At 71.2% G+C, this 228,006-nt stretch carries 211 protein-coding genes, 2 tRNA genes, 1 pseudogene and 2 riboswitches (2 of these 216 cut by a window edge); of the genes and pseudogenes, 90 read left to right on the forward strand and 124 right to left on the reverse strand.

Annotation, left to right across the window (positions count from 1 at the left end; translation table 11 throughout):
* The 4 genes in view from secD to FHU36_RS10675 are tightly spaced (at most 42 nt apart) and all read right to left on the reverse strand, a layout consistent with a single transcriptional unit that may run on beyond the window.
* Positions 1–1,203 carry the 5' portion of a protein translocase subunit SecD gene (gene secD / locus FHU36_RS10660; protein WP_185083558.1) on the reverse strand. Its footprint begins 1,041 nt before the window's first position, so 1,203 of the gene's 2,244 nt are visible here — the first part of the coding sequence; its start codon is at positions 1,201–1,203; the stop codon falls past the left edge of the window.
* A gap of 32 nt (positions 1,204–1,235) precedes the next feature.
* A complete protein-coding gene (locus FHU36_RS10665) occupies positions 1,236–1,565 on the reverse strand; it encodes a hypothetical protein (RefSeq protein WP_185083559.1) in 330 nt (109 codons plus the stop codon).
* A 42-nt stretch (positions 1,566–1,607) separates the two neighbouring features.
* Positions 1,608–2,789: an FAD-dependent oxidoreductase gene (locus FHU36_RS10670; protein ID WP_185083560.1), complete on the reverse strand. Its 1,182-nt coding sequence runs from the start codon at positions 2,787–2,789 to the stop codon at positions 1,608–1,610.
* A complete protein-coding gene (locus FHU36_RS10675; protein ID WP_312891531.1) occupies positions 2,786–3,373 on the reverse strand; it encodes a TetR/AcrR family transcriptional regulator in 588 nt (195 codons plus the stop codon). Before FHU36_RS10675 ends, FHU36_RS10670 begins: the two co-directional genes overlap by 4 nt.
* 164 nt (positions 3,374–3,537) lie before the next feature.
* On the opposite strand from FHU36_RS10675, the gene FHU36_RS10680 reads away from it, so the two are divergent.
* The 4 genes from FHU36_RS10680 (at position 3,538) to FHU36_RS10695 (ending at position 8,786) form a co-directional block, all read left to right on the forward strand.
* Positions 3,538–4,701: a class I SAM-dependent methyltransferase gene (locus tag FHU36_RS10680; protein WP_185083562.1), complete on the forward strand. Its 1,164-nt coding sequence runs from the start codon at positions 3,538–3,540 to the stop codon at positions 4,699–4,701.
* A 131-nt stretch (positions 4,702–4,832) separates the two neighbouring features.
* Complete coding sequence (locus tag FHU36_RS10685; RefSeq protein ID WP_185083563.1) at positions 4,833–6,251, forward strand: pyridoxal phosphate-dependent decarboxylase family protein; 1,419 nt, start codon at positions 4,833–4,835, stop codon at positions 6,249–6,251.
* Positions 6,252–6,379: 128 nt separating this feature from the next.
* Complete coding sequence (locus FHU36_RS10690) at positions 6,380–7,387, forward strand: LacI family DNA-binding transcriptional regulator (protein ID WP_185083564.1); 1,008 nt, start codon at positions 6,380–6,382, stop codon at positions 7,385–7,387.
* 31 nt (positions 7,388–7,418) lie between these two features.
* Positions 7,419–8,786 (forward strand): sulfatase family protein, encoded by a 1,368-nt coding sequence (locus tag FHU36_RS10695; protein WP_185083565.1) that lies wholly within the window; start codon positions 7,419–7,421, stop codon positions 8,784–8,786.
* A gap of 4 nt (positions 8,787–8,790) precedes the next feature.
* Here the strand turns inward: FHU36_RS10695 and FHU36_RS10700 are convergent, their stop codons facing one another.
* The 4 genes from FHU36_RS10700 to FHU36_RS10715 all read right to left on the reverse strand — a co-directional run bounded on the left by FHU36_RS10700 (position 8,791) and on the right by FHU36_RS10715 (position 13,038).
* Positions 8,791–9,606 (reverse strand): DUF1206 domain-containing protein, encoded by an 816-nt coding sequence (locus tag FHU36_RS10700; protein WP_312891532.1) that lies wholly within the window; start codon positions 9,604–9,606, stop codon positions 8,791–8,793.
* 71 nt (positions 9,607–9,677) lie between these two features.
* The gene (locus FHU36_RS10705; RefSeq protein WP_185083566.1) at positions 9,678–10,886 is read right to left on the reverse strand and encodes a hypothetical protein; all 1,209 of its coding nucleotides are present in this window, start codon (positions 10,884–10,886) and stop codon (positions 9,678–9,680) included.
* Entirely contained in the window at positions 10,883–11,398 is a 516-nt protein-coding gene (locus tag FHU36_RS10710) for a SigE family RNA polymerase sigma factor (protein WP_312891533.1), read from the reverse strand. Before FHU36_RS10710 ends, FHU36_RS10705 begins: the two co-directional genes overlap by 4 nt.
* Positions 11,399–11,526: 128 nt before the next feature.
* Complete coding sequence (locus FHU36_RS10715) at positions 11,527–13,038, reverse strand: M28 family metallopeptidase (protein WP_185083568.1); 1,512 nt, start codon at positions 13,036–13,038, stop codon at positions 11,527–11,529.
* 232 nt (positions 13,039–13,270) lie between these two features.
* Between FHU36_RS10715 and FHU36_RS10720 the strand changes: the two genes are divergently transcribed.
* Together FHU36_RS10720 and FHU36_RS10725 are read left to right on the forward strand one after the other, a co-directional pair.
* Positions 13,271–13,453, forward strand: a complete 183-nt coding sequence (locus FHU36_RS10720) for a hypothetical protein (RefSeq protein ID WP_185083569.1) — start codon at positions 13,271–13,273, stop codon at positions 13,451–13,453.
* A 114-nt stretch (positions 13,454–13,567) separates the two neighbouring features.
* Positions 13,568–15,313 carry an HAD-IIB family hydrolase gene (locus tag FHU36_RS10725; RefSeq protein ID WP_185083570.1) on the forward strand — a complete coding sequence of 582 codons (1,746 nt, stop codon included), beginning with the start codon at positions 13,568–13,570 and terminating at the stop codon, positions 15,311–15,313.
* Between the two features lie 112 nt (positions 15,314–15,425).
* On the opposite strand, the gene FHU36_RS10730 is transcribed toward FHU36_RS10725, so the two are convergent.
* Together FHU36_RS10730 and FHU36_RS10735 are read right to left on the reverse strand one after the other, a co-directional pair.
* Complete coding sequence (locus FHU36_RS10730; protein WP_185083571.1) at positions 15,426–17,309, reverse strand: hypothetical protein; 1,884 nt, start codon at positions 17,307–17,309, stop codon at positions 15,426–15,428.
* Positions 17,306–18,250 (reverse strand): leucine-rich repeat domain-containing protein, encoded by a 945-nt coding sequence (locus FHU36_RS10735; RefSeq protein WP_185083572.1) that lies wholly within the window; start codon positions 18,248–18,250, stop codon positions 17,306–17,308. Before FHU36_RS10735 ends, FHU36_RS10730 begins: the two co-directional genes overlap by 4 nt.
* Before the next feature lie 217 nt (positions 18,251–18,467).
* On the opposite strand from FHU36_RS10735, the gene FHU36_RS10740 reads away from it, so the two are divergent.
* Positions 18,468–19,703: a DUF6745 domain-containing protein gene (locus tag FHU36_RS10740; protein ID WP_185083573.1), complete on the forward strand. Its 1,236-nt coding sequence runs from the start codon at positions 18,468–18,470 to the stop codon at positions 19,701–19,703.
* A 31-nt stretch (positions 19,704–19,734) separates the two neighbouring features.
* A complete protein-coding gene (locus FHU36_RS10745; protein ID WP_185083574.1) occupies positions 19,735–20,136 on the forward strand; it encodes a DUF8820 family protein in 402 nt (133 codons plus the stop codon).
* A 57-nt stretch (positions 20,137–20,193) separates the two neighbouring features.
* Here the strand turns inward: FHU36_RS10745 and FHU36_RS10750 are convergent, their stop codons facing one another.
* Positions 20,194–21,573, reverse strand: a complete 1,380-nt coding sequence (locus FHU36_RS10750) for an MFS transporter (protein WP_246502018.1) — start codon at positions 21,571–21,573, stop codon at positions 20,194–20,196.
* A 386-nt stretch (positions 21,574–21,959) separates the two neighbouring features.
* On the opposite strand from FHU36_RS10750, the gene FHU36_RS10755 reads away from it, so the two are divergent.
* Together FHU36_RS10755 and FHU36_RS10760 are read left to right on the forward strand one after the other, a co-directional pair.
* Positions 21,960–22,808: a sulfotransferase family protein gene (locus FHU36_RS10755; protein WP_185083576.1), complete on the forward strand. Its 849-nt coding sequence runs from the start codon at positions 21,960–21,962 to the stop codon at positions 22,806–22,808.
* Complete coding sequence (locus tag FHU36_RS10760) at positions 22,805–23,977, forward strand: glycosyltransferase family 4 protein (protein WP_185083577.1); 1,173 nt, start codon at positions 22,805–22,807, stop codon at positions 23,975–23,977. Before FHU36_RS10755 ends, FHU36_RS10760 begins: the two co-directional genes overlap by 4 nt.
* A 31-nt stretch (positions 23,978–24,008) precedes the next feature.
* Here the strand turns inward: FHU36_RS10760 and FHU36_RS10765 are convergent, their stop codons facing one another.
* Positions 24,009–25,514 (reverse strand): hypothetical protein, encoded by a 1,506-nt coding sequence (locus FHU36_RS10765; RefSeq protein WP_185083578.1) that lies wholly within the window; start codon positions 25,512–25,514, stop codon positions 24,009–24,011.
* Positions 25,511–26,104: an RNA polymerase sigma factor gene (locus FHU36_RS10770; protein ID WP_185083579.1), complete on the reverse strand. Its 594-nt coding sequence runs from the start codon at positions 26,102–26,104 to the stop codon at positions 25,511–25,513. The genes FHU36_RS10765 and FHU36_RS10770 overlap by 4 nt, the downstream gene beginning before the upstream one ends.
* A 181-nt stretch (positions 26,105–26,285) precedes the next feature.
* Here FHU36_RS10770 and FHU36_RS10775 point away from each other — a divergent pair, with 181 nt between their 5' ends.
* The 3 genes from FHU36_RS10775 to FHU36_RS10785 all read left to right on the forward strand — a co-directional run bounded on the left by FHU36_RS10775 (position 26,286) and on the right by FHU36_RS10785 (position 28,583).
* Positions 26,286–27,599 carry a PP2C family protein-serine/threonine phosphatase gene (locus FHU36_RS10775; RefSeq protein ID WP_185083580.1) on the forward strand — a complete coding sequence of 438 codons (1,314 nt, stop codon included), beginning with the start codon at positions 26,286–26,288 and terminating at the stop codon, positions 27,597–27,599.
* Positions 27,596–27,961 (forward strand): STAS domain-containing protein, encoded by a 366-nt coding sequence (locus FHU36_RS10780; protein WP_185083581.1) that lies wholly within the window; start codon positions 27,596–27,598, stop codon positions 27,959–27,961. Before FHU36_RS10775 ends, FHU36_RS10780 begins: the two co-directional genes overlap by 4 nt.
* 202 nt (positions 27,962–28,163) lie before the next feature.
* On the forward strand, positions 28,164–28,583 hold the full coding sequence (locus tag FHU36_RS10785) for an STAS domain-containing protein (RefSeq protein ID WP_185083582.1): 420 nt from the start codon (positions 28,164–28,166) through the stop codon (positions 28,581–28,583).
* 49 nt (positions 28,584–28,632) lie between these two features.
* Here the strand turns inward: FHU36_RS10785 and FHU36_RS10790 are convergent, their stop codons facing one another.
* Together FHU36_RS10790 and FHU36_RS10795 are read right to left on the reverse strand one after the other, a co-directional pair.
* Positions 28,633–29,682: an NAD-dependent epimerase/dehydratase family protein gene (locus tag FHU36_RS10790; protein ID WP_185083583.1), complete on the reverse strand. Its 1,050-nt coding sequence runs from the start codon at positions 29,680–29,682 to the stop codon at positions 28,633–28,635.
* A gap of 54 nt (positions 29,683–29,736) precedes the next feature.
* Complete coding sequence (locus FHU36_RS10795) at positions 29,737–30,300, reverse strand: DUF4142 domain-containing protein (RefSeq protein ID WP_185083584.1); 564 nt, start codon at positions 30,298–30,300, stop codon at positions 29,737–29,739.
* A 160-nt stretch (positions 30,301–30,460) separates the two neighbouring features.
* Here FHU36_RS10795 and FHU36_RS10800 point away from each other — a divergent pair, with 160 nt between their 5' ends.
* The 4 genes from FHU36_RS10800 (at position 30,461) to FHU36_RS10815 (ending at position 36,677) form a co-directional block, all read left to right on the forward strand.
* On the forward strand, positions 30,461–31,510 hold the full coding sequence (locus FHU36_RS10800) for a polyprenyl synthetase family protein (RefSeq protein ID WP_185083585.1): 1,050 nt from the start codon (positions 30,461–30,463) through the stop codon (positions 31,508–31,510).
* A 73-nt stretch (positions 31,511–31,583) separates the two neighbouring features.
* Positions 31,584–32,987, forward strand: a complete 1,404-nt coding sequence (locus tag FHU36_RS10805; RefSeq protein ID WP_185083586.1) for a family 2B encapsulin nanocompartment shell protein — start codon at positions 31,584–31,586, stop codon at positions 32,985–32,987.
* Positions 32,988–33,021: 34 nt separating this feature from the next.
* Positions 33,022–34,506 (forward strand): family 2B encapsulin nanocompartment shell protein, encoded by a 1,485-nt coding sequence (locus FHU36_RS10810; protein WP_185083587.1) that lies wholly within the window; start codon positions 33,022–33,024, stop codon positions 34,504–34,506.
* Positions 34,503–36,677, forward strand: a complete 2,175-nt coding sequence (locus tag FHU36_RS10815) for a terpene synthase family protein (protein ID WP_185083588.1) — start codon at positions 34,503–34,505, stop codon at positions 36,675–36,677. The genes FHU36_RS10810 and FHU36_RS10815 overlap by 4 nt, the downstream gene beginning before the upstream one ends.
* Here the strand turns inward: FHU36_RS10815 and FHU36_RS10820 are convergent.
* Positions 36,575–37,015: an STAS domain-containing protein gene (locus FHU36_RS10820; RefSeq protein ID WP_185083589.1), complete on the reverse strand. Its 441-nt coding sequence runs from the start codon at positions 37,013–37,015 to the stop codon at positions 36,575–36,577. The genes FHU36_RS10815 and FHU36_RS10820 overlap by 103 nt on opposite strands.
* 851 nt (positions 37,016–37,866) lie before the next feature.
* On the reverse strand, positions 37,867–38,409 hold the full coding sequence (locus FHU36_RS10825; protein WP_185083590.1) for a hypothetical protein: 543 nt from the start codon (positions 38,407–38,409) through the stop codon (positions 37,867–37,869).
* A gap of 1,000 nt (positions 38,410–39,409) precedes the next feature.
* On the opposite strand from FHU36_RS10825, the gene FHU36_RS44310 reads away from it, so the two are divergent.
* Positions 39,410–40,030, forward strand: a complete 621-nt coding sequence (locus FHU36_RS44310) for a C40 family peptidase (protein ID WP_185083591.1) — start codon at positions 39,410–39,412, stop codon at positions 40,028–40,030.
* 186 nt (positions 40,031–40,216) lie between these two features.
* Here FHU36_RS44310 and FHU36_RS10835 read toward each other — a convergent pair whose 3' ends face one another.
* From FHU36_RS10835 to FHU36_RS10845, 3 genes are all read right to left on the reverse strand, one after another.
* A complete protein-coding gene (locus FHU36_RS10835; protein WP_185083592.1) occupies positions 40,217–40,456 on the reverse strand; it encodes a hypothetical protein in 240 nt (79 codons plus the stop codon).
* 361 nt (positions 40,457–40,817) lie between these two features.
* Positions 40,818–41,276 carry a MarR family winged helix-turn-helix transcriptional regulator gene (locus FHU36_RS10840; protein WP_185083593.1) on the reverse strand — a complete coding sequence of 153 codons (459 nt, stop codon included), beginning with the start codon at positions 41,274–41,276 and terminating at the stop codon, positions 40,818–40,820.
* A complete protein-coding gene (locus FHU36_RS10845) occupies positions 41,273–41,899 on the reverse strand; it encodes a type 1 glutamine amidotransferase family protein (RefSeq protein ID WP_185083594.1) in 627 nt (208 codons plus the stop codon). Before FHU36_RS10845 ends, FHU36_RS10840 begins: the two co-directional genes overlap by 4 nt.
* 60 nt (positions 41,900–41,959) lie before the next feature.
* Here FHU36_RS10845 and mads6 point away from each other — a divergent pair, with 60 nt between their 5' ends.
* Positions 41,960–43,303: a methylation-associated defense system protein kinase MAD6 gene (gene mads6, locus FHU36_RS10850; protein ID WP_185083595.1), complete on the forward strand. Its 1,344-nt coding sequence runs from the start codon at positions 41,960–41,962 to the stop codon at positions 43,301–43,303.
* A gap of 44 nt (positions 43,304–43,347) precedes the next feature.
* Here the strand turns inward: mads6 and FHU36_RS10855 are convergent, their stop codons facing one another.
* Positions 43,348–46,038 (reverse strand): AfsR/SARP family transcriptional regulator, encoded by a 2,691-nt coding sequence (locus FHU36_RS10855; RefSeq protein ID WP_185083596.1) that lies wholly within the window; start codon positions 46,036–46,038, stop codon positions 43,348–43,350.
* A 113-nt stretch (positions 46,039–46,151) separates the two neighbouring features.
* Here FHU36_RS10855 and FHU36_RS10860 point away from each other — a divergent pair, with 113 nt between their 5' ends.
* The 4 genes from FHU36_RS10860 (at position 46,152) to FHU36_RS10875 (ending at position 50,103) form a co-directional block, all read left to right on the forward strand.
* Complete coding sequence (locus tag FHU36_RS10860; RefSeq protein ID WP_185083597.1) at positions 46,152–47,138, forward strand: M23 family metallopeptidase; 987 nt, start codon at positions 46,152–46,154, stop codon at positions 47,136–47,138.
* Positions 47,135–48,565 (forward strand): N-acetylmuramoyl-L-alanine amidase, encoded by a 1,431-nt coding sequence (locus FHU36_RS10865; RefSeq protein ID WP_185083598.1) that lies wholly within the window; start codon positions 47,135–47,137, stop codon positions 48,563–48,565. Before FHU36_RS10860 ends, FHU36_RS10865 begins: the two co-directional genes overlap by 4 nt.
* A gap of 123 nt (positions 48,566–48,688) precedes the next feature.
* Positions 48,689–49,732: a DUF2293 domain-containing protein gene (locus FHU36_RS10870; protein WP_312891534.1), complete on the forward strand. Its 1,044-nt coding sequence runs from the start codon at positions 48,689–48,691 to the stop codon at positions 49,730–49,732.
* Complete coding sequence (locus FHU36_RS10875; RefSeq protein WP_185083599.1) at positions 49,729–50,103, forward strand: MmcQ/YjbR family DNA-binding protein; 375 nt, start codon at positions 49,729–49,731, stop codon at positions 50,101–50,103. The genes FHU36_RS10870 and FHU36_RS10875 overlap by 4 nt, the downstream gene beginning before the upstream one ends.
* Here FHU36_RS10875 and FHU36_RS10880 read toward each other — a convergent pair.
* The 3 genes from FHU36_RS10880 to FHU36_RS10890 all read right to left on the reverse strand — a co-directional run bounded on the left by FHU36_RS10880 (position 50,100) and on the right by FHU36_RS10890 (position 53,475).
* On the reverse strand, positions 50,100–51,305 hold the full coding sequence (locus FHU36_RS10880) for a serine hydrolase domain-containing protein (protein ID WP_185083600.1): 1,206 nt from the start codon (positions 51,303–51,305) through the stop codon (positions 50,100–50,102). The genes FHU36_RS10875 and FHU36_RS10880 overlap by 4 nt on opposite strands.
* 124 nt (positions 51,306–51,429) lie before the next feature.
* On the reverse strand, positions 51,430–52,626 hold the full coding sequence (gene kynU / locus FHU36_RS10885; RefSeq protein WP_185083601.1) for a kynureninase: 1,197 nt from the start codon (positions 52,624–52,626) through the stop codon (positions 51,430–51,432).
* Between the two features lie 51 nt (positions 52,627–52,677).
* Positions 52,678–53,475: a 2-keto-4-pentenoate hydratase gene (locus tag FHU36_RS10890; RefSeq protein ID WP_185083602.1), complete on the reverse strand. Its 798-nt coding sequence runs from the start codon at positions 53,473–53,475 to the stop codon at positions 52,678–52,680.
* 105 nt (positions 53,476–53,580) lie between these two features.
* Between FHU36_RS10890 and FHU36_RS10895 the strand changes: the two genes are divergently transcribed.
* The 4 genes from FHU36_RS10895 to FHU36_RS10910 all read left to right on the forward strand — a co-directional run bounded on the left by FHU36_RS10895 (position 53,581) and on the right by FHU36_RS10910 (position 56,262).
* Positions 53,581–54,285 (forward strand): dienelactone hydrolase family protein, encoded by a 705-nt coding sequence (locus FHU36_RS10895; RefSeq protein WP_185083603.1) that lies wholly within the window; start codon positions 53,581–53,583, stop codon positions 54,283–54,285.
* A 153-nt stretch (positions 54,286–54,438) separates the two neighbouring features.
* Entirely contained in the window at positions 54,439–54,981 is a 543-nt protein-coding gene (locus FHU36_RS10900) for a VanZ family protein (RefSeq protein WP_185083604.1), read from the forward strand.
* A gap of 151 nt (positions 54,982–55,132) precedes the next feature.
* Entirely contained in the window at positions 55,133–55,882 is a 750-nt protein-coding gene (locus tag FHU36_RS10905) for a GntR family transcriptional regulator (protein ID WP_185083605.1), read from the forward strand.
* Between the two features lie 119 nt (positions 55,883–56,001).
* A complete protein-coding gene (locus tag FHU36_RS10910; protein ID WP_185083606.1) occupies positions 56,002–56,262 on the forward strand; it encodes a FliH/SctL family protein in 261 nt (86 codons plus the stop codon).
* Positions 56,263–56,504: 242 nt separating this feature from the next.
* Here the strand turns inward: FHU36_RS10910 and FHU36_RS10915 are convergent, their stop codons facing one another.
* On the reverse strand, positions 56,505–57,635 hold the full coding sequence (locus FHU36_RS10915) for a coiled-coil domain-containing protein (RefSeq protein ID WP_185083607.1): 1,131 nt from the start codon (positions 57,633–57,635) through the stop codon (positions 56,505–56,507).
* A 146-nt stretch (positions 57,636–57,781) separates the two neighbouring features.
* Here FHU36_RS10915 and FHU36_RS10920 point away from each other — a divergent pair, with 146 nt between their 5' ends.
* The 3 genes from FHU36_RS10920 (at position 57,782) to FHU36_RS10930 (ending at position 60,693) form a co-directional block, all read left to right on the forward strand.
* A complete protein-coding gene (locus tag FHU36_RS10920; RefSeq protein ID WP_312891535.1) occupies positions 57,782–58,306 on the forward strand; it encodes a gamma carbonic anhydrase family protein in 525 nt (174 codons plus the stop codon).
* A 108-nt stretch (positions 58,307–58,414) separates the two neighbouring features.
* Entirely contained in the window at positions 58,415–60,316 is a 1,902-nt protein-coding gene (locus FHU36_RS10925) for a hypothetical protein (protein WP_185083608.1), read from the forward strand.
* A 215-nt stretch (positions 60,317–60,531) separates the two neighbouring features.
* Positions 60,532–60,693: a hypothetical protein gene (locus FHU36_RS10930; protein ID WP_181019825.1), complete on the forward strand. Its 162-nt coding sequence runs from the start codon at positions 60,532–60,534 to the stop codon at positions 60,691–60,693.
* Positions 60,694–60,796: 103 nt separating this feature from the next.
* On the opposite strand, the gene FHU36_RS10935 is transcribed toward FHU36_RS10930, so the two are convergent.
* The 7 genes from FHU36_RS10935 to FHU36_RS10965 form a co-directional block, all read right to left on the reverse strand.
* Positions 60,797–61,078 (reverse strand): metal-sensitive transcriptional regulator, encoded by a 282-nt coding sequence (locus tag FHU36_RS10935; RefSeq protein ID WP_185083609.1) that lies wholly within the window; start codon positions 61,076–61,078, stop codon positions 60,797–60,799.
* A 31-nt stretch (positions 61,079–61,109) separates the two neighbouring features.
* Positions 61,110–62,177 (reverse strand): glycosyltransferase, encoded by a 1,068-nt coding sequence (locus FHU36_RS10940; RefSeq protein ID WP_185083610.1) that lies wholly within the window; start codon positions 62,175–62,177, stop codon positions 61,110–61,112.
* A complete protein-coding gene (locus FHU36_RS10945; protein ID WP_312891536.1) occupies positions 62,174–62,929 on the reverse strand; it encodes a hypothetical protein in 756 nt (251 codons plus the stop codon). The genes FHU36_RS10940 and FHU36_RS10945 overlap by 4 nt, the downstream gene beginning before the upstream one ends.
* A gap of 190 nt (positions 62,930–63,119) precedes the next feature.
* The gene (locus FHU36_RS10950) at positions 63,120–65,222 is read right to left on the reverse strand and encodes a (Fe-S)-binding protein (RefSeq protein WP_185083612.1); all 2,103 of its coding nucleotides are present in this window, start codon (positions 65,220–65,222) and stop codon (positions 63,120–63,122) included.
* A gap of 146 nt (positions 65,223–65,368) precedes the next feature.
* Positions 65,369–65,950, reverse strand: a complete 582-nt coding sequence (locus FHU36_RS10955; protein WP_185083613.1) for a TetR/AcrR family transcriptional regulator — start codon at positions 65,948–65,950, stop codon at positions 65,369–65,371.
* Positions 65,947–66,735: a class I SAM-dependent methyltransferase gene (locus tag FHU36_RS10960; RefSeq protein WP_246502019.1), complete on the reverse strand. Its 789-nt coding sequence runs from the start codon at positions 66,733–66,735 to the stop codon at positions 65,947–65,949. Before FHU36_RS10960 ends, FHU36_RS10955 begins: the two co-directional genes overlap by 4 nt.
* Positions 66,732–67,541 carry a sugar phosphate isomerase/epimerase family protein gene (locus FHU36_RS10965; RefSeq protein WP_185083614.1) on the reverse strand — a complete coding sequence of 270 codons (810 nt, stop codon included), beginning with the start codon at positions 67,539–67,541 and terminating at the stop codon, positions 66,732–66,734. The genes FHU36_RS10960 and FHU36_RS10965 overlap by 4 nt, the downstream gene beginning before the upstream one ends.
* Before the next feature lie 55 nt (positions 67,542–67,596).
* Here FHU36_RS10965 and FHU36_RS10970 point away from each other — a divergent pair, with 55 nt between their 5' ends.
* The 5 genes from FHU36_RS10970 (at position 67,597) to disA (ending at position 71,683) form a co-directional block, all read left to right on the forward strand.
* Complete coding sequence (locus tag FHU36_RS10970) at positions 67,597–68,295, forward strand: class I SAM-dependent methyltransferase (protein WP_185083615.1); 699 nt, start codon at positions 67,597–67,599, stop codon at positions 68,293–68,295.
* 42 nt (positions 68,296–68,337) lie between these two features.
* Positions 68,338–68,712, forward strand: coding sequence for a MerR family transcriptional regulator (locus FHU36_RS10975; protein WP_185083616.1), 375 nt, complete (start codon positions 68,338–68,340; stop codon positions 68,710–68,712).
* Entirely contained in the window at positions 68,709–69,014 is a 306-nt protein-coding gene (trxA, locus tag FHU36_RS10980) for a thioredoxin (protein ID WP_185083617.1), read from the forward strand. Before FHU36_RS10975 ends, trxA begins: the two co-directional genes overlap by 4 nt.
* Before the next feature lie 145 nt (positions 69,015–69,159).
* Positions 69,160–70,566, forward strand: a complete 1,407-nt coding sequence (radA, locus tag FHU36_RS10985) for a DNA repair protein RadA (RefSeq protein ID WP_185083618.1) — start codon at positions 69,160–69,162, stop codon at positions 70,564–70,566.
* Between the two features lie 40 nt (positions 70,567–70,606).
* Positions 70,607–71,683, forward strand: a complete 1,077-nt coding sequence (disA, locus tag FHU36_RS10990) for a DNA integrity scanning diadenylate cyclase DisA (RefSeq protein ID WP_312891537.1) — start codon at positions 70,607–70,609, stop codon at positions 71,681–71,683.
* 22 nt (positions 71,684–71,705) lie between these two features.
* On the opposite strand, the gene FHU36_RS10995 is transcribed toward disA, so the two are convergent.
* Positions 71,706–72,392, reverse strand: a complete 687-nt coding sequence (locus FHU36_RS10995) for a hypothetical protein (RefSeq protein WP_185083619.1) — start codon at positions 72,390–72,392, stop codon at positions 71,706–71,708.
* 79 nt (positions 72,393–72,471) lie between these two features.
* On the opposite strand from FHU36_RS10995, the gene FHU36_RS11000 reads away from it, so the two are divergent.
* The 3 genes from FHU36_RS11000 to FHU36_RS11010 all read left to right on the forward strand — a co-directional run bounded on the left by FHU36_RS11000 (position 72,472) and on the right by FHU36_RS11010 (position 80,245).
* On the forward strand, positions 72,472–73,347 hold the full coding sequence (locus FHU36_RS11000) for an iron-sulfur binding domain-containing protein (RefSeq protein WP_185083620.1): 876 nt from the start codon (positions 72,472–72,474) through the stop codon (positions 73,345–73,347).
* 269 nt (positions 73,348–73,616) lie between these two features.
* Complete coding sequence (locus FHU36_RS11005) at positions 73,617–77,831, forward strand: HAMP domain-containing protein (RefSeq protein WP_446685846.1); 4,215 nt, start codon at positions 73,617–73,619, stop codon at positions 77,829–77,831.
* Positions 77,832–77,887: 56 nt separating this feature from the next.
* Entirely contained in the window at positions 77,888–80,245 is a 2,358-nt protein-coding gene (locus FHU36_RS11010) for a SpoIIE family protein phosphatase (protein WP_312891538.1), read from the forward strand.
* Positions 80,246–80,269: 24 nt separating this feature from the next.
* Here the strand turns inward: FHU36_RS11010 and FHU36_RS11015 are convergent, their stop codons facing one another.
* Positions 80,270–80,650: a cupin domain-containing protein gene (locus FHU36_RS11015; RefSeq protein WP_185083621.1), complete on the reverse strand. Its 381-nt coding sequence runs from the start codon at positions 80,648–80,650 to the stop codon at positions 80,270–80,272.
* A 60-nt stretch (positions 80,651–80,710) separates the two neighbouring features.
* Here FHU36_RS11015 and FHU36_RS11020 point away from each other — a divergent pair, with 60 nt between their 5' ends.
* Complete coding sequence (locus FHU36_RS11020) at positions 80,711–81,178, forward strand: MarR family winged helix-turn-helix transcriptional regulator (protein WP_185083622.1); 468 nt, start codon at positions 80,711–80,713, stop codon at positions 81,176–81,178.
* A gap of 5 nt (positions 81,179–81,183) precedes the next feature.
* Here the strand turns inward: FHU36_RS11020 and FHU36_RS11025 are convergent, their stop codons facing one another.
* Positions 81,184–82,122 (reverse strand): TIM barrel protein, encoded by a 939-nt coding sequence (locus tag FHU36_RS11025; protein WP_185083623.1) that lies wholly within the window; start codon positions 82,120–82,122, stop codon positions 81,184–81,186.
* Between the two features lie 292 nt (positions 82,123–82,414).
* Complete coding sequence (locus FHU36_RS11030; protein WP_185084744.1) at positions 82,415–83,047, reverse strand: TetR/AcrR family transcriptional regulator; 633 nt, start codon at positions 83,045–83,047, stop codon at positions 82,415–82,417.
* A gap of 102 nt (positions 83,048–83,149) precedes the next feature.
* Here FHU36_RS11030 and FHU36_RS45535 point away from each other — a divergent pair, with 102 nt between their 5' ends.
* The 3 genes from FHU36_RS45535 (at position 83,150) to FHU36_RS11040 (ending at position 84,679) form a co-directional block, all read left to right on the forward strand.
* On the forward strand, positions 83,150–83,278 hold the full coding sequence (locus tag FHU36_RS45535) for a hypothetical protein (RefSeq protein ID WP_281394166.1): 129 nt from the start codon (positions 83,150–83,152) through the stop codon (positions 83,276–83,278).
* 370 nt (positions 83,279–83,648) lie between these two features.
* Complete coding sequence (locus tag FHU36_RS11035) at positions 83,649–84,173, forward strand: RNA polymerase sigma factor (RefSeq protein ID WP_185083624.1); 525 nt, start codon at positions 83,649–83,651, stop codon at positions 84,171–84,173.
* Entirely contained in the window at positions 84,170–84,679 is a 510-nt protein-coding gene (locus FHU36_RS11040) for a hypothetical protein (RefSeq protein ID WP_185083625.1), read from the forward strand. The genes FHU36_RS11035 and FHU36_RS11040 overlap by 4 nt, the downstream gene beginning before the upstream one ends.
* Positions 84,680–84,865: 186 nt before the next feature.
* Here the strand turns inward: FHU36_RS11040 and FHU36_RS11045 are convergent, their stop codons facing one another.
* The 5 genes from FHU36_RS11045 to FHU36_RS11065 form a co-directional block, all read right to left on the reverse strand.
* On the reverse strand, positions 84,866–87,370 hold the full coding sequence (locus FHU36_RS11045; protein ID WP_185083626.1) for an ATP-dependent Clp protease ATP-binding subunit: 2,505 nt from the start codon (positions 87,368–87,370) through the stop codon (positions 84,866–84,868).
* Between the two features lie 1,237 nt (positions 87,371–88,607).
* Positions 88,608–88,940 carry a histone-like nucleoid-structuring protein Lsr2 gene (locus FHU36_RS11050; protein WP_185083627.1) on the reverse strand — a complete coding sequence of 111 codons (333 nt, stop codon included), beginning with the start codon at positions 88,938–88,940 and terminating at the stop codon, positions 88,608–88,610.
* Between the two features lie 513 nt (positions 88,941–89,453).
* A complete protein-coding gene (locus FHU36_RS11055; RefSeq protein ID WP_185083628.1) occupies positions 89,454–89,936 on the reverse strand; it encodes an RDD family protein in 483 nt (160 codons plus the stop codon).
* Positions 89,937–90,047: 111 nt separating this feature from the next.
* Positions 90,048–91,487: an RDD family protein gene (locus tag FHU36_RS46295; RefSeq protein ID WP_185083629.1), complete on the reverse strand. Its 1,440-nt coding sequence runs from the start codon at positions 91,485–91,487 to the stop codon at positions 90,048–90,050.
* Positions 91,488–91,572: 85 nt separating this feature from the next.
* Positions 91,573–92,142 carry an amino-acid N-acetyltransferase gene (locus FHU36_RS11065; RefSeq protein WP_185083630.1) on the reverse strand — a complete coding sequence of 190 codons (570 nt, stop codon included), beginning with the start codon at positions 92,140–92,142 and terminating at the stop codon, positions 91,573–91,575.
* Positions 92,143–92,406: 264 nt separating this feature from the next.
* Positions 92,407–92,563, forward strand: a riboswitch (cyclic di-AMP (ydaO/yuaA leader).
* A 5-nt stretch (positions 92,564–92,568) separates the two neighbouring features.
* Here FHU36_RS11065 and FHU36_RS11070 point away from each other — a divergent pair.
* Positions 92,569–93,618: a C40 family peptidase gene (locus FHU36_RS11070; RefSeq protein WP_185083631.1), complete on the forward strand. Its 1,050-nt coding sequence runs from the start codon at positions 92,569–92,571 to the stop codon at positions 93,616–93,618.
* A 47-nt stretch (positions 93,619–93,665) separates the two neighbouring features.
* On the opposite strand, the gene lysX is transcribed toward FHU36_RS11070, so the two are convergent.
* Positions 93,666–95,147 (reverse strand): bifunctional lysylphosphatidylglycerol synthetase/lysine--tRNA ligase LysX, encoded by a 1,482-nt coding sequence (gene lysX, locus FHU36_RS11075; RefSeq protein WP_312891539.1) that lies wholly within the window; start codon positions 95,145–95,147, stop codon positions 93,666–93,668.
* Positions 95,148–95,317: 170 nt separating this feature from the next.
* Between lysX and FHU36_RS11080 the strand changes: the two genes are divergently transcribed.
* The gene (locus FHU36_RS11080) at positions 95,318–95,824 is read left to right on the forward strand and encodes a hypothetical protein (RefSeq protein ID WP_185083632.1); all 507 of its coding nucleotides are present in this window, start codon (positions 95,318–95,320) and stop codon (positions 95,822–95,824) included.
* A gap of 118 nt (positions 95,825–95,942) precedes the next feature.
* Here the strand turns inward: FHU36_RS11080 and FHU36_RS11085 are convergent, their stop codons facing one another.
* The 4 genes from FHU36_RS11085 to FHU36_RS11100 all read right to left on the reverse strand — a co-directional run bounded on the left by FHU36_RS11085 (position 95,943) and on the right by FHU36_RS11100 (position 101,044).
* On the reverse strand, positions 95,943–96,725 hold the full coding sequence (locus FHU36_RS11085; protein WP_185083633.1) for a type III pantothenate kinase: 783 nt from the start codon (positions 96,723–96,725) through the stop codon (positions 95,943–95,945).
* Positions 96,726–96,729: 4 nt separating this feature from the next.
* Positions 96,730–99,258 carry an L-aspartate oxidase gene (locus FHU36_RS11090; protein WP_185083634.1) on the reverse strand — a complete coding sequence of 843 codons (2,529 nt, stop codon included), beginning with the start codon at positions 99,256–99,258 and terminating at the stop codon, positions 96,730–96,732.
* 77 nt (positions 99,259–99,335) lie between these two features.
* The gene (gene panC, locus FHU36_RS11095; RefSeq protein ID WP_185083635.1) at positions 99,336–100,163 is read right to left on the reverse strand and encodes a pantoate--beta-alanine ligase; all 828 of its coding nucleotides are present in this window, start codon (positions 100,161–100,163) and stop codon (positions 99,336–99,338) included.
* On the reverse strand, positions 100,154–101,044 hold the full coding sequence (locus tag FHU36_RS11100; protein WP_185083636.1) for a Rossmann-like and DUF2520 domain-containing protein: 891 nt from the start codon (positions 101,042–101,044) through the stop codon (positions 100,154–100,156). Before FHU36_RS11100 ends, panC begins: the two co-directional genes overlap by 10 nt.
* A 435-nt stretch (positions 101,045–101,479) precedes the next feature.
* Between FHU36_RS11100 and FHU36_RS11105 the strand changes: the two genes are divergently transcribed.
* Complete coding sequence (locus FHU36_RS11105) at positions 101,480–102,442, forward strand: SAM-dependent methyltransferase (protein ID WP_185083637.1); 963 nt, start codon at positions 101,480–101,482, stop codon at positions 102,440–102,442.
* Between the two features lie 6 nt (positions 102,443–102,448).
* Here the strand turns inward: FHU36_RS11105 and FHU36_RS11110 are convergent, their stop codons facing one another.
* Together FHU36_RS11110 and FHU36_RS11115 are read right to left on the reverse strand one after the other, a co-directional pair.
* Positions 102,449–103,639, reverse strand: a complete 1,191-nt coding sequence (locus tag FHU36_RS11110) for a cytochrome P450 (RefSeq protein ID WP_185083638.1) — start codon at positions 103,637–103,639, stop codon at positions 102,449–102,451.
* Positions 103,640–103,648: 9 nt separating this feature from the next.
* On the reverse strand, positions 103,649–104,380 hold the full coding sequence (locus FHU36_RS11115) for a TerC family protein (RefSeq protein WP_185083639.1): 732 nt from the start codon (positions 104,378–104,380) through the stop codon (positions 103,649–103,651).
* 110 nt (positions 104,381–104,490) lie between these two features.
* Positions 104,491–104,606: riboswitch (SAM riboswitch) on the forward strand.
* Between the two features lie 46 nt (positions 104,607–104,652).
* On the opposite strand from FHU36_RS11115, the gene FHU36_RS11120 reads away from it, so the two are divergent.
* A complete protein-coding gene (locus FHU36_RS11120; protein ID WP_185083640.1) occupies positions 104,653–105,966 on the forward strand; it encodes an aminotransferase class V-fold PLP-dependent enzyme in 1,314 nt (437 codons plus the stop codon).
* 7 nt (positions 105,967–105,973) lie between these two features.
* On the opposite strand, the gene FHU36_RS11125 is transcribed toward FHU36_RS11120, so the two are convergent.
* On the reverse strand, positions 105,974–106,564 hold the full coding sequence (locus FHU36_RS11125; RefSeq protein ID WP_185083641.1) for a DoxX family protein: 591 nt from the start codon (positions 106,562–106,564) through the stop codon (positions 105,974–105,976).
* A 147-nt stretch (positions 106,565–106,711) separates the two neighbouring features.
* On the opposite strand from FHU36_RS11125, the gene FHU36_RS11130 reads away from it, so the two are divergent.
* The 4 genes and pseudogenes from FHU36_RS11130 to FHU36_RS45540 form a co-directional block, all read left to right on the forward strand.
* Complete coding sequence (locus FHU36_RS11130; protein WP_185083642.1) at positions 106,712–107,857, forward strand: NADH-quinone oxidoreductase subunit D; 1,146 nt, start codon at positions 106,712–106,714, stop codon at positions 107,855–107,857.
* On the forward strand, positions 107,854–108,978 hold the full coding sequence (locus tag FHU36_RS11135) for an acyltransferase family protein (protein WP_221495832.1): 1,125 nt from the start codon (positions 107,854–107,856) through the stop codon (positions 108,976–108,978). The genes FHU36_RS11130 and FHU36_RS11135 overlap by 4 nt, the downstream gene beginning before the upstream one ends.
* Positions 108,979–108,999: 21 nt before the next feature.
* The gene (locus tag FHU36_RS11140) at positions 109,000–109,197 is read left to right on the forward strand and encodes a hypothetical protein (RefSeq protein ID WP_185083643.1); all 198 of its coding nucleotides are present in this window, start codon (positions 109,000–109,002) and stop codon (positions 109,195–109,197) included.
* A 20-nt stretch (positions 109,198–109,217) separates the two neighbouring features.
* Positions 109,218–109,352, forward strand: a pseudogene (locus FHU36_RS45540) (type II toxin-antitoxin system PemK/MazF family toxin); the annotation flags it as partial.
* 142 nt (positions 109,353–109,494) lie between these two features.
* Here the strand turns inward: FHU36_RS45540 and FHU36_RS11150 are convergent.
* The 11 genes from FHU36_RS11150 to dacB all read right to left on the reverse strand — a co-directional run bounded on the left by FHU36_RS11150 (position 109,495) and on the right by dacB (position 120,370).
* Positions 109,495–109,929, reverse strand: coding sequence for a DUF3180 domain-containing protein (locus tag FHU36_RS11150; protein WP_312891635.1), 435 nt, complete (start codon positions 109,927–109,929; stop codon positions 109,495–109,497).
* Positions 109,930–109,946: 17 nt separating this feature from the next.
* The gene (gene folK / locus FHU36_RS11155; RefSeq protein ID WP_185083645.1) at positions 109,947–110,450 is read right to left on the reverse strand and encodes a 2-amino-4-hydroxy-6-hydroxymethyldihydropteridine diphosphokinase; all 504 of its coding nucleotides are present in this window, start codon (positions 110,448–110,450) and stop codon (positions 109,947–109,949) included.
* The gene (folB, locus tag FHU36_RS11160) at positions 110,447–110,812 is read right to left on the reverse strand and encodes a dihydroneopterin aldolase (protein WP_185083646.1); all 366 of its coding nucleotides are present in this window, start codon (positions 110,810–110,812) and stop codon (positions 110,447–110,449) included. Before folB ends, folK begins: the two co-directional genes overlap by 4 nt.
* Positions 110,802–111,251 (reverse strand): nuclear transport factor 2 family protein, encoded by a 450-nt coding sequence (locus tag FHU36_RS11165; RefSeq protein ID WP_185083647.1) that lies wholly within the window; start codon positions 111,249–111,251, stop codon positions 110,802–110,804. Before FHU36_RS11165 ends, folB begins: the two co-directional genes overlap by 11 nt.
* The gene (folP, locus tag FHU36_RS11170; RefSeq protein WP_246502021.1) at positions 111,248–112,099 is read right to left on the reverse strand and encodes a dihydropteroate synthase; all 852 of its coding nucleotides are present in this window, start codon (positions 112,097–112,099) and stop codon (positions 111,248–111,250) included. Before folP ends, FHU36_RS11165 begins: the two co-directional genes overlap by 4 nt.
* Before the next feature lie 883 nt (positions 112,100–112,982).
* The gene (gene folE / locus FHU36_RS11175) at positions 112,983–113,564 is read right to left on the reverse strand and encodes a GTP cyclohydrolase I FolE (RefSeq protein ID WP_185083648.1); all 582 of its coding nucleotides are present in this window, start codon (positions 113,562–113,564) and stop codon (positions 112,983–112,985) included.
* A 19-nt stretch (positions 113,565–113,583) separates the two neighbouring features.
* Positions 113,584–115,581, reverse strand: a complete 1,998-nt coding sequence (gene ftsH / locus FHU36_RS11180) for an ATP-dependent zinc metalloprotease FtsH (protein WP_185083649.1) — start codon at positions 115,579–115,581, stop codon at positions 113,584–113,586.
* Positions 115,582–115,818: 237 nt separating this feature from the next.
* Positions 115,819–116,370 carry a hypoxanthine phosphoribosyltransferase gene (hpt, locus tag FHU36_RS11185; RefSeq protein ID WP_185083650.1) on the reverse strand — a complete coding sequence of 184 codons (552 nt, stop codon included), beginning with the start codon at positions 116,368–116,370 and terminating at the stop codon, positions 115,819–115,821.
* A 10-nt stretch (positions 116,371–116,380) separates the two neighbouring features.
* Positions 116,381–117,382: a tRNA lysidine(34) synthetase TilS gene (gene tilS, locus FHU36_RS11190; RefSeq protein ID WP_185083651.1), complete on the reverse strand. Its 1,002-nt coding sequence runs from the start codon at positions 117,380–117,382 to the stop codon at positions 116,381–116,383.
* Positions 117,383–117,459: 77 nt separating this feature from the next.
* Positions 117,460–118,695, reverse strand: coding sequence for an Rv3626c family coenzyme F420 biosynthesis-associated protein (locus FHU36_RS11195; protein ID WP_185083652.1), 1,236 nt, complete (start codon positions 118,693–118,695; stop codon positions 117,460–117,462).
* 253 nt (positions 118,696–118,948) lie between these two features.
* Positions 118,949–120,370, reverse strand: a complete 1,422-nt coding sequence (gene dacB, locus FHU36_RS11200) for a D-alanyl-D-alanine carboxypeptidase/D-alanyl-D-alanine endopeptidase (RefSeq protein ID WP_312891540.1) — start codon at positions 120,368–120,370, stop codon at positions 118,949–118,951.
* 85 nt (positions 120,371–120,455) lie between these two features.
* On the opposite strand from dacB, the gene FHU36_RS11205 reads away from it, so the two are divergent.
* Positions 120,456–120,956 (forward strand): inorganic diphosphatase, encoded by a 501-nt coding sequence (locus tag FHU36_RS11205; protein ID WP_101790597.1) that lies wholly within the window; start codon positions 120,456–120,458, stop codon positions 120,954–120,956.
* A gap of 4 nt (positions 120,957–120,960) precedes the next feature.
* On the opposite strand, the gene FHU36_RS11210 is transcribed toward FHU36_RS11205, so the two are convergent.
* The 14 genes from FHU36_RS11210 to FHU36_RS11275 form a co-directional block, all read right to left on the reverse strand.
* Positions 120,961–122,226, reverse strand: coding sequence for a C40 family peptidase (locus tag FHU36_RS11210; RefSeq protein ID WP_185083653.1), 1,266 nt, complete (start codon positions 122,224–122,226; stop codon positions 120,961–120,963).
* Between the two features lie 83 nt (positions 122,227–122,309).
* Entirely contained in the window at positions 122,310–122,963 is a 654-nt protein-coding gene (locus FHU36_RS11215; RefSeq protein WP_185083654.1) for a hypothetical protein, read from the reverse strand.
* 6 nt (positions 122,964–122,969) lie between these two features.
* Positions 122,970–124,439, reverse strand: coding sequence for a sigma-70 family RNA polymerase sigma factor (locus tag FHU36_RS11220; RefSeq protein ID WP_185083655.1), 1,470 nt, complete (start codon positions 124,437–124,439; stop codon positions 122,970–122,972).
* Positions 124,440–124,608: 169 nt separating this feature from the next.
* Positions 124,609–125,409, reverse strand: coding sequence for a hypothetical protein (locus FHU36_RS11225; RefSeq protein ID WP_185083656.1), 801 nt, complete (start codon positions 125,407–125,409; stop codon positions 124,609–124,611).
* A 64-nt stretch (positions 125,410–125,473) separates the two neighbouring features.
* Positions 125,474–127,084 carry an ABC-F family ATP-binding cassette domain-containing protein gene (locus tag FHU36_RS11230; RefSeq protein WP_185083657.1) on the reverse strand — a complete coding sequence of 537 codons (1,611 nt, stop codon included), beginning with the start codon at positions 127,082–127,084 and terminating at the stop codon, positions 125,474–125,476.
* Positions 127,085–127,165: 81 nt separating this feature from the next.
* Positions 127,166–127,606, reverse strand: a complete 441-nt coding sequence (locus FHU36_RS11235) for a type II toxin-antitoxin system VapC family toxin (protein ID WP_185083658.1) — start codon at positions 127,604–127,606, stop codon at positions 127,166–127,168.
* Entirely contained in the window at positions 127,599–127,811 is a 213-nt protein-coding gene (locus FHU36_RS11240) for a hypothetical protein (protein ID WP_185083659.1), read from the reverse strand. Before FHU36_RS11240 ends, FHU36_RS11235 begins: the two co-directional genes overlap by 8 nt.
* Before the next feature lie 188 nt (positions 127,812–127,999).
* A complete protein-coding gene (locus FHU36_RS11245) occupies positions 128,000–128,953 on the reverse strand; it encodes a phage baseplate protein (protein WP_185083660.1) in 954 nt (317 codons plus the stop codon).
* 78 nt (positions 128,954–129,031) lie between these two features.
* Entirely contained in the window at positions 129,032–129,694 is a 663-nt protein-coding gene (locus FHU36_RS11250; RefSeq protein ID WP_185083661.1) for a YoaK family protein, read from the reverse strand.
* 215 nt (positions 129,695–129,909) lie between these two features.
* The gene (locus FHU36_RS11255; RefSeq protein ID WP_185083662.1) at positions 129,910–130,713 is read right to left on the reverse strand and encodes a hypothetical protein; all 804 of its coding nucleotides are present in this window, start codon (positions 130,711–130,713) and stop codon (positions 129,910–129,912) included.
* A gap of 103 nt (positions 130,714–130,816) precedes the next feature.
* Positions 130,817–132,172 (reverse strand): ABC transporter substrate-binding protein, encoded by a 1,356-nt coding sequence (locus FHU36_RS11260; RefSeq protein WP_185083663.1) that lies wholly within the window; start codon positions 132,170–132,172, stop codon positions 130,817–130,819.
* Between the two features lie 82 nt (positions 132,173–132,254).
* Positions 132,255–133,175 carry a carbohydrate ABC transporter permease gene (locus FHU36_RS11265; protein ID WP_185083664.1) on the reverse strand — a complete coding sequence of 307 codons (921 nt, stop codon included), beginning with the start codon at positions 133,173–133,175 and terminating at the stop codon, positions 132,255–132,257.
* Entirely contained in the window at positions 133,172–134,125 is a 954-nt protein-coding gene (locus FHU36_RS11270; RefSeq protein WP_185083665.1) for a carbohydrate ABC transporter permease, read from the reverse strand. The genes FHU36_RS11265 and FHU36_RS11270 overlap by 4 nt, the downstream gene beginning before the upstream one ends.
* A 55-nt stretch (positions 134,126–134,180) precedes the next feature.
* Positions 134,181–135,326 (reverse strand): ROK family transcriptional regulator, encoded by a 1,146-nt coding sequence (locus tag FHU36_RS11275; protein ID WP_185083666.1) that lies wholly within the window; start codon positions 135,324–135,326, stop codon positions 134,181–134,183.
* Positions 135,327–135,519: 193 nt separating this feature from the next.
* Here FHU36_RS11275 and FHU36_RS11280 point away from each other — a divergent pair, with 193 nt between their 5' ends.
* From FHU36_RS11280 to FHU36_RS11295, 4 genes are all read left to right on the forward strand, one after another.
* On the forward strand, positions 135,520–137,733 hold the full coding sequence (locus tag FHU36_RS11280) for an alpha-galactosidase (RefSeq protein WP_185083667.1): 2,214 nt from the start codon (positions 135,520–135,522) through the stop codon (positions 137,731–137,733).
* Between the two features lie 76 nt (positions 137,734–137,809).
* A complete protein-coding gene (locus FHU36_RS11285) occupies positions 137,810–139,000 on the forward strand; it encodes a DUF5005 domain-containing protein (protein ID WP_185083668.1) in 1,191 nt (396 codons plus the stop codon).
* Positions 138,997–140,013, forward strand: coding sequence for a DUF4432 family protein (locus FHU36_RS11290; protein WP_185083669.1), 1,017 nt, complete (start codon positions 138,997–138,999; stop codon positions 140,011–140,013). The genes FHU36_RS11285 and FHU36_RS11290 overlap by 4 nt, the downstream gene beginning before the upstream one ends.
* Positions 140,010–140,780, forward strand: a complete 771-nt coding sequence (locus tag FHU36_RS11295; protein WP_185083670.1) for an SDR family NAD(P)-dependent oxidoreductase — start codon at positions 140,010–140,012, stop codon at positions 140,778–140,780. The genes FHU36_RS11290 and FHU36_RS11295 overlap by 4 nt, the downstream gene beginning before the upstream one ends.
* A 4-nt stretch (positions 140,781–140,784) precedes the next feature.
* On the opposite strand, the gene FHU36_RS11300 is transcribed toward FHU36_RS11295, so the two are convergent.
* The 12 genes from FHU36_RS11300 to FHU36_RS11355 form a co-directional block, all read right to left on the reverse strand.
* On the reverse strand, positions 140,785–142,011 hold the full coding sequence (locus tag FHU36_RS11300; RefSeq protein ID WP_185083671.1) for an enolase C-terminal domain-like protein: 1,227 nt from the start codon (positions 142,009–142,011) through the stop codon (positions 140,785–140,787).
* Complete coding sequence (locus tag FHU36_RS11305) at positions 142,008–145,013, reverse strand: glycoside hydrolase family 38 N-terminal domain-containing protein (protein ID WP_185083672.1); 3,006 nt, start codon at positions 145,011–145,013, stop codon at positions 142,008–142,010. The genes FHU36_RS11300 and FHU36_RS11305 overlap by 4 nt, the downstream gene beginning before the upstream one ends.
* A 1-nt stretch (position 145,014) precedes the next feature.
* Positions 145,015–145,824 carry a carbohydrate ABC transporter permease gene (locus FHU36_RS11310; protein WP_185083673.1) on the reverse strand — a complete coding sequence of 270 codons (810 nt, stop codon included), beginning with the start codon at positions 145,822–145,824 and terminating at the stop codon, positions 145,015–145,017.
* On the reverse strand, positions 145,821–146,663 hold the full coding sequence (locus FHU36_RS11315; protein ID WP_312891542.1) for a carbohydrate ABC transporter permease: 843 nt from the start codon (positions 146,661–146,663) through the stop codon (positions 145,821–145,823). Before FHU36_RS11315 ends, FHU36_RS11310 begins: the two co-directional genes overlap by 4 nt.
* Positions 146,660–147,910 carry an ABC transporter substrate-binding protein gene (locus tag FHU36_RS11320; protein WP_185083674.1) on the reverse strand — a complete coding sequence of 417 codons (1,251 nt, stop codon included), beginning with the start codon at positions 147,908–147,910 and terminating at the stop codon, positions 146,660–146,662. Before FHU36_RS11320 ends, FHU36_RS11315 begins: the two co-directional genes overlap by 4 nt.
* A 17-nt stretch (positions 147,911–147,927) precedes the next feature.
* On the reverse strand, positions 147,928–148,629 hold the full coding sequence (locus FHU36_RS11325; RefSeq protein WP_185083675.1) for a FadR/GntR family transcriptional regulator: 702 nt from the start codon (positions 148,627–148,629) through the stop codon (positions 147,928–147,930).
* A gap of 91 nt (positions 148,630–148,720) precedes the next feature.
* Positions 148,721–149,317: a DUF305 domain-containing protein gene (locus tag FHU36_RS11330; protein WP_221495834.1), complete on the reverse strand. Its 597-nt coding sequence runs from the start codon at positions 149,315–149,317 to the stop codon at positions 148,721–148,723.
* 4 nt (positions 149,318–149,321) lie between these two features.
* Complete coding sequence (locus tag FHU36_RS11335) at positions 149,322–150,164, reverse strand: lytic polysaccharide monooxygenase auxiliary activity family 9 protein (RefSeq protein WP_221495835.1); 843 nt, start codon at positions 150,162–150,164, stop codon at positions 149,322–149,324.
* 160 nt (positions 150,165–150,324) lie between these two features.
* Positions 150,325–150,702 (reverse strand): RidA family protein, encoded by a 378-nt coding sequence (locus tag FHU36_RS11340; protein WP_185083676.1) that lies wholly within the window; start codon positions 150,700–150,702, stop codon positions 150,325–150,327.
* Between the two features lie 35 nt (positions 150,703–150,737).
* Positions 150,738–151,181, reverse strand: a complete 444-nt coding sequence (locus tag FHU36_RS11345) for a S26 family signal peptidase (protein ID WP_185083677.1) — start codon at positions 151,179–151,181, stop codon at positions 150,738–150,740.
* Positions 151,182–151,206: 25 nt separating this feature from the next.
* On the reverse strand, positions 151,207–151,764 hold the full coding sequence (locus tag FHU36_RS11350) for a TlpA family protein disulfide reductase (protein ID WP_185083678.1): 558 nt from the start codon (positions 151,762–151,764) through the stop codon (positions 151,207–151,209).
* The gene (locus FHU36_RS11355; protein WP_185083679.1) at positions 151,764–152,339 is read right to left on the reverse strand and encodes a MauE/DoxX family redox-associated membrane protein; all 576 of its coding nucleotides are present in this window, start codon (positions 152,337–152,339) and stop codon (positions 151,764–151,766) included. Before FHU36_RS11355 ends, FHU36_RS11350 begins: the two co-directional genes overlap by 1 nt.
* A gap of 558 nt (positions 152,340–152,897) precedes the next feature.
* On the opposite strand from FHU36_RS11355, the gene FHU36_RS11360 reads away from it, so the two are divergent.
* The gene (locus FHU36_RS11360) at positions 152,898–153,761 is read left to right on the forward strand and encodes a sulfotransferase family protein (protein ID WP_185083680.1); all 864 of its coding nucleotides are present in this window, start codon (positions 152,898–152,900) and stop codon (positions 153,759–153,761) included.
* The gene (locus tag FHU36_RS11365) at positions 153,758–154,936 is read left to right on the forward strand and encodes a glycosyltransferase family 4 protein (RefSeq protein WP_185083681.1); all 1,179 of its coding nucleotides are present in this window, start codon (positions 153,758–153,760) and stop codon (positions 154,934–154,936) included. The genes FHU36_RS11360 and FHU36_RS11365 overlap by 4 nt, the downstream gene beginning before the upstream one ends.
* A 134-nt stretch (positions 154,937–155,070) precedes the next feature.
* Here FHU36_RS11365 and FHU36_RS11370 read toward each other — a convergent pair whose 3' ends face one another.
* Positions 155,071–156,048 carry a sporulation protein gene (locus FHU36_RS11370; protein WP_185083682.1) on the reverse strand — a complete coding sequence of 326 codons (978 nt, stop codon included), beginning with the start codon at positions 156,046–156,048 and terminating at the stop codon, positions 155,071–155,073.
* A 363-nt stretch (positions 156,049–156,411) separates the two neighbouring features.
* Between FHU36_RS11370 and FHU36_RS11375 the strand changes: the two genes are divergently transcribed.
* On the forward strand, positions 156,412–157,527 hold the full coding sequence (locus FHU36_RS11375; RefSeq protein WP_185083683.1) for a glycoside hydrolase family 26 protein: 1,116 nt from the start codon (positions 156,412–156,414) through the stop codon (positions 157,525–157,527).
* Here FHU36_RS11375 and FHU36_RS11380 read toward each other — a convergent pair.
* On the reverse strand, positions 157,509–158,087 hold the full coding sequence (locus FHU36_RS11380) for an HD domain-containing protein (protein WP_185084752.1): 579 nt from the start codon (positions 158,085–158,087) through the stop codon (positions 157,509–157,511). The genes FHU36_RS11375 and FHU36_RS11380 overlap by 19 nt on opposite strands.
* A 287-nt stretch (positions 158,088–158,374) precedes the next feature.
* On the opposite strand from FHU36_RS11380, the gene FHU36_RS11385 reads away from it, so the two are divergent.
* The 7 genes from FHU36_RS11385 to FHU36_RS11415 all read left to right on the forward strand — a co-directional run bounded on the left by FHU36_RS11385 (position 158,375) and on the right by FHU36_RS11415 (position 166,067).
* On the forward strand, positions 158,375–160,063 hold the full coding sequence (locus FHU36_RS11385) for a sensor histidine kinase (protein WP_185083684.1): 1,689 nt from the start codon (positions 158,375–158,377) through the stop codon (positions 160,061–160,063).
* A complete protein-coding gene (locus tag FHU36_RS11390; protein WP_185083685.1) occupies positions 160,054–160,701 on the forward strand; it encodes a response regulator in 648 nt (215 codons plus the stop codon). The genes FHU36_RS11385 and FHU36_RS11390 overlap by 10 nt, the downstream gene beginning before the upstream one ends.
* A 118-nt stretch (positions 160,702–160,819) precedes the next feature.
* A complete protein-coding gene (locus FHU36_RS11395) occupies positions 160,820–161,887 on the forward strand; it encodes a hypothetical protein (RefSeq protein WP_185083686.1) in 1,068 nt (355 codons plus the stop codon).
* Positions 161,884–163,245, forward strand: coding sequence for a DUF8832 domain-containing protein (locus FHU36_RS11400; protein ID WP_185083687.1), 1,362 nt, complete (start codon positions 161,884–161,886; stop codon positions 163,243–163,245). The genes FHU36_RS11395 and FHU36_RS11400 overlap by 4 nt, the downstream gene beginning before the upstream one ends.
* Entirely contained in the window at positions 163,242–163,613 is a 372-nt protein-coding gene (locus FHU36_RS11405) for a FixH family protein (RefSeq protein ID WP_185083688.1), read from the forward strand. The genes FHU36_RS11400 and FHU36_RS11405 overlap by 4 nt, the downstream gene beginning before the upstream one ends.
* A 352-nt stretch (positions 163,614–163,965) precedes the next feature.
* Entirely contained in the window at positions 163,966–165,375 is a 1,410-nt protein-coding gene (locus FHU36_RS11410; protein ID WP_185083689.1) for an AAA family ATPase, read from the forward strand.
* Positions 165,372–166,067 (forward strand): hypothetical protein, encoded by a 696-nt coding sequence (locus FHU36_RS11415; protein ID WP_185083690.1) that lies wholly within the window; start codon positions 165,372–165,374, stop codon positions 166,065–166,067. Before FHU36_RS11410 ends, FHU36_RS11415 begins: the two co-directional genes overlap by 4 nt.
* 234 nt (positions 166,068–166,301) lie before the next feature.
* Here FHU36_RS11415 and FHU36_RS11420 read toward each other — a convergent pair whose 3' ends face one another.
* From FHU36_RS11420 to FHU36_RS11430, 3 genes are all read right to left on the reverse strand, one after another.
* On the reverse strand, positions 166,302–167,459 hold the full coding sequence (locus FHU36_RS11420) for a serine hydrolase domain-containing protein (RefSeq protein WP_185083691.1): 1,158 nt from the start codon (positions 167,457–167,459) through the stop codon (positions 166,302–166,304).
* 82 nt (positions 167,460–167,541) lie between these two features.
* Entirely contained in the window at positions 167,542–168,264 is a 723-nt protein-coding gene (locus FHU36_RS44320) for a hypothetical protein (protein WP_246502022.1), read from the reverse strand.
* A 299-nt stretch (positions 168,265–168,563) separates the two neighbouring features.
* The gene (locus tag FHU36_RS11430) at positions 168,564–169,922 is read right to left on the reverse strand and encodes an IS256 family transposase (RefSeq protein WP_185083692.1); all 1,359 of its coding nucleotides are present in this window, start codon (positions 169,920–169,922) and stop codon (positions 168,564–168,566) included.
* A 235-nt stretch (positions 169,923–170,157) separates the two neighbouring features.
* Here FHU36_RS11430 and FHU36_RS11435 point away from each other — a divergent pair, with 235 nt between their 5' ends.
* From FHU36_RS11435 to FHU36_RS11470, 8 genes are all read left to right on the forward strand, one after another.
* A complete protein-coding gene (locus tag FHU36_RS11435) occupies positions 170,158–171,570 on the forward strand; it encodes a dihydrolipoyl dehydrogenase family protein (protein WP_185083693.1) in 1,413 nt (470 codons plus the stop codon).
* 461 nt (positions 171,571–172,031) lie between these two features.
* Entirely contained in the window at positions 172,032–172,421 is a 390-nt protein-coding gene (locus FHU36_RS11440) for a hypothetical protein (protein ID WP_185083694.1), read from the forward strand.
* A gap of 95 nt (positions 172,422–172,516) precedes the next feature.
* Complete coding sequence (locus tag FHU36_RS11445; RefSeq protein WP_185083695.1) at positions 172,517–172,906, forward strand: hypothetical protein; 390 nt, start codon at positions 172,517–172,519, stop codon at positions 172,904–172,906.
* A 251-nt stretch (positions 172,907–173,157) separates the two neighbouring features.
* Positions 173,158–173,691 (forward strand): hypothetical protein, encoded by a 534-nt coding sequence (locus FHU36_RS11450; RefSeq protein ID WP_185083696.1) that lies wholly within the window; start codon positions 173,158–173,160, stop codon positions 173,689–173,691.
* A 28-nt stretch (positions 173,692–173,719) separates the two neighbouring features.
* Positions 173,720–174,739, forward strand: a complete 1,020-nt coding sequence (locus FHU36_RS11455) for a hypothetical protein (protein WP_185083697.1) — start codon at positions 173,720–173,722, stop codon at positions 174,737–174,739.
* A gap of 22 nt (positions 174,740–174,761) precedes the next feature.
* Positions 174,762–176,102, forward strand: coding sequence for a Dyp-type peroxidase (locus tag FHU36_RS11460; RefSeq protein WP_185083698.1), 1,341 nt, complete (start codon positions 174,762–174,764; stop codon positions 176,100–176,102).
* Positions 176,103–176,142: 40 nt separating this feature from the next.
* Positions 176,143–177,036 (forward strand): bile acid:sodium symporter family protein, encoded by an 894-nt coding sequence (locus FHU36_RS11465; protein ID WP_185083699.1) that lies wholly within the window; start codon positions 176,143–176,145, stop codon positions 177,034–177,036.
* Between the two features lie 297 nt (positions 177,037–177,333).
* Positions 177,334–177,882, forward strand: a complete 549-nt coding sequence (locus FHU36_RS11470) for a Pycsar system effector family protein (protein ID WP_185083700.1) — start codon at positions 177,334–177,336, stop codon at positions 177,880–177,882.
* Between the two features lie 171 nt (positions 177,883–178,053).
* Here FHU36_RS11470 and FHU36_RS11475 read toward each other — a convergent pair whose 3' ends face one another.
* Both FHU36_RS11475 and FHU36_RS11480 read right to left on the reverse strand, forming a co-directional pair.
* Positions 178,054–178,449, reverse strand: coding sequence for a DUF488 domain-containing protein (locus FHU36_RS11475; protein WP_185083701.1), 396 nt, complete (start codon positions 178,447–178,449; stop codon positions 178,054–178,056).
* Positions 178,427–178,822 (reverse strand): RidA family protein, encoded by a 396-nt coding sequence (locus FHU36_RS11480; protein WP_155339139.1) that lies wholly within the window; start codon positions 178,820–178,822, stop codon positions 178,427–178,429. Before FHU36_RS11480 ends, FHU36_RS11475 begins: the two co-directional genes overlap by 23 nt.
* 138 nt (positions 178,823–178,960) lie before the next feature.
* Here FHU36_RS11480 and FHU36_RS11485 point away from each other — a divergent pair, with 138 nt between their 5' ends.
* Positions 178,961–179,935 carry a helix-turn-helix transcriptional regulator gene (locus FHU36_RS11485; protein ID WP_185083702.1) on the forward strand — a complete coding sequence of 325 codons (975 nt, stop codon included), beginning with the start codon at positions 178,961–178,963 and terminating at the stop codon, positions 179,933–179,935.
* Positions 179,936–180,263: 328 nt separating this feature from the next.
* Here the strand turns inward: FHU36_RS11485 and kilB are convergent, their stop codons facing one another.
* From kilB to FHU36_RS11515, 6 genes are all read right to left on the reverse strand, one after another.
* The gene (gene kilB / locus FHU36_RS47065; RefSeq protein ID WP_185083703.1) at positions 180,264–180,761 is read right to left on the reverse strand and encodes a plasmid transfer protein KilB; all 498 of its coding nucleotides are present in this window, start codon (positions 180,759–180,761) and stop codon (positions 180,264–180,266) included.
* Positions 180,762–181,382: 621 nt separating this feature from the next.
* Positions 181,383–181,456, reverse strand: a tRNA-Thr gene (locus FHU36_RS11495).
* Positions 181,457–181,597: 141 nt separating this feature from the next.
* Positions 181,598–181,954, reverse strand: coding sequence for a hypothetical protein (locus FHU36_RS11500; RefSeq protein ID WP_185083704.1), 357 nt, complete (start codon positions 181,952–181,954; stop codon positions 181,598–181,600).
* 160 nt (positions 181,955–182,114) lie between these two features.
* Positions 182,115–182,423 (reverse strand): sigma factor, encoded by a 309-nt coding sequence (locus FHU36_RS11505; RefSeq protein WP_312891544.1) that lies wholly within the window; start codon positions 182,421–182,423, stop codon positions 182,115–182,117.
* A gap of 110 nt (positions 182,424–182,533) precedes the next feature.
* A complete protein-coding gene (locus tag FHU36_RS11510; protein ID WP_221495838.1) occupies positions 182,534–183,376 on the reverse strand; it encodes a PSP1 domain-containing protein in 843 nt (280 codons plus the stop codon).
* A 111-nt stretch (positions 183,377–183,487) separates the two neighbouring features.
* Positions 183,488–184,660 (reverse strand): DNA polymerase III subunit delta', encoded by a 1,173-nt coding sequence (locus FHU36_RS11515; protein WP_185083707.1) that lies wholly within the window; start codon positions 184,658–184,660, stop codon positions 183,488–183,490.
* Positions 184,661–184,898: 238 nt separating this feature from the next.
* Here FHU36_RS11515 and FHU36_RS11520 point away from each other — a divergent pair, with 238 nt between their 5' ends.
* Entirely contained in the window at positions 184,899–185,960 is a 1,062-nt protein-coding gene (locus FHU36_RS11520; protein ID WP_185083708.1) for a serine hydrolase domain-containing protein, read from the forward strand.
* A 40-nt stretch (positions 185,961–186,000) separates the two neighbouring features.
* Here the strand turns inward: FHU36_RS11520 and tmk are convergent, their stop codons facing one another.
* The 4 genes from tmk to topA form a co-directional block, all read right to left on the reverse strand.
* Positions 186,001–188,049, reverse strand: coding sequence for a dTMP kinase (gene tmk, locus FHU36_RS11525; RefSeq protein ID WP_185083709.1), 2,049 nt, complete (start codon positions 188,047–188,049; stop codon positions 186,001–186,003).
* Between the two features lie 180 nt (positions 188,050–188,229).
* Entirely contained in the window at positions 188,230–188,811 is a 582-nt protein-coding gene (locus FHU36_RS11530; protein WP_221495841.1) for a helix-turn-helix transcriptional regulator, read from the reverse strand.
* A gap of 79 nt (positions 188,812–188,890) precedes the next feature.
* Entirely contained in the window at positions 188,891–190,213 is a 1,323-nt protein-coding gene (locus tag FHU36_RS11535; protein ID WP_185083710.1) for a metallophosphoesterase, read from the reverse strand.
* Between the two features lie 100 nt (positions 190,214–190,313).
* Positions 190,314–193,004 (reverse strand): type I DNA topoisomerase, encoded by a 2,691-nt coding sequence (topA, locus tag FHU36_RS11540; RefSeq protein WP_185083711.1) that lies wholly within the window; start codon positions 193,002–193,004, stop codon positions 190,314–190,316.
* A 192-nt stretch (positions 193,005–193,196) separates the two neighbouring features.
* Between topA and FHU36_RS11545 the strand changes: the two genes are divergently transcribed.
* On the forward strand, positions 193,197–193,382 hold the full coding sequence (locus FHU36_RS11545) for a DUF5703 family protein (RefSeq protein ID WP_185083712.1): 186 nt from the start codon (positions 193,197–193,199) through the stop codon (positions 193,380–193,382).
* A gap of 227 nt (positions 193,383–193,609) precedes the next feature.
* On the opposite strand, the gene FHU36_RS44325 is transcribed toward FHU36_RS11545, so the two are convergent.
* The gene (locus tag FHU36_RS44325) at positions 193,610–195,505 is read right to left on the reverse strand and encodes a chaplin family protein (protein WP_185083713.1); all 1,896 of its coding nucleotides are present in this window, start codon (positions 195,503–195,505) and stop codon (positions 193,610–193,612) included.
* Positions 195,506–195,702: 197 nt separating this feature from the next.
* Positions 195,703–196,338, reverse strand: coding sequence for a hypothetical protein (locus tag FHU36_RS11555; RefSeq protein ID WP_246502351.1), 636 nt, complete (start codon positions 196,336–196,338; stop codon positions 195,703–195,705).
* A 350-nt stretch (positions 196,339–196,688) separates the two neighbouring features.
* On the opposite strand from FHU36_RS11555, the gene FHU36_RS11560 reads away from it, so the two are divergent.
* Positions 196,689–196,774: transfer RNA gene (locus FHU36_RS11560), tRNA-Leu, on the forward strand.
* 384 nt (positions 196,775–197,158) lie between these two features.
* Positions 197,159–197,845, forward strand: a complete 687-nt coding sequence (locus FHU36_RS11565) for a hypothetical protein (protein WP_185083714.1) — start codon at positions 197,159–197,161, stop codon at positions 197,843–197,845.
* A gap of 297 nt (positions 197,846–198,142) precedes the next feature.
* Here FHU36_RS11565 and FHU36_RS11570 read toward each other — a convergent pair whose 3' ends face one another.
* From FHU36_RS11570 to FHU36_RS11580, 3 genes are all read right to left on the reverse strand, one after another.
* Entirely contained in the window at positions 198,143–198,850 is a 708-nt protein-coding gene (locus tag FHU36_RS11570) for a carboxymuconolactone decarboxylase family protein (RefSeq protein WP_312891636.1), read from the reverse strand.
* Positions 198,851–199,367: 517 nt separating this feature from the next.
* Positions 199,368–199,586 (reverse strand): CBS domain-containing protein, encoded by a 219-nt coding sequence (locus FHU36_RS11575; RefSeq protein ID WP_185083715.1) that lies wholly within the window; start codon positions 199,584–199,586, stop codon positions 199,368–199,370.
* The gene (locus tag FHU36_RS11580; RefSeq protein WP_185083716.1) at positions 199,576–199,797 is read right to left on the reverse strand and encodes a CBS domain-containing protein; all 222 of its coding nucleotides are present in this window, start codon (positions 199,795–199,797) and stop codon (positions 199,576–199,578) included. Before FHU36_RS11580 ends, FHU36_RS11575 begins: the two co-directional genes overlap by 11 nt.
* 233 nt (positions 199,798–200,030) lie before the next feature.
* Here FHU36_RS11580 and FHU36_RS45545 point away from each other — a divergent pair, with 233 nt between their 5' ends.
* The 3 genes from FHU36_RS45545 to FHU36_RS11595 all read left to right on the forward strand — a co-directional run bounded on the left by FHU36_RS45545 (position 200,031) and on the right by FHU36_RS11595 (position 202,104).
* Positions 200,031–200,285 carry a transposase gene (locus FHU36_RS45545; protein WP_221495842.1) on the forward strand — a complete coding sequence of 85 codons (255 nt, stop codon included), beginning with the start codon at positions 200,031–200,033 and terminating at the stop codon, positions 200,283–200,285.
* 29 nt (positions 200,286–200,314) lie between these two features.
* The gene (locus FHU36_RS11590; RefSeq protein WP_185083717.1) at positions 200,315–200,587 is read left to right on the forward strand and encodes a hypothetical protein; all 273 of its coding nucleotides are present in this window, start codon (positions 200,315–200,317) and stop codon (positions 200,585–200,587) included.
* A gap of 392 nt (positions 200,588–200,979) precedes the next feature.
* Positions 200,980–202,104 (forward strand): baeRF2 domain-containing protein, encoded by a 1,125-nt coding sequence (locus FHU36_RS11595; RefSeq protein WP_185083718.1) that lies wholly within the window; start codon positions 200,980–200,982, stop codon positions 202,102–202,104.
* Positions 202,105–202,191: 87 nt separating this feature from the next.
* On the opposite strand, the gene FHU36_RS11600 is transcribed toward FHU36_RS11595, so the two are convergent.
* Entirely contained in the window at positions 202,192–203,055 is an 864-nt protein-coding gene (locus FHU36_RS11600) for a universal stress protein (RefSeq protein WP_185083719.1), read from the reverse strand.
* A gap of 5 nt (positions 203,056–203,060) precedes the next feature.
* Positions 203,061–203,504: a DUF2267 domain-containing protein gene (locus FHU36_RS11605; RefSeq protein WP_185083720.1), complete on the reverse strand. Its 444-nt coding sequence runs from the start codon at positions 203,502–203,504 to the stop codon at positions 203,061–203,063.
* A 429-nt stretch (positions 203,505–203,933) separates the two neighbouring features.
* Between FHU36_RS11605 and FHU36_RS11610 the strand changes: the two genes are divergently transcribed.
* Entirely contained in the window at positions 203,934–204,368 is a 435-nt protein-coding gene (locus FHU36_RS11610) for a CBS domain-containing protein (protein ID WP_185083721.1), read from the forward strand.
* Positions 204,369–204,448: 80 nt separating this feature from the next.
* On the opposite strand, the gene FHU36_RS11615 is transcribed toward FHU36_RS11610, so the two are convergent.
* The 4 genes from FHU36_RS11615 to FHU36_RS11630 all read right to left on the reverse strand — a co-directional run bounded on the left by FHU36_RS11615 (position 204,449) and on the right by FHU36_RS11630 (position 208,990).
* Positions 204,449–205,291, reverse strand: a complete 843-nt coding sequence (locus FHU36_RS11615) for a sigma 54 modulation/S30EA ribosomal C-terminal domain-containing protein (protein WP_185083722.1) — start codon at positions 205,289–205,291, stop codon at positions 204,449–204,451.
* A 119-nt stretch (positions 205,292–205,410) separates the two neighbouring features.
* Complete coding sequence (locus tag FHU36_RS11620; protein ID WP_185083723.1) at positions 205,411–206,418, reverse strand: LLM class F420-dependent oxidoreductase; 1,008 nt, start codon at positions 206,416–206,418, stop codon at positions 205,411–205,413.
* Complete coding sequence (locus tag FHU36_RS11625; protein ID WP_185083724.1) at positions 206,415–207,554, reverse strand: acetyl-CoA C-acyltransferase; 1,140 nt, start codon at positions 207,552–207,554, stop codon at positions 206,415–206,417. The genes FHU36_RS11620 and FHU36_RS11625 overlap by 4 nt, the downstream gene beginning before the upstream one ends.
* Entirely contained in the window at positions 207,551–208,990 is a 1,440-nt protein-coding gene (locus tag FHU36_RS11630; RefSeq protein ID WP_185083725.1) for a carotenoid oxygenase family protein, read from the reverse strand. Before FHU36_RS11630 ends, FHU36_RS11625 begins: the two co-directional genes overlap by 4 nt.
* Positions 208,991–209,093: 103 nt before the next feature.
* Here FHU36_RS11630 and FHU36_RS11635 point away from each other — a divergent pair, with 103 nt between their 5' ends.
* Positions 209,094–210,680, forward strand: a complete 1,587-nt coding sequence (locus FHU36_RS11635) for a class I adenylate-forming enzyme family protein (protein WP_185083726.1) — start codon at positions 209,094–209,096, stop codon at positions 210,678–210,680.
* Complete coding sequence (locus FHU36_RS11640; RefSeq protein ID WP_185083727.1) at positions 210,677–211,849, forward strand: acetyl-CoA acetyltransferase; 1,173 nt, start codon at positions 210,677–210,679, stop codon at positions 211,847–211,849. The genes FHU36_RS11635 and FHU36_RS11640 overlap by 4 nt, the downstream gene beginning before the upstream one ends.
* Before the next feature lie 23 nt (positions 211,850–211,872).
* On the opposite strand, the gene FHU36_RS11645 is transcribed toward FHU36_RS11640, so the two are convergent.
* A complete protein-coding gene (locus FHU36_RS11645) occupies positions 211,873–213,387 on the reverse strand; it encodes a class I adenylate-forming enzyme family protein (protein WP_185083728.1) in 1,515 nt (504 codons plus the stop codon).
* Positions 213,388–213,458: 71 nt separating this feature from the next.
* Here FHU36_RS11645 and FHU36_RS11650 point away from each other — a divergent pair, with 71 nt between their 5' ends.
* Genes FHU36_RS11650 through paaN form a run of 3 tightly spaced genes read left to right on the forward strand, consistent with a single transcriptional unit; the run spans position 213,459 to position 216,748 of the window.
* The gene (locus tag FHU36_RS11650) at positions 213,459–214,622 is read left to right on the forward strand and encodes a thiolase family protein (protein ID WP_185083729.1); all 1,164 of its coding nucleotides are present in this window, start codon (positions 213,459–213,461) and stop codon (positions 214,620–214,622) included.
* Positions 214,623–214,628: 6 nt separating this feature from the next.
* On the forward strand, positions 214,629–215,090 hold the full coding sequence (locus FHU36_RS11655) for a PaaI family thioesterase (protein WP_185083730.1): 462 nt from the start codon (positions 214,629–214,631) through the stop codon (positions 215,088–215,090).
* On the forward strand, positions 215,087–216,748 hold the full coding sequence (paaN, locus tag FHU36_RS11660) for a phenylacetic acid degradation protein PaaN (RefSeq protein ID WP_185083731.1): 1,662 nt from the start codon (positions 215,087–215,089) through the stop codon (positions 216,746–216,748). The genes FHU36_RS11655 and paaN overlap by 4 nt, the downstream gene beginning before the upstream one ends.
* Here paaN and FHU36_RS11665 read toward each other — a convergent pair.
* From FHU36_RS11665 to FHU36_RS11680, 4 genes are all read right to left on the reverse strand, one after another.
* Positions 216,708–217,664, reverse strand: coding sequence for a winged helix-turn-helix transcriptional regulator (locus FHU36_RS11665; RefSeq protein ID WP_185083732.1), 957 nt, complete (start codon positions 217,662–217,664; stop codon positions 216,708–216,710). The genes paaN and FHU36_RS11665 overlap by 41 nt on opposite strands.
* 138 nt (positions 217,665–217,802) lie before the next feature.
* A complete protein-coding gene (locus FHU36_RS11670) occupies positions 217,803–219,218 on the reverse strand; it encodes a DUF2254 domain-containing protein (RefSeq protein ID WP_221495843.1) in 1,416 nt (471 codons plus the stop codon).
* A gap of 122 nt (positions 219,219–219,340) precedes the next feature.
* Positions 219,341–219,475 (reverse strand): hypothetical protein, encoded by a 135-nt coding sequence (locus tag FHU36_RS45550; RefSeq protein ID WP_281394169.1) that lies wholly within the window; start codon positions 219,473–219,475, stop codon positions 219,341–219,343.
* Positions 219,476–219,760: 285 nt separating this feature from the next.
* Positions 219,761–220,555, reverse strand: a complete 795-nt coding sequence (locus FHU36_RS11680; RefSeq protein ID WP_185083733.1) for a DUF2382 domain-containing protein — start codon at positions 220,553–220,555, stop codon at positions 219,761–219,763.
* A gap of 412 nt (positions 220,556–220,967) precedes the next feature.
* Between FHU36_RS11680 and FHU36_RS11685 the strand changes: the two genes are divergently transcribed.
* Both FHU36_RS11685 and FHU36_RS11690 read left to right on the forward strand, forming a co-directional pair.
* On the forward strand, positions 220,968–221,219 hold the full coding sequence (locus FHU36_RS11685; protein ID WP_221495844.1) for an SHOCT domain-containing protein: 252 nt from the start codon (positions 220,968–220,970) through the stop codon (positions 221,217–221,219).
* 193 nt (positions 221,220–221,412) lie between these two features.
* Complete coding sequence (locus FHU36_RS11690) at positions 221,413–222,114, forward strand: DUF305 domain-containing protein (protein ID WP_185083734.1); 702 nt, start codon at positions 221,413–221,415, stop codon at positions 222,112–222,114.
* Between the two features lie 101 nt (positions 222,115–222,215).
* On the opposite strand, the gene FHU36_RS11695 is transcribed toward FHU36_RS11690, so the two are convergent.
* The 5 genes from FHU36_RS11695 to FHU36_RS11715 form a co-directional block, all read right to left on the reverse strand.
* Entirely contained in the window at positions 222,216–223,238 is a 1,023-nt protein-coding gene (locus FHU36_RS11695) for a hypothetical protein (RefSeq protein ID WP_185083735.1), read from the reverse strand.
* Positions 223,239–223,456: 218 nt separating this feature from the next.
* On the reverse strand, positions 223,457–224,776 hold the full coding sequence (locus FHU36_RS11700; RefSeq protein WP_185083736.1) for an MFS transporter: 1,320 nt from the start codon (positions 224,774–224,776) through the stop codon (positions 223,457–223,459).
* Positions 224,773–225,915 carry a PLP-dependent cysteine synthase family protein gene (locus FHU36_RS11705; RefSeq protein WP_185083737.1) on the reverse strand — a complete coding sequence of 381 codons (1,143 nt, stop codon included), beginning with the start codon at positions 225,913–225,915 and terminating at the stop codon, positions 224,773–224,775. Before FHU36_RS11705 ends, FHU36_RS11700 begins: the two co-directional genes overlap by 4 nt.
* Before the next feature lie 104 nt (positions 225,916–226,019).
* On the reverse strand, positions 226,020–226,466 hold the full coding sequence (locus FHU36_RS11710) for a hypothetical protein (protein ID WP_185083738.1): 447 nt from the start codon (positions 226,464–226,466) through the stop codon (positions 226,020–226,022).
* A gap of 268 nt (positions 226,467–226,734) precedes the next feature.
* On the reverse strand, positions 226,735–227,277 hold the full coding sequence (locus FHU36_RS11715) for a DUF4396 domain-containing protein (RefSeq protein WP_185083739.1): 543 nt from the start codon (positions 227,275–227,277) through the stop codon (positions 226,735–226,737).
* Between the two features lie 94 nt (positions 227,278–227,371).
* Here FHU36_RS11715 and FHU36_RS11720 point away from each other — a divergent pair, with 94 nt between their 5' ends.
* Positions 227,372–228,006: the 5' end (the start) of a heavy metal translocating P-type ATPase gene (locus FHU36_RS11720; RefSeq protein ID WP_185083740.1), read on the forward strand. The gene runs 1,780 nt beyond the window's last position; only the first 635 of its 2,415 coding nucleotides appear in the window; its start codon is at positions 227,372–227,374; the stop codon falls past the right edge of the window.

Consider the following 228,006-nt stretch of genomic DNA (forward strand, 5'->3'; position numbering starts at 1 on the left):
GCCGATGGCCAGGGTCACGCCGAAGCCGCGTACCGGCCCAGAGGCCAGCCAGAACAGCAGCCCGGCGGCCAGCAGCGTGGTGATGTTGGAGTCGGCGATGGCGCTCCAGGCGTTCCTGAACCCCCGGTCCAGCGCCGCCCGCAGGCCGAGCCGCGGCGAGCGGGCGTACTCCTCCCTGGCACGCTCGAACACGAGCACGTTGGCGTCCACCGCCATGCCGATGGCCAGCACGAACCCGGCCAGTCCGGGCAGGGTTAGCGTCGCCCCGATGGCGATCAGGGCGGCGTAGGAGATGAGCCCGTACAGGGCGAGGGCGAGGGCGGCGAGCAGCCCCACCAGCCGGTAGATGGCGATGATGAACACCGCGGTCAGGAGCACGCCGGCGACACCCGCCTTGGCGCTGGCCTCGATGGCCTCCTCACCGAGCGTGGGCCCGACGGTCCGCTGCTCGATCAGCTCCATCGGGACCGGCAACGCGCCGCCCTTGATGAGCACGGAGAGGTCCTGCGCCTCCTGGGGCGTGAAGGAGCCGGTGATCTGAGTTGATCCGCCTGGTATGCCGGCCTTGCAGGGCACGGACGGGTCCACCTGCGGCGAGGAGATGATCTCGTTGTCGAGCACGATGGCCAGCCGCCGCTTGGGCTCGCCGACCGGCTCGCAGGCGGCGGCGCCGGTGAGCCGTTGCCAGGCTCCGGGGTCGCGGAAGTCGACCGTGACGAACCAGCCGGGCCCCTGCTGGGGGTCGGTCCGGGCGGCGGCGTCGGTCACGCCGTCACCGGTGATGGCGGCCGGGCCGAGCGAGAGCCGCTGCCCCGACTCGTCGGCCACGGCCTTCTTGTCGTCGGCCGCGGCCACGCCGAGCACGGGATGGAAGGTGAGCTGGGCGGTCCGGCCGATGACCTCGGCGGCCTTGCGCGGGTCGAGCACGCCGGGCAGCTCGACGATGATCCGCCGCTCGCCGGACCTGACGAGGGTGGGATCGACGACGCCGAGCGCGTCGGCGCGGCGCCGGAGCACGTCGAGTGCCCGGTCGGTGGCGTCGGCGTCGGCCTTGACGGTGGGCGAGTCGCGTGTCTCGAACACGAGCTGGGTGCCGCCGCGCAGGTCGAGGCCGAGGCGCGGGGACATGGTGAACGCGAGGAAGAATGCGGTGGCGACGACGACACACGTCACCACCGCGCGCCACACGGGCGCACGGGACATGGAAGCCTCCACAGGCTGTCGATGGATGGACGTCAGCGCGTCGTGGAGGGCGGCCCCCTGGCCGGGGCCGCGGCGCGGGCCGGCTGGGGAGGCGCGAGGTGGCCGCCGGAGGCGGCGATCACGGGCCGCGGGCGCCCGGCGGGCCCCGCGGTGGTCGGGATGACGGCGACGCCGCCGGCCGAGGCGTACGGGCCGGCGGGCAGGTGGACACGGGGTGCGCGCTCGTCACGCGGGTGGCCCACCGTCTGGTCTGCGTGCGTGGGCGCGGCCTGCGCGGCGACGCCGCGGTGGGTGGCGTGGCCGGCCGCGGGGACGAACAGGTGCAGCAGGAGGAGCAGCGCGGCGGTGAGCCTGGTTCGCACGTCCCCTCCCTTCGACGGGCCGAAACGCAGCCGAGGCCCAACCTACCCTCGTCCGGCTCCCGAGGCCGAGCGGACGAGGTCGTGTCCCTCGTTGATGAGGGAGCCGACGAGGAGCCGCCCGCCTCCGGGAAGGCCCGCCAGGCGCAGCAGGGCGTCGCGGGCGGCGATGCGCCACCGCTCGGCCGGGGCCATCCAGCGGACGAACCGGCGGCCGAACCGCTGCACCTCCAGGACGACCGGCCGCATCCGCCCCTGGTAGCGGGACAGCGCGTCGCCGATGTCACCGGGGGCGCCCAGCTCGTCGGCGAGGACCCAGGCGCCGGCCATGGCCAGCGAGGCGCCGTGCCCGGCGAACAGGGAGACGGCCTGGCAGGCGTCGCCCAGCAGCACCACCCGTCCCCTGCTCCACTCGTCCACGTGCACCTGGGTCACCTGGTCGTAGTAGAGCCGCGGCGGGTCCGGGCAGTGGCGCAGCACCTCCGGCAGGATCCACCCCATGTCGCCGTAGTGGCGCAGCAGCGCGGCGCGGGGGTCGGCGGGCGGTTCGGGGTCGGGCTCGCGGCGCAGGAACAGCAGGGCGAGCCGGCCGCCGCGCAGCGCGTACGTGCCCGCCATCAGGCCGGGCACGGTGCGCATCTCGTAGCGGTCCCCCGCCCGCCGGCTGAGCTCCGGGTCGGTCAGGGTGTAGGCGGCGACGTGGTGGCCGAGGTAGCGCACGAAGGGCCGCTCCTCGTCGAAGACGAGCCCGCGCACCCGGGAGTGCGCTCCGTCGGCGCCCACGAGCAGGTCCACCCGCCGCTCGGTGCCGTCGGTCAGCCGTACGGTGACGCCGTGGCGGTCCTGGGCGACGGCCTCGACGCTGGTGCCGTAGCGGACGGGGGCGCGCACGCCGTCGTGGACGGCGCGGGCCAGGTCGCCGCGCGGCAGGCTGACCACCTGCTCGGCGAACTCCGGCGGCATGGTGAGCCGGCTGGCCGGCCGCCCGTCGCGGCGGACGTAGGCCAGCTCCGTGACCGGGTAGCGGGCCTGTTCCAGGCGGTCGTGCAGGCCCATCCGCCGGGCCACCTCGTAACCGGGTCCGTAGAAGTCGATCATGTAGCCGCCGTCGCGGAAGGCGGGTGCCCGCTCGACCAGCTCCACCTCCCAGCCCGAGCGCTCCAGATGCCAGGCCAGCGTGAGCCCGGCGATGCCGGCGCCGCAGACGAGCACTCTCATCGCGGTCATCTCGATCCTCCTTCGGGCCGGACGCCGAGCATGGCGCGCAGCGGCCCGGCGAGCGTGGTGGGATCCAGGGCCGGGTCCAGCGCGCGGTGCAGGACCAGGCCGTCCATCAGGGCGGCGATCACCACGGCGGCCTGCTCGGCCTGCGCGCCGTGGCCGTGGGCGCGCAGCCACCCGGCCACCCGCGACCGGAAGCCGATGATCAGCACGCCCAGCTCGTCGCGCAGCCCGGGCTCGCGCCCGGCGGCGAGGAACAGCTCGGCCATCAGCAGCGAGGCCGGGTCGGTGCCGCTGTAGCGGGACAGCTCCCGCAGCAGCCAGTCGATCCCGTCGGGCACGCTCGGCCGGCGCGCCAGCTCGGCCCCGGCCTGCTCCAGCAGCTCACGGGCGAACCCGACGCCGGCGGCCACCAGCAGGTCGGACACCGACGCGAAGTGGTAGTGCACCACCCCTGCGTTGACGCCGGCCCGCTGGGCCACCATCCGCGTCGAGACGCCGCTCCACCCCACCTCGCCGATCAGGGACACGGCGGCCCGGAGCAGGCGCTCCCGCGTCGCCCTGCCCCGCTCGGCGGACACCTCTGCCACGAGAGCCTCCTGTTTGGTCGATCGCCTTGGTCGTTCGTCCAAATAGTAGGCGGCAGGCGGCCGTACCGTCCAGAGGGAGATGTGGCGTCTTGACCGAAGCGATGGAATAGTCGCATTACAGACAGGGGAGATCCCAGGCATTCCGCTCTTTTGAGGTGTTGGCCATGGTCCCTGCACGACGACTGCTCCGAGGTCTGCTCTACGGCTCCCGATACGACCGCGTGCCCTGGGGCCAGCGGGTCTACGTACGCCCCGGCGAGCGGCTGCTCCGCGAGGCGCAGTGGCGGTGGCGGATCCGGCGGGCGCCCGTGCTGTCCCTGGAGGAGTACGGCTCCGAGCTGCCGCTGGGCGAGATCGAGGAGTTCCTGAGCTGCATGATGTGCGGCGAGTCGCGCCAGCAGCCGCTGTTCGAGCCGACCGGCGCCGGCAAGGGCGGCAAGGGCCGGGAGTGGCGCTACCACGTCGTCCGCTGCCCGTCCTGCGGCTTCCTCTACCGCAACCCCAACGTGCGGCCGGAGCGGCTCGGCGACCTCTACTCGAGCGGCTACAGCGGCTTCCTGACCGGCACGTACGCGGCCAACCGGCAACGTCGCTACAACCTGACGATGCAGGCGTTCTCCCCCGTCCTCGACGACGGCGAGGGCAGGCGGCTGCTCGACTTCGGCTGCGGTGTCGGGCTGTTCCTGGAACTGGCTGAGCAGCGGGGCTTCGACGGCTACGGGGTGGACCTGTCGCCCGACTCCGTGACGCAGGCCAACGCGCGGCTGAAGCGGGCACGGGCCTACTTCGGGGCGCCGCGGGACGTGCCGGAGATCGCCGCGGGCGGCTTCGACGTGATCACCCTGTGGTCGGTGCTGGCCCACCTGCCCCGGCCGCTGGAGGACTTCGCGGGCTTCCGCGAGCTGCTGGCCCCGGGCGGGGTGCTGCTCATCCTGACGGTCAACGCCCGATCTCTGCTGCTCAAGGCGTACGGGCCGGAGTGGAGCGGGTTCACCAAGAACCACCTGATGTTCTACGACTCCGAGACACTGAAGACGCTGCTGCGCCGAACCGGCTTCGAGGGGGTGGCCTACGCCCCGCACTACGGCGACACGGTCGAGGCCGGCACCACCCGGCTGCCCGAGCCGCTGCGCCGGAGGCTGCGGCAGACCGTCGAGGCGAGCGACGGCGGCAACATGATGCGCGCGCTGGCCTTCGCCGACGAGGAGGCCGTCGCCCGCTGGAGCGACCGCCTGACCATCCACCGCCTGCGCGACCGCGCGGCCGTTCCGGACGAGGGCGCGGACCTGGACCTCACCGGCTCCTCCGGCACCGGCGCCCGCACCTGACCGGCAGGGACCTGACCGGCAGGGACCTGACCGCTTGGGACCTCGTCGACCGCCACCCGACGACCGTCACCTGATTGACCGCCGCCTTCCGGCCGAACTACATTCGGCCCACCCGAAGGCGAGGAGCGCGTGTGAACCTGCCCGAGACCGGCAGACCCGTCGACGACCTGCTGGCCGAGATCGTCCGGCTCAAGCGGCACGACCTGCCCGTCAGGGGCGGCCAGGTGACCGCCTACGTCTACGACACCGGCCGGCCGGCCGCGCACGAGGCGGCGGCCCGCGCCTACGCCGAGATGCTCGAGGTCAACGCCCTCGACCCCACCGCCTTCCCGAGCGTGGTCGAGATGGAGCGGCAGGTCGTGGGCGCGGTCGCCGGGCTGCTGGGCGGCGGCCACGGCGTCTTCACCAGCGGCGGCACTGAGTCGATCATGCTGGCGGTGAAGGCCGCCCGCGACACGGCCCGCCGCGACCGGCCGAACCTCGTCGTCCCCGTCACCGCCCATCCCGCCTTCCACAAGGCGGCCCACTACCTGGGCCTCACCGTCCGGCCCGTGCCGGTGGACCTGGGCACGTACAAGGTCCGGCCGGACACCGTCCGCGACGCGATCGACGGCGACACCGTGCTGGTCGTCGCCTCCGCCCCCTCCTACCCGCAGGGCGTCCTGGACCCGGTCGAGGAGGTGGCCGCCGTGGCCGCCGACGCGGGCGTGCCGTGCCACGTGGACGCGTGCGTGGGCGGTTGGCTGCTGCCCTGGTTGCGTGAGGCGGGCGCGACGGTCCCGCCGTTCGACCTGTCGGTGCCGGGCGTCACCTCCCTCTCCTGCGACCTGCACAAGTACGGCTACGCCCCGAAGGGCGCCTCGGTCGTGCTGTTCGCCGATCCGGCCATGCGCCGCAGGGCGTACTTCGCCTCGGCCGCCTGGCCGGGCTACACGGTGGTCAACGCCACCGTGCAGAGCTCCCGGTCGGCCGGGCCGCTGGGCGGCGCCTGGGCCACGCTGCACGCCCTCGGCCGGCGGGGTTACGTGGACCTGGCCCGCGCCACGCTGGAGGCGTCGGCCGCGCTGCGCGAGGGCATCGCCCGCGTGCCCGGCCTGCGGGTGCTGGGCGAGCCGGAGTCGGCCCTGGTCGCCCTCGCCGGCGATGATCTGGACGTGTTCGTCCTCGCCGACGAGGCCCGCGCGCGCGGCTGGTTCCTGCAGCCGCAGCTCTCGTACGCGGGCATCCCGGCCAACCTGCACATCACCGTCACCGGCGTGACCCTGGCCGGGGTGGAGGCGATGCTGAAGGTGATCGCCGAGTCGGCGCAGGCGGCCCGGCGGCGCGGCCCCGTCGTGCTCCCCGAGGGGCTGGTGGAGCTGGTGGCGGGGCTGGACCTCGACGCGCTGACCGACGCCGAGTTCGCCGAGCTGGCCGCCTCGGTCGGGGTGGACCTGCGGCCGGGCTCGGGGCAGCCGGAGATGGCGGTGGTCAACACCGTCCTCGACGCCCTCCCGGCCGCCGCGCGGGAGGCGGTGCTGGTGCGCTTCCTGTCCGTCCTGTACGGCTGAGCCCGGACCCGGCATCCTCCGGGCGATGGTGACCGCCACGGAGCGGCGGCACTTCTGATGTCAAACGATTAACACATCACTCCTGCACGTTCTTGGCCTTCGAGGCCCGGCTGTGTTATACGTTTAACATGAGGCCGACAGCGAAGCAGGTGGCCGAGGCCGCGGGCGTCTCGGTCGCGACCGTCTCCTACGTCTTCGGCGGCCGTGACGGCAGGGTCGCCCCCGAGACGAGGCAGCGGGTGCTGGAGGCGGCCGGCCGGCTCGGCTACGCCCCCGACCAGGCGGCCAGGAGCCTGCGCCGGGGCCGCACGCAGCGGGTCTGCCTGGTGCAGGGCTCGTTCGGCGGCGTCCCCACCGAGGAGCGGCTGGCCAGGGACCTGCACGAGATGGCCGACGCCCAGGGCTACTCCGTGGTCACGCTCACCGTCTACTCACGGGCCCGCGCGGTCGCCGCCGCCGACGTGCTGCGCGGCGGCATCGCCGACGGCGCCCTGATCAACGTGAGCGGCGAGCACCTCACCCCCGACCTGCTGGCCTCGGTCGTCTCGACCGGGCTGCCGGTCGTGGCCATCCGCGAGGGAGAGGTCCCGCCGGGGTGCGACGTGGTGCGCGTCCCGGAGGCCGACGCCTGCGCCGAGGCGGTCGAGCACCTCATCGCGCAGGGCCGCCGCCGCATCGCGTTCCTGGCGCACCGCCACGAGCTCTACACCGGCCGCCCCTCCGGCAGGCTGCTCGGCTACACCCGGGCCCTCGACAGGCACGGCGTCGATCCGGCACGACGCCTCATCGTCTCGGGAGCGGACGACCGGGTCGCCGCCTACCAGGCGGTCACGGAGCTGCTGCGCTCCCCCGACCGGCCCGACGCCGTCTTCGCCGCCTCCGACCGGGCCGCGATCAGCACGATCTGGGCGGTCCGGGACGCCGGCCTGCGGGTCCCGGAGGACGTGGCCGTGATCGGCGTCGGCAACATCGACGAAGGGCTCATCGCCAACCCGCCGCTCAGCACCGTCGGCCCGCTCCGGCACGACTGCACCGACGTCGTGCGGCTGCTGTTCGACCGCCTCCGGGCCGAGGAGCCGCCACCCGCCCGCGAGCTGGTCCGCACCTGGTCGTTCCTGCGGCGTGGCTCCGCCTGAACCGCCTCCGTGCCCCGATGGGAGTTCCCTCTTGCGCCCGAACGTGATCGTGTTCTTCACCGACCAGCAGCGGTGGGACACCGTCGGCCCCTTCACCCCCACCCTCGACCGGATGGCCCGACGGGGCACCCAGGCCGAGGTGGCGATCACCCCGCAGCCCGTGTGCGCGCCCGCCCGCGCCGCCCTGCAGACGGGCCGCTACCCGACCACCACAGGGGTCCACCGCAACGGCATCCCCCTGCCCGCCGCCGAGCGGACGCTCGCCCACCGCTTCGGCGAGGCCGGCTACGCCACCGGCTACATCGGCAAGTGGCACCTGGGCGGCCAGGAGCCGGTGCCCGCCGACCGGCGCGGCGGCTACCGCTCCTGGCTGGCGGCCAACGGCCTGGAACACACCTCCGACGCCTACCGCACGATCGTGTACGACGAGGCGGACGACCCCGTGCTGCTGCCCGGCTACCGTTCGGACGCGCTGGTGGACGCGGCCGTCCGCTTCGTCGCCGACCACCACCGCGAGCCGTTCTACCTCTTCGTGTCGTTCCTGGAGCCGCACCACCAGAACCAGGTGGACAGCTATCCGGCCCCCGACGGCTACGAGGAGCGCTACGCGGGCCGCTGGATGCCGCCGGACCTCGCGACGCTCGGCGGCACGGCGCACCGGCACGCGGGCGGCTACCTGGGCCAGGTCAAGCGGCTGGACGAGGGGCTCGGCCGGCTGCTCGACGCGCTGCGCAGCATGGACCTGCTGGACGACACGATCGTGGCGTACACCTCCGACCACGGCAACCACTTCAAGACCCGCAACGGCGAGTACAAGCGGTCCTGCCACGACGCCTCGCTGCGGGTGCCGCTGGCCCTGCGCGGGCCCGGCTTCGACGGCGGCGGGACCATCGCGCGTCCGGTCAGCACGATCGACCTGCCGCCCACCCTGCTGGAGGCCGCCGGACTGCCGGTGCCGGCGGAGATGCAGGGCCGCTCGTTCCTGCCGCTGGTGCGCGACGCCCGCGCCGACTGGCCCGAGGAGGTGTTCTTCCAGGTGAGCGAGTCCGAGGTGGGCCGGGGCATCCGCACCTCCCGGTGGAAGTACTACGCCGTCGCCGAGGACGCCCACCCGTGGCACGACGCCGCCGCCCCGCGCTACCGCGAGCAGGCCCTGTACGACCTCGCCGGCGACCCGCACGAGCTGTCCAACCTGGTCGGCCTGCGCTCCCACCGGGAGCAGGCGGCGCTGCTGCGCGAGCGGCTGGCACGCCGGATCGTCGAAGCCGGGGAGGCGGAGCCGGTCATCGAGCCCGCGCCCGAACACGACCCGGGCGGGCAGTTGATGACCGACCCCGCCGTGCGGCTGCGCGGCCCCGCCCCGGCGAGGTTCGGCCACCAGCCGCCGAAGACGACGTGAACGCTCAGGTCCGGCGCCAGCGCGCCTCGCCGAAGCAGTAGCCCGCGAACAGCAGCACCCCCAGGGCCACCGCCACGAGCAGCCACGGCCCGACGGGGGTCGCGGCGAACGCCCGGAGCGTCGCGTCGATGCCGCCGGCCTTGTCGGGGTCGGCGGTGAGCGCCGCCTGCACGACGAAGACCCCGGCCAGCCCGGCGATGGCGCCCCTGGCCAGGTAGCCCGCCGTGCCCAGCTTCTCCATCGTCCGCTCGGCCCCGGGCGACATCCGGCCCGTGTCCAGGTCCTCGCGGAACTTCTTGGTCAGCCCGGACCGCGCCCAGTACACGCCCAGCCCGATGACGCCGAGGCCGATCAGGCCCACGATGAGCGGCCCGCCCGGCAGGTCGAGCAGCTTGGCGGTCACGTCCTGCGACTTCTTGTCCTCGGAGGCCGCTCCTCCGGCGAGCAGCACGCTCAGCAGGGTGAAGACGATCAGCACGTACACGCCGGTCCGGAGCACCGCCTCGACGCGGTCCAAGGTCTTGAGCCCGCCGAACAGCGCCTCCGACGCCTGCCAGAGCGACAGCGCCACGAAGCCCGCCACCATCACCCACAGGATCACCGACCCGAACGGCAGCTCCGCCACCGTGGCGATCGCGCCGCCCTTGTCGGCCTGCTCGTCCGCCCCGCCTAAGGCGATCTGCACCGCCAGCACACCGATCAGCGCGTACAGCACGCCGCGGCAGGCCAGCCCGACGCGGGTGAGCCGGTCCATCATGGGGTGCCGGACCGCCCGCCGCGCCGCGGCCGTGGCCTGCCGGCCCGCGTTCGTTGTCGTCACCGCTCCTCCTCAGGGATCGCCCGAAGACTCCCGAGTGCCCTGGAAGGCGGCCGTTAGGCATGAGGAGTGCGTCACCTGGGGGTGAGGACCCAGCTCCAGGCGCCCTCCTTCCGGCTGTCGCTCTTGCCGGTCAACGGGGTCATCCTGGTGCCGTCGACGCTGACCAGCACGAGCCCCGCGTCGAACTCGTTGGGACAGTCCCCCCGGCAGCCCAGCGCGACGACGGTGTCGTCATCCGCCCACGCCAGGAGCTGGAGCACCTGCTGGCGGCCGACCACGTCGCCGGTCCGGACGTCGGTGATGCGGGTGGGCAGGCCGGGCTCCCCGAGGAGGCGGGTGCCGTCGGGCGAGAGACGTGACCAGCCGTTACGGCCGAGGTACCGGTCGTCGGCGGGCGCGTCCTGCGGCCGCCCGTCCAGAGTGCGGTAGGCGCGGCTCGGCCTGGTCACGCTCGGTTCCCAGATGAGCGAGCCGTCCGCGCTCCAGCCCAGGTCCTGCCGGCTGTTGCCGTTGCTCGGGCCGTCGACGAAGCCCGGTTCGGAGCCGCTCCGCATCGGGGGCAGCGCGTGGTGCTCGGCCTCTCCCGTCGCGGCGTCCACGATGTAGTAGCCGGTCCTGGTGCTGGCGAAGTGCTCCTGGGAGTTCTTTCCCAGCCGCCGCCACCGGTCGGGATACTCGGAGTAGGTCGTGGCCAGGAGTTCGGTGCCGTCAGGCGACCAGACGACCGAGCCGACGGCGTGCTCCAGCCCGATGGACGACAGGATCCGCTGCGTGTTGAGATCCACGATGACCAGCCGCTTGCCGAGGCCGTCGCCGTCGATCGCCGCGGCGACCTGGAGCCCCGGCGCGACGTCCAGCCACGCCCAGGAGGTCCGCTCGTAGCCGCCGGTGCGGGGATCGTACAGCCACCAGACGCGCCGAAGGCGTTCTACGGAGTTGGGGAGCTTCTCGAAGCTGTACGTCCAGTAGGCCGACACGGCCACGTTCCCGGCGGCGACGAGCTTGCGCGGCGGCCGGTTCGCGGTGTCGGCCCGCACGTCCGTGGGGGCGGGCGACGGCCTGGCGGGCAGGGTGACCTCGGTCGCCGGCCGTACGGTGTGCTCGGCGTCGCCCGTGCCGGTGACGTACCCGGCCACCGCGAGGAGCACTCCCGTGACGAGGGCGACCGCCGTCACGGCCGGCCACCGGACGCGCCTGCGTAGCGCCCGGTCGGCCAGGTCGTGCGGCACCACGGCCTCGTCCGCCCACTCGTGCAGGGTGTCGCGCAGCATGCGGGTCATCGTGCGACCTCCAGTTCCTCGGCCAGCTCGGGGGCGACCTCCCGCAGGCGGGTGAGGGAACGGTGCGCGGTGCTGCGTACCGTGCCGACCGAGCAGCCGAGCTGCCGCGCCACCTCGCGCTCGGGCAGGTCCTCGAAGTAGCGCAGCACGAGCACCGCGCGCTGACGTGGCGTGAGCCTGGCCAGCGCTCCCCGCAGCACCATGCGCAGCTCGCTCTGGTTGGTGCGGTCCTGTCCCGGCCCGTCGGGCGGGGTCGCCTGGACGACCTCGCCGCGCCGGCCGGTCACGCGCCACCAGCTCACCTGCTGGCGGTACATGATCTGCTTCGCGTACGCCTCGGGCGCCTCGACGCGCCGCCACCTGGCCGCCAGCTTCGCCAGCGCCGTCTGCACCAGGTCCTCGGCCGCGTGGTGGTCACCGCCGGTGAGCAGGAAGCCGAGCCGCATCAGGGCGGCAGAGCGCGCAGAGACGAACTCGCGGAAGCCTCGCTCGTCCGCGGGGTCCACGATCACCTCCATGAGGATGGGAATGTCACCCCTCAGACGCTCCGCGCCCCGCCGCGCTATGCCTGTCACCGGGACCGGAAAAGACGAACGCGGGAGGCGGCCGGTCTCCGGCCGTCCTCCCGCGTCCGGGTGGGTCAGCTCGCGGCCTGTACGGCCACGCGGGCCGCAGCGGCGGCCTCCCGCCTCGGGATGGTCCTGAGGTTGAAGGCGTACCGTGCGGTGGAGTCGGCGATCGCGTCGGAGTTGACGTCGAGCGCCGTCGCGTCGATGTTGCCGATGGTGTCGCACGCCTGGTGATAGCAGGGGTCGTAGGCGGTGCCCGCCGTGCCGCCGAACAGGGCGGCCTCCTCGGCCGTCTTGATGCCCTCGGCGCCGGTGAAGATGCCGCCGGCCGGGATGCCCACGGCGATGAACGGGCCGTAGTCGGAGCGACCGTCGAAGTCGGTGCCGACGTGGCCGAGCTCACGGGCGTCGTAGAAGGCCTCGAACCGCTTCTCGATCTCCGCCGAGCCGGGCGGGCCCGCCGGGGAGCCGGTGTTGTCGGAGTTGTCGCCGTCGTACAGCTTGATGGCGTAGTTGGGTGAGGCGACCATGTCGAAGTTCAGGTAGAGCCTGATGCGGTCGCGCTGCGCCTGCGACAGCTTCTCGACGTACTGGTCCGAGCCGAGCAGGCCGAGCTCCTCGGCCGCCCAGAACGCGAAGCGCACCTTGTTGCGCACCGGGAACCGCTTCATCTGCAGGGCGGTCTCCAGGATGGCCGCGCTGCCGGAGCCGTTGTCGTTGATGCCGGGGCCCTCGGGGACGCTGTCGAGGTGCGCGCCGACCATCACGACGTTCCCCGGGTCGCCGAGGCGGGTCTCGGCGATCACGTTGTGGTCGGTGCCGAGCTGCAGCGTGGCGTCCACCTTGAGCCGGACCGTCGCACCGGCGGTGGCGGCCAGCTCGTTGCCGACCGCGAAGTCGGCGAAGACCATCGGCACGCCGGCCCGCCACTCGCCGATGTCGAGCGGGAAGGCGTCGGTGCGGCCCTCCTGGCCCTCGTTGAAGACGATGATGCCCGACGCGCCGGCGGCGCCGGCGTTGCGGATCTTCTGGGCGAACGCGCACGTGCCGCGCTGGATCAGCGCGATGCGACCCTCGACGAAGCCTTCGAAGTCGGACATCTCGCAGCCGCTCGTCGAACTCGGCGTCGGAGCGGGCGGCAGGGTCAGGTCCACGCCCTGGACCTGGGCCGTCACGTCACCGGCCGGCGAGGGCTGGAAGGTGTGGAAGTCCTCGTTCGGTGTGTACGTCTTCTGGCCGGGAGCGGTCAGGGCCAGGGTGGGCGGGTTGTTCTCGGTCCAGCCCTGGACGAAGTTGATCGGCTCCAGGGTGACCCGGTAGCCGGCCCTGCGCAGCTTGCCCGCCACGTAGTCGCGAGAGGCCGCGTAACCGGGCGTGCCCGCGGCGCGGTTGCCCCCGTTGGCCGTGGCGATGGACTGCAGGGCGTCGAGGTGCTTCTTGACATTGGCCCCCGTGACCTGCTTCACCAGGTGCCTGGCGAAAACCTCCTCGGCCGTCTTCGCCTCGGCCGGGCCGGTCATGGCCAGCGGCAGGGCGATTGCCGTAATCAGGGCGGCGGCGCCCTTGAAAACGGATACGCGCATAGGACTCCTCCAACAACAGAAACGGCCGCAAGATCCCCCGAGGCAGCCTTATTGGAAGGTATCCCCGTGCACGGGAAACGGCTAGGGCCCGATTACGGATACGAACGTTCATGAGTCGGCCGCGTTGATATGCGAGGGGGCACGCATCGCCGGGCCCGAGGACGGTCTTCGACATGGCTGCGCCTCCCCCGGGCAGGGTGTCCCCTGACGAGCCGACCACGGAGGAGGATTCATGTCGGAGCCCGACGACCGCCCCCTCGCCGACCGGCGGGACGACCCCGAGGATTACACGGAGGCCGACTTCGCCGAGGAGTTCTCCCCCTCGCCCACCGACCCGGCCAACCAGCCGGAGGGTGACCCACATGAGCGGGTCTACGGGGAGGACGAGGGTTACGAGCGGCCCACCGACGCCTGACCGCCGGCCGTTCGGCGGAGCCGCGTCCGCACCGCTGGAACGCGGCAGAGGTTGAGGTCCGGCGAGTGACCGGGCGCGCCTTTCGACCGCGTGCTCCCGGGTAGGGGCGGGCTCATGAGATATCACGTGCTCGCCTGCGACTTCGACGACACCCTCGCCACGCGGGGCGCGGTGGCCGACGAGACGGTCAGGGCACTGGAGCGGGTCTCCCGCTCCGGCCGGCGGCTGCTGCTGGTCACGGGCCGCGAACTGGACGACCTGCTCGCCGTGTTCCCGCATGCCGACCTGTTCGACCTGGTGGTCGCCGAGAACGGCGCGCTGCTCTACGATCCCGGCGAGCGGACCAGGGACACGTTGGCCCCGCCGCCGCCGGAGGAGTTCGTGGAGCGGCTGAAGGGGCAGGGCGTGACGCCGCTGGGCGTCGGGGCGGTGATCGTCGCCACCCGCGAGCCGTACGACGAGCAGGTGAACGACGCGATCCGCGACTTCGGCCTGGAACTCCAGGTGATCAGGAACAAGGGCGCGGTCATGGTGCTGCCGCCCGGCGTGAACAAGGCCAGCGGCCTGGCCACCGCCCTCCGGCGGCTCAACCTGTCGCAGCACAACGTGGTGGCCGTCGGCGACGCCGAGAACGACCACGCGTTCCTGGCCGCCGCCGAGTGCGGCGCCGCCGTCGCCAACGCCGTGCCGGCGCTGCGCGCGCAGTGCGACCTGCCGCTCGACGGGGAGGACGGAGCGGGTGTCGTCGAGCTGGCCGAGCTGCTGCTGTCGGGTGAGCTGGACGAGCGGCCGATCCCCCGGCACGACGTGCTGCTGGGCCGGGCAGGCGGGGACGGGGGCGGGGAGGTGCGGCTGCCGCCGTACGGGGCGGGGCTCGTCGTGGCCGGGCCGTCGGGCAGCGGCAAGTCCACGGTCACCACCGCGCTGCTCGAACGGCTCATCGAGGGTGGCCACCAGTGCGTGGTCATCGACCCGGAGGGCGACTACGCGGAGTTCCCGGAGGCGGCCGTGCTGGGCGACCCCGACCGGCCGCCGGGCGTCGAGGAGGTGCTGAAGCTGCTGGAGTCACCCGAGCAGAGCGCGGTCGTGAACATGATCGGCATGGCGCTGCGCGACCGGCCGGCGTTCTTCGCCGAGTTGCTGCCCCGCCTGACGGCCCTGCGGACGCGCCTCGGACACCCGCACTGGGTCGTGGTGGACGAGGCACACCACCTGATGCCGGCGGAACTGCAGGAGGTGCCGATCAAGGACGTGCGCGACCTCGGCTCGCTGCTGATGATCACCGTGCACCCGGAGGCGCTGAGCCCGGCGGCGCTGCGCCTGGTCGGCACCGTGCTCGCGGTCGGCGCGCGGCCGGGCCGCACGCTGGCCGCGTTCGCCGACGCCCTCGGCCGGCCGGCCCCGCCCGGTGACGGCCTGCCCGAGGGAGGCGTGGTGCTGTGGCGGTGCGACGCCGACCGGGCCCAGCCGGTCGAGGTGGAGCCCGCCCGCACCGAGCGCACGAGGCACCGGCGCAAGTACGCGGCGGGCACCATGTCCAAGGACAAGAGCTTCTACTTCACCGGCCCCGCGAACCGCCTGCGCCTGCGCGCCCGCAACCTGCACACCTTCATCGAGCTGAGCGAGGGCGTGGACGAGGAGACGTGGCTCTACCACCTGGAGCGCGGCGACTACTCCAGGTGGATTCGCGAGTCGCTGGGCGACGACGAGCTGGCCGACGCGGTCGCCGGCGTCGAGCGCTGCGAGCGCGGCGAGCGCGACGCCCGGGACAGCCTGCGCCGTGTCACGGCCCTCATCGAGGAGCGCTACACGCTGCCGTCCGAGCCGACCAAGTACGACCCGGACCACGACGACCGGTAGCGGGGACCTGCCCTACTTCACCTACCGGCGCGCGCAGGCGCCCGGCCGAGCCTCCTGGCTGTCGCGCGCGCAGAGGGGACTCAACCGTCGCCCTTCACGTTGTTCACGTCCTTCAGTCGTCCTCGTCGTCGTCCCAGTCGTCATCGTCGTCCCACAGGTCGCTGTCGGACAGCGGGTGCTCGTCGTCGATGAGGGACCTGTCCACCGAGCGCCGCCAGGCACTCTTCTCGTCCGGGTCCGCCCAGTCCTCCTCGGTGATCCTCGGGATGGGGATGGTGGCCTGCCGGTGGTCGACCATCCAGGAGTTGCGGAAGAAGTCGAACGTGAGGTGGTAGCAGCCGGCGGACTCGGCGTACATGATCGGCGGTACGAGGAACCGCGTCACACCGACCTTGGCCGCGACGATCACGTAGTCCTCGGGGATGGATTCGTCGTTCCAGCAGGCGGCGAAGTTGACCGGCTTGAGTGTGTCCTTGCCGAGCACGTGGATCAGGGTGTCATGGATGACGAACCGGTCCGGGTCCAGAGCCACGTCCTCGCCGAGCATGAGGATCGGCGCGGGCAGGATGTGCGCCTTGGCGAAGGACTGCGCGTCGGTGTAGACGTCGATGATCTCGTCGTGGCGTGTGGGGTCGTAGTTTCCGGAGGAGTGGAACGGGCAGCAGATCCGGCCGTCGAGTCGTTCCGGCTCGGGGAAGAAGGCCGACTTGTCCACCCGCGTCATGGCGGACCCGCTGTGCCTGGCCCGCAGGAACTCCGGGATCCAGCCGGCGTCGTCGGACTCGATCACCTCTGTCTTGCAGAGCGCCCGGAACGCGGTGTCGCCGAGCTTGCAGTTGAAGTAGTCGAGCAGGGTGAGCGCCGCGCACTCCGCCAGCGACAACGCGTCTGTCTTGGCGAACCAGAAGTCGTAGCCGTTGGCCACGAAGTGCACTCCCCTGAACTCCTTGTGCACGAAGGTCTCGCGGGTGGGGCCCTCCCCCAGGCCGGCCCAGTGCGCGGCCGCCACCTGGTTGTAGTAGGCGTCGGCGTGCCGGGCCAGCTCCGGCGCGAACACGCTCTCACCCGTCAGGTAGCACGCCTTGCTGAACAGCTCGCCGATCTCCGGCGCCTCGGTGACCTCGTCGGCGGCGAAGACGAGTTCGGTACGCAGGAACACCTTGCGGCCGTCGCCGTAGGGGGCGCCCTCGTGCTCGTACCGCTGATCGAAGATCACGCAGGTGAACTCGCCGATCTCGCCGAACGCGGCGCCGCCGACCAGGTCCAGCGCCGGCGACCCCGTACCGCCGGTCAGGTACAGCAGCACGGTGTACCGGGAGATGTGCCGCCGCGCCGCGTCGAAGTACGGCGTGTCCCGATGCCGGTGGAAGTTCGCGTCGCCGGGCTCGAACCGGTTGCAGCGGAACACCGGGTTCACATGCGAGAACCCCACCACCACCGCCGGCGGCAACGCGTCGGCGACCGCCGCGGTCAACGCCTCGGCCAGCAGCGCCGAGTGGAAGATGAATCGTTCACCGCCCCTGGACGCGGCGTTCAGCGGCGGCACGTACAGGTTCAGCTCGTCCAGCCGTGCCAGCCTGGCCCGTGTCTCCTCCGGCAACCGCAGCGAGAACGAGAACACCCCCTCCGCGTGCTCCGCGCGCCCGGCCGGCTCCGCCTCCAGCGGGACGTCCTCGAACAGGCGGTCCAGCGGGACGATGTTCTCGAACGTGCGGAATGACAACTCGTGCGGATCCACGAACACGGCCGCGAGGTACGGCGCGTCCGCGCTGGGCCGGGCGAACAGATCCCGCACCCGCTCGTCGATCCGTTCGGCATCGATAAACCGCACCGCCTTGAAGCGCGCCGACGGATGCCAAGACAGGTCCAGGCCGTCCACCGTCGCGGCAGGCACGGCATCGGTCGCGTCCACCTCCGCCCGATACCGGGCGACCTCCTCGGCGGGCGCGTCCGGGGCCGACAGGACGAAGAACCGATCCCGAAGGTCGATGCTCACACGCACCTCCACAAGCTGCGCAGTCCCGACGGAAGATGTGCGGCGTGCGCCAGTTTCCGCACGCCGTCCTGGCCCACGTCGGAGTCGTAGAGCCACAGCCGCGTGAGGGACCCGGCGAACGGGGCGGCGAGCAGGGCCTCCGCGCCCGTCTCGCCGATGTCGTTGTAGCGCAGGTCGAGCTCGGTCAGCTCCGGGAACCGGTGCAGGGAACGCACGCCCTCGGCGGTCACCCCGTTGCGCTGCAGGTGCAGGCGGCGCAGTCCGCCCAGGTGCGGGGACGCCGCGAGGGCCGCGAGTCCGGCGTCGCCGAGGCGGCAGTACCGCAGGTCCAGCGCCCGCAACCGGTCCAGGCGCAGCGCGGCGACGATCGCGGCGTCGTCGGGGCCGAGCTTCAGATAGGAGAGGTCAAGCTCGACGAGTCGCCCGGCATCCAACCCGGCGAGGGCCCGCATGTCCAGGCGCCCACGACGCGCCGCGGCCTGCGGGCCGTCCTCCTCGTCGTCCTCGTCCCCCTCGTCGTCGTCTTCCCAGTCGTCGTCCTCGTCGTCCCAGTCGTCGCCCGCGTCCTCGCGGGCCGCCGCGGCCGACGTGATTCTCAACGTGGTGACGAACCGGCTGCGCAGAACCTGCTCCACGACCTCGCGGACGTCGTCCGACCACGGGACGGACACGTCCACGGCGAAGCCGTACCGGCGCGAAAGCACCTGCGCGGACGCCGGCAGCCCGTCGTCCCATCCGGCCTCGTGCTCGGCGACGAAGTCGGCGATCTCGCGCTCCACCTCCGGGCGATCGGCGGGACGGGTACGCGCCAGGCGCTGCTCAAGGCGGATCAGTGTGCCTCTGGTGTCGCCCCGCTCCAGCAGCCGGTCGCTGTAGGCATGCCACGAGGCGAGGTCGTCGGGGTGGGCCCGTAAGGCTTCTTCGGCGGCGGTCGCTTGCATTCGTACGAATGTACGGAAAACTGCCGCTGCGTCAAGCCGATGTGTCAAGCTGCCAGGACGCGCCGATTACATGATCGTCGGCGTGGACAGCCTCGCGCCGCACCATGTACATTGCGGCGTCCTCGGGCGGAGTCAAGGTCCGCCTCAGCAGGAGGTCTCGACCGTGAATGCACCGGGTCCGGCCCGTTCGACGTCCGGCGAGCGGGAGGTTGAGCGCATGCCCGGCCGTCACGGCACCGCTGCCGAGAGGCAGGCGTGGGAGTCGGCCGCCCGCGCCTGTTACCGGGAGATCGGGGTCCCGTTCCCCGAACGGGTCGTGTGGGTGTCCTCGCCGCTCGTCGGCGCGTTCGCCGCACCGATCGCCGCCTGCCTGAGCACCGGCCACCGCAACAACCGCGTCCTGGACTCCGTCTACCGCGCGGTGGACGACACCGCCGGCGAGACCGTCGGCCACGCCGTGCGGGCCGCCGTCCAGGCCGCGGCCGACGGCGCGGCGAGCGATCCCGTGCACGGCGCGGCGGCCACCGCCCTGCACGCCGAGATCATCGCGGCGGTGGGCTCCGCGCTGGCCGCCACGACGGCCTCGGCGGTACGGGACGACGCGCACGTCACGCCCGCCCGCGAGGAGAGCCTCGGCGTGCTCACCGGCGCGCTGTCCATGATCGCCGAGGCGTCGGACGCGGCGGTCCGGGCGGCGGTGGACGCGGCGGTGGGCGGCCCGCGCCAGGACACGATCCGCGGCGAGGTCCGTCGGCTGTGGCGGGCCCACCTGACCTGGCGGCAGTCCGACGCCTGGCCGGCCCTGGTCGGTGGCTTCGGGCCGGACGCGGTCCCGCCGCCCGGCGAGAGCCCGTCGCGGCCGACCGTCGCGGAGCGGTCCCCGGCGCAGTCCGCGCCCGCCGGCTGGTGGTGGTGGCCCTTCCTCGACTTCGTCATGCTCTGTCCGCGCCCGGCCGAGCTGCATGTGGAGCAGGCCGGCGAGGGCCCCTGGGCCACGCACCGGCCCCATCGCGCCGACGGCCCCGCGGCCCGCTGGGCCGACGGATTCAGGGTGTACTTCTGGCACGGCACCCATGTCCCCCAGGCCGTCATCGACGACACCCTCACCGCCGACGAGATCCTCCGCGAACCCAACGCCGAGATCCGCCGCTGCGCCATCGAACGGCGCGGCTGGGACCGCTTCATCGCCGAGGCCCGCCTGGCCCAGGTCGGGCCCGCCGTGCCCGACCCCGGCAACCCCGGCCAGACCCTCACCCTGCACGACGTCCCCGAAGGCATCTACACCACACACGTACGGGTCCTGCTGTGCACCAACGGCACCGTCGAACGGGACGGCACCCGCCGCCGCTTCGGCCTCACCGTCCCCGCCGAGTGCACCGACCCCCTCGAGGCCGCCGCCTGGACCTACGGCCTCACTTCGGTGCAGTACGCCACGGCACAACGACGATCCTGACCCCCGTCCACCGGCAAAGGAGCCCGAGCAGATGCCCACCATCGAAGAGGCCATCGCCATCTTCGGCGTCACCATCGACGATCATCTCGATCGGCAGGCCGAGATCCCCATCCTGTCCGGCCTGCAGTTCCAGGGCGATGTCGCCGTCGTACCGGCCGACCGGCAGCCGGCCCGCACCCCCGTCCCCGAGACCGGCGTCCCGATCGTCCGCGGCCAGGCCGAGGCCAACACCCACCTCCTGCTCGCCACCGGCAAGGCGTTCTTCACCCCGGAGCGCTTCGGCGGGCTTGTGCTCGGCGTGCTGACCGTCGCAGCGGACGCGACCGCCTACCTCGCGCACCCCGAACACGCCTTCACCGGCATCGCGCCCGGCACCTACGAGCTACGGCGCCAGCGCGAGCAAGCCGACCAGGCCCGGCTGGTCGCCGACTGAGGAACGCTCGATCGCCGTGGCCCGGGGAGATCAGGTCGATCTCAACCGACGTCGAGGTCACGCTGTCGTGGTGGCGCGGGGACTCTCCATCCGGCTTGTACGGTTCACCGCACGTGCGGTGAGGGCGCCGACCGCGCAGATGACCGTGAATCCGAACATCACGTATCGCGCCGAATCGAGCATCGACCCGCCACCCAGGTTGACCAGAACTCCGGCGACCGCCGTGCCGAACGCGATCGACAGGCTCGTCACCGTGGCGATCCCCGCGGCCGCCCGCCCGCCTTCCTCCGGATCCGAGGTGCTGGACATCGCGGCCACGGACAGGTGTGGATAGGCCAGCCCGATGCCCGAACCCGCGGCGAACAGCACCGGCACCCAGACGACCACCAGCCAGATCGGCGTATCCTCGCGCTGCAGCAGCCCCTGGACGAGGAGTCCGCACGCGAGCAGCACGGGGCCCAGCACGCGGAGCCGCCGCACCGCGTGCTCCCCGGTCATCGACGAGCTGCCGATCTGGGTGAGCGACCAGCCGAGCGAGATGGCCGCGGCGAAGAACCCGGCCACCAGGGGCGGCAGGCCCGCCAGCCGCTGGCCGAACAGCGGGAGGAACGACTCGACCGCGACGCCGAAGGCGAGCAACCCCAGCGTCAGGTACACCCACTTCAACGACGAGCCCCTCTGGTACGTCGTACGCGGAAAGACCCGCGTCCCGCTCCGCCGCTCATGGACCGCGAACCCGACCAACAGCAACAGCCCTCCCGCGATGCCGGCGGCCTTCGTGAGGGTGCCCGGCAGGACTGCCGCCACGCTCACGGCTGCGGCGGACGCCATGACGAGCAGCAGCGACACGGCCGGGATCGGCGGGCGGGCGTCACTGCGCTCGCCCCGCGGCAGCACGCGCGGCACGATCGCGCAGCAGACGGCGGAGACCGCCGCCATCGTCGCGAACGCCAGCCGCCACGATGTCAGCTGGGCGAACAGGCCGCCGAGCGCCGGGCCGGCGAAGTTGCCGACACCGTACATCGCCGACATCAGCGCCGCGCCACGCGTCCAGAGCCAGGGCGGCAGCGCCGACCGGATGACGGCGAAGCCCAGCCCGGACAGCAGCCCGGCGCCGAGCCCCTGCACCCCGCGAGAGGCCAGCAGCACCGCCATCGCCGGGCTGACCGCACAGGCCAGCGAACCCACCGTGAACGTGCCGAAGCCCAGCAGGTACGCGCCGACGTTCCCCCACCGGAACAGGAACCGGCCGGAGAGCATCGTCGCGATCACCATGGCGATGAGATAGGCCGTCATGTTCCAGGCGTAGAAGGTCGCGCCGCCGAGGTCGGCCACCGCGGTCGGCAGCAGACTCGCGGCGAGGTAGATGTTGATCGCGCCGACGAGCACTCCGCTCGCCAGCACGACCGCCGCGCCCAGATGCTCCGGACCCAGCAACTCTCGCCAGGAGGACGGCGCCGGGGCCGAAGCGAGATCCCGGCGCTCACCTCCGTCGTCTGATGGGCGGGGGCGTCCGCCCGTTCCAGCACGCTCCGTGCCGGACTGTTCATGGTCACTCATGACTTCGAGCATGTCGTTGAACCGGCCCCGGAGCCTCTCCGCCGGCCCGCCATGGGTGGTGCTGGACCGTGGAGCGCGAAAGTCTCAAGCCCGCGTGGAAGCCTGTCGCAACGGGTGTCACGCTGCGGCACGAGGGCCCGCACCTCGCCTGATCACTCGCATGTCGCACCCTTCGGCCAGGAGGGTCAAAAGTCGGGCGCCCAGGGTTCTCGCCAGGAAGATTCGCAGGTAGTCAGCGGGATTCACGGGTAGCGTCCCACGTCATGACCTGGCAGCGGAAGGTGAACCAGGCGCTCGGCAGGTTCGCCGGCGTCCGGTTGGAACGGGTCGGACCGGCGCCGAAGCCCGGCGAAGCCGGGGAGCCGGAGATCAGGCCGCCCGCCGATCCGGCCCTCGACAGGCTGCTGACCGCGCCGGTGTTCGTGCTGTCCCCGGTCCGGTCCGGCTCCACGCTGCTGCGCGCGATGCTCGACGCTCATCCCCTGCTGCACGCCCCGCACGAGCTGCACGTGCGCAGGCTGACCGTCGGCTTCGGCACCGCCCTGGCCAGGAACGCGATGGAGGCGCTCGGCCACAACCAGGCCGACCTCGAACACCTGCTGTGGGACCGGGTCCTGCACCGCGAGCTGGTACGCAGCGGCAAGCAGTACATCGTGGACAAGACGCCCGCCAACGCCTTCGCCTACCGGCGCATCGCCACCTGCTGGCCCGACGCCCGTTTCGTCTTCCTGCTGCGCCACCCCGCCTCGATCGCCGCCTCCTGGTACGAGGCCGACCCTGACCGGCGCTCCCGCGAGGAGGCGGCGGCCGACGCGCTGCGCTACATGAAGGCCGTGCAGCGGGCCAGGAAGGGGCTGCCCGGCCTGACCGTCCGCTACGAGCGCCTCACGGCCGACCCGGAAGGCGTCACCAGGGCCGTCTGCGAACACCTGGGCATCCCGTGGACGCGGGAGATGCTGGAGTACGGCACCCCGGGCGTGGTGCGCAAGGGGCTGGGCGACTGGCAGGACAAGATCCGCTCCGGCACCGTCCAGCCCGGCCGCGACCTGCCGGCCCCCGACGAGATCCCCGAGGCCCTGCGTCCGATGTGCCGGAGCTGGGGCTACCTGTGAAGATCCGCTATCTGCTGCTGCACGCCTACGGGGTGGGCGGCACGATCCGCACGGTGTTCAACCAGGCGGGCGCGATGGCCGCGCTGGGCCACGAGGTCGAGATCGTCAGCGTAGTCCGCCGCCGCAACACCCCGCAGTTCGGCCTCGACGACCGGGTGCGGATCGAGTCGCTGGTCGACCAGCGCGACGGGGTGCGGCGCGACTCCGTGGGCCGCAGGGCGTGGCGGCGGGTCCGGGGCAGGATGGTGCCGCGGGGCGAGTTCGCCGCCGACTACTTCACCGAGCGGGTGGAGCGGGCCGTCATGGACTACGTCTCCTCGCTGCGCGACGGCGTCCTCGTCACCACCCGGCCCGCGCTCAACCTCATCGCCGCCCGCCGTGCCCCGAAGGGCGTCGTCCGGGTGGCGCAGGACCACATGAACCTCGACGCCTACCCCGCGACGGTCCGCGACGACATCGCCCGCTACTACGGCCGGTTCGACGCCGTGGTGGTGCTGACGCGGTCCAACCAGCTCGCCTACCGCGAGCTGCTGCCGGGCACGCCGATCGTGCGCATCCCCAACATCGTCGAGCCGTCCGGCGCGCTGTCGCGGCAGGAGAACCCCGTCGTGGTCGCGGCCGGGCGGCTGGTCCGGCAGAAGGGCTTCGACCTGCTCGTCCAGGCGTTCGGGCAGGCCGTACGGCGGCATCCCGAGTGGGAGCTGCGCATCTTCGGCTCCGGGGCGAGGAAGGCCACGCTCGCCGCGCTCATCGAGGCCCAGGGGCTCGGCGACCGCGTCCGCCTGTTGGGCCGCACCACCCGCCTCGACAGCGAGCTGGCCCGCGCCTCGATCTACGCGCTGTCGTCACGCTTCGAGGGGCTGCCGATGGTGATGATCGAGGCGATGGGCCACGCGCTGCCGGTGGCCGCGTTCGACTGCCCCACCGGCCCGGCGGACGTGCTGACCCACGAGATCGACGGGCTGCTCGTGCCGCCGGGCGACGTCGGCGCGCTGGCCGCCGCCCTCGACCGGCTGATGGGCGACCGCGACCTGCGGCTGCGCCTCGGGGCCGAGGCCGCGCGCACCGCCCGGTCGTACGCGCCGGACGTCGTGATGCCGCTGTGGGTGGACCTGTTCTCCCGGCTGCTCGACGGGCGGCCCGTCGGCGACGCGCCCGAGACCGGCTAGAGCTCTGCGGTGTCCCGGAAACCTCCGCCGGTCACTCGCGGCGGGCGGGCAGCTCGGGCCGCTCCTTCGTCCATCCGACGGCCTGGTAGGCGGTCGAGTGCCGCAGCTCCACCCGGCGCCCGTCCGCCGTCGTCTCCGCCGACGTGGTCTCCCTCGCCAGGATGAGACCCTTGTCCGGGTCGATCAGGAGGCGCCAGGCGACGCGCTCCCCGTCGTACCGGGCCCTCGAGAGGTCGAGCGCCTGGCCGCGACGCCCCAGCGCGTCGACGGTCTCCCCTCCGGCCCGCATGCCGGGGAGACCGGCGAGCACCCGGTAGGCGGCGGCGCGCACCTTCGGCGAGACCGCCACACCGACGATGAGATGCAGGGCCTGCTCACGCAGCGCCTCGTCCATGTTCGCGGGCTTCCTGGAGCCCTGGGTCAGGCCCGCCTCCAGGTAGGCACGCAGGCCGTCCGGGGTGTCGGGGATCCGGCTCAGCTCCTCCCAGGTCAGCAGCCCTTTGAACAGGTCGCCGCCCGAGCCCACCCACTTGCCGCGCAGCCGGCCGGCGGCCGGCGCCTCCGCCTCCGTCCTGAGCGTCTGCAGGGTGACCTTCGGGTTGTGCGGGGCCGGGTACTTCCAGGTGCTCGGCGAGCCCGCCGCCCGCCAGAGCGCGCGGTCCTCCGCGGTGGCGGGGCTCGCGCCCAGGGCTCGGTGGATGCGCCAGCTCTGGTCACCGGGCCGGCGGGCCAGCCACGTCTGTTCGGACCTGCGGCGTTCGAGGACGTAGGTGCCACCGGGGTCGAGCACCTGCCCGTGGTCGAACCGCGTGGTGCGCCAGTAGACGCCGTTCGCGGGGGCCTTCTCGGCCGCGTCGGCGGCGACCAGCAGGAGCTTCCGCGCCCGCGGGTCGACCGCCCGGGGATCCGGCGCGGCCGACGCGGGTGCCGTGGGAGCGACCGACGGGCCGGCGGCCGGCGGGCCCGCGGGCGTGGCCGGGCCGCCCGGCCAGACGATGGCGGCACCCGCCAGGATCGTCGCCGCGGTCGCCGCCGCCGCGCCCAGGGCGGGCCACCGCCTGCGCCCCCGCGCCCACGGGCGCCGGCCCGCCCGCGGCCCGCCTGGCCGTCGCGCGTCACCACCGGCGGGCCGGTCGGACGCGCCACTTCGGGCCGGCCCGCCGGACCGACCTGGCGCGGACCCGTCGGCGCCATCGGGCCAGGACGACCCGTCGGCGCCGTCAGGCCAGGAAGACCCGTCGGCGCTGTCGGGCCAGGCGGAACCGTCGACGTTGTCAGGCCAGGCGGGTTCCTCGTGCTCACCGGCCGTGGACTGCCGGGCCAGGGCCTCGGTCAGGCGCGCCCGGCCCGCCACGACCGTGTCCAGCGACGGCTCCGGCAGGCCCAGCAGCGCGCGCACCGCGTCCAGGTCCCGCCGGTCGCCGAGCCCATCGCTGACCCCTTCGCCGAACCGGTCGCCGGGCCCCCCGAGCGCGCACAGGTCACGGCGGGCGGCACCGTCGCCTTCCCGGCGGGCGTGGCCGTTCAGCTCACTCATTCCGAGCCTCCGATCATGGGGTTGACGCCGCCGAGGGCCGCGCGCAGCCTCCTGCGCGCCCGGTTGAGCCGGGAGCCGACCGTGCCCGGCGGGATGTCGAGGGCGAGCGCGACCTCCTCGTAGCTGAGGTCGGCGAGCGCGACGAGCAGCAGCACGTCGCGGTCGCCGTCCGGGAGCCGGCGCAGTTCCGCCGCGAGCGGCCCCTGCGCGCTCGCGGCGACGAGCCGAGCCGCCACCCGGTCCTCGTGCCCGCCCTCCGCCCGGCCTTCGGCGGGTGTCCGCTGCAACGCCTCCAGCCTGCGCGTCTCGCTCCGGCGGTGCTGGGCGAGGAGGTTGGTGGCGATGCCGAACAGCCAGGGCCGCACGGCGCCCCGACCGGGGTCGAAGGTGCGCCGCTTGCCGAACGCCACGAGGAACGTCTCCGCGGCGAGGTCGTCGGCGACCTGCGGGCCGGCCCGTCCGGCGAGGTAGCGGTAGACGTCGCCGAAGTAGCGGTCGTAGAGCACCGCGAAGGCGTCGGGGCGGCGCCACGACCGCTCGATGAGCGTGACGTCGTCGACCCTCGCGGTCACGTCGGGGGGAGCGGCCATCCGCTGGTGTCCCTTCTCCTGAGGTACATCTCTACTCCGCCGCAGCCCCGATTCGTCTTCATCCGGGCGGTGCCGTGCTCGGCGGAAACGCGGGCGGGGCGCGTCATCGGGCTGCCCTTCGTACCGTGAAGCGGACTAAACTGCCCGTGTCCGAGAAAGAGAAGACGGTGACGACGAGCACATGACGGCAACGTTGATCGATCCGGGCGTGGAGGCGACCAGGCTGGCGGCCGTCCGGCGCTACCAGATCCTCGACACGCCTCCGGAGAGCGCCTTCGACAGGATCGTGCAGCTCGCGGCGCGCGCCTTCCGGGTGCCGATGGCCTCGGTGACGATCGTCGACGAGGACCGGATCTGGTTCAAGGCGCGGACGGGCCTGCTCGACGGCCTCACGCAGGTCTCCCGCGACGCGGGCCTGTGCGCCTCGGCGATCACCCAGTCCGACCCCTACGTGGTGGCCGACACGCTGGCCGACCCGCGGACGGCCGGCAACCCGCTGGTGACCGGCGCGCCGGGGATCCGCTTCTACGCCGCCGCCCCGATCTCCACGACCGACGGCCTGCACCTGGGCACGGTCAACGTGCTCGACGTCCGGCCGCGCGAGGTCACCGAGGAGGAACTGCGCACCCTCGTCGACCTGGCCGCCCTCGTGTCCGGCGAGCTGGAGCTGCGGCTGTCGGCCCGGACCGCCGTCGAGCGCGAGCGCAGGCTGCGCGAGCAGGCCGAGGCGGAGCGGGGCCGGCTGGAGCTGCTGACCTCGACGCTGCGCCGGGTGCTGCTGCCGCCCTCCCCGCCCAAGGTTCCGGGCCTCGACATCGCCACCCACTACCACGTCGCCTCGGCCGACCAGGTCGGCGGCGACTTCTTCGACGTCTTCCGGGTCGACGAGAACGACTGGGGGTTCTTCCTCGGCGACGTGTGCGGCAAGGGCGCCGACGCGGCGGTGGTGACGGCCCTGGCCCGCCACACGTTGCGCGCCGCCGCCGTCTACGCGGGCGACCCTCAGGACGTGCTGACCAACCTCAACGCGGTGCTGATGGACGAGTTCCTCGGGGCCGACCCGTGCTACTGCACCGTCGTGTACGGCGTGCTCACCCCGGGCGACGACGGGGTGCGGGTCAGCCTGGCCGGGGGCGGCCATCCGCCGGCGCTGGCCGTACGCGCCGACGGCACGGTGGACACCGTCCACACCGAGGGCGGGATGCTGGTCGGGTTGCTGCCCGAGGCCCGGTTCTCGGTGGCGAGCACGTTCCTGCGCCCCGGCGACGGCCTGCTCCTCTACACCGACGGGCTCACCGAGGCGCGCACCCCCGCCGGCCACATGTACGGCGAGGACCGCCTGATCAGCCTGGCCGCGACGCTGGCCGGGCAGCCCGCGCAGGCGGTGGTGTCGCGGCTGGAGGAGACCCTGTCCGCGTTCGGCCCCGGCCTGACCGACGACACGGCCATCCTGTCCATGACCGTTCCTCCGATCGTGAAAAGGCAATCCCGGTGACCGCACCTGTTCAGCTGACGCAGATCTCGGCCGACGCCGCCACCGGCACGTGTGTCCTGGCCCTGAGCGGGGAGCTCGACTACATCAGCGCGGCGCAACTCCGCACCGACATGGCGAACACGCTGACCCCCGACCACCGGCACCTGGTCCTCGACCTGAGCGGGCTGGAGTTCTGCGACTCCACCGGCATCCGGACGTTCCTGGTGTTCCGCAAGCTCATCCTCGAACGCGGCGGCACCGTCGCGCTCGCCGGCCTGACCGCGCGGCTCGACCGGGTCTTCCGCATGACGGGGCTGTCGCAGGCGTTCGACCTCTATCCGAGCGCCGATCAGGCGACCGCCGCCATCACGGGAAAGAGCTGACCGGCTCCGGGTAGGCCGATCGCCAACCCTAAAATGGACAAAACTCGTAGAACGCCGCGCTAGCACATACTTCGCGCAACCACGAGCAGGCGTACCGCGATATTCGTCATGCGAATCCCAAGCTTCCTTGGACGACCGCGACGCAGGTGAAGGGCTATGGTTCGGTCATGGCGACCTTCGCTCGGCCCAGGTTCCCGGACCCATGGAATTGCTGATGTCCTGGCTGACGTTGGCCTACCGGCATCTGCCCGGCGTCACCGTGATCTCGCTGCACGGCGACCTGGACGCCACGAACGCCGGCCGGCTGGAGACCTTCGTCGCGGACGTCCGCCGGCAGCCCGGCGACCACCTCGTCCTCGACATGGCCGGGGTGCGTTTCATGGACAGCGCCGGCCTGCGCGCCCTGCTCAGCTCCTACTCCACGACGGCCCGGCACGGCGGCAGCGTCCGGCTGGCCGCGATGCAGGCCATGCCGGCCCGCATCGTCGAGATCACCCGGGTCGGCTCCCACCTGCCGGTGCACGAGACGGTCGACGACGCGCTGACGGCCGTGCTCGACCCGCCGGAGCCTCCCCGCCGCCCCGTCCACGGCACGGGCAACGGCGGCACCGGCGTCGCCTGACCCCGTCCTTTACGCGGTCCCCACCCGGTCCCCCACGCGCGACGCCCCGCTACGGGCGACCGCCGATGCGCGAGGCGACCTCCTTGAGCCGCCCGGCCGGGCCGCCGTCCGGGGCCAGCGGCGCCGTGTCCATCCCGGCGCCGTCGTGGAGCCCCGCCATCATCTCCAGCACGGCGTCGTCGGCCGGGTGCCGCGGCGTCCAGCCCAGCACCTCGTGGGCCCGCCGCGTGCTCATCACCGGCAGTTGCAGCAACATCTCGAACAGTCCGGGCGCGGCGGGCAGCAGCCGCAGGTGCCAGCCGGCGGCCATGGCACCGCGCGCCATCCACGCCGAGACCGGCACCGTCCGCGCGCCGAGCAGCCGGGCCAGCTCCGCCGGCCCCAGCACCGGCTCGGCGGCCAGGTTGAACGCCCCGGAAACCGGTCTGGTGACGGCCAGCCGGTACGCCTCACCGGCGTCGTCGGCGTGCAGCGCCTGGAACCGCAGCCCCGGGATGTCCGGCACGAACGGGATCATCCCCGGCCGCACCAGCCGCCGCGGGACGAACGGGCCACCGAACAGCCGCCGCTGCTCGGTGCCCGCCTCGCGCTTGAAGATGAACCCCGGCCGCATGCGCACCACGCGGACGTCCGGGTTGTCGTACTCGAAGACGTCGAGCACCCGCTCGACGTACGCCTTCTCCCGCGCGTAGGCGGCTCCCGGCCAGCCGTGGGTCGGCCAGCTCTCGTCCACCGGCTCCTCGCCGGGCCCCGGCGAGTACGCCCCCACGGAGGAGGCGTACACCAGAGCGGGCACTCCCGCCTCCGCGGCCGCGCGGAACACCCGCATGCTCCCCAGCACGTTGGCCCGCCAGGTGATGGTGGCGTCCCTGGTGGGCTGGAACAGCCACGCCAGGTGCACCACCACGTCCGCCCCGTCGAAGATCTGGGCCAGGTCCCCGGTGACCACGTCGGCCTGCCGCCACTCGGCGCGGCTGCCCCGCCAGCCGGGTGCCCGCCGGGCCACGCCGACGATGGAGGCCACGTCCGGGTCGTCTTCCAGGGCGCGCACCACGCTCGTGCCGACGTTGCCCGTCGCCCCCACCACGACCACTCTCATGAGGGGCTCCGCTGCCCCCGCGCCCGGCCCCGAAACTTCGCGGCCGGGGCGGGCTCAGGAGCGGGCGGCCTTGCGCAGCAGGTCGAGGTGGCTGCGCAGGGAGGGCAGCGTGGTCTTGGCCAGCGCCACGACCTCGGGCGCGCTGCCCCTGGTGATCTGGCGGCGGGTCGCGGCGATGGCGTCCTTGTGCGACTTGAGCATCTCGGCGACGAACTTGCGGTCGAAGCGTGCGTTCGAGGCCTGCGCCAGCGCCTCGGCCTGCTTGCTCTGGGCCTCGGTCAGGGTGCCGGGCAGGTCGACGCCGAACTGCTGGGCGCTGCTGAGCAGGTTCTCGTCGAGCTTGGCGCGCTCGGCTACCAGGGTGTCGCCGAGTGCCTTGACCTCGGCGCTCTTGGCGTGGGTCTGCGCCAGCCGGGCGACGTGGATATCGGCGATGCCTCCCTGGTGGATCGTGCGCAGCCAGGTGCGGTCCTGGCCGGACAGGTGGACGGGCGCCGCGGCCGGGGCGCCGGCCGGCGCCCCGTCGGTGGCGGCCGTGTCGGTGGTGGCTCCCCCGCATCCCGCGGACGCGGTGACGGCGAGGGTGGCGAGAAGCAGGCTCAGGTGCGAACGGCGCATGGACATGGAATCCCCACTTGTTTCGAGCACTCAGCGTATGGCCACAAGTAGACACCTTTCGGATGCGCAGAGTAATCGAGCTACGCAAGGGGGTTTACACAATGTGTATTCAAACAATAACGTCGCGTAGCGAATCCGTTGCCGGAAGGGGCGCCAGGGCATGGCACTGAGCTACACGCGCAATCTGGTCGGGCCGCGCATCGACGAGCGGCTGCTCGGGTTCCTCGACTCCTGGCGCGCCCCCGTGTCCGATCCGGACGTCGTGTCGGCGTACGAACTGCTCACCGACTTCATCATGGGCGGCGGCAAGCGCATCCGCCCGCAGCTGTGCTACTGGGGGTGGTGCGGGGCGGGCGGCGACGACTGCGAGGAGATCATCAGCGCGGCGGCGGCGCTGGAGCTGTGCCACGCCGGGCTGCTCATCCACGACGACATCATGGACGGCAGCGATCTGCGGCGCGGCCACGCGACCGTGCACCGCAGGCTCGCCGCGCTGCACCAGGGGCCGGGCTCCGACACCTTCGGCCAGGCGGCCGGCATCCTGCTCGGCACGCTCAGCCTGGCCTGGGCCGACGCGCTGCTGTCGTCGTGCGGGGTCGAGCCCGCCCGGCTGCGCGTGGCCCACCACCTGTTCGACGCCATGCGCAGCGAGGTCATCAGCGGCCAGTACCTCGACATCCTGGCCCAGCTGCGGGCCGGCGTGTCCGTGCAGCAGGCGCTCACGGTGATCCGCTACAAGACGGCCAAGTACACCGTCGAGCGGCCGTTGCAGATCGGCGGCGCGCTGGCCGGGGCTCCGCCGGAGCTGCTCGACGCCTACTCCCGCGTCGGCCTGCCGCTGGGCGAGGCGTTCCAGTTGCGCGACGACGTGCTGGGCACGTTCGGCTCGTCGGCCGAGACCGGCAAGTCGGCGCTCGACGACCTGCGCGAGGGCAAGCACACCGTGCTGTTCGCGCACGCGGTCCAGCGGGCCACGCCCGCGCAGCGCACCTATCTGCGCACCTGGCACGGCCATCCCGACCTGACCGAGGAGCGAGCCGGCGAGCTGCGCACGATCCTCGTCGACACGGGGGCGCTCGCCGAGGTCGAGGAGATGATCGACGACCGGGTCCGCGAGGCGGTGGCGGCCATCGAGGGCGCGCCGATCGTGCCCGAGGTGCGCGAGACCCTGACCGTGCTGGCCGGCGAGCTGGCCCACCGCGACCGCTGACCGGCCGCGCCTCCCCTTCCTCACTGGAACGTTCCACTTCATCATGTCCACAGCTGAAGAACGGCGGCACACCATGACAGAGACGACCGAGCCGGCCCTGCCCAACGGGCAGCAGCTCAGCCTCAGCACCGAGGCGGCACGCAACCTGGCGACGACCACCAAGACCGCTCCGCAGATGCAGGAGATCACCTCGCGGTGGCTGCTGAAGCTGCTGCCGTGGGTGCAGACCGCCGGAGGCGTGTTCCGGGTCAACCGGCGGCTCACCTACACCCTGGGCGACGGCCGGATCACGTTCTCCACGACCGGGGCCGAGGTGCGGGTCATCCCCGCCGAGCTGACCGAGCTGGCGCCGCTGCGCGGCTTCGGTGACATGGAGGTGCTGGAGGCGTTGGCCGAGCGCTTCACGCAGCGCGAGTACGAGCCCGGCCAGGCGATCGTCACCGAGGACACCCCGATCGACCAGCTCGTCCTCATCGCCCACGGCCGGGTGGTCCAGACGGGTCACGGCGCCTACGGCGACGAGCAGAGCCTCGGCGTGCTGGCCGACGGCGATCACCTGGGCGAGCAGTTGCTGACCGGCGCCGGTCGCTACGGCTTCACCGCCAGGACCACGACCGCGTGCACCGTGCTCACCCTGTCGCAGCACGACTTCCGCCAGGTGCTGGAGCAGTCGGCGGCGCTGCGCGAGCACCTCGACGGCATCCAGGCCCGCCAGGCGCGGGCGAGCAACGACTACGGCGAGGCCGCGATCGAGCTGTCGTCCGGCCACACCGGCGAGCCGACGCTGCCCGGCACGTTCGTCGACTACGAGCTGAGCCCGCGCGAGTACGAGCTGAGCGTCGCCCAGACGATCCTGCGCGTGCACACCCGGGTCTCCGACCTGTACAACCAGCCGATGAGCCAGCTCGACCAGCAGCTCCGGCTCACGATCGAGGCGCTGCGCGAGCGCCAGGAGCACGAGCTGGTCAACAGCCGCGAATTCGGGCTGCTGCACAACGCCGACTTCGGCCAGCGCATCCGCACCCGCACCGGCCCGCCCACCCCCGACGACCTCGACGACCTGCTGGCCAAGGTGTGGAAGGAGCCCGCCTTCTTCCTGGCCCACCCGCAGGCGATCGCGGCGTTCGGCAGGGAGTGCTCCAAGCGCGGTCTCTACCCCCAGTCCAGCGAGGTCAACGGGCACCGGGTGCCGGCCTGGCGCGGGGTGCCGATCTTCCCGTGCAACAAGATCCCGGTCACGGAGACCCGGACGAGCTCGATCATGCTGATGCGCGTCGGCCAGGACAACCAGGGCGTCGTCGGCCTGCACCAGACGGGCATCCCCGACGAGTACCAGCCGAGCCTGTCGGTCAGGTTCATGAACGTCAACGAGAAGGCGGTCATCTCCTACCTGGTCAGCGCCTACTACTCGGCCGCCGTGCTGGTGCCCGACGCGCTCGCCGTCCTGGAGGACGTCGAGCTCGGCCGCGACAACTGACGGCACCGGTCCGGTCGAGAGGGTGGTGTTCCGGTTGACGGAACGGGATCAGCGGCTGAGCCTGGACACGGCGGCGGCGCGCACGCTCGCCACGACGACCAAGTCGGTCCCGCAGACGAGCGAGATCTCCCCGCGCTGGCTGCTGCGGGTGCTCCCGTGGGTGGACGTGCCCGGCGGCACCTACCGGGTCAACCGCAGGCTCACCTACCCGGTGGGCGGCGGGCGGGTGAGCTTCACCGGGGCGGGCGCGCGGTTCCGGGTGATCCCGCCGTCCCTCGCCGAGCTGCCGCCGCTGCACGGGTACACCGATGTGCCCGTGCTGGAGACCCTGGCCGGACTGTTCGAGCAGCGCGACTACACCTCCGGCGAGGTGATCGTGCGGGCGGGCGACCCGGCCGAGGGGCTGCTGCTCGTGGCGCACGGCAAGGTGACCGTGCGCCAGGCGGGCGCGTACGGCAACAGCGTCGTGCGGGCGACGCTGTCCACCGGCGACCACGCCGGCGCGGACCTCCTGGCGCCCCGCGACGGGCCCGGGGACGGGCGCGGGGACGGACGCGGGGACGGGCGCGAGGACGGGCGCGAGGACGGGCCTGGGGACGGGCTGCCTCAGCCGGGCGGGCGGTGGCCGGTCACGCTGCTGGCCGCCACCACCACCTGCGCGGTGCTGTTCCTGCCGTGGGCCGCGTTCCGCACGGTGGCGGGCCGGTCGCCGTCGCTGGAGGCGCGGCTCGCCCGCCACCAGGCCCGGCCGGCCAGACCGCTCACCAGGCACGGCGAGGCCGCGATCGAGGTGGCCGCGGGCCACACCGGTGAGCCCACCCTGCCGGGCACGTTCGCCGACTACGACCCCGGCCCCCGCGAGTACCCGCTGAGCGTCTCCCAGGCGGTGCTGCGCGTGCACACCCGGGTCGCCGACCTGTTCAGCGACCCCATGGACCAGACCGGCGAGCAGCTCCGGCTGACGATCGAGGCGGTGCGCGAGGCGCAGGAGCGCGAGCTGGTCAACAACCGCGACTTCGGCCTGCTGCACAACGCCGACCCGCGCCAGCGCGTCACCACGCGCACCGGCCCGCCCACCCCCGACGACCTCGACGAGCTGCTGTGCCGCAGGAAGAAGTCGCGCTACTTCCTCGCCCACCCGGCCGCGATCGCCGCGTTCGGCCGCCAGTGCAACCGCGGGGGCGTCCACCCCGAGCCGGTCGAGGTGGACGGACGCATGGTGCCCGCCTGGCGGGGCGTGCCGATCCTGCCGTGCGACAAGATCCCGATCTCCCGCCACGGCACCACGTCGATCCTCGTGCTGCGCACCGGCGAGGCCGACCAGGGCGTGGTCGGCCTGCGTCAGACCGGCGTCCCGGGTGAGCGGGAGCCCGGCCTGAGCGTGCGCAGCACCGGCATCGACGCGCGGGCCGTCGCCTCCTACCTGGTCAGCGCGTACTACTCGGCCGCCGTGCTGGTGCCCGACGCCCTCGGCGTGCTCGACGACGTCGAGCTCTGCGACCCCGGAGTGACCCCATGACCGACCAGCCGTTCGAGCTCCCCGACTTCTACCTGCCGTACCCGGCGCGGCTCAACCCCCACGTGGAGGAGGCCAGGAGCCACTCCCGGCAGTGGGCCCGCGACATGGGCATGCTGGAGGGGTCGGGCATCTGGGACCAGCGTGACCTCGACTCCCACGACTACGCCCTGCTGTGCGCGTACACCCATCCCGACTGCGACGCGACCATGCTGGGTCTGATCACCGACTGGTACGTGTGGGTGTTCTTCTTCGACGACCACTTCCTGGAGCTGTACAAGCGGACCGGCGACCGGCGGGGCGGGCGCGACCACCTCGAACGGCTCGCGGCGTTCATGCCCATGGACCTGGCCGGCGGCTTCCCCGAGCCCGCCAACCCGGTGGAGGCGGGCCTGGCCGACCTGTGGGCGCGCACCGTGCCCGGCCGGTCACGTGACTGGCGGGCCAGGTTCGCGGAGACGACCCGCAACCTGCTGAACGAGTCGCTCTGGGAGCTGTCCAACATCAACGCCCACCGGGTGCCCAACCCGGTCGAGTACATCGAGATGCGCCGCAAGGTCGGCGGCGCGCCGTGGTCGGCCGCCCTGGTGGAGCACGCGGTCGGCGCCGAGGTGCCCGAGCGGGTCGCCGGCTCCCGGCCGTTGCGGGTGCTGCGTGACACGTTCTCCGACGGGGTGCACCTGCGCAACGACCTGTTCTCCTACCAGCGCGAGGTGGAGGACGAGGGCGAGCTGAGCAACGGGGTGCTGGTCCTGGAGACGTTCTTCGGCTGCACAACGCAGGAGGCCGCCGACGCCGTCAACGACCTGCTCACCTCCCGGCTCCAGCAGTTCGAGCACACCGTCGCCACCGAGCTGGGGCCGCTGTTCGTGGAGCACGCCCTCGACCCGCTGGCCTGCGCAGGCGTGCTCGCGTACGTGAAGGGGCTGCAGGACTGGCAGTCGGGCGGTCACGAGTGGCACCTGCGCTCCAGCCGCTACATGAACGAGCGCGCCGACCGCGGCGGCGGGCTGGGCATGGGGTCGATCACCGGGCTTGTCGGCCCGCAGCGGGTGCGTGCCCGCACCCACGTGCCGCACCAGCGGGTCGGGCCGTCGGTGATCCCCGACCTGTGCATGCCGTTCACGCCGAAACTCTCGCCGCACCTCGACGCGGCGCGGGCCGACGTCGTCGCCTGGGCGCACGCGATGGGCATCCTCGAAGCCCAGCCGGGCGTCGCCGGGTCCGCCGTGTGGGACGAGGAGAAGCTGCTCGACTACGACCTGCCGCTGTGCGCGGCGGGCATCCATCCGGACGCCTCCCTCGAACAGCTCGGCCTGTCGTCGGCCTGGCTGGCCTGGGGCACCTACGGCGACGACTACTTCCCCGTCGTCTACGGCCGCGCCCGCAACCTGCCCGCCGCCAAGGCCGCCGTCGACCGGCTGCCGGCGTTCATGCCGCTGGACGGCCCGGTCACCGCCCAGCCGGTCACCGCGTTGGAGCGCAGCCTCGCCGACCTGTGGACACGTACGGCCGGCGCGATGCGGCCCGCCGCGCGCCGCGCCTTCCGCAAGGCCGTCGAGGACATGGTCGAGAGCTGGCTGTGGGAGCTGGTCAACCAGATCGAGCACCGCGTGCCCGACCCGGTCGACTACGTCGAGATGCGGCGGATGACGTTCGGCTCGGAGCTGACGATGAGCCTGTGCCGCCTGGCCCACGGCAACCGGGTGCCGCCGGAGATCTACGAGAGCGGGCCGATGCGGTCGCTGGAGAACTCCGCCATGGACTACGCCGCCCTGCTCAACGACGTGTTCTCGTACCAGAAGGAGGTGGAGTTCGAGGGCGAGGTGCACAACGTGGTGCTGGTCGTGCAGACCTTCTTCGGCTGCGACTACCCCACGGCGCTCGCCGTGGTCAACGACCTGCTCACGTCGCGGATGCGCCAGTTCCAGCACGTGGCCGAGCACGAGCTGCCGGTCCTGTACGACGACGCGGGCCTGGACGAGGAGGCGCGCCGGGTGCTGCGCGGTTACGTCGAGGAGCTGCAGAACTGGATGTCCGGCATCCTGGTGTGGCACCGGGAGTGCCGCCGCTACGACGAGGCGTCCCTGCTCCGCCACCACCGCCCGCCTCGCCCGTTGCCCGGCGGGCCGACCGGTCTCGGCACCTCGGCGGCGCTCCTCGCCGGGCGCTGATGCGGCTGCGGCTCCTCGCGCCAGCCCAGCAGCCGGATGACCCGCTCCTGGTTCGGGGTGACGTTGCGCAGGCGTACCCATCGTTGCGCGGCGGGCACCGTGGGCAGGAGCAGCACCCGCAGGCCGGAGACGTCGACGAAGGTGAGCGCGCCCGTGTCGACGGTCACGTGACGGCCACGGGGGCGGCAGCGTTCCAGCGTCCGGGCCAGCGCCTGGCTGTTGGTGACGTCCACCTCGCCGGCGAGCACCAGCAGGGGACCGTCCTCGCCGGCCCGCAGAAAGATCCGGACCAGCTTGTCGGCGTAGAGCAGGCGTTCGGTCATGTCCGTGCCGCCCATCGGCTCACCCCCTCTCCCACGCGCGGGGGTTGCCGCCGGACAGCCGGCGCCGCTGCCTCGGACGGAGGGTGACCGCCGTCGCATGACGAGGACCCGGAACCAGATTATCTGAAATGTCTTTTCATAAGTGATATGCAGGCTAAAGACGTGGTATCAGGGTCCGTGGGGTAATAGCCGGAACGCCCGGCGGGGGTCGAGGAGGACCTCGATCCCCGCCGGGCGCCGCGGGCCGTACGGACTTTCCTGATCGACCGTCGTGACCCAGGTGTCGCACCCGAGCCTGGACCCGGTGCCGGTGCCGGCATCGCCATCACCGCCGCCCGTCGTGCTCGTCGCCGCGGACGGCCTGGGGCCGCCGCACTCACGTTGGCGGTGATGTCCGCCGGTCAGGGGGCGGGCGTCCCTTGCGGGCCGCCATCTCACGCCCGCACCCACCGGCGGTCATGTCGTCATCCCGCGCCGGGGCGACGGCTCCTTTTCCGGTGTCCACGTCTGGACACCGGTCGCCCGTCGCCGTCACCCTGCCGGCTCGCGGTCGGGACTCCTGGGGCGCTGGTCAGCGCCGGCCTCCGGCTCGTCGTCGGACGGATGCGGTGTGGTCACCGGTGGGTGTGCACAGTCCACCGGCACGGCCGCTCGATCCCTCCGGGGGCACCGCCGCCATCACGCGGGTGCCGCCGTCGTCCGAGTGGCCGCCTGCTCCACACCGATCCGCGCTCGGCGAGCACGGGCGCCGGTCCGGCCAGGGCCGTCCGCACGGGGCACCACGGTCACCTGACCGCGTCACGTGCCGCGCGGATGGACGCGCGGGAGGCCGCTGCCTCCCCGGGCCGTCCGGGTCTGCCGGTCGTTCAGCAGGGGTCGGCGCAGACGATGCCCTGGGTGGCCAGACCGGAGGCGGCGCCCTGGTTGTTCAGCGCGGAGACGTCGATCTTCGACAGCTTGTCGACGTTGAGCACGTGGACGTTCTTGACCGAGTTGTTGGCCACGCCGTTCAGCAGGCTCGCGCCGCTGAGGGCCGACCACTGGCTGCCGATCTGGTTGCCGGTGTTGACCGCGCCGGAGGAGCCGACGGGGCGCACCACGCACTGGGTGGTGGTGATGGTCGACTTGGCCTCGCACCAGGTCGCGCTGATGGAGCTGGTGGCGACGGGCGCGGCGACGGCGGGCTTGGCGATGACGCAGTTGGTCGTGGTGACGACCGGCTTGGCGACGCAGTTGGTCGCGCTGATGACCGGCTTGACCGCGCACACGTCGGTGGTGACGGCGGGCTTGGTGACGCAGTCGGACGTCCTCTTGACCGGGGCGGGGTTCGCGTCGGCAGAGGCGGCAGTGGCCGAGATACCGAACGCGAAGCCGGCGATGGCTGCACCGACGAGAATGCGACGCATCATTTTAACTTCTCCTTTGTTGGGGATTCCGCGCGGAGGGGGTTTGCGCTTCATCTGGATCACCCTCACAGGTCTGCGAGGGCCGAATAAAGATCCCGCGCCCCGGCCTGCCACCGCAACCGAAATTCGCTAAGTCGGAGTCAAATACGGGCCTCAATCGCTTGGCACTTGATGCTGTGTTGTCCTGATATATCTCGATTACTCCAGGCTTGGCCGGTGGGTATCGGCGGCTATTTTTCAGCTTATCGTCATATGCGCTACCGGCCTGATCAAAGGGCGTTTTATCCCCATACAGCAGGAGGAATACTCCCGGCGGGAGGTCTGGGACAGCGTCGACGAGGAGGTGCGACGCGGAAACGAGCAAGGGAGCGCTGAATATGCCATGGACCGAATACGGACGCTTCTCCTGAAGGCGGTGACAAGCGGAACCTGCGTAATGCTGATCACCATGAATTGCATACCTGCGCATGCCGCGAACATCATCCGCCCGTCATGCGTCGCCTGTACGGCCGCCGGGAAGCCGCCGGTCCGCGAGCCCGCGCCGGGCCGGCCTCCGAAGGGCCACGACGGGCGCGGGAGCACGCCCGGACCCGCCCGCACGCACCCGGCCGGCGGCGGCAGGCACCTCCGGGGAGCGGTCACCGGCGGCGGACAGCGCCGGGAGACGGTCACCGGCGCACGTCGGCAGGAAGGGACGCGCACCGCCGGGACGCGGCGCCGGGCTGCGGGCGGTGACGCGCGCCACGCGACAGCCGGTCACGGGAAGCCGCGCCACGCGACAGCCGGTCACGGGAAGCCGCGCGAAAGGGCGGCGGCCGGTGGCGGAAAGCCTGGCCACGCGGCGGCCGGTGCCGCGAAGCTGCGCGAAAGGGCGGCGGCCGATGGGGAGCGGCGACGCCCGCCCGTGACGGGACGCGCGGCGGCCGCCGGCACCCGGAAGCCCGAGACCGGCGACGCGGCGAACCCGGCGGGGACGCGGAAACCGGTGACGGCGGGAGAACCGATGGAGACGCGGAGAGCGCCCACCTCGGGAGAGCCGATGGGCACGGAGCAGTCCGTGCCGGTGGGCGGGGCCGTGGCCCGGCCGGTGGAGGCGGCCGCGGGTCTGCAGGGCGTGGTGGTGCGTGGGCGGCAGCCGGGAGCCGTGGCGGCGCGGGCCGCGCTGGGCATGCTGGGCGTCCCGTACTCGTGGGGCGGCGGCGGCCCGCAGGGCCCCGGATACGGCATCGGGCGAGGCAGCAGGACCAAGGGCTTCGACTGCTCGGGCCTGACCGAGTACGCGTGGGCCGGGGCGGGGGTGCCCATCGGCTCCACCACGTCCGAGCAGTGGCGTTCGGGCACCCGGGTGCCCAGGGAGCGCGTGCGGCCGGGTGACCTGGTGTTCTACGACAGCAAGCCCAAGCGGCCCGGACCGGAGCACGTGGGCCTGGCCGTCGACGGGGAACGCGTGGTGGCCGCGCCGTTCACCGGGGAGGTCGTCCGCCTCGCCCCGCTGGAGCGACCGGACCTCATGGGAGTGGTCCGCCCCGGCCCGGACCAGCAACCCGCCGCGGACCAGCAGCCCGCCGCAGGCCAGCAACCCGCCGCAGACCAGCGGCCCGGGACGGCCCGCTTGAGCGGGTGAGTGTCCCGGGCCGCCCGCGCATCACGCCCGCGAACGGGCGGAAACCGTGGCCTCGCGAGAATCCACGGTCGTCGCGATGTGCGTTCACTGGGCGCCGGACCGCGAAGGAGATGGCGTCCGGCAGCCGGCCGGCAGGTGACCGGCGGACCGCCGGAGGAGACTTCGCGTCCGCGCCCATGGGTGGCGTCAGCCGTTGGTCAGCGCGGTGACGTTGAGCTCGGAGGCGCGGGTGATGTTGAGCACGTACACGTCCTGCACCGAGTCGTTGAGGACGTTGTTCGCCGCGGTCAGGTTGTCGAGCGCGCTGAACTGGCTGAGCACGCTGTTGCCGCTGTTGAACGGTGCGGAGTCGGCGGAGGCGGCGGTGGCCGAGAAGCCGAACGCGGCGCCCGCGATTGCAGCACCGACAAGAATACGACGGATCATGTTTGTTTTCCTCCGTGGATCGGCGCACAATTGGCGGCGCCATAGTCGATTGCGCAGGGCTGTAAGGTGCCGCCAATAACAATCCCCAACCACATGCGGGCGCCGCAACCCAAGAAAGCCTCGCCGGGGTCAAGGAGCCGCCTCGTTTTCTTGGCACACGGTTTCGCACGGCACACGAACTCGCTTCATATACAGAATGACCCGGCGAGGCGGCTGCTCCGTTTGGAGATGATCACCCTAAACTTGGCCGCCGCCTTCAGGTGGGCAGCCCCGGCGAAAAACATCGGTCCGCGTATCACCCCGGCCGGGGCGCGTGCCGCCGGAAAGCGTCAAGGCGCGCGCCGCTTTTCCCAGCCGGAGGTCACGCCTGTTCGTGCACGGTCTCGTCGAGGCGGGCCAGGGCGCCGGACAGGCGCTGGAGGGCGTCGAGGCAATCGCGGACCCCCTCCACGCCCAGCTCCGCGACGAGCCGGTCGGCGAAGGCCCGGTGCCCCGGGACGATCTCGGCGATCGCCTCACGCCCGGCCGCCGTGGGTTGCAGGAGCTTGGCCCGCCGGTGGGCGGGGTTGGGCCGGTATTCGGCCAACCCCTTCTCCACCAGCAGGTCAGCGACCCGCTGCACGCCCTGGCGGGTCATGCCCATGGTCCGGGCGATCCCCGCGACGGGCCTCGGCTCGCGCAGCACCGCGCCGAGCACCTGCCACCAGGCCGCCGTCAGCCCGGCCGGCCCGGCCAGCCTCTCCGACACCTCGAGGAACTGGCCGTTCAGCCGGAAGACGGTCAACGCGGTGGCCGAGAGCAGGTCAGCCGACTCGCTCATGCATTCATCAACACCTCGTACGCCGAGGCGTCGCTCCTGCTGAACAGCCGGAACCAGGCGTCGAGGACCTCGGGCCGGTAGACGTCGAGGCGGCCCAGGATCTCACGGGCGAAGGCCACCGGCTCCGTGGGCCCGGCGGTGATCAGGTCGCCGTCGGTCACCGCGTCCTCGTCGCGGTAGCGCTTGGCCCCGGCGTAGCCCTCCTGCGCCTCCAGATACTGCACCACGGCGCTGGTGTGGTCGCGGTCGTCGAGCAGCCCCTCGCGGGCCAGCCCGGCGGTGGCGCCGCAGATCGCGGCGACCGGGACGCCCGCGTCGAGGAAGGTCCGGGCGGCGCGGGCGAACGGCGCGAGCGAGTCGCCCGCGTCCCACAGGTCGGCGCCGGGCAGGATGAGCAGCGCGCTGGCCTCGGGGGCGAGGCGGTCGAGCGTGATGTCGGGGGTCACGCGCATCCCGCCCATGGTGGTGATCGGCTCGGCCGTCAGCGCGACCGTGACGATCTCGTAGCCTCCCGGCTCGCGGTGGAAGCGTCCGCTGCGGAGGTGGGCGATCGCGTGCCCGGCCTCCCAGTCGGCCATGGTGTCGTAGACGGCGAGGTGGACCGGCTTCTTCGTCGTGTTCATGACAGTATCTTGTCACAACGACAACATGTTGTCAATACGGGGACGTGCGAGGATAGGGGCATGGCAGAGATCGTCGGCGGGGGGCAGCCGGTCAACGACGCGGAGCGGCGGGTGATCGCCTACCTCCGCGACCACGCGCCCGCCGACTGGCTGCTGCTGCACAACGTCGAGGTGCCCCGCGGCCATGACGTCTTCGAGGTCGACCTGATCGTGCTGACCGGCCACTCCCTGGTGGTCATCGACGTCAAGGGCACCCGCGGGCGCATCGAGGTGTCGGGCTCGCGGTGGTTCCCGCCGCGCCGCGAGGCGTTCGGCTCCCCCGTGACCAAGCTGCGCGGCACCGCCAAGGCGCTGAAGGGCCTGCTGGTGTCCAGGGCGACCCAGCTTGAGCGGGTTTACGTCGACAACCTCGTCGTGCTGACCTCGCCCGACGCCGTGCTGGTCGACCCGGCCGGGCGCGACCGGCCCAACGTGACCGACCTGCCCCGTCTGGTCGCCACGCTGAGCGACGTGTCGCGCATCAGACGCGGGTGCAGCCCCGACATCAGCCCGTACCTCACCAAGATCCTCGACGCGCTCAACCAGACCGTGCGGCGCAGCACCGCCCCGCCGCGCTTCGGCAACTGGGAGGTCGAGGAGCAGCTCGGCGGCGACGCGCGGGTGACCGAGTACCGCGCCTTCAACGCCACGCTGCCGGGCAGCGAGACCGTGTTGCTGCGCGTCTACCAGGCCGACCCGCTCGCCGACGAGGAGTCGCGGGCCGCCGAGCGGCAGCGCATCGCCAACGCCTACCAGACGCTGGCCCGCATCCCCCCGCATCCGTGCCTGGTGCGCTCGCGCGACTTCTTCGCCATCGACGACGAGAGCCGGTTCGTGCTCGTGCTCGACGACGTGCACGGCGAGGCGCTCCACCTGAGCCTGGGCAAGGGCGCGCGCCTCGGCGTGATCCAGGACCTGCTGCGCGGCCTGGCCCACGCCCACGCCCACGGCGTCATGCACCGCGCCCTGACCCCCGCCTGCGTGCTGGTGACCGACGACGGGCACGCGGTGCTGACCGGGTTCGACTACGCCAAGCCGGGGCCGCGCAACTTCACGGTCGCCCACGAGCTGACCAACGTGCTCGACGCCCACTACGTCGCCCCCGAGTGCAACGACCGGCCCGACCGGATGACCGCCGCCTCCGACGTCTACGCGGCCGGGGTGATCGCCTACCAGCTCCTCACCGGTGAGCTGCCGGCCAGCGCCGACGCCCACGGCCCCGACGTGCCCGACGTGGTGCGCCAGATGCTCGACCACTCGCCGGTCAAGCGGCCGACCGCGGCGGAGGCGCTCGACGCCCTCCAGGGGATTCCCCAGCAGTCGCGGCTCAGGCGGCTGGTCCGCCGCATCGTGTCCGGATCATGAGCCCGCAGACCTGGCCGTCGCAGGCCGCCTGACCGGCCGGGCGCCTACGCCGGGAGTTCGCGCCGCAGCGCGCCGGCGTGCTGGAGGTAGTTGAGCGCCAGAACGGTGCGCCCGGCCGTACGGTGCAGCTCGCCCAGCATCTGGGTGGTGGACGCCTCGCCGCTGCGGTCGCCCAGCTCGCGGAAGACCACCAGCGACCGTTCGAGGCGAGCCGAGGCCCCGGCAAGCTGGCCGCGCGCCACCTGCAACCCGGCCAGGCTCTGCAGGGCGTAGGCGCCGCAGTGCCGGTCGCCGAGCGACTCGAAGATGTCCAGGGCGTGCCGGTGGAAGGACATGGCCTGGTGGAGCTGCCCCATCTGCAGGCAGACGCAGCCTTCGCGGTGCGCGTCGCCGAGCTCCTGGGCCAGCCGCATCGCCTGCCGGAGCGAGGCGTCGGCCTGGGCGTAGTCGCCGGCCTTGAGACAGACGCGGCCGATGGCCTGCCGGGTGAACGCCTCGCCCTGGGGGTCGCCCGCGGTCAGGAACATGGCGAGGGCGCGCCTGAAGTGGCCGAGCGACTGCGGGTGCCTGCCGCGGAACTGGCTGACCGCGCCGAGCCCGCAGATGGAGGTCGCCTCGGCCCGCAGGTCGCCGAGGTCGTGGAAGAGCTGCCGGGCCCGGGTGAAGCCCTCCGCCGCGTCGTCGTAGCGGTCCTGGTAGAGCGCCACCTGCGCGAGGCCCCGCAGCATGGCGGCCTCGCCGTACGTGTCGCCGGCGACGCGCGCGGCGTCCAGGGCGAGGGTGTGGGTGCGCTTCCAGGTGTCGAGCAGGCAGTGCAGGTCGAGGTACGGGACCATGGCGGCGGCCAGGCCCCACGCCGACTCGGCCAGGCCGGCCCCGGCCGCGACGCCGACGGCGCCGACCAGCGAGTCGTGCTCGGCCTCGAACCAGCCGAGCGGATCGGAGGTCAGGCGGTCCAGGGTCTGCCTGGGTAACTGCCAGCGCGGGGTGCGGGGCGCGGTGAGGCTGAAGACGGTGGTGGGTAACCGGCCCATGGCGTGCTCGGTGGTCGCGGTCCAGGCGGCCAGCACCCTGGCGAGCCCGGCGCGGTCGGGGCCGCGTTCGAGGGCGTGCCGGCGGACCAGGTCGGGCACCCGGTAGCGCGGCTGGCCGACGGGGTCGGTGCCGACCAGCTCCAGCAGGCTGACGTCCACCAGGAGGTCGGTGACGTCATCGGCCCGGTGACGGTCGAGCGCGGCGTCCACCACCCAGCCGGGCTGGGCGAGCGCGCCGAACTGGCCGAACGTGCCGAGTGTGCGGGCGGCCTCGTCGGTCAGGTGGCGGTAGCTGCGGTCGAGGCTGTCGCGTACCTCGGTGAGCTCGCTGAGCCGGTCGTCCTCCAGCCGCTGCCTCAGCACGGCGAGGGACCAGCCGGGCCGCCCGGCCAGCCGCGCGCCCGCGCTGCGGACGGCCAGCGGCAGCCTGCCGCACACCTCGACGATGGCCCGGGCGTCCTCCTGCTCGCGGGCCACCCGGTCGGCGCCGACGATCCTGGTGAACAGCCGCATCGCGTCGTCCTCGGTCAGCTCGCCCAGGTGGACGTGCATGGCGCCGGGGAGCTGGGTGATGCGGCGCCGGCTGGTCACCATGACGGCGCTGTCGTTGCCGGGTAACAAGGGGCGCACCTGCGCCGCGTCGAGCGCGTCGTCCAGCAGGACGAGCATGGGCCGCTCCGCCAGCAGCGACCTGAACAGCGCCGAGCGCTCGCGCAGCGTGGGCGGCGGGGTCTCGGTGCCGAGTGCCCTGAGCGCCTCGGCGAGGACGTCGGTCGGCTCCCGCCCGTCGAGGTCGAGGTAGAGCTGCCCGGCGGGGAACCGGTCGCGCAGGCCGTGCCCGGCGTGTACGGCCAGCGCCGACTTGCCCGCCCCGGGCGGGCCGGAGACGACCGCGATCTGGAACGGCTCGGCCAGCAGGGCGAGGTCGTCGTCCCGGCCGGTGAAGTCGGGCAGGTCGGGCGGAAGCTGCCGGGGCGCGGCGGGCGGCGCCTCGTCGGCGAGGATCGCCTCGTACGTCGCGCGCAGCTCCGCTCCCGGTTCCACGCCCAGCTCGTCGACGAGCTGCTTCCTGATCGTGGCGTAGGCCCGCAGCGCCTCGGCCTTCCGGCCCCCGCGGTGCAGAGCCAGCACGAGCCGCCCCCACAGGTCCTCGCGGTAGGGGTGCTCCGCCAGCAGGCCGCGCAGGTCGGTGACGGCGCCCGCGTGGTCGCCGCGGTCCATCCGGCGGCTGATCACCTCCTCGGCGGCCCGGAGGCGTACTTCGTGGAGGGGTTCGAGGCGGCGGTCCCAGACGGGGCTGCCGGGCAGGTCGGCCAGCGGGGAGCCGCGCCACAGCGCCAGCGCGTCGGCGTGGCGGCCCTGCCCGACCAGGTCCTCGAAGACGTGCAGGTCGAGCGCCCCCTCGGGGACGTCGATCGCGTATCCGGTGCCGTCGCCCCGCAGCAGGCCGCCGGCGGGCTCGCCGCCGGCTCCCGTGAGGTCGGACCTGAGCGAGCTGACGTAGGTGCGCACGTTGGCCTGAGCCGAGCGGGGCGGGCGCTCCGGCCAGAGCACCTCGACGAGTTGGTCGGCGCCGACCACCCGGCCCGTGTCCAGCAGCAACGTGGCCAGCAACAGGCGGGGTTTCCTGCCGGAAATCCGGACGGGCTGGCCCGATGACCGGACTTCCAGCGGCCCGAGCACATGAAAAGTGACCGTCATGACCGCATCTGCTCCTTTTGGAGGCGTGAGAGCTCTTTGTATCGGGTCTGGACGTTTCTTGTGCGCCATATGCCGACCCTTGTCTCAGAGATCCCACGGGAAAGGATCACCACATGAAGCTCAATGGAGTGCTTGTAGCCGGTTGCGCAGTGTTATTCGGCCTGGCCACGGCTACGGCGGCGGCAGCGGACCCCGCGCCCGCCCCCACCCCGACCCCCACGGCCACCGCGACGGCGACGCCGACTCCGACCCCCACGGGTACGGAGTCACCCGCCCAACTCCTGGCTGCTCCGAACTTCCAGTTGCCGTTCCCCTGTGGACAGACCTGGAACGGCAACAACAGTGCCAGCAGCGCGCACAAGGCGTACGAACTCGACTTCAACCGGGGCGCAACGGCCGGCGCCGACCTCGGTGACACGGTCGTCGCCGCAGCCGCGGGCACCGTCGGCATCTCCGCCCACCAGGGCAGTGTCAACGGCTTCGGCAACCTGGTGACGATCAACCACGGTGGCGGCTACGTCACCTACTACGCCCACCTGAACAGCCGCTCGGTCTCCGCGGGCCAGACGGTCTCGCAGGGCCAGAAGATCGGCACGGTCGGCAAGACCAGCAGGCCGGGCAACAACATCTCCCCGCACCTGCACTTCGAGGTCCGCAAGGGCAGCGGCTACCCCTCCAACATCCAGCGCGCGGTCTTCGACGGCAAGACGTTCCCCTACCCCGCCGGGAACGTGACCTCGAAGAACAAGTGCTCCGGCGGTGGCACCCCCACCAACCCGCACACCCCCGAGAAGGTCTGCGGCTCCGGCTACAAGGTGGTCGACTCGCAGGCCCTCGGCAGCGACGGCCGCGTCTACCTGCTCTACAGCAGCGCCAGCGGCAACAACTGCGTGGCCACGGTCAAGGCCAAGTCGCTCGGTGCGAACACCACCACCGCCGCCTTCCTCGAGGTGCAGGGCAGCGCCCGTAAGACGGACTCCGGCAGCTACGGCTACTACGCCGGGCCCGTCACCGCCAAGGCCCCCGGCAAGTGCGTGAAGTGGGGCGGCAAGGCCGGCGTCAGCACCTACACCAGCCCCTTCGAGCATTGCGGATCATGAAACTCAGAACTCTCGCCCTCGCCGGACTGATCGCCGTGTCCGGCCAGCAGGTGGCCTACGCCGCCACCGCCTCCCCTTCCTCCACGTCCACCGCGGCACCCCTGGCCGAGGCCTTCACCAAGGCCGCCGCCGGCTCTGAAGTGCCGCTCGACCTGCTCGTCGCCCTGGGCTACGCCGAGACCCGTCTCGACGGCCACAGCGGCGAGCCCAGCGCCAGCGGCGGCTACGGCGTCATGCACCTGGTGAGCAACCCCAGGACGAAGACGCTCGAAGAGGCCGCCAAGCTCACCTCGCAGCCGGTCGCCGAGCTGAAGTCCGACGACGCGGCCAACGTGCTCGGCGGCGCCGCGGTGCTGCGTGCCCGGGCCGACGCGCTCGGGCTGGACGCCGCCGCCCGCAAGGACCCGGCCAAGTGGTACGGCGCCGTCGCCGCGTACGCCAACGCCGCGGACGAGAGCACCGCCAAGCTCTACGCCGACGCCGTGTACGAGGTCCTCGCCGCCGGCGTCGAGACGGCCGGTGTGCGGACCGCCCCGCGCGCCGTGCAGCCGGAGCTCGGCACCTACGCCGACGCCGAGCCGCGCACGCTCGCGGCGGCGACCGACTACCCGGGCGCGCTCTGGAAGGCGGCGCACAGCAGCAACTACGCCGTGTCCAACCGCCCGACCAGCGACAAGATCGACCGGATCGTCATCCACGTGACGCAGGGCTCCTACGCCGGCTCGATCTCGTGGTTCCAGACCGGCCCCCGGCCGAACCCCACCTCCGCGCACTACGTGATCCGCTCCTCCGACGGCCAGATCACGCAGATGGTGCGCGAGAAGAACCGCGCCTTCCACGCGGGCAACTGGAACCGGCGCTCGGTCGGCATCGAGCACGAGGGCTACGTGGACAACGCCTCGTGGTTCACCGACCAGATGTACCGCGCCTCGGCCGCGCTGACGCGCAACATCGCCGACAGGTACGGCATCCCGAAGGACCGCACCCACATCGTGGGCCACAACGGGGTGCCCGGCGCGGACCACACCGACCCGGGTCCGCACTGGAACTGGACCAAGTACATGAGCTACGTGACCGGTGGCTCGGGCGGTGGCGGCGGCACCAACCCGCACACCCCCGAGAAGGTCTGCGGCTCCGGCTACAAGGTCGTCGACTCGCAGGCCCTGGGCACCGCCGGCACGGCGTACCTGCTGTACAACACCGCCACCGGCTACAACTGCGTGGCCACGCTGAAGAAGATCTCGCTCGGCAAGCCCAGCGCGGTCAGCGCCTTCCTGGAGCCGCAGGGGTCGAGCCGGAAGAGCGACTCGGGCAGCTTCGCCTACTACGCGGGACCGGTCACCGCCAAGGCGCCCGGCAAGTGCGTGAAGTGGGGCGGCTCGGTCGGCTCCGCCACGTACACGAGCCCGTTCGAACACTGCGGCTGATCATCTGATCCGGCCCGGACGGCCTTGGCGCACCCGCTGACACCCGCGGCGCGCCAAGGCCGTCTCCGTGTGCGCTTCCCCGTGCGCGCTTCCCCGTGTGCGGAGTCCGGCACACTGGAGCGGGTGAGCAAGCCGAACCTGGCGCGCAGGGTCGCCGACGCGGCCGAGATCGCGCTGGCCAACCGGAAGTACGTGACGTTCATCGACGTGGTGACCGGGCTGCGGTGGCTGCACTCGCGCCATGTCGACACCTGGCGGCAGGGCCGGGCCGCGACCCTGGCCGAGCTGGCGGCGGTAGACGACGAGCGCCTGGTCCAGGCGGCCGGTCTGCTGCGTGACTGGGCCGAGGCCAAGGGGCTGCGGCCGGTCGAGACCCCGTACGTGTCGGGCAGCCGCGACCGGCGCGAGCTGCGCTTCACCACCGCGCACCCGCAGGAGGCGTTCCGCACGCACTGGCTCTCCCCCGCGCTGAGCGAGGCGCGGGCGCGGCAGCTCACCGAACGCCAGAGCAAGGCGCCCGACCTGGTGGTCGTGGCCCCGCTGGCGCCGTGGACGTGCGCGTCCTGCGCCGACACCGGCCCCTACCTGATCATGGAAGACGATCGCCCGCACTGCCTGACCTGCGCCGACATGGACCATCTGGTGTTCCTGCCGTCGGGCGACGCGGCTCTCAGCCGGCGGGCCAAGCAGGAGAGCGGCCTCGCGGCCGTGGTCGTCCGCTTCAACCGGCGTCGCAAGGTCTACCAGCGCCAGGGACTGCTGGTGGAGGAACGCGCGCTGGAGGCGGCCGAGGAGCGCTGCCTGGCCGACGAGGAGGCGCGGCTGCGCCGCCGCGAGCGGGACCGCGACCGCCGGGCGGACCAGGACGTGGAGTTCCAGGAGCGGATGGCGGCCGAGATCGCCCGGCTCTTCCCCCGCTGCCCGGCCGAGCGGGCCCGGGAGATCGCCGTCCACGCCGGGCTGCGCGGCAGCGGCCGGGTGGGCCGCACCGCGGCGGGCCGGGCGCTCGACGCGAACGCGATCACCCTGGCCGTGGTCGCCTCGATCCGCCACCTGGACACCGACTACGACCGGCTGCTGATGGCCGGGGTGCCCCGAATGGAGGCCCGCGACCGCATCAGGGAGACGATCGACGGCAAGCTGGCCGAGTTCCGAGGAGAGGCATGACCGACTGGCACGAGGTGCGGGAGAGGCTGCGGGAGTTCGCGCTGGGCCTGCCGGAGACCCACGAGGACCATCCGTGGGGCGACACCGTCATCAAGGTGAACAAGAAGGTGTTCCTCTTCCTCGGCGTGGACGAGCCGACCGAGAAGTGGGACCCGTCGTTCGGCGTGAAGCTGCTGTCGGAGGCCCACGGCCACGCGCTGACCGTCGAGGGAGCGGCGCCCACCGGCTACGGCCTGGGCCGGGCCGGATGGGTCACCGTGCCGCTGCTCGCCGAGCTGCCGCCGGTCGAGGTGCTGCTCGACTGGGTTGAGGAGAGCTACCGGGTGATCGCCCCCAAGCGGGCGGTCAAGCTGCTCGACGAGAGGGACTAGCCTCGGTCGGCGAACGCGGCCAGCACCACGCCGAGCGTGCGCTTGTTCGACCCCTGGGCCTTGGCGTCGGTGGAGTTGACCGTGTAGACGAGGGTGCGGCTCAGGTCGCGGGTGGCGCCGACGCCCGCGGCGAAGCCGTACCTGGCGCCCGTCTTGCCGTAGCCGACCACGCCGCCGGGCAGCGTCAGCCGCGTCATGCCGGAGGTGTGGCTCGCGGGCCCGCCGCTGCCGTACGTCCTGACGGGCGGCACGGTGAACATGACCTCCAACTGGGCCGGGGGCACGACCCTGCCGGAGAACAGGGCCTTGACGAACCTCTCCAGGTCGGCGGTGGTCGAGACGAGGTCGCCGGAGGCCCATGTGGAGGTGGAGCTCATCTCGGTCATGTCGACCACGTGGGCGTCGCCGTACCGGAAGGCGTTCCGGAAGCCCTCGGGGACGACCTGGTAGCCGTGGGTGTGCCGGCCGCGGATGCGGACCGAGTCGCCCGCCAGGTAGCTGTCGCGCATGCCGACGGGGCGCAGGATCCTGGTGGTCACCTCGTGCTCGTACGTCCGCCCGGTGATCTTCTCGATCAGCAGGCCGGCGACGAAGGTGTTGATGTTCACGTAGTGCTGCTCGGTGCCGGGGGTGAACTCGATCGGGTTGCGCACGGCCAGGGCGACGTACTGGCGCGGCGTCCACTTCTGGAACCGGGTGGCGTAGACCCGCTCCAGGTCGGCGGGCAGGTCGGGCGACGGCAGGCCGCTGGTGTGGTTGAGCAGCCGGCCCACGGCGATGTCCGGGTAGCTCTCGGGCAGCAGACCCGGCAGCCGGCTCTGGACGGTGTCGTCGAGCGAGAGTTCGCCCTCGGCGACGAGCTGGAGCACGACCGCCGTGGTGAACATCTTGGTGACGCTGCCCGCCCGGAACCTGACCCCCTCCCGGGCCGGGCGCTCGGTGCGCAGGTCGGTCACGCCGGCGACGCCGTGCCAGGAGCCGCGCGAGCCGCCCACGCGCACCTCCGCCGCGGTGGCGTCGGCGGCGGGCAGGTCCCCGATGCTCCGCTTCAGCGCCGCCTTGTCGATCGGCGGCACGTCGATCGGCGGGACGTCGGCCGCCACGGCGTGCGCCGGCGTCACGGCGAGGGCGGGGCCGGTCATCGCTGTGCCGGCGAGGGCGGCGAGTGCGAGGGCGGCGGCGGCGGTGCGAGCGCGCTTCATGGTGGCGTATCTCCAGGTAAGGGGTGGTTTCGGGGTGGTGCCCATCCTGTCGAGCACGCGCTCCCACCGGATCGCCGACGCAGGCGATCTTCCACCTCACTCTCGCGAGGGAGGTCTCCCCCGCTCAGGTGACCGGCAGCCGCCGCGCGTACCGCTCGTCCCGCCACAGCTCCTTGTCCAGCACCTCGGCCAGCGTCGCCGCGGCGTCGTGGACGTCCACGTAGCGCGTGTAGAGCGGCGCGAAACCGAAGCGGAGGATGTCCGGCGCCCGGAAGTCGCCGTGCACGCCGCGCTCGATCAGCGCCCGCATCACCGGGTAGCCGTCGGGGTGGCGCAGGCTCACCTGGCTGCCGCGCCGCTCCGGCTCGCGCGGCGAGGCGACCTCCAGCCGGTCGCCCACCAGGTCGAGGAAGAGCGAGGTCAGCGCCATGCTCTTGGCCCGCACCCGGGCCATCGGCACCCGCTCCCAGATGTCCAGCGCGGCGTCCAGCGCCGCGAACGACAGCACGTGCGGGGTGCCCACCGCGAACCGCCTGATCCCCTCGGCCGGCCGGTAGTCCGGCTCGAACGCGAACGGCTCGGCGTGCCCGTTCCAGCCGGACAGCGCGTTCTCGGCGTCGGCCAGGTGGCGCGGGTTGACGTACAGGAAGGCCGGCGCGCCCGGTCCGGCGTTCAGGTACTTGTACGTGCAGCCGACAGCGAAGTCGGCCCCGGAGACGTCCACCTCCATCGCGCCCACGCTGTGGCACAGGTCCCAGACGATCAGCGCGCCCGCCGCGTGCACCCGCGCCGTGACCTCGGGCACGTCCTGCCGCGCGCCGGTGCGGTAGTCGACCTCCGACAGCAGCACCACGGCCGCGTCGTCGAAACGGCCCTCGGCCAGGTCGCGGACCTCGTAGCCGCCCAGCGTCCTGGCCAGTCCCTGCACGATGTAGTGGTCGGTGGGGAAGTTCGCCGCGTCGGAGACGATCACGCGGCGGTCCGGGCGCAGCCGCAGGGCCGCCGAGACCGCCTGGTGGATCGCGACAGAGGTGGTGTTGCCCACCACGACCTGTCCGGGGCCGGCGCCGATGAGCGGGGCCAGCCGGTCGCCGAGGGTCAGCGGCTGGGTGTACCAGCCGGCGTGGTTCCAGCCGCCGACGAGTTCGCGTCCCCACTCGTCCTCGACCGCCTGCCGCACCCGCTCCGCGGTCCGGCGGGGCAGCGCGCCGAGCGAGTTGCCCACGAGGTAGACGATCCCCTCGGGCAGCACGAACTCGTCCCTGAACTCCCGCAGCGGGTCCGCCGCGTCCAGCGCCAGGCAGTGCTCTCGATCCGGCATCCGGTGGCTCCTTCCTCCGTGGTGTCGTTCACCGGTCGGAAACAGGGTCGTTCATCCCGAGAAGACCGCGCGCACCGACCCCAGCCCGTCGATGCGCGCCTCGAACACGTCGCCCGGCTCCACGGGCACCACCGGGCCGAGCGCGCCGGTCAGCACGACCTCGCCCGCCCGCAGTGGCCGGTCGCCGCGACCCAGTGCCGTCGCCAGCCAGGTGGCGGCGTTGAGCGGGTGCTCCATGCAGGCCGCGCCGGATCCCGCCGACACCTCCCGCTCGCCGCGCGTCATCGTCATCGCGGCCTGCCGCAGGTCCAGCCCGGCCAGCGGGACAGGGGTGTTGCCCAGCACGAACGCCCCGCCGGAGGCGTTGTCGGCGATCGTGTCGACCAGCGAGATGTCCCAGTCGGCGACGCGCGAGTCGGCGATCTCGATCGCGGGCAGCGCGAACTCCACCGCCCTGATCACCTCCGCCGCCGTGAACGGCCCGCCGACCAGGTCGCGGCCGAGCACCAGCGCGATCTCCGCCTCGGCGCGCGGCTGCAGGAACCGCTCCACCGGCACGGGCAGCCCGTCGAGGAAGGCCATGTCGGCGAAGAGCGTGCCGAAGTCCGGCTCGCCGATGCCGAGCTGCCGCTGGATCTGCGCGTTGGTGACGCCGATCTTCCGGCCGACCGGTCTGCGTCCCTCCTCCAGGGCCCGCCGCACGTTGATCTCCTGCACGGCGTACGCGTCGCGCGGCGTGCTGATCACGTCGCGGACCGGGGGGCACGGCTTGCCGGAGCGGGCCGCCTCGGCCAGCCGGTCGGCCGCCTGGCCGCGTGTGTCGACCGCCTCGGACCATTCGTCATACATGCGGACCGCTCCTCACCCTGGTCGTGACCGATTCCCCTCATGTCCGGGTATAGAACGGCAGAGGGCCGGGGACAACCGTGTACCCGGACCGCCATCCTGGACACCATGCAGCAGCGCATCGATCACGTGACAGCCCACGACGGCTCCTTCGACGTCCACCTCTGGCTGCCCGACGGCGGCAGCGGGCCCGGCATCCTGCTGATCCAGGAGATCTACGGCGTCGGACCGTACATCGCGAAGGTGGCCGAGGACCTCGCGGCGCGTGGCTACGTCGTGGCCGCGCCCGACCTGTTCTGGCGGCTGCACCCGGGCTGGGTGGGCGAGCACACCCCCGAGGGCACCGCCGCCGCGATCGAGCTGGCCGGCAGCTTCGACCTGCCGCAGGGTGTGGCCGACTGCGTGCTCACCCTGGCCCATCTCGGCGAACTGCCCGAGGTGACGGGCGGGCTGGGGGTGCTCGGGTTCTGCCTGGGCGGGTCGGTGGCGTACATGCTGGCCACCCAGGCCCGCACGGCCGCCGTGCTGTCCTTCTACGGTTCGGCCGTGCCGGAGGCGACAGGGCTCATGGAGCGCATCGACACGCCGCTGCTGCTCGTCTTCGGCGGGAGCGATCCGTACATCCCGCGCGAGCAGGTGGCCGCGGTGGAGAGCGCCGCGGCGGGCCGGGCCGACGTGCGGGTGCACGTGGAGGAGGAGGCGGGGCACGCCTTCCACAACAGCGAGTCGCCGATGTTCCACCAGCCGGAGCCGGCCGCCCGGGCGTGGGAGGTGGCCACCGCGTTCCTGCACCACCACCTTCCCACCCGCTGACCACCCGCTGCCCACCCATCGCCGGCCACACCGGACGCCCCTGCCTGCCCACCCCCGCCCTGCCATCGGCTCGGCACCCCCCCACCGGGCGGCAGGGGGCCCTATCCGTGGGGCCACCTTCCCGTACCCCCGGGCCGCCGCCATCATGATCCGGTGACGCAAACCTGGGAGCTATGGGGAAATGTCGTCATCGCAGGCGTCCTCGCACTCCCCCTGGCGGCCGCGGCGGTGTTCCTGCTCGCCCGCCGCCGCGCCCGTGCCGGGCACCCCGCTCCCGCCCGCACCGCGCTCGCCGACGTCGGCGTCGTGACCGGCACGCTGCCCTGGGTCTGGATGATCCTCACCCCGTCGAGCGGTCGGACAGGAGTCGGTCTCGTGCCGTTCACCGACCTCGCCACGCTCGTTCACGCGCCATGGCAGACCGTGTTCGTGCAGGTGGGCGGCAACCTCCTGGTGTTCGCGGCGCTCGGCGCGCTGCTGCCGGTACGCAGTGCGCGCCTCGCCTCTCCGGCCCGTGTCGCGGCCCTCGCCTGCCTGGCCTCGGTCACGGTGGAGACCCTCCAGTACGCCCTGCGGCTCGGCCGCCATTCCTCGGTGGACGACGTGCTCGTGAACACGCTGGGCGCGGTGCTGGCCGCGCTGGTTACGCGCCGCTGGTGGGCCGGCCGGATACCGGCTCGACCTGTTCCGCGTTAACGGTCCGGCGAAACACCGCTTCCTTCACCACACGGGCACGATCCGCTCAAACAAAGCTCGGGACCAACCTCCGTATCTGTGCGATCGTGGACAAGAGGGGGCAAGTTCTCTGGAGACGCCAAACCCGGTTGGTGACAGAGGGTGGTCAAACGTGTCTGAATCGGTTCCCCACGATCTTCCGATCTATCGACGCATCGCCGACGGCCTCCGCGCCCGGATCCTCTCCGGCGAACTGCGCGACGGGGACCGGTTGCCCGGCGAGAACACGCTGATGTCCGACTACTCGATCGCCCGCGCCACGGCCAGGCAGGCGCTCGCCGTCCTCATCAACGAGGGCCTCGCCGTGCCCAAACGCGGGTCCGGCGTGTACGTCCGGTTGTTCAAGCCGATCCGCAGGCACGGCTCGCGCCGGCTGTCCCGGGAGCAGTGGGGCGAGGGCAACGCCATCTGGGACGCCGACACGCGCGGCCGGCCGTTCGCCGTGGACGAGGTCGAGGTCGTACGGGAGCGGGCCTCGGACGAGGTGGCCCGCGTGCTCGACGGCGCCGAGGTGTGGGTCCGGCGCCGCCGCTACTCGGTGGACGGGCGGCCGGTGCAGCTCGCCACCTCGTTCTTCCCCGCCGAACTGGTCGAGGACAGCGCCATCACGACACCCGAGACCGGCCCCGGCGGCGTCTACGCCAGGCTCGGCGACCTCGGCGTGGCTCCCGCGCACTTCACCGAGGAGGTGCGCGCCCGGATGCCCGCCCCCAGGGAGAGCGAGCTGCTCGGCCTGCCGGGTGGCACACCGGTCATCGTGGTCGCCCGGACCGCCTACACCGCGGGCGGCAGGCCCGTCGAGTACAACGAGATGGTGCTCGACTCCGCGGCGTACATCCTGCAGTACGACTTCGACGCTTAGGTCAAGGTGTTGCCAAGCGATAGGTTGACCTGTCTTCCGAGATCATAGACATCTCTAGAGATGTGCCGCACCCTGCAAGGGAGATGGCACCTCGTCTGGGGCCCCGGAAGGATGAGCAGATGTCCTTTGACCGGCACCTCGCCGACATCGCCCGGGAGTTTCCCCAGTGGACCATCTGGCGAAGCGACGCGGGCCGCTGGTGGGCGACACGTCACCATCCGCTCAGCGACACGCAGCGCGACGCCGGATGCGCGATGACCATCGACGCGGACGACCCGGCCGCGCTGCGCGAGCAGTTGCGCGACCAGGAGGGCCGCAACGACGGGCACGAGGGCGGGGCCGGTGAGAGCGAGGGGTGCACCGGCCCCGACTCGCCCTGACGCGCCTGCCGCCGCACCGGCCCCGCACCCGGGCCGGGGGACGGCAGGCGCGCACGAGCAGCCCGGTGCCGGGTCCAGCGTCTCGGCGGCCCCGGCACCGGGCCCCCAGCGAGCCTCCGGGAATCCAGGCTCCGGAAAACAGAGCGCAAGACGGGCCCCGCGAAGGACGGGCGCACGAAGACGGGGCCGCAGACGCGGAAGCCTCCGACCCGATCGGGGGCGGGGGCTTCCGCTCCAGTGGGCTACTTGGGCACGTCGGAGAGGCGGCCGATGTTCACGTCGGTGTCGTCGGAGATCTCGCGGCGCACCGGCGCCGTCACGGTCTCGTGCTCGTCCGCGACGATGATCCGTACATCGTCGTCGGGCGAGACATCCCCCGCCTCCGGGGCCTGCCCGGCCTCCAGCGCCCGCGGCGCCCCGCCGGACGCGTCAGGCTCGTGCACCTCCACGCGGTCTGTCCCCTGAGCCTGTCCCCCCTGGGCCTGGGCCTGGGCCTGGGCCTGGGCCTGCGCGCCGGCCTCCGGGGCCGCGATCTCCCGCGGCGGGAGGGCCGCCTCCACCACCAGCGGCCCGGCCGCGTTCTCGGCGTGCATCAGGTCGCCCAGCACCGAGCCGATCTCGGAGAGCCTGCGCACGACCTCGCTGTGCGTGTTGCTCAGGTACTCGACGCGCCGGCCGGCGTGCTCGTCGAGCGCGGCGACGCGCTGCCGGGCGGCCGTGAGCGTCGTCTCCGCCTCGTGGCGGGCCGCGGACAGGGTGTGCGCCGCCTCCGCGTTGGCGGCCTCGCGCAGCCGTTCGGACTCCTGCTGGGCGACCGTCACCATGCGCTCGGCCTCCGCGCTCGCCCCGCGCAGCGTGTCCTCGGCCTCCTGGCGCGCGCTGCCCAGCTTCTCCTCGGCGTCGGCGCCCGCCTGCGCCAGCATCCGCTCGGCCGCCGCCGTCGCCTCGTTCACCCGGCGCTCGGCCTCCGCCTGGGCGGAGGTGAGGATGTTGTCGGCCGTCTCGCGGGCGGACGTCAGGACCCGGTCGGCCTCGGACATGGCAGCGTCACGCACGCTGGCCGCCTCGGCCTCCGCCTCCTCCCGCTTGGCCGCCGCCTCCTCCTCGCCCAGCCTGAGGATCTGCGCGAGCCTGGGGCTGAGGTCCTCGTAGTTCTGGGGCGTCTCGACCATGCGCCGCCTGGCCTCCGCCAGCTCCAGGCGACCTTGCTCCGCCTGTTCGAGCGCCCGGGCCAGCCGCTCCTCCAGATCGCGGATCTGGTTGCGGGCGCGCAGCATGTGTTCGTCGACCTGGCGGCGGTTGTAGCCGCGCATGACGACCTCGAAGGTGTCCTCTTGCATCAGGGCGGAAATGCTCTCGTGCTGGTTTGTCATGGGGGTACCTAAGGATTCGCGTGAGGCGGGGGAAAACTGCGGGTTGTGAGGGTCTGGCAACGAGACGTCAGGAAACGACTTTCCTGCCATCTGCCCACGTCCGCAACCCGAACGCCAGACCTGGGGCGGGAATTACGATGTGACGGGTGTACATCGCAGCATTGGACGGCGGAGCGTCCCCGGACATCCATCCCGAGGCGTACATAGCGCCCGGCACCGTCGTGGTCGGCAACGTACGGGTGGGCCGGGCGTCGAGCATCTGGTACGGCTCCGTTCTCCGGGGGGACGACGAGCGGATCGAGATCGACGAGGAGTGCAACGTACAGGATCTGTGCTGCCTGCACGCCGACCCCGGCGAGCCGGCGATCCTGGAGTCTCGCGTGAGCCTCGGCCACAAGGCCATGGTGCACGGCGCCCACGTCGAACGTGGCGCGCTGATCGGCATCGGCGCGATCGTGCTCGGCGGCGCGCGCATCGGAGCGGGCACGCTCGTCGCGGCCGGAGCCCTGGTCGGACCCGGCAAGAGGATCCCGGCCGGGGTGCTCGTGGCCGGGGTCCCGGGCAGGATCGTGCGAGAGCTGACCGACGACGACCGCGCCTCCTTCGCCCGTACACCCGACACCTACATGGCCAAGGCACTCCGGCACCGCCAGGCGACACCGTTGTCGTGACGCCGCGCGGCGGGACCCCTCGACATGCCGCCCATTTGTCACCATAACGGACGATCTGCCGGATAGACGCTCGCCGCCGCCCCGCACGCGGCAAGTACGATGGCCGCCGTGCGCCCGTGGGATGCGTTCACCGCCACCGAAGCGGAGGTCCGCGCGCTGGTCACGGACCCGCGCTGGCAGCGGCTTCCCGTGCCCGCGCGCGCCGAGATGATCGCGGCGAGGATCCTGGTGACGCCCGACGGCGATCGCTGGCTGTTCGGCGCGCACGCCCGCTGGCACCTGCACGACCCGGCCGACGGGCGCTGGCACCTGGCGCCGCCTCCCCGCGGCGCCCGCGTGCGCCGCGCCGGGCACGCCGCCGCGGTGCTGCCGGCGCGCCTCATCCCCCAGGGTCCCGACTTCGCCGCCGAGCCGGGCTCGACGCAGGCGTTCGTCGGCCCCGACGTGCCCGACCACGTGACCGAGCAGGTCCGCGTGCTCCTGCGCGCCGCCGGCCGCAGGTCCGAACTCGACTTCCCGCTGACCGCCTTCGACGAGGTCCTCGCGGGTGACGTGCCGAGCACGGTCGCGGCCGTCTGGGGGACCGTGATGTGGTGCGCGTACGCGCCCGCCTTCGATGGCAACGAGCGGCTGCTCACGATCTTCGGCGAGTACCTGCGCCGCCCGCTGCCCGGCGACGAGTGGGTGCGCTGGCTGCCGGCCCCGCCGCTGCTCGACCTCGTCCGACTCGTCGCCGAACGGATACGCGCCGACCGGCCCCGCGAGGCACTGCGGCTGGCCGCCGTGATGGCCGACACGGCCCAGATCCTGCTCGCCGACGCCCGCTTCAGGCCGCGCGCGCTGGCGCTGCTCACGATGGTCGAGCCCGCGCTCAACCGGCCGGGCCTGGACGAGCCCGCCGCCCGGCGCGGCGACGAGCAGGTACGGCAGGCGTGGCTGGAGCGCTGCCCGCCCCGGCTGGGGCGGGCCGTCCTGGCCGAGACCGATCCCCGCGCGCACTTCTGCCACACGGTGTACGACCTGGTGGAGGCGCTGTCCTTCACCCCGGACCCGGCGCGGGCCGCGGCGACGCTGCTGGCGGACCTGTCCGACTCCAGGGGGCTGCTGCCGGGGCTGCTCGACCATCGGCTCGGACACGCCTACGACGAGCTGTCCCGGGCCGGGCTCACCGGCACCTCGGCGGCCGAGCACACCCAGCCCGACGGCTTCCCCGTCCTCGGTCCCGCCCAGCCCCTCCCCCCACACCACTGGGACACCCCCACGGGCACGGGCCACCCCCCGCGCCGCAACCCGCCCGGCGGCCCGGCCATCCCCGCCACCGGCCACTTCACGGCCCCCACGGGCCCCGCCGCCGCCACCGGAGCGGGTCGTCCCATGAACAGCCGCCACCCCGAGAGCCGCCCCACGGGCCCGGGCAACGCCTCGTGGCCGGGCAACCCCTCGGGAACGGACAACCCCTCACGGACGGGCAACCCCTCGGGAACGGACAACCCCTCACGGACGGGCAACCTCGGCCGCCCCGACGCGGGGGGCGACCGTGCCGGTGCCGGAGACCGCACCGGAGCGGGCCATCCCACCGGACCGGGCCATCCCGCGGGTGCCGGTCGACCGCCCGGCTCGGGTCACCCCACAGGTGCGAGCACCCCGAGCCGGGCCGGCCGGCCCTCCGGCGCCGGCGCCCCCACCGGAGTCGGGGCGCCCGCGGTGGGGGCGCCCGGTGGAGTCGGGGCCGCCGGGGGGTTCAAGACGCGCTGGGGGGTGAGCGCGGTCCCGGCGGCGGCCAGGAAGGCGCGGGAGGCGCTGTCGAGGATGCCGCGCCGGCCCGTCGTGTCGGGGTTCGAGATCGAGCCGCCCGACCGGGCGAGCGCCGCGGCCGTGCTGGGGGCCGCCTACGCCGCCGGGCTGGCGTGGCGCGGCGTGAGCGGGGCGAGGGTCCCGGAGCGCGGGTTCGCGGGTCAGTCGGCGCTCGTGCTCCGGATCGTCCACGAACGCGACGACATCCACCCGTAAACCACTAATACCGTTATTTCACCCTTACTCCTCCCATATCGTTCTAACACTCAAGGCAACACACAATTCGCTGAATTGTGATCTCTGCTTCGGGAAATGATCCCGGTGGGGCCAGGGTGACGCCGAAAGGAATGACTCCGATGGGCCATGTCGCCCGAAGGGGCCTCCGCCGTAACCTCGTAGAGGGTGTGGGCTGCGGAAGGAAGGACGACGCGGTGGGGCACGACGACCTGGACTCTCGGGTCCACGACCGTGTCGCGTTGGACGAGATTGCGCTCTACGCCGAGGTGCTTACCGCTGTCGCTATCAGCGAGCGGCGGCTGACCTTGGACGAGCTCGACGACGCGCTCGGATTGCGGACTTCGGCAAGTCACTGAAAGATCATGAACACATTCGGTCCCGGACTCCTGAGGGGTCCGGGACCGCGTTCGGGGATGGTTCACTTCACCCCAGATGACTAGTCAGTCAGGCGATCTTCTCCTACGAACGGACGAGACGCGCGATCGCGGCCGAGGCCTCCTTGACCTTCGCCTCCGCCTCGGGTCCGCCGTTGTTGATCGCGTCCGCGACGCAGTGCGAGATGTGCTCCTCCAGCAGGCCCAGGGCCACCGCCTGCAGGGCGCGCGTCGCAGCGGACACCTGGGTGAGGATGTCGATGCAGTAGGCGTCCTCGTCGACCATGCGCTGCAGGCCTCTGATCTGGCCCTCGATCCGCCTGAGCCGCGTCAGGTATGCCTGCTTGTCCGCCGTGTAGCCATGCATGCCCACCACGATACCCGTAACCCGTATCACGTCAGCGGAGCTCGGAGATCAGCTTCTCCCACTGCGTGCCGACCTCGTCGGCGGAGTGCCGGACGGCCGTCTCCAGCGCACCGGCGGCCAGCGAGCGCCGCCTGCGCTCGTCGTCGATCAGCGCGAGCAACGCCATGGCCAGCAGCTCCAGGTCGCCCTCGACCTCGGGCACTAGCACCCCGTTGTAGCCGGTCGCCACGAACTCCGCCGGCCCCCGCGCCCCCTCGAACGCCACCACCGGCACCCCGCATCCCATGGCCTCCAGCACGGTCATGCCCAGGTCGCCGCTGCGCGAGGTGTTGGCCACGATCGACGCCTTGGCGAACTCCCCCGCCAGGTCGGGCGTCGTGCCCATGAAGTAGACGTGGTTGTGCAGGTCGAGCTCGCTGACCAGGCCGCGCAGCCGCCGCTCCTCGGGGCCGCCGCCGTACAGGCGCAGCCGCCAGTCGGGCCGCTTGTCGGCCACCGTGGCGAACGCCCTGATCAGCCGGTCGTACGCCTTGACGGGCACCCACCGGCCGCCCGCCGCGACGATGCGGTTGTCCATCCGGGAGCGCGGCCACGGCCCGCTCGGCAGCGCGTCGGGCACGGTGCGCACGACCGGCCCGCCGTCCAGCAGCCCGGTCCACTCCGCTTCGGTGCTCTCCATGGCGGTGACGACCGCGTCGAGCCGGGGATAGAACTTTCGCACCGGCGCGGGCACCGCCGGACGGCTCCACTCGCGGGCCAGCTTGAGCACCTCGCGCGGCGCGTGCCTGGCCGCCTGGACGCCCAGCGACGGCCTGGTCGTGATCAGCACGTCGGACCTGAGCGTGCGCAGCAGCCGCCATAGCGCGACCTCGGTGCGCATCTGACCGCGCGGGAGCAGGTGCCGCGTGCCGGGCCTGGCGTCGATCACCGACCGCATGGTCACATTGGGCGCCACGGGGAAGAACGGCTTGTCCCGGTGCCGCCTGATGCTGATCACCTCGACGTCGTGCCGCTCGGCGAGCGCCCCGGCCAGGTTGAGCGTGGAGCGGACGTCGCCCCGCATGCCGTACGCGGAGGAGAGCATCAGGCTGATCTTCACCCGCCCACCTCGATGCGCAGCTCGTCGTCGGCGGTGTAGCAGGGCCGGATGGGCACGCCGTCGATCCTGGCCGACGGATAGTGCAGGCGGCGCCGTTTGCCGTCGACGTCGTCGAGGCGGGAGCCGAGTTTGAGCGGCCTGGCCACGCCCTCCACCTCCAGCGACGGCTCCCACGTGCCGGACCCCTCGGGATCAGCGGCGAGCACGTCCACCAGGGAGAACGCGGCGTGGAAGCGCACTCCCTGCACGGTGGCCGAGGCGCGTACCATGGAGTCGTCGGACTGCCTGCGCTGCAGCGACAGCCGGGCCTCGTGGCGCACGTCGTCGTCGGCCAGCCCGGTGAAGGCCAGCAGCCCGGTCACCTCGAAGCGGCCCTCCCTGAACCAGATCGCCCGCACCTCGGCGGCCGGCTCGGCATCGGCGATCTTCAGGGCGAGGTAGCCGTTGCGGGTGCGGTAGGAGCGGTAGGCCATGGTCCGCTCGCACAGCGCGTACGCGTCGAGGTGGTCGAGCGAGAAGCCCGGGTCGATGCTGCGCAGCCGGGTGCGCCTGCCGTCGCGGCGCAGGTAGGTGTCCCAGCGCCCGGCCGTGAGTCTCAGGGGCGCGAGCGAGACGGCCATGGTGGCTTCCCCCGTCCGGGCACCCGGTGTGCCGAGCAGCACGTCACGTTCGACCCCCGTCGTCCGATGCCTGAGCACGAGCTCGGTGCCGTCCCCCAACGGCTCCTCCATGGCCAGTCTCAGGGAGAGCACGTCGGCTAGCGTGACTTCCGCGTCTGTGACCACGACGCGCATCGCGAGCCCCCTCCCCGTCGAATGAAGCCATGCGACGTTGAGGTTACCGTGATTTTCCCGTTATGTGGATGGCAGATTTACTGCGCATCGGCCTCCTGACATGCGGAACTCCTCCACAACGGCTGTGGAGGAGTCCGACTTTCCCGCGTCAGGAAGGGGTTTTGACCGATTTGATCAACAGCTGGGCCACGTCCACGACCTCCAGAGACTCCTTGGCCTCGCCGCTGTTCTTCTTCTCGTTGATGGCGTCGCCGAGCATCACCATGCAGAACGGGCAGGCGGTGGAGACGGTGTCGGGGTCGGTGGTCAGCGCCTCGTCCACGCGCTCGGTGTTGATGCGCTTGCCGATGCGCTCCTCCATCCACATGCGCGCGCCGCCCGCGCCGCAGCAGAAGCCGCGGTCCTTGTGGCGGTGCATCTCCTGGGTCTGCACGCCCGGCACCTTCGACATGATGTCGCGCGGCTGGGAGTAGACCTTGTTGTGGCGGCCGAGGAAGCACGGGTCGTGGTAGGTGATCTTCTCCTCGATCGGGGTGACCGGGGTGAGCTTGCCCTCGTCGACCAGCTTGGCCAGCAACTGCGTGTGATGCACGACCTCGTACGTGCCGCCGAGCTGCGGATACTCGTTGGCGAGCGTGTTGAAGCAGTGGGGGCAGGTGGCGACGATCTTCTTGACGCCGGCCTCGTTGAGCGTCTCGATGTTCTGCTGGGCCAGCATGTTGAACAGGTACTCCATGCCCAGGCGGCGGGCCGGGTCACCGCTGCACGCCTCCATCGGGCCGAGCACGGCGAACTTGACGCCGGCGATGTGCAGCAGCTCGGCGACGGCCTTGGTGGTCTTCTTGGCCCGGTCCTCCAGGGCTCCCGCGCAGCCGACCCAGAAGAGGTATTCGGCGTCCTCGGGCATCTTGTCCTCGACGACCTCGACCTCGAAGTCGAGCTCGGCGATCCAGTCGGCCCGCTTCATCTCGGACATGCCCCACGGGTTGCCCTTGTTCTCCAGGTTCTTCACCATCACTCCCGCCTCGGACGGGAACGACGACTCGACCATCACCTGGTAGCGCCGCATGTCGAGGATGTGGTCGATGTGCTCGATGTCGACCGGGCACTGCTCGACACAGGCGCCGCAGTTGGTGCACGACCACAGGACGTCCGGGTGGATGACGCCGTCCTCGCCGACCAGCGGCTTCTCCAGCAGCGCCAGCACGTCCGTGTCGGCGTGCTCGGTGGAGGCGCCGGCCAGCAGGTACGGGGCCACCTTGAAGGCGTGGTCGCGCTGGTCGAGGATGAGCATCTTCGGCGACAGGGGCTTGTCGGTGTTCCACGCGGGGCACTGCGACTGGCAGCGGCCGCACTCGGTGCAGGAGTAGAAGTCGAGGAAGCCCTTCCACGTCGTGTCGCCGATCTTGCCGCGGCCGAGCCGTTCGGGGTCGAGGTCCTCGTCCTCGAAGTCGACCGGCTTGCCGTCCACGCGCAGCTCGGGCGCGGCGCCCATGGCGTCGGGGCGGCGCGAGAAGAGCACGTTCAGCGGCGCGGTGAAGATGTGCAGGTGCTTGGAGTTCACCACGATGACCAGGAACACCAGCATGAAGCCGATGTGCAGGAGCAGGGCGATCTGCTCCAGCAGGTGGCTTGCAGGCAGGACGTCGCCCAGGGCGAGCGAGACGAAGGCGCCCGCGCTGTAGGGCAGGTTGCCGTTGGCGGCCGCCGCGCCGCGCGCCAGGAACAGCGTCCAGATGATGTTGAAGATCATGAACAGCACGAGCCAGGCGCCGCTCAGGTGGGAGCCGGAGAAGCGCGACTTGCGGCCCAGCGTCTTCGGCGAGTTCCTGACCCGGATGACGGCGAAGGCGACCAGGCCGAGGAGGCAGGCGACCGCGATGAAGTCCTGTAGGAAGCCCAGCACCGCCCACTGGCCGATCAGCGGGATGTGGAAGTCCGGCCGGCCGGTGATCGCGCCCTGGATGATCGCGCCGTACGCCTCGATGTAGACGGTCAGCAGGATGAAGAACGCCCACATGACGAAGAAGTGGGCCACGCCCGACGGCGTCCACTTGAGCAGCTTCTTCTGGCCGAACACCTCGACGAGCTGCGCCTTGACCTCGTCGGCCGCGTGCGCCCTGGCGTACTCGACGCGCTCGGGGGCGGGTGGGCCGACCGTGGCCAGCCTGTAGAGGAACATCGTCCGGCGGCCGGCCACGGCCACCGCCGAGACGGTCATGATGAGTCCGATGACGGCTACCCAGAGCACGGGCCCTCCCACAGACGACGTTGGCTGCCAGCGTACGACGCCGGTCATCCACGCAATGACCAGGTCACCCCGGAATCCTACCCGCGAGTAACATTCTGGGGTAACGCGACCCACCCTACGGGCCGCCGACCCTCCAGAACAGTGCTCTACCCCGTGAAGTAGCGCTGGATCGTGGGCGCCAGCAGTTCGACCAGCTCCTCCGGGTCGGCGCTGGCCATGGGCTCCAGCCTCAGCACGTAGCGGGCCATCAGCACGCCGAACATCTGCGCGAACGCGGCCTCGATGCGCAGGTGCGGCACGTCCAGCGTCTGGCTCACCCGCAGCAGCAGCGCGTTGGAGAGGAACTCCCGGAAGATCCCGGCCGCCTGCTCGTGGGTCATCGCCGAGCGGATCAGCGCGATCATCGGCTCGCGGGTCTCGGGCGTGGCGGTGACCGTCAGGATCAGCCGGACCAGCCGCTCCCCGATCTGCTCCCGCGGGCCGTCGAGCACCGTGGGCACGACCACGTCGGGAGTGAGCGGCAACTGCATCGCCGCCGCGAACATGTTCTCCTTCGTCGCGAAGTAGTGGTGCACGAGTGCCGGGTCGACCCGCGCCTCCCGCGCGATGCCGCGCACCGTGGCCTTGTCGAAGCCCTTCTCGGCGAACACCCGCCGCGCCGCCGCCAGGATCTCGCCGCGCGTGTCGGCCGAACCGGGCCTGCGGCCCGGCCGTCGCCCGGTCGTCACCGCCCCACCGCGAGGTAGACGCGCATCGGCACCGACACCACGCCGCCGGGGAACGTCCTGCGCAGCTCCGCCCGCTGCCGGTCCACCAGCGCGTCGGCCGCCCGCGGCGGCAGCTCGGCCATGTAGGAGTGGGAGCGCAGGCCGAGCAGGAACTCCTCGATGCCGGCCAGCCGGGTCCACGGGATCCAGCGCTCGGCGACCACCTCGAAGGCCGCGGCGATGGGCGGCACCGACCACTCCTCCAGCGCCTGCCCCCAGTAGGCCGGGCACTCCTCCGCCAGCCGCGCCTCGTAGGCGGCCAGCCAGTCGGCCTGCCGGGCGTCGGTGAGGTTCCAGCAGCCGGCGATCGCGCCGCCGGGACGCAGCACCCGCCTCGCCTCCGCGATCGAGGCCACCGGGTCGAGCCAGTGCCAGGACTGCGCGTACGTCACCAGGTCGGCCACCCCGTCGGCCAGCGGCAGCGCGTTGCCGTCGGCCCGCACCGCCGGGCAGGCCGCCGTGCCTGCCGCCGGGCCGTCGTCCTCACCGGACCGGGACACCAGGCGGGTCAGCATCTCCGCGCTCGGATCGACGGCGACCACCCGGGAGCCGCGCGCCCGCAGGGCCCGCGTCAGGATGCCCGTGCCCGCGCCGACGTCGACCGCCGTCGCGCCGGCCAGGTCGACGCCCGACACCTCCGCCAATGCCGCGAACAGCTCGTCGGGATAGGACGGCCGGCCCGCGTCGTAGGCGTCGGCGACGCCGTCGAACACGCGGGCCAGCTCGCGCATCGGCCCCACGCTCATGCGGAGGCCGCCAGGTGCAGCCGGGCGAACGCGAGCGCCTCGGCCAGGTCGTCGATCCGCTCGGTGCGGCTGGCCGCCTTGCGCGTGTTGATCTCCAGCACGACCAGACCGGTGTAGCCGGAGCCGGCCAGCCGTTCGAGGATCTGCGCGCACGGCTGGTTGCCGCGGCCGGGAACGAGGTGCTCGTCCTTGTTGGTCACGCCGACGCCGTCGGCCAGGTGGAGGTGGGCCAGCCGGTCGCCGAGCTTGGTCGCCATCTCCATCGCGTCGGAGCCGGACACGGCGGTGTGCGACAGGTCGAGGGTGACCTGCGGGAAGTCGAAGTCGATGGGGTTCCAGTCGGGAGAGTAGGGCACCACGTCGTTGTTCCGCGCCCGCAGGGGGAACATGTTCTCCACCGCGAACATGATGTCGGTCTCCTCGCGCATGCGGGCGAGCCCGGTCTCGAAGTCGCGCGCGTAGTCGCGCTGCCAGCGGAACGGCGGGTGCACCACCACGGCCGAGGCGCCGAGCCGCTCGGCCGCCTTGCGCGCCCTGACCAGCTTGGCCCACGGGTCGCGGCCCCACACGCGCTGCGTGACCAGGAGACACGGCGCGTGGATGGCGAGCACGGGCACCTGGTAGTGGTCGGACAGCCGTTCGATCACGTCGATGTCCTGGCTCACCGGATCGGCGCCGACCATGATCTCGACACCGTCGTAGCCCAGGCGGGCGGCCAGTTCGAACGCGTCGGGGGTGCGTTCGGGGTATACCGAGGCGGTGGACAATGCGATCTTCGCATTGGGCACGCGGATGACATCAGCCACGCTGCCAGCCTAAGCCGGTGACAGGGTTCTGGCGCGCGACCCCTACGGTTGGGTCATGCCCCGGATCGCCAAAGGAGCCGTCCCGAGCCCCAACATCTGGAACACGCCGCAGGTCTACGAGGTGGAGAACCGCGCCGTCGACCCGGACGGCGCGGCGAACGCCGCCATGCGGGCGCTGCGGTCGTGGGACGGCGCCACGGTGCTCGACATCGGCTGCGGCACCGGCTACCACCTGCCCGGCCTCGCCGCCGAGGCGGCCCGGGTGATCGGCGTCGAACCGCACGGCGACCTGGTCGCGCTGGCCCGCCGCCGCTGTGCCGGCCTGGCCGGCGTCGAGGTGCACACCGCCGTCGCGCAGGACCTGCCGCTGCCCGACGCCTCGGTGGACGTGGCGATCGCGCGCTGGGCGTACTTCTTCGGCCCCGGCTGCGAGCCCGGCCTGCGCGAGCTGTCACGGGTGGTGCGGCGGGGCGGCGCGGCCTTCGTCATCGACCTGGACGCGACACGGGGGCCCTTCGGGCGGTGGTTCTCCCGTACGGTGCCCGGCTACGACGCCCGCGGAGTGGAGGCCTTCTGGGACCGGCACGGCTGGCAGCGGCGGCCGCTCGACCTGCGGATGGCGTTCGAGCGGCGGGCCGACCTGGAGGCGGTGCTGCGGATCGAGTTCGCCCCCACGGTGGCCGAGCAGGCGATCGCGGAGACGCCCGGCCTGGAACTGGCCTATCCGAACGTCCTGCGCTGGCGTCACTTCTGAGAGCTTGACCTTGACGCCGGTGTCAATGTCTACGGTGGTGGCATGCGCATCGGAGAACTGGCCGGGCGTACGGGGGTGAGCACCCGTTCGCTCCGCTACTACGAGCAGCACGGCCTGCTCACCGCCCGGCGCGGGGCCAACGGCTACCGCGAGTACACCGAGGACGACGTCAGGCTGGTGGCCGAGATCCGCTCGCGGCTGTCGGTCGGCTTCTCCCTCGAGGACACCCGGCCGTTCGTCGACTGCCTGCGCGCCGGACACGACACGGGCGACGCCTGCGGCGAGTCCGTCGCCGTCTACCGGCGCAAGCTCGCGGAGATCGACGACGAGATCCGCATCCTGCTCGCCCGCCGCGCCGAGGTCGCGGCCCGGCTCGGCGCATCATGCGCCGGCTGCTTCTTCCAGGGAGAACGATGATCACGCTGACCACGGACAACTTCGACGAGCAGGTGCTGAAGAGCGACGGGCCGGTGCTCGTGGACTTCTGGGCCGAGTGGTGCCCGCCCTGCCGGATGGTCGCCCCGGTGCTGGAGGAGATCGAGGCCGAGCACGGCCTGGCGGTGGGCAAGCTCAACACCGACGAGAACCCCGCGATCATGGCCCGCTACGGCGTGCTGAGCCTGCCGACGCTGCTGCTCTTCGAGAACGGCGAGCCGGTCAGGCAGGTCGTCGGCGCCCGCCCCAAGCGCATGCTCGTCTCCGACCTCGGCCTGGCCTGACCCCGGTCTGACCCCGACCCGACCCGACCCCAACCCCGACCCGACCCTGCCCGACCTGCCCGACTGCGGCCCGGCCCGACCGCTCGCGGGGGGCGCGCGCCGCTGATCTCCCGGATTGTCGGCGCGGGCCGCTAGCCTGCTCCGCATGGCCAAGACTGCCCCGAAGCCCGGATACCGCTGCGCCGAGTGCGGCTGGCGCACCACCAAGTGGGTGGGCAGGTGCGGCGAGTGCCAGGCGTGGGGCACCGTCGACGAGGACGGCGCCCGCGCCGGTGTGCACGTCGTCCAGGCCGGCGCCACCACCGCGCCCGCGATGCCGATCGGCCAGGTCAAGGCCGAGGTGGCCGCCGCGCGCACCACCGGCGTGGCCGAGCTCGACCGGGTGCTCGGCGGCGGCCTGGTTCCCGGCGCCGTCATCCTGCTGGCGGGCGAGCCCGGCATCGGCAAGTCCACGCTGCTGCTGGAGGCGGCAGCCCGCATGGCCGAGGGCGAGACCGTCCTCTACGTCACGGGAGAGGAGTCGGCCGCGCAGGTCCGGCTGCGCGCCGACCGCATCGGCGCGATCCGCGACCGCCTCTACCTCGCCGCCGAGACCGAGCTGTCGGCCCTGGTCACCCACGTCGACAAGGTGCAGCCCCGGCTGCTCGTCGTCGACTCGGTGCAGACCATCGGCTCCGCGCAGGCGACCGGCGTCCCCGGCGGCGTCACCCAGGTCCGCGAGGTGGCGGCCAACCTCGTGCGCCTGGCCAAGGAGCGCAACATGGCGACGGTGCTCGTCGGCCACGTGACCAAGGAGGGCTCCATCGCCGGGCCGCGCACGCTGGAGCACCTGGTCGACGTGGTGCTCAACTTCGAGGGCGACCGCCACTCCCGGCTGCGGATGGTCCGCGCGATCAAGAACCGCTACGGCCCCACCGACGAGGTCGGCTGCTTCGACCTGCACGAGCGCGGCATCGAGGGCATCACCGACCCGAGCGGGCTGTTCGTCTCGCGGCGCAGCAGCCCGGTCCCCGGCACGTGCGTGACGGTGACCGTCGAGGGCACCCGTCCGCTGCCCGCCGAGGTGCAGGCGCTGGTCGCCCGCACCGAGGCGCAGCAGCCCAGGCGCACCTCCTCCGGGCTCGACACCTACCGGGTGCAGATGATCCTCGCCGTCCTGGAGCGCCGGCTCAACGCCAAGCTCGGCGGCTGCGACGTGTTCACCGCGACCGTGGGCGGCATCAAGCTCGCCGACCCGGCCGTCGACCTCTCGGTCATGCTGGCGGTGGCCAGCGCCGCCGGCGACAAGCCGCTCCCCGCCGGGCTGGTCGCGCTCGGCGAGGTGGGCCTGGCGGGCGAGCTGCGACCGGTCAAGGACGTCCGCCGGCGGCTGAGCGAGGCCGCGCGGCTCGGCTTCCGCCGCGCGCTGGTGCCCGCGGGCTCCCTCGACGAGGGTGGTCGCAAGCGGGGCGGGCAGCGTTCGCTCGTGCCCGTCGGGCCGGTCTCGTTCGCCCCGGGATTCGAGGTGGTGCAGGCGGAGAACGTCTGGGACGCTCTCACACACGTCACATAGCGCCGCTAAGCTGGGCGTGACGATTCGACACGGGGGTCTGGTGCCAAACGACAGGAGTCTCGACGACCGCCGTCGCAAAGCCCTGGCCGCGGTGGCCCCGGGCACGCCGCTGCGCGACGGCCTGGAGCGGATCCTGCGCGGGCAGACCGGCGGCCTGATCGTGCTCGGCTACAACAGCCTCGTCGAGCAGGTGTGCAGCGGCGGGTTCGAGCTCGACGTCGAGTTCTCGGCGACCCGGCTGCGCGAGCTGGCCAAGATGGACGGCGCGATCGTGGTGAGCGACGACCACAAGATCGTGCGCGCCGCCGTGCACCTCGTCCCCGACCCCGCCATCCCCACCGACGAGTCCGGCACCCGCCACCGCACCGCCCAGCGCGTCGCCCGGCAGACCGGCCTGCCGATCATCGCGATCAGCAAGTCGATGCGCATCATCGCCCTCTACCTCGACGGCATCCGCTACGTCCTGGAGGAGTCGGCGGCCATCCTGTCCAAGGCCAACCAGGCCCTGGCCACCCTTGAGCGCTACAAGCACCGCCTCGACGAGGTGTCCGGCACGCTGTCGGCGCTGGAGATCGAGGATCTGGTGACGGTGCGTGACGTCGCGGCCGTCGCCCAGCGCCTGGAGATGGTCCGGCGCATCTCCGACGAGATCAAGGGCTACGTGGTCGAGCTGGGCACCGACGGCCGGCTGCTGTCGCTCCAGCTCGACGAGTTGGTGGCGGGTGTCGACTCCGAGCGCGAGCTGGTCGTGCGCGACTACCTCCCGTCCTCCCCCGGCCGGCGCACCCGCCGCCTGTCGGACGCCATGCACGACCTCGACCGGCTCTCGGGCGCCGAGCTGCTCGACCTGTCGGTCGTCGCGCACGTCCTCGGCCACGACGACGAGATCGACGGCGCGGTCAGCCCGCGCGGCTTCCGTCTTCTGGCCAAGGTGCCCCGCCTGCCGGCCTCGGTCGTCGACCGCCTGGTCAACCACTTCGGCAGCCTGCAGAAGCTCCTGGCCGCCAGCATCGACGATCTGCAGGCGGTGGGCGGCGTCGGCGAGTCGCGCGCCCGCAGCGTCCGCGAGGGCCTGTCCCGCCTCGCCGAGTCCTCCATCCTCGAACGCTACGTCTGACCGCCGGGCCGCTCCCGCCAGGTCAGCGCAGGTGGAAGACGCCCTTGTGGCTCTTGAGCTTGCCCATGCGCGCCACGGCCACGTACGTCCCCGGCAGGGCGGCGGGCCGGTCGGCGCGGCAGTCATCGGTGGAGCGGCGCCGGTCCCAGTCCAGCGACCGGACGAACGGCACCCCGCGCTGCAGCTCGCGCACCTCCGCGCCCGACCCGCTCACGCAGTCGGAGGTGGACCAGATCCGGTCCTCCCCCGAGGTGATGCGGAGCTCCATGGCCCGGGGCCCCACGTCGGCCCGGCACATCACCGGCCCGGTGTTGACCAGCGTCACCAGGAAGTTCGGCCAGGCGCCCGCCGCGTACACGTCCTGCTTGCCCTGCAGGCTCAGCACCAGGTCGGCCTCCTCGCACGGCTCACCCGGCCGTCTCTGCTTGGCGGCGGGGGCGGTGGTCTTGGGGGCGGGGTTCGGCGTGGGCGTCGGGCTCGCCGTGCCGAGGGCGAGGGTGCGCAGTCCCGCGAGGAGGGGATCCGCGGCCGGGGAGGCGCTCGCCGAGGAGTCGGCGCTGGAGGAGCGCTGCGGCCCGTCGCCACCGCTGGAGCAGGCCCATGCCACGACGGCCACGACCACCAGCACGGCGATGAGCACGCTCATGCGCCGCCGCCAGTAGACGTCGCCGCCCCCGTCGCCGCCGTCACGCATCGTATCCGGATCCATACGCACAGCATGCTGACGGAGTGGCTGCTTGACGCGGACGACACGCCGTCCCTTGCCATCTCGCAATACGCTGGGGCGCGTGGTTGAGCCGAACCTCCTACACGTCCCCGTTCTGGAGTGGTACGACGCCAACGCCCGGGATCTCCCGTGGCGTGCCGTCGACGCGACGCCGTGGGGGGTGCTGGTGAGCGAGATCATGCTCCAGCAGACCCCGGTCGTGCGGGTGCTGCCGGTGTGGCACGAGTGGATGGAACGCTGGCCCACGCCCAAGGCGCTGGCCGCCGAGCCGCCGGGCGAGGCCGTGCGCCACTGGGGCCGGCTCGGCTACCCCCGCCGGGCGCTGCGGCTGCACGCCTGCGCCCGGGCCATCACCGAGGAGCACGCCGGCGAGGTGCCGTCCGACCACGCGACGCTGCTGGCGCTGCCCGGCGTCGGCGAGTACACCGCCGCCGCGGTGGCCAGCTTCGCGTACGGCGGGCGGCACGCGGTGCTCGACACGAACGTGCGCAGGGTCTTCGCCCGCGCCGTTGGGGCCGAGGAGTACCCTCCGCAGGCCACGTCGGCGGCCGAGCGGCGGCTGGCGGAGGCACTGCTGCCCGAGTTGGGGGCGGCCCGCTGGGGGGTGGCGGTCATGGAGCTGGGCGCCCTGGTGTGCACGGCCCGCTCCCCCCGCTGCGCCGACTGCCCAATCGCGCACGTGTGCGCGTGGCGGCTGGCCGGCAAGCCGCCGCACGCGGGCCCGGCGCGCAAGGGCCAGACCTACGCGGGCACCGACCGGCAGTGTCGTGGCAGGCTGCTCGCCGTGCTGCGCGCGGCGCACGGCCCGGTGCCGAAGGAGGCGCTGGACGTGGTGTGGGACGACGCCGTGCAACGCGAGCGCGCCCTCGACGGCCTGGTCGCCGACGGGCTGGCGGAACACCTTCCCGACGGGACCTTCCGGCTCCCCCACGGTTAACAGAGGCCTCTATTCGTAAGAGGAATAGCACTCCCCCGAATAAAGGGCCAAACACGCCAAACTTCGCGAAACGCCCACCCGGCGGCCGGTAGAGTCGCCGAGGCGGGCCGCTTCTCGTCTGCCCGCTATGCCCCTTTTGACGATAATGAGGCGCTGGTATGCGCCCTGGCATGCCTTTGACTGGAGTGAGGGTGGACATGGGCGAGATGGCGGCCGGTGGCGCGCGTCCGGCGACGCGCGACAGGGCCGGGCGCGGCGCGAGCAAGGCCATGGAGCCCGAGCTGCGCCAGCTTCTGGCCGGGCTGACCGCGGTCCGGGACGGCGACTTCGGCACCCGGTTGCCCGACGACGCGGGCGGCCTGCTCGGCGAGATCGCCCAGGTGTTCAACGGCATGGTGGACCAGCTCTCCCTGTTCACCTCCGAGGTGACCAGGGTGGCCCGCGAGGTGGGCACCGAGGGCCGGCTCGGCGGCCAGGCCGAGGTGCCCGGCGTCTCCGGCACCTGGAAGGACCTCACCGAGTCGGTCAACGCCATGGCCGGCAACCTCACCAGCCAGGTGCGCAGCATCGCCGAGGTCACCACGGCCGTCGCCGAGGGCGACCTGTCGCAGAAGATCACCGTGGACGCCCGCGGCGAGATCCTGGAGCTGAAGAACACCGTCAACACCATGGTCGACCAGCTCTCCTCGTTCGCCGACGAGGTCACCCGCGTCGCCCGCGAGGTCGGCACCGAGGGCCAGCTCGGCGGCCAGGCCGACGTCAAGGGCGTGGCCGGCACCTGGCGCGACCTCACCGACTCGGTGAACTACATGGCCGGCAACCTCACCGCCCAGGTGCGCAACATCTCACAGGTGGCGACGGCGGTGGCCCGCGGCGACCTGTCCCAGAAGATCACCGTCTCGGCCCGGGGCGAGATCCTGGAGCTGAAGAACACCCTCAACACCATGGTCGACCAGCTCTCCTCGTTCGCCGACGAGGTCACCCGCGTCGCCCGCGAGGTCGGCACCGACGGGCGGCTCGGCGGCCAGGCCGACGTCAAGGGCGTCTCCGGCACCTGGAAGGCGCTGACGGAGTCGGTGAACGTCATGGCCGACAACCTGACCGCCCAGGTGCGCAGCATCGCCGAGGTCACCACGGCCGTCGCCAAGGGCGACCTGTCGCAGAAGATCCGGGTGGACGCCCGCGGCGAGATCCTGGAGCTGAAGGAGACCATCAACACGATGGTCGACCAGCTCTCGGCGTTCGCCGACGAGGTCACCCGCGTCGCCCGCGAGGTCGGCACCGAGGGCCAGCTCGGCGGCCAGGCCACCGTCCGCGGCGTCTCGGGCACCTGGAAGGACCTGACGGACAACGTCAACTTCATGGCCTCCAACCTCACCGGCCAGGTGCGCTCCATCGCGCAGGTGGCGACGGCGGTGGCCAAGGGCGACCTCTCGCAGAAGATCAACGTCGAGGCCAAGGGCGAGGTCGCCGCGCTGGCCCAGACGATCAACACGATGGTCGACACGCTGTCGGCGTTCGCCGACGAGGTCACCCGCGTCGCCCGCGAGGTCGGCACCGAGGGCCAGCTCGGCGGCCAGGCCCGGGTGCCGAACGTGGCCGGCACGTGGAAGGACCTCACCGACAACGTCAACTCGATGGCCGACAACCTGACCAACCAGGTGCGCTCCATCGCCCAGGTCACCACGGCCGTCGCCAGGGGCGACCTGACCCGGAAGATCGACGTGGACGCCCGCGGCGAGATCCTGGAGCTCAAGACCACGATCAACACCATGGTCGACCAGCTCTCCTCGTTCGCCGCCGAGGTCACCCGCGTGGCCCGCGAGGTGGGCAGCGAGGGCCGGCTCGGCGGCCAGGCCGAGGTCGAAGGCGTCTCCGGCACCTGGAAGCGGCTCACCGAGAACGTCAACGAGCTGGCCGGCAACCTCACCCGGCAGGTGCGCGCGATCGCCGAGGTGACCAGCGCCGTCACCTCGGGCGACCTCACCCGGTCGATCACGGTCGACGCCGAGGGCGAGCTGGCCGACCTGAAGGACAACATCAACTCGATGGTGGGCTCGCTGCGTGAGACCACGCGGGCCAACCAGGAGCAGGACTGGCTCAAGTCCAACCTGGCCCGCATCTCCAGCCTCATGCAGGGCCACCGCGACCTCTCTGCGGTGGCCGAGCTGGTCATGAACGAGCTGGCGCCGCTGGTCTCGGCCCAGTACGGGGCGTTCTTCCTGGCGGAGGAGGCGCCCGGCGGCGTCGAACTGGAGCTCATCAGCGCCTACGGCTACAGCGACGACGCCGAGCGGGTCACCCGCTTCCGGCTCGGCCAGTCGCTCGTCGGCCAGGCCGCCCGGGCCCGCCGGACGATCGCGATGAACGACGTGCCGGCCGACTACGTCAGGATCTCCTCGGCCCTCGGCCACACCACACCCACCTCCGTGATCGTGCTGCCGATCGTGGTCGAGGAGCAGGTGCTCGGCGTCATCGAGCTGGGCTCGGTCTACGCGTTCACCGCGGTGCACCGGGCGTTCCTCGACCAGTTGATGGAGACCATCGGCGTCAACGTCAACACGATCATCGCCAACGCCCGTACCGACGAGCTGCTCGTGGAGTCGCAGCGGCTCACCGCCGAGCTGCAGGCCCGCTCGGAGGAGCTGCAGAACCAGCAGGAGGAGCTGCAGCGCTCCAACGCCGAGCTGGAGGAGAAGGCGGCGCTGCTGGCCAGCCAGAACCGTGACATCGAGACCAAGAACCTCGAGATCGAGCAGGCCCGCCAGGAGCTGGAGACCCGCGCCCAGCAGCTCGCGCTGGCCTCGAAGTACAAGAGCGAGTTCCTGGCCAACATGAGCCACGAGCTGCGCACCCCGCTCAACAGCCTGCTCATCCTCGCCCAGTTGCTGGCGCAGAACCACACGCGCAACCTCACCCCCAAGCAGGTCGAGTACGCCGGCATCATCCACTCGGCGGGCTCCGACCTGCTGCAGCTCATCAACGACATCCTCGACCTGTCCAAGGTCGAGGCGGGCAAGATGGACATCGCGCCCGAGCGGGTGCCGCTGCGGCAGCTCCTCGACGACATCGAGGCCACCTTCCGCCCGATGACGACGCAGAAGAGCCTCGACTTCGTCGTCTCGACGGCGGCCGGTGTGCCGGTGGACGTGCTGACCGACGACTCCAGGCTCCGCCAGGTCCTGCGCAACCTGCTGTCCAACGCCGTGAAGTTCACCGAGACGGGCAGCGTCGAGCTGCACATCGCCCCGGCCTCCCCGAACGAGGTGCCGTCGCCGGTGCGCACCCACGGCGCCGCCATCGCCTTCGCGATCAAGGACACCGGGATCGGCATCGCCGAGCCGCAGCTCGAGGCCATCTTCGGCGCGTTCCAGCAGGCCGACGGCACCACCAGCCGCAAGTACGGCGGCACCGGGCTCGGACTGTCGATCAGCCGTGAGATCGCCCACCTGCTGGGCGGCGCGATCACCGCGCAGAGCGCGCCGGGCAAGGGCAGCGTGTTCACCCTCTACCTGCCGGTCGCACGGCCCGACTTCGAGGAGCTGTCGCCCGGCGTGGCCGCGTCCGAGCGGCCCGCCGGCAGCGATGAGACGGTGACCGCGCTGCCGCCCGCCCCGCCGCAGCAGCAGCGGCGGCTCCTGGTGATCGAGGAACGCGACCGGGGCCTGCTGTCCCTGGTGGCCGAGAGCTCGGTCGCCGACCTGGCCAACAACCGCGACCTGGGCGACATGCGCGGTCCGATCGAGGTCGTCACCGCCGTCGGGGTGCAGGAGGCCGCCGCCGCGCTGGCCGCGCAGGCGTACCACTGCATCGTGCTGGAGCTCGACATGGCCGACGGTGCGGCGCTGCGCTTCCTGGAGGACATGGACGGCGACTCGGCCCTGCACGGCGTCCCGGTGCTGGCCTACAACAACTGGCGGCTGGACCCGCGCCAGGAGGCCGACCTGCAGGCGCGCACCGGCACCCAGCCGCTGGAGCTGCTGTCCAGCCTGGACGAGCTGCGGGAGCGGATCGCGCTGCACCTGTCGGCCGAGGCTCCGGGCGACGTGCTGCCGCTGGTCCGGCCCGAGGAGGTGCCCCGGGCGGTCACCCAGAAGGTGGACGACTCGCTGGCCGGGCGCACGGTGCTGGTCGTCGACGACGACGCGCGCAACCTGTACGCGCTGACCGGCATCCTGGAGATCCACGGCCTGCAGGTGCTGCACGCCGAGAACGGGCGCAAGGGCATCGAGGTGCTCACCTCGAACCCCGAGGTCGACATCGTGCTGATGGACGTCATGATGCCCGAGATGGACGGCTACGCGGCCACCGCCGCCATCCGCCAGATGCCTCAGTACACCGAGCTGCCCATCATCGCGGTGACGGCCAAGGCGATGCCGGGCGACCAGGAGAAGAGCCTCGCCTCCGGGGCGAGCGACTACGTCACCAAGCCGGTGGACGCGGGCGACCTGATGGCCCGCATCCAGCGCTGGCTGGCGACGTAGCGCCTGGCGCTCTCTCCCCCGCCCGGCAAGTCATCCCCCCGCCCGAGGAGTCACACGTGCACGAGCCCGAACAACGCGCCGAACGGGGCACCGGTCTCGGGCGGCTGGCCGCCACCGTGGAGCGGCTGCGCCAAGAGGTGCGCGAGGCGCACGCCGCCGCCGACGGCCGTGCCCTGATCGAGCTGGCCAAGGGCATCCTGGTCGAGAGGCTGCGCTGCAACCCCGCCGAGGCGGCCCGCCAGCTCTCCGCGCTCGCCGAGCGGACCCAGCTCTCGCAGCTGGAGCTGGCCGCCGACATCGTCAACCAGGCGGCCCAGGACCGCCTGACCGAGCTCGCCGGCCAGTTCGTGGTCTCCGCCGTCGAGCAGGGCGCGCCAGTGAGCCTCCAGGCCGAGGAGGGCGACGCCTCCCTCGCCGTCCGGCTGCGCACCGCCGAGAGCGGCATCTTGGCCGCGCGCGACACCCAGGCGGTCAGCGAGTCGCTGCTCCAGCACGCGCTGGCCCCGCTGGGCGCGTCCGTGGTCGCCGTGTGGGCCGCGGGCACGGACGGGTCGCTCACCCTGGCCGGCTCGGCCGGGTTCGCCTCGGAGCAGGCGATGCGCTGGCGGTACGTGCCGCCTGGGGTGGCCACGCCGGCCCGCCAGGCCCTGGTGGACCGGCGCACGGTGTGGTTCGGCGACCTGTCGGAGGTGGGCCTGCCGTCGATCGGCCACCAGCCGGGCGAGAAGTCCGGCCGGGTCGCGGTGCCCGCCGGCAACGGCGGCCGCATCCTGGGCGTCCTGGAGATCGGCTGGCCCCATCGCCTCTCGCCGCAGCCGCCGGCGATCCGGCGACAGGTGGAGGCCCTGGCGGAGCTGGTGGCCCACACGCTGGACTCGCATCCGGTGACAGCGCCGCAACGGCCCGACACCGAGCTGGTTGACCTGGCCAACGGCCTGCACGATCCCGCGCTCATCCTGCGCCCGCACCTGACCGCCGAGGGCCGGCTGACCGACTTCCGCATCCAGCACACCAACGCCAACTTCGTGGACTTCGCCGGCCGCTCCCGCAGCGCCGTCAACGGCGCGCTGATGCTGGAGGCGTATCCGATGGCCGCCGGCGAGGGCGGGCTGTACGAGAAGATCGAGCACGTCCACGCCACCGGCGAGCCGTTCCGGGCCGAGCGGATGCCGCTGACGGCGCTGATCGACCAGGTGCCGCTGACCGCCATCGCCGACGTCAGCATCAGCCGGCACGGCGAGAGCGTGCTGCTGATCTGGCGTGTCCTGGACGAGGCCGCCCGGGTGGCCGGGCTGCTCCAGCACGCCCAGCGGCTGGGCCGCATCGGCGGCTTCGAGGAGAACCTCGCCACGGGCGAGATCACCTGGAACGCCCAGCTCTACACCCTGCTGGGCCTGCCGCCCACCGCCAGCCCCATCCCCTTGCAGTTGCTGCCGCAGCACGCCCACACGGACGACGCCGTGGCCATCGGCCGCTTCCTGCGCACGCTGCTGCACCACCACCTGCCGGCGTCCACGGCCTTCCGGCTGCAGCGCTCGGACGGGGTCTCGCGGCACATCCGCGTGGTCGCCGAGCCGGTGCTGGACGCCCACGGCGACCTGCTCAGCGTCCGGGGGGCGTACCAGGACATCTCCGCACAGCACTGGACGGAGGTGGCGCTGGCCGCCACCCGCGACCAGCTCGCCCACTCCGAGCAGCAGGCCGCCGAGCGCAACCGTCTCGCCCTGCAGCTCCAGCAGGCCATCATGCCGCCCACGCACGGCCCGATCGAGGCGTTCGACCTGAAGATCGCCGTACGCTACCGGCCGGCCGAGGAGGAGCACCTGGTCGGCGGCGACTGGTACGACTGCGTGATCCTGCCGTCCAAGAAGGTGCTGCTGTCGGTCGGCGACGTGGCCGGCCACGGCATCGACGCGGCCACCGGCATGGTCATCCTGCGCAACGCGCTGCGCGGCCTGGCCACCACCGGGGCCGGTCCGGCCCAGTTGCTGACCTGGCTCAACCTCGTCGCCCACCACCTGACCGAGCAGGTCACCGCCACGGCCATCTGCGCCCTGTTCGACCCCGAGACGCGGACGCTGCGCTGGGCCAGGGCCGGCCACTTCCCGCCGATCATGGTCCGCCGGGACGAGGCGACGGAGCTGCCGTTGATCGAGGGCGTCCTGCTCGGCGCGCTCGCCGAGGCGCACTTCGAGGAGGGCAGCCTCCGCCTGGAGAAGGAGGACGTCCTGCTCATGTACACCGACGGGTTGATCGAGCGCAAGGACCGCAGTCTGGAGCACTCGCAGCGACAGCTCCTGAGCGTGGCCACGGCGGCCGTGCCGTCGCTGGAGCAGCGGCTCGACCACCTGCTCACGTACAGCAAGTCCGACACCGACGACGACACCTGCGTCGTCGGCATCCAGCTCCGCTGACCCCCGCGCCGCCTCAGGCACGCGTCAGGCGATCCACGGCGGCACGCCGTAGTCGCCGTCGCCCTCGGCGGCCAGCGCCCTGGCCCCGGCGGGCGCGGTGACGACCGCGGCGTACCCCTCGTCCGGGTCCGCCAGGACGCGCCGGACGGTCCTCGGCGGCATCACCACGGTGTCACCGGCGGCGACCTGGTACGTCTGCCCGCCCAGCTCGACCGTGGCCGCCCCGGTCAGCCAGGTCCACACCTGCTCGCCGTCGAAGTCGTGCAACGGCCCCTCGGCTCCCGGCTTGGCGTCCACCCGCCACAGCGACCGGGAGGCGCCGCCCTGGCTGGGCGAGGCGAACGTGGTCATCACCCCGTTCGCCGTCTCCGACCTGCGCGCGTCCGTGCCACGAATGACAGTCATCTGCTGCTCCCGCTACGATAGACAATAACGTTGTCCATATAGTTAACCAGGTTGTCTATCATGTCAAGTGACCCCCCGGGCTTCGAGCTACCGCTCCGGCTCCTCATGGGCTTCCGGGTGCTCATCGACGAGCTGCACGCCGAGCTCGCCCGCCAGGGCCATCCCGAGCTGCGGCCCATGCACGGCTTCGTCATGCAGGCCGTCGGCCACGGCACCACCGCGGTGGAGCTCGGCCGCACGCTGGGCGTCTCCAAGCAGGCGGCCGGCAAGACCATCGAGACCCTCGAACGGGCCGGCTACGTCGAACGCGCCGTGGACCCGGCCGATACCCGGCGCAAGCTCGTCCGGCTGACCCCGCGCGGCATCGACGCACTCGGCCGGTCGGCCCGCATCTTCGACACGCTCCGCCGCCGCTGGGCCGACGAACTGGGCGAGGACCGCCTCCGGGCACTGGAGGCCGACCTGCGCAAGGTCACGCCGGCCGACCTCTTCCGCCTCGACACACCCGGCTGGTTCGGCACGCTCTGACGGTGTCAGGCGGCGAGCTGGAGGCCCAGGCCGGTGAGGTTGGTACGGGCCCAGTCGAGCTCCTGTGCCAGCACCGACACCAGGGCCCCCGGCCCCTTGGCCCGCCCCGGCACGACGAGGTTGTGCGTCTCGACCTCGATGTGGGCGTTGCCGCTCACCGCCCCCGACAGCATGGCCGTGAGCGTGTCGTGCAGCACGGCGCCCGTGCTGGACCTCTCGCCGATGTGGTTGTGCACGTGGCCCAGCTTGACCACCGGCGCCCCGGCGGCGGCCAGCCCGCGCAGGGCTTCCCCCGCCTCCTCGGAGCCGCACGCGAGGTGGCAGGCGTCGAGGCAGACGCCCAGGTGCTCGGAGTCGATCCCGCAGACCCGCTCCAGCGCCTGCTCCGTGGTCTCCAGGACGCATCCCGGCCACGGCTCGAACCCGACCCGGATCGTCTTGCCGGTCACGCTGTAGATGCCGCGCAGCTCGCGCGCCAGGCGCTCCAGCCGGCGGGTGGCGATCGCGTGCAGGTCGGCCGGCCAGTCGCGCCGCCAGCCGATGGGGATCGTGGAGATGCTGCCGAACCGCACGTCCTCCGGCAGCAGGAACGCCAGGATCTTGGCCAGCGCCATCGTGTAACGGTAGCGCTCGGGCTTGGCCCAGTCGGGTCCCGGCACCTCCTGGTTGCGGCCGCCGGTGCCGTTGAGGCTGACGACCTCCAGGCCGCGCTCCTCCAGTGAGCGGCGCAGCCGTACGAGCTCGATCCGGTCGGCCGTGAGATGGTCGGCCACGGTCGGCGACAGCCACAGACCGATGCCCATCCGCTCCACCCCGAGCCGCTTGCGCACCGGCACCGCGTAGCGGGTCAGGTGCGCGATCAGGTTCTCCAGGTCCTCGGCAGGGTGAACACCCGCGTTGTAGGCGAGGTGAACGAGCGTTCCGTCGTCGTGACGCAGGCGCATCGGTTTCCTCCACGGCTTGAGCTTGTCGCGTCCCAGCGCCCGTCTCGGGGGTCGCGCGGGACCTGTCGAGCTTGCCCGATCGGGGCGAAGCAGCGCGTCCGCCCTGGGTTGACTGCCGCGTACTCCCCAGGGAGCAGCCTCACCCTAGGTAAATGACCTTGTGGCTTACTTGGGGCAGACTTGGCAGCGCTCTACGCAGTGTAGTACTACCCGGCGTCGCAAATCACCTTCCCGTCCAACGATTCGGCAACGCCGCCCCTCTCCGTGACCGGCCGGACACCGGGAGGGCCGATCATGATCGCGCTTCGCGGACGGCGTAATCGGCCAGGGACGCCTCCAGCAGGCCGGCGACCTGGTGAGCTGAGCGGGTCGCGGCGGCCGCGATCTCCTGGTCGCTCCGACCCGCCGCGACCAGGTCCAGAACGTGCCGGAACAGGGTCCGGTGGGCCGCGGCGAGCACGGCGGCCACGACCCTGGGCGTGAGATCGCCGGGGGCGGCCGAGGTGTCGGCGGCGAGCGCCCGGGCGAGGGCGTCCTCGCGCAGGTCGTGCAGCTCGCGCAGCCGGGAGGCGAGGGCGGGGCTGCCGGCGACCATCCGGGCGAAGCCGGGACCGGAGAAGCCGGCCCCGGGCTCGCGCCGCTCGACCGCGGCCAGGAACTCGCGACGCAGGGCGGCCAGCGCCGACTCGCCCTCCGGCCGGGCGACGACGGCGCGGGCCAGGTCGGCGGTGAAGGTCTCGTGGCAGTCGAGCGCGAGGTCCTCCTTCCGCGGGAAGTAGCCGGCGACGGTCGCCTTGGCCACCCGGGCGGCGGCCGCGATCTCGGCGACGGTCACCGCCTCGAAGCCGCGCTCCAGGAACAGCCGCGTCGCGGTGTCGGAGATCGCCTGGCGGGTCTGCCGCTTCTTCAGCTCCCGGAGTCCCATCGTCACAATCCTCACGATTTCATAGGTCGAACCTAAAATCACTCTTGACATGTTCTTAGGTTGATCCTAAGTTTAGGGAGCACTGCAAGCGAGAGGAACCCCATGAATCTGCGCATCACTCCCACGGCCCACGTGAAGTCCGGCAAGAACCGCGACCAGTACCGCGGACAGATCCGTAGCAACCCCCGTCCCGTCCCGCCCAAGATGCTGCCCGGCAAGAAGGGCCGCTGAGGAGAGACACGCTTGATCATTCCCACCCACCCGAAGAGGGCGCGGCCGTCAGGACCCGGATCCGCGCCGACGACGGGCACCCCGGCCCTCCCCCGCCCACGGCGACCTCACTCCCGCCCTCGCGAGCACGGGCGGGGTGCCCGGACAGTGGGCGGCCGCCTCGTCCCCGAGCACCCCTACCCGGCGGCGCTGGAGGACGTCCTGGCCGCCGACACGGGCTGGACCTGATCGACCGCGCCGTGCCGGAGCACGTCAGCACCGCTTGGCGGACTTCGCCGATGCGGGGCGACGCTGAACCAGCGCACTCCCTGATGACGCGGTGAACCTGATCGGTCCCCCACCCGACTGTGCAGGGTGACGGGAGGACGAGATGACCGATGAGCTGCTGGTGCTACGCGCCCAGCTGGGCGAGCGCGCTGCGGTGGCCGAACTGGTGGCCCGGTGGCGGGTGCCCGTGTGGACGTACGTGCGGCGCATGCTGGACGCCGAACAGGCCGACGACGTGACCCAGGAGATCTGGCTCGCCGTGGTCCGCGGCCTGCCCCGGCTGCGTGACCCCGGCCGGTTCGCGCCCTGGCTGTTCACCATCGCCCGCCGGTCGGTGACCGACCGCCTGCGCGACCAGTACACCCACGGGCACGAGGCGCTCGCCGCCCACGACACGGTCACCGAGGATCCGGTCGAGGCCATGGTGGACCGCGCCGAGCTGGTGAGCGCCCTGGCGGGGCTGCCGGTGCCGGAGCGGGAGATCCTCGTCCTGTTCTACCTGGAGGACCTGCCGGTGGAGGACTGCGCGCAGATCTGCCGGATCCCCACCGGCACGGTCAAGTCCCGGCTCAACCGCGCCCGTCGCCTGCTGCGTGCACACCTGGAGGAGAAGGGACACCGGCCATGACCGAGGAGAGACCGCGCCTGTCGGCGCAGGAGTTGATCGAACGGCTGGAGCCGTCGCTGTCATCGGCCAGGCGCGTCCGGGCCGTGGCGGCGCTGCTGGCCGGGCTGGCCGGCGTGGCGTTCGTGGCCGCGCTGTGGTGGACCGAGCCCGGCCCGCTGCCGAGCCGCACCCACCTGGCGTTCGCGCTGTTCTTCGTGATCTGCCTGGCCTGGACCGGCTACGGCGGCTGGCTGCTGACGCGCCGGGTGCCGCTGTTCGCCACCGACCGGGTGATCGCCGCCTGGATCGGCCTGGCCGCCTCGGTGGCCACCACCACGGTCGTGGCCGCCGTCGCCGTCCAGCGCTGCACCGGCCCGGGGCCGGCGCTGGCCGTCGGGGGCGTGTTCGTCGCGGCGGCGCTGGTGCTGGCCGTACGCGCCCACGCCCGCCGGGCGGCGCTGCTGCGCCGCCTGCGCGAGCTGACCGGCGGGGACACCGGCGGGGACACCGGCGGAGAGAAGGGGTGAACGCGCTGGTCGGGCCACCGGCCGAGCTGGACCCGGCTGGGCGCCGCCTCGCGGAAGCCCGATGGTAGGGGGCCGGACTCGACGCCGCGGAACCGGGCTCGACCCCACCCTGGCCCTGGGCTGAGGCTGGAAAGGCGAAACCCCCGGGTGATCCCTCACCCGGGGGTTTCGGACGGACCTGCGTCGTCAGCGCTGGATCGAGCCGGCGATCGCCGCGGCCGAGTCGGGGACCTGGGTGGGCGCGTTCTCACCGGTGAAGATGAACTTCGCGTTGTCGCCCTCGCCCTCGATGGTGACCTTGACGACCTGCCCCGGACGGAGCTCGCCGTACAGGATCTTCTCCGACAGCGAGTCCTCCAGCTCACGCTGGATGGTGCGGCGCAGCGGACGGGCGCCCATCACCGGGTCGTAACCACGGTCGGCGAGCACCTGCTTGGCCTCGGGCGAGACCTCCAGGCCCATGTCGCGGTCCTTGAGCCGGGCGTCGACCTGGGCGAGCATCAGATCCACGATCTGGATGATCTCGGCCGGCGTCAGCTGGTGGAAGACCACGATGTCGTCGACACGGTTGAGGAACTCGGGCCGGAAGTGCTGCTTGAGCTCCTCCTGCACCTTGGCCTTCATCCGCTCGTAGTTGGACTCGGTGTCGTTGGACTTGGCGAACCCGACCCCGATGCCCTTGGAGATGTCGCGGGTGCCGAGGTTGGTGGTCATGATGATGACCGTGTTCTTGAAGTCCACCACGCGGCCCTGGGCGTCGGTCAGGCGACCGTCTTCCAGGATCTGCAGCAGCGAGTTGAAGATGTCGGGGTGGGCCTTCTCGATCTCGTCGAAGAGGACCACGGAGAACGGCTTGCGCCGCACCTTCTCGGTGAGCTGGCCACCCTCCTCGTAACCGACGTAGCCGGGAGGCGAGCCGAACAGCCGGGAGACGGTGTGCTTCTCCATGAACTCCGACATGTCCAGGCTGATCAGAGCGTCTTCGTCGCCGAAGAGGAACTCCGCCAGCGCCTTGGACAGCTCGGTCTTACCGACACCGGACGGGCCGGCGAAGATGAAGGAGCCACCCGGACGGCGCGGGTCCTTCAGGCCCGCACGCGTGCGGCGGATCGAGCGGGACAGACCCTTGATGGCGTCGTCCTGACCGATGATCCGCTTGTGCAGCTCGTCCTCCATGCGGAGCAGGCGCTGCGACTCCTCCTCGGTCAGCTTGAAGACCGGGATGCCGGTGGCGGTCGCCAGGACCTCGGCGATGAGCTCCTCGGTGACCTCGGCCACGACGTCCATGTCGCCGGCCTTCCACTCCTTCTCCCGCCGCTCGCGCTTGAGCTGGAGCTGCTTCTCCTGGTCGCGGAGGGCAGCCGCCTTCTCGAAGTCCTGCGCGTCGATCGCGGACTCCTTGTCGCGGCGGACGTTGGCGATCTTCTCGTCGTACTCGCGCAGGTCCGGCGGGGCGGTCATCCGGCGGATGCGCATCCGTGAACCGGCCTCGTCGATGAGGTCGATCGCCTTGTCGGGAAGGTAGCGGTCGCTGATGTAGCGGTCGGCCAGCTGCGCGGCGGCGACCAGCGCGCCATCGGTGATGGACACCCGGTGGTGCGCCTCGTAGCGGTCGCGCAGACCCTTGAGGATCTCGATCGTGTGGCTGAGCGAGGGCTCGGCCACCTGGATCGGCTGGAACCGGCGCTCCAGCGCCGCGTCCTTCTCGAGGTACTTGCGGTACTCGTCGAGGGTCGTGGCGCCGATGGTCTGCAGCTCGCCGCGGGCCAGCATCGGCTTGAGGATGCTGGCGGCGTCGATCGCGCCCTCGGCGGCACCCGCACCCACGAGCGTGTGCAGCTCGTCGATGAACAGGATGATGTCGCCGCGGGTGCGGATCTCCTTGAGCACCTTCTTCAGGCGCTCCTCGAAGTCACCGCGGTAGCGCGAACCGGCCACCAGGGCGCCGAGGTCAAGCGTGTAGAGCTGCTTGTCCTTCAGCGTCTCGGGCACCTCGCCTCTGACGATCTTCTGGGACAGGCCCTCGACGACGGCGGTCTTGCCGACGCCGGGCTCGCCGATCAGAACGGGGTTGTTCTTGGTCCTCCGGGAGAGGACCTGCATGACCCGCTCGATCTCCTTCTCGCGGCCGATGACCGGATCCAGCTTGCCCTCGCGGGCGGCCTGGGTCAGGTTGCGGCCGAACTGGTCGAGCACCAGGGACGTCGACGGGGCCGACTCCTGCGGGCCGCCGGCCGCGGCCGGCTCCTTGCCCTGGTAGCCGTGGAGCAACTGGATGACCTGCTGCCTGACACGGTTGAGATCTGCTCCAAGCTTGACCAGCACCTGGGCCGCCACACCCTCACCCTCGCGGATGAGCCCGAGCAGGATGTGCTCGGTGCCGATGTAGTTGTGACCCAGTTGCAGAGCCTCACGGAGCGACAGCTCAAGAACCTTCTTGGCCCGCGGGGTGAACGGAATGTGCCCCGACGGAGCCGACTGGCCCTGGCCGATGATCTCCTCGACCTGCTGACGCACACCCTCAAGGCTGATGCCCAGGCTCTCCAGAGCCTTGGCGGCTACGCCCTCTCCTTCATGGATCAAACCAAGAAGAATGTGCTCAGTGCCGATGTAGTTGTGGTTGAGCATCCTGGCTTCTTCTTGCGCCAGGACGACAACCCGCCTCGCTCGGTCGGTGAACCTCTCGAACATCTCGTCGCTCCTCACAGAGCGGTCAGTCAGGCCGGTTAATCCGGTCCCGTCATCCCGCATGCTAGCCCTGGCTCGGCGAACCGTGCCTCCTGCCGCTGACACGCTCTATAGCAGAGACGTTCCCCGAGAGCAGGGCGTTCACCCTCTATCCAACTACCGTTCGGGCGTGACGTGTTCCCGATACGCCGCAAGCGAACGATGTTTAGGGGATCTCGGTGAAGCGGCCGCAAATCACCACTTCGGCGCGGGCAGATCAACACGGATCGCCTTCGGACGCTTGAGCGAGCAGGCCCAGGGCGGCCCTCGCCCGTACATCGCGGATGTCGCGTCCGTAACCCATACGAGCTCATCCTACGTGCCGGACCCAAATCCCCGCCAATCCGATCGAGATAGCCGCCGGCACACGCCCGGAACGGCCCGCCGATACGGCCCGCCATTCCCGCCGGCCACCGCGAGGGCGGATCGCCGGCCCTCCCCCGCCTGCCGGATTCCCCGCCCGTGAGTCGCCCGGAGGATTCCTGCGGTTCGCGCGTGAGTGCGCGCCGGAATCGGGCAGTGCCGCGTGGATGGATCACAGCTCGCGACCCCGTACGAGCCCGCCCACGGCACGGAGCGGCGACACGCCGGGCGATCGGCCGCAGGGACCGCCCGGGGAGGGCGTCGTACGCGGGCGGGGGATGCACGCACGCGGCGACCGGTCCCGGCGAGCAGGGGCCCGGGACCGCGCCCGAGGGGCCGCGTACGCGTTCACAGGGCGGGCGGGGGGCCGGACGCGCGAGAACAGGGGCTGCCCGGACGGGCCTTCCAGGACCCGGGGAACGGGTGCCACCCGGGACGGGCCTCACGGTGACAGGACCCGGGGAAACGGGTGCCGTGGAACGGGCCCGGAAGAAACGCCAGCCCGTGGAGAACGGGAACGCCGCGGAACAGAGGCGTGGAGCAGAACAGTGCTCCGGACCGGCGACCGCGCACGGCGATGAGCCTGTGTGGAACGGGACAGGATGAAGAAACCTCTTTTGCCGGACGCCGGAGCAAAAGAGCTTGCGCCCACGGCATTCCCCGACAGGAAGGAGAGCGATCCGAGGCCCAAAAGCCCGCAAAAAGCGGGCAAGCGAAGATCATTCACCGTCGGGGTTGTCCAGCATTCGGGACGACCCCGAAAATGATCATGCGCTTATGGCGTTCGCCGGGGTCCGAGGCGAACGGCATAAGCGCATGGTCAGCGGAAGCCGCCCTCTCAGTGAGCCGCTTCGTACTTCTCCACGACGGTGGAGGCGATACGGCCCCGCTCGCTCACGGGCAGGCCGTGAGCCTTGGCCCACTGACGGATCTCCGAGCTCTTCTCGCGGCTCATCGCGCGCTGCCCGCCACGCCCCTTCTTCCGCGTGGACACGGCGCCGGCCCGGCGGGCGTGCTGCACGAAAGGTGAGAGGGCGTCCCGGAGCTTCTTGGCGTTAAGGTCGCTGAGGTCAATCTCATAGGAGGCGCCGTCAATAGCGAAGCTGACCGTCTCATTGGCCTCGCCGCCATCGAGGTCATCGATGAGAATCTCCTGGATCTGCTTGGCCATCTACGCAATCCTTTCCCGGAGCATTGTTTCATTCGCTGGCCCAAACATATACCCGGAAAGGCGCGGAGACAATTCAGCCCTGCAGGGATTCCCCTGACTCGCCGATCAGTTGCCCTACTCGGCCTGATCCCGGTGGTTTGGGCGCCGCCAGGACCCCTCCGCGCGGAGCAACTTCACCGCGCCAAAGATGAAGGCCCCACCGACGACCGCCGGCGGGATGAGCGCTGACAATACCTCTGTTACGGCTTGCATTCGTCCTCGCCTCCACAGCGGACAGGGGTTCGGCGGGCCGCCCTTAATGCCCACGCGGCGCGGCCGAGCATGAGCAGCCCTCATGCGGCATCAGGCGACAACGCCTGCACCCGACGATAGCGGCAGCCTCACGGGCTACGCGCGGCAGGGACACCGCATCGGCGACCCAGATGCCCCATAGCCTAATGCCAGTCTCTCCAGGCTCCTTACCGGATCAAGCGAAAATTTTGCGGAAAGGCGCCCGAGCAGCGACCTCGCCGGTCAACGAAGATCTTTGACGACCAGCGTTCCGGCAAGCCTGTCATGGGGCCCACGCTGCAACGGCCTGTCGATCAGGATGAGCATCCCGACGGCGAAGACGAGGATTCCGGCCAGCACATTGACGCCCGGAATGCCCATCAGCATGGCAGGTCCCGGATACACAAGCGAGCGTTTCAGCACAGCTCGCCGCGGAAGATCGTCCGGCACCACGTGAATCTTCATGATCGCCTTGCCGAACGTGCGCCCGCCCCGGGAAAGGGCGGACCAGTCGTAGCCGGCATAACCCAGCCCCGCCAGCAACCAGGCGAACACGCCGGGCAGCCGCCCCTGGAACGCGTCCAGCACCCCTACAGTCCGGAAGACACCCCACAGCGCGAGGAACAGAATGTAATAGAAGACCCCGAAGACGAGAGCTTCAATGAGCCGCGCGGCGAGCCGTTCCCACCATTCCGCGGGCACCGCGCCCGCCCGCGTCCCGGTCATAACCTCACCCCGCCCGTCGGCGAACCCGGCCGACTCCCATTTTGGTACGGCCCTCGCACACAAAACAGAGGCCGGCCAGCCGCCGACCTCTGTTCGCGCACCCGGGAGGGCTTACTTGACCTTCACCACCACCGTCCTGCCGACCTTGTCGGCGAACGTCTGCTGAAGCGGCTTGTCCCACAGCTGTGAGGCGCCGTTGACAGCCACGACCGCCCAGCCGAGCAGCGTCGCGAGGAACGTGATGGGGAAGCCGGTCAGGAGATAACCGCCCCAGGTCACGGCGGCCCGCTTGAGCGCCACGTCGGTGGCCAGACCATCGGGCGGCAGGGGCCCGCCGACCGGGACGATCTTGATGCCCATGACCATCTTGCCGACGGTCTGCCCCTTGGCCTTCGTCAGGAAGAACTCGTAGGCGATGTACAGCGCCGTGAGCACCAGCGCCAGCAGGAACGAGACCACGATGCCGCTGAGGCCGGGCGTGGGCCCGCTGTCCCAGCTGTAGCCGGCGAGCAGCAGCGTCGTGAAGATGATCGTCATCACGACGGTCACCACGCCGAAGATGACGCCGTCGATGACGCGCGCCACCAGCCGCTGCCACCACTCGGCCAGCGGGGCGGGAGCGCCGGGAGGCTGCACGCCCACCGGGCCGTAGCCGGGTTGCCCGTACTGGCCGGGCTGGCCGTAGCCGGGCTGCGGCTGCTGGCCGTAACCCGGCTGACCGTACTGCTGCCCGGAGGGGTCCTGCTGCCCGTAACCGGGCTGCGGCTGCTGACCGTAGCCCGGTTGGGCGTACCCCGGCTGACCGTACTGCTGGCCGGACGGCGGCTGCTGCCCGTAGGCGTACTGCTGGCCGGAGGGGTCCTGCGGGCCGTAGCCCGGCTGTGACTGCCCCTGCTGCCCGTAACCGGGCTGCGGCTGCTGGCCGTAACCCGGCTGGCCCTGCTGGCCGTAGTCGGGCTGCGAGGCCGGCTGCTGGCCGTACTGCGGCTGCTGGCCGTAACCCGGCTGCCCGTACTGCTGCCCCGAGGGGTCCTGCTGGCCGTAACCCGGCTGCCCGTACTGCTGCCCGGAGGGGTCCTGCTGGCCGTAACCCGGCTGCGACTGCCCCTGCTGCCCGTAACCGGGCTGCGGCTGCTGGCCGTAACCGGGCTGGCCCTGCTGGCCGTAGCCGGGCTGGCCCTGCCCGTAGTCGGGCTGCTGGCCGTACTGCGGCTGCTGACCGTAACCGGGCTGACCGTGGCCCGGCTGGCCGTACTGCTGGCCGGAGGGGTCCGGCTGGCCGTAGCCCGGCTGCCCGTACGGGGGCTGCGCGGGCTGGCCGTAGCCGGGCTGGCCGCCGTACTGGGGCTGGCCCTGGCCGTAGCCGGGCTGGGACTGCGCCTGCTGCCCGTAGCCGGGCTGGGCGTAGTCGTCGGCCCGGTAGCCCACGATCGTCGCGTCGGGGTCGGGCTCGCCGTGGGGGCGGTTGGGGTTGTGCTGTCCGTAGGGAGGAGATCCGGGAGCGTGCTCGCCGGAATCGTCCTGCGGATACGGCGGCTGTCCGGTGCTCACCGTGTCACCTCGCTTCGCGTGCGCGTGTGGCACGTGTCAGGACACATGCCTGTGCTGCCCAACGTATCGACATAGGTATCAACAATCACCTTTCCTGTGCGTCAAGGCCTGCGTCACCCGATGTCAGATGGAGCAGCATGCGGGTGTTGCCCAGGGTGTTCGGCTTGACGTGTTCGAGATCGAGGAACTCGGCCACACCCTCGTCGTACGAGGCCAGCAGTTCGGCGTAGACCTCAGGTGAGACGGGGGTGCCTTGAATGGGACGGAACCCGTGCCTGGCGAAGAAGTCGACCTCGAAAGTCAGGCAGAAAACCCGCCTGAGCCCCAGATCCCTCGCCGTGCGGATCAACGCGGAGACGATCCGGTGACCGATCCCCAGGCCCCGGGACGCGGGGTCCACGGCGACCGTGCGGATCTCCGCCAGATCCTCCCAGAGAACGTGCAGCGCGCCACACCCGACGACCTCGCCGCCCCGCTCGGCCACCCAGAACTCCTGGATGTCCTCGTACAGCGTGACGGTGGCCTTCTCCAGGAGGCGTGGACCCGCACCGGCGTAGGTGTCGACCAGGCGCCTGATCGTCCTGACATCGGACGTGCGGGCACGCCGCACCACGACTTCGGTGTCAGGGACTGTCACTTCGGCGACCTGCTCCATGGGTTACCAGCGTACAGATCCCATTACGGCTCATCCCAAAATCCCGCCCTGTCGACTCCATCCGGCATATCGCTCCGGACTACACAAGACGGGCCACCGGCGGCCCAAGCAACGGCAAACAGGGCGTAAAGTCGCCCTGGACGAGAGGACAGGACACCACCTTGTGACTCTTCGGTGGCTGAACCTCTACAGAGTTGGCAGTTCTGGTTGAGCACCAACCCAAGGTGCACTAGTGTCCAGCGACGATGTCACCCGCGCGTCCCGCGCGGAGACGCGCCCAATCCCCGCGCGGGGAACCGGGGACCCGCCGGTGGCGAGCTCGCCAGAGCGCCATCACTGGGGTGAGTCCGAGCTCCGGCTCGGTAGGGCTGCTCCGGCCCGAACCCGTCAGCTAACCCGGTAGGCGTCGATGAGAGGAGCCGATTGGTGAAGCGTACGCGCGGTCGCGAGAGGACCTCAGTGGGCACACCCGCCCGCCCTCCGCAACAGACCGGCCCGCGCCGTCTCGCCCTCCTCGGCACCGCCCTCGTCGCCGCCACAGCCCTCGTCACCGGTCTCGCCGCCGCCCCGGCCGCCGCCGACCCCAAGCCGTCCCTCGACTCGCTGGCCAAGCAGGTCGAGCAGATGCATCTGGACATCGAGAAGCTGGCCGAGCAGTTCAACGCCCAGCGGGAGAAGCTCAAGTCCGCCAAGAAGACGGCCGAGGCCGCCAAGAAGACCCTGGACGCCAGCGAGGCCGATCTGGCCGCCAAGCGCGCCAAGGCCGCCCAGGTGGTCGAGAGCCAGTACATGGGCGGCACCCTCGGGCGGTCCCTGCCCTTCCTCCGCTCCGGCGACCCCGAGCAGTTCCTCGACAGCGCCGCCACCACGTACGCGCTGGCGCAGCAGCAGGGAGAGCAGCTCAAGCAGGTCCTCGACGCCATGGAGTCGGCCAGGCGGGCCAGGGACGAGGCCAAGACCCGCATGGAGGAGGTCACCGAGCTCGTCTCCGACCTCGGTGCCAAGCGCGACAAGATCGTGAAGATGGTCGCCAAGGTCGAAAGCAACCTCTACCGGCGCGCGGTCGGCGAGGCCGGCCGGCCGGGCACCCGGGCCACGCGGGTCAACCTGCCCGTCGTGGGCTCGGGCAAGGCCGCCGAGGCCGCCCGGTGGGCGCTCACGCAGCAGCTCAAGCCGTACGTGTGGGGCGCCGAGGGGCCCGGCTCCTACGACTGCTCGGGGCTGGTCATGGCGGCCTACCAGCGGGTCGGCATCTCGCTGCCGCACTACACCGGCAGCCAGTGGACCGCGGGGCGGCACATCTCCAAGGAGGAGCTGCGCGCGGGCGACCTGGTGTTCTTCTACAACGACCTGCACCACGTCGGCATCTACCTCGGCGGCGGCCTGATGGTCCACGCGCCGCGCACGGGCGACGTCGTGCGCGTCGCCTCGATCGCCCGCCGTCCCTTCGCAGGGGCCGTCCGCGTCGCCGACTGAGGCGCCGCCCGGTGGGGCGGGACACCGGAGTGTCCCGCCACCCGCGCTCAGTGCGTCGGCTTGACCAGCGGGAAGAGGATGGTCTCGCGGATGTTCTTGCCCGTGAAGGCCATGATCATCCGGTCGATGCCGGCGCCCATGCCGCCCGTCGGGGGCATGGCGTATTCGAGGGCCTGCAGGAAGTCCTCGTCGAGCTGCATGGCCTCGGCGTCGCCGCCGGCGGCCAGCAGCGACTGCTCGACCAGGCGGCGGCGCTGCTCGATCGGGTCGTTGAGCTCGGAGTAGGCGGTGCCCAGCTCGGTGCCGAACCCGATCAGGTCCCACTTCTCGGTGAGCAGCGGGTCGTGGCGGTGGGTGCGGGCGAGCGGCGAGGTCTCCAGCGGGTAGTCCATCACGAACGTGGGCTGGACGAGCGTGTGCTCGACGAGCTCCTCGAACAGCTCCTGGACGACCTTGCCCTGGCCCCACTTCGGGTCCCAGTGGACGTCGTGCTTGTCGGCCAGCGCGCGCACCCGCTCCAGCGCGGTGGCGGTGGTGATCTCCTCGCCGACCGCGTCGGAGACCAGGGTGTAGAGGGGCACCCGCGGCCACCGCTCCAGGCCGAGGTCCACCTCGGTGTCGCCGTGCCTGACCACGGTGGTGCCGAGCGCCGCGACGACGGCCTTCTGGTACATCCGCTGGGTCAGGTCGGCCATGTCGTGGTAGTCGAGGTAGGTGCCGTAGGCCTCGATCATGGTGAACTCGGGGTTGTGCGTGGAGTCGGCGCCCTCGTTGCGGAAGTTGCGGTTGATCTCGAAGACCTTCTCGATGCCGCCGACGACCAGCCTCTTGAGGTAGAGCTCGATCGCGATGCGAAGGTAGAGCTCCATGTCGTAGGCGTTGATGTGGGTCCTGAACGGCCGGGCCGAAGCGCCGCCGTGGATCGGCTGCAGCATCGGCGTCTCGACCTCGAGGTAGCCCTCCTCGTGCCAGAAGTCGCGCACGGCGCGCACGGTGGCGCTGCGTAGCCGGGCCATCTGCCGGGCCTCGTCGTTGACGATGAGGTCGACGTAGCGCTGGCGGACCCGGGCCTCGGGGTCGGTGAGGCCGATGTGCTTCTCCGGCAGGGGGCGCAGGCACTTGGCGGTGATCTCCCAGCGGTCGGCCAGGATCGACAGCTCCCCGCGGCGGGAGGTGATCACCTCGCCCGTCACGCCCACGTGGTCACCGAGGTCGACGTCGCGCTTCCAGGCGGCCAGCGACTCCTCGCCCACCTTGTCGAGGGAGATCATCACCTGTAGGTCGGCGCTGCCGTCGCGCAACGTGGCGAAGCAGAGCTTGCCGCCCACCCGGTTGAGCATCACGCGGCCCGTGACCGCGACCGTTTCGCCGGTGGCGGTGTCGGGCTCCAGGCCCTGGTGACGCTCCCGGACCTCGGCGTTGGTCGCGGTGCGCGGGAAATTGACCGGGTAAGGATCGACGCCGTCGCTGCGAAGGCGGTCGAGCTTCTCCCTCCGGATTCGCATCTGCTCGGGAAGTTCGTCGCTCACACCATCAAAGCGTAGGGGATATGGCGAACTGCAAGGGCTCGTCGGCCCCTCGCAGGGGCGCTGAAGGGGCGCTGAAGGGGCACTGCAAGGCCTCTCGCCTACTCATGACTCAGGGACTCCTGGGGGGGACCGGCAGGGCGCCGGCCCGGGTGAGAGTCCGAGGAGAGATCATGATGAAGAGGATCGCGACCGGTGCCCTCGCCGTCGCAGCCACCACCGCGATGGCCCTGTCACTGCCTTCGGCCGCCGGCGCCACCACCACGACCGCCACCACGACCACCGCGACGTCCTCCGGCTACGACTTCGCCGACTCCTGGGGCCCCGTCCACGCCAGGCACGGCCTGGCCAAGGCGCAGGGGTGGATCGGCGTCGAGTGGGACGACGAGCAGGAGTCCAACACGGTCCACGTCAAGGGCCGGCTGTACGACCTGGACAACCGGACCTACGCCAAGGGCGGCAAGTGCGCGTACGTGAAGTTCCAGGCCAGCGACTTCGACCACCACTGGTCGACCGTCTACACCAGGAAGTACTGCGGCTTCCCCGGCTACCGGAAGTTCCACTTCGAGACCGACGAGGTCTTCAGCCTCCGGGCCAAGGTGTGCCAGGTGAGCCCGCACGGCTCGTACACCACCAAGTGCGGCCAGTGGAGCCACCTCTACACCGCCGAGACCGAGTAGCCGGCGACGCTTCCCGAACCGGCAGGCGGCCCCCTTCCCGAGCGGGGGGCCGCCTGTCACGTTCCCGGCGGGACGACGTCCGGCCCGGGCGACGTTCACGGCCAGGTGACGTTCACGGCTAGGTGACGTTGCGCTGGTAGATGAGCCGCAGGCCGATGAGCGTCAGCCACGGCTCGTGGACGTCGATCGAGCGGGACTCGCCCATCACCAGGCCCGCGTGTCCGCCGGTCGCCACCACGGTCACCTCGTCCGGGTCGTCGGCCAGTTCGGCCGCCATCCGCTCGACGATGCCGTCGACCTGGCCGGCGAAGCCGTAGATGATGCCGGCCTGCAGCGCCTCGACGGTGTTCTTGGCGATGACCGAGCGGGGCCTGATCAGCTCGACCTTGTGGAGCTGGGCGCCCGCCGCAGCCAGGGCGTCCACGGAGATCTCAATGCCGGGGGCGGTGACGGCGCCGACGTACTCGCCCTTGGCCGACACCGCGTCGAAGGAGGTGGCGGTGCCGAAGTCGACGATGATGCAGGGCCCGCCGTACTGGTCGATGGCGGCCAGCGCGTTGACGATGCGGTCGCTGCCGACCTCCTTGGGGTTGTCCATGCGGACCGGCACGCCGGTGCGCACGCCGGGCTCCACGATGACCGCGGTGACGTCGCCGTAGTAGCGGCGGCACATCTCGCGCATCTCGTTGAGCACGCTCGGCACGGTGGAGCAGATCGCGATGCCGCTGATGTCGGCTCCCTTGAGCAGGGGGGACTGTTCGAGCAGGCCCTGGAGCACGACTGCGATCTCGTCGGCGGTGCGGCGCGGGTCGGTGGCGAGCCGCCAGTGCTCGATGACCTCATCGCCCTCGAACAGGCCGAGCACCGTGTGCGTGTTGCCGACGTCGATCGTGAGCAGCATCCGATTACCCCCGTAGGTCCAGTGCGATGTCAAGGGCCGGCGCCGAGTGGGTGAGCGCTCCCACCGCAAGGTAGTCAACGCCAGTTTCGGCCACATCACGGGCCGATTCCAAGGTCAACCCCCCACTGGCTTCCAGTCGCGCCCGATTTTTCACGATTTGAACGGCATGGGCGAGATCCTCGGGAGTGAAATTGTCGAGCAGGATCTCCTCGGCGCCCTCGGCGAGCACCGGCTCGATCTGGTCGATCCGGTCCACCTCCACCTCGATCGGCAGGTCCGGGTAGCGGTCGCGGACCGCGCGGAACGCCTCGGCGACGCCGCCCGCGGCCACCACGTGGTTGTCCTTTATCAGCGCGGCGTCCGACAGCGACATCCGGTGGTTGACGCCGCCGCCGCAGCGCACCGCGTACTTCTCCAGCGACCGCAGCCCCGGCAGGGTCTTGCGGCTGTCCCGGACGCGCGCCTTCGTGCCGCTGACCGCCTCCACCCACCTGGCGGTGAGCGTGGCGACGCCCGAAAGGTGCGTCAGCAGGTTGAGCGCCGTGCGCTCCGCCGTGAGGAGCCCGCGGACGGGACCCTCGACGGTCATCAACACCTCACCCGCCCGGACGCGCTCCCCGTCCTTGGCCCCGCGCTCGACGCGGTCCGCGCCCAGCCGGACGAAGACGGCCTCGGCGGCGGCGAGCCCGGCCACGACGCCGTCGGCGCGGGCGACCACGTCGGCGACCGCGCGCTGTCCGGCCGGGATCGTCGCCAGGCTCGTCACGTCGCCGGCCTCCTGGAGGTCCTCGGCGAGCGCCCGGTCGACGAGCGCGTTCACCTCGGCCGGATCGAGCCCGGCGCCGGCGAGCTCCTGTTCCAGGCGCGCCGGAATGGCGTCGCCGTGCGGCGTGTAGGTCATCTGCAGGCCCTCCTCGGTCAGGGTCACGTCCAGGTGGCCCAGCCATTCGTCGTCGTCACGCTCGGGGTGGTCCTCGCGCCAGTGCGACCCGCGGGTCTCCAGCCGGGCCACCGCGGCGGCCGTGAGCACGGTCGCGACGGTGAGCAGGTTCGTCGCCTCCCAGGACTCGGTGCAGGGCGCCACCTGGACGGGCGTCCAGCGGGCGTCGCGCAGCGCGCGGGCCGTGCCGGCGAGGGAGTCCCGGGCCCGCAGGACGCCGGCCCCCCTGCTCATGTGCGCCTGGATCCTGGTCCTGGCGCGCGGGTCGACCAGTCCGTCCGGCGTCCGGCTCGCGACGGGCTCGCCCGGCTCCGGCCGGCCTCCGGCGCGGTTGTCGCGGGCGATGTCCGCGGCTATGCGCTCGGCGAACACCAGCCCTTCCAGCAGCGAGTTGGACGCCAGCCGGTTGGCGCCGTGCACGCCGGTGCAGGCCACCTCGCCGCACGCGTACAGACCCTCGATGGACGTGCGGCCCATCAGGTCGGTACGGACGCCGCCGCTGGCGTAGTGGGCGGCCGGGGCGACGGGGATGGGCTCGCGGACCGGGTCGACGCCGTGCTCGCGGCAGACCGCGTGGATGGTGGGGAACCTGGCCCGCCACCTCTCCTCGCCGAAGTGGCGGCCGTCGAGCAGCATGTGGTCGCGCCCGCTCTCGCGCATCCTGCGCATGATGGCCTTGGCCACCACGTCACGCGGGGCCAGGTCGGCCAGCTCGTGCACGTCACGCATGAACGCCTCACCCGCGTGGTCGACGAGGATCGCCCCCTCGCCCCTGACCGCCTCGGAGATCAGCGGCTGCTGGCCGGTCGAGTCCTCGCCCAGCCAGAGCACCGTGGGGTGGAACTGGACGAACTCCAGGTCGCGGACCACCGCTCCGGCCCGCAGCGCCAGCGCCACCCCGTCGCCGGTGGAGACGACGGGGTTGGTCGTGGCGGCGTAGACCTGGCCCATGCCGCCCGTGGCCAGCACCACGGCCCCGGCGTGCACGGCGCCCACCCCGTCGCGCGCGCCCTCGCCCATGACGTGCAGCGTCACGCCGCGCGCCCGGCCGCGGGCGTCCTTGAGCAGGTCGAGCACCAGCGCGTGCTCGACGACCTCGATCGCGCTCGCCCGCACCGCCTCGACCAGGGCGCGCTGCACCTCGGCACCCGTGGCGTCGCCACCCGCGTGCACGATGCGGTCGCGCCGGTGGCCGCCCTCGCGGGTGAGCTGGAGCCGCCCGCCGTCCGTCCGGTCGAAGCGCGCGCCGCGCGCCATCAGCCGTCGCAGCGCGCCGGGCCCCTCGGTGACCAGCGTCCGCACGGCCCGCACGTCGCACAGCCCGACCCCGGCGAGCAGGGTGTCGTTCAGGTGCTCCTCGGGTGTGTCCTCCGGGTCGAGCACGGCCGCGATGCCGCCCTGCGCCCACCGGGTGGAGCCGGAGGAGAGCACGTCCTTGGTGACGACCAGGACCTTGGCGGCGGGGTCGAGCTCGGCGTACCGCAGCGCCACGGTGAGCCCGGCGATGCCGGAGCCCACGACGACCACGTCGGCCTCGACGACCCAGCCCGGGGCGGGAGCGGTCAACCGCAGCGGGATCGCGGGTGCACTCATGGGGGTCTCCTCGTCGGAGCGATTTCGTCACAATGACGATAACGCCCGGCGCGGGATGCCCCATCCCGGGGGCGGGGCTACAGCGTCACGGTGACGTTGTCGATGAGCCGGGTGGTGCCGACCTTGGCGGCCACCGCGAGCACGGCCTCCCCGGCGTAGGAGTCGGGGACCTCGGTGAACGTGGCCGGATCCACGAGCACCAGGTAGTCGACCGCCAGCCCGGGAGGCGCCTCGTCCAGCACCGCCCGCGCCGCCGCCCGGACCTCGGCGGGGGTGGACCGCTCGGCGCCGGCGCGCAGGGCGCCGGACAGGGACAGCGCCACCCGGCGGTCGTCGGCGGACAGGTAGCGGTTGCGGCTCGACAGGGCCAGCCCGTCGGGCTCGCGTACCGTGGGCACGCCGAGGATCTCGATCGGCAGGTCGAGGTCGGCGACCATGCGGCGGATCAGGGCGAGCTGCTGGGCGTCCTTCTGGCCGAAGGCGGCGAGGTCGGGGCTCACCAGGTTGAACAGCTTGAGCACGACCGTGAGCACGCCGTCGAAGTGACCCGGCCGGCTGGCGCCCTCCACGAGCGTGCCCATGAGGCCCGAGCTCACCCCGACCTGGCGGTCGGGGTGGTACATGGTCTGCACGGAGGGGGCGAACACCACGCTCACGCCCTCTTCCCGGCACGCCTCCAGGTCGGCGGCGAACGTGCGGGGATAGCGCGAGTAGTCCTCGTTCGGCCCGAACTGCAGGGGGTTGACGAAGATGCTCACCACGACCTGGTCGGCACGGCCCCGAGCCTCGCGGATCAGCGTGCGGTGGCCCTCGTGCAGCGCGCCCATCGTGGGCACCAGCGCCACCCGCCCCTCCCCCCTGGCCTTGACCAGGTCGGACCGGTCCTCGGCGACGATCAGGTCCATATGTTGCCTCCCAGCGCGTCCAGCAGGCGCTCGGCCTCCTCGGGCTTCAGCAGCCCGGCGGCGAGCGCGCGGTCGGCGGTGAGCCTAGCGAGCGCGATGTAGGCGTCCGCCGCCTCGGGTGCCGCCAGGATGAGCGCGTCGACGTGCTTGCGCACCGTGCCCGCGTCGCCGCGCACCACGGGACCGGTGAGCCCGGCGATGCCCAGCCGCAGCACGTTGTCCAGGGCCGCGCCGAGCAGCGGGCCGAGCATCCGGCCGGGATGGTCGACGCCGATGCGGCGCAGCAGCTCCGACGACTCGGCGATGAGCGTGACCATGTGGTTGGCCGCCCCGGCCAGCGCCGCGTGGTAGAGGGCGCGGTCGGAGTCGGCGATCCACACCGGCTCGCCGCCCATCTCGATGACCAGGGCCTCGGCGATGGGCCGCAGCGGGTCCGGCGCCGTCACCCCGAACGAGCAGCCGGTGATCCGGTTGAGGTCGTCGTCACGGCCGGTGAACGTCATCACCGGGTGCAGCGCGAACGGCAGCGCCCCCATCCGGGACGCCGGCTCCAGCACCGACAGGCCGTAGGCGCCGCTGGTGTGCACCAGCAGCTTGCCCCGCAGTTCGACGCCGGTGGCGGCCAGCCCGTTCACCAGGTCGGGCAGCGCGTCGTCGGGCACCGTGAGCAGGATCAGCTCCGCCGCCGCGACCACGTCCTCGGGCCGGACGGGCACGACGCCCAGCCGCTCGGCGGCCCACCTGATCGAGGTGTCGGACACCCCGCCCGCCGCGACGATCCGGTGCCCGGCCTGCGCGAGCGCCGCGCCGAGCGCGGAGCCCACGCGTCCCGCTCCCAGCACTCCGACGGCCAGCCGTGCCGGCCGATCATTTGCGTCCATGACGTCCCACCCCTGTCGACCTGATGGCACTGCCGCCCAGCGTAACGGCCGGGCCTGACTGCGCACGTGACGGGGGTTTTGCCGCATGTTGAGTTAACGACAAAACAGACAAGGGCACACGAGTCTGTGCACCCCTGTCGAAAGAGATGAGGAGAGGGGTTGACCGGATGGCAGCGGGCGCCGAGTCCACCGCCGGACCCGACGCCCGCCCCTGACCAGCGACCCCTTGAGAGGTGCGCACGCGCGGCCGGCCAACCGCCGACTGGACCGGCCGGCGGACGGAGCCCGGACCGGTCAACGGCCCGGGCTCTACGTCGTGCGCGCCGTCTCCGGCTCGGCGCCGCGGCGACAACGCAAAGGTTACCGCAAGGCCGCCACAGCACGCGGTCACGCGATCACGTTCCGTGTCACCGCTGATCATGAGATAGTCCAGGCATGTGGCTCACCTGGCGTGCCGCGATGGAACGCGCGCTCTACGGCGAGGACGGCTTCTACCTGCGCGAACGCCCCTCCGGTCACTTCCGCACCTCGGTCAGCGCCACGCCCGCGTTCGCCGAGGCGGTCCTCGCGCTGCTCATGGAGGTCGACGCCGAGCTGGGCGGGCCGCCGACGCTCGACCTGGTCGACATCGGCGCCGGCGAGGGCCTGCTGGCGGGCCACGTGCTGGAGGCCGCCGGTCCGAAACTGCGCGAACGGCTGCGCATCACGGCCGTCGAGCTGTCCCCCCGGCCCGCCGGGCTGCCGGAGCCGATCGCCTGGAGCGCCACCGTCCCGGCCGCGATCCACGGGCTGGCCATCGCGAACGAGTGGCTGGACAACGTCCCGCTCGACGTGGCCGAGCAGACACCTGACGGGCCACGCCTGGTCATGGTGCACACCCGCACGGGCGAGGAGCGGCTGGGCGGCCCGCTGGAGCCGGCCGACCGCGCGTGGCTCGACCGATGGTGGCCGCCGGTCGCCCTGGGGGCGCGCGTCGAGCTGGGCGGGCCCAGGGACGCCGCCTGGGCGTCGGTCGTGACCCGGCTCGACCGGGGCCGGGCGATCGCCATCGATTATGCACACCCTGTGGATAACCGGCCGCCTCATGGCACGCTCACCGGATACCGTGACGGCTCGGTCGTGACGCCCATACCGGACGGCACCTGCGACATCACCGCGCATGTGGCGCTCGACGCCTGCGCCGCGGCCGGCGAGCGGGCCGGCGCGATATCCACAACCTTGTCCACACAGCGGGCCGCGCTGCGCGCCCTGGGCGTCACCGGCCACCGCCCGCCGCTGGAGCTGGCGCGAGAGGATCCGCGCGGATATCTGCGGGCGCTGGCACGCGCTTCGGAGGAGGGCGAGCTGATCGATCCGAACGGGCTGGGCGGCTTCGGCTGGCTCGCCCAGACCCGCTGATTCCCGCTAGGCGACCGCGAGGTCCAGCGAGTGAAGACCGCGGATGACGTAGCCGGGCTTCCACTCCGGCTCGCGCAGCAGCTCCAGCCGGTCGGCCCGGTCGAGCAGCGCCCCGAACGACTCGATCAGCTCGATGCGGGCCAGCGGCGCGCCGAGGCAGAAGTGGATGCCCGCCCCGAACGAGATGTGCGGGTTGTCGGCGCGCCCCACGTCGAGCCGGTCGGGGTCGGCGAACACCTCGGGGTCGCGGTTGGCCGAGCCGAACAGCAGCGCCACCTCGCTCCCGCGCGGGATCCGGGTGCCGTGCACCTCGATGTCCTCCAGCACCCACCGCTCGAACATCTGCAGCGGGGTGTCCCACCGCATCAGCTCCTCGACCGCCGTGGGCAGCAGGCTCCGATCCTCGCGCAGCCGGGTCAGCTCGGCGGGGTTGCGGAACAGCGACCACCAGCCGTTGCCGGTCACGTTCACGGTGGCCTCGTGGCCCGCGTTCAGCAGCAGCACGCAGGTGCCGACCAGCTCGTCCTCGGTCAGCTCGTCGATCTGCGCCAGGGCGGAGATCAGGTCCTCGCCGGGGCGTGACGCCCGCTCGCGGGCCAGGCCCCTGAGGTAACCGGCGAACTCGTCGGCCGCCCGGACCGCCGTGTGCTGCGCCTCCGGCGACGGGTTGAGCTCGTACATGCCGCAGATGTCCGCCGACCAGGGGCGCAGCAGCGGACGGTCGGCCTCGGGCACGCCGAGCATGTCGGCGATCACCGTCACCGGCAACGGCTCGGCCACCTCGGCGATCAGGTCGCCGCCGCCCTTCTCCACGAACGTGTCGACCAGGCCGGCGGCGATGGCGCGGACCCGAGGCCGCAGTGACTCGACCATGCGCGGGGTGAACGCCCGGGAGACCAGGCGGCGCAACCGGGTGTGGACCGGCGGCTCGACATCGAGCATGCCGGCCCTGACCACCCGCCAGAACGGCTCCTGGAACTCCGGCTCCGGCTCCCGCCCGAACTCCTCGTGGGTGGCCGTGTGAAGGTAGGCCCGGCCCAGCCGGCGATCCCTGAGCAGGGCGTTGACGTCGGCGTACCGGGAGATCAGCCACTGCCCGGTCGGCTCGAAGTAGCTGACGGGCGCGTCGCGCCTCAGCTCGGCGTAGGCGTCGTAGGGGTGGGCGACGAAATCCGGATTCCAGGGGTCAAAGCGCACACCTGCATCTTACGGAGTGGTCTCCCGCTGCTTGGTGTGCCGGCTGCGCATCCGGATGTTGAGCATCTCGACGATGACCGAGAACGCCATCGCGAAGTAGATGTAGCCCTTGGGGATGTGCTGGTCGAGCCCCTCGGCGATGAGGACCACGCCGATGAGCACGAGGAACGCCAGGGCCAGCATCTTGATGCTCGGGTGCCGGTCCACGAACCTGCTGATCGGCCCGGAGGCGACCAGCATCACGAGGACCGCCGCGACCACGGCCGCGATCATCACGCCCAGCTCGTCCACCATGCCGACCGCGGTGATCACCGAGTCGAGGGAGAAGACCACGTCCAGGATCATGATCTGGACGATGACCGAGGTGAAGGAGGTGGCGGCCCTCTTCTTGCCGTCGCCCTCCTTCAGCTCCATGCTGTGCCCGATCTCGGTCACGCTCTTGGCGAGCAGGAAGAGCCCGCCCAGCAGGAGGATCAGGTCGCGCCCCGAGATCTCCTCGCCGAACACCTCGAACAACGGCTCCGTCAGCCGCACCACCCACGACAGCGCCAGCAGCAGGAGCAACCGCGAGATCAACGCGGCTCCGAGCCCCAGTACCCGCGCTCTGTCGCGCTGCTCGGGCGGCAGCTTGCCCGCCAGGATGGAGATGAAGATGATGTTGTCGATGCCCAGGACGATCTCCAGGGCGACGAGCGTGAAGAACCCTATCCAGATCTGCGGGTCGCTCACCCAGTCCAACATGTCCTTACCTCCAAGGTTCTCGGGGGATGTACCCGGAGGCAACGGTTGAAGCGTCCCGAGAGTTCGCGGTTGCGAATCACGGGTGAGTGTCGGTTATAGTGCAGCTCGTAGGTCATGAGTGCCAGCGCCAAGCCCCGGCTCGCTGGCCGGCAACCCTCGCGTCCGCGGCGGGGTGCCCCGGGTGAGGACCTGGTCCGTCACGAGGTGTGGCGGGCAAGCGCGGGCTCCATGGCTGCTTCCGGGGGCCCGATGGCCCCGTAGGAGGTATCGCCGTGTCCACTCTGACGATCTTCAACTCCGTGCCGGCCCAGGCCGCCGCGTCCCACGACCCCCGCCCTGACGCGCCGCGGCCGATCCCGGCCGTGCTGGGCGCCGACCTGGAGGTACCGGTCAAGGGCGGCCGGCTGGTCGGGTACGCCAACCTCGACTACGCCGCGAGCGCCCCCTGTCTGGAGCCGGTCAGCGCCGCCGTCGCCGCCGCGCTCCCGGCATACTCCAGCGTGCACCGCGGCGCGGGGTACGCCTCCCAGCTCACCACCGCCCGCTACGAGCAGGCCCGCCACACCGTGCGGGCGTTCGCGGGCGCCCGTCCCGACGACGCCGTGGTCTTCACGCGCAACACCACCGACGCCACCAACCTGCTCGCCCGCTGCCTGCCCGAGGGCACCACCGTCGTGGTGTTCGACAGCGAGCACCACGCCTCCCTGCTGCCCTGGGAGCGGTCCGTACGCCTGGCGCCGCCCGCCTTCCCCGGCGAGGCGGTGCGCGCGGCCGACGAGGCGCTGGCGGCCGTCGACGGGCCCAAGCTGCTCGTGGTCACCGCCGCCTCCAACGTCACCGGCGAGCTGTGGCCGATCGCGGCGCTGGCGCACATCGCGCACCGCCACGGCGCCCGCGTCCTGGTCGACGCCGCCCAACTCGTTCCGCACCGGCCGCTCAACCTGACCGCCCTCGACCTCGACTACGTGGCCTTCTCCGGGCACAAGCTGTACGCGCCGTTCGGCGCCGGGGTGCTGGTCGGTCGGCGCGACTGGCTGGCGGCCGGCGAGCCGTACCTCAAGGGGGGCGGCGCGGTCCGCTCGGTGGGGACCGCCGACGAGGGGCCGGCCGGCGTCGACTGGTACGACGACCCGGAGCCGCGGCACGAGGCGGGCACGCCGAACGTGCTGGGCGCCATCGCCATCGCCGCCGCCTGCGACGCGCTGACCGCCACCGGGTGGGACACGCTGGTGTGCGAGGAGGAGCGGCTCATCGCGCGGCTGCGCGCCGGGCTGGCCGCGATCGCCGGGGTGCGGGAACTGTCGCTGTGGGGGCCGGACCACCCGCGCGTGGGCATCGTCTCGTTCACCGTGGACGGCTACTCCGCGCGGGAGGTCGCCGAGGCGCTGTCCGGCGAGTACGGGATCGGGGTGCGCGACGGGAAGTTCTGCGCGCACCCGTTCCTCCGGCACCTGCTGGGCGAGTCCGGCGGCGGCTGCGAGGACGGCACGGCCTCGGCGGTGCGGGCGTCGATCGGCATCGGCACCACCGAGGAGCACGTGGACCGGCTGGTCGCGGCCGTGCGCGACCTCGCCTCCCGCGCGTAGCCCCGGGTCAGCGGTTGGGTGGCCTGCGCTTGGTGGGGTCGTCGGTGAACATCGAGTCGATGTCGCTCATGTCCTCGCGGGTCATGTCACCCCGCGGGGCGGTGCCCTGCGGGGCGGTGCCCTGCGGCGGCACGCCGCCGGGCCCGCTCGCCGGGATGCCCTCCCTGTCCAGGCGGCGCCGCTCCCTCTTGCGTGACCAGGCCCCGTGGATGATCCCGTCGATCCCGAACCGGCCACCGCCCGCTCCTATGAGCATGAGGCAGAGCGCGGCCAGCCCGGCGGCGAACTCCCAGCCCCCATCGCTGACGAACATGCCGTTCGGAGCGTGGACGAAGGCGATGGCGCCGAGCCCCACGACGAACCAGGCGAGCGCCGCGAGCCGTACCAGGAAGCCGATGATCAGCAGGATGCCGCCGATCACCTCGGCGGCGATCGTGAACGCGGCGGCGACCTCGGGCAGCGGCACTCCGGTCTGGGTGAACTGCTGCGTCGTGGCTCCCAGGCCGCTCTGCCACTTCTGCCAGCCGTGCGCCACGAGGATCACGCCGAGCGTCACGCGCGCGATGAGCGCGGTGACGTCGAACACAAACCTCTTCATGGTGGTTTCTCCCCCCGTTTCCTGCTATATGTCCCCCCGTCGGAATCCGGGATGCGCGTCCATACCGTTCCTTGACCCTCCCCGGCGTCCGCCCCTGCGTCCGCCCCTGCGCTGGCCCGCCCCGGCGGCCGGTGGCAGCATGGCCTTATGACGGAACGCGTGGTCGGCATCGGCGTGGGAGCCAAGGAGCTGGCGACCGAGGACATGATCCTCAACATCGGCCCGCAGCACCCGTCGACGCACGGCGTGCTCCGGCTCCGCCTCACCCTCGACGGCGAGCGCATCACGGCCGCCGAGCCGATCATCGGCTACATGCACCGGGGCGCCGAGAAGCTGTTCGAGGTCCGCGACTACCGCCAGATCATCATGCTGGCCAACCGGCACGACTGGCTGTCCGGCTTCGCCAACGAGCTGGGCGTGGTGATCGCCGCCGAGCGCATGCTCGGCATGGAGCCACCGGTCCGCGCCGTCTGGGCGCGAACACTGCTGGCCGAGCTCAACCGGGTGCTCAGCCACCTGATGTTCCTCGGCTCCTATCCGCTGGAGCTGGGCGCGATCACCCCGGTCTTCTACGCCTTCACCGAGCGCGAACGCATCCAGGCCGTCATGGAGGAGATCTCCGGCGGGCGCATGCACTACATGTTCAACCGGGTCGGCGGGCTGAAGGAGGATCTGCCGTACGGGTGGCTCGACCGGGTGTCGCAGGCGGTCGCCGAGACCCGCCGCCGCGTCCCCGACATCGAGGACCTCATCCTGCACAACGAGATCTTCGTCGCCCGCACCAAGGGCGTCGGCGTCCTCCACCGCGAGCAGATCATGCAGTACGGCGTGAGCGGCCCCATCGCCCGCGCCTCCGGGGTCGACGTCGACCTGCGCCGCGACGAGCCGTACCTCGCCTACCCCGAGCTGCCCGTGAAGGTCGTCACCCGCGGCGCCGGCGACTGCCACGCCCGCTTCGAGGTGCTGCTCGAACAGCTCAAGGTCTCCCTCGACCTGGCCGACGCGTGCGTCGACCGGCTCCGCTCGCTGCCGCCCGGGCCGATCAACCAGCGCCTGCCCAAGGTGCTGAAGGTGCCCGAGGGCCACACCTACGCCTGGACCGAGAACCCGCTCGGCATCAACGGCTACTACCTCGTCTCCAAGGGCGACAAGACGCCGTGGCGGCTCAAGCTCCGCTCCGCCTCGTTCGGCAACATCCAGGTGCTGCGCGAGATGCTGCCCGGTCAACTCGTGGCCGACATGGTGGCCATCCTGGGCTCGATGTTCTTCGTCGTGGGCGACATCGACAAGTGACCACCCGAGAGGAGCCCTCCGCCCCCGCCGTGGTCCCGCGCGACAGGTACGTCGACTGGCTGCGCGCGCTCAGCCTCATCGTCGTCGTGGTCTGGCACTGGGCGTTCACGATCCTGGAATGGGGACCCACCGGGCCGGAGCCGACCAGCCCGCTCGGCTTCACCTCGGGGCTGTGGATCCTCACCTGGCTGCTGCAGGTGCTGCCGCTCTTCTTCTACGTCGGCGGGCACGTGCACCTGCTGTCCTGGCGCCGGGCCGGGGCGAGCGGGGTCGGCATCGGGGCGTTCGTCTGGCGGCGCATCCGGGCGCTGGCCGTGCCCGCGCTCGTCCTGTCAGGCGCGTGGGTCGCCGTCGGCGCGGTCGTGACGCGGGCGTTCGAGGTCGAGTGGATGTGGCGGGTGGTGCTGCTCGTGCTCAGCCCGCTGTGGTTCCTCGGCGTCTACATCGTGCTCGTCGCGCTGCTACCGGTGGCGCTGTGGCTGCACCGCCGCTACGACGTGCTGGCCCTCGTCTGGCTCGGCGGCGCCGCGCTGGTGGTGGACGTGGTGCGGTTCCGGTACGGCGTCGGCTGGGTCGGCTGGCTGAACATGGTCGTCGTCTGGGGCCTCGCCCACCAGGCCGGGTTCTTCTACGAGCGGATCGTGGCGCTCCCCCGGCGCTACGACTTCGGGGTGCTGTGGACGGGGCTGTTCGCCCTGTTCGGGCTGGTGTACTCAGGCATCTACCCCGGGTCCATGGTGGGGGTGCCCGGCGACAAGTGGTCGAACATGGCGCCGCCGACGTTCGTCATCGTCGCTCTGCTGATCTTCCAGATCGGGATCGTCGAGGTGCTGCGGCCGGCGATGGAGCGCCTTCTCGACAAGCCCGGCTGGCGGCGCGTCAACGAGACGATCAACCGGTTCGCGCTGCCGCTCTACCTCTTCCACACCACCGGGATGGCGATCGCGCTCGGGATCTCGTGGTGGCTGTTCGGCTCGCTCGGCCAGAAGGTTCCGCCCGACCTGTGGTGGTGGCTGGAGCGCCCCATCGCCGTCCTGGGCCCCCTGATCTGCACCCTCCCGGTCATCTACCTCTTCGGCCACCGCCGCCGGCGCGCCGAACAACTGCCAGACAAACGTTGAACGGGCTACTACCTTGCCAGCATGGCGAACATCGGCTTCCGGGCCACGTCCGAGGACGAGAAGATCATCAAAGCCGCCATGGAGAAGGGCGAGCGGACCAGCGATGTGATCCGCCGTGCCCTTCGCCTGCTGGAGCGGGAGGTCTGGCTCAAGCAGGCACGCGCCGACGCGCAGCGACTGGCGGCCGAAGACCTTTCGAACGAAGCGGACGCCTGGTGATACGCGGCGCCGTCTACCGGGTGGACCTCGGCGACGCCGGGCGGGGGCATGAGCAGCGCGGGCGACGCCTCGGCCTGGTGCTGAGCCCGACCGACATGTCGTGGAGTGTCGCCACGATCGTCCCCGGCTCCACCAGCGCGCAGCCCTCGGCCTTCCGGCCTGAGGTGGAGTTCGGCGGGCGACGGACGCGTTTTCTGGTCGACCAGACGCGCACCTCGACGCCTCGTTCGTCCACGGGGAACCGATCCACTACCTGCGACGGGACGAGATGGCCGAGGTCGAGCACGCCGTCGTGCTCTATCTCGGTCTCTGATCCTCCGGGTCCTTCGGGATGCGGCAGGAGTTCTCCAGGAACAGGGCCGCGCCGACGAGCGCCACGAACGCCAGGAACGAACCCGTCGCGACGAAGAACTCCGTGCGCGGCGTCTCGCGCGTGAACAACTGCACCGTGTGCAGGGCGAACCCCGCGAAGATGCCGCCGAACGCCGCCCCCGCGTAGGCAGACGCCTTCGCCAGGGCCGCCAGGCGGGCCACCGCCAGCGGCTCGACCGGCTTGGTGCCGGGCCTGCGGTCGATGCGGGCCTTGGTCATCCACCCGCTGTAGGCCTCGCCGATCGCCAGCAGCAGCGCCGTCGGGATGGCCGTCCACGGCATGACGGGCAGCGCCGAGTAGAACTGCCTGACCAGGACGAACGTGACGAGCGTCACGACCACGACGATCCCGACGAGCACGCCGGGACGGGTGGCCCTCAATCCGGCCTCTGCAGCTTGAGGTCGTCGCGCAGCCGCACGCCGCCCTGGTCGAGGCCCGCCAGCAGCTCGCTGATCGGGCCGTGGCCGGGCAGCCGGCCTTCGGGGTCGGCCTCGACCCAGGGCACCAGCACGAAGGCCCGCTCGTGCGCCCGCGGGTGGGGCAGCGTCAGGTCGGGGTCGTCGGAGACCACGTCACCCACCATGATCAGATCGACGTCGAGCGTACGCGGCCCCCAGCGCTCCAGGCGCTCGCGCCCGTAGGCGTTCTCGACGCTCTGCGCCCGCTCCAGCAGGGCGCGGGGCGGCAGGCTGGTTTCGACGATCACGATGGCGTTGAGGTAGGGCCGCTGGCCGCCGGGGCCGCCCACCGGCTCGGTCTCGTAGACCGGTGACACCGCCACGAACTCCAGACCGGGCGCGTCGAAGAGCGTGTCGATGGCTCCCTGCAGCGTGTCGAAACGCCGGCCGAGATTGCTGCCGAGGGACAGGACGCATTTCATGGGCGGCTCCGCTCGATCGTGACGATCACATCGTCGAACCGCAGAGGAATGGGAGCGGCCGGCTTGTGCACGCTCACCTCGGCCGACAGCACCCTCTCGTGGGCCAGGCACACGTCGGCCAGCCGCTGCGCGAGCGTCTCGACCAACTGGACGGGCTCGCCCTCCACGACCTTGACCAGCGCCTCGGCCAGCTCGCCGTAGTGGACGGTCTTGGTCAGGTCGTCGGACGCCGCTGCGGGAGCCGTGTCGAGGAACAGCGTGGCGTCCACCACGAACTCCTGCCCCAGCTCGCGCTCGGCAGGCAGCACACCGTGCCGGCCCCGGGCCCGCAACCCCTTCAGCGCGATGCGGTCAGTGCTCAAGCTCGCCGTCCTCCTCCTCCTCGTCGTCGTCGCCCTGCAGCACCGGGGAGCCGTGGTGCATCCACAATCGCCAGCCCTGCGCCGTGCGGACGTAGACGTTACTGGCCACGACCTTGCCGGCGGCGAAGCTCGCCTCGCCCTCCTCGCCGGCGGTCAGGATGTTCTCGACGCAGGTGAGAACCGCCACGTCGCCGAGCACCGTCGTGTTGACGTCGGTCAGCACGAACTGGATGTAGGTGGTGTTGGCCATGATGAGCGCCCAGGAGCGCAGCACCTCGGACCGGCCGGCCAGCAACGTCCACCCCGGGTGGACGCAGGTGACCCGCTCCTCGTCGGTGTCCTCGGCCCAGATCTCCGTCATCCGGTCGAGGTCGCCGGCCTCGATCGCGGTGTAGAAGTCCTGGTTGACCGTCTCGATGGCGGCAGTGTCGACGCTCATGTATCGGCTCCGGCTCTCTTCCATGCGGCGGCCACGCGGACGGCGTCGGCATTGGGGCCGACCTGGTGAACCCGGACGCACCACGCGCCGGCCCGCGCGGCCAGCGCGGTGACCGCCACCGTGGCGTCGTCGGACTCGCTGAACGGACGGGGGGCGCCGTCGGCGCCGGCCAGCAGCCGCCCCAGGAACCTCTTGCGCGAGGCCCCGATGAGCAACGGATAGCCCAGCTCGGCCAGCTGTGGCATGCCGGCCAGCAGCGCCCAGTTGTGCTCGGCGTTCTTGGCGAAGCCCAGGCCGGGGTCGAGCACGATCTGCTCCTCCGCCACGCCCTCGGCCAGCACGAGATCGACCCGCTTGGCCAGCTCCTCACACACCTCGGTCACCACGTCGGAGTAGACCGCGCGGCTGGCCATGTCGTGGCTGTGGCCCCGCCAGTGCATCACCACGTAGGGGACTCCGGTGGCGGCGACCACGCGCGGCATCTCGGGGTCGGCCAGGCCGCCGCTCACGTCGTTGACCAGCCTCGCCCCGGCCTCGACGGCCGCCCCGGCGACCTCGGCGCGCATCGTGTCGACGCTGACCGCCACACCCTCCGCGCTGAGCGCCCGGATCACCGGCACCACGCGGGCGAGCTCCTCCTCGCGCGACACCCTGGCGGCACCCGGCCGGGTGGACTCACCGCCCACGTCGACGAGATCGGCGCCCTGCTCGACCAACTCGAGGCCATGCTCGATGGCGGCCCGCTCGTCGAACCACAGGCCGCCGTCGGAGAACGAGTCGGGCGTCACGTTGACCACGCCCATGACGAGGCACCGCTCCTCGGCTGACAGACCCGGCACGCTAGTCATGGGCCAAGCCTAGGCGCTTGCCCATACCTGTTGATGTCATGGGTCCCCCATTGTGGATAACGAATCCCGCGCGACCGCTCTTGCCGCCGTTCCTCTCCTCTTGGGCGCCTTTTTACGCCCCTTCCGGCAAGCCCATCCCTACCCACGGACACGCCGAAGTCGCCGACGGGGCGGCGGTCGGGGCCGATGCCGGGCGCTCTGCTTGCGGACCCCCGACCGGCCCCGAGCCTCGCGCGGAACCCGGGCCCACGGCCGTCGCACGGCCGGCGACGCGAGAGCCCGGAGCGCGGGAGCCCGGCGCATGGGAGCCCGACACACGGCAGCACGAGGTGCGGAAGCGGCCGAGGCCCGACGTGCGGGAGCCCGACCGTCCGACGTGCGGGAGCCCGACCGTCCGACGTGCGGGAGTCCGACCGTCCGACGTGCGGGGGACGATGTGCAGGGGGACGACGTCCGAGAGGGACGATCGAGGCTTGCGAAGGACCCACGTCCGAGGGACCGATGTCCGAGGGGACGGTCGAGGCCCGGGGTGCGGGAGCCCGAGGCGCCAGAGCCCGGGGGGCGGGCCAGTAGGACGTGGCCGGGCCCTTCCGGAGACCCTCACGGCCCCTCGTGGCCATCCCAGGGCCGTGAGTCAGGAATGGGAAGGCACGGCCCAGGGTGCGGCGTGACGGCGGCCGGCCATCATCCGGTCAGCGGGCGTCCTCCTGGAGGCCCTCAGCCACGTGCGGCGGGTGGCGGCCCAGTCGGCCGTGCCGTAAAAACAGGATGGCCTTGGAACGCCGTGCAGTTAAAGATCGCCTTGCAACGCCGTGCCGTGAAGGATCGCCTTGGGACGCCGTGCCGTGAAGGATGGCCGGATGGCCGCGCGGGATGGAGGCGGTCAGAGGCGGCCGAGGATGAGGGCCATCGCCTCGGAGCGGGTCTTGTCGCTGGTGCGGAAGTCGCCGCGGACGGCCGAGGTGACGGTCTTGGCGCCCGGCTTGCGCACGCCGCGCATCGTCATGCACAGGTGCTCGCACTCCACCACCACGATCGCCCCGCGCGGCTCCAGGACGCGCATCAGCGCGTCGGCGATCTGCGACGTCATCCGCTCCTGCACCTGCGGGCGCCGGGCGAACACGTCGACCAGGCGGGCCAGCTTGGACAGGCCGGTCACCTGGCCGCGGTCGTTGGGGATGTAGCCCACGTGGGCGAAGCCGTGGAACGGGACGAGGTGGTGCTCGCAGGTCGAGTAGACCTCGATGTCCTTGACGAGCACCATCTCGTCGTGGTCGACGTCGAAGACCTTGGTGAGTACGTCTTCGGGCGTCTGGCCGAGGCCGGAGAACTGCTCGGCGTAGGCCCGGGCGACCCGGGCCGGGGTGTCGAGCAGGCCGTCACGGTCGGGGTCCTCGCCGATGGCGTAGAGGATCTCGCGGACGGCCTTCTCGATCCGGCCCAGGTCTACGTCGTGCTGTGTCACGCTTTTTCCTCGTGCTGCTTCACGCACCGTCTCCGGACGACAGCGCACCCTGCTGGCCCGTGGTGAGCGAGCCGTTGGCCGACTGCTTCTCCTTCGGGGTCAGGATGGGCGGCCGGTCGGAGGGCAGGCGCTTGCCGTAACCCGCGTAGGACGGGCGGTGCTCCTTGACCACGACCGGGGCGAAGATCTGGAGCACCTGCTCGCGGGAGAGGGTCTCCTTCTCCATGAGCTCCAGCACGAGGTTGTCGAGCACGTCGCGGTACTGGACCAGGATGTCCCACGCCTGGTCGTGCGCCGTCTCGATCATGCGGCGGACCTCCTCGTCGATCGTGGAGGCGATCTTCTCGGAGTAGTCGCGCTCGTGGCCCATCTCGCGGCCCAGGAAGACCTCGGCCTGGCCGGTGCCGAACTTGCGGGCGCCGAGCTGCTCGCTCATGCCGTATTCGGTCACCATGCGGCGGGCGACGGCCGTGGCCTTCTCGATGTCGTTGGAGGCGCCGGTGGTGGGCTCGTGGAAGACGAGCTCCTCCGCCGCGCGGCCGCCGAGCAGCATCGCGAGCTGGTCCATCATCTCCGACCTGGTGGCCAGGAACTTGTCTTCCATCGGCAGCGTCATCGTGTAGCCGAGGGCGCGGCCGCGGGACAGGATCGTGATCTTGTGGACCGGGTCGGAGTTGGGCAGCGCGTGCGCCACCAGTGCGTGACCGCCCTCGTGGTAGGCGATCATCTTCTTTTCCTTGTCGGACATGACCCGCGACTTGCGCTCGGGCCCTGCCATGACGCGGTCGATCGCCTCTTCGAGGACTTCCATCGTGATCAGCTTCTGGTCGGCGCGCGCGGTGAGCAGCGCGGCCTCGTTGACCACGTTGGCCAGGTCGGCGCCGGTGAAGCCGGGCGTGCGCCGCGCGATGACGTCGAGGTCGACGTCGGGCGCGAACGGCTTACCACGGCCGTGGACCCGCAGGATGCCCTTGCGGCCCTCCAGGTCGGGACGGTCGACGGTGACCTGCCGGTCGAAGCGGCCGGGACGCAGCAGCGCCGGGTCGAGGATGTCGGGCCGGTTGGTCGCGGCGATGAGGATCACGCCGCCCTTGACGTCGAAGCCGTCCATCTCGACGAGCAGCTGGTTGAGCGTCTGCTCGCGCTCGTCGTGACCGCCGCCCAGGCCGGCGCCGCGGTGGCGGCCGACGGCGTCGATCTCGTCGATGAAGATGATCGCCGGGGCGTTGGCCTTGGCCTGCTCGAACAGGTCGCGCACCCGGGAGGCGCCGACGCCGACGAACATCTCGACGAAGTCGGAACCGGAGATCGAGTAGAACGGCACCCCGGCCTCACCCGCGACCGCGCGGGCCAGCAGGGTCTTGCCGGTGCCGGGCGGGCCGTAGAGCAGCACACCCTTGGGGATCTTGGCGCCGATCGCCTGGAACTTGGCCGGCGCCTGCAGGAACTCCTTGATCTCCTGGAGCTCCTCGATGGCCTCGTCGGCCCCCGCGACGTCGGCGAAGGTGGTCTTGGGAGTGTCCTTGGTGATCAGCTTGGCCTTCGACTTGCCGAAGCTCATCACCCGCGAGCCGCCACCCTGCATCTGGTTCATGATGAACAGGAAGATCAGCACGATGATGACGAACGGCAGGAAACTCACCAGGAGGCTGACCAGGAAGTTCTCCGTGGGGACCTCGATGGTGAAGCTCTTGGTCTTCTTCGCGTCGACCTGCGCCTGCAGCTCGTCGGTCAGCTTGGTGCCGTAGCCGGTGACCCAGTCGGCCTGGATGGTCTTGGTGGGGGTGTCACCCGCCCGGACCGGGATCGCGTTGTAGAGCGAGAGCTCGATCCGCTGATCCTTGTCGATAATCTTCGCATTGCTGACGTTACCGGCACGAATCTGCTGGAGAACCGTGGACGTGTCGGCCTGCTTGTAAGTGCCCCCGCCGCTCCAGAGCTGAGTGACGAGCAGGAGCAGCACGACGATGCCCAGGATCCACAGCAGTGGCCCACGTGTAAATCGCTTGAGATCCATCCGATGCGGAACCCCTTGCGGGCCCGTCCCTTCCTGACCATGGCCTTGAACCCCGGTGCGGCCCGGGGCCGCGGCATCCGGCGCCGCGACTTCTGACTACCCGAAGAGGACGCGGGGTCACCCCTCAGAAGTCAGAAGGTACACCGGCACAGCGCTCGGAGGGACCGCGCGCCAAACCGGTCTTGCCCTACCAACGTACGTCAGGTTGCACGGTGTTCCCGGCCCCTGTCGAGATTGCTACTTATAGACGTGGGGCGCCAGGGTCCCGATGAAAGGCAAGTTGCGGAAGCGCTCGGCGTAGTCGAGGCCATATCCGATGACGAACTCGTTGGGAATGTCGAATCCGACGTACTTCACCTCGATCGGCACCTTGACCGCGTCGGGCTTGCGCAGCGCGGTGCAGATCTCCAGCGAGGCGGGGTTGCGGGACTTGAGGTTCTCCAGCAGCCAGTGGAGGGTCAGGCCGGAGTCGATGATGTCCTCGACGATCAGCACGTGGCGACCCATGATGTCGGTGTCGAGGTCCTTCAGCACCCGCACGACGCCGGACGACCGGGTGCCGGCGCCGTAGGACGAAACGGCCATCCAGTCCATCTGGACGGGCACGCGCAGCGCCCTGGCCAGGTCGGCCATCACCATGACGGCGCCCTTCAGCACGCCCACGAGCAGCACGTCCTTGCCCGCGTAGTCCTCGTCGATCCGCCCGGCGAGCTCTCTGATCCTGGCCTGGAGCTCGTCCTCTGGAATGAGGACCTTCTCGAGGTCCTTGCCCATGTCGGCAGCGTCCACGTGTGGTTCCTTACGGGATGGGACTGATGGCGACTATCAGGGTGCCATACCGCCTCACGGCGACCAGACCCCCGGGCAGATCAACGGCCTTCTGGCCGCGCCAGTGCGTGATCAGCCGGTCGACAGCCCGTACATGGGTCTCCGACAACGCGCCCGACGGGGTCCCCGCCGCGATCGCCGCCCGCCGCAGCACCCGCCGCCGCACGGCGTCGGGAAGGTCCCGCAGCCCTTCTACGGCCAGCGTCACCGAGCCCGCGATATCGCTAAGAGCGCAATCCTGGTACGCCCTGTCGGCCCACGCGTCGAGGGCGTCGGCGTCGTCCCGCGCCAGCCGCGCGGTCCTCGCGAGCGCCTCGGCCACTCCCGGCCCGAGCTCCGCCTCCAGGACGGGCAGCACTCTGGTGCGGACGCGGACCCGGGTGTAGCGGGGGTCGGCGTTGTGCGGGTCGTCCCACGGCACGAGCCCCAGCGCGCGGCAGGCCGCCACCGTGGTCGCCCTGGGGATCTCCAGGAACGGCCTGCGATAGCGACCGGTCACGGCCGCCATGCCGGACAGCGACCTGGGCCCGCTGCCCCTGGCCAGCCCGAGCAGGACGGTCTCGGCCTGGTCGTCCCTGGTGTGCCCGAGCAGCACGGCCGCCGCGCCGAGCCGGTCGGCCGCCTTTGACAGCGCTCCGTAACGGGCGTCCCTGGCCGCCGCCTCAGGGCCGCCCTCCCGTCCCACCTCGACGGTGAGGACCTCGGCGGGCTGGAGCCCCAGGGTTTCGGCCAGCCCGGCCACCTGCTCGGCCCGCCCGGCCGATCCGGGCTGGAGCTGGTGGTCCACGGTCAGCAGGCCGCCCCTCAACCGGGCCCGGGGTGCCACGAACGCCAGAGCGGCCGCCAGGGCCAGCGAGTCGGCGCCGCCACTGCACGCGGCCAGCACCAGCCCGCCCTCGGGGACGTCGGCCATCGCCTCACGCACGGCCCTGCGAACGTCGGCTACGGCTGGATGCGGACCCACGGGCCCCATTGTCCACCGGCTCCCGACCCGCCGACGCGTCGGACATGCCGGGCGCCCGGACACCTCCGGCGGCTCGGGCCCGCCGATCAGGTCTGGTCGGCGGGGCGCGGGCCGGCAGGAGGCGGGTCGGCCGGGGAGGGGTCGGTGGGGGCGGAGTCAGCGGCGCCGGAGCCGATGACCGTGGAGTCAGTGGCAGTGGAGTCGGTGGAGCCGGATCCGGTGGGACTACCGGCGGCGGGAGTGTCGGCGGCGGGCAGGGCGGAAGAGCCGATGACGCGGCGGATCCAGGCGTCGGGGTCGGAGATCTCCGCGATCGTCGGGAGGGTCTCCGGTGAGGTCCAGACCTGGTTGAAGCCGTCCATCCCGGCCTTGCCCACCACCGTGCGCACGAAGGCGGACCCCTCGGCGTACTGCTTCATCTTCAGCTCGATGCCGAGCAGGCGGCGGACGGTGCGGTCGAGGCGGGAGCCGCTCTCGCGGCGTGCGGCGAACTTGGCGCGGATGTCGGCCACCGAGGGCACCACCGAGGGCCCGACGGCGTCCATGACGTAGTCGCCGTGGCCTTCCACGAGGGTCATCACGGCCGTCAGCCGGTCGAGGATCGCCTTCTGGGCGGGCGTCTGGATGGCGTCGATGAGGTTGCCGTCGCCCCCGCGCACCACCTCGGCCACCGTGTCGGCGGCGCTGCGCAGCCGTTCGAGGAGGGTGGTGAGGTCGAGGTCGGAGGCCAGCAGGAACTCGGTCATCTGCGAGCGGATGTACTCGCGCAGCCACGGCACCCCGGTGAACTGCACCCGGTGGGTCTCCTCGTGGAGGCACACCCAGAGGCGGAAGTCGTGCGGGTCGACGTTCATCTCGCGCTCGGCGTGGACGATGTTGGGCGCGACGAGGGTCAGGCGGCCCGTCGGCTCGCGGCCGGCCGGGTCGGGCGGCAGGAACAGCTCGTACTGGCCCAGCACCCGTGAGGCGAGGAAGGCCAGGACGGCACCGACCTCGACGCCGGTGATGCGGGACCCCACGGCGGCCACGATGGGCGGAGGAGGGTTCGCACCGTCGCCGACCCGCTGGGTCAGCGGCTCCAGCACGACGCGGAACCCCTCGACGTTGGCCCTGATCCAGCCCGGCCGGTCGACGATGGTCGCGGGCTGCGGAGCGGCCTCGGCGTGAATCTTGGTGAACTCGCGCACATGCCCCTCGGCCTCGCGGGACAGCGTGCGGAGCTCGGTGACGGCCTGTCTGGCCTCCTCCCGGCTCACCTGAGGACCGGAGCGCACCAGGCGCGTGCCGGTCGTGACGGCCAGATCCCAGTCGATCACCTGCATACCGTCCACCGTACGTGCTCAGCCTGCGCCCCGCGAAGGAGCGCCGGTGTCTGGACTGAGGAGGGAGGGAGCGAAGCGACCGAACGACGAGGGAAGACGCCGGATCCAGCGACTGAGCCGCGATCCGCAGGATCGCCATGAGCCCGCGAAGGAGCGCCGGTGTCTGGACTGAGGAGGGAGGGAGCGAAGCGACCGAACGACGAGGGAAGACGCCGGATCCAGCGACTGAGCCGCGATCCGCAGGGTCGCGAGGTCAGGAGCGGGCGACGATGGCGGCCAGGCGGTCGAGCGCCGGCTCGGCGTAGACCGGGACGCGGTCGGCCATGAAGGCGAACGTCACCAGCCGGCCGTCCTTCGTGGTGGCCAGCCCGGCGAGGGTGCTGACGTGGTTGAGGGTGCCGGTCTTGGCGCGTACGAGGCCGACCTGGCCCTTGCTGTCGGGGCCGACGAACCGCCTGCCGTTGCCGAGCGAGCCGGAGAACCCGGCGACGGGCATGCCGGGCGCCACGGCGTGCAGGGCGGGGTGGGCCGGGGAGGAGGCCACGGCCAGGATCCTGGCGAGCGCGGCGGGGGTGATGCGGTTGTGCGGCGACAGGCCGCTGCCGTCGCGGACGAGCACGCCGTCGGCGACGCCGAGGCGCTTGACCACCTGCTGGACGGCGGTGGCGGCGCCGTCGAAGGAGGCGGGCCGGCCCTCCTTGAGAGCGACCTGCCGGGCCAGCGCCTCGGCCAGGTCGTCGTGACTGTGCGTCAGGGTGCGCTCGACGAGCGCGTACACGGGCGCCGACTCGACGCGGGCCAGCTCGGCCGCGCCGGCGGGGGCCTTGGCCGGGCGTGCGGAGCCGGTCACGCCGATGCCCTGGCGGCCGAGGAGCCGGGCGAAGGCGGCGGCGGCGTAGCGCGGCGGGTCGGAGACGCGGGGCGCGGGCTGGCCGGGGTAGCGGCGACCCTCGTCCATCGCCAGCGCGGACACCGGCGCGACCTCGCCGTCGGGCACGTAGTTCGGCTTCCAGCAGGGGCAGACGCCGGGTCCGGTGTAGAGGGACGCGTCGTAGGAGAGCGTGACCTTGGTGACGCCCTCGGCCTTCAGCGCGGTGGCGGTGCGCGAGGCGAGGATGGCCAGCGACGCGGGCTTGGGGTAGGCGCCGGACCTGGCCGACGGGCCCGCCAGCGTGGGGTCGCCGCCGCCGACCAGCACGACCGCGCCGGGCGACGCGCCCTGCACGACCCGCGTGGCCAGTCGGGCGTCGGGGCCGAGCGAGGCGAGCGCCGCCGCGCTGGTGATCACCTTCGTGGTGGACGCGGGCGTGATGCCGGTGTCGGCGTTGGCGGCGAAGATCCGCTCGCCGGTGGCGGCGTCGACGACGATCGCGCCCACCCGGTTCCCGAGCGCTTTGTCACCCAGGGCGACGGTGAGTTGCTGCGTCAAAGTACCCTTAGTCGGGAGAGGTCCTCCCCCGGACCTCGCCGGCAGCCCGGCCAGCACAGGGCCCGCGGTGACCACGGGGGCGGACGGAGGTGTCGAAGGAGACGCTGCCGGCTCGGTCGGTGATGACTGCCTCGTCAACGCGCTCAGGTTCGCGTCGTCGCTCACCAGGTAGACGCCGGTGACGATGGTGACGACCTGCAGCAGGACGAGAGTGGTCAGCATCACCCACCGCTCGTGCCGTGCCACGTCGCCTGACCTCTCTCCTGGTGTTCGCCTACGAGACATTAACGCCCAGCCGGGGGTGCCCGGCGGGTTGAGCGGAGGAACCGCGGTGGAGTTCGACGTTGTCGTTGAGATTCCCAAGGGACAACGGAACAAGTACGAAGTGGACCACGAAACCGGGAAGATCAGGCTTGACCGGCTCCTGTTCACCTCCACGCAGTACCCCGCCGACTACGGCTTCATCGAGAACACCCTCGGCGAGGACGGCGATCCTCTCGACGCGCTGGTGCTGCTGCAGGAGCCGACGTTCCCGGGCTGCTACATCACCTGCCGGGCGGTCGGCATGTTCCGGATGACCGACGAGAAGGGCGGCGACGACAAGGTCCTGTGCGTCCCCGCCACGGACCCCCGGATGGAGCACATCCGCGACATCCACCACGTCGCCGAGTTCGACCGGCTGGAGATCCAGCACTTCTTCGAGGTCTACAAGGACCTGGAGCCGGGCAAGTCGGTCGAGGGAGCCAACTGGGTGGGCCGCATGGAGGCCGAGGCCGAGATCGAGCGGTCGTTCCAGCGGGCCAAGGACCAGGGTTACGGCCACGGCCACTGACAGGTCAGGCGGCGGCGGGCCTGGTGGCGCCCACCAGGTCCGTCCGGTGGATCGAGGCGACCCGCACCACGTCACCGGTCTGCGGGGCGTGCACCATCATGCCCTCCCCGACGTAGATGCCGACGTGGTGGATGGTGCCGGGGTCCTCGCTGATGTGGCCGAAGAAGACGAGGTCACCGCGACGGAGCTGGTCGAGCGGCACGTGCGGGCCCGAGGTCCACTGCGTGCCCGTCCAGTGGTCGAGCCGCACTCCCACGCGTTCCCAGGCGCGCATGGTCAGCCCTGAGCAGTCGTAGCTGCCGGGCCCGTCGGCCGCCCACACGTACGGCTTGCCGAGCTGGCCGAGCGCCCAGTTGGCCGCGATGTCGCCGCCGAGCGATCCCTTGGCCATCAGCTCGCCCTTATTGTAGCCGCCGAGCGCGTTGAGCCGCTCCAGCCTGGCCTGCCGGCGTTCCTCACGCGCTCTGGCCAGGCGCTGGGCTCGGGTGCGCGCGGCGTCGACCCGCTCCTCCAGCGTGTCGCGCCGGCGTTCGAGCAGGCGGGTCTGGCGTAGCTGGCCGGCCACGGCCTCCTCGGCGGCGATCTTGGCGAGGCGGGCCCGCTCGGCTGCCGTCTGGTGGTCGGCGTAGGCGTCGGCCGCCTGCCGCCGCAGGATGGCGGAGACCTGCTGGGCGTCCCGCATGCGGTCGAGGATGCCGGCGCGCTCGCCGGCGAGCTGTTCCAGCACGCCGGCGCGGTGGAGGTAGCCGTCGGGGCCGCCGGTGTCGTTCATCATCATCACGTACGGGTGGCGCAGGTCGACGCCGGCATAGGTCTCGGCGACGACGACGGCGACGGCCTGCCGGGCCCGCTCCACCTCGGCGTCGGCCGCGGCGAGCCTGGCCTGGGCCTGCTCGTAGGCGCGCTGCGCGTGGGCGAGCCGGACCTGCTCGCCGTTGTAGGCCTCCACCAGCCGCTCGACGCCCGCCGTGAGGTCGTCGAGGCGCGCTTCGGCGCCGGCCAGCTTGGCGCTCGCCACGCCCAGTTCCTTGGTGCGTTCGCGCGTGGTCTGCCGGGCCTCGCGCACGTCCTGCTTGGACGGCCCGTCGCGGCCGGGGTCGGCGTGGGCGGGCGAGCACAGGGCGAGGACCAGCCAGGCGGCCAGGCCCGCCCGCAGGGTCCGCCCGGACACGGTGCGCAAAAACACGGCACCCCCGGACACGGTGCGCCCAGACGCGGTGCGCCCGGACACGCTGCGCATGGAGATGGGGCGCATGGAGACGGCGCGCATGGATCCCCCTCACAGAGGTGACTCTCTGCACACCTTTCCCAGTGGTTACAGTTCACACACCTTTCACTCACGTACCGTAATCATCAGAGGCGGAAGAGGCGTTCGATCCACGGCCGGATGCCGGCCACGGCGGGCTCGGGGCCGCGTGGATAGGTGAAGACGGGGGTGCCGACTCCGTAGGCGGCGTGCAGGCCGGCCGCCTTGCACCAGTCGGCGCCGACGCGGGCCGTCGCCCAGGCGGCCGCGATCGCCGGGCGGGCCTCGGGGTGCCGGTCGTAGGTCTGGTAGAGGGTCATGGTGGCGTCGGCCGCCTGGTAGCCGTCGCCCGGGTAGGCGGTGCCGGCCAGGTAGGGGGCGGTGACGCGGCCCGCGTGGCAGCTCCCGAGCGCCCACGTCCAGTTGGCGAGGACGAGGCCCAGCACGGGGTCGGGCACCTCGGCCGCCGCGCCGTACATGCGGTCCTGGCGGGGGCCGGTCAGGCGGCGGGAGGTCCAGAACCAGTCGAGGTCGCCGGGCGGCTCGCCCGCGGCCAGCCACGACAACAGGGCCAGACCGCGGGCGGTGCGCAGGCGGCAGAGGTCGAGCACGTGGCGCAGCATGCGCGGCCCACGGTCGAGCCAGGTGGGCCAGGCGATGTGGTGGCTGCGCGCCACCAGGTCGGCCAGCTCGCCGTGGACCGGCAGCGGGCAGACGCGGCATCCGAGGAGCGGGTCCTCGCGCAGTTCGTAGGCCCGCATCCGGCGTCAGGGGGTGGCCGGGCCGGACGAGGTGGGCGCCGGGGTCGGGGTCGTCGGGGTGACGCTGGGCGTCGGGGTGGCAGTCACGGTCGGGGTGGGGATGGGGCTGGGGGTGGGCCGGGACGTGCGGGTCGGCCGGGGCGGGGGTGTGCGGGTCGGCTTGGCGGTGGGGCAGGGTGTGGCGCTGGGGCCGCGGCTCTGGTGGTCGCGGGGGCGGTCGTCCGGCGGGCCGGCCGGGGTCGCGGGCGGGGTGCGGGGCGGGGTGCGGGACGGCGTGCCGCGACCCGGCGGGGTGGTGACGGGCGGGGTGGCGGCGGCGGAGTCTCGCGTCGGCCAGGCCACGGGGGCGCTCGCCGGAGCGCTCGAGTGGACCATGCCGACGGGGTAGGCGGGTGAGGCGTTGGCGACGGGCTGGACCACGGCCTGCGAGCCCTCGGGCGCCGGCTGCCACGGCGCCCTCGCGTCGGGGCCGGTCGGCGGTCCGCCGGGAGAGCCGCTCGGGAGGTGGGCGACGGGGCCCGGGGGCAGGGCGGCGGAGGCGACGCCCGGCAGGCCGCCGGGGCCGCCGCCGAAGTTCGTGAAGATCACTCCCAGCGCCACCATCGTCGCGACCGCCGCCAGCGCGCACGCCAGTGCGTGCGGCCACCGGCGTGCCTTCCGGTCCGCGGCGAGGGGAAACCCGGCGCCGTCGAGCGCTCCCGAGCGCCTGGCCACGTAGCGCCGGTAGGGCTTCAGCTCGGGGTCGGCGAAGCAGCTCATCACCCTGATCTTGAGCGCGCCGGGCGGTGTGACCTGGGGCAGCAGCTCGAAGACCTTGGCCGCCGAGACCTGGCGCGAGCGGTGGGGCAAGCAGATCTCGCAGGCGGGCAGGTGCTGGAGGAGTTCCTCGCGCATCAGCGGCGTCAGCCGGCCCGTGAAGCCGGTGAGGATGGTGGCCCGCTGCCGGCAGTCGTAGGGCCCCTTCGCGGCCAGGACCTCGGCGGTGATCGCGTCGCGCAGCCGCTGGCGGGCCTCGTCACGGGCCGCCTCCACCTGCCGCGGCGGCACGCCGAGCACCGCCGCGATCTCCTTGACGGACATGCCGTGCACGGCCGCGAGCTCCAGGATCTCGCGGTCGGCCGCCGACAGGCTCCGGGTGGCGTTCCAGGCCATGACGCGCAGGTCGGCATCGGCGCCGGCGCCCGGTGCCGGCTCCTCGGCACCTGTGTCGCCGGGCGGCGCGGCCAGCCGGCGGCGCAGGCACTCGCGCCTGGCGAGCGCGTAAAGCCAGGGCCGCAGGCGGCTCGGATCGGACAGCGAACCGGCATGGGCGTGCGCCGCGATCAAAGTGTCGCGGAGGGCCACCAGCGCGTTGTCGGAGTGGAGAAGAAGGGACCAGCAGTATCTATAGATGCTCTCGGCGTGCGCGTCGAAGAGCGCGCCGGGGGCACCCGGGTCGTCGGCGCGGAGTGCCTGGACCAGGACGCGGTCATTCATGTGACCGAATGTAATGGATTAGTAACTAGTAGTTCTACCGATTCTGCGTGAATGCCATCGCTTGTCGGTAGGCGGCGCGATAACACCGCGCCTTTCACCCAGGACAGGGTACGGCATTTCACGCCCTGCCCGATTTATCGGCGTATTTGAATTATTTTCAGGTCTGGTCTCACTGCTGGCGGCCCGTCAGGATCTGGCTGCCCCGGTCCACGGCGAACGGCTGGGTGGTCGGCTTGACCGTGTGCAACGGCACGGCGCCGCCCAGCGCCAGCTCCTCGTACGGCCGCGCCGTCGAGCCCCAGGTCCGGGCCGTCACGTCGGTCTTGGCGACCTTGGCCCCGCCCGGCAGCCCCTCGACGGTCAGGATGAACCGCGGCGGCCGACCGGCCTGCACGTCGTCCACGAACGTGCTCGCGCCGCCCAGCAGCTTGCCCGCCGCGTCACGCAGCAGCGCGTTCACCACCAGGCTGCTCGCCGGAAGCTGGTACGGGTTGGCGACGTAGCCGGTGACGAGGTAGGAGCCGTCCTTCTGGCGCAGGGTCTGCACCCGTGAGACCGGGAACTGCTGGAAGGCCGAGGCGATGCGCGCCGCGGGCCGCCACTGGGCGGGCCGGTAGTCGATCGTCACCTTGGCGGGCTTCTGCGCGGCGGTGGCCTGCCCGGTGAAGGGCAGCGAGCCGCCCGGAGGCACGGCGTCCAGCGGCTGGTCCAGCCGGACGACCTCGCGGCCACCGGCGTCGCGGGCGACCACGGTCGCCACCACGTGCTCGCCGAAGTGCCACGGGTTGCCGTTGGCGAGGACACCCGCCCAGTTGACGACGTACCCGTCGGACGACTTGACGACGTTCGACACCTGCTCCTTGAGCGCGAGCGGTTTGAGCTGCTGCTGCGGCTGCTCCTCGGTCGAGCACCCGGCCAGGCAGATCGCGCCGAGTGCGAGGAGGCCGACGGTAAGGCTACGCGGAGTCACTTTGCCGTGATAGCCCCTGCATGGGTACGGCTGGCACGGGACACGCGCCAGCCGTACCAACTCTTTAACGCGCGCGGACGACCCTGGACTCGTCCCACACCGGATGTGGTGACTCGTAGACCCTGCCGTCGGAGCCGAAGACCAGGTAGCGGTCGAAGTCGGCGGCGAACCAGCGGTCGTGGGTGACCGCCAGCACCGTGCCGTCGAAGGCGTCGAGCCCCGCCTGCAGCGCCTCGGCGCTGGCCAGGTCGAGGTTGTCGGTCGGCTCGTCGAGCAGGAGCAGCGTCGCGCCCGACAGCTCCAGCAGCAGGATCTGCAGGCGCGCCTGCTGCCCGCCGGAGAGGGTGTCGAAGCGCTGCTCCGCGACCAGCCCGGCCAGCTCGTAGCGGGCCAGTCTCTTCATCGCCTGGCTCTTGTCCAAGGCGTGCTCGGACATCACGATGTCGACCGGCGTCCGGCCGAGCAGCTCGGGCCGGGCGTGCGTCTGCGCGAAGTGGCCGGGCACGACGCGGGCGCCGAGCCTGCCGACCCCCGTGTGCGCGACCGGCTCGCCCGCGAGCAGCCGCAGGAAGTGGCTCTTGCCCGAGCCGTTGGAGCCCAGCACAGCGACGCGCTCGCCGTACCAGACCTCCAGGTCGAACGGCCGCATCAGGCCCGTCAGCTCCAGCCCCTCGCAGATGACCGCGCGCTTGCCGGTGCGACCGCCCTTGAGCCGCATGCTGATGTGCTGGTCGCTCGGCGCCTCCTCGGGCGGGCCCGCCTCCACGAACCTGCGCAGCCGCGTCTGGGCCGCGTGGTAGGCGGCGGCCATGCCGTCGTTGTAGCGGGCCTTGTTCTTGAGCATGTTGACCAGGGCCTTGAGCTTGGCGTGCTCCTCGTCCCAGCGTCTGCGCAGCTCGTCGAGACGCTCGTTGCGCGCCCGGCGCGCCTCGGCGTAGGTGGTGAAACCGCCGCCGTGGATCCAGACGCCGCCCGACTCGACGGTGACGATGCGGTCGGCGGCGTTGGCCAGGAGCTGGCGGTCGTGGCTGACCAGCAGGACCGTCTTGGGCGTCTCCCTGAGCTGCCCCTCCAGCCACTCTTTGCCGGGCACGTCGAGGTAGTTGTCGGGCTCGTCCAGCAGGAGCGTCTGGTCGGGGCCGCGCAGCAGCGCCTCCAGGACGAGCCGCTTCTGCTCGCCGCCGGACAGCGTGGACACCTCGCGGTACTTCACCCGGTCGTACGGCACGCCGAGGGCGGCGACGGTGCAGGTGTCCCAGAGCACCTCGATGTCGTATCCGCCGGCGTCGGTGTAGTCGGTGATGGCCTGCGCGTAGCGCATCTGCGCCTTCTCGTCGTCGCGCTCCATCATGACCAGCTCGGCCTGCTCCAGCCGCTCGGCGGCCTGCCGCACCGCCGGCGGCGCCACGCTGAGCAGCAGGTCGTGCACGGTGCTGGAGTCGCGCAGCCCGCCCACGAACTGGCGCATCACGCCGAGGCCGCCGGAACTGGTGACGGACCCCTCGACGGGCTGCAGATCACCCGCGATCAGCCGCAGGAGCGTGGTCTTGCCGGCTCCGTTGGGGCCGACGAGCGCGGCCTTGACGCCCTCGCCGATCCGGAACGACACGTCGTTGAGCAACGGCCGCCCGTCGGGCAGCACGTGGGTCAGATGGGCGATCTCGACGTGTGCCACGGTTTTCCCTCCTGCGATCCTCGCGAAGGGTACCTGCCGGTTCGCCGTTGGAGCATCTCCATTTCGGACCGGCCGGCAGAGTCAGCTCTGTGTGACTCCTCGGAGCAGCTCTGTTTCGACAACCCCCTCAACCGCGTGACAGAGCTTGGCGTCCGTCGTCAGGAGCGGAATCCCCCGGGCGAGAGCCAGATGGGCGAAGACCGCGTCATACATGCGCAGCGTCAGGCGGACCGCCAGAGCGGCGGCCCCCTCCAACCGATCGGCGTCGACCTGATGGACCTTCACTCCGAATTCGTCGATGACCCGCACAGCCGAGACGAACTCCTCGGGTGTCAGGCGGCCTGAGAGGAGTCCCTTCTTCCGCAGGACCCCGGCGACCTCAATGCGTGCGAAGTCCGCCGTCTCCAACTGGACCCGACCGTTCAGGAACGCTTCCTGGATCTCCTGAGCATGCTCGGATCCAGGCTGATCGACGAACCATCGCAGAAAGACGCCGGTGTCGACGAGATAGGCGTCAGCCACGCGACCCTTCCCGAAGCCTGTCCAGCTCCTCGTCCAGGCCGGTCACTCCACGCATCCGCTCCCGGACCCGCGCCAGAGAGGCCACTGCCCGCTCGCGCCGACGCGATGCCACGACGTTCTCCCGAACGAGCGCGAGCACCGGGACTACCTGATCGTCGGGCAACTGGTCGACCAACGAGTGAAGCTCCGCACGCATCTCGCTCACGCACGCAGTCTACGTTCCAGCCATGATCGATATCAGTGACAGCAGCTTCGTGACGCTCCTGGGGGGTCATGACGTGCAGGTGGGCTGGGCGATCTCGACGTGTGCCACGGTTTTCCCTCCTGCGATCCTCGCGAAGGGTACCCGGCCGTTTCGGGCGTGAGCACCCGGTTTTCCAGCCGAGGCGGGCCTCAGACGAGGGCGGTCTTGTAGAAGACGCTGACCTTCCTGGCGCCCGCGGCACCGGAGGCGAGGCCGAGGCAGAGCCGGGGCCTGCCGGCGACGAGCTGGATCGCCATGCCCTCCGGCTCCCGGTAGTCGAGCGACTTGCCCGCCTGGGTCAGCGCGCGTTGCACCTTGCGGCCCGTACGCAGGTCCACGCTGGTGATGTAGGTGTTGCCCGGCGCCGGGTTGGACGGGCCGTAGGCACTGCCCTCCAGCAGGTAGAGGTGGTCGCCGTAGGACGCGTAACCCTGGAAGACGCCCAGACCGGACGGCTGGGCAACGTCGTACAGGGGGCTGCGGGAGCCCGACTTGACCGCCGACAGGGTGTAGACCGCGTAGCGGAAGCCGCCGTTCTTGCGGTAGCGCATGACGAGCCGGTTGGTGGAGGGGTCGATCGCGCAGGTGGTGTTGGTCGCGCCGGTCACGGGGGCGTACCGGGTCACGCCGCTGGACGACGGGGTGATCGTCCGGCCGTTGGTGAAGGCGAACCTGGCCAGCCTGTTGCCCCAGGCGTTCGCGCCGTCCCTGACCGCGTTGGTCTCGGTCCACAGGTACGTCGTGCCGCCCGACCGTTCCACGCCGATCTGGACGCCGTGACCGAAGCCCATGAGGTACATGTGGCCGAGGACGGCGCCGCCGAGGCTGAGCTTGGTCAGGCACAGGTGGCCCGCCGCCGCGGAGCCGGACCCGTTCTTGACCTGCACGGCGTAGAGGTGGCTGTGCGCGTTGTCGAAGGCGAACGACTGCAGGACGGTCTCGTCGCGCAGCGCCTTCTTCCAGATGAGGCTCGTGGCGGGCGCCGTCAGGTCGAACCGGCCGGCGGCCGCGGCGGCCCCGGCGGGCTCGCCGCCGACGAGCGCCGTGGCGGCGGCTCCCGCGCCGGCCACGAGCAGGCCGCGCCGGGTGATGGATGGCGACATCTCAGGAATGCTCCTGTTCCACGGGGGGTGCGGGAGCCCACACCCTAGTGGTCGCGCGCAGGGCCGCCAAGCCCGCGATCATGCCGCCCGGCGGGGGCACAGCAGCCCCGCGACGATCTCCACCGCCGCCGCCACCAGCAACGGGACCGCCGGATGCAGGCGGAGCAGGAACGCCCCGAGCACGGCTCCGCAGAAGGTCGCGGCCACGGTGGCGAAGCGCCGGCCGGCCGTCTCCAGGGAGGACAGCATGAACAGTCCCGCCAGCGACCGGGTCACCACCGTGGTGGGCAGGTCCTTGGCGGCCACCCGCAGCACGGTGGCGTTGCGCGCTCCCATCGCGAGCGCGAGCGCCACGATGACGGCGAAGCGGTGGGGCGCCCGGTCCGGGTCGGTCGCCGGCAGCGACAGCGCGAGCAGGGCCGCCGCCAGCAGGATCAGCCCCTCCCCTGCGACGGCGAACCCCAGCCACCCGTCCCCTCGCCATCTGATCAGCAGACCGTGGGCCGCGTGCCCGGTGACGGCCCCGACCGCGAACGCCGCCAGCGCCACGACCGGCCCGGCGAGCGGGGCGGCGTCGGTGACCGTCCCGAACCCGGCGAACAGCACGTTCCCGGTCATCACCGCGGTGAACACCCGGCCCAGCCCGAGGAAGCTGACGGCCTCGACCACTCCGGTCACGCCGGTCAGCAGCACCAGGATCACCGTCAGCCGCGAAGGCCGCCTCCTCGCCGCGAAGGGCATCCTTCGTCACTATCGGCGGCACGGCCCGCGGCGAAGCCGCCACACGGACGCGTGAACCATTGCGGGACCGAGCGGTAGGTACAGGCGACCACACGCTCCCGATCCGGAAGGGTGCGGCCCGGCGGCTGGGGCCCGACGCGGCGGAGGGCGTCGTGCACAGCACGTCCTGCCCCGCCGGCTCGTCCGGGCCGGGTGCGGCGGACTGGCCGAGCGGATCACGCTGCTCTGCTGGCCCGGGGCAGGCACGCGAGCAGGGTGAGGGCGGCGGCGAGCAGGTACGGCCAGCCGGCGCTCGGCGCGAAGCAGGCGCCCTCCCCTGCCCCGGCGAGTGCGGCCAGGCCCAGCAGGACGGCCGTGGCCAGGGCCGTCAGGCGGGTGGCGAGGGTGCCTGCGGTGGCGGCGACGGTGGCCGCGCAGGCGACGGCCACGAGCGGCAGGCCGAGCGCGTCCGTCATCGACGCCTGGTGGAGCGGGGCGGGCATGAGCGGGTCGCATGCCGGGGACGGCGGGACGGGGGCGAGCCCGTGGTGGAGCAGCGGCCACAGGGTCGCGCCGAGCGCGGCCGTCCAGGCCAGGGCCGCGCGGGGAGCGTCGTCGGGCGGGGGCAGGCGAGGCGGCCCGGGGGCGGGGCGGGCGGCCAGGAGGAGGGCGCCCAGGAGGACGGACGTCACGGCGAGCGCGGCGATCGTGAGGCCGGCGGTCCTGGTCGTGAACGGCGGGAGCGGGTCGCCGAGCGCGACAAGGACGCCGGCCAGGAGGACGGGCAGGGTGAGCGGCAGGCCCGCGGCCCGCAACCGGGCCGGCCGCCAGAGGACGACCAGCGCCAGCGCGGCCGGCAGCAGGATGCCGCCCCAGAGGTGGACCTCCCGGGCCGCGCGCCACGGCCAGGACGTCTCGGGGAGCGGGGCGTCGGCGAACCAGCCGAAGGAGACCTCGCGCGGCACCAGGACGGTGAGCACCGGCGCCGCGGCGGCGAGCACCGCGCACAGTCTCAGCATGCACACGGTACGGGGGGACATGAGGGGCGCCTCGGGCTGACGGGCAGAAAGGTGATCGACGATACCGGACGATCACCGCGACGGGGAGTCCTGGCCGGCAGCCGGGACTCCCCGGTCCGCCCGGCTAGCCGAGCAGGGCGTTGACCTTGGTGTTGGCCTCGTCGAGGGCGTTGACGTCGCTCTTGCGCGAGAAGATGGAGTCCATCGTCTCGGTCATGATCGCCGTGATGTCGGCCCAGTGTTCGGCGATGGGCGCCAGGTGGGTCGTGCCGTCCTGGACGTGCATGGTGAAGGGCTTGACGTCGATCCCCGCGTCGGCGAAGGCCTGCTCCGCCTTGGGCATCGCCGCCTTGATGGCCGGGAAGACGACGGCCTCCTTGGCCACGATCTCCTCCTGGCAGGCCGGCGAGGCGAGGAACTTCGTCCAGGCCCACGCGGCGTCGGGGTTGTCGGTGCCCGCGGAGATGTTGTCGGCGAGGCCGTTGAACAGGCTGGCCCGCTTACCGGTGGGGCCGATCGGGGTCGGGGCGAGGGCGGACTTGGCGCCCTTCAGCGCCCAGTAGGTCTTGGTGTTCCAGCTGCCCTCCGTGACCATCGCGTACTTGCCGGCCCCGTAGGCGTCGATCTGGCCGGTCCCGGCGGAGGCGATCTCCATGGTGGGCATGTAGCCCTTGTCGATCAGGGAGGTGAACCACCTGATCGTGTCCTTGAACTTGGGGTCGGCGTAGTTGAACTTGGTGGGCCACGGGTTCTGGTCGGCGTACTGCCAGCCGTTGCTCATGGTGTACAGGCTCCACTCGGTCTGGCCGAAGCCGGCGCCGCTGCCCGCGAGCCCCAGGCCGTAGGTGGCCACGTGCTTCTTGTCGAAGCCCGGCTCGTCGCCCCGCTTGCCGTTGACGTCCACGGTCAGCTTGGCGATGACGTCCTCGTAGGTGCCGCCGTCCTGCGGGTTCCAGGTCAGCTTGGTCATCTCCTCGGGCTTGATGCCCGCTTCCTTGAGCTTGTCGGTGTTGTAGATCACGGCGACGGTGTCGAAGTCCTTGGGCAGCCCGTACCGCTGGCCGTCCTTGGCCACCCACAGGTCGGCCAGGCCGTCCTGGTACTGGGACAGGTCGACCTTGTCCTTGGCGACCAGGTCGGTGATGGGCAGGAGCTGGCTCTGGGCGGCGAACTCGGGGTAGCGCGACAGGTGGCTGACGAAGACGTCGGGGGCGGTGCCGGAGACGAAGGACGTGGTGAGGGTGTTCCAGTAGTCGTCCCAGCCGTACTGGGTGATCTTGACGGTGTACTGGGGGTTCGCCTTCTTGAAGGCGTCGGCGCAGGCCTGGTACTGGGGCTGCTGGGCGGTGTCCCAGAGCCAGTAGTCGATCGTCACGGGTCCGGCGGCGGCGCCCTCGCCGGTGTCCTGACCACCGCCGCAGGCGGACAGGAGCAGTGTCGCCGTCGCGGCGACGGCGAGGGAGCGCAGGTGACTCTTCATCACAACAACCTTCTTTGCGTTGCGAAAAACGGGGGGGCGAAAACACGGGGGGCGAAAGGTGAGGAGTGAAGGGTGGGGGGTGTTACTTGACGCCGGTGTAGCCGATGGAGTCGATGATCCGGCGGCCGAGCACGGCGAAGAGGATGATCATCGGCAGGGCGGCGAAGAGCGTCGCGGCCATGAGCCCGGCCCAGTCGGGGCTGCCCTGCGGGGTCTGGGAGCGGAAGATGCCGAGGGCGACCGTGAGCACCCGGACGCTCTCGTCCTTGCCGACGAGCAACGGCCAGAAGTAGTCGTTCCAGCTCGTGATGTACGTGAGGATCGCCAGGGTGGTGATCGGCCCCTTGCTGACCGGCAGGATGATCCGGAAGAAGATCCGCACGTGCCCCGCGCCGTCGATGCGCGCCGCCTCTTCCAGCCCGGCGTTGACGCCGAGGAAGAACTGACGCAGGAAGAAGACCGCGAACGGGGTCATGAGCAGGTGGGGCAGCACGATGCCCAGATAGGTGTTGAGCAGCCCGAGTTCCTTGATCAGCACGAAGTTGGGCAGCGTCGTGAAGATCGGCGGCACCATCAGCGCGGTGAGGAACAGCATGAAGACGACGTCCCGGCCGGGCCAGCGCAGCCGGGCGAAGGCGTAGGCGGCCATCGCGCTGAAGAAGACCTGCCCGACGGTCACCGTGGTCGCCACGACGATCGAGTTGCGCAGGAACAGCCAGAAGTTCACGGTGCCGCTCGACCCGCCCTCGGCCACCGCCTCGGCGGTGGTCGACAGGCCGAGCACCCGGCGATAGGCGCCGAACGTGAAGTCCACCGGCAGGAGGTCCGTGGCGCCGGCGGCCAGCGAGCGGGTGTTGGAGAAGGACGTGCGCAGCATCCAGTAGAACGGGAAGAGCGTCGCGGCCATGACGAGGACGAGCACGGTCCAGCCGGCGATCCGTCCCCAGGGAATCGCGCGGGCCTGCCGGGGCCGGCCGGCGAGGGCGGTGGGGGCGGCCATCATGCTCCCTTCAGGTCGGACTCGCCCGCCCGGCTGAGGCGGAGCTGCAGGTAGGCGACGCCGGCCAGGATCACGAAGAGCACGGACGACAGGGCGGCGGCGTAGCCGAAGTTGAACCGGTTGAAGGCCAGGTCGTAGATGTAGAAGTAGATGACCCGGGTGGCGTTGATGGGCCCGCCCGCCGTGGTGACGGCGACGGTGTCGAAGACCTGGAAGGACCCGATGACGGTCAGCACCATCACCATCGCCATGACCGGGCGCAGCAGGGGCATGGTGACCCGCCAGAAGATCCGCCACTCCGAGGCGCCGTCGAGCGCGGCGGCCTCGTACACACTGGGCGGGATCATCTGCAGCCCGGCGTAGATCAGTAGGGCTGTGTAACCGAGGTGCCGCCAGGTGTTGACCAGGGCGATGGTCGGGATGGCGAGGTCGGAGTCGCCGAAGAACGCCACCCGCTCCAGCCCGAGCCAGTCGAAGGCGTAGTTGACCACGCCGAGCTGGTAGTCGAGCATCCAGAACCACACGAGGGCGACGACCACGTTGGCCACGAGGAACGGCAGCAGCACGACGCCCCGCACCAGCAGCGACCTGGTCAGGCGGTGCAGGAGGACGGCGAGCAGGACCGATGCCACGGTCTGGGTGCCGATGTTGATCACCACGTACTCGGCGGTGACCTTGAGCGCGTTCCAGAACAGGTGGTCGCCGAGCAGCCGCTCGTAGTTCTCCGTGCCGATGAAGCGGGGTGGGGTCAGCACGTTGTACTTGGTCAGGCTGAGGTACAGGCCACGCAGGGCCGGCCACAGGTAGAAGGTGACGAAGCCGATGGCCGCGGGCAGGACGAACAGGACCGCGACGGGAAGGTCACCCAGGCGTCTTCTGCGGGGCGGCGGCGTTCCGCGGGACGCGGCCTCGATCGTCGGGGGAGGCGCGGCGTGAACGGTCTCGCTGGTCATTTGACCTCCTCGTGCCGGTCGGTCCGGCCGGGACCAGGGCCCCGGCCGCGTCCGATCAGCCGTGCAGCAGTTGGTGCTGGAGAGCGGTGACCGCCGCTCCCCTGGCCCATTCGTTGAAGGCGAACGGTTTGACCACCACCCGGACGGGAGTGGAAGTCCAGTGGGTGTGGCGGGCGAGCGCGGTCTGGAAGGCGTCCGCGCACACCCCGTACATGTGGACGGCCTCGCCGGAGAGGATGACCAGCTCGGGACCGGTGATGTTGGCGACGGTGGCCACCACCTGCCCCAGGGCGGATCCGGCTTCGTCGAGCACGCGGCGGGCGACCGGGTGGCCGTCGCGGGCCAGGGCGAGGCAGTCCTCGAAGGTGAGCTCGGGCCGGTCGAGCGTCCCGGCCACGGACCGGCGGATGGCGGGCGAGCTGACGTAGGCGCGCGCGCAGCCGCGGTGGCCCAGCTCGCACATCGGGCCCCGGTCGTCGATCGCCAGGTGGCCCACCAGCCCGGCGGCTCCGGACTGCCCGGTCACCAGGCGGTCGCCGACGACGAGGCCGCAGCCGATGCCCGCGCCGACGGTGATCAGCGCGAAGGCGGAGTGGCCGACGCCCTCGCCGAACCACTGCTGGACCCGCGTCAGCGCGCGGACGTCGTTGTCGAGCACGGCCGGCACGCCGACGGCCTCCTCGACGAGCCTGGCCAGCGGTAGCTGGCTCCAGCCGAGGAACGGGGAGGTGTGCACCACGGGGTCGTCCGGGGTGGCGGTGCCGGCCAGGCTGATGCCGACGGCGGCCAGCGGCGGCCGTCCCCCGCCGGTCAGGTCCTCGCCGGTCAGGTCCTCGATCGCCTGGACGATCTGGCCGAGCACGTTGTCGATCTCGTGGTCGATCAGCGGCCGGCTGGTCTCGGCCTGGACGGCGGCCGCGAGGTCGGTGCGTACGGCGAACAGCTCGTCGGCGGTGAGCTTGATGCCGATGAACGACATGCGGGAGGCGTCGACCTCCAGCGGCTGGGACGGCCGTCCGACCGTCGCCGTGCCCTCACCGGCGGCCTGCTCGCGCAGGTAGCCCGCCTCGATGAAGGGCTTGGTGACCTTGGTCAGCGCGGACGGCGAGAGCGCGAGCCGGCGCGCGGCCTCCGCTCTGGACAGGGGGCCGTGCACCAGTAACTCGACGAACACCGAGCGCATGGCGTCGGTGAGCCGCACAGGGAATTCTCCGGCATGTGAGAACACGCGGCCCATGGTTCCCATATTCGTTCATCACGTCAAGTAAAGATGTGGCATCAGTCACATGATCGCCCAGGGATCGCGGCAATCGTCCTCGGATTTATTGACTCAGTGCATGCCACCGGGCTAGCCTCCAGCCGCCTGACCGTTTCAGAAGCCAGGAGACTGCCCGATGCCCATAACTCCGCTCGACGAGCACGGACACCGCTGGGCGGTCACGACGCCCGCCTCGACCTACCTGATCGGCGTGGAGATCGACCCGGTCACCGGGGAGGCGGCGCCCCTGCAGAAGTACTGGGGGCCGAGGCTGTCCGTCGAGGCCGCCCGCCAGGCCGTGACCGCGAGCGGCGGTCCGGCCACCCCGCTGGGAGCGCGGCGGCACGTCTCCAGCTTCTCCACGCCCGGCGAGATCGAGGAACTGCTGCCGGTCGACGGAGGCAAGCGGTGGGGATCGCCGTCCCTGCAGGTCTCCTTCGACGGCGCGCGCTCGCTCGAACTCCAGCACGCCGGGTCGAGCGTGCACGACGAGGGAGACGGCGCCGAACGGCTCGACGTCGTGCTGCGCGACGCCGCCCACCCGTTCGAGGTCGTGCTGTCCGTCCGCTCCCGCGAGGACACCGACGTGATCGAGCGCTGGACCACCGTCCGGCACCTGGCCGGGCGGGAGCCCGTCGCCGTGGGCGTCACCAGGCTCGACTCCGGGAGCTGGTTCGTCCCCGACGCGTCCGCGTACCGCTACAGCGGCGTCTTCGGCGCCTGGGCGGAGGAGTTCCAGCTCCAGCGCGGGCCGCTGCCCGTCGGGGAGCTGGTCTTCACCAGCCGCCAGGGCATCACCAGCCACCAGGCCAACCCCTGGATCATGATCGACGCCGGTGAGGCGGTCGAGGAGCACGGCGAGGTGTGGGGCGTGGCCCTGGCCTGGAGCGGCAGCTGGCGCCTGACCACCACGCACCGGCCAGAGGGCGGCGTCGCGATCTCGGCCGGCTTCGGCCACGAGGGGCCGCGCTGGACGCTCGAACCGGGCACGGAGCTCAGCACCCCGCCGGTCCTCGGGCTGTACACCGGTGGCGGGTTCGGCGCGGCCAGCCGGTCCTGGCACGCCTACACCCGCCGGCACGTCCTCCCCGTCGCCGGCGAGGACCGGCCGGTGCTGTACAACTCGTGGGAGGCCACCGTGTTCGACGTCACGGAGGCCGGCCAGCTCGAACTCGCCAAGAAGGCGGCCGCGATCGGCGTCGAGCTGTTCGTCGTGGACGACGGCTGGTTCGGCGACCGCGACGACGACACGCGCTCCCTGGGCGACTGGTGGCCGCACCGCAAGCGATTCCCCCACGGCCTGCGCTCCCTGATGGACGGCATCCGCGGCCTGGGGATGCGGGCCGGCCTCTGGGTCGAGCCGGAGATGGTCAACGCCGACAGCGAGCTGTACCGGGCGCACCCCGACTGGATCCTGCGCATGGACCACCGGCGCCGCGACGAGAAGCGCCAGCAGCTCGTGCTGAACTTCGCCCGCGACGACGTGCGCGAGTGGGCGTTCGGCTGGCTCGACGAGCTGGTCACCGAGCTGGACCTGGACTATCTCAAGTGGGACATGAACCGGCCGTTCACCCAGGCGGGCTGGCCCGAGCTGGGAGCGGCGCAGGACCGGCTCTGGGTCGACTTCACGCGCAACGTCTACCAGGTGATGGCCCGGCTGCGGCGGGCCCACCCCGGGCTGCGGATCGAGTCCTGCTCCGGAGGCGGCGGCCGGGTGGACCTCGGCATCCTGCGGCACACCGACGAGTTCTGGCCCTCCGACAACACCGACGCCCGTGACCGGCAGGGGATCCAGCACGGCTTCTCCCAGCTCTACCCGCCGAACACCATGTCGGCCTGGGTCACCGACTCCCCCAACCCGACCACCGACCGCCTCATGCCGCTGCGTTACCGCTTCCACGTGGCCATGGCGGGTGTGCTCGGCATCGGCGGCGATCTCACCACGTGGTCGGCGGCGGAGCTGTCCGAGGCGGCGGACCTGATCGAGCAGTACAAGTCCGTTCGCCGGGTCATCCAGCACGGCCTGCTCTACCGGCTGGCCGGCGCGCCGGGGCGGGAGCGGTCCGCCGTCCAGTACGTGCTGGGCGACGACGTCGTGGCGCTGGTCTACAACCCGGCGAGCGACGCCAAGCGGGGTCCCCGCTGGCTGCGGCTGACCGGGCTCGACCCCGAGGCCGAGTACGAGGTGGTGCACGGCGGCGACGCCGCCGGCTGGCCCGGCCGGCTCGTCCGGGGCTCGCGCTGGTACGGCTCGGCGCTCATGGCCGTGGGCATCCGGCCCGCCGCCTGGGAACCTGTGGGCGCCGACTACCGCAGCGACCTGGTGGTCCTCAGGAGGGTGCGCCCCTGACACACAGGGCGGGCTGGACATCAAGTCATCTGATGACTAGAACTGTACGCAACACCCCCCAGCCCAAGGACACGCGATGACACGCTTCCGGTCCGCCCTCATCCCGCTGGCACTCACGCTCGCCACGTTCACCGCCTTACCGCAGCAGGCCGTCGCCGCCCCGCCCAAACCGGTGCCGTCGGTGGCGGCCCAGAGCACGGCCCGGAGCACGGCCCAGACGTCCGACGCGCGGCCCGCGTCCTCGTGCGCGCGCACCGTGCGCACTGCCACCACCAACGCCCGGCTGACCAGCCTGTTCACCGCGTACGGCAACGACAACAGCCGGGTGGACGACTGGACCGGGGCCGACGGCACCTACTCGCTGCGGCTGCCGAACGGCCGCGAGCTGTGGATCTTCTCCGACACCTTCCTCGGCCGGGTCAACCCCGACGGCTCCCGGCCGCCGGTGGTCGGCGAGGGCGGCGACACCGTCTTCCTCAACAACTCCTTCGCCGTCGAGCAGAACGGCCGGCTGTCCACCATCCACGACGGCACGCCCGCCGCCCCCACCTCTGTCATGCCGCCGCGCGACCAGAACCACTGGTACTGGGCCGGCGACGCCACCCTGGCCGGCAACGTCGTGGAGGTGACCTACCAGGAGTACGAGCGCTTCGGCACCGGCGCGTGGGACTGGCGCTGGCACCGCAACGTGGTGGCCCGGTTCGCGCCGAACCGGCTCGAACGGCCGGCCAGTGTGCACCCGCTGCCCTCCGGGCACGGCGTGGCCTGGGGCTCCGGGATCCTGGAGGACGGCGGCCACACCTACGTCTACGGCGTGGAGGACCACGGCTCGCCGAAGTACATGCACATCGCCCGGGTCAGGGGCAAGAGCCTGCTCGGCCGGTGGGAGTACCTCACGGCCGACGGCACCTGGTCGGCGACGGAGACCGACTCGGCCCCCGTCATGAGCGGCGTGGCCAACGAACACAGCGTGACCAAGGTGGGCGACGGCTACGTGCTGATCACCCATGACACGACCGAGGCGCTGAGCGCGAAGATCGTGGCCTACTTCTCGTGCTCGCCGGCCGGGCCGTTCACCGGCAAGCAGCACGTCTACACCACCCCGGAGACGGGCGGGAACATCTTCACCTACAACGCCCACGCCCACCCGCAGATCTCGGGCGCCGGGCTGGTCGTCTCCTACAACGTCAACAGCTTCGTCAACACCGACCACTACCGGGACGTGTCCATCTACCGGCCGCGCTTCCTCGACGTGACGTTCGAGTGAGACGCAACTGGGCTGCCCGCCTGCGGCCCGTCGTGCTCGACGGGCTGCGGGCGGTCGTCCTGGAGAACGAGCGGCTGCGGGTGACCGTCGTGCCGGGCAAGGGCGGCGACGTCGTGGAGTTCCTGGACAAACGGAGCGACACCGACTTCGCCTGGCTCTCCCCGCAGGGCCTGCGCGACCCCGCCGAGCACCTGCGGGGCGCCGGTGACGACGTGGCGCTGTTCACGGACGACTACGAGGGCGGCTGGCAGGAGTGCTTCCCCAACGGCGGCGCGCCCAGCGAGTACCGGGGCGCGCGGCTGGCCCAGCACGGCGAGGTGGCCGGGCTGCCGTGGGCGGCCGAGGTGGTGGCCGACCGCGAGGAGGAGGTCGCGGTCCGGCTGAGCGTGCGCACGCGGCGGCTGCCGTACCTGCTGGAGAAGACGTTCCGGCTGCGCTCCGGCACGGCCGTCCTGGAGGTTGAGGGGCGCGCGACGAACGAGTCGGACGTCCCGCTGCACGCCATGTGGGGGCAGCACCTCGTGTACGGCCGGCCGTTCCTGCGGCCGGGCGCGCGCATCCGGCTGCCGGAGGGCCTCACCGTGGTCCCGCACGACGGCGCGATCGACCCGCCCGAGCGCAGGGTCCTGGCCGGCGGGCCGTGGCGGTGGCCGGTCGTGCCGGCCCACGGCGGCGGCGAGGTGGACCTGAGCGTGGTGCCCGAACCGGGCACGCCGAGTGACATCGTCTACCTGACGGGGTTCGCCGCCGACGGCTGGTACGAGGTCACCGGAGACGGCCCCGGCCTGCGGGTGGAGTGGGACGCGACGGTCATGCCCTGGCTGTGGATGTGGCAGGAGCTGGGCGCCTCGACCGGACACCCCTGGTGGGGGCGGGCCTACACCGTGGGGCTGGAGCCGTTCGCCGGGATGCCGACGAACGGGCTGGCCGAGGCGGTCGCCAACGGCACCGCGCTCACCCTGGGCCCGCGCGAGACGAGACGGATGTGGCTGAGGGCGGAGGTGCTGGCATGACGGAGTTCGCCGGAAAGGTGGCGCTGGTCACGGGCGGCTCGATGGGGATCGGCCGCGCGGTGGTGGACCGGCTGGCGGACGGCGGGGCGTCCGTGGTCTTCTGCGGCGCCGACGCGGAGGCGGCGTTCGACAGCGAGCACGTGACGGGCGTCGTCGCCGACGTGCGGCGGGCGGGCGACATGCGTGACCTGGCCGACCTGGCCGTGGCCAGGTACGGCGGGCTGGACGTCGTGGTGACGTGCGCCGGGGTGCAGCGGTACGGCACGGTCGTGGACACCCCGGAGGACGTCTGGGACGAGGTGCTCGACATCAACCTCAAGGGCGTCTACCTGGCCTGCAAGGCGGCCATCCCCTACCTGCGGGCGCGCGGCGGCGGATCGATCGTGCTGATGTCGTCGGTGCAGGCGTTCGCCTCGCAGGCGCGGGTGGCGGCCTACACCGCGAGCAAGGCCGCGCTGAACGGCCTGACCCGGGCCATGGCGCTGGACCACGCGGCCGACGGCATCCGGGTGAACGTGGTGTGTCCGGGGTCGGTGGACACGCCGATGCTGCGGTGGGCCGCCGACCTGTGGCGGGGGCCGTTGTCGCAGGAGGAGCAGGTGGCGCGGTGGGGCGCCGCCCATCCGCTGGGCCGGGTGGCCAGGGCGGAGGAGGTGGCCGAGCTGGTGGCGTTCCTGGCGGGGCCGCGCTCGTCGTTCATCACCGGGGCGGAGCACCGGGTGGACGGCGGGCTGCTGGCGCGCAACCCGGCCGCCCTCCCGGAGTGACCGCCTACACCTCGCCGCTGACCGTGGGGTCGGCGAAGCGCTCGTTGGGGACGCCGGCGTACCAGCCGGGCCGCCCGGGGTCGCGGTCGTAGGGGTAGCCGCCCAGCTCCCGGTACAGCTCGGCGTAGCGGGCCACCCGGTCGGGATCCAGCCGCACGCCGAGCCCCGGCCCGGTGGGCACCGGGATGGCGCCGTCCGCGTAGGCCAGCTTGCCGCCCACGATCACGTCGTCGCGGAGCTGGTGGTAGTGGGCGTCGGCCGCGTAGGTGAGGTTGGGCAGCACCGCGCCGAGGTGCAGCATCGTGGCGAGCTGGATGCCCAGCTCGCCGGAGGAGTGCACGGCCACCCCGAGCTGGAACGTCTCGCACACCCCCGCCGCCTTCACGCACGGCCGGATGCCGCCCCAGAAGGTGGTGTCGAGCAGCACCACGTCGGCCGCGCGGCGCAGCACGTTGGACGCGAGCTGCTCGAAGTTGACGACGACGGTGTTGGTGGCGAGCGGCACCCGCACCTGCTCGCGCACCGCGCGCAGCCCTTCGAGGCCCCAGACGGGGTCCTCCAGGTAGTCGTTGTCCAGGTGCTCGATGGCCCGGCCGAACCGCAGCCCCTCGGCCAGCGACAGCACCGCGTTGGGGTCGTAGCGCAGCCGGTCGCCGGGGAGGGCTTCGGCCAGCGCCCGGTAGCACTCCAGCTCGTAGTCCGGCGGGAACACGCCGCCCTTCAGCTTGTGCACGGTGAACCCGTGCTCCCGCTTCAGTGCCCGCGCGTGCTCGACGAGCTGGCCGGGCGTGCGGATCTCGGGGTGTCCCTCGGCCGGGTAGCGGAAGAACAGGTAGGAGGCGAACGGCACGGCGTCGCGGACCCGCCCGCCGAGCAGGTCACAGGCGGGCACGCCGAGCTGCTGCCCCATGAGGTCGATGCAGGCGAACTCGACGGCGGCCAGGAGCTGGGTGCGGTTGTTGTACAGCGACGCCGTCGGGTTGGCGATCTTGAAGCGGAGCGCTTCGAGCTGGAACGGGTCGTGGTCCTTCAGGTACGGCACGAGCGCCCGGAAGGCCGCCTCGGCGCTCTCGCCGCCGCCGCCCATCTCCCCCAGGCCGACGAGCCCGTTGTCGGCCTCGACCTCGACGATCGTGCGGATGAACCGGCCCCAGTGGGCGCCGTTGCTGTGCCGCAGCGGCGCCTCCAGGGGGACGGCGACCGTGGTGGCCCGGATGTCGACGATCCTCACTGGCACGTCCCCCAGATCGCGGCCACGCCGCACGAGGGCAGCCGTACCGTGACCGACTCGCCCACCACCTCGGCGGGTTCGCGCCCGTGCCGCAGGCCCGCGCTCACCGTGGCCGAGACCAGGCCCGGCAGGGTGACCATCGTCTCGACCGGCTCGGGGGCCAGCGACTGGAGCCTGACCACGTGCTCCGCCCCGGCCCGGCCGATCGAGGTGATCAGCACGTCGGGGTGCTCGACCACGACGTACGTCAGGGTGGGGTCGGCGGCCGGGCCGCGGAGCAGGACTCCGGCGAACGGCTCGGTCAGCCCGGCGGCGGCCAGCGTGCCGAGCCGCCGGCCGACGGCGCCCGCCGCCGACATGACCGCGTACCGGAACGTCGTCTCGCCCTGCTGCTGCGCCGGGAAATTGGTGTCCCAGATGTTGTTGAGCGCCCACGAGTAGACCGTGCCGTCCTCGTGGTCGAGGGTCGGCGGGAACGGCGCGTACGGCATGTGGATGGTGCCGAGCTGCACCAGCGGCGCCTCCAGCGTGGCCCAGGCGACGGTCAGCTCGGGGTCGTCGAAGGCGATCCAGTGCCGGATCGGCAGCATGTAGGCGGCCGAGCCCGGCACCCGGGGCACGTCGGGCCCGCCGACGCCGCCGGTCAGCTCCCACGCGGTGGCCGGGCCGGTGGCGAACGGGAAGGCCAGGAAGACCGCCTCCTTGGCCGGGGTGCCCTGCTTGGCGAGCTGGTAGGTCAGGTCCACGCGGGCGACGCCGCGGTGCAGCTCGATCGTGGTGCGCAACCAGTCGACGCCCTTGCCGCGCAGCTCGACGACGAGCTTCTCGCCGACGGCCGTCCGCTCGGCCTTGACGATCGTGGCGTGCGTGCCGATCGCCCGGTCGCCGAGCAGCGTCCTGTCGTGCGCCCCGACGTGGCCGGACAGGTGGTTGAAGTGGGGGGCCGTGGCGTAGCGGTCGTAGACGTACTGGCCGAACCCGGCCGCCGCGTCGCCGTTCACCAGCTCCCGCCCGGCCGTCTTGTCGAAGATCGAGCCGATGTGGCCCGCGCCGACGTCGTAGCTCACCCGGTAGAACTCGTTCTCGATCACTCCGCTCGGGTCCAGCCGGACCGGCTCGGGCGCCTGGCCCTCGCCGCGTACCACGTCGATCCGGACGTAGCCGTGGCCGGGCACGCACGGCACGACCGCGTGCAGATGCCGGCCGATCGGCCGGGTCGGCCAGTCGTCGGGGTGCACGTACTCCTCGTGGTGGGCCAGCGGCTCGCCCGTGCGCCCGTCCACCAGTGCGATCGGGACGTCGGCCGGTACCACGTCGCGCGGCAGGAACGCCCGCACGATGTCGGTCCGTCCTGTCGTGCCCGGGTTGAAGACGGCGAACGACGCCAGCGTCCCCTCGACCGGCTCGCCGGACACGGCGGCGCCGAACCGGCGGGCCGCGGCGTGCAGCAGGTCGGCCGCGTCGTCCTTCGCGTCGTAGGCGCCCGACGACTTGCGGGTCCACTGCAGGCCGCCGGAGTCGCCCGCCTCCTCGGCGTCCTCCCACGGGTTCGCGGCGCCCCAGGTGTGCTCGTTGAACAGCGCCACCTTGTCGTAGGCGGCGTCGATCTGCTCGGTGGCGTCGGCCCCGGCCAGCGTGTGCAGGGTCTCGGCGGCCCGCAGCGCCGACTGCGCGCGCCGCACGTAGCCGAGCGGTCGGGCGCCCGAGCCCAGGCCGTCGGCCCACCAGTCGGTCCAGTCGCCCTCGTGCACGGCCAGCCGGTCGAGGTGGTGCTCCTCGACGTGCCGGAAGAAGTCGCTGTTGACGGCCGAGCGCAGCCGCGGGTAGGCCCACCGCTCGTTCCAGGTGCGGGCGATCGAGGCGGGCACGACCGACGGCCCGGCGTTGTCGGCGTGCGCCCCCTGCACCCGCAGGTGCAGCACGTCCAGCTCGTACGGCTCGCGCGGCGCGTCCGGCCCCTGCCAGCCGAACGTGCCCGGCCCGTACGGGTAGCCGCGCGTGGCCAGGGCGGCCAGGTAGCGCGGCAGCAGGTCGTCGGCCAGCTCGTAGGAGTCGGTCAGGCCGACCGTGTTGCCCTCCATGTACGCCATGCCGTGCGGCGTGTCGGTGAACCACACCAGCAGCTCGTTGCCGCTCGGCGCCCGCCACCGGAACGGCCGGGTCAGCTTGTCGCCCCCGTGCAGGTAGGGCACCGACCGGCCGGCCCAGTTGTGCGCGGCGGCGAGGTAGCGCACCCCGGCCGCGTCGAGCGCGTCCACCAGCCCGACCACGGCGCCCGGCACGTCGGTGTGCATGGCCGACGTGGTGGCGAAACCGAACCGGTCGCGCAGCTCGGCGGTGAAGCGGAGCTGGCGGTAGAGCTCCTCGGTCGAGCACGCCTCGGTGTGCAGCTGGAACGGCAGCGCGGTCACCTCGATGACGCCCTCGCGGGCCAGCGCGGCGAACGCCTCCACCTGCTCGGCGGGCCGGGCGGCCAGCCAGCGCAGCGCGGGCATCGACGACTCGACCGTCCAGCGGAACCTCGCGTCGTCCGGCCAGGAGGCGGTCTCCCGCGCCAGCCGGACCGCGGCGTCGAGGTAGTCGAGGTGGTGGCGCAGCACCGTGCCCTGCGGGTCGGTGTAGCCGATGTCGAGGTGGGAGTGGTGGACGACGAACACGTTCCACTTGCGCTGCGGCGTCACCGTGACCTGGGCGGTGCCGACCAGCCCCTCGTCGTCGCGCGACTCCAGCGTGAACGTGCGCGGCGCCGTCACCTCGGGCACGAGGAGCGTGACGTCGCCGCCGGTGGCGCTGTCCACGCCGACCAGCACGTGCGTCAGCGGCCGCGTGCTGGAGACCCGGACCGCCTGCCGGCCGTCGTGGGTGAACAGCGGCAGCACCGCGACCCGCACCTGCAGCCCCCGCAGGTCGATCACCGGGGTCGAGGTGTCGTCGCGCAGCGCCTGCCTGATCCCGTCGTAGTCGGGGGAGCCCAGGCTCCGCTGCAGCAACCGGCTGGTCAAATCAGACACTCCCTAGGGACAGGCCCCTGGCGAAGAGGCGCTGGGTGGCGAGGAACAGCACGACCGTGGGCAGCGAGCAGACGAGCCCGGCGGCCAGCCCGACGGGCACCGGGGTGCCCGCGTACACGTCGGTCATCAGACCGGCCAGCGCCGTCATCACCGGCCGCACGTCAGCGGTCGTGGTCAGCGTCAGGCCGAAGATCAGGTCGTTCCAGATGAAGGTGAACTCGAGGATGAACACGGCGGCGAGCGCGCTGGTCGAGATCGGCAGATAGACGCGCCAGAAGATCCGCCAGGTGGAGGCGCCGTCCATCCGCGCCGCCTCGAAGATCGAGAACGCCACGCCGCTGTAGAAGTTGCGCAGCACGAACGCGGCCAGCGGCACGTTGATCGCCGTGTAGATGAGGATCATGCCGAGGCGCGTGTCGTACAGGCCGGCGTCGCTGAAGCCGACGAACAGCGGCACGAGCAGCATCTGCGACGGGAACACGGTGCCGCCGAACAGGAGCAGGAACCACCAGAAGCCGTGGCGCAGCCTCAGCACCACGATGGTGTACCCGGCCAGCGCCCCGATCACGACCCCGAGCAGCGGCGAGACGACGCTGTAGAGGGCGGTGCTGGCCAGGCTGTCGCCCAGGTTCGCGCTGTCCAGGGCGGTGGCGAAGTTGGCGAACAGCGCGAAGTCCCCCGACGGCGCCCACGCCCGGGACGGGTCGTAGGACGCCGCCGGCCGGGAGGCGTTGACGAGCAGCAGGTAGGTGGGCCCGAGCCAGACCAGCCCGAGCACGATCAGCACGGCACGGCGGATCATCGCACCTGCCTCCTGAGGTAGAGGTAGGAGGCGAGCCCGGTGACGACCGTCAGCAGCACCGCGACCGCCGAGCCGTAGCCGTAGTCGCTGGCCACGAACGTCTCCTTGTACATGGTCACCGCGAGCGTCTCGGAGTTGCGGCCCGGCCCGCCCTGCGTCATCACCCAGACGATGTCGAACGTCTTCAGGCTCGCCACGAGCGCCAGCCCCACCACGACGGCGGTCAGCGGCCTCATCAGCGGCCAGATGACGTGCCGGAACAGCCGCCACCCCGACGCGCCGTCGAGCCGGGCCGCCTCGATGGGCTCCTTGGGGATCGACTGGAGGCCCACCACGAACAGCAGCGTGTTGACGCCGAGCTGCTGCCAGGTCCACACCAGCAGCATCGCCAGCGTGTTGGCCGGAGCCTCCTGCAGGAACGCGGTGTCCACGCCGAGCAGCGCGTTGGCGACGCCGTCGTGCGACAGGACCGGGCTCCACACCATGGCGAGCCCGGCGCCGCTGAGCGCGTACGGCAGCATGAACGGCACCCGGTACCACGCGCCGCCTCTGAGGTCGTACGACAGCACCGCCACCAGCAGGCCCAGCCCGACCGGCAGGATCATCGTGCCGGCCACCCAGAGCAGGGTGTTGCGGGTGGAGGTGAGCAGTGCCGGGTCGTCGAACAGCTTGGCGAAGTTGGCCAGGCCGGCCCACTCCGGTGGCGCCAGCCCGTCGTAACGGGTCAGGCTCAGGTACGCGGTCCACACGAACGGCGCGTAGAGCAACACCGCGACCAGCAGCGCGGCGGGAGCCACGTACCCGTACCGGAACCGGCCCAGCATCGGGGCGCGGGTCACTGGTGCGTGCTCCAGTACTCGTCGGCCTCCTTCTGGATCGTCTCCAGGACCTCCTTGTACGTGCCGGGCTCGGTGACGAACTTGCCGAAGCCGTCGAGCGCGGCCGTCAGGATGGGCGGCGGGGTCGCCTCGAAGTAGCGGTTGACCAGGCGGTACTTGCCGCCGCCCGCGTCCTTGGTGATCTGGCCGAGCGCCTCGTCCTTGATGGTCACCTTCGGGTTGGCGCTGACGTCGCCGCGGGTCGTGGCCCACTTCTCCTGGGCCTCGGCGGTGGTCCACCACTTGAGGTACTTCGTGCCGGCCTCGGGGTCGGCGGCCTTGGTCAGCGAGCAGAGCGGGCCGCTCTCGAAGATGACCGAGGTCTTGGGGAGGGCGGGATCGACGTTGGGGATCACGAAGAAGCCGTAGTCGGTGCCGGCCTTGAGGTCGCGCTGGGTCATGCTGGTGTTGAACCAGGTGCCGAACGAGACCATCGCCGCCTTGCCGGTCTTCATCACGTCGCCCGGATCCGTCTTGTCACCCGGGTTCATGAAATATCCGGCGTCGATGAGTTCCTTCCACTTCTCCATCACGCGGACCACGCCCGGGTCGGTGTACTTGGCCTTGCCCGTGGACAGCCGGTCGTACAGGTCGGGGTCCATGCCGGCCATGAGCTGCTCGAACCAGACGAAGGAGAACAGCACGCTGGTGTGGTAGAACGGCGTGACGCCGGCCTTCTTCAGCGTCGCGGCGGCCTTGACGAGGTCGTCCCAGGTGGCGGGCGGCTGCAGGCCGTGCTCGTCGAAGATCTTCTTGTTGTAGAACATGCCCCAGTACGCGACGTTCATCGGCACGCAGTACTGCTTGCCGCCGATCGTGTAGTAGGGCATCAGGTCCTGCGACAGATCGCCGGCCTTGATCGCCTCCTGCCAGACGGCCGTGGTCTCGGCCACCTGCCGCTGCTTGACGATCTCCTCCAGCATCCCCCCGGTCTGCCAGGTGAACAGGTCAGGCTTGACGTTCGTCCGGAACGACGCCTTGATGAACGCCTGGTACTGGGCGGAGTCGGTGTAGCCCGTCGGCTTCATGCCGAGGCCGATCCGCTGCTTGGACAGCGCGCCCATCTCGTCGAAGAACTTGGTCCAGGCGCCCTTGTCGTTGTAGAGCGTCAGCTCGCTCTTCTTCTGCTGGGTGGCGGCGCCGTTACCGCCGCAGGCGGCGAGCAACAGGGCGAGCACGCCGAACGTGGCCATGCGTGACCGGATCATGCCCCGGCCTCCTTGTTTCACTTGGGGGGTTGGTGCAACCTCTGTTCGATGACCGTCTTGACGTCCACCAGGTGGGCCCGCATGCGCTCCTCGGCCGCGCCGGCGTCGCCCGCGACGATGGCCTGGAGGATCGTGTGGTGCTCGTCGTGGTCGCGGCGCCGGTCGTCGAAGATCTGCAGGATCTCCCGCTGCTCGGCTCCGTGGACGGTGAGCAGCGAGTCGACGACCTCGTGCAGGACGCTGTTGCCCGCCAGCCGCGCGGTCGCCCGGTGGAAGGTCATGTTGGCCTCGTGCAGCTCGGCGTCCTCGCCGCGCAGGTGCGTGGCGGCCTCGCCGAGCACCCGTTCCAGCTCCGCCAGGTCGTCGCCTCGCGCCCGCCGGGCGGCCATGGCCGCCAGCGGCGGCTCGATGACGATGCGCGCGTCCAGCAGTTCCAGGAGCTGGGCGCCGCGCATCTCGCGCATGTTGGGGTTGGGCAGCACGATGCGCTCGATGGCGGAGCCGACGTAGATGCCCGACCCGTGCCGCATCTCGATGGCACCGGTCGCCTCCAGCCTGCGCAGCGCCTCGCGCAGCGTCGGGGTGGTGACGGCGAAACGCTGGGACAGCTCCCTGGTGGAGGGCAGCCGGTCGCCCGGCCGGTGCCCACCCGTGCGGATGAGCTCCAGCATGCGCTCGGTCAGGGCGTCGGAAAGGGTCGGCCGCGCTACCTCGGACATATCAAGTCATCTAATCACTTAACCGCACGGCCGTCTATGTTCCGGCATGAAGTGAGCGAGGGGTGGGACCCGCGGAAGTTCGCGGGCCGGTTCACCGGCTGATCGACTCCAGCAGGCCGAGCATCTGCTGGATCTGCGCCCGGCGGGACGCCTGCACCTGGGCGGCCCAGCGCGTGACCTCGGGGTTGGCCCCACCGGCCACCTCGGACCCGGCCATCTGGACGGCGTCGTCCTGATGGGCGATGAGCAGGTTGAGGAAGTCGCGTTCCACGGCCTTCGACCTCCTGAGCGCGGCGATGCGCTCCCTGTCGGTCTCGGGCAGGCCGCCGTGGTGGTCGTGCGCGCCCGTGGCGGCCGTCACCGGCTGATCCCAGGCGTGCAGCCAGCGCAGCATCATCTCCACCTCGTTCTGCTGCGTGGCCGCCACGGCCGAGGCCAGCGTCTTCAGCTCGGGCGTCGCGCCCCGGTCCGCGCCCACCTTGGCGATCTCGATGCCCTGCCGGTGGTGCTGCACCATCATCTGCACGAACATCACGTCCTGGGCGTTGACCGGGTCGCCGCCGCCCGCGGGCTCGGCGGACCCGCAGCCGACCGGCAGTGCGGCCAACAAGGCGGCCAACAAGGCGGCCAACAAGGCGGCCAGCAGGGCGGCCGTCAGGAAGCCCGGCGGCGCCGCGACGCGCCGCACAGCGTCAGGCGCGCTTCCAGAGGGCGGGCACGTTCGGCGGCTCCCAGCCGGCCAGGGCGGTGTGCGCCTGCAGGCAGGTGTAGCTCGCCCCGCCGTAGGTCACCTGGTCACCGGCCTTGTAGGCGGTGCCGGCCGTCCAGGTGCCGCCCGGCTGCGAGGTCGGCGTCGGGGTGGGGGTCGGCGTCGGGGTCGGCGTGGGGGTGGGCGTCGGGGACGGGTTGCCGCCCCCGCCGCCGAAGTCCACGTCCGAGCAGGTGTAGAACGCCTCGTTGCTGCCGACGACGCGCTGCCAGATCGAGTAGAGGACGTGCCGGCCGCTGCGCTGCGGCAGGTTGATCGTCCAGTTGGTGAACGTGGTCGGGTTCTGGTTGTTGAAGGTCCTGATGTGGACCAGGTCCGACCACCTGAGCGGCATGGTGGGGTTCCAGCCCTCGCGGGTGAGGTAGAACTCGAAGTTGCTGTTGGCGTGCGGGGCGGAGGCGTGGTAGGTCAGGGTGAAGCTGCCCGGTCTGACCTGAGTGGCCGGCCAGTCGGCCCGCTGCAGGTCGAGGCCGCGATACTTGTCGCGCCCGGCGCTGCACAGCTTGCCGTCGGGGATCAGCTCACGGTGCCGCCCGCCCGCCTCCAGGAGCGAGACCTCGTTCCAGTCGTAGAACGCCTGCGAGCCGCTGGCCGCGACGGCGGCCTTGCAGGCGGCCGACTTGGGCGACTCGGGGCCCTCGTTCTTGCAGACGTAGACCCGGCTCGGCGGGTTGGACATCGTGCCGTGGGCACTCGCCGCCGAGGCGGGCAGCAGGGCCAGCACTCCACTGGCGGCCACGGCGGCGGCGATCGTCGTCTTGCGCACCTGTTACTCCCTGGGGGGTGTACGGGAATAAAAAGGAAACCTTCCTAAGAGTTAACCATTTCTGACAACCGCGCAAGCGATTCCGGTCAGAACGGTCACCCCGTTGAGGCCACACCCCCCGGCGGCGCCGCCGTACCCGCACGGCTCCGCTGGATCCAGGTCAGCCGGTGTAGAGGACGGCGTCGATCTCGATGTCGAAGCCGCTCAGCGCCACCGGGATCGTGGTGCGGGCCGGGAGGTTCGCGGTGCCGAAGAACTCCACGTAGATCTCGTTCAGCTCCGGGAAGTGGGCGAAGTCGCTCACGTAGACCCCCACCCGCACGGCCTGCGACAGGTCGGCGCCGGCCGCCTCGGCCACCTTGGCGAGGTTCGTGAACGCCTGGCGGGCCTGCTCGGCGAACGAGCCGCGCACCCACGTGCCGTCGGGCCGCACCGGGCAGGCGCCGGCCAGATAGACGTAGTCGCCGGCGACCACGGCCTGCGAGTACGGGCCACCGGGCGGGGCGGCCTCGGGGGTGTCGATGACGCGCTTGGGCATGTCGATCAGCCTCCTGTGACGGGTGACGGGAGACTCTACGACACCGCCCGGACGCGCCGCACCACGACCCCGAGCAGCCGGTCACCGGGCACGTGGCCGCAGTGGCGCGAGTCGTAGGAGTCGCCGGCGTTGTCCCCCCGCACGACCAGGCAGCCGGGCGGCACCCTCGCGCCCGCCTCCCATCCGGGCACCCCGTCCCTCGGCACGGGGTCGCCGGGGGCCGCCGTGGCCCGCTTGATGCTCCACGGCTGCTCGGGCCCGGCGTCTGCGCTCTCGGGGTGAGGCAGCCTGACCACCACGACCTGCCCGGCCCGCACCTCGCCGGCCGGGACCCGGCGTACCCACACCCGGTCGCCCGACCCGTACGCGGGCTCCATGCTGGCCCCGGACACCGTCACCAGCACGTACCTGCGGCGCAGCCACGACACGCCCGCCACGGCCGCGGCGAGGAGGACCGTCAGCGATACGGCCGCCCTCATCGGCACCGCACCGGGCCGGAGGGGATCACCTGTCGGCGGGCAGGCCGAGCCGGGTCACGTCACCCTCGGCCGCGACGATCACGCCCTCGCTGTCCACCAGGCAGAAAGCGGGATACTCGGTGACCTGGAAGGCCCGCGCGACCGGCCCCTCGTACCCGTCCTCCACCACCACCCGCGCCACGGGGCTCAGCTCCAGCACCATCTCCCGCGCCGCCTGCTCCCCGCCCGCCACGATCGCGAGGATCAGGCGGCGCCCGCCGATGCGGCCGCGCGCGTGGCCGAGGAAGCCCGGCAGCCTCTCCAGGCACGGCTTGCAGCCCGGGCTGAAGAACGCGACCAGCGTCTCGCCCGACAGGGAACCCCTGGAGATCTCCTCCCCGTCGAGGGTCCGCGCGGCGAACTCGCCGACCGTGCCGCCCACGTGCGGCAGCCCGGGAGGGGCCAGCGCTCCCGCGCCCGAGCGCAGGAGCGTCTCCAGGTGGGTGGCGTGCTCGCGGAGGCGGCGCACCACCCCCAGCGTGAGGATCAGGTCAAGCGTGCAGATCACGCCCACCAGGATGACGGCGGCCCACATCACGGCCATCACATGCTCCCTTCCACATGGCCCCCGGCCGGCGTGTGCCGCGACAGCCCCGGGCCGAACAGCTCTCCCACGTCATCGAGCCGGACGACCACCATGCCCAGCGTCAGCGCACCGGCCGCGGCCACCAGCAACCCGCCCGCGTCGGCCGAGCCGAACGCGGCGGGCTCCATCACCGCCCCCGTGACGACCGCGGCGAGGAGCAGCGCGTTGCGCACCAGGTGCCAGGGGCTCAGCTCCGCCGTCCCGCCGAAGCACCGGCAGGCCGTCGCCACCCCGCGCCGCAGCGCCAGGGCGATGGCCACGCCGAAGGCCGTCACCAGCACCGCCGCCAGCGCGAGCGCCACGGTGCTCGCGGGGACCAGCAGCACGACCACCGCCGCCTCGGCCGCCACCACGACGGGCGCCACGAGCCTGGCGACCGCCGCCGGCACCACGCGGGACGGCAGGAACGCGCCCAGCAGCCTGCGCGTCGACTCCACGAAGTCCCGCCACTGTCCCGGCCGCAGCTTGCTCAGCACGGACACGACGAAGACCAGGCCGACGAGACAGGTGACACCGAAAGCGAGATATTGCACGCGCGCCCCCAGCGCAGGAAAAGGGAAGCCTCGGCAAAGACGAATTCGGGAGCCACCGCACCTGCGGCGGGCACGGCGGCTCCCGAGTTCGCCGGCTAGCAGTCGCGGCCCGTGAGATTACACCCCGTGCACGCGGAACCGCTGAAACAGTGCTCGATGTAATAGCCCTCCACCGCGCGGGCGCCCATCACCCTGCAGCACCGCCGCCGGCACTGGCAAGGGCTTCCCGCCAGGGCCGTCACCTTGGGGACCATTCGCGTCAGCAGTTTGTCACCGAATCGCAGAATCGCATCGGTCATTGACATCCACCTCCCCTCGAGACCGTCTTGGCCCAGACAATCACGCTGCTTCTCTTCGGTAAAGCCAGAAGATCCGAATTTCCCGGCCGGCACGAAATCTCGGTATTTCGGGTGGCCCGATACCGGCAAAGGACGGAAACCCCGTGAGCGCCCGGCCTGACCGAAGTCCAGGCGCCCGCATCGCGCGGCGCGACCCGCCGCGCGATGCCGTGGCGGGCTCCCAGAGAACTCCAAGAAAAGCCCTGTAGCCTCCCACGCCATGGCATGGCAGCGCAGAATCAACGGAGCGCTGGCCAGGTACACAGGATTCCACATTGAACGAGTAGGAAAAGTAGAGCAACGGGCGCCCCAGCCGCGCAAGCGCGCGGAGACGCCGTTCCGGCCCCCGGCTGACCCGGGGACCGACCGCCTGCTGACCGCCCCGGTGTTCGTGATCTCACCGGTCAGGTCGGGCTCGACGTTGCTGCGGGCGATGCTGAACGCCCATCCCGACCTGCACGCTCCGCACGAACTGCACGTTCGCCGCCTCACCGTGGAATTCGGTACCTCGCTGGCCGAGAAGGCGATGGAGGCGCTCGGGCACAACCGGGCCGACCTGGAGCACCTGCTGTGGGACCGGGTGCTCCACCGGGAGCTGGTGCGCAGCGGCAAGACGTACGTGGTGGACAAGACCCCGGCGAACGCCTTCGCCCACGAGCGGATCGCCGCCTGCTGGCCCGACGCGCGTTTCGTCTTCCTCCTGCGCCACCCGGCCTCCATCGCGGCGTCGTGGCACGAGGCGAGCCCCGACAAGCGCACGCCCGAGGAGGCGGCGCTCGACGCGCTGCGCTACATGAAGGCGGTCGAGCGGGCCAGGAAGGCGCTGCCCGGCCTGACCGTGCGCTACGAGGAGCTGACCGCCGACCCGGAGACGACCTGCCGCCGCATCTGCGAGTTCCTGCACCTGGAGTGGGCGCCCCAGATGCTCCGGTACGGCACCCCCGACGTGGTCAGCAAGGGGCTCGGCGACTGGAAGGACAAGATCCGGTCCGGCACCGTCCAGCCGGGGCGCGACCTGCCCACGGAGGAGGAGGTCCCCGAGTCGCTCCGGAGCATGTGCCGCACATGGGAGTACCTGCCGTGAAGATCCGCTACATGCTGCTGCACGCGTACGGCATGGGCGGAACGATCCGCACGGTGGTCAACCAGGCCAACGCGATGGCCGAGGCCGGGCACGACGTCGAGATCGTCAGCGTGGTCCGGCGCCGGGACACACCGCAGTTCGGCATCGACGGGCGGGTCCGGCTGTCCGCGCTGGTGGACCAGCGCGGCGGGGTCGCGAGCGACTCGCTGGCCCGTAAGGTGTGGCGCCGGGCGCGCGGCAAGATCGTCCCGTACGGGGAGTTCGCCGCCGGCTACTTCACCGAGCGGGTCGAGCGGGCCGTCATCGAGTACGTGTCCTCGCTGGACGACGGCATCCTCGTCACCACCCGGCCGGCGCTGAACCTCATCGCCGCCCGCCGCGCCTCCACCGAAGTGGTGCGCGTCGCGCAGGAGCACATGAACCTCGCCGCCTACCCCCACACCGTGCGTGAGCAGATAGCCCGCCACTACGGCTGCTTCGACGCGGTGGCGGTGCTGACCGAGACCAGCCAGGCCGAGTACCGGGCGCTGCTCGACGACACGCCGATCGTCCGCATCCCCAACGCGGTCCACCTGGCCGGCCGCCGGCACTCCGACCAGACCAATCCCGTGGTGATCGCCGCGGGCCGGCTGGTGCCGCAGAAGGGCTTCGACATGCTGATCGCCGCCTTCGCGGCGGTCGCGCCGGACTTTCCCGACTGGCGGCTGCACGTCTTCGGCACCGGCCCGTCGAAGGAGCGGCTGCGGGCGCGCATCGAGGAGCACCGGCTCGGCGGGCGGGCCCGGCTGATGGGCCGCAGCGACCGCATCCACGAGGAGCTCGCCGAGGCGTCCGTCTACGCGCTCAGCTCGCGCATCGAGGGGCTGCCGATGGCGATGATCGAGGCGATGGGCCACGCGCTGGCCGTGGCCGCCTTCGACTGCCCGACCGGGCCCGGCGACGTGCTGACCCCGGGCGAGGACGGCCTGCTGGTGCCCCCGCGCGACGTGGACGCCCTGGCGGGGGCGCTGCGGCGGCTGATGGGCGACCGCGACCTGCGGCTGCGGCTGGGGGCCGGCGCCGCTCGCACGGCGGGCGACTACACGCCGGAGATGGTCATGCCGATGTGGGAGGACCTGTTCGCCGCCCTGGCGGCCGGCGACCCCCTCCCGACCGGCCGCCGACCGGCCCGCTGAACGGAGGGCGCGGGCGGCCGGCGGGCGGAGCACACGACCAGCGGGCCGAGCACACGACCGGCGGGCCGAGCGCGTGACCGGCGGGTGCGCGGCCAGCGGGGAGTCCGCGGGCCGCGCGCTGCGGGGCGGAGGCGTCAGTCCTCGTCGCCCTCGAAGACGTCCTCGAAGACCTCTTCGACGATCTCGCCCGCCACGAGGCCGCCGACGACGCCCGCGGCCCCGGCGGCGGCCACCATGCCCAGGCCGGGCCCACCGTGGTGACCACCGTGGTGACCACCGTGGTGACCGCCGTGGAAGTCGCCGTGGTGACCGTCGTGGTGACCGTGGTGGCCGCCGTGGAAGCCGCCGTACTGGGCGAGCCCGGACAGCCAGCGACCGATCTCGCCGGACCAGTCGGTGTTCATCGCGTCGTCGTGGCTGATCGTGAAGCGCCCGATGGCGTCACCGGAGTAGCGTCCGGAGCTCTTGTCGGCCTCCAGGATCACCTCCAGGCCCCCGGGGTTCGTCACGAAGGTCACCTCGACCTCCCCGACCGACCCGGCGTACTGCGGCGGCGGGTAGAACTCGATCTCCTGGTAGAACGGCAACTCCTGGCGCGAGCCGTAGATCTGGCCCACCTCCAGGTCGGCCGACTTGAACCGGAACCCGAGCTGCGGGAACGCGTCCAGGATGCGGAACTGGGACGGCAGCGGCTCGACGTCGACCATGTCGAGGTCGCCCTTGTCGACGGCCTTGGCGATGGCGAGCTCCGTGCGCACGCCGAGCGCCATGCCGGTCAGCCGCTGGCCGGCGATCTCGCTGATCGGCGCCTCCCACGGCACGGGGATCTGGAAGTCGATCACCCGCTCCTCGCCCTTGCGAAGGGTGAACGGGCCGGAGACCTGGGCGCGCGAGAACTCACCGACTCCCGCGCCTTCGCCGTCGCCGAACTCGACCTCCACCCTGGCCACCAGGCCGAGGGTGATGTGCTCGATCTCGGCGTCGAAGTCGCCGCCCTTGAGGCGGACCTCACCGGTCAGCGTGCCGCCCGGCCGGGTTCGCGGAGTGGCCAGGACGGTGTCCACCGAGGGTGCGCCCACACCGAACGCGCCCAGCATCCGTTTGAAGACCACGGCATGTTCTCCCTGTCGCTTCTGTTGATGGCATGTGTCAGCCACCCGCCTGAACGATCAACGTCGGCGGCGGGTTCCGTGGGCCAGTAAAACGTGTCTCCGCAGGCGGCACGCGGTGGTCGCCGTTTGATAGGGAATTGCGCGGTTCGCACGGAATGCGGCGGCGGGGTGGCCGGCCGAGGACGCCGTTCATCGATTCACAGGAAGCCCGCAGGTGGCACGGTCCAAGCCGTCAAGGTCCGCCTCCTATAGTCGTCATCAACGGCGATCGTCGTCGATGGCATCGACGAGCCTGCCCTTCCCGGCTTCTTCCGGTGTGGGTGCCGGCAGCAACGCGCGAACTCGGAGTGGAGGCACCGGGCCTTGTCAGCAGGAAACGCCGGACAGCCGGGGGGCGCGCGCACGCGGAGGGGGCGGCTGCGCGACAGGCTGCTGGCCGCCACCGGAGTCCTGCTCCTGGCGGTGGCCGCCGGCTGCTCCAGCGACGGGGGCGGCGGCGAGGGCGTGCCGGTCACCACCACCCAGCCGTCGGCGAATGCGGACTGCAAGCCCACGGACGAGCTCGTGCCGCCCTGCGGGGCGTACTGGGGCATGTACGTCGCGCCCGGCGACCCGAAGGTGCCCGTGGTGCAGTCCATCGGCGCCATGGAGTCCCAGCTCGGCCGCAAGCTCGACGTGATCTTCAGTTATCACGACATGTCCGACTCCCCCAACGGGACCTTCATCCGCGAGGACGAGGTCGAGCTCGGGCGGGACCGCATCCTCCTGCTGAGCTGGGAGGCCAAGATCTGGGGCACTCCCGAGCGCACGCTGTTGTGGCGCGACATCGCCAGCGGCTCCATGGACACCCTGATCGACAAGCAGGCCCAGCGGATCAAGAGCTACGGCAAGCGCGTCATGCTGGGCTTCGACGGTGAGATGGACCGGCGCGAGACCAGCGGCACCGCGGCCGAGTACGTCGCCGCCTACAAGCACATCCACGACCGGTTCGACAAGCTCGGCGTGACCAACGTGGTGTGGGTGTGGGCCGTGACCGGCTTCATCGAGTACAAGGACAAGTGGAAGAGCCTGTATCCGGGCCACGACTACGTCGACTGGATCAGCTACGACCCCTACAACTTCGCCGGTTGCCGGGGCGCGAAGTGGACGGACTTCGAGCAGACGGTCAAGCCGACCTACGACTGGTTCCAGGCCAACGGGTTCGCGGACAAGCCGATCATCATCGGCGAGTACAGCTCCGAGGTCGATCCGAAGAACCCCTCGGCCAAGGCCGACTGGTTCCGCGGCGTCCCGCAGGCCCTGAAGACCATGCCCAAGATCAAGGCCCTCCTGCAGTGGAACGCCGTCCTCGACCCCGAGTCGCCCAACGGCTGCGACTTCCGGCTCGACGGGCCGGGCGTCGTCGAGGCGTTCGCCGAGGCCGGCCGCGACCCGTACGTCAACCAGCCGCTCCCCGACGCTCAGGCCGGCGGCTCGTAGCCGGAGCCCGCGTCCTCGCCGCCGTCGCCCGTGCCGTTGAGCACCCGCAGCACCCAGTCCAGCGAGCCGCCGGCGAGCACCTCCTCGGCGATCCGCTTGGCCGTGGTCGTCTTCAGCGCCGCCAGCGAGCTGTCGATCCACGGCTGCACGTTCTGGTGGCCCTGCTCGCGGTACTCGACGGCCTGGATCAGGCACTCCAGCTTGTCCGCGTCACGGGCGCAGACGGCCTCCAGGCTGGCCTTCTCCTCGTACTCCGCGACCGCCCCACCCACCATCCGCGCCACCGCGTCCGGCACGCCGCGCATCTGGTCGGCGGTGACCTGCTCGTTCGGAGCGGCCCGCAGGTAGAGCTTGCCGAGGTACGGGATGTCGGTGATCCGCGTCTCCTGCGTGTCGTGGAACAGGCTCATGAACGCCGCCCGCTGCGGATCGCCGCCCTCCAGCACGGTGATCACGCTCGCGATCACCGCGGCGCGGAAGGAGTGGTCGGCGATGCTCTCCGGGTCCCGCACGCCGGCGACCAGCCACCCCGTGCGCTTGTAGCGCTTGAGCAGCCCCATCTCGTACAGCAGGCCCGCGAGCCGGGTCAGGTCGTCCCTCACGAAATGCCCCTCTCAGCCGAGACGCGCCCTGCGCAGAGCGTAGAGGCCGAACGGCGGTTCCCCGCCCCCGCCGCGCCCGGCAGGTGGACATCATGACCTGCCCCGTAACCGCGCATGTGAACACCCGGACGCCTCCCTGTCCGGAACGGCTCGGACCGCGTGGCCGCAGGCTCGCGGCGCGGCGGGCCCGGCGGGCCCGGCGGGAGGGCGGCGTCGCCGTCTAGAATCCGCGGCAGGGGTGAGCGATGACGAGGCGGCCGTGGACGGGCACCGTGGTGCTGGCCGTCTCGGCGGTGACCGGATGGCTGGTCGTCGTGACGCTCCCCGGACCCCCCTACGACCTGCTCTGGACTCTCGGCGCCGGGGTCGGGACGTCGTTCCTCGCGGCCGGGGTGGTCGCGTGGCGGCTGCACCCCCACAACCGGGTGGGCCCGCTCATGGTGGCCGTCGGCGTCGCCTGGGTCCCGCAGCAGTTGCTGATCAGCTCCGCCGAGCTGCCGCTGTTCCCGGTGTGGCTGCTGCTCGGCAGTCTGTGGGCGGCGCTGGCCTGCCATCTGTTCCTCGCCTTCCCCACCGGGCGGCTGGGCCGCCTCTCCTGGCGGATCGTGGCCGGCCTCGCCTACGCCGAGGCGGTGGTGCTCCCGGCGACGGAGACCTTGGCCGCCCGCCCGGAGCCCGCCGAGCCGCTGAGATCGATCGGGCAGTTCGTCAACCAGTCCGCCTGGCATCTGGTCATCGTCACCGGGCTCGCGGTCCTCGCGCTCGCGACGGCCCGCTGGCGTGAGGGCGGCGTCGCCCACCGGCGGGCCGCCTTCCCCGTCACCGCCGCCTCCGTGATCGCCACGGTCGCGTTCGTGGCGTCCCACCTGGTGAGCACGTGGGGGCCGGCAGAGCTCGAACTCCCCCTGGCGGTCACCATGTTCGGCGCCTTCGCCGCGGTTCCGCTCGCCTATCTCGGCTCCCTGCTCCGGCTCAGGATCGACCGCGGCCGGGTGGCGGACCTCGTCGTACGGCTCAGGAGCAGGAAGCGGCCGGGCAGCTTGGAGAACGCGCTGGCGACCACGCTGCACGACCCGACGCTGCGCCTCGGATACTGGATGGCCGGCCAGGGCCGATACGTCGACGCCGAGGGCAGCCCGGTCGAGCTGCCGCCGAAGGAGAGCGGCAGGATGATGACCCGCGTCGACCAGGGCGGGTCGCGCCTGGCCGTCCTCCTCCATGACGCGGCCCTGCTGGAGCAGCCGCTGCTGGTCGAGGCGGCATGCGCCGCCGCCGCGCTGGCACTGGAGAACGAGCGGCTCACCGCCGACCTGCGCGCGCGGCTGCGGCAGCTCGCCGCGACCCAGTCGCGGATGCTCCAGTGGGGTGAGGCCGAGCGCCGCAGGATCGAACGCGACCTGCACGACGGTGCGCAGCAACGGCTGCTGTCGGTGGCGATGACGCTCGGGCTGGCCGAGGCCACCCCCGCCAAGGCCGGCTCGCTGATCGGGGAGGCGAAGGCGGCCGTCCTCAGCGCGCTGGACGACCTGCGCGCGGTCAGCCACGGCATCCATCCGCCGGTCCTGACCGAGCGCGGGCTGCCCGGCGCGGTGAAGGAACTCGCCGCCGTCGCGCCCATCTCGGTCGACTGCGTGATCGACCTGGCGGAGCCGCTTCCTCCCGCGGTGGAGAGCGCGGCCTACTACATCGTCAACGAGGCGCTGGCCAACGTGACCAAGCACGCCGAGGCGAGCAGGGCGTGGGTGCGCCTGGCGCGGACCGACGGCCACCTCGCGGTGGAGGTCGGTGACGACGGCCGCGGGGGCGCCGACCCGGCCCGCGGCTCCGGACTGGAGGGGCTGGCCCACCGCGCCGAGGCGAACGGCGGCTGGCTCGAACTGGACAGCCAGGAAGGCGAGGGGACCGTGCTGCGGGTGATGCTGCCATGCGGGTAGCGATTTGCGAGGACTCCACGCTGCTGCGTGAGGGACTGTCCCGCCTGCTCACCGAGGCGGGGTTCGCGGTGGTGACGGCCGTGGACGACGCGGACAAGCTGCTGGCCCAGGTCCGCGACGACCCTCCCGACGTGGCCGTTCTGGACATCCGGCTGCCGCCGACGCACACCGACGAGGGCCTGCGGGCGGCACTCGTCCTGCGCCGGCTGCATCCCGAGGTCGGGGTGCTCGTCCTGTCGCAGTACGCACGGGTCAGCTACGCGGTCGAACTGCTCGACGGCGGCGGCGAGGGGGTCGGCTACCTGCTCAAGGACCGCGTCTCCGACCTGGCGGAGTTCGCCGCGGCGATCCGCCGGGTGGGCTCGGGCGGGTCGGCGCTGGACCCGGTGGTGATCGAGCGGCTGGTGAGCCGGCACCGCCAGCCCGACGATCCGCTGAGCCTGCTCACCGAGCGGGAGAGGGACGTGCTCGGGCTCATGGCGGAAGGCCGGACCAACAAGGCCATCTCGGAACGGCTCGCCATCGCGGAACGTACCGTCGAGAAGCACTGCACCGGCATCTTCGGCAAGCTCGGCCTGGAGGCGGGCCCGCACGACCACCGCCGGGTGCTGGCCGTGCTCCGCTATCTCAACGCGTAGGTCCCGGCGTACAGCCGCGCAGGTGCGGTTAACCGCACCTGCGCGGGTGCGGGCGCCCGGCTTCCGGCGGCCCTGACGTGGTGGGAGCATTCGACATGACGGGAAAGGAAGTGTTGAGATGGCTCTGACCGGCGTGGGCGTGCAACGATTATTGGCCGACTCGGGCGAACCACGAGAGTGGGTGTCGCCCCGGACGGATCTGGTCACCGCGCTGCTGGGCGTCTGGTTCGGCATCGGGCTGATGATCGACGCGTGGGCGCACAGCAACCTGGCCGAGCTGGAGACGTTCTTCACGCCCTGGCACGCGGTGTTCTACTCGGGGTTCGCCGCGGTCGCCGGCTGGATCATCTGGCAGGCGTTGCGCAACGTCAGGCAGGGCCGGCAGGGGCTGGCGGCGGTGCCCATGGGCTATCTCGCCGGGCTGGTGGCGGTGCCGGGGTTCGCGGCCTTCGGCTTCGCCGACATGATGTGGCACACGTTCCTCGGCATCGAGCAGAGCGTCGACATCCTGTTCAGCCCGTCCCACCTCGGGCTCATCGCGACGATGATGCTCATCATCACCACGCCGCTCCGCTCCGCCTGGAGGGCCCCGGACCTCGGCGAACGCCCCTCCTTCGGCCGCCTGCTCCCCGCACTCGTCGGGCTCGCCTTCGCGGCCACGCTGGTGTCGCTGTTCGTCTCGTACGGCAACGCCATGCAGTGGAGTGCGAACGGCATCGTCGAGGTGTTCTCCTCCGTGGACGAGCAAGGGGCCGACCGCCTCGCCTCCTCGATGATCATCACGAACGTCGTCCTGCTGGCCCCCGTGCTGCTGCTGGTCCGCCGGTGGCACCTGCCCTTCGGCAGCGTGACCCTGATGTACGCGGTGGGGGTCCTGATGCCGGGAGCGCAGACGTCGTTCGAGAACCTGCCGATCCTGCTGAGCTTCGTCGCCGCCGGCGTGGCGAGTGACCTGCTGATCAGGTGGCTGCGCCCGTCGGCCGGGCGGCGGGCCGCCTTCTGGGCCTTCGCCGGGCTGTCCGCCTTCGTCACCTGGTCGCTGTACCTCGCGGTCGCCTCGGTGGCGGCCGGGCGCACCCCGGCCGTGCCCGAGCTGCTGACCGGCGCGCCGATCGTGGCCGGCCTCATCGGCCTGGTGCTCGGGGTGCTGTTCCTGCCCAACGCCTCGGACACCGGCCGGGCATGATCCGCGTTCTCCGCCTGGCCGCGCTCCTGGCGCTGGCGGGCGCGGCTTCGGCCGCCCTGCTGGTGCTGGCGGGCGCGGCTCCGGCCGCCGCGCACAACCTGACGGCCGGGACGGACCTGCGGATCGCCCAGACCATCGCGGGCACCGAGCTCACCGTGGTCATCAAGGGGACGGCGCGGGTGCCCGGGCCGTTGCAGATCGGCGTCATGGCCTTCCAGCCGGTCACCGATCTGCCGGTGAACCTGGAGGTCCGGTCGGTCACGGACGGCCGCACGGTGTCCGGTGTGGCGCGGGCGGCACGAGATCCGCAGTTCGTGCGGCTCCAGGTGGAGCAGACCGGCCCCCACGAGCTCAGGTTGAGCGCGGGGGGCGAGGTCGCCGTGGTGCCGTTCCGGGTCCTGGTGGAGCGCGGGTCCGGCTGGGACTTCCTGATTTATGGGGGCTTCTTCGTCGCCGGGCTGCTGATGGTCGGCGGCCTGCTCACCGGGGCGCTGTCCCGGCGTACTCCCGCCATGCTGCTCGCCGGCGGCGCCGCAGCGGGGTTGACGATCGCCGCCATGGTCGTCGTCCTCGAACCGCAACTGCCCACCGGCCCTCCCGACGGCGCCCCGCCCGCGGCCGACCCGCAGGCGGGCGGGCGCCCGTTCGTCCAGGGCCTGCTGGAAACCGTGCCCGAACGCCCGCTCGCGGGAGAGGAGTTCACCTTGCGTGTCGCGCTGGTCGACGGGTCCACCGGCCGGCCCGTGGACGATCTCACCGTCCACCACGAGGCGCTCGCCCACCTGGTCGTCACCAGCCAGGACGGCCGCTACTTCCGCCACCTGCATCCGCTGCGGACGGCACCCGGCCGGCTGGAGGTCCGGATGCGCGCCGACCGGCCGGGCCGCTACCTGGCCCACGCCGAGCTGGAACGGGAGGACTCCGGCGGCCAACTCATCGCCGAAGGCTTCACCGTCGCCCGCCCGGCCGCGCCGGAAACCTCCGCCTCGCCCCCGCCGGAAACCCGCGTCCTGCCCGAGCCGGGAACCCCTGCCCCGGCCGAGTCCGTCGACCCGCCCGCCACGCCGTTCCTACGGCCCGCCGCGCCCCTCGCCGGCCGCCCGACGACGATCGAACTCGGCACCGCGGGGACCCCGCGCCCGTGGCTCGGCATGACCGGCCACCTGATCGTCCGCAGCCAGGACGGCGCCTTCCTCGGCCACGTCCACGAAATGGGATCGTCGGGTCCTCGCCTGCGCTTCACCTTCAGCTTCCCCAAGGCCGGCCGGTATCTCGCCTGGGCGCAGTACGCGACGGACGACCGGATCGTGACGATGCCGTTCACCGTCGACGTCACGGCGCCGGAGACCGTCCGATGAAGCGGATCCTGGCCCTCTGCGCCGTGGCGGCGGCAGCGGTGACGCTCTTCGTCCTGGGTCGCACCGCGGCCTCCGAGCCGATCACCATCCGCTCGACGGGCGCCCACTACGCCGTCACGGTGTTGATCGACGGCCGCACGGCGGAGGTGCGCCTGGACAGGGGTGACGCGGACACCGTCACGCTCTCGGCGGTGATGCCCCACATGGGGCACGCCATGCCCGAGGTCACCACCCGCGAACGGGAACCCGGCCGCTTCCAGGCGGAGGGCGAGGTCTTCACCATGGCGGGAGCCTGGGAGCTCTCCGTCCGCCTGGCCGGCGCCGCCGCCGAAGAGGTCCTCACCGTCAAAGCCCTCGTCACCGACTAGCTAGAGACCCTGATCGCTGGGGTGACGGGTCAGAACAGTCGCTGATGGGCGACGCCCTTGACCGGTGGGGGGACACGATCGGCGTGTGACCTTTGCAGCCCCGGTGCGCTTCTTGGGCCACCTCGGGGTCTGGCCGGCTTCGTCTTCGGAGCACAGCCACGCCCCGTGCTGCGCTGCCGGCCTTTTATGATCTCCCCCGCTCGTCCTTCCAGGCGGCGATGGCGCGCTCATCGCATTCGGCGGCCCACCGGGATGGCACCTGCCGGCTCACGCATAACCCTCATCTGCGAGGCTCTCTTGCAGGACGAATCCGTGACCTCACCGCTACCATAGACCACGTGGAAAGGTTCTGATGCTTACAAGACTGGAAGTTGACGGGTTCAAGAACCTCCTTGACTTTGAGGTAGACCTTGGTCCTTTCACCTGCATTGCAGGCGTCAACGGCACGGGGAAGTCGAACGTTTTCGACGTCATTCAGTTTCTCAGCCTCCTGACAGATAAATCTTTGATCGAGGCCGCTCAAGAGGTTCGGGGCGTACACGGTGAACGCTTGGGCGACCCGCGAGATCTATTTTGGAACGGATATTCTCGAGCCGACCACAAGATGCGGTTCGCGGCGGAAATGATCGTTCCCGGCCAGGTTGAGGACGACTTCGGCCGCCCCGCCAAGCCTTCCATCACCTTTCTCCGCTACGAGTTGGAGCTCGGCTACGTCCCACCGGCAGGCATCGAGAAAATTGGGCGTCTCAGTTTGCTCGCCGAGAGCCTCAGACACATCAAACTAGGCGATGCATCGGATAAACTGCGCTTTCCGCACAATGCAGGCTCTTTCCGCAAGGCGGTTCTGCACGGGCGACGAGCCGGCACCGCATTCATCTCGACCACAATAGATGCCGACGGCCAGCCCATCATCAGCATTCATCAGGACGGCGGGAGCCGAGGCCAACCGAAGCCCGCCGCTGCGTCAAGGGCTCCTGCGACGGTCGTAAGCACCGTAACGAGCAGCGATGACCCCACAGTCCTCGCTGCGCGCCGAGAGATGCAGTCATGGCGGCGGTTGGCTCTTGAGCCCTCCGCATTGCGAACGGCGGACCGTTACGTCGACCCACGTCAGATGGATCCCACGGGCCGTCACCTCGCGGCGACTCTCTTCCGTATTGCTTATGCAGACGGAGATCCTGAGCGAGTTTATGCAAGAGTCGCCAGCCGCCTGGCCGAGTTGTCCGGTGTAGGCGTCAGAGAGCTACGGGTCGAGCAAGACGACATTCGGGAGCTGTTCACGGTACAACTCGTCGAATCCGGAGGACTCACCCTGCCCGCACGAAGCCTGTCCGAAGGGACCCTTCGCTTTCTTGCCCTATGTGTTCTTCTGGAAGACCCTACAGTTGAGGGCCTCCTATGTATGGAAGAGCCCGAAAATGGCATACATCCAGCCAATCTCAATGCAATGGTAGATTTGGTACGAGACCTAGCCGTGGACCCCCAGGAAGCGCCCGGAGCAGACAATCCGTTCCGACAGGTGATCGTTAATACGCACTCACCGGCAGTCGTTCAACTTGTGGCCCCCCAAGACCTCCTCTTCGCGGAGGCCGAAATTCGGCGTGCCCCGGACGGAACGATGACGCGGGCGCTTAGCCTACGCCCCCTGGTTGACACCTGGCGCGACATCGAAGGCTCCAGGACCATGGCCGTGACCAAGGCCGACATCCTGCCTTACCTGACCACTCCACCAGGCGCTCAGCTCACCTTGGAGATCGCGTGAGTTTGCGCATTCTGTTCTTGGGCGAGGGAACCAGTGACAGCGGGATCACCACCCATATCCGACGGATTGCAATTGATCACGGATTTCAGGTGGTCATCACAGATCCCCTGGTCGAGAGACTGCCGGCCTCACGCCGAAGGACAGTCAGGTCAAAACTGGAAGTGATAACAGAAATCGGAGGAGCATACGAACTGATCGTGATCCATCGGGATGCAGACAGGGACGGCAGAGAGCCTCGTTTGCGCGAAATCGAACTGGCCGTCAACTCAGTAATGCCCGACACTCCCTTTGTTGGTGTCATCCCGATTCGCATGACCGAGGCATGGCTAATGCTGGACGAACGCGATCTGCGAATCGTCGCCGGCAATCCGAACGGTCGCATGAGCATCGACCTGCCGCGACCGAAATTCGTCGAAACAATCCCGGACCCGAAGGCAGTACTGGCCGAAAAACTTGCCCTTGCCTCAGGCCTGTCCGGAAGGAAGCTGATCAAATTCAAGCAACGATTCCCTGAGCATCGCCGCCAACTGCTTGACCGCATAGACCCCACAGGGCCCATCTGCGACGTTTCCTCTTGGAACAGTTTCAACGAAGACCTCCTGTCAGGATTACAACGCGCGGCCAGAGAGCTGCAGCTTGGCCTGAGGACGCCCCACGCGCGCGTCAGGCCGCCGCAGATGGGCTGCCCTTGACGACGGGGCGAAGCGGTTTCCGATGCTGGTCGGATGCCGGTCACTGGTCATGACGGAAGCGCTGGCCGTTTCCGTACTCGTCCGGTGCTGGCAGGGCACGCGCGTGCTGAACCGTACTCGGTCGTCTCCCTCGCGATCTTCGAGCGCGCGACGGACGTGAGCACGGTCGTGCGTCTGCCTGCCTGATGCACGACCGTAAAAAGCCCACCTTCAAGGAGTACAGGTCCGAGGTGCTCAGCCCGTCGGCTGAGCGGGCTCGTCAGCCGATCCGGCCTGCCCGCCGCAGAACACCATGGTGACGAGCTTCTGCTGCGCCTTCTGGAACGCCTCGGCCGTGGCGGCGAAGTCGAGCTCGGCGTCCCCGGTGGTCAGCGAGGCGGTCAGGGTCGCACTGCCGTCGGGCGTGGTGTACATGAGCGCCCCCCAGCCGAAGAAGCCGCCGTTGTGGGTGATGACGGTGCCGCCGCAGTCCGTCTCCTGCACGAACACCCCCAGGCCATAACCGATCTTGGGGTACGGCTTGCACATCTCTGCAAGCAGCGGGGCCGGGATGAGCTTGCCGCCCGCCAGCGCGGCGATGAACGTGTGGAGATCCTCGGTGGTCGAGATCATGTCACCGGCGGCGGAGATCCAGGAGGGGCTCATGCGGGTGACGTCGACCACCTTCCACTGGCCGGCGTCCTCGTACCGGTAGTAGCCGTGGGCGTGCGGCTCGGGGATCTCCGGCGAGGCGCCGGGCACCACGGTGCCCGACAGCCCGAGCGGACCCAGGATCCGCCGCTGCATCTCCTCGGCGAGCGAGCGGCCGGTGACCTTCTCGATCAGCAGCTTGGCCAGCACGTAGTTGGTGTTGGAGTAGCTCCAGTCGGTTCCCGGCGCGAACCGCACCGGCTTGGACAACGCCAGCCGTACCAGCTCCTCCGGCTGGTAGGTGTGGGACAGGCCGTCCACGTACTCCTGGCCCTGCCAGGGAATCCCCGGCACGACCGTCCCGTCGGGGTAGTACTCGCCGGTGAAGTTGAACAACCCGCTCGTGTGCTGCAGCAGCATCCGCACCGTGATCTCGCGGTCCAGGTCGAACTCGGGCAGGTAGTCATCCGCCGGAGCGTCCAGCCCGACCTTGCCCTCGGCCACCAGTTGCAGGACCAGGGTCGCGACGAACGTCTTGGTGTTGCTGCCGATCCGGAAGTGGCCGTTCGTCGCCGGCTTGGCGATCTCGCCCAGCTTGCGCACCCCGGCGCTGCCGACCCACTCGCCCCACTCATCGTGCACGCGCAGCTGCACCCCGGCGAAACCGGAATCGACGATCTCCTGGATGGCCTGCTGCAGTTCCGGGCGATCCTGCCCGGTCCGCGGGGTGAGCTTGTCCTGGTCGGTAGGGGTGATGGACATGGTGCTGCTCCTTTGAGTTCGTTACGAAGTTCGCGTGAGAGGAGCCCGTGACAGGGCTGTGGCTGCGCAGGTCGACATCCCGTCAGGCGGCGTCAAGGGCTCCGGTGATCTTGCGAGCCATCTCCGCCATGGTGGGGCTGGGCTCGCCCTGGTGGGTCCGAGCGGCTGCTTCGATGGCGACGATGACGGTGCTGCGGAAGTTGTCGGCCTCTGCCGGATCCTGTTCCTTCAGCAGGCTCATGGCGGCCGTCAGGGCCGGCAGCACCTGGTCGGCGAGTTCGGCTACGGTCTTGCCGTACTTCACACCCTTGGGCGCCTTGTTGAGCACGTGCCCGACCGGACCGGTCGCGGAGGTCAGGGCCATGGAGCCGTGGGTGGCGACCTTGTGGGCCGAGCCTGCGGCACCGGCGGCGGACATCAGTGAGACGGCGCCCCACGCGGCGGTCCGCAGGGTGAGCTTGTCCTGGTCGGTAAAGGTGATGGACATGGTGGTGTGCTCCTTTGAATCTGTGACCGAGTTCGATCGAACGGACGACTGGTGGAATGCGGTCCCGTTGGTGCCCGGGGTATCCGGACTGCTCAGGTCGGGGCGCCCGAGGAGATCGCCCAGCCTTGGGGCCGCATTCGCTGAACCGTTCATGGCATCCACCGTCTCCGACCGCTCTGATATCGGGCCGTCACCGTCCTGACGCGGCCGCTGACACGACACCGCGTGGTCGTGCTCCTCCTGGTCCCGGGCCTCCGGCGCGGCGAAGTCCTCGGGTGGCGATGCGCATCCCCGGCACTCGCAGGTTTCGGTGACCATGAACGTCTGCACGCGGATCGCCGACCCAGAAGCCCGCAGGGCGCTCGACCAACTCAACGAGAGTTTCGATCGATAGAGGCGGTTGCCGTACGGAGATCACAAAGGCCCGTCCGGAAGGGCCTTCGACCCCGGGAGCCGCCTTCGGGATTCGAACCCGACAGTCCAGGACCGTCCACCGGCGCCTCCCGGGCCTGGTCGGGCAGGCTCTCAGTCCGTCGGTGGTCCACGGCCGGCGAGCGAGGGTCGTGTCCTCGGAGCGGTGTAAATAGCTTGACGAGGTAGGTGCCGTGAGGGGGATCTTAGGCGGCCTCGGTGGCGGGTGCCAAGGTCTGGTGGTCGGTGGGGTGGAGCTGTGTGGGCGGATGCAGCAGGGCTCGGCGGAGGTCTTGCAGGATGCGCAGGCCGTTGCTGGTCATGGTGAAGCCGCGCCAGCCGCGGGCGGCGCGATCGAGCACGGCCCACACGAGTGAGACGCAACTGGTCTCGCCGGGGAAACGGCCGATGACCTTGACGCGGCGGCGGGTCTCGCCGAAGGTGCGCTCGATGAAGTTGGAGTGCCGCACGCGCTTGTGGTGCTCGAGCGGGAAGCGCAGGTAGGTGGTCAGGCTCTGGCGGTCGGTGAGCAGGCACTTGACCGCTGCCGGATAGCGGCGGCCCCACGTGTCGGCGAAGGCGTCGATGCGCCGCTGCACCCAGTCGACGAGCTGCTGGCCAGGGGTGATGTCCTCACCGAGGTCGGTGAGGTCGAAGATCTGCCAGTAGGCGCTCTTCACCTCGGCCTGGTCGGCGGCGCTGACCTTGGCCAGCACGTTGCGGGCGCGATGAACGAGACACCGCTGGCGCAGCGAACGTGGGAAGACCTGCTCGGCGGCGCTGATCAGGCCGGGTGCGCCGTCGGAGACGATCAGCAGCGGCGGGCGCAGGCCGCGACCGGCCAGGTCGGTCAGGAAGTCGTGCCAGGCGTCGGTGGACTCGGATCCGGCGGCGGCCAGGCCGACGAAGACCGGCTTGCCGGCGGTGGTGATGCCCCAGGCGGCCAGGATCGGCTCGGCCCGCTGCCCGTCGTGCATCTTGAAGTGCGAGGCGTCCAGGAACAGGTAGTCCAGCTCCACCGCGGCGAGGTCGCGGCGGCACCAGGCGTCGTACTCGGCCACGATGGCCTGGCAGATGGTCGAGACCGTCGACTTGGACAGCGCGGCCTCCGGGCCGAGCGCGTCGGCCAGCGCGCCCTCGACATCGCGCACCGACAGGCCGCACACGAAGGAGGCGATGACCAGCGTCTCCAGCGCGTGGGTGCGGGTGACGCCGGCGCCGAACAGGCGGGAGGCGAACTTCTCGGTGGTGCCACGCAGCTTCGGGCGGGCGATGGTGATCGGCCCGCTGGTGGTCTTGACGGTGGTCGGGCAGTGCCCGTTGCGGTAGCCGGGCCGCATCGTGCTCTCCTCGACGCTGCTGCCGTCAGCGGTGATGGCGGCAGCGCGCTGGTAGCGGGCGCGGCCGAGGAAGGCGTCGATCTCGGCTTCGACGGCGGTCTGGATGATCAGGCGGGCGCCGAGCCGGGCGACGTCCTCGATGACCTCGACCAGGTCACGACCCTCGGTGAACAGGGCGTCGATCTCGGCGCGGATGGCCTGAACGGGCGGTAGTGTGCGTGCCACGAGCGTAGGTCCTTGCGTAGTGCGAACTTTGGTCGGTTCAGCACGGCAACCTACGCTCGTTCACTTTTACACCGCATCTCGGACGCGACCGCCGGCGAGTGGTCGCAGGCTGTCCCGGGCCGCTTACAGTGGACAGGGAGAACGGCTGACGGCCTTCGGCCACATCGGCCGGCCCGTCCCATCACGTCGGGTAGCCGCTTACCACCTTCGTTCCACCTCACCCACAGGACCGGACATGACCGATGTCCTTGTCATCGGCGCCGGACCGGCAGGCGCCTTCGCCGCCCATCGCGCCGCGGACCTGGGCGCTCGTACCACTCTGGTGGCCCGCGAAGAGTTCGGTGGAATGGCGGCCAACGACGGCCCGGTGCCGGTCCGCACCCTCGCACACGCGGCCCGGTTGTTGCGGGAGGCCCGCCAGCTCGGCCGGTACGGCATCGCCACGGACGAGTTTCGCCTGGACTACCCGCGGCTCCTCGACCGGGTGGACGAGGTCGTCCACGACATTCGGACGCATTCCGCTCTGCGCAGCCGCATCGACGGCCTGGGAGTGAAGGTTCACGAGCATGCCGGAACGACCCGTTTCGTCGATCCGCACACGGTCGAGACCGACCGCGGGCTGCGACTCCAGGCCGAGAAGATCATTCTGTGCACGGGAGGGGTCAGCCGGCCACTCATCGTCCCGGGTGCCGAGCTGACCCACACCCACAGCGATGCCTGGACGCTGCGCGAGGTCCCTCCGTCCATGCTGGTGATCGGTGGTGGTGCCACGGGACTGCAGGTGGCCTCTGTCTTCACCGCCTTCGGCTCCCGTGTCCAGCTCTTCGAGACCGGGCCTCGTATCCTCGCGTCGGAAGACGCCGACGTCTCCGCGGTGGTGGCCGAGGCGTTCCGCGAGCACGGCATGGTGGTGCGAGACAAGCTCGACACGGTCAGGTCCTTCGAGAAGACGCCCGATGGCGTGCGCATGCATTTCGTTCGGAACGGCACACCCGACAGCGCCGAAGCGGCCCTGGCCGTGGTGGCCATCGGCTGGTCCGCTGACACCACAGGACTCAACCTGCCGGCGGCCGGAGTCGAGACCGACGAACGCGGCTTCGTGCGCGTCGACGCCTACCAGCGGACCTCCGTCCCGCACGTCTTCGCCGCGGGCGATGTCACCGGCCGGCTCATGCTGGTTCCGCAGGCGGCTCAGGCCGGATTCGTGGCGGCGACGAACGCGGTACGGGGTCCGCAACTCCCCCTGTGGGACCAGATCAGTCCCATCGGCAGTTTCACCGACCCCGAGTACGCCGGGGTGGGCCTGACCGAGACGAAGGCCCGCCAGGAGCACGACGTGATCGTGGCAACCATCCGCCTCGATGCCGCCGCACGCCCCATCATCGATGGTCGAACCACCGGATTCTGCAAGCTCATCGTCGACCGGACCACCCACCAGATCCTCGGCTGCCATGTCGTGGGCGAGCGTGCCGTGGAGACCACCCAGTTGGCCGCTGTGGCGATGACAGCTCACATGCGGGTCCAGGACCTCGCCCGCATTCCTCTCTCCTTTCCCACCTACGCCGCCATCGTGGGTCGCGCCGCGTACGTCATCGTCCGCCGACTGGGCCTTGACGCAGACAGATCTCCGTACGAGCCACCCTGCTGATGCTCTCCGCGGAGCCTTCGCCGGTGGGTCGCCCTCGCCCATTCGCTCGGATGGCAAGGAACACTCCCCTTTGACGATCCCGGCAGCGCACTCCGAGCGAGCGATCGTTGAACCGGGAAATATTTGAATCCGACATCCGCCGAATCGCATCACTGAACATCAGCGAACAACCTTGACTTCGACGATCGTTGAGAATTCTATTTGGGTGCATGACGTCGACCCGCAAAAACGGAAAGAAATCGCCATCATCGCACCCCTTGCCGCCCGTCGTCGCAGCTCGCGAGGGGTGAACGACCGAGCACCGCATGTCGGCACGACTGTGGTGCATCGGATCGATATCCTCGCGAACCTGGAGTCTCTGGAGGTTTGTCTCCGCAGACCAGATCTTCTTTGGAGATTTCTTTGTGAATACCTTTCGCGGGCCTCGGGTATCGGGTCGTTGCATCCCCTTCACGAACCTTGTGCGCTTATACCGGCGCGAGAAAGGAAATTCCATTACCGCCACCACAGAGGCCCAGCGTACCGAGACGACCGAGGGCGAGGGGCGACCTCTGGACGCACTCCTGCTCGCGGCGCTCGCGGCTCGCCGCGATTCGGGCGAGGAAAGCGGCATCGACCACCCACTCCTGCTCGCCGCGCTCATGCGCCGCCGCCGGGGCGGCGAGGAGGAGAGCGGCATCGAGCACCCGCTGCTGCTGGCCGCGCTCATGCGCCGCCGCCGCGGCGGCGAGGAGGAGAGCGGCATCGACCATCCCCTCCTGCTCGCCATGCTCATGCGCCGCCGAGGAGAAGGCGAGGAGGAGAGCGGCATCGAGCACCCGCTGCTGCTCGCCGCCCTCGCAAACCGGTAAGGGCACGACTCCCGATCGCGGGCAGAAAAGGAGTCCCTCAGGTCGAGTGAATCGACGGCTAGGGACAGATCACATCGACCACAGAGGAGCAACTCATGGCGTCAGAAGAAGCCGCCGAACCAACCGAGCATGACCCGGTGGAGTCGCTGATCGACGACGTCATTCGCGACATCCTCAACGAGGCGAGCCAGTCCACCAAGGTTCTCGCCCGCGGCGGGGACTCCATGGCCACCCTGATCGAGGCAGCCCTCACATCAGCGCCCCGCGCGATGCTGAAGGCCTCGACAGTTGAAAGGCTCCTGCTCGCACAGGTTCTGGCCTCCGCTCTGGCCGACGCTCTCGCGCCCGCACTGGCGGAGGCGCTGACACCCGAGATCATGAAGGTCCTGGAGCAGTACAGCACCAACGCCAAGGCCGACGAGCCGAAGGCTGCCCGGGGAACCACCGCCACAGCGAGGGGAAGCAGCAGCAGAAAGAAGACGTGAGACATCGGAGGCGACGCTTCTGGGTCATGGGCATCAGTCATCTGGTGCCCATGACCGCGTGCTCTTCGGGCATTGCCCGCCGTCCATCTCCACCGCCGTCCTGCCAGGGGACCGACGGCCATGCGTCGAAACCGGACCACGGCCCACCACCTCGGGAGCGGACTGTCTCCCAGCGCCGCATTATGGGACAATCACGACAGTCAGGCCGCTTCAGTCTCCCCCCTTGAGCAGGACGATGGAGAGGGACGGCCATGGAGATCAAGCCGCAGGCGGTCGTCATCCCGAAGGAGACCGACCAGCTTGAGCAGGGGAAGTACGGTCCCGTCTACCCGCGGACCCCTGCGTGCTACGGGTTCACCATCATCGCGGATGTCAAACCCGGCCGTGCCGGCGCCATACGCGACTACGGCAACACGCTCGCCAAGGCGCTGGAAGGCGATCCACAGCTCCTCGCGCCGCTCAAGCTGCACTACCTGCGCTGGGTGCTCTTCGACGACGACACACGCTTCATGTACCAGGGGATCTTCGACACCGATTTCGACAAGTACACCGAGGACGCCATCGCCCTGTTCAGCAAGGCGGGGGTGAGTACGGCCTTCGAGAACCTCGAAGGCTTCCCCGAGGACTGGAAGACCAATCCCGAGGCGTTCATCAGGTTCGTCCGCGAGCACCACTGCCCGAGCTTCATCGAGTACGGCGAGTATCCGTACTTCACCGCGGATGAGATCAAGAAAGCCCTGCGGATCAAGAACTCCCTGTCGGAGATGCTCGACCAGCTGCAGTGACATCCGCCGGCGCCACCCGGAGAACGAGATGAACGAGTTCAGAACGGCGCGTACCTACAACCAGAATCACGTGCCGCGCCGGTACACGCCCGGCCGGCGGCGGTTGAGCATCTACGTCGCGTGGAGCTTTCCCGCGGAGGCGGGCAGGGATCCGGCAGGATTGGACAACCGGTTCTCCACGATGACCGAGGTGCGCCGCGTGACCTGGCCGGCGTACGAGGACCCGAAATGGTCGGATCCGCTGCGGTTCCAGCAAGGCATCGCGGGCGGGCTGGAGCTGTTCTTCTGGGGCTGGCTGCCTTTCCAGCAGTTCGTCCAGGAGACCACCGGACACCCCGTGCCCGTGTACCAACGCATCGACCAGGCCGGATTCCACACGCCCCTGGACGAGCGAGTGCTGGCCGACACCGACACCGTGTTCGTGTGGGGACTGGACCACATGATCACCGGCCAGGACGCCACACCCGACGAGATCGAGGCGGTGCGCGACTTCCTCACCCGCGAAGGCACCTGCCTGGCCCTGGGACCGCATCACGACGTCGGCGCATCGGACGACATGGCGGTGCGCGACATGGAGTATCACCACCACGGTGACGCGCTGGTGCCCCGCCAGCAACGCTTCGGCAGGTACACCCGATCGCTGATGGCAGGTCTGGGGGTGCCCGTCGAGAACCGCTACGGGCTCCGTCCCGCGGTGACGGAGGGGAACAGGAGCGCCCCGCTCTCCATCGCCCGGGATCTGGACACCAAGGGGTGGTTGGAAGGCGTGTCCAGCTTCAACTTCCACATGCACCTCCCCCACTACGCGGTGACCACCGACGATCCGAAAGCCGTCCATGTGCTGGGCAGGCAGCCGATCGACATGTCCAGGCCGCCGCACCCGTTCACCGAGGCCGGCAACACCGAGTTCAACATGTTCCTGTGGATGCCACCCGCGGGTGACCGGGCAGGGGACATCATCTTCGCCGACACCACGATCTTCAGCTCGCTGTTCGGCGTCGACGAGAGCCTGCGCACCTTCTGGCACAACATCGTCTCGGCGAAGTAGCGCGGCGGGGAGGCAGGTTCCGGTGAGTGAGCGCACCCAGGCCCAGGTCAAGCTCGACCTCGACGACATCCAGCGCGGGGTGCTCAGCCCCAGGCCGACACCGTACGCGGCGACCTACATCCTGTTCCGCATCGACGACCGCGACCACGGGCGGGAGCTGATGCGCCGCGCCGGCGCAGTGGTGACCTCTGCCGCCGACACGGTGAGCCCGCTGGGCGAGACCTGGGTCAGCGTCGCCCTCACCTACCACGGGCTCAAGGCTCTCGGGGTTCCGCGGGAATCGCTGGACACCTTCGCGTGGGAGTTCCGGCAGGGCATGGCCGCACGGGCCAACGTGCTCGGCGACGTCGGCGAGAGCAGCCCCGCCACCTGGGAGCCCCCGCTCGGCACGCCCGACGTCCATGTGGTGCTGGTGGCACTCGCGCCTGACAGCGCGCGGCTGGAGGCCGCCGTCGACCGCGCTCGCCCGGCCTACGACGCCCTGCCCGGCGTGACGGCGATCTGGCGCCAGAACTGCCACGCGCTGCCCACCGAGACCGAACCCTTCGGCTACCGCGACGGCATCAGCCATCCGGCCGTCGAGGGCAGCGGCATCGCCGGATCCAACAAGCTGGAGGTGCCGCTCAAGGCCGGCGAATTCGTGCTCGGCTACCCCGACGAGCTCGGCGGCATCCAGACCCTGCAGCCCGATGTGCTCGGACGCAACGGCACCTACGTGGTCTTCCGCAAGCTCCACCAGCGCGTCGCCCTGTTCCGGCGCTACCTGAGGGACAACGCCACCGGCCCGGAAGACGAGGAACTGCTGTCAGCGAAGATCATGGGCCGCTGGCGCAGCGGCGCCCCGCTGGCGCTGTGCCCGCTGCACGACGACCCCGACCTTGGCGCCGACCGGTACCGCAACAACACCTTCCTGTTCGAGCAGGACGACCCGGCCGGCTTCACCACTCCCGGCGGCAGCCACGTCCGCCGGGGCAACCCCCGGGACGCGGCGGTGGCCGGCGTGGCGAGGCTGCACCGGATGATCAGACGTGGCACCGCGTACGGCCCGCTGCTGCCCGAGGGCGTCCTGGAAGACGACGGCGCCGACCGCGGGCTGATGTTCGCCTTCGTCGGTGCGCACCTGGGCCGGCAGTTCGAGTTCGTCCAGTCCGAATGGATGAACAACGGTGTCTTCTTCGGCGCGGGCGACGCCAGAGATCCCGTCGCCGGCTCCGCCGACGGCTCCGGCGATTTCACCATTCCCCGGCGTCCCGTACGGCGACGCCTGCTCTCGCTGCCACGGTTCGTCGTCACGCGCGGCGGCGAATACTGCTTCATGCCAGGACTGACCGCGCTGCGCTGGCTCGGCGACCTCACAGACTGAGCGCGGCGACACTCCTCTGGTACGAGGACCGGGGATTCACATGAACACGCTGCAACTGCTGTTCAACGCCGTCACCGTCATCTTCATCGCGGCCACCATGTTCGCCGCCGGCCTCGGAGCGACGCTGCCGGCCCTGCGCGTCGTCTTCTCGAACGTTCCGCTGCTCCTGCTGGTCCTCCTGGCCAACCTGGTGGTCATCCCGCTCCTCGGCTGGGGCGTCGCCACGCTGTTCGGCCTGCCTGCGGCAGCGTTCATCGCGCTGCTCCTGATCGCGTCCTCACCCGGCGGGCCGTTCGGAGCGAAACTCGGCATGGTGCAGAACGGCGACGTGGTCGCGGGTGCGGCGATGCAGGTGCTGCTGGCCGCCATCGGCAGCATCACCTTCGGTCCGACGGTTAACGTCATCCTCAAGGCGGCGAACGTGGGCGGCGGGGTCTCGCTCGACGTCGCGACGCTGATGCTGACCGTGGCGGTCCTCCAGCTCGTACCGTTCGTCGTCGGATTGGTCGTCCGCCACTACGCGCCGTCCACCGCGCTGTCGTGGCATCCCGTGGCCGCCACGGTGTCGAACGTGACGTTCCTCGTCGTGCTGGCGGGCATGCTCGTCGGCAACTGGCGTGACGTCGTCGCGCTGATCGGCTCACGCAGCCTGCTCGCGGGCTGCGTCTTCGCCGTCATCGCGTTCGCCCTCGGCACAGCCCTGGCCACCGGACCCTTCGAACGCCGTACCACCATGGGCGGAGTCGCGGCCGTGCGCAACGCGGGACCCGCGCTCGCCGCGGTCGGCCTCGCATTCGGCAACGACCCGGCCATCCTGGGAGCACTCGCGGCCGTCCTGCTGAGCGGCCTGGCCGCGGCCGTGCCCATCGCGGCGGTGCTGAGCCGCGGCCGGCGGCACCACGACATGAAGCTTTCCACACCGCCCTCTGAGTGAGAACGGCATTGGACGCGATCGACACTTCCTCCCCCGCGCGTACCCAGCGACCGGCCGACAGCTTCGGACGCCGCGCCAGCCACACGGGCAAAATCCCGTCCCCAGAAGAGTCCGTAACCGGCAATGACCCCTTCTCCGACACGCTTGTCCGGGCATCAAACCCGCAGCCCGCTTCGCCTGTGACCGCATCGCCGAAGACCGTCCCACCGCTCGGACCATCGACGCCCGACTTACCGGCCGCCTCGCGCGCCAACCTGTCAACCCGGTCCACGACCCCGCGGAAAGAGCCTGCCCGCCATGAACCACGATCCAGCCGCATCCGGCGCCCACACCGAAGACGACGTCAGTCAGCCCGACGTGTCCATGTCCCCGTTCCTCAGGGACCGGCTCGACGCCGCCACCACCGCGGCCCGCGCGGAACTGGTCAGCGCGAGCGAGCGAAGAGCAGGACTCCTGCTGTCCTGGTCGGGTGTCGCATACGGCGTAACCGTCACCCTCATCCTCACCGGCCCGGCGCGTTTCCCGGGCATCGGGCGCTTCGGCGTCATCGCGGCGCTGATCCTGCTGTCCGCGGCGGTCATGCTGATCCTCATCACCATCCGCCCGCTCTCCGCCGATCGCGGCGGACCGAAGATCCTCGCCTACGCCAAGGCGGCCACACCCGAGGCGCTGATCGAGCGGATGAACGCCGAGACAAGGAACTACGACCTGTTCCTGGCCACCAGCGCCCTCGAGATCGCCCGGGTGGCGCGCGTCAAGAACCGCAACCTGCGGTGGGCCGTCGACCTGATCGTCACCGGCATCACCATCATGACCGTCACGGTCTTCCTGGAGCGCCTGATCTGAAACGGCGGACGCCCAGACACCGGACGGTCGCCCACGGTGTCCTCCGTGTGAGCTCGCCGGCGAGAGCAAACCCCGACAGGTGGGCGGCTTGCCCACCGAGGACGACGCCGAGGCCGCCCGAGACGAGGCCCGGCAGCGGCGGCAATCACGGGAATCCTGGGCATTCACGCGTCACAACGGGCGCAGGTGCTCGATCGTGACGTGGTGCTGCTCGGTCAGCCGCTGGGCGATCAACGAGCGGTGGCAGGCCTCGGGGTCGCGCTCGACGCAGAGCAGCGCTGCGATCCCACTGCTCGGCAGCTCCGACACGATCGGCGTGAGGTCGGCGCGGTCGAGGATCTCGGTGGTGTAGCGGCGGGTGTACTCGGCAGCGAGTTCGCGGCGCGAGCGCTTGCCGACCCCTTGGCGGGCATCCTCGGCATTCTGGAGCCGGCGTAACTCGGTGGTCGGGGCGAGCTCGGGGTGGTGCTCGTAGGCGATCCGAGCATGGGCGAGGGCCGCCTGCAGCCGCCTCCGGCAGCCCTGCCGGAGGCGGCATGGTTCATCACGCGACGGCGGTCCCCTCAAGCTCGACCATCAGGTCGGGGATCGCCAGCCGTGCCACCCCGAGCATCGTGGTGGACGGTGCCACCCGGGCGGCGCCCAACCGCGACGCCAGCACGCCGTAGTGCTCGAAGAGCCGATCGACGTCGGTGGTGTAGACGTTGAGCCGGACGAGGTTCGCGAGGGACATGCCGGCCTCGCCGAGCACGGCCTCCAGGTTGTCGAGGCTCAGCGCCAACTGCGCCGCCATGTCATCGGCATGCTGGGGCTTGCCGTCGCCGCTCATCGCGGTCTGCCCGGCGCAGTACAGGGTCCGGGTGTGCCCGGAGACGATCTCACCCTGGTTGTACCCCATCTCCACCGACCACGCCCACGGGTTGACCGCCGTTCGCTCCATTGCCATATCAGCTCCATTCGATTCGTCGACATCACGTACGTCCATCGGCTGAGCAGCCGCCGTCTGGTTCGTCGTGTTGCCAAGGCTCCCAGCGAATACACGACATCCTGTGTCGTGTATTTTCGGTAAAGTTCTCGTATGCGCGCCGACCGGTTGGTCTCGCTGGTGCTGCTGCTGCGACGGCACGGTCGGCTGTCCGCGACCGCGCTGGCCCGCGAGCTGGAGGTATCCACCCGCACCGTGCTGCGCGACATCGAGGCGCTGTCCGCGGCCGGCGTCCCGGTCTACGCCGAACGCGGCCGGCACGGCGGTTTCGCGTTGTTGCCCGGTTTCCGGACCGAGCTCACCGGGCTGAATCACGACGAGGCCCTCGCCCTGGTGATCGCCGGATCGCGGCGCGGCGCGCAGGCATTCGGCCTCGGCTCGGCGCTCGCTTCGGCCATGCTCAAGGTGGTCGACGCGCTACCCGAAAGCTATCGGGCCACCGCGGCCGGCGCGGCCGAGCGATTGCTCATCGACCCGGAGACCGACCTCCTCTCGCGCCGGCTGGTCGCTGAGGAGGTGCCCGACGCCATAGTGGCCGAGGTCCGGCGCGCGGTGCTCGCCGGACACAAGCTACGCATCCACTACGCGGCGGTGGACCAGCCCCCGAAGTGGCGCACAGTGGACCCGATCGGCCTGGTCACCGTACGCGACCAGGGCTACTTGCTGGCCACGAGGTCTGGCGCAGACCGCACCTACCGGCTGTCCCGGGTCTTGGCCGCCAAGGAACTCGCCGAACCCGCACAGCGACCGGACCGGGTCGATCTGGACCGGGCCTGGCAGGAACGCAGCACGCAGTTTCGGACCGGCGGCGACCAAGTCACCGTGCTGGTACGGGTGAACCCGGCGCGGCGGGAGGACCTGGTGGGCACCGCGCTGGCCGTCCGCGCCGAAGAAGCCGACGCAGACGGCTGGCTACGGCTGGAGGTGACCTTCCAAGATCCGAGACACGCCGAATGGGCGCTGTGGCAGCTCAGCACGAACGCGGAAGCCCTGGCCCCGCAGTGGTTGCGCAACTCCCTGCGCAACCGCGCCGCCGCGATCGCCACCCGCTACGGAGTGTCATCCTGAGAGTCGTCGCCTTCTGCGGACCGCCGCCGACGCGATTCGGACCGCTCCATACTGGTGGGTGCCAAGCGCGGCCGGGGCTGACGATCGCGACCGAACTTCCGATAGCGGTCCCGATCACGCCGATCCACTGAGGTCACGAGTTCCGGAAGCCAGCCATCCATGCCTGGCACGATGATCCACAAACGTGCGCAGCAGCGCGACGACGGCTCCAAGGCCCACCCGGCCGTCGAACCGGAGACCGGCCTGTTCGCCGCAGCCGATCTGCGCGCGCGCCTCCCCTTCAGAGCCTCTGCACTCCCAACGCAGTGGCCCTGTCCAGATCCGCAGCTCACTCGATGGCCACCGAACCCTCGATCTGCGGGACCACAAACGGTTTCGAAGCGCGAATGAAGTCAGAGATCAGCGCCCGTGAGGTGGCTCGCTGTTGATCCATCTGTTCAGGGGTCTCCAGCATGTCCATACGGTCAATGGCGCCCAGGGCTTCCCATCCCTTGGCGATGAGCTGCTCGACGTCTGTCAAGAGCTCCACGCGAAACAAAGCTTCAAGAGCTGCGGACCGTAACCGTTGCTCTTCGCGGCGTAGCTCGATCCAGTGCGATCGCTCCGGATTCTCATGTCTCGAGAACCATAGATCCATCTGTCCACGTCGGTAGTTGGTGAGAGCGCCCCCGAGAGCGCAGTAGGCGTCGATTCGCTCTGATCGGAGCCTCTCACTTCGCGCGACACGATCTGCCCGGCTCGCCGCGCGGTACGCGAACAGATGATTAAGCGTAGCCCCCAGAAGGGTCCCCAACACTGCCACGATGCTGGCTGCGACGGCTTGCATTGATCAATGAAAACACAGGTCCATGCCGAGCAACGCCGACTCGTCCAGCCGCACGGGGACCGTCCGAGCTGCCTCCTCAGGCAGACCTGGAGCTGATCGACAAGACCTGCGACTTGGCTTCCACCGCCCTGAAGACGCCTGTCAGCAAAAGGCCCTCTGTGCTCATCACAATCGGTGTTGTCAGCAGGGTGGCTGGGCTGCTGCACCGTCGCCGCGTACAGGACGACGCCCGCCGAGCGGCCGGCGACAAGCGGCAGGACTCGGACCTCGTCTTCACCACCAAGTGGGGTACGCCGATCGAGCCCCGCATCTTCAACCGCTCATTCGAGCTGTCCGCGAGAAAGGCCGGCCTCCCACGCATCCGCGTCCACGACCCCCGTCACACCTGCGCCTCGATGCCGGCCGCCCTCGGTGTCCACCCGCGCGTGGCGATGGCGTCCTCCGCCACTCGCGCATCTCCGTCACCGTGAACGTCTACACCCAGATCGCCAGCCCAGAGACCCGCAAGGCCCTCGACCAGCTCAACGACAGCCTCGACAGCGAGAACCCGTAGCTGTACCTCGCTGCTGTACGCCCACGCGAAAGGCCCCCCGTGATCATCGCGGGGGGCCTTTGACCGGGAGCCGCCTTCGGGATTCGAACCCGAGACCCCTTCATTACGAGTGAAGTGCTCTGGCCGACTGAGCTAAGGCGGCATGCCGTACGGCTGGAAGAAGTCTACAGGAGCCCGAGGGGTCTTCGCTCCAGCCATACGGCATCGGGACAGAACGGGCTGTGGGCGTGGCCGGCGGACCCCACGGGCCCCTGTTGCCGTGGGGTCCGCGCGCAGGGTGGGGTCAGGGGGACGGGATCTGGCCCGGCTCGTCCACCACTCCGGAGTTCAGCAGTGACATGGCCGAGGTCATGTCATCCTTGACGACCTTGTGGCCGAGGTAGCGGTAGGTCTCGGGGTCGAGGATGGTGTAGCCCTTGCCCGCCTCCCCCAGGTCGAGGACCACGCCGATGCCCTTGCGGCCCTCCGTGGTGGTGATGTCCTCGATCTTCACGTTGGGGATCCTGGCCATGGCGCGGTACATGGCGGCCCGCTTCTCCGGCGCGATGATGGGTCCGTACTTCATGTACCACTGGAGGGCCCCGAACGCGGCGACGTCCTTCTCGGTGCCCGGCGGGCACGTGGGCTGGCAGATGGACACGGCGTAGCGCTCCTGCTTGAGTGCGCGCAGGCGCTCCAGCAGCGCGTCGGGATCGTCGGGGAAGCTCTCGACCTCGGCCTGCGTCCTGAGGGGGTTCGTCGGCCCCTTCTCGCCGTCGCCGGGACCTCGTCCCGCGGCCGCTCAAGCATGTGCATCTCGTTCATGAGGCGAGCTCCTCGGTCACAGCGGTCGGATCGATGTCGCCGAGTGCCCGGCCGGCAGCCCGGCGAGGGCGGCCGCGAGCCGGACGCGCACGCGCGTCGTCCCGGGTCAGGTCGTAGGTGGCGCGCTGCTGGCACGCCGCCACGAACGTCTCCGCCACGACGTCCTCCGCCGCCGCCGCACCCAGCCGCCGGACGGCGTCCCGCTTCAGGGCGGGGGCGTGCCGGTGGAACAGGTCGGCGAAGTGCTCGGGACTGTGCCGGGAACGCGCGATCACCTCGGCGTCGTCAGCCGGTCCGGCGGCCACGCCAGGCTCAAGCCGGCTTGGATGTCGCATCTGGCTGCCTTTCGGGAGTGGCATGGACATCAGTGATTGCCGCGAGGACGTGCCTCGGTTCCCGATCGGCAGTGTCTTTCTCAGGCAGGGGGTGGCGGGTCGCCGTCCGTCCCGTACATCTTGTCGTGCTGCTGCCGCGGCGAGCAGACCGAGGCGGAGGGGCAGGCGCAGCGCCGGCCGCCGTCGTCCAGGCGGACCGTAACCGTGTCGGCCGGGACGTTGTGCCCCACGACGCTGCCCTCGCCCTGTGGCGTGCTCACCCGGCTGCCCACGCGCGGCATCCGGTAGCGGGTCTCCATGTACAGCGGGTGCTCGTACTTCAGGCAGCACATGAGCCGCCCGCACGCCCCGGCGATGCGCAGCGGGTTGACCGGGAGGTCCTGGTCCTTGGCCATGCGCACCGAGACGGGCTCGAAGTCCTTGAGGAACGTGGCGCAGCACAGGTCGCGACCGCACGGGCCGATGCCGCCCTGGAGCCGGGCCTCGTCGCGCGGGCCGATCTGCCGCAGCTCGACCCTGGCGCGCAGGTTGCGGGCCAGATCGCGGACCAGGGCGCGGAAGTCGACCCGGTTCGGGGCCGAGAAGTAGACGGTGTAGACGTTGTCCTGGTCGAGGTAGTCGACCCCCACGACCTTCATGGGCAGCTCGTGCCGTTTGATCAGACGTTTGGACACGCTGCGGGCCTCGGCACGGCGCCGTTTGTTCGTCTCGTCACGGGTGAGGTGCTCCTCGCCCGCCAGGCCGGCGCACACCGGCAGCCCGTCGATGTCCTCGCTCGTGTACTGCGGCGCCCACACGCACTCGGCCACCTCGGGCCCCGCGTCGGTGGGCACCAGCACCCTGTCGCCCACCTTGGGGCTGTGCCCGCCCGGGTCGAGGTAGTAGAGCCTTCCGTAGCGGGTGAAGCTCACTGCCATGATCATGCCCATGGGCTGGCGCTCGCCTCCTGACGGCCTCGGGGGTTCGTACGGCCTCCGCTGCCCACATTACGTGCGCGGGCGCGGCGGTGGTGAGATCCGTCACCACGGATGTGGTCAGCCGCGCAGGGCGAGCATCATCGCCTCGACGGCGATCTGGGGGTTGACGTTGGCGTCGAGGCGTTCGCGGCACTGCATGATCGCGTCGATCCGGCGCAGCGTCTCCTCCGGGGTGGAGGCGCGGGCGAGCTGGTCGAGGTCGAAGCGGAGGTCGTCGTTGGCCAGCTCCACCGACGCGCCGAACTGCATCGCCAGCACGTCACGGTAGAACGACACCAGCTCCAGCAACGCCGCGTCCAGCGAGTCGCGCTTGATCCGGGTGGCGCGGGACTTCTGCCGGTCCTCGAGCTCCTTCAGCGCGCCCGCCCCGCCGCGGACCAGGCCCCGGTTGAGGCCCTTGCCCGTGGAGCCCTCGCCGTACAGGCGGCGCAGCTCGGCCGTCTCCGCCTCGTTGAGCGTGGCCGTCGCCGCCGCGGCCTCCTCCTCCGCCGTCTTCACCAGGCGTTCGGCGGCGGACACGCACTCCCCCACGCCCGTCAGAGACTTCGGGATGGCCAGGACGGCTTCCCGGCGCCGGCGGACGTCCTCGTCGAGGGCGAGAGAACGGGCGCGGGCGATGTGCCCCTGGGCCGCGCGGGCGGCGAAGCCGGCCGTCTCCCAGGGCACGCTGTCGCGGGTGGCGAGCACGTGGGCGACCGCCTCGGTGGACGGCGTGGTGAGGGTGACCAGGCGGCAGCGCGAGCGAATGGTGATCATGAGGTCGTCGGGCGCCGGGGCGCACAACAGCCACACCGTGCGCGGCGGCGGCTCCTCGATGGCCTTGAGCAGGGCGTTCGCGGCGGACTCGGTGGCCCGGTCGGCGTCCTCGAACAGGATCACCCGCCAGCGCCCCTGCGTCGGCGCGCCGGCGGCCCGGAGGATGAGCTCACGGGTCTGCTTGACGCTGTAGGACAGGCCGGCCGGGCGTACGGACTCGAGGTCGGGGTGGGAGCCGATCAGCACCTGGTGGCACTGGTCGCAGTGGCCGCAGCCGCCGTCGGGGCACAGCAGCGCCGCCGCGAACGCCCGCGCCGCGTCCTCCCTGCCGGAGCCGGGCGGGCCGGTGAACAGCCAGGCGTGCGTCATGCCCGCGCCGCGCCCGCCGGTGACGACCTCGGCGGCGGCCCCCGCCGCGCGCGAGAGGACGGTCACGGCCTGGTCCTGCCCGACGAGGTCGGCGAAAACTGTCACGGACAAAGGCTAGTCGCGCTCGCGCGGCACCGCGCCCCGACGGGCCCGCTACGCCTCGGCCGGCGGCTTGAGCGGCCCGATGACGCGGCCGATGAGCGTCCGCAGGTTGGCGGGCGGGCACGCGCCACGTCCAGCCAATAAGCAACCCGAGTTGACTAGCGCCGAATTAGTCAACTACGGTTGCTTGTGTGCCCGGGCCGGAGGTCCCGCGTCCGCGGGCGCGAACGAGGAGATGGGTATGCGTAAGTTCGGTGGCAGCGGCCTGCTCGTCCTCGCCCTGGCGGTGGCGGGCAGCGCCATGATGACCACGGGGGCGTCAGCGGCGACGGGTCGCCACGACCGCCTCCAGCGAGTCCTGGACCACGCCGTGGCGGGCGGCGGCGTCCCCGGGATCGTGGCCGACGTCCGCGACGGCCGCGAGCGGTGGTTCGGGACAGCCGGTGTGGCTGACATCGAGACCCGCCGCAGGCGGCACCCGCAGGAGCATTTCCGTATCGGCAGCCTGACCAAGGCGTTCACGGCGACCGTGGTCCTGCGACTCGCGGCCGAGCGCAAGCTGAATTTGGACGACACGGTGGCGAAGTGGGTGCCCGGCGTGGCCGAGCAGGCGGGGGCGGACGGCACCGCGATCACCATCCGGCAACTGCTCAACCACACCAGCGGCATCCCCGACGCCGTCCCCGGACAGGAGACGCCGCCCCCGGAGAAGCCGGGGCAGCGCTTCATCTACTCCAAGGTCAACTACACCCTGGCCGGGTTGATCATCGAGAAGGCGACAGGCGCGAAACTGGCCGACGAGATCGCGCGGCGCATCGCCCGTCCGCTCGGCCTGACCGGGACGTACCTGCCGGGCCCGGAGACCGCGATCCGCGGCCCGCACCCGCGCCACTACACCAAGCTTCCCGGCGGGGAGATCCAGGACGTGACCGAGCTGGACGTGAGCTGGGCCTGGGCGGCCGGCGGCATGGTCTCGACGACCGCGGACCTCCACCGGTTCATGGGGGCACTGCTGGGCGGGCGGCTACTTCCGGCGGCACAGCAGCGGGAGATGTTCACCATGGTGTCGACGAAGGGGGCGGACTGGATCCCGGACACCAGGTACGGGCTGGGTGTCTACTCCCAGGAACTCCCGTGCGGGGTGACGGTCTGGGGCGGTGGGGGCTCGATCTTCGGTTCGTGGACGTACGCGATGGGCAGCCGCAACGGCGGGCACCTGGTCGTGACGAACATGAACGGCGACTGGAACGACCCGATGGCCACATCCGTCAAGCTGCTCCAGGCACGGTTCTGTCCTCGGTGAACGCACGGGGCGGACGGCTGGGCCGACGTCGGTGCAAGCCCTAGTCGCGGATGACCGGCATGGTGCCCGTGGCGTCTTCGGTCTCGCGGGGGACCGGATCGGGCAGGATGTCGCGCATCCGGTCCTGGATGGTCTGGGTGATCTTCTCCGGGGGCAGCGTGCCGTCGACCACCAGGTAGCGCTCGGGCGTGGCGGCGGCCAGGGCGCGGAACTCCTTGCGGACCCGTTCGTGGAAGTCGAGCGGCTCGGCCTCGATCCGGTCGGCCGCACCGCCGAGCCTGGTCAGCCCCACCGAGGGCGGCACATCGATCAGCACGGTGAGGTGCGGCACCAGCCCGCCGGTCGCCCAGGCGTTGACCTTGGAGACGTCCTCGGGGGCCAGGTCCCGGCCCGCGCCCTGGTAGGCCAGCGAGGAGTCGACGTAGCGGTCGCAGACCACGATCGCGCCCCGGCGCAGGGCGGGGTGGATGACCTTCTCGACGTGCTCGGCCCGGTCGGCGGCGTACATGAGCGCCTCCGCCCGGGGCGACAGACCGCGCTCGGCCGCGTCGAGGAGGATGGCCCGCAGCCGCATGCCGACCTTGGTGGAGCCCGGCTCGCGCGTCTGGACGACGTCGTGGCCCTGGTCGCGCAGCCAGATGGCGATCATCCGCGACTGGGTCGTCTTGCCGGAGCCCTCGCCGCCCTCGAAGGCGACGAACAGCCCGGGCAGCTCCTCGGCCGCCCCGGGGCCGAACCGCTCGCCGCGCACCGCGGCGATCAGGTCTTCGGACAGCGGGACTCCCTTGCGGTCGTCCATGTGGCGCAGCGCCAGGAGGCCCACGCCCACGGCCAGCGCGCCGCCGAGCACCAGCACCAGGTTGGACCCGTCGAACTGGTAGGACACCCGCCCCAGCGCGAAGCTGTGGGCGCCGAAGAGGGCGGCGAGCGGGTTGGCCGCGGCCACGACGAGCAGCAGCGTCACCCGGGCGGTGGACTGCAGGAAGGCGAACGTGCGGCCCCGCATCGCGTCCTCGACCTCAAGGCCGATCAGCGTGTAGCCGATGATCCACGCGATGCCGGCGCACGCCCCCAGCACCACGGTCAGCATGACGACGATGGCGAGGTTGTGGATCAGCGCGATGGCGACCAGGACCAGGCCCGCCACGGTGATGGCCAGGCCGAACAGCCGGCGCCTGGACAGCTCGCGCAGCAGCCGCAGCCCGAAGAACATGCCCAGCGCCATGCCGACGAAGACCGCGCCGAACACGACACCGTAGGCGGCGTCCCCGCCGCCCAGGGCGGCCACGTAGATCTTCGCGACGCCGACGACGGCGCCGCCCGCCGCGAACGCCCCCAGCATGCCGATGATCAGCCCGCGCACGAGCCGGTTGCCGCCGACGTAGCGCCAGCCCTCGACGATCTGCCGGAGCACCGACGGCGTGGAGATGCCGCCGTCGCGCCGCGGGAGGCCGCGCAGGGTGAAGATCAGGCCCGCCGAGACCAGGTAGGCGCAGGCGTTGACGACGAGCGCCAGGCTGGTCGGGTCCACGCCGGCCATGCCCGGCACCACGGTGGTCAGCACGTCGCCCGCCAGCGACAGCGCCGCGAACAGCAGGGCCGCCACCGGCGCGCTGCCGTAGGTGACGAGCAGGTTGAGCCGGTTGGCCGACTCGAGCTGTTCGTTGGGCACCAGGTTGGGCACCGTGGCGTCCTTCGCCGGCACCCAGAACAGGTTGGCGCACTCGACCAGCAGCGTGGCGATGATGATCCACTGATAGCTGCCGATCAGCGGGATCGACAGCACCACGGCGAAGCGCGCCAGATCGGCGGCGACCATCGTCGTCCGCCGGTCGAACCGGTCGGCGAAGACGCCGGCGAGCGGCCCGAGCAGCACCGCGGGCAGCATCTTGGCGATGAACACGCCGCCGATGGCCAGCGACTGGACGCGGTAGTCGTCTCCCGCGGTCAGGTTTCCGGCGAGGGCGGTCAGGGCCAGGATGTTGAGCCAGTCGCCCAGGCTGCACACCGACATGGCCGTCCACAGCCGGCGGAACGAAGCGTTGGCCAGCACGTGGGCGGTGGTGCGGCGTCGGCCAGGGGCGGTCATGATGTCAGCGTATCCAGGTGCTCGCCGGGACGGGGAAGAGCGGGAACGGGCCCGAATCGCCCGGCTGCTCGCCGCTGAGAGTATTACGTCCACGGCCCGGTGCGCAGGTTTCGCACCGGGAATGGGCCCTCCACATGACCACCGGCTTTCCTCCCGTCTTGATCGCGCAGGCCAGACCCGTCAACCCGCCACCACGCCGTCGCGAGCGGCCGGCCCGCGGGCCTCGGCCACCACCGGGAGCCACGCCTCGCGGACGACCGCGGGCAGCACCAGGTCGGGCCAGAGCTCCACGAGCAGCACCCCGTCGAGGTGTGCCAGCACCTCCTCGGGACCGCCTGCCCCGAGCAGCACCCCGTAGGCCTCGCGGCGCTGGGCGCGCTCGGCCAGGTCGTAGGCGCGGCCGCGGAGCGTCACGGTGGCCAGCGCGCGGGCCGGCGCCAGGCGGGGCAGCCGGGTCGGCACGTGGAAACGACGGCCGTCGTCGGCGACGTGCTCCGTGAACTCGATCTTGGGCTCCAGCGTCAGCCGGAACCCGGCGGCGTCGAGAATCCGCCCGGCGGTCTCCAGCGTCGGCGACTTGCGGCCGTGCTCGTAGGCGGAAAGCGTCGTCCTGGACGTGCCGCTGAGGCCGGCCAGCGCCGACTGCTTCATGCTCGACAGGTGACGGGCCTGCTGGAACAGCAGGCCGCCCCGCTCCGCCCAGAACGTGACGTCCGGCACGCTCGGCCGGCCCGCCGCGCCCTCGGCCGACGCAGACATCATGCCACCTCCGGTGTATCCCCTTGGATACTACTACCCTCAGGCGGCCCGCGTCACCGCGGCGTCGCGGAACGTCACACCGCTACGAACGCAGCTCCACCATCGTGATCTCGGGCGGCGCCCCCACGCGGACCGGCGGCCCCCAGAACCCGGCGCCCCGCGTCACGTACACCGGCATGCCGTCCACCGCGCCCAGCCCCGACACGACCGGCTGCTGCAGCGGCACCACCAGGTTGAACGGCACCATCTGCCCGCCGTGCGTGTGGCCCGAAAGCTGCAGGTCCACCCCGCGCCGGGCGGCCTCGGCGGCCTGGACGGGCTGGTGGGCCAGCAGCACCATGGCCCGGCCCGGGTCACGCCCGTCCAGCGCCTTGTCGAAGTCGGGGCCGTCGTCCGCGGTGGCGCCGTTGACGTCGTTGACCCCGGCCAGGTCCAGCACGCCGCCCTGGTGGCGGATCTCCACGCGTTCGTTGCGCAGCGACCGGATGCCCAGCTCACGCAGCTTCTCGATCCACTCCTGCGGCCCGTTGGCCGTGTAGTACTCGTGGTTGCCGGTCACGAAGTAGGAGCCGTGCCTGGCCTCCAGCTCGCCCAGGGGCCTGGCCTGCTCCCCCAGCTCGGCCACGGTCCCGTCGACGAGGTCGCCCACGATCGTGACCACGTCGGGCCGCTGGGCGTTGATCATCCGGACGATGCGTTCGGCGTGTGCCGTCCCGGTGAGCGGCCCGAGGTGGATGTCGCTGACCACGGCCACCCGCAGGCCGTTCAGCCGGGGGTCCAGCTTCGGCAGGACGACTCTGACGGGCTCGATGACGGGGTCGCCGAGGGCGGTGCGCACGCCGTAGCCGACCGTGCCGATCGCGCTGACGCCCGCGATGGCGGCGGTGGCCCGCCCGAGGAAGAGCCTCCTGCTGATGGCGTCGCCGCCGGAACCCTCACCACGCGGACGCTCACCGTCAGCGGTCTCACCGCCCAGGGCGGTGGCACCCGTGCCACGGGCGCCACCCGTGGCACCCCGCCCGCCGTCACCGGCCGGAGCACCCTCCGTGTCGCCGCCGACGGCCGAGACCGGCACGGCGGCGGGCACGGCCTCGGGAGCGGGCGCGGAGCGCCGCATCAACCGCCACGCGACCGCCCGCGGCACCTCCAGCAGCACGAGGAAGACCAGCAGGTAGAACATGACAGCCAGCCACATGTAGCCCGGCCAGGCCAGCCAGAACCCGGCCTCCACCCGCGAGCCCGCGAACGTCACCACCACCAGCACGCCCAGCAGCGCCAGGGCCCCCGTCAGCACCCGGCGCGACCTGCTGCCGGGCCGGGTGGTGGACCGCACGAGCCGGTGCCACAGGTACACGTGCACGGCGACGGTCACCGAGAGCACCGTCGCGAGGAAGCCTATGACCACGCCGCCATGCTATGAGCAGACCCGCCATGCCGGGCGTGCCGCCCTGAGAGCCCTCTCAGGACACGGCTCTCAGGACACGGCTCCTCAGGGGCACGGCTCCTCAGGACTTGGCGGCCGGTTTGCGTGCCGCCGGGGCCTTCTTGGCGGCGGGCTTGCGCGGCGACGTCTTCTTCGGCGCGGGCGCCCGCTCGCGCCGCTCGGCCAGCAGCTCGGCGGCGCGCTCGATCGTGATGTCCTCGACCGTGTCGCCCTTGCGCAGTGAGGCGTTGGTCTCGCCGTCGGTGACGTACGGGCCGAACCGGCCCTCCTTCACCACCACGGGCTTCTTGGAGTTGGGGTCCTCGCCCAGCTCGCGCAGCGGCGCGGCGGCGGCCGCCCGGCCCCTGCCCCGCTGCTTGGGCTGCGCGAACAGCCCCTTGGCCTGGTCGATCGTGACGGTGAGCAGGTCGTCCTCGGAGGCCAGCGACCGCGAGTCGGTGCCCTTCTTCAGGTACGGGCCGAACTTGCCGTTGTGCGCCACGACCTGCTCGCCGTCCAGCTCGCCCACCACCCGGGGGATGGACAGCAGCCTGAGCGCGTCCTCCAGCGTCACCGTGTCGAGCGACATGCTCTTGAACAGCGAGCTGGTGCGCGGCTTGGGCGCGTCGGCCTTCTTGGTGCGCTTCTTCGGCGCCCCTTCGTCCTCCGGCGTGGGCAGGACCTCGGTCACGTACGGCCCGAACCGCCCGTCCTTGGCCACGATCAGGTGGCCGGTCACCGGGTCGTGGCCCAGCTCCCGGTCGCCGGTCGGCCGCGAGAACAGCTCCTCGGCCTTCTCGGCGGTCAGCTCGTCGGGCGTCATGTCCTCGGGCACGTTGACCCGGGCGCCGTCGCGGTCGAGGTAGGGCCCGTAGCGGCCGACCCGGATGACGATGTCGGTGCCCCGGATCGGGAAGGAGCTGATCTCCTTGGCGTCGATGTCGCCGAGGTCGGTGACCATCTCCTTCAGGCCCTCGTCGCCGTCGTGACCGTAGTAGAAGCGGCGCAGCTCCGGCACCCGCTCCGCCCGGTCGTTGGCGATGTCGTCGAGCACCTTCTCCATCTCGGCGGTGAAGTCGTAGTCGACGAGGTTGCCGAAGTGCTGCTCCAGCAGGTTGACCACGGCGAACGCCAGGAACGACGGCACCAGCGCCGTCCCCTTCTTGAACACGTAGCCCCGGTCGAGGATCGTGCCGATGATCGAGGCGTACGTCGACGGCCGCCCGATCTCGCGGTCCTCCAGCTCCTTGACCAGCGACGCCTCGGTGTAGCGGGCGGGCGGCTTGGTGGAGTGGCCGGCCACGTCGAGCCGCGTGACGCTCAGAGTGTCGCCCTCGGCGAGGTTGGGCAGCCGCTTCTCGGAGTCGTCGCGGTCGGTGGCCGGGTCGTCGGCCCCCTCCACGTACGCCTTCAGGAAGCCGTAGAACGTGATCGTCCGCCCGGACGCGCTGAACTCGACGTCCTCGCCCGAGGAGGACCGGCCGGCCACCTTCACCGACACCGACTCGCCGACGGCGTCCTTCATCTGGGACGACACGGTGCGCTGCCAGATCAGCTCGTACAGCCGGAACATGTCGCCCGGCAGCCCGGTCTCGCCCGGCGTGCGGAACTCCTCACCGGACGGGCGGATCGCCTCGTGCGCCTCCTGGGCGCTCTTGACCTTGCTGGTGTAGACGCGCGGCTTGTCGGGGACGTACGCCGAGCCGTACAGCTTGATCGCCTGGGAGCGCGCCGCCGCGATGGCGGTCTCCGACAGCGTGATGCTGTCGGTCCGCATGTAGGTGATGAAGCCCTGCTCGTAGAGTCGCTGGGCCACCTGCATCGTGTACTTCGCGGAGAAGCCCAGCTTGCGGCTGGCCTCCTGCTGCAACGTGGTCGTCCGGAACGGCGCGTACGGCTTGCGGGTGTACGGCTTGCGCTCGACGGAGCGCACGGCGAACGAGACGCCGGCGAGCCGGCCGGCCAGCTCACCCGCGGCGGCCTCCGACAGGTGGAGCACGTCGCCCGACTTGAGTGTGCCGGTGCTGGCGAAGTCGCGGCCCTGCGCCACGCGCCTGCCGTCGACCCCGGTCAGCGTCGCGGTGAAGTCGCGCGGCCGCTCCTCGGCCCGGCCGGTGTCGAACAGCGCCTGCAGGTCCCAGTAGTGGGCGGGCGTGAACGCCAGGCGCTCGCGCTCCCGCTCGACCACGAGGCGGGTCGCCACCGACTGGACGCGGCCGGCCGACAGGCGGGGCTTGACCTTCTTCCACAGCACGGGGCTGACCTCGTAGCCGTAGAGGCGGTCGAGGATGCGCCGGGTCTCCTGGGCGTCCACGAGGCGCAGGTTGAGGTCACGCGGGTTGGCCACGGCGTCGCGGATGGCCTGCGGGGTGATCTCGTGGAACACCATGCGGCGCACCGGCACCTTCGGCCGCAGCACCTCGCGCAGGTGCCAGGCGATGGCCTCGCCCTCGCGGTCCTCGTCAGTGGCGAGGTAGAGCTCGTCGGCGTCCTTCAACAGCTGCTTGAGCTTGTTGACCTGCGCCTTCTTGTCGGAGTTGACGACGTACAGCGGCTCGAACCCATGGTCGACGTTCACGCCAAGCCGGGCCCACGGCTGCCCCTTGTACTTCTCGGGGATGTCGTCGGCCTTCTCCGGCAGATCACGGATGTGACCGATGCTGGACTCCACGATGTAGCCCGCACCGAGGTACCCGGCGATCGTCTTCGCCTTGGCGGGCGACTCGACGATCACCAGGCGCGTTCCGCCGGCGCTGCCGTTGTTGGCTGGCACGCTGCTTCCTACCTCGCTGTTCGCTCGAAAATCCCCCTACCGGGAGCCGGCCCAGATCACAAAAGGTAACCCGACTCGCCGCATTTTCCTTCCCCCGGGGCTACCCACTGGCTTTCGGGTCCACCCACAAGGACGCAGAATAAAGCCCGACGAGCAGCACCGCGCCCTGACTCACCCTGGAGACTAATCGTTGTGCTCGACTACTCCTACATGGATATCTACATTCCGCGCGACCTGTCCCGTGAAGCCGCACGTCAACTGCTGACCGAGCACGCGGAGTACGGCCAGTGGGAGCTCTCGCGGGTGCGGCTCCATCCGGACGGGAGCCGTCAGGTGCGGCTGCGTCGCAAGATCATCCGCGTGCGCAGCACCCTCTGAGAGTTCGGAGCACTCCGTCGAGAGTACGTGCTCCGCGGTGTGGGCATGGCTTTGCCCGCCTCGGGCCGCGCCCCCGAGACGGGCAAAGCGTCTGGCTCGTCCGCCTCTCACCGGGCGGGTGAGAGGCGGACGAAGCGTGCGCGGGCGGTCTGGCGGACCGCCCGGCGACTGTCTGTCCGCGTCCTGTCCGGGTCCTGTCCCCGGCCTGTCCGCGGCCTGCTTGCGGTCTACTTGCGGCCGAGGCGGAACCTGCGGGTGGCGGCGAACAGCACCGCCGACCCGGCGCACATCGCGCCGAGCACGAGGGCGAACAGGGCGCCGGTGTTCATCCCGGTGACTCCGGCGGGGCGGGCGGCGCTCATCAGGCCGACGTCGCCGACCGGCAGGCTCCGGGTGGCCGACGTCACGGCGCCGCCCACCGGGGTCTTGGCGACCAGCGAGGTCGCCGGCTCGGCCGCGGCGAGCGGGCCGCCGGCGGTGGCCGTGGCGCCGGCCGCACGGGCCTTCTTGCCGGGCTTGACCGACTTGACCGGCGTGGCGGGCTGGCCGGGGAGCCCGGGCAGGGCCGGCAGGACGGGCAGCCCGAGCGTGTCGGAGACGCCGCCGACCACGGGCAGGCTCGCGCCGCCCACGGCGGGCAGCGTCCCGGCGGTCTGGTGCTTGACGGCCTTGTGGCCCGGGTGCTCGTAGCCGGGGTGCCCGCCGTCGACCGGCTTGCCGACCCGGGCCCCGCCGAGGCATCCGGCGGCGGCGTCGCCGAGGACGGCCACCGCGTTGCCGCACACGTTGATCGGGGCGGTGATCGGCGCGACGACCTGGTTGCCGCCCAGGATCGAGCCGTGGCCCGAGGTGGTGTTGCCGCCCGCGCCGCCCTTGCCGGTGTTCTTGACGGTGGCGCCGCCCTCGCAGCGGGCCTTGGCCAGCCCGACGGCGGCCACGGCGTTGCCGCAGGCGTTGATGGGGGCGGTGATCGGGGCCACGATCTGGTTGCCGCCCAGGATGGAGTGGCGGCCCGAGGTGGTGTTGCCGCCCGCGCCGCGGCCGGAGTTGTGCACCGACGCCCCGCCCTTGCACCCGGCGAACGCCTTGCCGAGGACGGCCACCGCGTTGCCGCACACGTTGATCGGGGCGGTGATCGGCGCGACGACCTGGTTGCCGCCCAGGATCGAGCCGCGGCCCGAGGTGGTGTTGCCGCCCGCGCCGCGGCCGGAGTTGTGCACCGACGCCCCGCCCTTGCACCCGGCGACCGCGTTGCCGACGGCGTTTCCGCACGCGGTGATGGGCAGGCTGATCGGGGCGATCACCTGGTTGCCGCTGCCGACGCCGAAGCGGCCGTCGGTGTCGTTGCCCTTGGAGCCGTGGCCGGGGCGGCCGGGGTGGTAGCCGTGGCCGCCCTTGCCGGAGGTGTGGACCGTGGCCCCGCCCTTGCAGCCCGAGAAGGCCCGGCCGAGCACCGCGACGGAGTTGCCGCAGACGTTGATCGGCGCGCTGATGGGGGCCACGACCTGGTTGCCGCCCAGGATGGAGTGGCGGCCCGAGGTGGTGTTGCCGCCGGCCCCGCGGCCGGAGTTCTTCACCGACGCCCCGCCCTTGCAGCCCGCGGCGGCGCCGCCGATGACCGCGACCGCGTTGCCGCAGGCGTTGACCGGAGCGGTGATCGGCGCGACCACCTGGTTGCCGCCGAGGATGCTGTGGTCGCCGGAGGTCCGGTTGCCGCCCGCGCCGCCCTTGCCGGTGTTCTTGACGGTGGCGCCGCCCTTGCAGCCCGCGGTGGCGCCGCCGAACACCGACACCGCGTTGCCGCAGGCGTTGACCGGGGCGCTGATCGGCGCGTTGACCTGGTTGCCGCCGAGGATGCTGGAGTCGCCGGACGTCCTGTTGGGGATGCCGCCCCCGCGCTGGTCGTCGACCGACGCGCCACCGCGAGAGGAGGCGCGGGACTCGCCGACCACGCCGACGGAGTTGCCGCTGATGTCGATGGGCAGCGAGATCGGCACGTCGACCTGGTTGCCGCCGCCGATGGAGTGGTCGCCGGAGGTGTCGGCCACGGCGGTGCCGCCGAACGACATGACGGCAACGGCGAGCAGAGCCGCGGGAGTGGAAACCTTCGCCCACGTACGCATGATGAATGCTCCTATGAGGATCTAGGGGGGATTACCTGACGGTTCGCGGGCAGCCGAGGCCGTACGAGGTCGGAAGCGCCACGTACAGCGCGACCTCGGGTTCGCGAACCAGTGATGACTGACGTGTCACCCGCGGGCGGAGGGGATCATGGCCGCGCTCCGCCACCCGGCACGTAAGGCCGGTATCCGGTCGGGGATCAGTCAGGTGAGAACGAAGGGTCGTCCGCCGCTGTGCGGACGACGGGGGGAAGCACGCACGCCAGGTGGGCGCGCCGGGCTTCGATCCGCGGGTCGTAGACGGACCTCGCGATGTCCCCCGCGCACGGCCCGGAGGGGCCGCTGCCACCGCCGTTGGGCACCAGACCGCCGGTGTCCAGCATCGAGCTCGCGGTGGAGGGTGTGGGCAGGCCGGGGTCGGACTGGCTGGTGAGCCCGTCGACCGTCAGTCCTGCCATCGCCTCGGCGTTGTCCGGCGCCGAGACCGTGCCGTCAGCCGTGGGGAAACCACCCTCGAAGGGCCCGGTGACGGTCTGGGGTGCGCCTGCTCCGGTCACCGCGGTGGAGTCCGCGGCCGTGGGAGCGGCGGGAGCGGGGACGGTCGCGACGGCGGCCGCAGAGGCCGGAGCCGCGAAGGACGCCCCGAACAGGACGGCGAGCAGCCAGCCGGCGACCACCAGGCCGCCGACCAACGCCGCTCGTACGATGACCCGACGGGCACCGGCCGCGAACCGCGCCATCCGGCAGGCCCGCTCGGTGATCGTGTCCGTCGTCGGGACGGGCGCGGGCACACGGCGCGCGACCGGGGCTGTCGCCCTCGGCCTCCGCACCGGCATGCGTGCCACGTGACCCTCCCCTGCTCCAGAACCGACCTCACGATGTGAGGCCGGTCCATGGACTCACCCCTCAACGGTCCGTAACCGTAGCAGTACTCAAGGTGGTCGCAAGAGCTTTTCAGCCGAGAGCCAGGAATCGGTCAAGCACCGGCCGCCCGAACCGGCGCGAAACGCCCACCACCCCTCGCGGGCCCCCGCGACACGCCACAGAACCCTCCCGGCCGCCCCTCCCCGGACCGCCCCGCGACGCCTCCCCGGTCGGCCGCCGAATTCTTGGTATGACGCACCCCCCAGAGTTTGCTAACCTAACTGAGCCGACGCGGGATGACGGTCCCACGTGCAGGCACCAAGTCCGGGTGGCGGAATAGGCAGACGCGCTAGCTTGAGGTGCTAGTGCCCTTTGCGGGGCATGGGGGTTCAAGTCCCCCCTCGGACACATACCAACAGCCTATGGAGTCCTGGTCGCTGGAACTGGCGATCAGGACTTTGTGCTTTCCGGGGTCGTAGACCAGTCGAAGACCAAGTCTCGCCGTTGATCTTGGCCTTGCGGGTGGGGTCGGCGAAGGACAGGACGTTCACCATCCCGCCCAGGCTCTCCATCACCGCCGCCAGGTCTTCACGACGCAGACTGACCGGACGTACGGCAGGGGAGCCCGGTTGAGCTGATTCTGAGCGGCGACCTTCCCCAGGAGGTACGGCGCCAGAGGCGTCCGACAGTTGCGAGCGGAGAGTGTGCCGCTTCCCCTCTCTACGATCATCTCCCGGCCAGGCAGGCAGAACAAGACTGGTTCTGTGGTCTGTACGCTGTCAGGCTGTAACCGTGAACGCTACAGACAGTGAGGTCTGGGATCCCTTCGGCACCTTGCGCAGCGCTCTTTGGATCGGAGGTGGCCAATGGGCCGGCAAATCCACCGTCGCCAGGCTGCTGGCCACCAGATACGGGCTGACCGCGTACCACTACGACTATCACGACGCGCGTGCACACAATGACCGTCGGATCGCACGCCGAGCGCGACGTGGCGAGCCCACCGCAGACCCCGACCCGGACAGCGTCTGGGTGAACACCAGCCCTCAAGAGATGGCCGACGAGACCCTGGCCGGCTTCTCCACGCGGTTCGAGTGGGCTTTGGACGACCTGCGCGGCCTGGTATCGGGGCGACCCATCATCGCCGAAGGTTGGGGACTGCGTCCCGAACTGGTGGCCCCCATCATCGACTCACCCCGTCGAATGATCGTGATGGTGCCGAGCGAGGAATTCCGTGAGCGTCAGCTCCGCGAACTGCCCCGTGCCGCCGCCGTCAATCCCGCGGTCAGCGACCCTGATCGAGCGCAGCGCAACCGACTCGCCCGAGACCGCCTCGTCGCCGACGAGGCCGCCCGCTCCGCTCGTCGCCTGGGCATACGAGTCCTTGAGGTTGATGGGCTCCACGATGCGGAGGCCGTGGCGGACATCGTGGTCGACCACTTCAGCTCCTATCTGCCGCTGTCGAACGTCTACCGGCCTTGACCACGCGGCTGATCGTCGCACTCGTCCTGAGCTCCATACGGACGCCATCGATGACCCGTCTCAGAGTTGCAGTTCGCATCCGCGGGTTCTACGTTCACGTCCCGAGTGTTTCCTCTGGCGGCTCGCCGTCCAGCTACCTGCAATGATCATGGATCTCAAGACGGCGAGGCATAGTCCTGCCGCAGGTGGAAGGCCAAGTCTCAGCCGGAACAGTCACGAGCTGCCTCATCCGCCTTCTTCTCCAGCCAAGCCACACACGTTTCTCCAGGCCAGGCCCGCGAGCGCTTCCCTCCCGGGTTAGCCCCGGGCGGTGCCGAGTTCGGTGAGCAGGGCATCGAGCACGTGCATGGCGCGCCATGCCTTGGTCATGCCGAACTGCGTGGAGAACCGTACGACGGCACGGGCCTCCTCCGGTGTGGCGCCGGCGCCGAGGGCGCGCATCAGATGGGCGCGGAAGCTCTCCTGAAGGGTCTGGAAGAGCACGTCGACGGTCATCGTGATGAACGTGCGCTCACGAACCGACAGCAGTCGCATGTCGGCGCGCATCCGCGACTGCAGGTCCATGTAGATGCCGAACGGTGCGTCGAGGGCGGCCACGGCCTGCCGCATCGGCTCGGGGATCGGGCTGCCCGTGCCGTTGGCGTTCACCTCATGGCCCTGGCCGGTGGGGGCAGGCAGGGCGTGCTCTCGTTCCAGGTCGGTCAGGCGGGCGAGCGCCGCCAGGGCGGCGGGGTAGCCGCTGTCGTAGGCGATGAAGCGGAGCACTTCGCGTAGGTCGTCGGCCGACAAGCCGCAGTCTCCCGCCATCGTCACGTGCTGCTGGAAGGGCAGGCCGAGGGTCTGCTGGCAGACGTCGGCCGTGAGGCACAGCAGGACCTTCTCGCGCGTGGTCAGTTCCGGGCTAGCTGGACGGCTGCGGCCATGGCGGCAGCGGTGGCCACGTCGGTGGGCAACCCGGCCAGGATGAGCGGGGCGAATCCGGCGGAGTGTGTGGCGATCGAGTATGCGGGCATGGCCCGGCTCAGGCGTTCACGGCGATCGAGGAGAAGGTTCGGGCCAACACCCCGAAGCTGGTGCAGCATCAGGCAGGAGGGTTGTCTGCCCCGGTGGGCGGCCGCTGATATGGCATCGGCCGTGATTCATTCCGCCGCATTTACCGTCGCTTTTGAGAGCTGGCCAGGGTCATTGGTCCTGATAGAAAAGGGCTTTCGTCCCTAGCGGTACGATCCCGGGCGGCGGGAGCGTGGAATTAGGCCTGTGGGACGAGCGAGGGAGCCTGGCCGGAGAGCCTCTACGGGGGAACGACGGAAGGGCTGAGAGGCCGGAAAGCCGAAAGGCAGACCGACGACCCCTAGCCACCTGATCCGGACAATGCCGGCGAAGGGAGAGCGCCTCACAGGTCTTTGTCGCGCGTTACGGCCCGGATGTCATCAGGTACGGCAAAGCGGCAGCCAGATCCGCCTCGGTGGGCCCTACAGCGTTTCCAGCAGGACGGCGAACCTGGAACGCCGATACACGTCGCTCAGCCGGAGGACTGCGGCTCGCCGATCTCACGGGCGACGGGCTTGAGCAGGTCGCCGGTGACCTGGTGAACGTGCAGGAGCAGGTCATCCACGGTCACCATGCCGACCACGGCTTCCTCATCAAGCACGGGCAGCCGGCGGAAGGAGTGCCGGCGAAACACCTCGACGGCCACATAGAGATCGTCGCCTGCCCGTACCGTCACCGGATCAGGGGTCATCACCTGACGGACCGGGAGATCGCCACTCACTCCTCGCGCAAAGGGCGCGAAGGGCGAGATCGCGATCGGTCACGATACCGACGAGGCGCTGCGCGTCCGACAGCACCACACTGCCGACGCCGTTGTAGTCCATATGCCGCGCGACATCACGAATGCTCGCATAGGACAACAGGACCACCACCGGCCTGGACATCACATCTCTGATCTTCATATCCACCCTCCCTCGCACGGGGGCCGATGCTCGTATGTGGTGCAGGACAACAGACGCGGGAACTCAGCCTCAGAGCAAGGACCCAACGCGGCAGCCGGCCCAGGTCTTGTCATACCCGTTTCCTGCTCGGCGAGGATGTCGTCCTCGATGGCAAAGAAGCTGCTCACAAGTCACCGAAGTCGAGCCGATTGGCTCCCCCTCGCCGTGGAGACCTGGCCTAAGAAGGGCTGGGCGTGGGAGAGACCAGACGCAGGTTCGATCCGGAGTTTCGGGCGAGTGCGGTACACATCGTCCGAGAGAGGGGTCAGTCCGCCCAGGCGGCCAGAGACCTGGGTATCAACGCGGGCACACCAGCCAACTGGGTGCAGATGGACCGGCAGGCCCGCGAGCAGGAGGCCGGGTCGGTGGGGAACCGGCCGAGTCCGAGCGTGAGGAACTGGCTCGGCAGCGGTCTCGGCGGACCGGGTCACCATCAGCCTTCCGTATAGTCCGGCACCTTTGCGAAGGCAGGCCCGACATGACAGACGATGATCGGATCCAGGAGATCACGATCCACTACGTACACGACGACACCCACCTGCGGCGCGACTTCGACCACCGGCTCGCGTTGTTCCTGCGCGCGCAGCCGGCGCATCGCCGCTGGGACATCACCCCGCTCGTGGACGCCCTGGACCAGCTCGGCAGGCGGATTCCCAGTGTGGAGGTCACGCTGCGCCGCGATCCGGCGCGTGCAGAGCTCGCAGTGTCCTTGGACTTCGATCTGCTCAGCATCCTGCGCAGAGGGCCCTGACCTGCTGCGGCGATCACGCCAGCACCGTCACTCGTGCCGGCTTGGCCGTCTGCTGACGAAGGAAAGAGCCGCTACGACAGAGCGCTGCCGATATGGCATGCGGCGGTGGCCGGCGAGCCCTCAGTAGGTGGCTCGAACTTCTGGTGTGGGCATGGTCAAGACCGTCGACGGCCCGGCAGCGCGGTGCCTCACGGGTCACCAGGAAGTGACGCATCGTTGCCTACGACATGAGACATCTGACACCAGCGCGATGAAGGTATCGGCCGGCCCATACGCCCGGCAACCGACTGCGGACCGGGAAGGCGGGGCGTTACGCACGCTCAGATGTCCTTCGGGGATGTGGGACCTTCGCCCCTATCGGACGGCCATATCAGCCATTCAGGATGGGCCGTATGCAGGTGACCACGAAGGTCGACAAGGCAACGCTGCGGCGGCTGTTCAGCACGTCGGGGCCGGTGGTGTCCACCTACTTCGACCTCGCCGCGTTTCCGGACGAGGATGCCTGGCCCAGATGGCACGCGCTGGCCAGACGGCTGAGCGAACAAGGGGCCGACCCGACCGCGATCGAGGCGCTGACACGAAGGGTGTCGATGTCGCTGCCGGGCTCGGGTGTGCTGGCGATGTTCGCCACGAACGATGAGCTTGTGCTGGCCGTGGAAATGGCCGGGGCACACCAGCCAGACCTGGCAGTCAACGCTCCTTTGCCGCGCGTGCTGCCGTTGCTGGCGTGGCTGCAGGAAAGGCCGCCGTACGTGCTGGCGATCGTGGACCGTACCGGCGCCGACCTCGCGGCCTACCCGTACGGCACGGTGACGGCGGTGAGGCAGACGGTCACCGGCCCGGACGATGAGATCGAGCGCAACGCACCCGGCGGATGCGCGCAGCTGCGCTACCAGCACCGGGCCGAGGACTCCTGGGAACACAACGCCACTCGGGTGGCGAACACGCTGACGCGTACCCTCGCCGATTTCCACGCTCGGCTGCTGCTGCTCGCCGGTGACTTGCGGGCCCTCCAATATCTCACCAAGCACCTACCGGAGTGGGTGCGGCGCACGGTGAGCATCCGGCGGGTCAGCGGCAGCCGCAGCCAGGACGGGGCCGAAAAGGGCAGGGCCGCGCAGGTCACCGCCCAGACCCGTCAAGCGGCCCAGGAGCAAACGCAGGCCCTGCTGCATCAGCTGGCGGAGGCAAGAGGCCCGTCCGGACGCGTCGCCGAAGGCATCCGCGACACCCTGGATGCGCTTGCCCGCGGGCGGGTGCAGACGCTTGTGGTCGTCGACGACCCGCAGGACCGGCGTACCGCGTGGTTCGGCCCCCTCCCTACGCAGGTGTCCGACCGCCGTGAGGTGCTCGCCCGAACCGCTGCCCCGGTCACAAGCGAACGCCTGGTCGATGTCGCGGTGCGGGCCGCTGTCCTCACCGGCGCCGAGATCCATGTCCTGCCACCCGGCACTTCCGGCGCACCGGCGCAGGGGATCGGGGCACTGTGCCGGTTCCCCGCCGCCGGCGGTCAGTGACCGGGACGTGAACTCCGCGACTCGCTAACCCCGCAGCCATCAGGTACATAGCTGCAGACGGACGTCAGGGGTGGTGCACGATCGCTTTCAGCCGGATCGGACCCGTGGTCGCACGACGGCCACGGGGCAGGATGCGTAGTGAAGAACGCCGTGGCTGACCGAGCCGAGTACGGCTGAGCGGATCACTCCCCGGCCCCGGGAGCCCACGACGACCAGGCCGGCACGCGCGCATGCCTCGCACAAAGCCGCAATGGGATTGCCGCGGACGACCGACTCGGTCACCTCCACGCCGGGATGCCGCTTCGTCCACGGTGCCAGCACCCGGCGAACACGTTCCTGCTGTACCTGGGCGATGACGTCGGTATCCAGTCCGAAGCCCGTGCCCAATCTGCTCGACGGCATGTCCCAGGCGTGCACGACCCGCAGCCGGGCACCGCGTGCCTGCGCCTCCTCGAAGGCGTAGTCGAGGGCTGGGTGCACGGCGTCCTCGGGATTCAACCCGGCCACGATCTCACCCTGCACCATGGCGGGTACGCCACGGACCACCACCACAGGCCCCATCGCATGCCCGGCGAGAGCGAACCCCACCGAACCCAGCAGGAGCCCGGCGAATCCGTCCAGTCCGCGGCTGCCGACCACGATGGCGGCAGCCTCGCCGGCCTGCGCGCGCAACATCTCGGCGGCGTGGCCGTAGAGCAGTTCGGTGCTCACGTGGACGTCGGCGCGATACTCGTCCGCCAGCGCGGCGGCCTCAGCCAGCAGCCGCTCGCCTTCCTCGCGGACAGCGTCGTCTAGCGAGCGCTCATACGGCTGCCCGCCGTGGACGACCGGTGCCACGACATGGACGATCCGCAGGTCACAGCCGCGTCGAGCCGCGTCGTCGGCCGCCCACAGCACTGCGGCCAGCGCTGCCCGGGACCCGTCCACGCCCACAATGATCGGTTCGGGCATGCGGATCAGCCCTTCCCGGTCGGCCCCGCGGGCAGCAACAGGGTGCGTACGTCCTGCGGCAGTCGGTCGAGCACGTGCATGACTGACGGTTCTGAGAGCTCCCTGCACAGGAATCGCGTGACCGTGGAGGCGAGTTGGGGGACGTCGCTGAGGGCGATGCGGCCTGAGCGGGCGAAGTGCTCGATGAATTCCTGCCGGTTCCGGCGGATCGGTACCTTGCCGGGGTCCCAGCCGTTGTAGTAGACGCCACGGAGCAGGTCGGGCAGTTGCGCGGCGAAGTGGGCCGTGGTGTCCACGGTCAGGCCGTCCCTGACCGTGTGCAGCCAGGTCCGCAGCACCCGCTGGGCGAAGTCGCGGTTCTCGGTGCCGATCATGTCAGCGAGGACGGCCAGCCACCGACTGGTGGTCTGCACGGTGTGCTCGATGCTCTGTACTCGCGTATGTGGCATCGTCCCTCCCAATGTCGTCTCTTCGCGGCTTCAAGCACATGCCGGCCGGCGCGGGACCCTCAGGTCCGAACCAGCAGGTCATACGCAGGGTCGCGTCACCATGCACACCGGCTTCCCGCTGACTGTCCAGGTCCCGGGAGAGCGCAGATCACCTCCACGAACCTCAGCTCGTCGGACTGGTCAGAGGTCCCGCGCCGTCGCCACGACCATCCCCTTCGGGGTAGCTCACCCCTTTTCGGTCACTTACCCCCTCGTCTTCGCTCCTACCAGCATGCCGATGCGTCGAACGTGGCGGTGGCGAACGCCCACTACATCGTGATCGTAAAGACGATCTTTACCGGTTTCGGGCGACAGGCTCGCCGACGCGTGGGACGGCGCGGGGTACGAGCAGTCAGAGCGCTGCGTCGATGTCTGTTCGGGAGGCGGCCGATGGAGATAGGGGAATCCGGGAGGAAAGCCCGGGACGTGATGCATGAGGGTGTTCAGTGCATCGGCGAACACGAGACTCTGCGCGTCGCCTCGCAGATGATGTGCGATCTCGGTGTCGGCGCGCTGCCCATCTGCGGGGACGATGACCGGCTGAAGGGAATCATCACTGACCGGGACATCGTGGTCCGCTGCTGTGCCCATGGCATGGACATCGACCAGACCACCGCTGGGGAACTGGCTCGTGGACTGATCTGGGTGGACGCCGACGCCAGCCTCGAGGAAGCTCTGTTCGCCATGGAGCAGCACCACATCAAGCGTCTGCCGGTGCTCGAAGGCCACCGTATCGCCGGCATCATCAGCGAGGCCGATCTCGCCAAAGAGTTGCCCGACAGCAAGCTTGCTGAGTTCGTTCACCGCGTTTACGCGCTGGACTGACAATTCGACTCGGGGCGTGGGCTAGGCCGAACTGACAGCCAGCGGCCGCCGGCTCTGTGATCCACGATGCGGGCGGTGATCTACGAGGGAGACGCTGCCGGAGCGCCAGCCCTCGTCGGCGATGACGGCGCGATGAGGCCATAGTGGCCGTCGTAACGGTGATAGACGAGGCTGCCCCGTGCGGTACCGACATCGACGAAGAAGATGAACGGCGAACCGATGGTTTCCAGACGTTCCACTGCTTCCCGAACAGTGAGGACGGGTGCCGGTGCAGAGCTGAGGGTGAGCGGAATCGACACCGGTCCCAGCCGGTCGGGCGCGGGGTCGACCTGCGCCAGCCGGTATCCGTCTCCGCTGTGATAGATGACGCTGTCCTGGCCGGTCTCGGCCTCGGTGAACAGATGGAAGTCGTAATCGAGTTGCTCCATGTCGAAGGCCGCCTCATCCGGCGTGGCCCAGGCCAGCTCGTACGTCTTGCGCCGGACGACCTCCCTCTCCTCCTCGGGCCGAGAGAAGTAGGGCAGCGAGCGACGGCGCGGGCTGGAATGTCGCCACTCATGGTCGGCGTCCTCCGGGCGTCGCCCGCGCAGACCCTCCCAGCCCCGGCCAGTACGGCGCAGCCGCAGCCGCAACCGGTCGCCGAGCAGCCGGATGGCCTGGTGCATGGACTCGGCGACCGCCTGGGCGCGGATGGGTCTGCCGCTGACGTCGAGATTCGCCTGCGCGGTGCAGGGCCGGGGCACGGCCGGATCGGCCGAGGCGCTGAGCTTGACCCGGGCAAAGAGAACCGGCTCATGGGCTATCGCAGTCGATGCCGCCACCACCTCGCGGGCATCTTCAGCCGCACCGGGCGAGATGGCGCCGCGCGTTTCCACCTGCACCTCGCCGGGGTCAAGAGCGACAGACGCCTGTCGACGGCTCATGCCGGTTCACCTCCACTCCGGAAGACGCTCTCCTTACCACCCTTGCCAGGGCCGGCATCTGGGTCACAGGGACTTTCGTCCTTCGACGGCAGGGCCATCGACCTCATTGAGACAAGGGATCACGCTTCGAAGGACCGCCGCGTGTTTTGACCCTCGGCTTCCAGGCCCACGACGCCGCTCAGGGCCTTGAGCGTCGCCGTGCCGCCGGGGTCACGGTCCGTGCTCACCGGCACCACGGCGACCTCGTCGACTCCCGCGGCGGCGTAGGCAGCCAACCGCGCGCTTACCTCGCCCACGTCGCCGAGCAGCGCGACCGAGGCGACCAGCTCCTCCGGCACGGCGGCAAGCAGCTCTCGGGGATGCGGCCCGGTACGCGCGTATGCGACGACGTCGGCGAAGCCGGCCTCGGCGAACATCTCGCCGTAGCCGGGCGCGGCCAGGTAGCCGACGACGGCGCGGCGGATCCGGTCGACGGCCTCACGGTCGGGGTCGACGGCGGCGATGACCCAGGCGGTCACGGAAACGCCCGGGTTCACGGCGCGTAGCTGGGAGGTCAGCCGATCGGCCGAGGCCGGTGTGATCAGGTTGAGCACCATGCCGTCGGCCAGGGCGGCGGTCCGCACGGCCGACGGGCCGAAGGCGGCGACGGACAGCCGCGATCCGGGGGCCGGCAGCCGGAGCCGGTAGCCGCTGCTGGCCACACACGACCCGGTGAAATCGGAGCGCTCGCCGTCGAGCAACGGCCGCAGGGCCTGGACGCTCTCCTTGAGCGCGGTCGCGGACCGGGCGCGCGAGCGCCCGTGCCAGCTCTCCACGACGAGCGGGCTGGACGTGCCCACGGCGACGTCCACCTGCCGCCCGGTCAGCCCGGCCACCGAGGCCGCGCCCATGGCGATCATCATAGGATCGCGCACGGCCACCGCCAGCGGCCCGACGGTGAGCCGGATCCGCGTCGTGGCCAGCCCGATGGCGGTGGCCAGGGCGAAGGCATCGTAGGTGGCCATCTCCCCGATCCACAGCGACGGGTAGCCCAGGTCGTCGGCCGCTCGGGCGGTGGCCAGGGCCTCCTCGGCGGGCTGGTCCTGCCACAGGCCGAGCGACACGCTCAGGGACGGTGAGGAGCTCATACGCGCTCCAGCAGGATGGCTGAGCCGGAGCCCGCGGCGCCGCTGACCGCGGCGACACCGTATCGGGCGCCCCGGCGGTGGAGCTCGTCGACGCAGGCGGCGACCAGGATGGCGCCGGTGGCGCCGAAGGCGTGCCCCATGGCGATCGTGCCACCGTTGACGTTGAACCGGTCGTCCCCGACGCCGAGGTCGCGCTGGAACTTCAGGCAGAGCGCGGCGAACGCCTCGGCGAACTCGAAGACCTCGACGTCGTCGGCGGACAGCCCGGCGTCGGCCAGGACCTCCTCGACCGCGAGCTGACCGGCGGTGAGCATGGTGACGGGGTCGGTCACGGCGGTGGCGGTGCCGGCGACGCGGGCGAGGGGCGGCAGGTCAAGGCCGGTGCCGACGAGCACCAGGCCCGCGGCGTCGCACAGGCTGGGCGAGGTGCCCCTGGTGTGCAGATGGCGGATCTCGTCGAGCTCGGGGAGGTGCTTGAGCACGACCTCGTCCTGCTCCGGGGTGCCGGCGAAGGACGGTTCCATCCCGGTGAAGGACTCGATCGTCAGGCCGGGACGTACGTGCTCGTCGCGCTCCAGGCCGCCCAGCCGGACGAGGGAGCGGTCGTAGCGGCCGGCCGCCCACGCCTTGGCGGCGAGGGCCTGGGTGCGCAGGCCGTACCGGTCGAGTTCGGCACGCTCGAAGCCCTCCTGGGTGGCGACCACGTCCGCGGCGACACCCATGTGGATGGAGCCGATCGGGAGCGACCAGAGCGGGCCGCGGTCGGAGAACATCGGCACGCGTGAGACCGACTCCACGCCGCCCGCGACGACGGTGCGGCTCGCGCCGGAGGCGACCAGCGCGGCGGCTGTGCGCACGGCGTCGATGCCGGAGGTGCAGTAGCGGTTGAGGGTCATGCCGGGCGCGTCGAAGCCCGTGGTGAGGGCGGCGGTGCGGGCCAGGTTCCCGCCCTGCTCGCCGTTCTGGGTGGCGCAGCCGACGACCAGGTCGTCGGCCGCGCCGACGCCGGTCCGCTCGCCGAGTGCCGCCAGCAGTGCCTCCAGCATGGCCAGCGGCGTGACGTCGGCCAGGCCGCCCCCGGGGCGAGCCTTGCCGCGCGGGGTGCGGACGCACTCGTAGATGTAGACGTCGTTCATCGCAGTTGCTCCGATCGCACCCAGGTCGCGTGGAAGCCGAGCGGCACCCGCTGGGGCAGCAGGACGCGTGCGATCGGGCCCTCCGACATCCGGGCGGCATGCAGGATCTGCACTTCGGAGCGGTTCTCCCGCTCGTCGGTGACGAAGGTGACCAGGTAGCCGTCGTCCTCGGCGGTCGAGCCGTCGCGCGGGGCGAAGGGCGCCTCGCTGCCGTAGACGCCGGGGCCGTAGGAGTAGGTCTCCTTGGCGCCGGTGACGTTGTCGTAGCGGACCAGGCCGTCGAAGAGGTTGGTCTCGGCGTCGGCTATGGAGACGTTGTAGGCGTACCGGGTGCGATAGCCGGTGGCGCGTGCGTCGATCGAGGGGAACTCGGTGTTGTGGTCCTCGTCCACGTACTCCTCGGACGTCCGGCCGGTCCGCAGGTCGAAGCGGTAGCGGTACATCCGCGCGTCGAGCTTCAGGTACTTGATCATCCGGGCCAGCGGCGAGCCGTTCCCGTGGGGCGCCGGGCGGGAGACCCGGCAGACGTCCATGATGATCTCGTCGCCGTCCTCCCAGGCGTTGACGACGTGGTAGATGTAGCAGGGCCGCGCCTCGAACCATCTGATCTCGTGCGCCTGGCCGCGCCGCGGGATCACGCCGAAGCGCGAGGGCAGCTCCCGGTCGAAGGTCAGCTTGTAGCGGCCCTGCCGGGCGGCGTCGAGGTCCTGGTAGAGCGGCAGGTCCATGAGGATGGCGTGGTTCTGCGTGATGGCCATGTCGTGCGGCAGCCGGGACCCGGGTAGGTCCAGCTCCACGCAGTGCTCCACGCTCCCGCCGGGGCCGACCACGCCGTAGCGCAGGTAGGGCGGCCGCGGCCCGTAGTCGAACCAGAACAGCTCGCCGGTCCGCTCGTCCACCTTGGGATGCGCCATGAAGTCGCCGTTCAGAGTGTCGAGGAAGGTGTCGGCGCCGAGCGTCTCCAGAGAGAGCGGGTCCAGGCTGTACGGCGTGCCGCACAGGTACCAGGAGGCGAGCACCCGGCCCCGGTGGAAGATCACGTCGGTGTTGGCCGTGTCCTTGTAGGGCAGACCGCGCGCGTTGCCGAAGGGGTTGCCCTTCGGGTTCTCCATGACGCCGGTCCAGAGTGCCTGGCCGGCGGCGGATTCGGCGTCGAAGGCCCGGGTGCGCACCCAGCGGTTGCGGTAGCGGGCGCGGCCGTTCTCGAAGTGCACGGCGTGGACCATGCCGTCGCCGTCGAACCAGTGGTAGCGCCCCTTCATGGGGTAGCGCGCGTTGGGCCCGTTGCGCAGGTACACGCCGTTGAGGTCCGTCGGGATCTGCCCGATCACCGTCAGCTCGTCGGCGGTGATCTCGTCCTGGACCGGCGCGTAGACGCCCAGCAGGTACGGATTCGCCTCGCCCGACTCGTCCATGATTACGACACTTTCGGCCATGCTCGAAAACTACGATAGACGAAGTTAGGTGTCAACATATGGACATTGACGGGCTGGCTTCGGCTTTCGTAGTGTTGCGCCCATCACACCCCTGGGAGTCGCGATGACGCATTCCGCAGACCGAATCGCCCGCTACACCGCGGCGGGCTGGTGGACCGGTGACACCATTGACCAGCTCCTCGCAGCGCACGTGGCGACCCGGCCCGACGACACGGCGATCGTGGACCCGCTCAACAAGGCCGACCTGCTGGACGGCCCGCCGAAGCGGCTGACCTGGGAGCAGCTCGGCGCGGAGGTCGAGCGCGTCGCCGGTGTGCTGCACGCGCACGGGATCGGTCCCGGTGACGTGGTGGCCGTGCAACTGCCCAACAGCGTGGAGCTGGCGGTGAGCTTCCTCGCGACCGTCCGGCTCGGCGCGACGGTCACCCCCTTCCCCATGCAGTACCGCGAGTACGAGCTGGCCCAGTTGCTGCCCCTGTCCGGTGCCCGGCTACTGGTCAGCGGCCGCGAGTCGCGGGCGCCGGAGGGCACGCCCACGCTGTCCTGGCCGGGCGACCTGGAGGGCGTGCCCGGCCCGGAGATCGACGCAGGGCCGCCACGGCGCGAGGCCGACCCCGCGGAGCGGGTGACGATCTGCTGGACCTCCGGCACCGAGGCGACACCCAAGGGCGTGCCCAGGTGCCACTACGACTGGCTGGCCATCGAGGCGATCTGCACGGCCGCGCCCGCGCTCACCTCTCGCGACGTGATCCTCAACCCCTTCCCCATGGTGAACATGGCCGGGATCGGCGGCGTCTTCCTGCCCTGGCTGCGGGTCGGCGCGACGCTCGTCCAGCATCATCCCTTCGACCTGCCCACGTACCTGGGCCAGATCGCGGCCGAGCGGGTCACCTATACCCTGGCCCCGCCCGCGCTCCTCACGATGCTGCTGCACCAGGACGCGCTGCTTGCCAAGACCGACATCTCCTCGCTGACCCGCATCGGCTCCGGCTCCGCCCCGCTGCCGCCGTCGATGGTGCGCGGCTGGCAGGAGCGGCACGGCATCGCGATCATCAACTTCTTCGGCTCGAACGAGGGCATCACCCTGCTGTCGGACCCCGCCCACATGCCGGACCCGGAGACCCGGGCCCGCTTCTTCCCCCGCCCCGGCGCGCCGGGGGCGCCGGAGCTGCTCGACCGGGTCAGCACGCGGCTGGTCACCCCGGACGGCAAGGAGATCACCGAGCCGGGTGTCCCCGGCGAGCTGCGGCTGAGCGGCCCCACGGTCTTCGCCGGGTACCTGCCGGGCACGGCCATGGCTGACCCGTTCGACGAGGACGGCTACCTCAGGACCGGAGACCTCTTCGAGATCGCCGGCGAGCGGGGGCAGTACCTGCGCTTCGTCGACCGGGCCAAGGACATCATCATCCGCGGCGGCATGAACATCGCCCCCGCCGAGCTGGAGGCATTGCTCGCCGGGCATCCGGCGGTCGCCGAGGTGGCCGTGACCGGCTACCCGGACGACGTGCTCGGCGAGAAGGTGTGCGCGGTCATCGTCAGCAAGGAGAGCGGGCTGGACCTCGCCTCGCTCGTCGACTTCCTGCGCGGCAAGGGCATCGCGTCGTACAAGCTCCCGGAACGGCTGGAGATCGTCGACGCGCTGCCCAGGAACCCGGTCGGCAAGATACTCAAGAGGGAGCTCAAGCTGTGATCCACGTTCTCGGCGGATACCAGACGGATTTCGCCCGCTCCGGCGTGGGCCTGTTCGAGATGCTGCGCGAAGCCTCGCTCGGGGCGTTGGAGGCGGCGGCCGTACCCGCCGGGGACGTGCAGGTGGCGCACGTCGGCAACCTGGCGGGCGAGCTGTTCGCCGGGCAGGCCCACCTGGGCGGCATGGTGGCCGCGATCGACCCCGCGTGGGCCATGCTGCCCACGTCCCGGCACGAGGCCGCGTGCGCGTCGGGATCCATGGCGGTCCTGGCCGCCATGGCCGATCTGGAGGCCGGACGGTACGACGTGGCCCTCGTCGTGGGCGTGGAGCTGATGCGCAACGTCGGCGCCAAGGAGGCCGCCGGGCACCTGGGCTGCGCGGCCTGGGCCGGCCGGGAGGCGCAGGCGGCCGACTTCCCCTGGCCGGCGCTGTTCGCCGAGATCGCCGACGAGGTGGACGCGCGTCACGGGTTGTCCCACGAGCACCTGGCCCGGATCGCCGAGATCAACCACGGCAACGCCCTGCGCAACCCGCTCGCCCAGGCCCGGTCGTGGTCCTTCCCCGACGGTTGCTTCGGGACGGACGACGTCCTCAACCCCGTGGTCGAGGGGCGGCTGCGCAAGTACGACTGCGGCCGCATCACCGACGGCGCCGCCGCCGTGGTCCTCGCCCACGAGCGGTATGGCAGGCGGGGCCCGGTCATCTCGGGATGGGCGCACCGTACGGCCCCGATGCTGCTGGCGGACAAGCTGGCCAGGCGTGAGCCGTACCTGTTCCCGCACCTGCGGCGGGCGGTGCTGGACGCCTACGAGCGCGCCGGGCTGCGCGGGCCCGAGGACGTGGACGTGATCGAGACGCACGACTGCTTCACGATCACCGAGTACGTCGCCCTGGACCACCTCGGGCTGACGCCCCCGGGCGAGTCCTGGCGGGCGATCGAGAGCGGCCTGATCGACTTCGACGGCGGCATCCCGGTCAACCCGTCGGGTGGCCTCATCGGTCTCGGCCACCCGGTCGGCGCCACCGGCGTGCGCATGCTGCACGACGCCGCCCGCCAGGTCTCCGGGGCCGCGGGCGAGTGTCAGGTGCCGGGCGCGCGCACCGCGCTGACCCTCAACATCGGGGGCAGTTGCACCACGGTCGCGCTGTTCGCCGTCACCGGCGGCTGAGGCCCGCCGGTGACGGCGAACGCTCACCAGCGCTCGCCGGCCTCCATCCGCCGGAGCACCTCCCGGCGGCTGATCTTCCCGGTGGCGTTGAGCGGCAGCGAGGTCACCGAAAGCGCGCTCTTCGGCCTCTTGTGCGCCGGAAGCGCCGCCCGGCACCGGCGCAGGACCTCGTCGGGCTCGATCCGGCGACCGGCGAGGCAGGTGTAGACGGCGGCGACCCGCTGGCCCCACTCCCCGTCGGCGAGCCCCACGACCGCGGCCTCCGCGACCCCGTCGACGCCGGCGATGACGTCCTCGATCTCCCGGGGGTAGACGTTGTAACCCCCGGTGATGATCATGTCGTTCCTGCGGTCGGTCAGCCACAACCGCCCGCCGGGGCCGAGGTGCCCGATGTCCCCCGTGCGCAACCAGCCATTCGTGAAGCCCTTGCCGAGGTCCGCGCGGCCCTCGGCGTTGTGGTAGCCGGGCGTCACCGGGTCGCCGCGCACCACGACCTCGCCCTGCTCCCCGTCCGGCAGCGGGCGCCCCTCCTCGTCGACCACGCGCAGGTCGATCGCCAGGCAGACACGCCCGGCCGAGGTCAGCAGCCCGGGCTCCCCTGCCAGGCCGCGGGCGTGGTCGTCGGCGTCGAGCACGGTCAGCGGCGGCATCGCCTCCACCAGTCCGTAGTACTGCACCAGGTGCGGCGTGAGCCGCTCGCTGGCGCGGCGGATCTGCCCGGGCGGCATCGGCGCCCCCGCGTAGGCGAGCATGCGCAGCGGGGTCCCGTCCGCGGCCTCTGCCAGCCGGGAGACCATCGTGGGCACCAGCGCTGTGTGCGTGACCCGGTGCTCCTCGACAGCGGCCAGGATCGTGGCGGCGTCCGCGTGGTCCAGGAACACCTGCGGAGCGCCCGCCATGAGCCAGGGCAGCACGAACAGCCCACTGGTGTGGATCGCGGGACCGGCGTGCAGGTAGACCGCGTCGGCGGCCGGCGGCCCGCCCAGCACCTCGTGCGTCATGGCCAGCGCCGAGGCGATGCGGTTGCGGTGGGTGCGCCGGGCGCCCTTGGGACGTCCGGTCGTCCCCGAGGAGTAGGCCAGCCCCACCAGATCGTCAGGCAGGACCCCGATCGGGACCGGGCCGCCGGTGACCAGGTCGTCGAGGCGCCGGCCGGGGGCATCGCCGGAGACGACCGCCTGCAGCCCCGAGCGCAGCGCCTCGGTGTCCTCGGCGAAGCGGGCGTCGTAGATCAGCGCCCGTGCGCCGCAGTCGTCGGCGATGCGCTCCCACTCCGCCGGGCCGAGCCGCGGGTTGAGCGGCACGCGGACCAGGCCGGCCATGGCCAGCGCGAGGTCGGACTCGACCAGGGCGCAGCCGTTCGGCAGCAGTTCGAGGACCCGGTCACCCGGCGACAGGCCGAGCGACAACAGCCCGCGGGCGAGCCCCGACGCACGCCCGGCCAGCTCGGCGAAGGTGCGGGCTCCGTCGGGCCCCTGCACGGCACGCCGATCGCCGAAGCGGGCGGCCGCGCGCTGGACCAGCAGGCCGATGGTCACGGGCGCCTCCGAGGGGTTGTGGGCGGCGGGAGCATTAGTACTATAGGCGAAGTCAGCTTGTGAGGAGAGGCATGCGCGAGGTCTTGCTCCTGGACGCCACCCGAACCCCCTTCGGCAAGAACCGCGGCGGCCTGTCAGGCGTCCGCGTCGACGACCTGGCCGCGCATCCACTGCGCGAGCTGATCGCGCGGCACCCCGCACTGGACCCGGCCCGGATCGACGACGTCGTCTACGGCGACACCAACGGCGCCGGCGAGGACAACCGCAACGTGGCACGCATGGCCGCCCTGCTCGCCGGGCTCCCCCCGACGGTCCCCGGGGTGACGGTCAACCGGCTGTGCGGATCGGGTGCCGAGGCGATCGTGCACGCCGGGCGGGCCCTCGCCCTGGGCGACGCCGAACTGGTCGTGGCCGGCGGAGTGGAAGGCATGAGCCGCGCCCCCTTCGTGCTCCCGCCGGTCGACACCGCCCTGCCGCGCCGGATGGACCTCGTACCCACCACGGTGGGCTGGCGCATGCCCAACCCGGCCTTCCCCGCGGGGTGGACCGAATCACTGGGCGCGACCATGGACCGCGTCGCGGCCGAACGCGGCATCGGCCGCGGCCGCCAGGACGAATGGGCGGCCCGCTCCCACCGGCTCGCGCACGAAGCCTGGGCCAAGGGCCTGCACGACGACGTGGTCGTCCCCCTGGCCGGAGTCACGACCGACGAGCCGGTGCGCCCCGGCTGCGACCCCGCCACGCTCGCCACCCTCCCACCGGCCTTCACACCGGACGGCACAGTCACCGCCGGCAACTCCTCCCCCGTCAGCGACGGCGCCGTCGTCGTCCTGATGGGCACCCGCGAGGCGGCGGCGGAACTCGGGCTCACGCCCATGGCACGGATCGTCTCCTCGGCCGTGGCGGCGCTCGAACCCGACAGGTTCGCGTTGGCACCCGTCCCCGCCGTGCACGCGGCCCTGCGCAAGGCAGGCCGGACCCTGTCCGACATCGCTGTGCTGGAGCTCAACGAAGCCTTCGCCGCCATGGCGCTGGCCTGCATGGACGAACTAGCCGTCCCGGAGCACCTGGTGAACCCGCACGGCGGCGCGATCGCGCTCGGTCACCCACTCGGCGCGTCAGCCGCCAGGGCCACGGTCGACTGCGCCCGGCGACTGGCCCGCCACGGCGGCATCGGCGTGGCCGCCGCCTGCATCGGCGTCGGGCAGGGCATCGCCGTCGTGCTGGAGGCGTGAGCCGCCATGACCGACGACCGGGCACCCCGCGCCACCCCCGAGGCACCGACCCCCGCGAGCCTCACCCGGCTCGTGGCCGGGCGGCTGCCCGGCCTGCTGGGCTTCCGGGTCGTCGCCGCCGACGAGCACGCGGTGACGGCCGAGCTCGACGTACGCCCCGAGCTGCTGGCCCCCAACGGCTACCTGCACGCCGCCACGGTGGTCGCGCTGGCCGACACCGCCTGCGGCATCGGCTGCCGGCTGCGGCTGCCGAGGGGCGCACGCGGATTCACCACGGTGCAACTGACCACCTCCTACACCGGCACCGCTCGGGAGGGGACGGTCCGCGCGGTCGCCACCCTCGCGCACGGCGGACGGCGCACCCAGGTGTGGGACGCCGTGGTGAGCGACGGTGCCGGCCGCCCGATCGCACTGTTCCGCTGCACCCAGATGATCCTTTGGCCCGACCCGGACGGAGTGGAAGCATGACGACCGACCTCTTCGACAAGCACCGCACGACCCTGGAACGCGCGATCGAGGCGTGCCGGACCCGCGAGAGCTGGAGCGCGTACGGGGAACCGTCCACCGCCTCGCCCGCCGCCTTCGAGGCGCAGCTGGGCAGGCCGTTCGAGGACGACGGCCCCGGCGTACAGGCCGTCCAGGACGACGAGATCTCCCCCTACACCGGCGAACCACTCGGAATCTCCTACCTCAGGGCGGACGTCGACCGCCTGGTCGCGGCCGCGACCCAGGCGTGGCCGCGATGGCGGGAGGCCGACCCCCGGGTGCGGGCGGGAGTATGCCTGGAGATGTGCGAGCGCATCCACGCCCACGCCGCCGAACTGGCCCACGCCACGGTGCACACGACCGGACAGAGTCTTGGCATGAGCCTGACGGGCAGCGGCACCAACGCGCTCGACCGGGGCGTCGAGGCCATCGCGCAGGCGTTCGCGGCGATGTCCCGCGTGCCCGGCAGCGCCCGCTGGGCCCGCGCCTTCGGCCCGTCGACGGTCGAGCTGACCAAACGCTACCGCCTGGTGCCCAGGGGCGTCGCGGTCGTCGTCGCCTGCGCCAGCTTCCCCGCCTGGAACGTCTACCCCGCGCTCTTCGCGAGCCTGGTCACCGGCAACCCGGTCATCGTCAAGCCGCACCCCAGCTCGGTCCTGCAGATGGCATTGGCCGTACGCGCCTGCCGCCGCGTCCTGACCGCGTCGGGCTTCGACCCCGGCCTGATCGGGCTGGCCGTCGACACGACCGCCGAGCCCGTCACCAAGCTGCTGGTGCGGCACCCCGCCGTCCGGATCGTGGACTTCACCGGCTCGGCCGCCTTCGGCTCGTGGGTCGAGGCCAACGCCTTCCCCGCCGTGGCGTACACGGAGACCTCCGGGGTGAACTCGGTCCTCATGCACTCCGCCGGCGAGCTGCAACCGGTGCTGCGCGCTCTGGCCGGCTCGCTGTGCCTGTTCTCCGCACAGATGTGCACGAGCCCCCAGAACATCTACGTGCCGCGCGGCGGCCTGCCCACCGGCGATGGCCTGGTGAGCGTGGAGGAGTTCGCCGAAGGGCTGGCCGACGCCGTACGGGCCGTGTCCACGGTGCCGCGGCGCGCCGCCGCGGTGCTGGGCGCGATCCAGTCGCCGGCCACACTCACCCTCCTCGACGAGGTGGGCAAGCAGGCCGCCGCCCGCGGCCGCGTCCTGCTCGACGCACAGCCGTACGAGCACCCCCGACACCCCGAGGCCCGCACCAGCGGGCCGCTCCTGGCCCGGGTCGGCATCGACGACCACGACCTGTTCGCCGCGGAACGCTTCGGCCCGGTCGCCTTCGTGATCGACTGCGACGACGCCGACCAGGCGCTGGCCCGGGCCACCCAGGACGCGCGCGAGCACGGCGCGATCACCGCCTTCGCCTACGCCACCGACGACGCCTACCTGGACCGGGCCGAGAACGCCTACGCCCTGGCCGGCGCCGCCCTGACCAGCAACCTCACCGGCCCGATGCCGCTGAACTTCTCCGCCGCCTACAGCGACTACCACGTCACCGGACTCAACCCGGCCGGGAACGCCTCGCTCACCGACGACTCCTTCGTCGCCGGACGCTTCCGCGTCACCCAGTCCCGGCGAGCGGCAGCCGCCTCTCGGGAATGACCTCGGGCAACACGAAGTGCACCTCGCTACGGCTGATCGCCTGCCCGCACGACCGGCACCGCAGGTACGGACGGAACGGCTGGCCGCACGCGCGGTGAGTGACCCGAAGGTCGGTCCGCGGCGGGCCGGTGAACCACCGCTGGCCCCAGTCCACGACGAAGGCGAAGATCCCGTAGAAGTCCAGGCCCTTCTCCGTCAGCCGGTACCTCGGCCGCGTCTCGGGGCCGTCCACGGCGAGCACGCCCAACTCGGTGAAGAGACGCAGCCGGTTGGACAGCACCGAGGGCGCCACGCCGAGCTCCGACTGGAAGTCGGCGAAGCGCCGTATGCCGAGGAAGGCGGCCGCGAGGATCACCGTGCTCCAGCGGTCGCCCAGCAGCTCGAAGGTCTCGGGGAAATACGACAGCGGGTCGTGCTCGCCGTCGCTCCGGACGGTCCTGCGATGATGGCGCGGCACCGTCACCTGGGCGAACGTGGCCGCGTCCCGCACGGTCTCGGTGTCGCGGGCGGTCACCGGTGCCCGAGCGCAGCCCGCGCAGCCCAGCTCCACATCAGTGCGGTTGCCGCAGACGTCGTGCGTCAACTCCGGAAGCCCGCGACGGCGGGGCGCCCACCGGCGCTCCCACGACCAGATCTCCACCAGCAGCGGCCACAGCTCGATCGCCCGCTCGGTGAGAAGGTACTCGGTCCGGGTGCGGCCCTGCTCTCGATACGGGGCCGGCCGAAGCAGGTCACCCGCGACCAGTTCCTTGATCCGGTTGGCCAGCACCGACTCGGACACGCCGAGCTGGTCACGCCAATCGGCGAAGCGCCGGACGTGCAGGAGGAAGGCCCGCTGCAGGATCAACAGCGTCCACTGATCGCCGATCGCCAGCAGCGCCTGCCCGATCGCGCTGGGCCGCTCCGTCACCGTCACTCGCCGTTCCCCGCTCCTCGCCGATCCCTCGCTTCGGCTACAAAAGCTATCCGAGCATCTCGGCACCGCGCACGCTGCGATCACCGCTCCCGCGGGGACGCGTAGCCGCCGCTGTGGCGTCGCAGGGAGAGAGCATGTTCACGATGGAGTCCACGCGGGTGTCCAGCGGCCGGCCAGCGCCTGCTCGACCTGCTTGGAAAGCATGTCGAAACGCGCCATCTCCCTCGATCCGAACTGTCGCCCGGCGGCTTCGGCGCGCAGGACCTCCAGCTGATGGGCGATTGCCGGGCGCTGGTCGGAGGTAGCGCACCAGGCGAGGTCACGTAGCAGGAAGAACATCTGGGCCAGGACGGCGGAATCGTGTGCGCCATAGTGGAGGGGCTGCGCCAGCGTCATCGTCAGCAAGTCGGCCAAGTTCGGCTGATACAGCATGACCCGTACGCGGCCCCGCTCGTCGCGAAGTGGCCGCGGCCCGAGCTGGCGGCCTGCCAGGTCGCACAGGAGAACCGACACATGGCCCAGGGCGTGGACGGCCGTGGTCGGATCGTTGATCCCCGGTGACAGCGCCTTGACGGCCACGTCGATGAGCTGCCGGAGCCCGTACGTCACATCATGGGCGGCGGTCCGTTCGGGGCCGGTGCGTATCGCCCTGGCGACCTGCCGGGTGAGCCGGAGTTCGATGTCGGCGTCGAACGATGTCGCGGCGCGCGGCCAGCCGGCTCCCATCGGGGTTCCCGCGACCAGCAGGCTGCCCGGACAACAGTCGATGAGCAGGACGACATCGGCCTCCACCGCCGCGGACAGCAGTGAGCTCTCATCCATCCTCAGCACGAAGCCGGAGGCACCGGCGGGCAGGGGCACCGCCTCAGGAGGCGGCGACACGGGTCTGACATCCACGGACTCGAACCGCCGTGGCGGAAGGACGCGGCGGATGGTTTCGTTCGCCTCGCCGTGCACTCTGAGCAACGTCGTTTCCGCCCGCAGCTCCCGGGCCAGGTGCGCGAGAAAGAGCACGAGGGCGAGAACGCTGACCAGCGCCAGGACGAATCCCGTGGTCACCGCTATTTGCGGCACGAAGACCTCTCTGGACTCGCCGGCGGATCGGATCGTGCGCAACACGGTCAGGGCATAGATGAAGGTGGCGAGGAACAGCGCCAGGGTGGCCTGGACGAACCGGTCTCGGGCGAAGGTGCGCAGCAGACGCGGGGAGAACTGGCTGCTCGCGAGCTGCAGCGTCACCAACGTCATGGAGAACGTCAGTGACGTCACCGTGATCAGAGAGCCGGCGATGGCACCCAGCACTGTCCGGGCCGCGCTCGCGCCCCCGCCGAACAGGTAGCCCGTCATCCACGGGGGAAGGTCGCGTCCGATCCGTGCGTCCAGCTGGGGCAGTCCCACTCCAAGACCCAGGGCAAGACCCACGCCGACAGAGGGCAGCAGCCAAAGCTGGGTGCGCAGCGTGTCCCGCAGGACAATCAGCCTGCCCCCAAGATCCGATGGTCCCATCGGCGATCCCGTTCCTTCGACGATCGTCCGGAGACTCCGCTTGATCACCTGGTCACCCGTTCACGACGCATGACCATCGGGGGCGGTTGAACGGCGGCGATGTCACGGCCGGCGAGACACGGTGCATGGCGACAGCGACGGACGCTGCTGGGCGATGGCGGTTCGGCGTCTCACCCGGCGGTTGGGCGGGAATCATCCCCGTGCGCGACGACGTCGGCCATGGCACTGCCCGAGCCCAGCTTCCCGTGGGTGATGACGCTGAAGGTGCCGTTGGCCTCCAGCACGACGGCGGCGATGTCCTCCAAGGCGTGGCCAGCGTGGAACCCAGCGAGACCGTGATGACGAGGTCGAAGGCGTTCATCTTGGCCAAGGTGCGCTTACCGGAAAGCCGCAGCATCGCGATCAGCACCGCATAGGCGACGAGAGCGGCGGTGATGACACGGACGATTTCACTCCAGGACTCGAAAAACACCTCGATCCCCGTTTCTTACCTGACGCCCCGGAACGCCGTGAATAGTGGCGCAGGTCCTTGTGACGACATCGCCGCCGCGCGGAAACGGCGGCGGCGATGTCGAGAATCGCGAATGGCCTCAGGACGTGGGTCCGGACTCGCCGATGTCGCCCTCGGTCTCGATCCGCTCCTTGCGGATCTCCTCGGAGACGACCTCCTCGTCGGCGATCTGTTCCGTGGTCATCCGCACCCGCTCCTTGGGAACGGTCGTCTTGGAGACCGTGGGCCGTTCCGCGTGCAGGACGACCTCGTGTTCGGCCTCGGTGATCTCCGGCCCGGACAGCGCCGCGTCGCGATTGGCGTCCGTGATCGGCTCGCGTTCGACGCGTACCTCTTCGCGTGTGACGGGAACGCTGACCTGCTGCTCCTCCGTGACGACGAACTTGCGCAGCCGGGCCCGCCCGCTCTCGTATGTTTCGGTGTCCACGTGCAGTTGCTCTTCGGAGCGGGTCATCGCGTCGTCCGTGAGGCCACCGATGCGCTCGCGTTCGCGCTCCCCGGCGGTGTGCGCCCAGCCGCCCTGGGCGGGCTCGTTAGCCTGCTGCCAGGCCTGGCCCCAGTCGATGCCGTAGTGGCGGTAGAGATCCCGTTCCTGGTCCGGAGACAGGTGCCCGCCCGCGTCGACGTCCACGCTGGGCGCGTCCTTGATGCGCTCCTTGTCGTACGGCACCTCGACGTGGTCCTGGACGAATTCGGCGTCCTGCATCGGGACGAACGTCTCCCTGGTGCCGAAAAGGCCGGTTCGGACGCACAGCCATTCCGGACGGTCTGTCGTGTCGTCGAGGAATACGTGCTTCACTTCCCCGACTCTCTGTCCCGTGGTGTCGAAGACCGGGTGGTCGAGCACCATGGGGATCTGCTCTCGGGTGATCATGCCTTCTCCTCTCGTTGGTCCGGTTCCCCTAACCGGGGGTGAGGGAAGAGAAACAATTCCAGCCACACCGCAAGGGAGATCTATGCCAAAACTCATGTAATGCGCTTAAATCTGTGGTCGATGAGTCAAGCCGCTTACTCTCACCTCGTTGACGGCGTCCCATACCGGAATTCTCCACATTTGCCACCCGGCTCTGGGCGAGCCGGCGCAGCCGCCAGCAGTACCAGGCCTACGCCATGGGCATCGCCTTCGCGCTGTGGATCGGGGCCGGTTCGATCACCATGCTCGTGCACCCCGAGGGCGAGCGCGGCTCCAAGGTCCACGGAGTCTTCGCCCACTGAACGGGACACAGCCCGGCCGCCTGGTGACCTAAGTCCCTGTCGCCCACGGGCCGAACGGCGAAGAGTGGAAGGTGGAGGTGGTCATGATGATGTACGGGTATGGCCCGGGAGTGGGCTGGATGATCGTGATGACCATCGTGTGGATCCTGCTCATCGGCGCGGTCGTCTGGGCGGCCCTCAGGGTCGCGCAGACCTCGGGGCGCGGGGACCGCGGCCGGGAGACCGCGGAGGAGATCCTGGCCCGCCGGTTCGCCAAGGGTGAGATCGACGCGGCGGCCTACGACGAGGCGCGGGAACGCCTCGGGCGGGGCCAGTCACGATGACACCGTTGCGGGCGTCCTCGCTCGCCTCCCGGTAGGGCACCCGCGGGCAGGCTGTCGCGGCGTGGTCTTCACCGGACGGGTGGTCGACCCTGGCCTCGGGAGCTGGCAACAGCGCAGGTCAGCCCACCAGTGATCGTCGAAGGGGCCCGCTATCGTGGAAGGACGCAGACCGCACGAGCGGTTGGGGGAAGACATGAGTCGACGCTCGCTGAAGACGGGGGTGGCGGCCGGGGTGCTCCTCGCCGCCGTGGCGACGGCGGGGGCCGCCGCCGCGGATATGAGCAGCCGCTCGCCGACACCCGCGCCGAGTCCTACGGAAACACCGTCGGGGACGTGGAACTGTCCGGGCATGGGAGAGATGCGCCCGATCACCGGCGAGTCCGACTACCTGAGTCAGATGGTGCCGCACCACGAGGAAGCGGTGACCGCTGCCCGGCAGTTGGAGCGTTCGGACCGGCCGGAGATGCAGCGGCTCGGGCGGAGCATCGTGGAGACGCAGAGCGCCGAGATCGAGAAGATGAAGGGCTGGCTGGCCCAGTGGTACCCGTCCAGCCCCACGCCGACGCCGGCCAGCACGATGATGCGGGATCTGTCGGGGCTGTCCGGCGAGGAACTGGACAAGGCGTTCCTGCAGGACATGCTCCCGCACCACATGGTGGCGATCATGATGTCGCAGCAGTTGCTCATGAGTGGCCAGGCGCAGCACTCCGAGGTCGCGGACTTCGCCCGCTCGGTCCGCGACGGCCAGCACGACGAGGCCATGCAGATGCGCCAGTGGCTGGTCCAGTGGTACGGCCCGGGAAGCATGCCCTGCGTGCCGAACATGCGGGGTATGCCAGGCATGCCAGGTATGCCCTCGCCCACGGGTTCCGAGCCGTCTCCAACGGGCAGCTGAACGGTTCCCCCGGCCGCGCCGATCGACGTGAGCGCGCGGACCGCCTGCCCAGCCACCTCGCAGCCATCCGGCAACCGCACGGTCCTGCCGCCACCGGCCCGTCAGGACCTCTGGCCGCCGAGGGCGGCGGTGATGTCGGCCTCGATGTGCGTGACGGCCGTCATGGCGCCGTAGGCCAGCAGGTAGACGGTGCAGTGGTCGCTGAAGCGGCGGTCGGTGGCGCGCCACGTCGCGACCTGCTCGTCGGTGATGGCATGCGGTGCCAGAGCGGCCATGACGGCCACGCTCGCCCCGGCGCGCTCCTCCGGAGAGAGCACGGACAGCGGCGTGTCCAGCCAGTCGCCCGCAGGCCGGCGACGGCCGCGGTGCGCGGCGACGACGTCGGCCACAACCGTCGCGGCATCGGGGGTGAGCAGGCCCGCTCCCTGCGCGGCGGTGGCGGCAAGAGTGGCGTAGGCCCGTCCGATCGGCAGGTCCGCCGCCCACGCGGGCGGCTCTCCTGTGGGCAGGTCCTCCAGCAGCGCGAGGGTGTCGCCCGGCCGGAGATCCCGGCCGAGTTCGCGCAGAACGGGGGCGCCCTCGAACGGGGGCTCGTCGTCCGGGTCCATGCTGCCCGGTGTCAGTCCGGCCGGGAGCATGACGGCCGCCACGCGGTCGACGAAGTGGGTGAACAGGACCGTGCCGATGTGCTCGGCGGCCACCTGGGGCGAGAACGGCGCCTCCACCGGATCGACACCTTCGACGCCGGTGGACGCCGCCCACTTCAGGAGGCCGGCGAACCTCGGGTCAGCCGGTGATCCGCCTCGTGCGATCACGTCCGCGAGCTGGGGCTCTCCCATGAGCCGCAGCACGGACAGGAACGCCTGTACGTCGTACTCCAGCTGATTGGCCTGGGCCGCTCCCAGGGCGACCAGGGTCTTGTCCAGCGCGGGGGCCTGGCCCGCGAGCTGGGCTTCGCGCATCAGCGACCAGCCGGCCGCCATGAGCTCCGGCGCGGGTGACATCATCATCACCGCCGGCCCGATACTGCTGAACTCCGCGTTGACCTGCGCATACACCTCGGCGAGCAGGCCGCGGGCGCGCTGCGGGGAGACAGGGGTGACGTGACGGATGAGCAGCGACATTGATCATGTCCTTTGAGATCGCCTGATGCGGAGCTCCGATCATCGCCTCCGGGCCTGGACACGTCGTCGTACCGGTGAAGTCAAAAACCACTACTCCCATGGCGGCAGCGGTCGAGCGACTACGACGGCAGGCGTACATGGATGAAGGGGACCGTCACCCGCCGGGCGCCATCGTGCGGGTTCCAGGCCGCAGGCACCTGGAACCCGCACGGGTGTTCCTACGCCGTCGTCCTCGCCGACACGGGCTCGGCCGAGGCCGCCAGGCGTCCTGACCGGTCCAGGGCGGCGACGGCGGCAGCACAACCCAGGCCGATCGCCGTCAGCGCCAGCCAGGGCAGGAAGGGCAGTCCGGCGTGCGTGCCCAGATCCAGCGCCCATCCGGTGAGCACGTTGCCCGCGGCGACCCCGATGCCGGCCAGGGTGCTGTAGAGGCCGTAGTAGGTGCCCACCATGTGCCGGCCGCCGAAGGTGGCGATGGTCGCCATCTCGAACGGATAGACGATCATGGTGGCGATGCTGAGCAGCGCCGCTGTCGACAGGACCGGCACCAGCGCCGGCGCGCCGGCCGTGCCGCCGCCTCCATGACCGACCGCGCCCGCCCAGGGTGCGGCGATGGCCAGCGGGGCGAAGGAGAGTCCCATCATCACCAGGCCCCGGGCGATGGCCTGCGACGGCCGCCACCGATCTTTCGCCCAGGCCGTCACGCGCGCCTGCCCGGCGATGGTCAGCGCCGCGGAGATCGCGAAGATGAGGGTGATGCCGAGCTCTCCGTCGCTGACCCGGCCAACCTCCAGCGGCAGGCCCAGGTAGACCTGGAAGTTCAGCACGTAGGAGCCGATCATGGCGAGGGAGAACAGCAGGAACGGCCGGTTGCCGAGCATCTCGCGCCACCCGGCCAGCACGCCGCGCCTCTCAACGGCCTGCGGCTCTTCTTCCTGAGCGTCCCGGTCTGCCTCGCGTGGCGAAGCCTCGGCGGGCAGGGCTCGTAGCTGCGCGACGGTCAGGGCCGCGAACATCAGGCCCGCGCTCAGGCAGACGAGCTTGAAGGCCACCGCGTTGAGCGCCAAGCCGATCAGCGGCCCGATCAGGATGCCGAGCTGGTAGAAGGCGTTGAAGGCGGCGAACGCCTCCACCTTGCGGGCACCGGCCTCCCGGGCGAGGTAGGCGCGCACGGCAGGGTTGAACAGCGCGCCGGCGAACCCGACCAGGCCGGAGGCGACCAGCAGGGCGGGCAGCGAGTCGGCCACCGCCAGCAGCAGGAAGGCGAGCGTACGCAGCCCGCAGCCTGCGACGATCATCGACTTGCAGCCGAGCCGGTCGGCCAGGGTGCCGCCGACGAGGAACATGCCCTGCTGGCTGAGATTGCGCATCCCGAGGACGAGTCCGACCATGGCCGCCGGCAGCGCGAGCGTTCCGGACAGGTGCCCGGCCAGGTAGGGCATCAGCATGTAGAAGCCGGTGTTGATGGTGAGCTGGTTGACCAGCAGCAGCTTCACCGGCGTGTCGAAGGAGCGGGCCAGGGCGAGCGTGCTCTTCACCGCCGGCCTCCCACGGACGCGGGCGGGTCGCCGGAGGGTTCGCCGGAGGGGTCGAGCACGGTCGCACAGCGCGTCCAGCGCGTCACCTCCCGCTCGGCGGGGTGGTCGACGACGTCGGGATCGGCCTCCGGCGTGCCGACGAGCTCGTGAGCGGCGCAGTAGTCGTCGTTGTAGACGGTGTCGAAATAGCGATGCGGCCCGTCGGGGAAGACGGCCACGATCCTGGTGTGGCCGGGCAGTTCGCGGGCCAGCCAGGAAGCCGTCAGCGCGACCGCGCCGACGCTCCACCCGCCTGTGGCGTACCGCAGCGCGGCCAGGCGCCGGCAGGCCCAGACGGCCTCGGCCGGCGCGACCCAGTGAACCTCGCTGAAGGCCTCGTAGGCGACGTTGCCCGGGTAGATGCTGCTGCCCAGCCCGCGCATGAGCCGGGAGCGCGCGGGCTGGCCGAAGATGGTCGACCCTATGGTGTCGACGCCGACGAGGCGCAGGTCGGGGTAGAAGCGCCGCAGGCCGCGATAGACGCCGGCGCTGTGGCCGCCGGTGCCGACGGCGCAGACGAGCACGTCGATCCGGCCGAGCTGACCCGCCAGTTCGATGGCCAGCCCCTCGTAGGCGGCGACGTTGTCGGGGTTGTGGTACTGGTCCGGGCAGTACGCGTCCGGATGCTCGGCCAGCAGCTCCTGGACGCGCCGGCGGCGGGCCTGCTGCCAGCCGCCCGTCGGGTGCGGCTCGGTGACCGTGACGACGCGCGCCCCGTAGGCGGCGAGCAGTCGGCGCATCAGAGGTTCCATGCCCGGGTCGCTCACCAGCGTGACGGGATGGCCGTGCACGATGCCGGCCAGGGCCAGGCCCAGGCCGAAGGTTCCGCTGGTGGACTCGATGATGGGCGCGCCCGGCCGGAGTCGCCCGCGCTCGCGGGCTCGCTCGACGATGTAGAGCGCGGATCGGTCCTTGATCCCTCCAGGATTGCCGCCTTCGAGTTTGGCCCAGAAACCGGGCCCCGTTCCGGTGGCGATCTCCGGGATCCACAGCACCGGCGTGTTGCCGACCACGTGCTGGGGGGCGTGGCAGGTGTTCGGCGTGATCAGTTGACTGAGCGACGACGGCGTGGTCGGCGCTGGGTTGAGTGTGTAGGTCATGGTCCGTTCCCCGTGGCTGCGATGTGCTTGGCTCGCGTGCGGGACGCCGGGGCCGCGGCTCGCGCGGGGCGCTGAGCCGCTGGCGGGTGTGCCCGTGGGGCGGCCTATATACGGGAGACGGAGTTGAGGATCAGCAGGGCGGCCCCGGCCGGCGAGCAGGCCGGTCGCTCGCCATGGCGCCGCCGTATCGGTGACGGCGTCGAGGCGAGGGCGTGCGTGCCGATCACCACGTGACCGATCGCGAGCCCGGTCGGCAGCAACGGGCGCGCGTCGGTGATCGGCGTCCCGGCCACCGCCCCACACCGGCTGTGGTCGTGCCCGCTGGGCGGACTGTGGCACGGTGTGGGATCGTGCCCGGCGGTCACGACCATCGAAGTGTGAGCCCCGGGGTCGGTGATGCCGACGGCAGGCTGCTGGGCACCGGTCCCGTGCTGGTGCGCGGAATGGGTGGAGGTGAGCACGGCGAAGGTCAGATGCAGCAGCACGGCGATGCCGAGCACGGCCGTGCACAGCGCGAAGGCGTCGCCTCCGCGCCGGACGGTTTGCCGCATCAGTACGACCACAACTCTAATCACTGTCCGTGATGACTTGACCTCAAACAGTGGCTGACAGGCAAGGGGTCAGCCTCATCCGGTTCCTCGGGCCTGCCGGATCAGGTCGCGGCGCCCGGCGATGATCTGCGGGGCGTCCGGCCCGGACCCGTAGCCGTCGGCGAGGGAGCGGCGGGTGAGGGCGCCACACGGCGACACCAGGGCCGCAGCCGTGGTGGCTGCGGCCCTGGTGTCTGTGGATCTCGCCCGCTGGGCGAGGTCGCGTGGCTCAGTGGTGGTAGGCGTGGACGACCGCGTGCCCCTTGCCCTTGCCGATGATCCACTTGTTGACCGGCGTGGTCACCAGGAAGGCGACGAGCAGGGCGAACGCCAGCGCGCCCCAGAACAGCCCCGACGTCAGACCGGCGTCCATGGCGCCGGGGACGGCCAGCATCACGCCGTTGTCCACGATCTCCATCACGATGATCGACACGGTGTCGGCCGCCAGCGCCAGCTTGACGGCGGCACCCCAGCTCACCCCGGCCCTGCGCAGCGGGAGGAGCGTGAGCAGGTAACCGAAGAAGAACGCGAGCACGACGGCCAGGGCGATGGACGGAGCGGTGGCCCAGCCGAGCGCGGTGGCGATCACCAGGCCGAGGACCTCGCCGATGGCGCACCCGGTGAGGCAGTGCAGCGTCGCCGACGCCGCCATCCGCCAGGACACCTTCGCCTGACCCGCGTCGTGCCCGTGGTGCTGGTGCCCGTGGTGCTGCGCCGCGTGTCCGGCGTGGTCGTGTCCGGCATGGTCGTGGTGCTGCTGCTGCTCGGTCATGACGACTCCAGAACATGTCGCGAATGTCGGTTACTCGCCTGAACGTATACCCCCCATGGGTATATTGCAAGCCCCTGCCGGGTACGGACCCTGTATGGCAGACGTGGAGCTCAAGGGACGCAGCACGGCGGTGCTGGACGTGAGCGGGGTGCACTGGGCGTCCGAGCAGAACGTGGTGGCCGCGGTGCTGGGCCGCCGTCCAGGTGTGATCGAGGTGGAGGTCAACCCGGTCGCCCAGGCGGCGACCGTGGTGTTCGACCCCCGCGTGACCTCGGTGGCCGAACTGCGCCGGTGGGTGGTGGAGTGCGGTTACCACTGCGCGGGGCAGTCGGTGCCCGCCCACGTCTGCGATCCGATGGCCGAGCCGGACCCGCCCGGCAAGGACGCCGCACGCCGTCATGGGGCGACGGCGGTCCATGACGAGCACCCACCCGTCCACGTGGCGCATCCTCCGGCCCCACGCGAGGAGCAGGTGCCGTCACCGGACGAGGCGATGGGCCACGGCGGTCACGACGGCATGTCGATGGAAGCCATGGTCGCCGACATGCGCAACCGGTTCCTGGTCGCGGCCCTGCTGTCGGTCCCGATCATGATCTGGTCGCCCATGGGCCGCGAGATGCTGGGTCTGCACGTGCCGGTGCCGTTCGGGCTGCGGGAGGACGTGTGGGCGATGCTGCTCAGCCTCCCCGTGATCTTCTACTCGTCCTGGATCTTCTTCGACGGCGCCGT

The sequence above is a fragment of the Nonomuraea muscovyensis genome, assembly GCF_014207745.1.
Lineage (GTDB): Bacteria > Actinomycetota > Actinomycetes > Streptosporangiales > Streptosporangiaceae > Nonomuraea > Nonomuraea muscovyensis.

Excerpts from the sequence above, each read along its gene's own strand:
- FHU36_RS10890 (WP_185083602.1), bottom strand. The coding sequence starts at position 53,475 with ATGTATGACGAATGGTCCGAGGCGGTCGACACACGCGGCCAGGCGGCC.
- radA (WP_185083618.1), top strand. The coding sequence starts at position 69,160 with ATGGCCAAGACTGCCCCGAAGCCCGGATACCGCTGCGCCGAGTGCGGC.
- FHU36_RS11655 (WP_185083730.1), top strand. The coding sequence starts at position 214,629 with ATGACCGACGACCGGGCACCCCGCGCCACCCCCGAGGCACCGACCCCC.
- FHU36_RS11680 (WP_185083733.1), bottom strand. The coding sequence starts at position 220,555 with ATGATCACCCGAGAGCAGATCCCCATGGTGCTCGACCACCCGGTCTTC.
- FHU36_RS11005 (WP_446685846.1), top strand. The coding sequence starts at position 73,617 with ATGGAGCCCGAGCTGCGCCAGCTTCTGGCCGGGCTGACCGCGGTCCGG.
- FHU36_RS11035 (WP_185083624.1), top strand. The coding sequence starts at position 83,649 with ATGACCGATGAGCTGCTGGTGCTACGCGCCCAGCTGGGCGAGCGCGCT.
- FHU36_RS10805 (WP_185083586.1), top strand. The coding sequence starts at position 31,584 with ATGACAGAGACGACCGAGCCGGCCCTGCCCAACGGGCAGCAGCTCAGC.
- FHU36_RS11690 (WP_185083734.1), top strand. The coding sequence starts at position 221,413 with ATGAGTCGACGCTCGCTGAAGACGGGGGTGGCGGCCGGGGTGCTCCTC.
- FHU36_RS11710 (WP_185083738.1), bottom strand. The coding sequence starts at position 226,466 with ATGCGGCAAACCGTCCGGCGCGGAGGCGACGCCTTCGCGCTGTGCACG.
- FHU36_RS11575 (WP_185083715.1), bottom strand. The coding sequence starts at position 199,586 with ATGACCCCTGATCCGGTGACGGTACGGGCAGGCGACGATCTCTATGTG.
- FHU36_RS11530 (WP_221495841.1), bottom strand. The coding sequence starts at position 188,811 with ATGATGTCTGCGTCGGCCGAGGGCGCGGCGGGCCGGCCGAGCGTGCCG.
- FHU36_RS10820 (WP_185083589.1), bottom strand. The coding sequence starts at position 37,015 with ATGGGCGGCACGGACATGACCGAACGCCTGCTCTACGCCGACAAGCTG.
- FHU36_RS10775 (WP_185083580.1), top strand. The coding sequence starts at position 26,286 with ATGACGGCAACGTTGATCGATCCGGGCGTGGAGGCGACCAGGCTGGCG.
- FHU36_RS11620 (WP_185083723.1), bottom strand. The coding sequence starts at position 206,418 with ATGAGCTCCTCACCGTCCCTGAGCGTGTCGCTCGGCCTGTGGCAGGAC.
- FHU36_RS11260 (WP_185083663.1), bottom strand. The coding sequence starts at position 132,172 with ATGAAGAGTCACCTGCGCTCCCTCGCCGTCGCCGCGACGGCGACACTG.
- FHU36_RS11310 (WP_185083673.1), bottom strand. The coding sequence starts at position 145,824 with ATGATCCGCCGTGCCGTGCTGATCGTGCTCGGGCTGGTCTGGCTCGGG.
- FHU36_RS11420 (WP_185083691.1), bottom strand. The coding sequence starts at position 167,459 with ATGTCCATCACCCCTACCGACCAGGACAAGCTCACCCCGCGGACCGGG.
- FHU36_RS11605 (WP_185083720.1), bottom strand. The coding sequence starts at position 203,504 with ATGCCACATACGCGAGTACAGAGCATCGAGCACACCGTGCAGACCACC.
- FHU36_RS11250 (WP_185083661.1), bottom strand. The coding sequence starts at position 129,694 with ATGCCCTTCGCGGCGAGGAGGCGGCCTTCGCGGCTGACGGTGATCCTG.
- FHU36_RS11595 (WP_185083718.1), top strand. The coding sequence starts at position 200,980 with ATGCAGGTGACCACGAAGGTCGACAAGGCAACGCTGCGGCGGCTGTTC.
- FHU36_RS11215 (WP_185083654.1), bottom strand. The coding sequence starts at position 122,963 with ATGCGGGCCTACGAACTGCGCGAGGACCCGCTCCTCGGATGCCGCGTC.
- FHU36_RS10705 (WP_185083566.1), bottom strand. The coding sequence starts at position 10,886 with ATGACCCGCATGCTGCGCGACACCCTGCACGAGTGGGCGGACGAGGCC.
- folK (WP_185083645.1), bottom strand. The coding sequence starts at position 110,450 with ATGAAATGCGTCCTGTCCCTCGGCAGCAATCTCGGCCGGCGTTTCGAC.
- FHU36_RS11445 (WP_185083695.1), top strand. The coding sequence starts at position 172,517 with ATGGCGTCAGAAGAAGCCGCCGAACCAACCGAGCATGACCCGGTGGAG.
- kilB (WP_185083703.1), bottom strand. The coding sequence starts at position 180,761 with ATGCAAGCCGTCGCAGCCAGCATCGTGGCAGTGTTGGGGACCCTTCTG.
- FHU36_RS10880 (WP_185083600.1), bottom strand. The coding sequence starts at position 51,305 with ATGAAGCGCGCTCGCACCGCCGCCGCCGCCCTCGCACTCGCCGCCCTC.
- FHU36_RS10875 (WP_185083599.1), top strand. The coding sequence starts at position 49,729 with ATGACCGACTGGCACGAGGTGCGGGAGAGGCTGCGGGAGTTCGCGCTG.
- FHU36_RS11050 (WP_185083627.1), bottom strand. The coding sequence starts at position 88,940 with ATGGCCAAGCAGATCCAGGAGATTCTCATCGATGACCTCGATGGCGGC.
- FHU36_RS10960 (WP_246502019.1), bottom strand. The coding sequence starts at position 66,735 with ATGAGCGTGGGGCCGATGCGCGAGCTGGCCCGCGTGTTCGACGGCGTC.
- tilS (WP_185083651.1), bottom strand. The coding sequence starts at position 117,382 with ATGGGGCCCGTGGGTCCGCATCCAGCCGTAGCCGACGTTCGCAGGGCC.
- FHU36_RS10680 (WP_185083562.1), top strand. The coding sequence starts at position 3,538 with ATGGTCCCTGCACGACGACTGCTCCGAGGTCTGCTCTACGGCTCCCGA.
- FHU36_RS11610 (WP_185083721.1), top strand. The coding sequence starts at position 203,934 with ATGGAGATAGGGGAATCCGGGAGGAAAGCCCGGGACGTGATGCATGAG.
- FHU36_RS11465 (WP_185083699.1), top strand. The coding sequence starts at position 176,143 with ATGAACACGCTGCAACTGCTGTTCAACGCCGTCACCGTCATCTTCATC.
- FHU36_RS11340 (WP_185083676.1), bottom strand. The coding sequence starts at position 150,702 with ATGCCCAAGCGCGTCATCGACACCCCCGAGGCCGCCCCGCCCGGTGGC.
- FHU36_RS11090 (WP_185083634.1), bottom strand. The coding sequence starts at position 99,258 with ATGAGTGCACCCGCGATCCCGCTGCGGTTGACCGCTCCCGCCCCGGGC.
- FHU36_RS10825 (WP_185083590.1), bottom strand. The coding sequence starts at position 38,409 with ATGATGCGTCGCATTCTCGTCGGTGCAGCCATCGCCGGCTTCGCGTTC.
- FHU36_RS10765 (WP_185083578.1), bottom strand. The coding sequence starts at position 25,514 with ATGAGTGAGCTGAACGGCCACGCCCGCCGGGAAGGCGACGGTGCCGCC.
- FHU36_RS10690 (WP_185083564.1), top strand. The coding sequence starts at position 6,380 with ATGAGGCCGACAGCGAAGCAGGTGGCCGAGGCCGCGGGCGTCTCGGTC.
- FHU36_RS10795 (WP_185083584.1), bottom strand. The coding sequence starts at position 30,300 with ATGCGCCGTTCGCACCTGAGCCTGCTTCTCGCCACCCTCGCCGTCACC.
- FHU36_RS11065 (WP_185083630.1), bottom strand. The coding sequence starts at position 92,142 with ATGGAGCAGGTCGCCGAAGTGACAGTCCCTGACACCGAAGTCGTGGTG.
- FHU36_RS11520 (WP_185083708.1), top strand. The coding sequence starts at position 184,899 with ATGCGTAAGTTCGGTGGCAGCGGCCTGCTCGTCCTCGCCCTGGCGGTG.
- FHU36_RS11020 (WP_185083622.1), top strand. The coding sequence starts at position 80,711 with ATGTCAAGTGACCCCCCGGGCTTCGAGCTACCGCTCCGGCTCCTCATG.
- FHU36_RS10865 (WP_185083598.1), top strand. The coding sequence starts at position 47,135 with ATGAAACTCAGAACTCTCGCCCTCGCCGGACTGATCGCCGTGTCCGGC.
- FHU36_RS11025 (WP_185083623.1), bottom strand. The coding sequence starts at position 82,122 with ATGCGCCTGCGTCACGACGACGGAACGCTCGTTCACCTCGCCTACAAC.
- FHU36_RS11080 (WP_185083632.1), top strand. The coding sequence starts at position 95,318 with ATGATGAAGAGGATCGCGACCGGTGCCCTCGCCGTCGCAGCCACCACC.
- FHU36_RS11055 (WP_185083628.1), bottom strand. The coding sequence starts at position 89,936 with ATGACCGGGACGCGGGCGGGCGCGGTGCCCGCGGAATGGTGGGAACGG.
- FHU36_RS11400 (WP_185083687.1), top strand. The coding sequence starts at position 161,884 with ATGATCCGCGTTCTCCGCCTGGCCGCGCTCCTGGCGCTGGCGGGCGCG.
- FHU36_RS11580 (WP_185083716.1), bottom strand. The coding sequence starts at position 199,797 with ATGAAGATCAGAGATGTGATGTCCAGGCCGGTGGTGGTCCTGTTGTCC.
- FHU36_RS10935 (WP_185083609.1), bottom strand. The coding sequence starts at position 61,078 with ATGCATGGCTACACGGCGGACAAGCAGGCATACCTGACGCGGCTCAGG.
- FHU36_RS11405 (WP_185083688.1), top strand. The coding sequence starts at position 163,242 with ATGAAGCGGATCCTGGCCCTCTGCGCCGTGGCGGCGGCAGCGGTGACG.
- FHU36_RS44325 (WP_185083713.1), bottom strand. The coding sequence starts at position 195,505 with ATGCGTACGTGGGCGAAGGTTTCCACTCCCGCGGCTCTGCTCGCCGTT.
- FHU36_RS11410 (WP_185083689.1), top strand. The coding sequence starts at position 163,966 with ATGCTTACAAGACTGGAAGTTGACGGGTTCAAGAACCTCCTTGACTTT.
- FHU36_RS44310 (WP_185083591.1), top strand. The coding sequence starts at position 39,410 with ATGGAGACGCGGAGAGCGCCCACCTCGGGAGAGCCGATGGGCACGGAG.
- FHU36_RS11705 (WP_185083737.1), bottom strand. The coding sequence starts at position 225,915 with ATGACCTACACACTCAACCCAGCGCCGACCACGCCGTCGTCGCTCAGT.
- FHU36_RS10975 (WP_185083616.1), top strand. The coding sequence starts at position 68,338 with ATGCGCATCGGAGAACTGGCCGGGCGTACGGGGGTGAGCACCCGTTCG.
- FHU36_RS11650 (WP_185083729.1), top strand. The coding sequence starts at position 213,459 with ATGCGCGAGGTCTTGCTCCTGGACGCCACCCGAACCCCCTTCGGCAAG.
- FHU36_RS10735 (WP_185083572.1), bottom strand. The coding sequence starts at position 18,250 with ATGCAAGCGACCGCCGCCGAAGAAGCCTTACGGGCCCACCCCGACGAC.
- FHU36_RS11140 (WP_185083643.1), top strand. The coding sequence starts at position 109,000 with ATGGCGAACATCGGCTTCCGGGCCACGTCCGAGGACGAGAAGATCATC.
- paaN (WP_185083731.1), top strand. The coding sequence starts at position 215,087 with ATGACGACCGACCTCTTCGACAAGCACCGCACGACCCTGGAACGCGCG.
- FHU36_RS44320 (WP_246502022.1), bottom strand. The coding sequence starts at position 168,264 with ATGGTCACCGAAACCTGCGAGTGCCGGGGATGCGCATCGCCACCCGAG.
- FHU36_RS11045 (WP_185083626.1), bottom strand. The coding sequence starts at position 87,370 with ATGTTCGAGAGGTTCACCGACCGAGCGAGGCGGGTTGTCGTCCTGGCG.
- tmk (WP_185083709.1), bottom strand. The coding sequence starts at position 188,049 with ATGACCGCCCCTGGCCGACGCCGCACCACCGCCCACGTGCTGGCCAAC.
- mads6 (WP_185083595.1), top strand. The coding sequence starts at position 41,960 with ATGGCAGAGATCGTCGGCGGGGGGCAGCCGGTCAACGACGCGGAGCGG.
- FHU36_RS11265 (WP_185083664.1), bottom strand. The coding sequence starts at position 133,175 with ATGATGGCCGCCCCCACCGCCCTCGCCGGCCGGCCCCGGCAGGCCCGC.
- FHU36_RS11285 (WP_185083668.1), top strand. The coding sequence starts at position 137,810 with ATGACACGCTTCCGGTCCGCCCTCATCCCGCTGGCACTCACGCTCGCC.
- FHU36_RS11345 (WP_185083677.1), bottom strand. The coding sequence starts at position 151,181 with ATGAGGGCGGCCGTATCGCTGACGGTCCTCCTCGCCGCGGCCGTGGCG.
- FHU36_RS11485 (WP_185083702.1), top strand. The coding sequence starts at position 178,961 with ATGCGCGCCGACCGGTTGGTCTCGCTGGTGCTGCTGCTGCGACGGCAC.
- FHU36_RS11220 (WP_185083655.1), bottom strand. The coding sequence starts at position 124,439 with ATGAATGACCGCGTCCTGGTCCAGGCACTCCGCGCCGACGACCCGGGT.
- FHU36_RS10840 (WP_185083593.1), bottom strand. The coding sequence starts at position 41,276 with ATGAGCGAGTCGGCTGACCTGCTCTCGGCCACCGCGTTGACCGTCTTC.
- FHU36_RS11165 (WP_185083647.1), bottom strand. The coding sequence starts at position 111,251 with ATGAGCGTCGACACTGCCGCCATCGAGACGGTCAACCAGGACTTCTAC.
- FHU36_RS10815 (WP_185083588.1), top strand. The coding sequence starts at position 34,503 with ATGACCGACCAGCCGTTCGAGCTCCCCGACTTCTACCTGCCGTACCCG.
- FHU36_RS11320 (WP_185083674.1), bottom strand. The coding sequence starts at position 147,910 with ATGATCCGGTCACGCATGGCCACGTTCGGCGTGCTCGCCCTGTTGCTC.
- FHU36_RS11280 (WP_185083667.1), top strand. The coding sequence starts at position 135,520 with ATGCCCATAACTCCGCTCGACGAGCACGGACACCGCTGGGCGGTCACG.
- FHU36_RS11555 (WP_246502351.1), bottom strand. The coding sequence starts at position 196,338 with ATGCCGGTGCGGAGGCCGAGGGCGACAGCCCCGGTCGCGCGCCGTGTG.
- FHU36_RS45535 (WP_281394166.1), top strand. The coding sequence starts at position 83,150 with ATGAATCTGCGCATCACTCCCACGGCCCACGTGAAGTCCGGCAAGAAC.
- FHU36_RS11350 (WP_185083678.1), bottom strand. The coding sequence starts at position 151,764 with ATGGCCGTGATGTGGGCCGCCGTCATCCTGGTGGGCGTGATCTGCACG.
- FHU36_RS11015 (WP_185083621.1), bottom strand. The coding sequence starts at position 80,650 with ATGACTGTCATTCGTGGCACGGACGCGCGCAGGTCGGAGACGGCGAAC.
- FHU36_RS11590 (WP_185083717.1), top strand. The coding sequence starts at position 200,315 with ATGACAGACGATGATCGGATCCAGGAGATCACGATCCACTACGTACAC.
- FHU36_RS10915 (WP_185083607.1), bottom strand. The coding sequence starts at position 57,635 with ATGACAAACCAGCACGAGAGCATTTCCGCCCTGATGCAAGAGGACACC.
- FHU36_RS11450 (WP_185083696.1), top strand. The coding sequence starts at position 173,158 with ATGGAGATCAAGCCGCAGGCGGTCGTCATCCCGAAGGAGACCGACCAG.
- FHU36_RS11030 (WP_185084744.1), bottom strand. The coding sequence starts at position 83,047 with ATGGGACTCCGGGAGCTGAAGAAGCGGCAGACCCGCCAGGCGATCTCC.
- FHU36_RS11380 (WP_185084752.1), bottom strand. The coding sequence starts at position 158,087 with ATGGGGCTGCTCAAGCGCTACAAGCGCACGGGGTGGCTGGTCGCCGGC.
- FHU36_RS11105 (WP_185083637.1), top strand. The coding sequence starts at position 101,480 with ATGTGGCTCACCTGGCGTGCCGCGATGGAACGCGCGCTCTACGGCGAG.
- FHU36_RS10970 (WP_185083615.1), top strand. The coding sequence starts at position 67,597 with ATGCCCCGGATCGCCAAAGGAGCCGTCCCGAGCCCCAACATCTGGAAC.
- FHU36_RS11455 (WP_185083697.1), top strand. The coding sequence starts at position 173,720 with ATGAACGAGTTCAGAACGGCGCGTACCTACAACCAGAATCACGTGCCG.
- FHU36_RS10785 (WP_185083582.1), top strand. The coding sequence starts at position 28,164 with ATGGAATTGCTGATGTCCTGGCTGACGTTGGCCTACCGGCATCTGCCC.
- FHU36_RS10725 (WP_185083570.1), top strand. The coding sequence starts at position 13,568 with ATGAGATATCACGTGCTCGCCTGCGACTTCGACGACACCCTCGCCACG.
- FHU36_RS10715 (WP_185083568.1), bottom strand. The coding sequence starts at position 13,038 with ATGCGCGTATCCGTTTTCAAGGGCGCCGCCGCCCTGATTACGGCAATC.
- FHU36_RS11510 (WP_221495838.1), bottom strand. The coding sequence starts at position 183,376 with ATGATCATGGCAGTGAGCTTCACCCGCTACGGAAGGCTCTACTACCTC.
- FHU36_RS11255 (WP_185083662.1), bottom strand. The coding sequence starts at position 130,713 with ATGTCCCCCCGTACCGTGTGCATGCTGAGACTGTGCGCGGTGCTCGCC.
- FHU36_RS11125 (WP_185083641.1), bottom strand. The coding sequence starts at position 106,564 with ATGAAGAGGTTTGTGTTCGACGTCACCGCGCTCATCGCGCGCGTGACG.
- FHU36_RS11040 (WP_185083625.1), top strand. The coding sequence starts at position 84,170 with ATGACCGAGGAGAGACCGCGCCTGTCGGCGCAGGAGTTGATCGAACGG.
- FHU36_RS11390 (WP_185083685.1), top strand. The coding sequence starts at position 160,054 with ATGCGGGTAGCGATTTGCGAGGACTCCACGCTGCTGCGTGAGGGACTG.
- FHU36_RS11195 (WP_185083652.1), bottom strand. The coding sequence starts at position 118,695 with ATGCAGGTGATCGACTGGGATCTGGCCGTCACGACCGGCACGCGCCTG.
- FHU36_RS11600 (WP_185083719.1), bottom strand. The coding sequence starts at position 203,055 with ATGCCCGAACCGATCATTGTGGGCGTGGACGGGTCCCGGGCAGCGCTG.
- FHU36_RS10835 (WP_185083592.1), bottom strand. The coding sequence starts at position 40,456 with ATGATCCGTCGTATTCTTGTCGGTGCTGCAATCGCGGGCGCCGCGTTC.
- FHU36_RS11695 (WP_185083735.1), bottom strand. The coding sequence starts at position 223,238 with ATGTCGCTGCTCATCCGTCACGTCACCCCTGTCTCCCCGCAGCGCGCC.
- FHU36_RS10755 (WP_185083576.1), top strand. The coding sequence starts at position 21,960 with ATGACCTGGCAGCGGAAGGTGAACCAGGCGCTCGGCAGGTTCGCCGGC.
- FHU36_RS10995 (WP_185083619.1), bottom strand. The coding sequence starts at position 72,392 with ATGGATCCGGATACGATGCGTGACGGCGGCGACGGGGGCGGCGACGTC.
- FHU36_RS11295 (WP_185083670.1), top strand. The coding sequence starts at position 140,010 with ATGACGGAGTTCGCCGGAAAGGTGGCGCTGGTCACGGGCGGCTCGATG.
- FHU36_RS10670 (WP_185083560.1), bottom strand. The coding sequence starts at position 2,789 with ATGACCGCGATGAGAGTGCTCGTCTGCGGCGCCGGCATCGCCGGGCTC.
- FHU36_RS11625 (WP_185083724.1), bottom strand. The coding sequence starts at position 207,554 with ATGAACGACGTCTACATCTACGAGTGCGTCCGCACCCCGCGCGGCAAG.
- FHU36_RS11085 (WP_185083633.1), bottom strand. The coding sequence starts at position 96,725 with ATGCTGCTCACGATCGACGTCGGCAACACGCACACGGTGCTCGGCCTG.
- FHU36_RS11385 (WP_185083684.1), top strand. The coding sequence starts at position 158,375 with ATGACGAGGCGGCCGTGGACGGGCACCGTGGTGCTGGCCGTCTCGGCG.
- folP (WP_246502021.1), bottom strand. The coding sequence starts at position 112,099 with ATGACTAGCGTGCCGGGTCTGTCAGCCGAGGAGCGGTGCCTCGTCATG.
- FHU36_RS10740 (WP_185083573.1), top strand. The coding sequence starts at position 18,468 with ATGCCCGGCCGTCACGGCACCGCTGCCGAGAGGCAGGCGTGGGAGTCG.
- FHU36_RS10720 (WP_185083569.1), top strand. The coding sequence starts at position 13,271 with ATGTCGGAGCCCGACGACCGCCCCCTCGCCGACCGGCGGGACGACCCC.
- FHU36_RS10800 (WP_185083585.1), top strand. The coding sequence starts at position 30,461 with ATGGCACTGAGCTACACGCGCAATCTGGTCGGGCCGCGCATCGACGAG.
- FHU36_RS10855 (WP_185083596.1), bottom strand. The coding sequence starts at position 46,038 with ATGACGGTCACTTTTCATGTGCTCGGGCCGCTGGAAGTCCGGTCATCG.
- FHU36_RS10895 (WP_185083603.1), top strand. The coding sequence starts at position 53,581 with ATGCAGCAGCGCATCGATCACGTGACAGCCCACGACGGCTCCTTCGAC.
- FHU36_RS10790 (WP_185083583.1), bottom strand. The coding sequence starts at position 29,682 with ATGAGAGTGGTCGTGGTGGGGGCGACGGGCAACGTCGGCACGAGCGTG.
- FHU36_RS10770 (WP_185083579.1), bottom strand. The coding sequence starts at position 26,104 with ATGGCCGCTCCCCCCGACGTGACCGCGAGGGTCGACGACGTCACGCTC.
- FHU36_RS11325 (WP_185083675.1), bottom strand. The coding sequence starts at position 148,629 with ATGTCCGAGGTAGCGCGGCCGACCCTTTCCGACGCCCTGACCGAGCGC.
- FHU36_RS10745 (WP_185083574.1), top strand. The coding sequence starts at position 19,735 with ATGCCCACCATCGAAGAGGCCATCGCCATCTTCGGCGTCACCATCGAC.
- trxA (WP_185083617.1), top strand. The coding sequence starts at position 68,709 with ATGATCACGCTGACCACGGACAACTTCGACGAGCAGGTGCTGAAGAGC.
- FHU36_RS11715 (WP_185083739.1), bottom strand. The coding sequence starts at position 227,277 with ATGACCGAGCAGCAGCAGCACCACGACCATGCCGGACACGACCACGCC.
- FHU36_RS10910 (WP_185083606.1), top strand. The coding sequence starts at position 56,002 with ATGTCCTTTGACCGGCACCTCGCCGACATCGCCCGGGAGTTTCCCCAG.
- FHU36_RS11130 (WP_185083642.1), top strand. The coding sequence starts at position 106,712 with ATGACGGAACGCGTGGTCGGCATCGGCGTGGGAGCCAAGGAGCTGGCG.
- FHU36_RS11115 (WP_185083639.1), bottom strand. The coding sequence starts at position 104,380 with ATGTTGGACTGGGTGAGCGACCCGCAGATCTGGATAGGGTTCTTCACG.
- FHU36_RS11360 (WP_185083680.1), top strand. The coding sequence starts at position 152,898 with ATGGCATGGCAGCGCAGAATCAACGGAGCGCTGGCCAGGTACACAGGA.
- kynU (WP_185083601.1), bottom strand. The coding sequence starts at position 52,626 with ATGCCGGATCGAGAGCACTGCCTGGCGCTGGACGCGGCGGACCCGCTG.
- FHU36_RS11245 (WP_185083660.1), bottom strand. The coding sequence starts at position 128,953 with ATGTCGCCATCCATCACCCGGCGCGGCCTGCTCGTGGCCGGCGCGGGA.
- FHU36_RS11615 (WP_185083722.1), bottom strand. The coding sequence starts at position 205,291 with ATGAGCCGTCGACAGGCGTCTGTCGCTCTTGACCCCGGCGAGGTGCAG.
- FHU36_RS11480 (WP_155339139.1), bottom strand. The coding sequence starts at position 178,822 with ATGGAGCGAACGGCGGTCAACCCGTGGGCGTGGTCGGTGGAGATGGGG.
- FHU36_RS11630 (WP_185083725.1), bottom strand. The coding sequence starts at position 208,990 with ATGGCCGAAAGTGTCGTAATCATGGACGAGTCGGGCGAGGCGAATCCG.
- FHU36_RS11395 (WP_185083686.1), top strand. The coding sequence starts at position 160,820 with ATGGCTCTGACCGGCGTGGGCGTGCAACGATTATTGGCCGACTCGGGC.
- FHU36_RS11100 (WP_185083636.1), bottom strand. The coding sequence starts at position 101,044 with ATGGACGCAAATGATCGGCCGGCACGGCTGGCCGTCGGAGTGCTGGGA.
- FHU36_RS11470 (WP_185083700.1), top strand. The coding sequence starts at position 177,334 with ATGAACCACGATCCAGCCGCATCCGGCGCCCACACCGAAGACGACGTC.
- FHU36_RS11210 (WP_185083653.1), bottom strand. The coding sequence starts at position 122,226 with ATGCGCGCCGTCTCCATGCGCCCCATCTCCATGCGCAGCGTGTCCGGG.
- FHU36_RS10860 (WP_185083597.1), top strand. The coding sequence starts at position 46,152 with ATGAAGCTCAATGGAGTGCTTGTAGCCGGTTGCGCAGTGTTATTCGGC.
- FHU36_RS10845 (WP_185083594.1), bottom strand. The coding sequence starts at position 41,899 with ATGAACACGACGAAGAAGCCGGTCCACCTCGCCGTCTACGACACCATG.
- FHU36_RS11270 (WP_185083665.1), bottom strand. The coding sequence starts at position 134,125 with ATGACCAGCGAGACCGTTCACGCCGCGCCTCCCCCGACGATCGAGGCC.
- FHU36_RS11435 (WP_185083693.1), top strand. The coding sequence starts at position 170,158 with ATGACCGATGTCCTTGTCATCGGCGCCGGACCGGCAGGCGCCTTCGCC.
- FHU36_RS11635 (WP_185083726.1), top strand. The coding sequence starts at position 209,094 with ATGACGCATTCCGCAGACCGAATCGCCCGCTACACCGCGGCGGGCTGG.
- ftsH (WP_185083649.1), bottom strand. The coding sequence starts at position 115,581 with ATGGATCTCAAGCGATTTACACGTGGGCCACTGCTGTGGATCCTGGGC.
- panC (WP_185083635.1), bottom strand. The coding sequence starts at position 100,163 with ATGGACCTGATCGTCGCCGAGGACCGGTCCGACCTGGTCAAGGCCAGG.